Raw genomic sequence first — 230,686 nt, 5'->3', positions numbered from 1 at the left:
ATTATTGTGACGAAGGATGTCGCGGTATGAAGGTTTAAGCGCTGAGCATGCAATTACCGCGGCATCATTCTCGGTGTAAACCTTATTAAGAGTTTCTAACCAGCCTTGGCGGTCATCATCATTAAGAGGAATACCTTCAGCCATCTTGTCCACATTCGCTTGTGGGTGGTAATCATCACCATCATGGAAAGGTAGGTTTAGAGCGTTAGCAATCTCGCTACCAATCAAGCTTTTACCGCAGCCTGAAACGCCCATTACTAAGATTTTTTTCGCTTTCATTGGACAATACTATCCTTAGCCTCCAACTCTCACTGGAGGCTGTCTCTATAATCTGGAAATATTTTCTAAGGGGTCATCGAGGTTTAAGGTGGTGGACTATTTCCACCACATTGCTAGGTCTGGGAATACAATTACAAGACCAAGAACGAAAACCTGTAGTGCGATAAATGGCAGTAGTGAACTGAAAATCTCGCCTAGGCTGATGTCTTTTGGCGCTACCGATTTCAGGTAGAACGCTGCCGGACCAAACGGCGGTGATAGGAACGACACCTGCATGTTCAGACAGAACACCACACCGAACCATACTGGGTCGTAACCAAGACTTGTAATGATTGGTACGAAGATTGGCATAGTCAGTAGTGCTACACCTACCCAGTCAAGGAACATACCTAGAACCAGTAAGATAACCATCATGATAAGCAGGGTTGCAATCGGGCTGCCGCCACTTAGACCAAGAATAACTTCTTCAACAAAGTCGATACCGCCCATCAGGTTGTAGATGCCTACCAATGCACTTGCACCGATACCGATCCACATGATCATGCCACAAGTACGCATCGTCGCGATGGCACTCTCTTTCAACATGTTGAAGTTAAGCTCACCACGGATAGCCGCTGAAATCATGATACCTACAACACCCAGGGCTGACGCTTCTGTTACCGAAGCAATACCTGTGTAGATGCTACCTAGAACTGTCGCGACCGAAAGCAATGGGAAGAACAGTGCCTTAAAGTAGCTTGGCTGATTCGCCATATCTTCTTCGATCTCAGCATCACTTGGGATTGGAGCCAAAGAAGGGTTTAGCTTACAACGAATAAGTACATAACCGATGTAACAACCTGCCAGAATAAAGGCCGGTAGGAACGACGCTTTAAATAGGTCACCGATTGAAACACTCGCCGTCATACCGTAGATGATAAGAACGATAGATGGTGGAAGCATGGTACCTAACGCGCCACCCGCACACGTTGTACCGATAGCAAGTTTACGGTCATAACCCAAGCGCAGCATTTGTGGCAGTGCAAGAATACCGAGAAGGACCGTTTCGCCGCCGATAACACCTGACATTGATGCCAAAAGTACCGCAACCAATAACGTCTGAACGGCAACACCACCGCGAACTCGACGGCCAACAGATTTCATTGCATCAAACAAGTCGCGTGCAATGCCTGAACGGTCAAGCAACGCTGCCATCAAGACGAACATTGGAACCGCTAAGAAAACATAACCTGATGCAAAACTGTAGGTACGGCTAGCAATCAGAGGTAGTGCGTCTGGACCAAACCAAAACAGCGTGAAAAAGATAGCAACAAAACCTGTTACGAACGCCAGTTGCATACCTGTTAGTAGCAAGCCGATCATCATAACCAGCATGAGGATACTGCCCCATGCAATGCCAATAGAGGATAAATCAAACATCGTCTTTCTTCCCTAGCCCTACAATCTCTTGGATTAGGTGCAATACAAACTGGACAACAAGAACACACAGACAAACAAAGATGATGCCTTTAAGAAGTGCTGGGTACGGCGCATTGAGTACCGAACCTGAAGTTTCAAGACGTAGGTCACCCCATGGTGTAAACCAAGACTCTTGAACCATTGAATAAGAGGCGTAAGCCAACATGCCCGAAAACGCTAAGCCCACAACATGGTGAACTAGATTCAAGTACTTGCGAGTTTGAGCAGAGACTGAATCGTAAATAAGTACGACTCGAACGTGTTTATTAGCAGCAAAAGCGTAGATACCACCAACAATGAACAGTGAACCACCGACAAAAGAGGCGGTTTCATGAACCCACGTTGTTGGTGCATCGAAGGCGTAACGCATCACGACTTCGTAGAATGAGATAAGTACGGTCAGAATGAAGAACCAACTTAATAGATTACTGATTTTAATAATGGTTCTATCAAGAATGTTTCTTGGTTGCTCATCAGGCTCTGGTGGCGTGTGGGGCTTATTATCAGTCATAAAGGGGAATCCTGAAAAAAGAAGGAGGGCTTTCGCCCTCCTGAGAGAAGCTAATCAAATGCGTTTAGCTTAAAGAAGACCGTTAGTCTCTAGGAACGTTGTTACAGAGTCGTATACTTTTTGTGCATTAGGAGAACGCTCTGCAAATACTTTCCATTGGCCTTTAGCGATTTCACGGAATTTCTTACGCTCTTCGTCAGACCAGTTGTGAATAGTAATTTTTGGGTTTGCTTGCGCTTCTTTCACTGCCGCTTGGTCAGCCATTTTCAGCTGAGTCGTCATGTCGTATGAGAAATCACGAACTGACGTTTGCAGTATTGTTTGAAGATCTGCAGGCATTTTGTCCCACTTCTTCTGTGATACAGAGATATCAATCAGAGGCAGTGAGTGGAAACCAGGTTGAACTGGGTGCGTTGCGATGTCGTTCATGCCTGCTTTTTGGTTAGTCGAGAATACAGTGTAATCCGCAGCATCGATAACGCCTTTGCTCAGACCAGTAAATACTTCTGAACCTGGAAGGTTAACTGGCGTTGCACCTGCTGCTGCGAATACTTGCTGAACAAGACCTTCAGGAGCACGCAGTTTTAGACCTTTAAGGTCATCAACACCGTCAATTGGCTTTTTAGAGATGAATGATTCAACACCCGTCGTTGAAGCACCGACAAACTTCACACCGTATGGCGCGTAAAGCTCTGTCATTAGCTCGTTACCACCACCATAGTTCATGTATTGCAGTAGTTGAGTTGTGTCTGACCAAGCACCAACCATGTTACCGATAAGACCAAACGCTGGATCTTTACCTGAGAAGTAGCCTGTTGCTGTCACTTGACCGTCAAGGATACCCATCTTAATCGCGCCTAGCGTTTCAGTGTGTTTTACCACGGCACCTACAGGCAATAGGTCGATTTCGATTCGGCCGTTAGACATTGTCTCTACACGTTCAGCCCAGTTTTGCTGAACTTTAAAGTTCAAGTCACCAGATGGATCTGAAGATTGGATTTTCAGCGTAAAGTCAGCAGCAAGTGCTGAAACTGAGAATAGACCAGTGATCGAAGCAGCAAGTAGAGTTTTGGTCATTGCTTTCATAGTAGAGGTATCCTTTTTTCGTTTCAGTTATCCAATCGAGTCAAAGTCGACTCTTTGGTTTACGTCCGGGTATAGTTTTTATGTTACCGGTAACGTTTGAGCGCATGTTACCGGTAACAAGACGTCATTTACTATGACTATTGTCACATTTGTAATTTACTAACCCCAAAGAATTAACAATTAGAAATGAAAGTGTGACGGCCGACACGCAAACGTTCAAATAGACTCATATTGCTTTAGGGTTTGTAGACCTAATGTTGGCGGAAGACCCAAATAGGGCCAATCAGTAGAAACTGCACATCTTCGAAGAAAGAGGGCTTTTTACCTTCGATCTTGTGGCCAATGAATTGAAACAGCCATAACACCGAAAAGAGAACTAAAGAGACTAATAAGACCGATAACTGCATAAGTTCAATCGACCAAATCAAAGCGATACACGCCAGAAGAAAACCCAGCATCATTAAGAAAACTGAAAGGGAGAGTTTGAAGTAAAACACCATGACAGGAACGGCAGCAACCCATACCCAATTGAGGGTAAGACCAAATAGATCAATGGGTGGCACCGACCAAATCAAACCGACGACCGACAGAAAGATCCCCGGCACCGCTACTTTATGAATCTTTTGATTGATGGTGTTTTGGTGACTTTCACCGTACTCACTTAACCATTCGGACAGACTCTTCATAAACGCTCTCAATTAGAAATAGATTACTATTTCTATAGCACGAGATCTGAGCGTCTGCTGACATTGAGGTTTAATTTGATAATGATCTGCTGTTTTGACGGCGCTTCTCTTCATACATGCGAATGTCAGCTAACTTCAACATGTCATCAATATCGTCGAATTCGGATTTGTAATGTGCGTAACCGACACTGACACTGAGATTAATTAGATGCTGATCATAAATAACGGGGGTGTGACAGATTGCCTTTTGCAGTTCAATGTTAATCACATCGATATCTTCAACGCGATCAATACGCGAAAGCAAGACTAGAAATTCGTCTCCACCGATACGAGCAACCACATCGGATGCACGCAAAGCCCCTTTTAATCGCTGCGCTGTCGCCACTAACACTTTATCGCCAGCAGCGTGACCATAGGTATCGTTAATTGACTTAAAGTTGTCTAAGTCGATATTGAGGATGGCAAACTTATCTTTGTTTAGATTCTTTGCTGCCGCGTCAAAATGCTCGTTTAAGGTGTACATAAAATAGCGACGGTTAGGCAACTTTGTCAGTTCATCGTGCAATGAACGCGCGCTCGCCTGAGCATAAAGACGATAGGTAGTGACAAAGGCAATCAATAAGATAACAATCATAGGGTAGCCAAGCAGACGTACTGCATGCACCCGATACCACTCACTGTTTGCCAACAGGTCTTCTCGTGTCGAGGCCGAAATTACCCAACTGCCGTAAGGAAAATGCACCGATTCAATCGCGAAAGCATTATCGAAGGTTTGTTGCGCCCCATAGAAAACCTCACCGTCAGCACCTGAACTATCCAACCCGCGCATAGCGATGTTGTACCTGTGTTCGAATGTTTCAATGCCCGCATCAACAAAGAGAGAATCAAGGGAGATGACCACGCTGCATACCCCCCAATATTGAGTATTGTAGGGAGGATCGGAAAATATCGGCACGCGAGCAATCAATCCTTGACCGCCTTGGACTAGATTAACGGGGCCAGCGATGAAGATTTCTTGTACTTCTTGCGCTTTTTTCACCGTACGCCACTGACTCGGAATCGTTCGGTAATCTAACCCTAATGCCTTTTCATTCCCCTCCTCAGGGTAGATATATCGAATCACATCATCTGGAGCAAGGCCGATAACTTGTATATGGCGACTACGGCGTAAGATGCTTGAGGCAATCAAATCCCAGCCTGAAAACTCAAACTCGGGGTTTGCTGCAACCAAAGCAGAAAGGCCATTAGAAACATAGATATCAGAAACAATAGCGGCTTCGAGTTCAGAGCGAACAATCGAAAGCTCCTCTTTAGCACGAGCAAGCAAGCTATCACGCAAAAAAGATTTCTGACTACGATCCAATGACTCAATTAGGCCAATAGAAAACAAAAAAGTAACCAAAAACAGAGCATTAACATAGTAATGCTTGCCTCGATAGTCGGCCATCCATCCCCCGCGGCGCTCAATGCAATCAAAACACTGGATATTGCTTTCCCGTGTGTGACATTCCAATGACTGTGTTTTTTATATTTTTATTAGTTATATAAAACGTACAATAATTTGAGGGAGTTTTCACCGATAATAGATAAATTTATTGATAAGCAACCGCAATATTGTTACTTTATTTATGGTACAGCATACAAAAATAAGCCGGGACCATGCCGATTTCGCCATTCAATTTACTTATACTTTCACGCTCAAGCCTGAACGTACTACTGACCCAATTGGGCATAATTGTTGGTGTTCTACTCAGCTTTCAGATTTCTGATTGGTTCCAGCTTCACACTGAACGAGTTCATATTCTCTCCTTTACCGCGGCTTTAATTTCCGCTTTGCTTATCCGCGAACGCGCAAAGGCTCTCCCCGCGATCATTGTTGCCTTGCTGTTCCATTATCTATTTGTTTCTCAACGCGACCCCTCTGTCGCCGTCGCATTCTCTCTTCTTCTGCCGACGGTTGTGTATCTGTTTACTCGTATTTATTTAGGCTTGATTGAGTCCTTTGAACGCGACAACTTTACGCTTCAAGCGATTGTCTATCTCTCGGTAATGGTCGTGGTTTATCCCATTGCTATCACCATTGCTATCGTTATGGTGACTCAAGCGTTCAGCTACCCATTTATGGATGATCTGCACTATTACGGCTATGCGATCCTCAGCAGCGCATTGACACAAGTGCTGCTTACTCCGCTACTGCTTACCGTACTGGCTTACTTCAATCCCTCTCAGCGCACCACCTTGCTTAACGTGGACAAAGAGATGCGAGAGCGTGGTGAGCACAAAGGCTTCTACCGACCTTGGTTCATCATCAGCTCGGTGATTTTGCTTACCGCATTTGTCGCCGACGATCTGCTTACCCTCAATGCGTTGTGCATTATTCTCGTTCCGGTGATTGGCGTCGGTTTGGGCAGCTTTGGTTTCCTTCAGCCGAGTTTATTGACACTCTGTCTGAGCTTAATCAGTACTTATAGCTCGGTAAACGCGCTTGATTCTGGGCAAATCACCATTGAGACGTTCTACAGTTTGATCGCCATCCTGTTCACGATCACCAGTGTTATCTTCTTGATGGTCGCACAAGCGGTTAAAAACCACCGGACTTTGAAAGCCGTCATATTGAGCGAACGACGCGACCCATACACCAAGCTCTATTCAATGGCGCAGCTGCAAGACGATGTCAGTACCATTGAGAAGCCAGCGTTGATTTTGATTGATCTCTCTGTCACCACTCAGAGACTCAAAACCCTCGGCCTAGCAGGGAAAGGTGAACTCGTTCAACAACTCGCTCGTCACTTGGCACTGCACAATCCTTTGTGCCATAACGCCTATATCGCCCCTTTCACGACCAGTTTGATTTACTTAACTGAGCAATCGGAATACAACAACCGCAAGTTACACCAACTCAACGAGATGGTTCAGCAGTTCAGCTTTAATTGGCAAGAACGTTCGATTAAGGTCCTCAACCCAAAAATCCTTCATGGTGTGATTCCACCCGGTCATGAAATAAACCGCACCGTCTCGGCACTCTGTTCACAAGCGGCAAACAGCCAACCTTTTATGTCTGTGATTAAAGTTGACCTGTCAGAAGTCGAGTCTCAAGACATCTCCAAACTGAGTCAAATCCAGTCGGCGTTTGATAACGATGCTTTTGAGCTCTATTGCCAACCTTATAAAGCTCTGCAACAGGACGTAGACGCCCTATCATTTGAAGTGCTACTGCGCCTTCCTAACCAGCAAGGCAACGTCTTAGCACCAGCAGAGTTCTTCCCGCTCATTCATGAATTTGGCTTAGAGGTTGAGCTCGATAAATGGGTGATACGCAATACATTCAAAATTTTGCAATTGCATGTAACTGACTGGGCTAAGATCGATCATTGCTGTATCAACCTGACAGCACAAGCCCTCACCTATAAGGGCTTAACGGACGAAATCGTTGCAAAAGCGCGAGAATTTGGTATTCCGCTTCATAAGATCTGTTTTGAGATCACCGAGAGCCAACCCCTCGAAGATGAACTGCAAGCCTCTCTCAATATCGCCTCGTTACAATCTCACGGATGTAAGATTGCACTGGATGACTTTGGAACAGGCTATGCCTCTTTCGACTACTTACGCCGAATTCCTGTTGATGTGTTGAAGATCGATGGTTCTTTTGTTGCTCAGATTGATACCGATGCCACCGACAAAGCCATTGTCAGCAACATTAGCCACATCGCACAAAGTATGGGATTACAAACCGTCGCAGAATTTGTTGAGTCCGAAGTGCATGCTGACATCCTGAAAGAGCTCAATATTCACTACGCACAAGGGTTTGGTATCGCGAAACCAAGACCACTCATTGACGAGCTTTTATCGCTTTAAGCGCCATCATTTTGATTCTTTACCGATATCTGACTGATTGCTCACATAGATGTTGAGAATATCTGATAACTTTAAATAGTAGACAATTCCTACTGTTGAAAAGGTTATCTTATGCGTGGAAAGATTCTGAGTATCTGTTTAGGGCTAGCGTTAAGCCAAGCTGCTATCGCATCACCACAGCAAGAAAGTTTCATTGCATCTGCCGACCTCATCCGCGACACCTACGAGAGCCAACTCTATACGTTGCCAGCCTTTAAAGAAGGCCATTATGGTTTACGTATGTTTAGACAAACGCTAGATACCAAATACTCAGCAGCAGTTTGGAGTGATATGGCGAGAGTGGCGAGTCGACTTAACAAATTCGCAGAAGAAGTCCATACCCCTGAGCAAATCTTACTCTACTCTGAAAAACGTATCGCTGGCTATGTGGGTGAGAACGACGAACGGAGTGCCCGCCGATACATGGTGACAAAACACATGCCTGAGTACCTCTATTTGGGCGTCGATTTACTAGGCTCCATGGCAAGAGCCAATGAGTATGGATTGAAGCATGTAGAGGACGATAAGTTACGTCAGGTTATTCGCCGCTATGACTTCAATAAATACGCAACTGACCCAGAGATGATCAAAGCCTGGGCCGCTCAATTGGCGAACCAAGTATTTTGGCTACGCCAACTCAACGAGCAAGATGTCGTTGAGCCATTTATTAAAACCTTTCAGCAAACGTATCCTGATCATCTCGATAAAAAGCTCTCCAAGCAGCAATATGGCAACAAACTCTATGGCCTAACGCACATTATCTTTGCCGAATCCGAATACTATCAACACAAGGTCGATGAAAAGCAGTATCAGTGGATCTACGACTACTTCCGTGAAAATATCGACACGATTCTCCTAAGAGCCAAAGAGGATGTGATTGCCGAAGTGGGCATTAGCTTCCTACTTGCAGGTCTGGACAATGACCCTGTGGTTGAAAAGACGCGCTTAGCCATTCAGAAATCAATCAACCAAGAAAAAGGGATGATTCCATCTATAACTGGTGACTTTGATATCGTCTATGGCGAGCACCGCAACGTTCTCGCCATCATGTTGCTGGACTGGCAACGCGTTAATGAAGCGCCAACCGCACAAGAGCACCCGAAAGTGTTCTCTAACCTGCCATATGGCTTGATAGCGCAGTAAGCGTTACTCGTTAAATTGCCGATGGCCTTAGGCGCGCAACACAAATCGGGAATAAGACCACCAGCATGTTAGCGGCAACAATCAGAGTCAGCCCTAACAGTTGTGTCAACGTGTAGCTTTCGTTGAAGAACATCGCCTGCCAGAGTGCCGTAAACAGTAAGTTAGTGAAAATGAGCGGTGCCAATTGCGATCCTGATTCGACCAAGCGGTAGGCTTTCGCTCGAAAAACCTGCGTATTGATGATCAAAGCAGACACCGCCAAAAGCACAACACAAATCAGCCCGATCGGCGCTGTCTGTTGATTGATGACCAACGGTGCAGTGCTTGAAGTAAATAGAAGGTAGGGCACTAGCAATATCGCCGCATAAAGAAACGTCCACAGATTGATCTGCAAGGCATTGAGCTTCGATTTACTAATGCGATACAAACTAAGTTGAGAGCCAGCATTGAACAACCCCGACGCTAATCCAACCAGCAGTTCAATCCGAAATGACACGCCTGAAACATCGCCCGCCAGAAGCAACACACCGCCAAATGTGGCAATCACGCCGACCACGGATATCCATTGAAGTTTGGTTGAAAATATAAGCCTTTCTAACACAGGCAAGAATAGTGGGCCGGTGCCAAATAGCACCACACTCTCAACGAGTGAAAGATGATTTAACGAATAGATAAAGCATACCTGACAGCTCGCAATACACAGCGCTCGAATCCATATTGCACGATTTAACTCGCCAACGGGTCGAGTTAATACAACTCTGAACAGCAATAAGATCATAGCCGCAGGTATTAAAAACCTTAAGAAGCTGAGTAGAGCAGGTTCAAGGTACTGACCTAAATATTTGGAAAACAGTCCAGTCAGTGACAAACTGAACGTAGACGCTAACATGAAGAGTGTTGGGTACAACTGGTTTGGCATACATCCCCCTATTTGCCCTAAGTCTACTCCTTGATAGCGTGAACAAATAACGAGATTAATTGACACGATTGGTTAGAAAAACTTACAGATGAAGAAAGCACACCCAGCGCCGTTAAAATCACTCTACGCTTTTGTCGCCGTTGCAGAAACAGGCAGTATGACGGAAGCAGCAGCGCAGTTATACGTCAGTCACTCTGCAGTCAGTCAAGCCATCAAATCTTTGGAAACGCAGTTAGGTCAAAATCTGTTTAACCGTGCAGGTCGTCACGTCACTCTAAACGCGACAGGCAGAGCCTACTACAAACGTATCGCTCCCCCCTTAGAACAAATTTCTCGAGCAACTCAACAATTGATTGATGACAAGCAATCGCACCGACTGACACTCAATATGGTCAACTCTCTTGCGATGCATTGGTGGATTCCACGTGTTCACAAACTCAATCAGTATGCGCCAAACCTTGATGTTCGAATTTCAAACTTGATCGGTCAATTTGTGATGGAGAATGAAGGTGTCGATGTTGCCATCATTCACGGGCACACCAATGAATGGCAAGATTACTACTGTGAAAAGCTCGCGGATGATGAGTTGATCATGGTAGCTAGCCCTGAGCTTGCGAAAGGTCACCACTCACCTGAAGAACTGCTGAACCACTATCCAGCCATATTGGTCACCAACGATCGCCGTAAATACGATTGGAAGATCTGGTGTGAGGCTCACCATTTACCCATTCCAGACGCCGTAAACAATCTCAATTTTGTCGCCTCCATTCAGGCCGTTCAAGCAGCGACACGTCACTTAGGGGTATTTGTTACTCATCGGGTATTTGTTAAAGAAGAAGTTAAACTTGGCTATCTCGTTGAAGTGGGGCAACCGGTTTTAAACCCTCATCAAAGTTTCTACTTCGCCTGCCAACAGGCCAAATTAAAAAATGAAAATGTGCTTTTACTTCGTAACTGGATACGCAGAGAGTTTGAAACCGAGTCATAAGCACCCATTGTACAAATAGTTGTAGACCAATTACTTATAAGGCTGCGCTATTAATCATTATATCGATATAAGATTCTATAAAATTAGAAGTGTCAATAATATAGCACTCTTCCCCCTAATGCTTATCGAGCAAGGATTCAGATATGTGTCAAAATTCAGTACATATAGACCAATAATCAGGATTATAAGCATGTAGGCGCACATTTGTGCTTAAGTTTCCTCTCTTTTAAGAAATTTGCCATCGCTTCAAGCAACTATTTTTCATCTAAACTTTAGTTGCAGGACTATATCGATGAGCAAAAGGGAATATGCCACAACTAGCCGGTAGAAAAATTGAAGAAATGGCGGATATTCGCGCCACACGAAAGTGCAATATCGTCTTGCTCAGCTCAGTCATATCTCTCCTATTACTTTTAAGCTATAGCTTGATACGCTTTACTAGCGGTGACTATTTTCTTGCGTCCGTCAATCTGTTCGCTTCTACCGTTCTTATACTTAATATTTTATATCTGTTGCGTCATCGCAGGCTTAATCACTGCGACCTCGTATTGAGTGGCGTACTTTTACTTCAAGGCGTGATCTTACTGCTCTATGGCAGCTACATCGAAGATCGCCTGCTTTGGCTTTTCCCCATTGTCGCGGTACTCATTTTTGCTAATAACTTTAAAGTTGGTGCACTGCTTAGCTTTGGCTTCTGTACTCTCACGTTAATGGCTGTTCTCATCCCTCAAGCCGTTCACTTCGAAGTCGACAGCTCACAAGGTCGCTTCGTTTTAAGTCTCTATGCACTGTGTTTGTTGTGTAATATCTCGGCTTACTACTACGCCAAGGTGATGAACTACGTTCAGTCTTTATATAAAGAAGGGATTGAAGATCTTGCTTACTTGGATCAACTGACGGGGCTTGCTAACCGCTGGAGCTTTGAGAACTGGGCTACTGGTAAGCTGATTGAGAGAACCGAAAGTAAAACGATTACCGCAATGGTATTTTTAGATATCGATAATTTTAAGTTAATTAACGATAACTATGGTCATGATGTCGGAGATCGAGTCCTTCAGCACTTCGCGAAACGTTTAAAAAACAACATTAGGAACAAAGATCGTAAAACAGATAAATACGATTATTCAATCGCTAGGTTTGCTGGCGATGAGTTTGTGGTGCTTCTTTATGATGTTCGGTCTGTCAAAGATTTAGAAGGGATTCTACAAAGAATGAGCGAGTTATTTTCAGACAGCTATCAGTCGTCTGAGAAAGTAAATTGCTTGACGGTCAGTGTTGGCGTTGCCTTGTATCCTCAAGATGCGAAAACACTGTCAGAGCTGACACGCTGTGCGGACAAAGCCATGTACTCGGCCAAACACGCTGGAAAGAATCGATATCATTTTTACAATCGAGACATGGCTTCGACACTAGAGCCCTCACCCGGTGAGCCCATTGCCAATGTCACCTCTCTCAGGAAACCCTAACGGGTCATGTACATTAGCCAGAGCATAAACGCCATGAACACCAACATCCAAATAGCGTAACGAGCCGTGTTGGGTTTATCGCGTTTCGTGCGAATGACAGGTTTAAAAGCCGCATCTTTAAGCGCAGCGCGTTTTGCTATTCTAGGGTCGACAGGCGTAACCCCTCTTTCTATCCGCTCTTCACGTCTTTCTTGCGCTCGCTGGGCGACCTGACCAAAACGATGGAGTTGATCTGAGGTTAGTTCCTGATTCGGATCGTAACGATTTCCTGCATCTTTATGCTTCGGTACTACTGCCATGAAGTACTCCTCTTTCCTTTAGGATTAACCTAAGTATAGCCAACACATAAATTTATCATCTTGGTAATAACTACGTTACTTTTCGACTTTTCCGATCAATCTCGATATCAACCTATGTGACAGCCTCGTAATAGAAGAACACAGCAAGGTGCATACCAACCTAACTAAATAGCCAATAGAACATTGATTTTTATAATAATTATATTATCTCCAGATCTTAGTTAGTAAATGTTTTCACAATGGTTCTCAAAATGACGATGAAAAAAAAGCCAGTCGCTTTACGACTGGCTCAATAATTTAGCGCTAAAATACGATAATTAGCTCAAGTATTCACATAAGTAGGCGGTTGAAACTGCGACTTGAAGATCAAATGATGAGTCACCAGCAACGTCAAATGCGTCACCTGCTTGGTACGTAACCCACTCACTTTCGCCAGCTTTCTTAACCGTCAATACGCCTTTTACGACCGTCATGCGTTCTGGTGCTGCTGTGCCAAATGTGTACTCCCCAGGAGCCATCACGCCAACACTTGATTCACCGTCTTGTTGTGAAAAGCCTAATGACTGCACCTGTCCTTCGAAATAGCTATTCGCTTTAATCATCCATTCCTCCATGGCGTTATGATTTAATCCACCAACTGTTTTATCTGAACTCGCGTAGAACAGCAATAGACTTCTTTCACTCACTCCTTTTTGATTAGGTGCAATACTCTTCGATATTAGGCTGATTTAGATAGGTATTTCTATAAAATACAAATCTATTGAAGTTATTGTCTGCTGCACTTCCCACTTTCAAAAACTCCCTCTTCCAAGGTTAATTTAATCAAATCAGACTATGCTTAGGTGAAACGGGTCGAGTCCTACAAACATATTTGGGCTGAAGTTCAACATTTGCCAGTTCGCTGTTTGCGTTATCAGGGCTTCTTAGACAAGCTGACTTATTGCTCAATATGAGGGGATGCGCCCTAGCTGTTATGACAAAAACTCTCGCGATTAAGCTGGCAGCAGCGATCATGTTTATCTTGCTTCTGGCTGGATTCTCCACATTACTTTACGTTAGCTATCAGGACTATATTCACCCTAAGCACGTTTACGGCCGATGGATTGAAGTGGGCGCCCCACCATATCAGACTGAAGTACTCGCATTGAACGCACAAGGCGTGTTCAGAAACAATCGACTAATCGCGACCAATTTTGAGTTTGATGGAAAACACATCACAGTCGAAACTGGCCGAGGGATCTCTATTTACCAAGTTGCGGGGACGTTCAGCTCACCTCAACTTCGAAGACTGCAACCCAATAGCCCAACCCAACGTTTTATCAAAGAAGGGTATGAAGATACGGTCGATATGTCAGGCGGCGGCGCTGCCAAACACCGCCGTTCTGCGCTCTCTGATCATTTTGGCAATAAATAACGCTTTTATCCGGTGAGCACCACGCCTTCCGGATGCTTTACAAGCGATGGTTCTGGTCTTGCGAGCATATACGCCAGTGTCAATGGCCCGATTCGTCCGATGGTCATCACCACAACCATAATGTATTTGCCCGGTTCAGAGAGGTCTGCAGTAAGACCTGCCGTTAACCCAACCGTTGCGAACGCCGAAATCGTCTCAAACAGCACCTTATCGAAACTTGCCTTCTCAGTCAGCATCAGCAAAAACATCGCCACCGTTAATATCGCACCGCTGACCACAATGATCGCCAGCGACTTAGTCACCACAGACCAACTGACCGTTCTTTTAAACATCACAACATGCTTTTTCTGACGGAGAAATGTCCAAGTCGCAACGAAAGCTACCGCAAATGTCGAGACCTTGATCCCTCCGCCTGTTGATGTTGAGCCAGCTCCGATAAGCATTAATATGATCATCACTAGCAGTGCAGGTTGCGTATATTGCGTTAAGTCGACGCTATTGAAGCCCGCCGTTCTCGCACTAGCCGATTGGAAAAATGCCGCAAGCCACTGACCCGAATTAGTCAGAGGGGCCATCGTAGCTTGGTTATTGTGCTCCAGTAACCAAAACAGTATTGTTCCGACCAAAAGCAAAGCAGGCGTTGCGATCAGCATAATCTTGGTATGCAATTGAAAGGCTCGAAAGCCTCGTGTCCAATTCGCCGACACATCACCAATGACGGTAAACCCAAGCCCACCAAAGATAAACAGCCCCGCTAGCGTGAAAATCACTAACGGGTCATCGACAAAGCTCATCATACTATCTGAAAACAGAGCAAAACCTGCGTTGTTGAAAGCGGAGATGGCATGAAATAGGGCGTAAAAAAGACCATCTCCCCACCCCATTTCCGGCACCCAGCGAAACGCTAATAGAGTGAAGCCAATCAGCTCAGCCACGCATGCAAATATAATGATGCGCTTCACCAATAGCCGTAGATTGATTCTGCGATCTTGGCCTAACGCATCTTTTGCTAACGCTTGCTGTTTTAGGCTCAGCCTGACACCGAACATATAAAGCAAAACCGCAGAGAGCGTCATTTGCCCTAAACCACCAACCTGCATGAGAAACATCAACAGCACCTTACCAGCGGTCGTGAAGTGTTCTCCCGTATCAACCACGCCTAACCCCGTCACACTAATGGCCGACGTTGCGGTGAACAGTGCATCGGTGATCGATAGACCTGTGACAGAAAATACTGGCAACGTCAGTAAAACCGCGGATGGAAGTAGCACGCCAAGAAAGCTAAACAGAATAACCCTTGGCTCAGTGCCTTTGCTTTTTTTCTGGTTAGGTTCTAACTCATAGAAGGCAGCTCTGCGGCGGAACGGGTTCATAGGGTACTCAGCTTTCTAGATAGAGTGTCTCGAGGGCCAACAATAATGATCAAATCACCAATCTCTAAACTCTTATCTAAGTCTGGTGCCTTGGTTATTTGAGGGCCTCGCTTAAACCCAAGCACCTGCACATCTTGCTCTTTACATAGCGCCAAATCGCCCAACGTTTTACCCAACAATCGCGAGCCCACGACGATTTCGGTCATTGCCATTCCCGAGCCGAGTTCTTGAAACTCCAACACACGTTTATCGAGCATTTTTCTCGCGACGCGAATCCCCATATCACGCTCGGGCATAATCACGTGGTCAGCGCCTATCTTATGTAAGATGCGAGAGTGGAACTTATCATTTGCTTTAACCCACACGTTCTTCACGCCCGCCTCTTTGGCGACAAGTGTTGTCAATATGCTGGCGTTCACGTCAGAGCCAATCGAGACCATAACCATGTCATAATCGTTCAGGCGTAACTCGGTAACCGTGTCTTCAAGCGTACAATTCGCGACCAGAGCTTGACTGACAAAGCTTGCAGCTTCTCGAACTTTGTCTTCATCGATGTCGACAGCAAGCACTTCTGCACCTGCTTGTTGAAGCTCTTTACATACCGAGAGACCAAACCTGCCTAATCCAATAACAGCAAATTGTTTATCACCTGATCTCATGAATGCTCCTAGTATAATAGTGACGAGAAATGGGAGTGTGCGCCTCAAGTATCTTGTTATCAAACTGATTGAGGAATATTGACACTTTTCTAACCGTGTAAGAAAAACCAACAATACAAAGTGACTAGTTAGGGTATAGGTAAAGACTTATACTTACGCTACTAAACTTGGAAATAGAATCGAAAAATGAACGAGTTACTCACACATTTACCGCCATCTATCGAGGCGATGCTGCAAACGTGGGACACCAATGTTTTGCTGATAACCGTTGCCAGCCTTGTCGCTTGGGTGATTTGGCGAATTGTCTACGGCCGTTTAGAAGTGCTGGTTAGCAAAACTCAGTTCCACTGGGACGATCTCACCTTAGCGGCGTTGAAAACCCCAGTCAGTACACTCATTTGGTGCTGGCCTGCCACCATCTCGCTCGGTTTCATTCTCCAAGATTACATGGGATCTAAGCTCAACTGGTTAAGCACGTTAAAGCTTATTTTAGTCATCGCCATCTTCGTATGGATAACCATGCGTCTCATCAACAACATTGAAGAGTACGTACTCGCGCAAAAGAAACGGGATGAAACCACAGTACAAGCAGTCGCTAAAGTGTCGCGTCTGTTCTTCATTGTCATTGGTGCACTGACCGTCATGCAGGCGTTCGGTCTAAGCCTGTCAGGTCTTCTCACCTTTGGTGGTGTCGGTGGCTTGATAGTCGGTTTGGCAGCTAAGGACTTACTGTCTAACTTCTTTGGTGGAATGATGATCTATTTTGATCGCCCATTTAAAGTTGGGGATTGGATTCGCTCCCCTGACCGCCAGATTGAAGGCACAGTAGAAAGAATTGGCTGGCGCATGACCATTATCCGTACCTTCGATAAGAGACCAATTTACGTGCCTAACTCGGTGTTCAGTAACATAGTGGTTGAAAACCCTTCTCGAATGCTAAACCGAAGAATCAATGAGAACATTGGCGTTCGTTATCAAGATGGAGCGAAGGTCGAGCAAATTGTTGCGGATATCAAAGCCATGCTCGAAAACCATCAAGATATCGATTCGCAGCAAACCTTAATCGTCAACTTTAATGGCTTTGCTCCTTCGTCTCTCACGCTTTTAGTGTACACATTCACCAAAACCGTAAACTGGATTCGTTACCACGAAGTGAAGCAGGATGTACTACTACAAATTTATGCGATCATTCGTCAGCATGGCGCAGACATCGCCTTTCCAACTCAGACGATTCAACTTGAGCCCCAAAAAGCGGGTGAGACTGACTCACCAGTGCTATTGAACTCTTAATAGTCACAATTGCAGTAGTCGTTGATACGGCTACTGCAATGCCACTTCTCTCTCGATGGTATCTTCCGTTCTTTGCGCCACAAAGTAGAGCCAAATCATCGCAATACAGACAACAAAGCAGAGCCCAAACAGCCAAGTCGATCCTAACCACTCAATCATTGCGCCGCCTACCAGTGGCCCGATAGCAAAACCAAGGGTATAGATTCCCGTCGCGCCAAAGTAAGAACCGCGCAAATGAGCTGGAGCGAGTCGGTCAATCTGCACGTTAATGGTTGGGAAGGTAATCACTTCTCCCACACTGACAATAAAGCACGCAATCACCCAACCTAACGTGGAATCATTTGGCGATACCATGAAGGCTAACTGACCAAACATGATTGCCACCATACCGATTCGTGTGCGAGTAAACAAAGGGAGCTTTTCCAACAGCTTGAGGAGCGGAAACTGCAGAGACACGATTGTAACGGTATTGACGAACATCAACATCGCAATCAGAGTTGCCGCATCGACAATACCGCTTCGAACAATCACTTGAGGAACTGACGACTCTAACTGAGCGTAGACAAACATCAGCATTAAGTTTGCCATCAACAGCAGAACAAATATCTTATCTTGGCTGATGACTTTCATTGTCTGGCGAAAGTTTGGCAAGACTGAACCATTCGCCTCTTTATCTGTTCGATCTTTCTTACGCTCAATACCAAAAATGATCCATAACGCATACGCTAGGTGAGTAAAACCTGTAACGAGAAACAACCCTTGGGGGTTGGCAAGAGCAAGTGTCACACCGAGTAATGGCCCGATAGCACCGCCGATATTAAGTACAAAATAGCGGATATTAAGCGCAAGCTCTCTGTCTTTATGATCAGCGAGTGAATCCCCTAACACCGCTTTGGCAGGGCCATCAATCAGAGGGTGCATCAAGCCCGTCATTAAGACCAACACATAGAACTGCCACATTTGATCGGCCAGACCAATCCCACAATAAGCGAAAAAAGCGATAACACAGCCGAGCACCATGAGCCATTTTCTACCAAATTTATCAGAGAGGTAACCCGAATAGAGCCCGACACCAGAACCCAGCAACGAAGCGGCAGCCAACATACTCCCGACCTCAATTGCACTGGCATTATAGTCTTGGTAAAGAAAAACCACTAAGAAAGGCCAAGCCATGAAAAAGCTGGTTCGCGCAATCAGAACCCCAATAAGGACAGTCCAGACGGGAAGATTAAAACGTTTGATTCGCTCCCATTGAAATAGACTTTGTTCCTTGTTCATGACGTTCTCCTTAACTTGTTGCATATGTGTTATAGCGCCAGTATACAAACAAATGGGATAAACGAAAGTGGTTCATAGTGCGAATAGAAAAAAGCCTGCACGAGGCAGGCAAAATAGAAAAGGCTTTGAAATTTAAGTAAAAATAGTGGCTTAGTTTTGAAGGCTTAAATCCACATTGGCAATGTTGAACGCTTGTTCTCGCCACCAGTATGTGGTTTTAATCTCACCATTAAGATTCAAGGTTTCCCCGACCATTGGTGTCACAAGGTTAGCGCCCGTCACGTTCGCTTCCGCAATCAAATCTGTCATCGGCTCGTCCCATTTGTGAGCAAACAACTCAAACGTCGACCAGTGGACTGGGAACAAGTTTTTCGCATCAAGGTCTAGGAAAGCTTGCATGGTATGTCTGGCTTGCATGTGACCCCAGTTCTCAACAGGATACCCTTTCCCTTCTTTCACATTGGCTGCAACTTCAATGAAGGCCATATCAAACGGCCCATACTTCTCACCAATCTGCTTGAAGTGGGTGTCATACGCCGTATCACCACTGTAAAACAGTGAACCATTTTTGCCTTTGATCACCCAAGATGCCCACAAAGTACTGTTTGAGTCAAAGCCTGTACGGCCAGAGTTGTGGTTAGCTGGTGTCGCAATCAGTTGCACGCCGTTAAACCCCGCGGACTCCCACCAATCAAACTCTTTGATCTGATTAGGTGAAACGCCCCACGACTCTAAATGGCGACCAACAGCCAGTGGCACAAAGAACATTACATCTTTGTCTGCATAGTAACGAACGGTCGACTCTTCTAGGTGATCGTAGTGATCATGAGAAATGACAATAACATCCGGCGTAGGCAAAGCATCTCGGTTGGTTGGAGCATCAACATTACGACCAAACAATTTCTTAGCAATCCAAGGGGATGCGTATTCAAAGACTGGATCAACCAATATTCGAGTTTGGTCAATATCGATAAATAGACTCGAGTGACCCAACCATGTCACACGCACCTCGTCACTGCGCTCAGCTAAACGTTCAAGATCCACAGGCTGATGGGGTAATGTTTGGCTTGGTTTCAATGCACCGCGCTCAAAAAAGAATTGCCACATCACTGATGACATACTTTCTTGCGTTGGTACGCTTGGCATGCGAGTAATCGCTTTTCCTGCATGAAACTGATTCGATTGCTCGATACGTTCTGCACGAAGCTCTGAGCTCTGTTGACGCGATTCACTCAAATCATTGTTGCAAAATTGGTTGTAACCTAAGAAACCTAAAGCGGAAATAACTGAAGTCTTAATCACATTACTCATTTTCATGACCTATACGCTATCCAAGAAAGTAAACGATGGTGTATACTTTAGTTACTGCGAATAAAAAAGTAAACACCATCGTTTACTTTATTTAGGCTGGAATCGAGTGATGATTAAAAGAAGCGATATAAAACAAGAAGATATCATTAAATCTGCCATCGAAGTTTTTTCTCAAAAAGGCTTTGAGCAAGCAAGTATGGAGGGTATCTCTAAACATGCTGGCGTTTCGAAGCGCACACTTTACAAATACTATCCAAACAAAGATGCTCTGTTTGAAGTTATTGTAGATAAGTTAATGTGTCGCTTTGATGACCAGTACGAGGTCGAATTTGAACCTTCTGTGTCAATCGAAAAACAGCTTACTGAGCTAACGCTTAAGCAAATGTGCTACATCAACAACGAAGAGTTTCAGATTACCGCGCGCCTTGTCATGGCAGAATGCATTCGATGCGAAGAGACGTCTAAAGTCTTGGTGTCGAAATTCGAATCGATAGAAGACTCTTACGGTTTACAAAAATGGGCTAAGCAAGGAACTGAGGCAGGAGTGCTTGAGATTTCCGATATCCCACTGGCCATCGAGCAATTCATTGGCAGCATCAAAGCTATTCTCTTTTGGCCTCAGCTTATCGCCCACCTGCCACCACCGACGTGCGAGCAGGTACAAGCAACGGTAGAACAAGCGGTATTCAGTTTTGTCTCTACCTACGCAGTCAAAAAATAACTGGATAAAAATAAAAACGCCCTTAAAGACTCTCTCTTTAAGGGCGTTTTACTATTGTGTCTCGTTACACATTGTCATGCACTATGACGTGCTGATCTAAAAGCGCCGAAACAATATCTGAGGACGCATTGCCCATGAGTGTCAGTTGAGGAGCTAAGTCTTCTACCAAGATGGTTTGCTCGCTACTTCCCTCTCCACCGGGGTGGAGTGTTAACTCAATATTATCTCCATCCACCACTTTCGCATTAAGCTGCTCAAGTAGTGTCGGCATATCGATATTTGCTTCTTTGAGCTCAGGTAAGACATCTCGTAGGTCGATCTTATCGCCTTCCATCAAGCTAAAGTCGGTAATGGTATCAACAGCGCCATTATCAATATGGTGCCAGATAAACACATCTTCTCCGGTGCCGCCGGTTAAGATATCCGAACCAAGTCCACCCTCAAGGACGTCATTGCCCTCATCGCCTAGTAACGTGTCATTTCCAGCACCGCCGACTAACGTATCATTGCCGCTGCCGCCAACCAGAAGATCATCGCCTGAGCCACCAGTAAGTACCGAGTCGTAGCCTTCTCCAATCAATTGATGAGAATCGGTAGAAAGGGACTGATCAATATCGGTGTTATCGACGACAACCTCAACGCTGAGTTCAATTGGGGCCGACTTCGCCACATCCCCATTACTCTCTTCTGATACGGCCACCACACTTAAAGTATGTTCACCAACAACCGCGTTTCTTACTTCTAGATCGGCAACGGCATCTGCTGGTACCGTCCACACCTGTGTGGCTGGATCATAGGTAATGCCACTCATAGAGCTTGTCAGGCTCGCTCCGGTTGGTAGCCCTGTAATCTCAAGCGCAAGGGTTTCTGTTGAGTCCGTCAACGCTGCCATAATGCCGACCAAAGCAATCCCATTAAAGCTTGCTGCTTGGCTAGCAATGATATTGCGTACATAACTCATTGCTGGATCAATAGAGAGTGTTGGCGCATTGGCGACAGGCGTAACCAAAATCGCGTAACTTTTCGAGTCTGCATCTAAGGCAAGGCCCGACGGGTTACCACTGTCTCTTGCAGAAACATCAAGGTTGATTCTGTCAGCTAGTGATAGGCTCGCGTCAAGGTAAACACCACTCGGCGGTGTTGGGGAAGTAATCAGTGCGTTGAGCTCGGCTAACGTACCCGTCACTGACACACTACCCGTACCGTCACCTGAAATCATCACACCTGAACCCGCAGGTTTCGCGACAGTAAGTTGACCGTAATCTACGCTGAGCGTCACGGTCATCAAGTCTCCAGAATGGATACCAACGTAATCGACGTCAGCAACCTCAATACCACTAATCAGTTGGCCACTTGACTCCGAAACTACCGTAGTCACATCCGTTAGATCAATCACAGGTTTGTCGTTCACACCCGTAACATTAAGCGAAATCTGGCCACTATCACGCAAGAAGTCATTGGAACCATTTGTTGTTCCGTTGTCTTCAATCACATACGAGATCGTCACTTGACCGTTGAAGTCTTGCGCTGCCTCAAACGTCCATGACACACCATCTGGGTTTAAGGTCAACGTGCCTTGCTCCGCCGGGACAGATATGGAATCAACTGAAATCGTGTCACCATCAATATCACTGCTTGCCGCAATAATTTGCGCCATAGTGATCTGAATAGTGCCCTCTTCCGCCACACTTCCTAGGTCTAGGTTTCCAGCCACAGGAGCATCATTCACTTCACTCACATTGATGGTGAACGTCGTTTGATTCGTCGATGCAGTAGTAGGGTCAAGCGGGTCGATAGCTCCGTTGTTACCACCATCATCAACCGTTGCGGTGACAGTCACTGGACCATTCGAATTGAGATCGTTGCTGCTTGCAGCAGGGTGGAAAATCACATTTCCACTGGCGATCGTGCTATTTACATCCGCCAGCTTACCGACAATAACAAGCGCTCCGTTCGCGTTTATCGTGAAAGTAACATTGGTATCACTCTTAAACTCGAATGTGCCGCTATCAGCTTGCAGTGTTAACGTGTACTGAGCATCAGGATCATCATACGTTACATCCACATCCGCAATGGATAGGGATGTAATCGCGAGTCCACCAGCGATGTCCTCTGATGTAGCAAGATTTTCTACTTTAGTGAACACAGGCTGGTCATTGATAGGATCAATCGTCAGTGCGACGTCAAATTCACTCTTAGGACCAAGCGACTCGGTTCCACTCGCGTCTTTATCAACCGCTTGGACAGAAATATGGATTGGACCATTAATCCCTTTCTCAGTACCGCCGCTATTGTGCTGACCTGAATTAAAGATGATTTTATCGAGACTTGTCGCAGATACATCAAGCGTCCACGTGTTAGTGCTTGCGTCGTAATCGGCCAGCGTCACACCATCTGGATAGTATATTTGGGCATCGTCCGGCACATTGGTGACTTCAACTCGAATCGTCTCTGCCGCGTTTTCTGTAAAGATGCCGCTACCTTTCGCAGATAATTCGTTATCAGTCACGAACGCATTGATGTTGATATCGATTGGCTCACCTTCTAAACCCGATACGGATTTGTCAGCATCAATATCAACAGCGTCGCCTTTTGGCGTAACCGTCAGCTTAAAGTTAGGTAAGTTCGCCGCCTCTGTTGGGATACCGAGCAACGATTCTTGAGTGTACACTTTGATACCAAACTCCGCGGTTCCGCTGAAGTTGTGAGGAGGTTGAACAGAGATAACACTCAGATCTAAGGTGTCTAAAGAACCAGAAGGCAGTTTTACACTCCATTCACCGCCACCATTGTTCTTAACAGTATACTCACTGTTAGGGTCTGTTTTGAGCAAGAATCCTTCAGGCACATTGGTTAATTTAATCGAGACAAATGACTCTGAACCGTCAGTATCCGTTAAAGCAATGGACACCGGCCCTGAACTTCCCAATGAAATGAGTTGATCTTCTTCACCCGAGAACTCAATTGTCTGATCATTCAGACCCGTTCCCGTCACTACAACATTGTCGACAACCGGTTCAACATCAAAGGTGACACTCGAGGTAAAGCTGTCAGTGTGCGAAGACGTCGTGTCTGGGTTTGCTTCATTAAACGTCGCGGTATCGGTCACTTTGCCCAAGATATTGACACGAATCGTATTATCATCGTTGCCCGTAGGGTAATTATCCGCCGGTTTGAACAGAATATTGTTCAAGGCACCATCTTCAATCTGCTGCTGAGTAAACGTCACCGAATCGCCAAGATTCTTTCCATTTAGGTCATAAAAATCACCCGTTTGGCCATCGGCAAGTGTGAGAGTGATCTCTGAAAGTACTTCCCTGCCGCCCTCATCACCTGTGACCTTATCTAACAAGTCATAGCCTAGACTCAGCTTGATATAGCTATCTTCGAAGCCTTTAATTTCTGCCCCTGTTTGAGGGAGAGAGTTCATTTGATCATCAAGTGAGTCGACAATGTCTAGTGAGATGGATGACGCATCCAACCCCACATCGGCGATGGGATCAACATGGATAGTCACTGGCTTAGTCACTGACTCTTCATGCCCAGATTTACTATCAGTGGTCACGACAGTGATCGGTAACTTGAAATCACCGGAATAGTCTTTTGGTAAGGTAAGAACGAGTCCTTCTAACCCAGTAATATTGCCAGAACTATCGAGTGTGCCAGAGAAAACAAACTTCCCGTTGGTGAAGTCGACTTGAGAGCCTGATACCGATATTGCAAAGGTTTCACCATTCACTTTGAACGAGTCATCAATAACAATCGTAACTGAATCTTCAACGTCATCATGAGACTTAACCGTTAGGATACCATTCGACATGAGTTCATTGCCCAGTTTGAACTCCGAGTCTTCCGTGGCCGTCAAAATGCTTCCGTCTACAATATCAACCACACCCGCAACGGTGGTTTGCCCATTAACAACCTCTGGGAAAGAGAGAGTAACCGTCGTTTCTCGCTCTGCGACAACACCATTTTTATTGCCGTTATCGCCTTTATCGACCACTTGTGCATAGATGGTAAGATCGATGTCATTGTATACATCACTCTTGTCGTCCGAGTTATTATCAGGCGTCAGATCGAGTCCATTTGGCGCTTTGACACTAAAGAGGTTTTCATTGGTAATTACCCAGCGACCACCGCCTTCATAGACCGCACCAGTAATAAACAGCTGGTCCATTAGATTAAGTTGCGAATCATCAAACTGCACAACAAGCTGCGTCACTGACTCTTGCGATTCATACTGACTGTCGGTCGCATCGGTCTCTTGATACCTGATCACATGCTCGTTAAGTGTTCCAGAGGAGGCTTCATTAATAGTGAAATGGATAACACCATCTGCGTCTGCAACGACTTTGGTTAAAACATCGTTGTTCTCATTCTGTACCACTAACTTATTGTCGTCATCCTTATCTTCGACAATCGGAGTGACTTTGACGGTAATCTCCCCTTTGATTGTGGCTGTCACGCGCCCACCTTCACCAACAATGTTATCGCTGGTGTATTCATGGTCTCGCTCTTCAATCTCAACCGTAGTCGATAGATCAAAGTCGGTACTTGAGTCTTTTGGTGGCGTTATTTGAATAAAGTTGTTTTTAAGTGCGAGCTGCGTAAATTCTGCGGGCGTCTGATCGTCAAGAGGACGAATTGTAATCGTGCCGCTATCAGTATCAAAACTCCAATCCACAGCGCCATTCACTTTTACGGACGCTTCATCAGGCACACCCGTGATAACGATGGAAGTGAAGTGCTCGTCCGAATCACTGTACGCTTTCCCTGTCGGGTGCCAGTCGATGTTAATCGGAGAATCTTCTTGTCCTCTGGTGATGTTACTGTATTGGGCATCGGTATCAATGACTGGCGCGACCTTGACTCGAACTTCTTGGTCAAAGCTTAGGGTATGGCCATCGTTTTCGGTCACGATGATCGTTGCCTTGATATGAATGTTCTCGGTTGAAGACGAGACAGGCTTAACCACAATACCCGACGTGTTGTTCAGCCCGGTAATATTGGCTTCGTAGATAGGCTTCGCTAGGTCAGGGTTACCATCAGCGCCAATTTCATAGCCAGCAAAGTTAAGATCGATAACGTTGTTGTCACCATCTTCAATCACAACACCGTCAGGGATGTTAGATAGAAGTACCGTGATAGACTCTGAACCATCCAGACTTGTCTCACCTGAGACAACGGTGAAGTCAAGATCGGCCACTTCGTTCTCTTGAATCGTTATTTGAACACCTGAGACATCACCATCTCTAAAGCCTGTCCATTCAGAGCCAATGGTATTACCTCTTGGAACATCCGCTACACCTGTCACTTCAACATTAACTGTCTTAGTTCCAAGCGTTTCTTCATCAACATGAGTCACACCGCTAGAGAGCAATGCACTGTCTTTAACCACTCCTGTGACATCAAACTTAAAGTTGTTGTTGCTGTCTTTTGCAGGGATTACCTCAACCTCATCAAGAAGATCGTACGGAACCTTCTGGTAAACCACACCCTTGATTGTGATGGTCTCAATCTGACTGTCACCGTCACCGACCCATTTGAGCGTCGCACCCTCGGTCATGTTTGAAATGCGAACATGCAAAGACTCTGAACCGTCGGTGTCCACCGATGGATTCATTGTAATGACTTCACTCAGCGTGAATGGTTCATAGTTTTCGCCATCACCGATGTAGTCTGGGTTATCAACGTTGTCCTCGTTGATCTTGATTCGACTGACGCTAAAGTTGCCAGCGTCGGCATCAGGCGTAACATCAATAATCAGTTCTTGAGGCTGAGAACGAGCAATTTTCTTATCGGTTATGCCATCGTTGTATTCATTGCGACTCTCTTCCGTAATCGCTACCGCTTGGAATCTAATTTGTCCTGAGTAGTGCTCATCTGGATTAACTTCAATTCGATTGATATCACGAGCCGAAATCACATAAACGCCATCGACTGGGTCAATGACATTGCCGTTTCGATCCAACAAAGTGAAATGGTCAGCCCCTTCCGTCGGTGTGAGCTCATAGGTGATGGTTTCTGGGCGGCTCGCGTCTTGAGTGTCAGCTCGAAGCTGAATTTGAACATTATCGCCGTCTTCACTCACACTGTAGTGATAGGTACTGTTGTCATCATTCCAAGTTGCTATATCGGCGACACTTTCGATCTCTACTTTGAAGTTCGAACTGATCGTATGGTCTGCACTGCCATTGTTACCAACGACAAGGTCATAGTTGATACGAACTCCACCGCCACCTGTTGAGTCGTTACGGTCTGGCACAAAATAGAGGTTCTCAATCGTCGCAATGGTATTTTTTCCAACCAGCGACGAGCTTTGCGCGAGATGTGAGTCGAATACAATGTCACCGTTTGCATCGGCGTCTAGCTTATGAAAAACGCCATTTTCTTCGTAGTAGAACGTGCCTTTATGGTCGCTGTCTTTAATAATGAGTGAATGAATTTCCTCATTGTTATCATCGTCGTACAGATTCACTTTAAGGGCAATTTTGGTTGGTGAATCGGCCAATTGCCCTTGATTATCTTGAATATTTTCACGCTCTGGGGCATCACCATCAGCGTAGTTTATCGCTGCATCTCGACCTGCATCCTCAAAGCTTTGGACCTTGAGTGACATTGCCGTCGCTTCTTTATCTGTAATAGTGATGCTGAGAGGAGCAACAGAGACGTCCGAATCACCATCAGTAGCGGTTACATTGACTTTGAAACTAATGGTATCGCCATCATGCTCAAGGTAGTTGCTCGCTTTAAACTCGACTTCTCCGTTTGAGTTAATTCGCAGTACACCTAACAGACGAGTATCCGTGGTATCACCATCTGTGGTCTGCTCATAGACTCGCACATTTTGGCGCCCTTCATTAAGATCAACAGAATTAAGATAGGTGCCTTTCGGGCCTTGGAATACAATGCTCGCCCCACTACTATCTGTCGTACCTTGAATGCTAGTAAGGGCGGCGTCATCCGCCCCTTTATCTGAAGCAGACTCAAACATATTGACAGCAGAACCACCAAAACCTTGGCCTTCAACACGCGTAATGCTCTGTTCAGTCACTTTTGGTACATCATCTATAACTGAAATAGGCAGAGTGATCTTCGTCGTTACATCACCATCGAAGTCGGTTGCGACGACTTCAAAGTTCAGCAACTGTGTGTTTTGCTCGTTACCGCTGACATGGTCTAACGGTTTCAATAATTCAAATCGGTAGCTGTCACTGTTGGCGTCAAATGTCATCGTGAATACTGCGTCACCTGACAGGGTTTGCGCCGTGTAGGTATAAACGCTGCCGCTTACCGACAGTGCCGCCCACTGTAACCCTTCACCTCCAGACTGCAGCCCAGACAGTATCGCGTCAGCGTTGACCAATTCGTATTCAACCACCCCATCTGCGCCATCATCAATATCGAACGTTCCGCTAACATGAGTAGCATCGGAACGGTCAGAACCAATCGTTGCGAGGTCATCCTCATCCACCGTTGTTTGCCCAGTGAAGCCGCTTAATGTCGGTCTATCATCCAGCACCTCAATTGGCAGTCTAAGAGGCTCAGAAACATCACCGTCGTTGTCGATAGCAACAACATCAAATGGGATAGTCCAAGAGTCTCCGCCTTCTGGATGGTCAATGGGCTTTTGTTGGGTATAGGTGTATGTACCGTCATGGTTAAGAACTAGGGTAAACACCGCTTCATTACCCACTTTGCCCTGATACGTCGTTGCACCGTCAACGCCTGTCACTTTTGTGATCGAGACAAGCACATCGCCTGACTTTAAGCCATTTTCTGTGGTTGAAAGGTTTATAAGTTCATAGCGAGCAACGTGATCCGCCCCTTCCGTTGTTGTAAAGGCACCGCTGATTGAAGCCGCGTTCGAACCCAATACATCTTCTGATACTTGAACCGTGCTGCCACTCGCCAATGACTCAATAACCGGGACATCATCGGTAATGGTGACCTTAAGTGGAGACATCAACGAGTTATCACCATCGGTATCAACGGCATAAACAGGAAGATTAAAGCTCAGCGTATTGTTCCCAGCAGCATCCGCATGATCCAGTGCTTCTAACAGGGTGAAGGTATATTTACCCTTTTCTGAAGCGTCAAAGCTTACGGTAAAGACTTGGGTTTCATTTTTATCTGTATCGGTAGTAAAACCAATATAGTTACCCGAACCGACTGGATCTTCACGCAGCTCAACCTCTAAGCCGTCTGACTTAAGCGTACTATTGGGGTTAAACTCATCGGTGCCGATACGGAATCTAGCGATGTCGTCACCGCCAACGGTCACGTCAATCGTATCGCTATACGACACTGGAGTATTGGTTGGCGCAGAACCATCGCCAAGATTAATCTCAGATAGATTCACACTCGGGACATCATCAATGACTGGATTTTCGCCATCTTTAATCGTTAGCGTGACCGTTGCTGTTGGCGCATCTTTATCAAAATCACCCGACGTCACGACGATAGATTTAACAATGTCGCCGTTTTTATGATTGAGGTCGCGCGCAGGCTCAAAGCGCATATTACCTTCAACCGTGATGTACAAATCACCCTCAGCGAAACTGAATTTCTGCTCACCCGTTACGTCTGGTTTGAGAGTTTCAACGTCGTAATCACCAAACACAAATTGGGTAATTTTGGCACCGTCAGCGCTCTGTTTTGGCATCACATCAACCGTATCTGTTGACGTCGTTGTACCATCATTCGGCTCTGAAATGCTTAAGGTATGATTTTTCATTCCTTGAACATCATCTTCGATCGTCACCGAAAGTGGCTTCATTACTGAATTATCGCCGTCCGTATCTACTGCATAGACAGGAAGATTAAAACTCAGCGTATTGTTTTCAGCAGCATCAGCATGGTCCAGTGCTTCTAACAAGGTGAAGGTGTATTTACCTTTGTCTGTACCATCGAAGCTCACGGTAAAGACTTGCGTTTCATTTCTATCGGTATCAGTGGTAAAGCCGATATAGTTACCCGATCCGACTGGGTCTTCACGTAACTCAACCTCTAAGCCACCCGATTTCAAGGTGCCGTTTGGATTAAACTCATCGGTGCCAATACGGAATCTAGCGATGTCATCACCGCCAACGGTTACGGCAATCGTGTCGGTGTATGAAACAGGAGAGCTCGACGGTGCAGATCCGTCGCTCAATTCAGTTTCAGACAGAGTGACACTCGGAACATCACCAATAACAGGGTTATCGCCATCTTTGATGGTTAGCGTGACCTTCGCTGTCGGCGCATCTTTATCAAAATCACCCGACGTTACGACGATAGATTTAACAATATCACCGCCTTTATGATTGAGGTCGCGCGCAGGCTCAAAGCGCATATTACCTTCAACCGTGATGTACAAATCACCCTCATCAAAACTGAATTTCTGCTCACCCGTCACGTCTGGTTTGAGGGTTTCAGCGTCGTAATCACCAAACACAAATTGGGTAATTTTGGCACCGTCTGCGCTCTGTTTTGGCATCACATCAACCGTATCGGTTGACGTTGTTGTACCATCATTCGGTTCTGAAATGCTTAAGGTATGATTTTTCATTCCTTGAACATCATCTTCAATCGTCACGGAAAGTGGCTTCATTACTGAATTATCACCGTCCGTATCAACCGCATAGACGGGTAGATTGAAGCTCAGCGTATTGTTCCCTGCAGCATCCGCATGATCCAGCGCTTCTAACAAGGTGAAGGTGTATTTACCTTTGTCTGTACCATCAAAGCTCACAGTAAAGACTTGTGTTTCATTTCTATCGGTATCGGTGGTAAAGCCGATATAGTTACCCGATCCAGTTGGGTCTTCACGTAGCTCAACCTCTAAGCCGCCGGATTTAAGCGTGCCATTGGGGTTGAACTCATCAGTACCGATACGGAATTTTGCGATGTCATCACCACCAACGGTTACGTCAATTGTGTCGGTGTATGAAACAGGAGAGCTCGACGGTGCAGATCCGTCACTCAGTTCAGTTTCAGACAGAGTGACACTCGGAACATCACCAATAACGGGGTTATCACCGTCTTTGATGGTTAGCGTGACCTTCGCTGTCGGCGCATCTTTATCAAAATCACCCGACGTCACGACAATAGACTTCACAATGTCGCCGTTTTTATGATTGAGGTCGCGCGCAGGTTCAAAGCGCATATTACCTTCAACCGTGATGTACAAATCACCCTCGGCAAAACTGAATTTCTGCTCACCCGTCACGTCTGGTTTGAGGGTTTCAGCGTCGTAATCACCAAACACAAACTGGGTAATTTTCGCCCCATCTGCGCTCTGTTTTGGCATCACATCAACCGTATCCGTTGAGGTCGTTGCACCATCATTCGGCTCAGAAATGCTCAAAGTATGATTTTTCATTCCTTGAACATCGTCCTCAATCGTCACGGAAAGTGGCTTCATTACTGAATTATCGCCATCCGTATCTACTGCATAGACAGGAAGATTAAAACTCAGCGTATTGTTTTCAGCAGCATCAGCATGGTCCAGTGCTTCTAATAAGGTGAAGGTGTATTTACCTTTGTTGGTAACATCAAAGCTTACGGTAAAGACTTGCGTTTCATTTTTATCTGTATCGGTGGTAAAGCCGATATAGTTACCCGATCCAACGGGGTCTTCACGTAGTTCAACCTCTAAACCGCCCGATTTAAGCGTGCCATTAGGGTTAAACTCATCAGTGCCGATACGGAATCTAGCGATGTCATCACTGCCAACGGTAGCGTCAATGGTATCGGTAAAAGAAACAGGAGAACTTGTAGGGGCCGAGCCGTCAGCAAGGTCCGACTCAGACAACTTCACACTCGGAATATCATCAATAACGGGAATCTGGTCACCATCAGTGATCGTCAGTGTTACGGTTGTCGTTGCTGCATCTTTATCAAAGTCACCGGACGTCACGACAATGTTTCTAACGATATCACCATCCGTGTGATCGAGGTTACGAGCAGGCTCAAAACGCATTTCGCCTGTTATCGTGATGTACAAATCACCTTCCGCAAAGCTAAATTTCTGCTCACCCGCCACGTCAGGATCAAGCGTCTCAGCGTCATAATCACCAAAAACAAACTGGGTAATCTTTGCACCATCTGCACTGCTGGCTTCAAATAAGTTTTCTGCACTAACAGTATTAACCGAACCGTTGTCTGGCTCTGAAACATTCAAGTTCTGATCAACGTGCATTACCTGCACATCATCTTCCACCGTGATAGAAAGCGTGGATGTCGCTGAGGTATCGCCATCGGTATCGACCGCGTAAACCGGTAAAGTGAAGCTATAGTCGTTGTTGCCGTCAGAATCGGCATGGTCAATCGCTTCCAACAGGGTAAAGGTGTATTGGCCTTTTACTGCATCATCAAAGCGGAGCGTGAATACTTGTGTTTCGTTGTTGTCTGAGTCCGTGGTAAAGCCAATGTAATTGCCTGAACCAGTTGGTTCTTCACGCAGTTCAACGATTAAGCCGCCAGAGCTAAGTTCACCGTTGGTATTAAACTGACCGGTTTCCACACGAAAAGCAGCTACGTAATCGCCGCCTTCACTAAAAGTAATATTTCCTGTCGCTGCAACCGCTTCACCAGTTGACTGCGAGCCATCAGCTAACAAGGACTCAGAGACATCGACACCACCTGCCGAATCAATCACAGGATCAAGGCCGTCAGCAATAGTGACTTGAGCTTCAATAGGTAAGCGAGTCGGATTTCCACCAGCATCAGCGCCTTCAATTTCAATGGAAATCGTAATTTGGTCATTGGCAAAAGAGACTTGCCCGCCTCCTACCGAGGAAGAGTGATCGATAGGCTCAAAAATCGTAGTTGTTAATTCTAAACTAACGTCCTTACCTGAACTGCTTGCCTCAATATCAATGCTAAGAACCGTTCGGCCATCTAACTGACCAACAATGGTATTGGTATCTGCGTTGTAGGAAAACGAGACGGCTTGTCCTGCAGAGGTGATATCAGAATTCAGTTCAGCGAGAAGCGAGGAAAGTGAGGAAGAAGTGGGAACGAATGAATCAGGGTCGAGAGGAAGACCACCAGAAAAAATAGTAACGCTGCTGCTCGAAGAACTAGGATATCCCGAGGAAGAAGAGGACAGGCTTCCTTCGGATAATGAGACCGTTAAACTTTCGCCGCCACTGGCAAATATAAAAGGAGAAAGGTCATCATCTCGGTCATCTTCTGGTTCTTCAGAAAAGAATCCGGTGGTTTCGAAATTGGTGCTGGCAAGCAATTCAGCGCCACTTCGATCTATTGTTATAAAGCCACCATTGGCTGAGCCTAAACCTCCGGCTCCCGCTGCTGATGCCTCCAATAATTCCGTTGGGTCAGCGCCCGCAAGGATGGCCTCTTGAATTGCAGCCAATTCATCTTCATCTAGGCCTATTGGTGCATCTTCACCACTTTCTGGTAGGTAATCGAAGTTTACCTCCCCATCAATAGAGGCGGTATCCCAAGCTCCTGAATCATCTTGGCAACTGACACAGTTATCTTGGATTTGAAAGACAGAGTCGAGGCTCTCGACCAATAACTGGGCTTGGTTAGAGGCAATAATAATCTCGTTGAGCTCGATACTATCGCCCACCATGAGCTGTCTCGCTTTTCCATCAACGGCAACAGCAAGAACTTCCCCTGATACTTCTTTTACTAAAGCAGCTTGGCGTACAATTTCTACGTCCATAAAGTCTCCTCCCCCTCTTTAGCTGCGACTAAAAAGGCTCGAAACATTTAGTTGTAATTTTAAGTGTTTTCTCACACAAAATAACAAAAAAAATCTTTAGTAACAGCCTGTTATTTTTATCTAAAGGCCACCTAGCTAAAGCTAAGTATAGGTTATTGCAGGAAAAATGAGATTTTGACGAGATTTAGAGTAAACTTTGAGTGCAAAAAAGATCATTTAGTCTCAACTTAGAGACAATAAAATCACTGAAAAACTAGGTAAATAAGAGTACGAAGTAAAGAACTGGCTTGGAAAGGGAATTTGTTGAAAAAAAAACGGGCATACATGCCCGATAATATGTCAACTAACATAAAGCCTGAATTGCGCAATCCATTACGCTGAGAACCATTACGAAATAAAGAATACCATACTATATGACATTTACAACACGGCATTTATAATAATTATGTAAATAGTAGCTCTTCAGACCAGTTACTGTTGTACCCCAAAAAAGTACCCGCAACAAAAAAGCTCCCGAAGGAGCTTTTAAAAGTTAAAACTCAATGAGTCTTAATTATTTATTGTTACGACGAGCTTCAACAGCCTCTGCTAATTGGCGAAGTACTTTGTCTGTGTCATCCCAACCAATACATGCATCAGTAATCGACTGACCATAAGTTGGTGCCTGACCATCAACAAGATCTTGGCGTCCTTCAACTAGGTGAGATTCAATCATAACACCGAAAATCGCATCTTCACCACCAGCTAGTTGCCCTGCAACATCTTCAGCAACAACCATTTGACGTTGGTACTGCTTCGAACTGTTTGCGTGACTGAAGTCAATCATCACTTTTTTCGGCAAGCCTGATGCTTCTAGCTCTTGCTTGATGGTACCAACATGATCTGCACTGTAGTTTGGCTCTTTACCACCACGTAGAATGATATGACAGTCTGGGTTACCCGCTGTTTCGATGATTGCAGAGTGGCCGTATTTGGTCACTGACAAGAAGTGGTGAGAGGCGCTTGCGCTACGAATCGCATCAGAAGCAATCTTAATGTTGCCATCTGTACCATTTTTAAAACCAACTGGGCATGAAATACCTGAAGCCAGTTCGCGGTGAACCTGAGACTCAGTAGTACGTGCGCCAATCGCACCCCAACTGATTAGGTCAGCAACGTACTGTGGCGTGATCATGTCTAGGAATTCACTCGCCGTCGGCATACCCATATCAGTCAGATCAAGCAGTAGCTTACGACCCATGCGTAGACCATCATTGATCTTGAATGTGTCATTTAAGTAAGGGTCGTTGATGAGACCTTTCCAACCAACCGTTGTACGTGGTTTTTCAAAGTAAACACGCATTACGATTTCTAGGCGGTCACCAAGCTCATCACGAAGAACCTTCAAGCGCTTTCCGTATTCGATTGCAGCTTCTGGATCATGAATTGAACAAGGGCCAATGATCACTAGAAGACGGTCATCTTCACCTTTTAGAATGTTTGAAATCGCTTCACGTGAACGGAATGTGGTCGAAGAAGCAGATTCAGTTGCTGGAAACTTCTCTAAAACAGCGACTGGGGGTAATAGTTCTTTGGACTTATTAATTCGTACATCATCAGTTTGAAACATTGCTTACTTCTTCCTATTTCTCTATATCTGAACGCGGCACCCAAATTGAGGTGATGCAAAAACGTTCGTACTTCATTGTTCCTGTTCTGTGTAACTTATCTAGCAAAAACGACACTTGCAACCACTATTTTCAATAAAAGGCAATATTTTGTATATTTTTACATTTTACGCATCCTGTAAATTTTAAACTACATACGGTTAATTTAGAAAAAAAGGCAAAAGAAATCCGCTTCAGCATATCGCACAAGATGCATTATCACTCTGATATTGCTAAGGTAAGATAATAATTAAAAAGGAAAGCAAATTTAGGCATGAACGCCATAGAATTTAACAACGTCAATAAGTGGTATGGTAACTTTCAAGCACTAAAGAACATCAAACTTAATGTTCTCAAGGGCGAAATCTTAGTAATTTGTGGCCCTTCAGGCTCGGGCAAATCAACCTTGATACGAACCGTTAATGGTTTAGAAGCCATCAGTGAAGGCGATGTCACTGTTTTGGAAAAAACCAATAGCCAACTCGCTGCAGGGCAAGTCGGTATGGTCTTTCAACACTTCAACTTATTTCCCCACCTAACGGTACTCGAAAATCTCACACTCTCACCTATTCGCACGTTGCGCCTATCTAAAGGCGAGGCAACAAAGCGAGCGCTACACTTTCTCAAACGAGTTAACATCGAAGAGCAAGCCAATAAATACCCCGTTCAGCTTTCAGGCGGTCAACAGCAACGAGTCGCAATCGCTCGTTCATTGTGCATGCAGCCTGAAATACTCCTCTTTGATGAACCAACATCAGCGCTTGACCCTGAAACTATTCAAGAAGTGTTAGATGTGATGGTTGATTTGGCCAAAGATGGCATCACGATGATGTGCGTGACGCATGAAATGGGCTTTGCCAGAAAAGTCGCAGACCGAGTTATCTTTATGGATCAAGGTGAAATTTTGGAAATGGCTCCGCCTGAACAGCTCTTTTCAAATCCCAAGCACCCGAGAACGCAACAATTTTTGCAACAGATATTGAGCCATTGATGAATATGATTAGAGTTTTTCGGCCAGTTTTGTCTGCACTTGCTCAAATAGCCATTCTCTTCTTGAGTTTAGCTTGGCTACTTGATTCTGGTGCTCAAAGCATGGGTTATCGATGGCAGTGGGAGCGCGTTCCTGACTACATTGCTTTCTTTGAGGATGGAGAGTGGTGGCCTGCTGAATTGCTTGAAGGGTTAATGGTGACCATTCAAATCTCTGCGATCAGTTTAGGGTTTACTTTACTTATTGGTTTAACCACAGCCATGCTCAAGCTGTCCAATTCTTGGGTAGGTCGAGGCATCGCTAACGTCTACATTGAAATCGTTCGTAACACTCCTCTATTGGTACAAATCTACCTACTCTATTTTGTGTTCGGTCCTGTTATTGGCCTCGACCGTTTTTCGACGGCCGTTCTCGCACTCGCTCTGTTTCAGGGCGCTTACACGGCTGAAATTTTCCGAGGTGGATTGAACAGTATCCCAAAAGGGCAATTTGAAGCGGCAAAGTCCCTCGGTCTTAACCCGTTTTATACGTTTTACGATGTTATCTTGCCTCAGTTGCTGCAACGGACCTTACCGCCGCTGACCAATGAAGTCATATCTCTGATTAAAAACTCTTCTATTGTCAGTGTGATGGCGATCTTCGACTTAACAACAGAAGGGCGTAACATAGTCTCTGAGACGGCGATGCCATTTGAAATATGGTTTACAGTCGCTGGAATATATTTAGCCCTGACACTCACGTTGTCAGCGCTTTCTGCTTGGATGGAACACAAACTTGGCGCTAGTTGGCGCGCTCAATAAAGGAAATAACCAATGAAAAACATCGGAAGAAGTTGGCTTAAAGCAAAAGGATTTAAGGCCGCCATTACCGCATTGCTGGGGTTAGCGATTAGCTTACCAAGCCTGGCATCTGACACGCCGAACCTAGATAAGATCAATGATCGCGGTACGTTACGTGTTGGTATGTCTACTTTTGTACCGTGGGCAATGCGTGATAAACAGGGTGAGCTGATTGGCTTTGAAATTGATGTTGCGAAACGACTCGCTCAAGATTCAGGTTGGAAAGTAGAGTTCGTTCCTACCGCTTGGGATGGGATCATTCCAGCGCTACTTGCTCAAAAGTTTGATGTCATCATTGGCGGTATGAGTATTACCCCTGAACGTTCAAAAAGCGTTCTGTTCACTTCTCCTTACTCACATTCAGGGGTTCAAGTCGCAGCAAGTAAAGAGCTTGCCGAAGGCTTTTCTGAGTTCAGCGACTTCAACTCACGCAAAGTAAAAATTGCCGCACGTCGCGGCGCATTCACTGTTCAGGTAGCACGTGAAACTTTCCCGAAAGCAAAAATCCTTCAGTTCGATGACGACGCTCAAGCGTTCCAAGAAGTGCTAAACGGTAATGCTCATGCTGTTATTGCATCTAGCCCTAAGCCAGAACATGAAGCGGTTAAAAACAGCGATAAGTTGTTTATTCCATTTACCGATCGTCTATCAAAAGGCAATGAAGCGTTTGCCGTTCGTTTAGGCGAGGAAGATAAAGCGGCGTTCTTCAATCAGTGGATTGATGCTCGTACTCAAGATGGATGGTTAAAAGAGCGCTATGAGTACTGGTTCTCTACTTTAGACTGGCAAGATCAAATCGCCTCAGGCCAATAATAAATGTGCCCTACTTACTCTAAGTAGGGCTCACTTTCTAGGAACAGATTACAAGTGACCAAAAGCAAAGCCCTACCCGCAGAACCCTCTGCCAAATTTAAGTTCTCCGTCAACAAGCTGGATCTTTCTTTACTCGTATTGATTGTACTCGCAAGCTATTGGATCTATGAACGTTCAATCGTGGGCGTGAACTACACCTGGCGCTGGGCCGATGCTTGGTCACTCATTTTTACACCAAGGGCTGATGGTTCACTGCCTTATTTCTTTCAAGGCCTTATTGCTACTGTCAGAATCAGTGTTTGGGGTATGTTTCTCGCTTTGACACTTGGCACATTGATAGGCATCGCACGACAATCAAAGGTGACACTGTTTAGATTACCCGCTAATGCTTTTATTCAGCTCATTCGTAACATTCCACCATTGGTGTTCGTATTCATTTTCTACTTTTTCGTTTCTAATCAGCTTATCCCTTTACTTGGGTTAGACTCGCTTTTACGCGATCACCACGGCGACATTAACGCAGTGCAGGCCGTTATGTTTGGGCCAGCCAACCTATGGGAAAATTTACTCTCCGGTGTTCTGTGTGTCGGGATTCTTTCAGCGGCTTACGTTGCAGAAGTGGTTCGTTCAGGGCTGAACAATATCCCTAAAGGTCAGTGGGAAGCAGCGGATTCATTGGGCTTATCCACTTGGGTGAAGTATCGTTACGTCATCGCCCCGCAAGTGCTGGCTGCAATCACTCCCGCTCTGGCAGGACAAGCGATTTCACTGGTCAAAGACACCTCTATTGTTTCGCTTATTTCAATTCAGGAGATGACGTTTGTTGGAACAGAGATGGCGAATTCATCAGGACTGATTTTCGAGATATGGCTGATTGTAGGCGCTGCCTATCTGGCGTTGTGCCTTACGTTATCTTTGTTATTCAGAAAGCTGGAGCAACGAAGCACTAAACATCTGACTCGTTAGTTATAGAAAGAAATAGGTAACAGTGATAAATCAACGCCCCGGTTAGCACACAGGAAATATTGATACCTAGATCGACAAAAGAAAACTGTCGAAGAGGGTTGAATGCTTGTAACACCTCATCGGCTACAACCATTAAAAGAAGAACCCAAACCCAAAGAGATAGGCGAAGTTTAGATTGGGAGTAGTAATACTTAGGTGCTGACCAAGCAGCAAGAAAACCAAGAGACAGGGCGATAACCGTGTGTAAAACCCAAGCTCCACCAAGAGAAGTTTCCAAACTACGAATAACATCACCGTAGATATCGAACGACTTGGCCATCGATGCTAATCCACTCAGCAAGCCAACAAGAATAAAGACACCTAACCGGCGACTTACCAACTCTAACGTCACTTATACGCTCTCAGTTTGATAATAAAATGAGCGTATCAATATAAATGAATAATGCAGAGAGCTCAAAGTAAACCATTTTTATATTTACCTTAACGCTAAAAACTTATCGATTGCGACGCTACCCCACATCGCATAATAATACTCTAACGCTTTTTCCTGTCCTACGTGAGTTGCCATGTACTCCACGATAAGCTGAATTCTTTTCGTGTATTCAGGCGGAATAGTCGGGCTAGCCAACATCATAGAGATATTTTTGCAAAACTTATTAAGTAAACCAGTACGTTGGCTTTCATAGATATAGGAGCGGACAAAATTTTCTTTACTCGAATAGTCTAACATCCGATAAAAATCTAAAAGATCTTCATTGTCCAAAGCAATAATGAAGTGATGCTTTGTAGGATAATAGCCCTGCAACGTACTAATGGGTATACCTATATACTTACTGATCGCTTCATAAGTGCAGCTTTCAATTCCATTTTCCAAAATAAATCTATAAACCAATGAGTTATATAGTTCTAATTTATCTTCTTTATTACTCTTCACGTTTAACTCGTACTAGCTATCCATATTCAGCCTACGGACTTGGTAACCCATCTGAAGATAAGACTCACAAATAACGTCAACCGAGGTTTTAGACGTACACTTACTTAACTTCACTGAAAACCATGCTTTCCCATTTGGGCTCCACTCAAACATTACGGCTCTTTGCTGATCCACAAATCTATCCTTACCTAACCAAATTTAAACCGTTGGTTAATACGTTAACGCACCGTAAATGTACGCATTAATTAGCGACGACTATTACACCCTGTTGGTTAAAGGCTTTAAGTTGTAACTTCGTAAGTGTACGTATTAACTATCCAAATAAATCACACGTTTATAGAATCGCGTGTGCTTTAGAAGACAATACACCATGCGATTTAATTGAACAAGTTATTTCGTCAAGTGATGGAATATTTACCTATTTTTAGTAAAAATATACTGCCAAACAAGGTCAAAAATATTTCGTCGACTTCTTGATCAGTAAAGTGCCCTTTCAACTGCTTCTCGAATCGTATAAAGATTTTCGTGACTTTATCTCCTTGATAATCTGGAGAAATAAGTGACGCAACTGATGTAGTCACCAGAGTATTAAAAACTGGTTCTGACAGCAGCTCGCTAAAGGATTGAATGAACTTAGCTGAAGATGAGTAATCAAATCTTGTTGAAAAAAGTTCCAGAAAGTGACCTTCAAAAGCAGATAAAAACTCAGTTTGTGTGGGATAGTATCCTTGAAGAGTGCTTCGAGAAACTCCAACCTCATTGCTTAGGCGATCATAAGTACAAACATGAACACCTTCCTCTATGATAATCTTTCGTATCGCAGAATCATAAAGTGACTTACGACGCTCTCGCTCCTCTCTGGATATTCTTGGCATACTATGTTCTTCGACTGTTGAGCTAACTTTCATCTATGTTTTACTGGACCTTACTTATCAAAAAGTAAGTATCCATAACATTCTCGAATAATTTTTTGCTTCCGTTGTGTGTAATATGCTGCTCTAAGCAACTATTAGCACATTTTGAAGTGAAAACTACTAATATAATGTCAGCACATAGTATTCTAACTACGACCAAGTTTAAACAAGATGGTGTATTATAAGCAGTGTAAAATTGTAAAAATTATTATACAGCGTAGTGATCGATTAAAAGAACAACAAACAACAGCATTAGATGATAGATAGAAAACACAAACGTCTTAATCGCCGTCTTGTCTTCAGCTCGATATTTAAGCTTCCATGCATAATGGACAAATACAGAGCATAGTACTGTCACAACACAAAGATAAAACAGACCGGCCATACCAACTAGAACCGGCAATAAACAGATTGGATAAAGTAAGATGGTGTAAAGAAGAATCGAGGTCTTGGTGTACTCAATACCATGAGTCACGGGGAGCATCGGAATGTCTGCTTTGGCGTATTCCTCTTTTCTGTGAATAGCCAACGCCCAAAAATGGGGTGGCGTCCAGATAAAGATAATCATCACCAACAACCAAGCATGAGCATGAAGTTCACCCGTCACTGCTGTCCAGCCGAGCAATGGTGGCATCGCACCAGCAATACCCGCAATCACAATGTTTTGAGGCGTCGCTCGCTTCAAATACATGGTATACACCACCGCATAGCCGAGTAAGCTAGCAAAGGTCAACCAAGCCGTTAGCCCATTCACGCCAAAATAAAGCACCACAAAGCCGACTACGCCAATTCCGACTGCAAAGCTAAATACGTGGGATGACTTCATCTCACCCGACGGTAATGGTCGTTGATAAGTTCTCGCCATAATGGCATCTATGCGTTGGTCAATTAAGTGGTTAAACGCGGCCGCTGAACCCGCCATTAGACCAATACCAATTAAGCCAAGAATGCTCTGTTGAATAGGCAAAGCGCCAGGTACTGCCAAACACATTCCGACTAATGCAGTTAACAACATCAAAGCGACGACTTTAGGCTTAGTTAGCGTAAGATAGCTGCGCCACAAAGATCGTTCAGGTAGGGAGGCCGTACTGATTGATTTACTCATAAACACTCTCCTTGCTCTTCTTGGCCGTAACATGAGGCGGCGTTTCAGTCCTTACTTGAGTCGCACTCAAATACCACACTAAATAATTCGCTCTCAATACTGTAAGCAACAACAAAGCAGCGCCTAGATTATGAGCAACCGCGATAGCAAGAGGCAGACTAAACAGTACATTCCCAACACCTAGCCCAATTTGCAGTAATAGCATTAGAATCAGTGTTTTAGCGGCTGCGTGAAAACGACGATGTTTGCTAAATAATAGGAACGCGAAACAAGCAATGACGACCGCCACAACGGCTGCACCCACTCGATGAGAAACGTGGATTGTCATTCGAGCTCCGTAGTCGAGAGTACCAAACTCATAAGTTTCACGTTCTGGCTGAATGATCTCAAATGCACGCTCGAAATCGAGATGAGAAACCCAGTCACCTTGGCATATAGGTAACGTCGTACACATCAGCGCTGCGTAGTTAGATGATGTCCAGCCGCCGAGAGCGATTTGCAATACCACCACGATAAAAGCGACCGCCGCTATAACCTTCAACCCAACAAGATTAGGTAAGGTAATTTTTTCATTGGCTTGTTGCTGCACCTTCCACAAACTGAGCGCTAATAAACTAAAGAGCGTGAAACCACCCAGCAAATGGCCCATGACGATAATAGGCATCAACATCATGGTGACCGTCCACATCCCAAGCAGGGCTTGAAAAACAATCGTTGCAGACAAACCCACCGCTAATAAAACAGGAAGTTGCTTGGTTCGAATCCCAACAAACGTAATCGCGAACACAACCAAACCGAGAGTGCCGGCAAAGTAACGATGAATCATCTCAAGCCATGCTTTATCTGCTTCAACCGTCAAAGAAGGATAAAGAGACTTCGCTAAAGCAATCTCTTGCGTGTCATTTGGCACGGTGAGTTGGCCATAGCATCCCGGCCAATCAGGGCACCCCAAACCTGCATCAGCCAAGCGAGTATAAGCGCCAAGCAAAATCACAATAAAAGTTAGACCTAAACTGAATTTTATTAGCATTCTTAATGACATAGGCGCTCCTTGCGCTTAACCAACCCGAGATAGTTTCAGCAACTTTCTTAGGTCAGCAAGTAAACCTTTACTTTGCGGTACCAGCTCTTCTTGAGTCCCTACTTTTGGGTAACGCATCACTAACTGCCCCAATGGGTCAACAATGACGAACTCCGCTTGTGCAACGACTCCTTCGAAGTTTTCTCCTGTGTTGATTAGCGTGTACTCACTATTCACTTCAGGTAGGGCGTCACTGTTAGGGGTAACAATCAAAACTGGTTGAACTCTCTGTTGATATTTACCTAACGCGACATGGCTTTGCCCAAGTAGAAACAGTTGCTGCTCGCAAAATTCATCGCAATGAGTGGGAACAACGTAACCAAGTTGCCATTGCTGATTTTGATATGGATTTTCAACGCCTAATGACGCTAGGTGAGTCGTAGGTTCAATCAGCATTCCCTTGTTGGTGACACCCGATTGGTACCAATGCTGGCTTAGCACTGTCTTAGCAATGATCGCAGGCAAAGCAAACATCACAACTAAACTGACGAAAATGATTCTTCCTCTGTATACAGGGTTATTCATTCTGCGCTCCTTGCTTAAAGATTCGTACTAGCAGTATTAAACTCAACACGGCTAGCGCCCCAGCCATAGAAAACCATTGAACGGCATAACCTAAGTGCTTCTCTGATTTCATTGAAACCGGAGACCAAGGCTGAGGATAAGGCCATGATTTACTCTGCGGTTGTAAAACGTAATTCTCTAGCGGTACTTCCCAATGAGCCTCTAATTGAGAGAAATTCAGATTTTGAATCCGACTCGGCACACCCGGTTCTAAATACAACGATTGGCTCAATGGGTTGGTCGATTTACGATACAAACGCCCTTCTATCGACATAGGTTCTGTTAACCAAACCACTTTAGGTAATTCAGAACGCAGTGCTGGCGCTTCAACAAATCCTCGTTCCACAAGCAGCCATCTACCCCCATCGCTTTTCACTAACTGCAAGGCCAGATATCCCACATTCCCGTTAAAGTTTTGATTATCCAGTAAGAGATACTTATCAATAACAGGCGTAGCGCTCACCACAACTTTTGTTCCGGTTGGATTATCCAGCGCATCACTTGCTAATGCTTCCAAACGAATCGGAATTTGCTCGCTTTTCAACAGCACGTGTTGCTCTATCTCGCTCTTCTCTTCTGCTCTGGATAATTGCCAAAAACCCAATTTGACCAAAAACGAAAAGGCAACCACAGTTACAAGACTCACAACAATAAATCGTCCCTTTTTCATCTGAGCAACAAAGGAACCAGTTATGGTATTCATATTCAAATTGTTACTAGTGCTGTTGTTACTTTTCATTCTGTTTAACCTTGGTCGAGCAATGCTTGAAATGGTTAAAGGCTCTGATTCAGATGATGAAGACCAAGAAAGTAACGAAGACGATAAGCCAATGAGCTTCTATCTTGGTCGTCGAGTTTTCCTCTCTGCACTCGCAATTGTCCTTTTAGTTGCCGCTCTTCTTACTGGTTTAATAGAGCCCAATGTTAGGCCATACTAACTACGGCTTATCATATCGTTAAATCACGTAAACAAACACAAACAAACATAGCCACACCACATCAACAAAGTGCCAGTACCAGCTGCCCGCTTGGAATGCGAAATGATTTTTGGGTGTAAAGTGATCTTTCGCTACCCGCCCTAAAAGCACGACGAGGAATATCGTCCCCAGTAAAACGTGCATGCCATGGAATCCAGTGAGCAAGAAGAAGGTATTACCATAGATGCCCGACTGTAGAGTTAAGCCAAGGTCTCGATAGGCATGAACATACTCAACGCCTTGGTAGTAGAGGAAAAAGCCCGCCAATACGATGGTAAGCTCTAACCAAACGATCAGAGCCATTCTTTTGTTCTGTTCAAGACTGATGTGCGCCATATGTAGCGTGATTGAAGACGTAAGAAGCAAGATCGTGTTAATAAGAGGAATGCCCTGCCATGCCATTGCCGTTGTTGTTCCACCACCCGGCGTGAGTGTCAGTGGCCACATTGCCTCGAAAGCTGGCCAAAGAACTTCATGAGTCATTGCATTGTTGCTTGCCCCAGCCAGCCAAGGAACCGAGATCATTCTTGCGTAGAAGAGTGCACCAAAGAAGGCACCAAAGAACATAATTTCAGAGAAGATAAACCAACTCATTCCCTGTCTAAAAGAGCGAGACAATTGCGCGGAGTATTTGCCGCTCATCGATTCTGTAATCACGTTGCTAAACCAGCCAGCAAACATGTAGAGCAAGAAGAGAAAGCCTGACAGCAATATCAACTTGCCGAAAACGCTACCATCGCCGCCCTCTGCCATGTTCTGCACTGTTAGACCAGCACCAACGGCAATCAAAAACAGGGACACTGCACCAACGATCGGCCAACTACTCTGTGCGGGTACGTAATAGGACTGATGTTTAGAACTCATTGTGTTGCTCCTTGCACCTGCTCACTGCCTAAATCCATGGAGTTATTCGCTAACTCTGCAGTGGTTGAGGTTTCAGTAATGTCATACAGGGTGTACGACAAGGTCAGGGTATGGATAGACTCTGGGATATCAGGCTCGATATAGAAAATGAGCGGCATTTGAGTTTCTGCTTGAGCTTCAAGCGGCTGTTTGTTAAAGCAAAAGCATTCAATCTTATTGAAGTAAGTCGCACCTAAACCAGGAGAGACCGAAGGCACCGCCTGCCCGATGATCTCACTTCGAGCGAGGTTTTTTGCGATGTAGGCCGTCTGTATGACTTGTCCAGGATGCACATCCATCGTCGTCTGCTCTGGCTCAAAAGACCAAGGAACGCCTTGATTATTGTGAGCCATAAACTCAATACGAATCAGTCGCGAAGTATCTGGCACCATGCCTTGCGGTTGAATCACCGATTCACTGTTCGTTTTGCCGTTAATCCCCAGCGCATCACACATCACGTCATAAAGTGGGACAAGCGCAAAACCAAACCCAAACATTGCCACAACAGCAGCGCATAGCTTGAGTGTCAACGATGTGTTTGATTTCGCTTTCCCATCCATGGCGTACTCCTAGTCCACTTTAGGTGGCGTTGAGAAAGTATGGTGAGGTGCAGGACTTGGCACTGTCCACTCTAAACCGTCAGCACGATCCCATGGTTTAGCTGGGGCTTTTTCTCCCCCGCGAATGCATTTGATCACCAGCCACAGGAAGATCAGTTGAGAAAGGCCAAAGGCAAATCCACCAATCGAAACAATCTGGTTCACATCCGCAAATTGGATAGCGTAATCAGGAATACGTCTCGGCATGCCCGCTAAACCCAAGAAATGCATTGGGAAGAACAGCACATTCACTGAGATAACCGAACACCAGAAATGCCACAGACTAAGTCGATGGTCATACATGTTCCCAGTCCATTTCGGAAGCCAATAATAGGCGGCGGCCATAATCGAGAACACGGCTCCAGACACCAACACATAGTGGAAATGCGCTACGACAAAGTAGGTATCGTGATACTGGAAATCTGCTGGCACAATCGCCAACATCAAGCCAGAGAACCCCCCAATCGTAAACAGGATAATAAAGGCTATTGAGAACAGCATCGGCGTCTCAAAGGTCATAGCTCCTCGCCACATTGTCGCCACCCAGTTAAACACCTTCACCCCAGTAGGCACCGCAATGAGCATGGTGCAGTACATAAAGAAGAGTTCAGCAAACACTGGCATACCGGTAGTAAACATGTGGTGTGCCCAAACTAGGAACGATAACAGTGCGATACTGCACGTCGCGTAGACCATCGAGTGATAACCAAAGAGCTTCTTGCCGCTAAATGCTGGAATAATCGCCGAAACAATACCGAAAGAAGGCAAAATCATAATGTACACTTCGGGGTGACCAAAGAACCAAAAGATGTGTTGGAACATCACAGGGTCCCCGCCACCAGCCGCGTCAAAGAATGACGTACCAAAGTATTTATCCGTTAACACCATGGTGACCGCCCCAGCAAGGACGGGCATGACCGCAATGAGTAGGAACGCAGTGATAAGCCATGTCCAAACAAACATAGGCATCTTGAACCAAGTCATGCCTGGTGCTCGCATATTCACAATCGTTACGATCACGTTAATCGCGCCCATGATCGAACTGATCCCCATAATATGAACAGAGAAGACAAACAGTGCCGTACTATCTGGGCCATAAGTGGTCGACAGTGGCGCATAGAAAGTCCAGCCAAAGTCAGGGCCTCCACCTTCGGTGAACAAGGAGGCGAGTAAAATCGCAAAGGCAAATGGGAGGATCCAAAAACTGAGATTGTTCATTCGTGGCAACGCCATGTCTGGCGCACCGATCATCATTGGAATCATCCAGTTAGCAAGACCAGTAAACGCCGGCATGACAGCACCAAAGACCATAATCAGGCCATGTACTGTCGTCATCTGGTTGAAAAACTGTGGTTCAACAAGCTGCAATCCCGGCTGGAACAATTCGGCGCGAATGATCATCGCCATTGCACCACCCGTTAAAAACATGATGAAACTGAACCATAAATAGAGCGTGCCGATGTCTTTGTGGTTGGTGGAGTACAGCCAGCGAGTGATGCCTTTTGCAGGTCCGTGGTGGTCATGGTCATCAAGCTCGACCGCAATACCACTGTTTGCTCGGCCTAGATCAGCGTCTGAAGCAGGCGCAGATTTGGTTTTATCTTCGATTACAGAATCAGGTTTGGACGTTTTCATTGTCCCTCCTTAGACGCCTTAAACTGGTTCACATCCGACGCTTGAACCAAATCCCCTACGCTGTTGCCTAACCCATTTCTTTGATAGGTAACAACGGCAGCGATCTCTTTATCAGTCAACTGGTTTGCGAAAGCTTGCATCGCCGTCCCAGAGCGACCATTAACAACAATATCAATGTGATTACTTACTTCGCCCGTTGCTACTGCGCTTCCAGTGATTGCGGGGAACGCACCTGGAATACCTGCACCGCTTGCTTGGTGGCAGACTGCACAGCGATCTTGGTAGACTTTCTCACCGATTTGCATCAGCTCTTCTTTCGATAACGATGCGGTCAATGAAGCAGCGGCTTCTTGCTTCGCTTGGGCAATCTCTGCTTTTTTCGCGACCAGCCAGTTGTCGTACTCTTCCTCTTCCATTGCGTGAACAACGACTGGCATAAAGCCATGCGCACGACCACACAGCTCCGCACATTGACCACGATAAACACCAGGCTCATCTATGCGTGTCCAAGCTTCGTTGATAAAGCCAGGAATAGTATCTTTCTTAACGGCGAAATCCGGCACCCACCAAGAGTGGATAACATCATCGGAAGTCATTAAAAAACGAACCTTGCGGTTGATAGGTAAGACGAGTGGTTCGTCTACTTCAAGTAGATAGTGAGCGCCCTTTTCCTCAACCCCATCAATGGCTTTTTGACTCGTTGCGAGTAGGCTGAAAAACTCAACGTCTTCACCAAAATAACTGTAGTGCCACTTCCATTGAGAGCCGGTGATTTTGATCGTGAGATCTGACTGGGAAGTATCTTCCATCGCAACGAGCGTTTTCGTCGCGGGAATGGCCATTAAGACCAAGATGATGATGGGAATAACCGTCCAAATCACTTCCACTTTGGTGCTCTCGTGAAAGTTTGCGGCGACAGCACCTTTTGATTTTCGATGGTGATACATGGAGTAGAACATGGCGCCAAAGACAATCAATGCGATCGCGCAGCAGATGTAGAAGATCAGCATATGCAAGTCATAAACCTTGCCACTGATTTCGGTAACACCTTGGGTCATGTTGTAGTTGTTCTCTTCAGCTTGCACCGTGCCAAAAAGTAACAAAGTACTCAATTGCCCCAATAATAGTGGTGAACGTTTCAAAAGACGTCTCCTCTGCCAGAGCCCTTGATAGGTCGAGTACTCACTTATACGCAAGAAAGTACCAACTAGCCTTTAGACCCTTGTATTTCCGTATAAACAGCAAATTTGATTAAATTTGTTATATTTATGTTAATAAAAGCTAGTTGCCGTTTTCTGATTGTGCAAGAAAGTCCTATGAGAAATGGCGACGAGCTGAAACATGTGGAGTTTAGCGATTGCGCTCTCGCAAATGATAATCAATATCAATTAAAATCAAGCCAGTTTTTGTAATTAACATAGACTTAAGTGAGAGAGAAAACTTAAGGCATGGAAAAGGTAATGCTCATGATGGAAAAAGTGACACTTTGGTTAGAAAAAGATCCCGACCCACATACAAGAGAAGAACTTCAACAGCTGATCGATGAGAAAGTATTCGCTGAACTGGAAGACCGTTTCAGCCAACGCCTCGAGTTTGGCACGGCTGGGCTACGTGGCAAAGTGGGCTGCGGACCAAATCGAATGAACCGATTGGTGATTCAAGAGACTGCGACAGGGTTAGGCCATTACCTAATTGACCAAGTAGACAATGCCCAAAACCGTGGAGTTGTGATTGGGTACGATGGCCGAACAGACTCCAAACAGTTCGCCCATGACACAGCCTCAGTACTAACCTCACTTGGCATCAAGGTGTTCCTGCCCCATGCCGTAGCTGCGACGCCGATTGTCGCCTTTGGTGTGAAACACTTCAATGCAGCGGCGGCTGTTGTTGTCACCGCCAGCCATAATCCACCCGAGTACAATGGTTTTAAGGTTTATTGGGAAAACGGCGCGCAGATTATTCCTCCGCACGATTCAGGTATTGCAGCGGAGATTGATATCGCAGCAACGAAGCCTATCCCTCTCATGGCACTTGATGATGCAGAAAAGCACAATCTCCTCGTATGGCTGAAAGAGGATTACTATCAGACTTACCGTGAAACCATGAATAACAACCCATTGCTCTCGAATCATACCCAACCAGAGCAAGTCGCTATCGCCTATACCGCAATGCATGGTGTGGGGGCTGACATGGCAGAAACGCTCTTGAATGACGCTGGATTTACCCACGTACACAGCGTGCCAGAGCAGCGTGAACCCGATGGCAGCTTCCCAACAGTCAACTTCCCTAACCCTGAAGAAGCCGGCGCGATGGACATGGTGGTAGCACTTGCTAAGCAGCACAACGCCGATCTCGCCTGCGCTAATGACCCTGACGCTGACCGATTTGCCGTTGCGGTACGAAAACCTGATGGTGACTACCAAATGCTAACTGGCGACCAAGTGGGCTGTTTGTTCGGCCACTACTTGCTAGCTAAAGAGCAAACTAAGCCATCACTTGTCGGCAACACGATTGTCTCTTCAACCTTGCTTGAGAAAATTGCACTCTCACATGGCGCAGAATATTTCCAGACTCTGACTGGATTTAAATGGTTGACCAACGTCGCTATGCAAAAACAGACAGACACGAAACCCTTCTTGTTTGCTTACGAAGAAGCGCTTGGGTATACCGTTGGCAGCAAAGTCTGGGACAAAGATGGGCTATCCGCGTTGGTTGCATTTGCACAGTTAACTGCTGAGCTAAAAAGCCGAGGAGAAACTATCTGGGATCAATTGGAGTCTCTTTACCGTCAGCATGGCCTTTTCCTTAACGCTCAGCGTAGTATCGCCCTTGACCCGAACTCCCCTCCAATTGGGGATAAGTTGAGAGCCAATCCGCCCACTATGATTGCTGGTAGCAAAGTGGAGGTAACAGAAGATTTGAAATCACTAACTAAACAATTCGCTGATGGGTCTACTGAGACTATCAACCTACCTGCAAGTGATGTGCTTATCTACCACCTGTCGTGCGGCGCTAGAGTAATTGTTCGCCCTTCAGGTACAGAACCAAAACTGAAGTGTTATTACGAAGTGATTGAAGCCTTCGATGATCAAAGTTCCTTCGAAGAAGTTCAAGCGAAAGCGTCTGAATCTATGGGTATGCTAATTTCAGAGCACCAACATAGCCTCATTTAATCCCCTCCTATCAGTGCCCCTTTCAATAGGGGCACTCAGAAAAATCTCACAGATTAAATTTATTACTCCGGCAAAACTCGCTTTATATTGGCAATTATTTGACCAAAAAGTGAGATCTGACGATAAAACAACAATTACCCAACGCAAAATTCATATTTCTGAACTTTACTTTCCAATATTGCTGATAACTATCAGCGTATTTTCTATTTAATTTTAGTGGGATTAGTTTATGAATAAATACATCGCAGAGTGTTTTGGTACGTTCTGGCTTGTACTTGGTGGTTGTGGCAGCGCGGTATTAGCGGCTGCGTTTCCTGATGTAGGTATTGGCTTATTGGGGGTTTCACTCGCATTTGGTCTGACTGTTTTGACCATGGCGTTTGCTATCGGCCATATATCAGGCTGCCACCTCAATCCAGCTGTCAGTATTGGACTTTGGGCAGGTGGCCGCTTTGAAGCTAAAGAACTTCTGCCTTACATCATTGCACAAGTTCTCGGTGGTATTATCGCTGGCGGTGTTTTGTATGTTATCGCGAGTGGTCAAATGGGGTTTGACGCTGCGGCATCAGGCTTTGCATCAAACGGTTATGGCGCTCATTCTCCGGGCCAATACTCTATGACCTCTGCGCTAGTCACAGAAGTTGTCATGACCATGGTATTTCTAGTGGTGATCTTGGGAGCAACAGACAGCCGTGCTCCACAAGGGTTTGCACCTATCGCAATCGGCCTTTGCCTGACTTTGATTCACTTGATTAGTATCCCTGTCACCAATACATCAGTAAACCCAGCCAGAAGTACAGGTGTCGCTCTTTATGTAGGAGACTGGGCTGTGTCTCAATTATGGCTGTTCTGGGTCGCTCCAATTGTCGGCGCTATTCTCGGTGCCGTTGTTTACAAAGCGATATCGGGCTCAACTGAAAAAGAGTAAATACTATTGAAATAAAAATCCCCACTCTGAGGTGGGGATTTTAAGCCAGCAAGAATGACCAGATATTAATTTAGGTTGGTATTATATCTAGTCGACAAGATGAAGCTCATGCAATTTAGCATTACCGTTATTAGCAAGATTGATTCGCGCTAGTTGCTTATAAATCACATAGTATCGATTTATATTCGCCACATAGTGCACAGGCTCTCGGCTAATATGTCTACGAGCAACGATCTCAACATTCTTAAACCATTTGTTGGGATCATACCCATATTCTTTAGCTAACTTTCGAATCTTACGAATTTTGGCAGGTCCTGCGTTGTATGCCGCGAGACTAAAATAGATTTGGTCATCGAGAGAAATATTCTCATCATCAAAATAACGTTTATGAATAAAGCTTAAATACTTCACGCCTGCGTGAATGTTATTTTCAACTTGGTGTATGTTTTTGATATTAACGTTTCTATCTTTTGCTGTGCTGGGTAGCACTTGCATCACACCAACGGCACCACGATGAGAGACTTTACGTTGATCAAGGCCTGACTCTTGGTAACTTTGAGCCGAAACCATAAGCGGATCAAAACCAAATATGTCTGAGTAGTGCTCAAATAGGTGAGAAAGGTTTGCCAGTTTTTCTAGCTTGTTATCGTCTAATGCGCGACTAAGCCAACGTGTATTCTCGATGTAACGACGATAAATCACATTCCCGAGTAAGGTGCCTGATTTCGCTTTGGCAATGTAACGATTAATTTCCGTCTTCAGCTGAGGACTATCATGACGAAGTGCCCAAGCAATCTCACTCCCTTTACGAATAGGTAGATCTCGATGCAGCGTGATGTTGTCCATCACATTCTCCCACATCTTCGCTTTATGGCTATCCAACACTGTCGCGTTAATAAAGCCTTTATTGACCATCTCGATCAATTCGTAATCTTGGAGAGTCTCTTCAATGAAGTTGATGTGGATTGGTGGCATATCTAAGCTATCAAGGTGTTGATTCACCTTCTGTAAACTTTCAAAGTAGCTCGAGCTTCCACGCACCCAAATTTCTTGGCCGCTGAGATCCGCTAACGAGGTCATCGGTGCTTGTGACTTGCTGGTAATGATCCACTCTTGACCATCTTTAATCACAGGATCACTGAAATCGACATGCTTTTTGCGGCGATCGGTAATCGTTAAATTCGCCACGGCCACATCACCGTACCCCACTTTAAGTGACTCAAGGAGATCGTCACGAGAAATGGGAATCACTTGCACATTCACAAACGGATGCTGCTTCTTTATGCTCTTCTCAAAGTGATAGAGCATCTCAGCGACAATCCCTTTAGGCTTACCACCTTCAATGTAGTAAAAGCCTAAATCGGCAGAGACAAGAACGCGAATCACGCCCCTTTTTTTAAGATCTTGGAAATCTCCTAAATACGGTTTTGACGACAACGGCGATAACTCTAATGCCGCTACTCCTGTGGTAAACAACCCACACACGACGATCAGTAATAAACGAATCACACCCACACTCCATGTTGATGATTTGTTATATCCATTAATGAAGACGATATACTTTTAGACCAAAATCATCAAGTAACAGTACACAAAACCCTATTACATAAATTCTCTCACTCACTCTCTAATTTAGTTTTTCATCAATAAAAAATGAAAACGCCAAGCAAATTGCTTGGCGTTTCGATTGATTATCAAAGCACTTATTCGAAAATAAGGCCTGTTCTAGTGTTAATCACTGTTTTGAATTATTCGTTTATAGCTGCTCTTTGACAACCTTTTCTAACTGCTCATAAGGTACATACCCCGGAATCACTTGCTCATTCATAATCAATGCAGGCGTTCCTCGAAGCCCGAGGCCAGTAAACATCGCGTAGTTGTTCTCTAGCTGAGTCTTAACTTCATCGCTCATATTAAGGTACGTCGTCGTCCCCGTTTTTTGCGCAATTTTCATTAGCGATCCCGCATTGTGAGCCCCAGGCTTCGCAACTAATAGGTCGTGGACCTGTTGGTACTTTTCACGGTCTTGCTGCCATACATTCAGGGCATACGCTGCAGAGCTCAATGAATCACTGCCTTCCTTTAGCGGAACATATAAATTCACAACCTTAATCTGTGGGTAATCTTTGGTGAGCTTAGCGAGTTCTACATCAAGCTTCTTACAAAATGGGCAGCTATAGTCCGTGACATTGATGATGGTCATCTCTCCATTTTCAGCGCCCATAAACGAGTGGTTTGGGTCATTAATGTACTTATCGCTGCTTTCTAGCAACTGCGTAAACTGCTGCTGTTGTTTAATATACATGCCTAAGCTTTCGTGCAATCCATCCACAACCTGTGGGTTGCTCTCTAGCATTTGAACGATTTCAGCGATTTTCTCTTGTTGTGAAGCAGCCAGTACAGGCATTGAAATGAGCACACTCATCGCCAGTGCGATAGTCATTTTTTTAAACATTGATAATTCTTCCTAGTGATTTAACCAAAGACGTGCCAGTAATCCCGGAGGTGTTGTAATACCGGTGGTCACGGACTCAATTTTTCCGTCTTTGACAATAAATATGGTTGGCGTAACAGAGATGCCCCACTCTCGAAACAGTTGTGAGTTCTCATCGTTTACATTGGTAAATTGGTAGTCGTGTGACTGCTTGAATGCCTCTACTCTCTCGATAGGGCCTGATGCACCAGACACCGCAACGACTGGATAGTATTGGCTGACCCAATCCACCGTCGGGCTAACGAATTTACAAGCAGGACACCAGGTTGCCCAAAAGTAGACAACAACCGGGGACTGGTGGCTCATCTCAATGACATCAATCACTTCGCCGTTTGTATCGTACCCGAGTAAATCAGGAGCACTTTCTATCGGCACACTTTGGCTGCGATAGATATCAACGGCAGTGGTGATCACAATCGCGAGCACAAGATAAAGAGAGAGCTCTTTAACCCATTTACCAAAAGATTTTTTCATTTACATCTGCCCTCCACTCGCCACTTCCAGCGCCTTAATGACGGTGTCTGACGTCAAAATCACTGGTAGTGGAATCCCTTCAGGTGCGTTCGGGCCATAAACAATGTTGAATGGGACGCCAAAACGACCATTCGCTCGCAAATAGTCTGTTACTTGGCCATCTGGGTGAGTCCAGTCACCTTGAATCGGCACAACATTCGAGTGCTGTAGTGCACTGTAGACAGGGTCTTGTAAGACAACGCCTATCTTATTGGCCTTACACGTCACACACCAATCTGCGGTCACATTTACAAACACCGTTTTGCCTTGAGCAACCGAGTTTTCAATCGCTTCATTTGACAACCTTACCCATGACGGTTCCGCGGGTAATGGCGTTGACCAATGATCGGCGGTCATACTGCCAACAAGCAATCCACCCGCTAACAATCCAAGTGAGAGAACGCCTGAAATGACCAATGCCTTGTCGCCGTAAATACGTTTGATTCGGGCAAGTAGCCAAATCATGATGACAAGCACAATCGAAATGACCCAAAAGATCGGAATATGGTTCGCTAGCAATGAGATAAGCCACAGACTGGTGAGCAGCATCATCACACCAAAGGCCAGCTTAACCTTATTCATCCACGAGCCAGGCTTAGGGAGGTAAGAAGCCAGCCCTGGGAACAATGCGACAACAAGCCAAGGCAGTGCCATACCCACTGCCAATGCCGTAAAGATAACCAACATCTCTCCGCTACTTGCAGCCAGTGCAAATGCAACCGCAGTACCTAAAAATGGCGCAGAGCATGGGGTAGCTAACAATGTGGCAAACATACCCTGTAAATAATGTCCGCCGTATGAATTGTCCCCTTTAGACGCCAGCCAAGTATTGGCATTGGAAGATAGACGAATCTCAAACAGTCCCAACATATTTGCACCAAACAGCGCCGTCACCGTCACCATGATGGCGATGAACCACGGACTTTGGAATTGGATTCCCCACCCTATGGCGCTACCCGATAATTTCAGCACCAGTAAGAAAGCAGCAAGTAACCAGAATGAGGTCAAGATACCCGCTGAAGAGGCAAGAAACTGCAAACGAATTTTACGTCGAGCCAAACCCTGAGTGGAAATCACACTGCTCAGTTTCATGCCAAGCACTGGCAACACGCAAGGCATCACATTTAAGAGCAAACCACCAAGCAGAGCAAAACCGACCATCTCAAGTAGCGTCAGCTTTGGTGCCAATGGCGAAATCACACCATTTGAAACCTCAGCCAATTGCTCTGCGATAAAGTCCGTATCTTGAATCGTAATGTTGACACTTTGGTCCGTCAGGTCGACATCGCCTAGCCAAGTTGATACGTCGAAAGTTGCTACAAGCTTACCCTCTGTCGTCTCCACCGCAGTGAGAAGATAGCTGTAATCACTGATCGCCGCATTGGTACTATCAACAATCACATTTGGATTATCCCACCCGAGAGGTTTGGTGAGTGTCACTTGAAGCTGACTGGTCGATGAGTCCCAAGTGGCAGATTGTGAGGTAATCAGTGGCGATGGCTTAGGCACAATGCTAATAGCTTGCGCGTGAATGTACATCGCTTGTTCATCAACGGTCAGTTCATTAGGCACAAAGCTTAGTGAGATAGGGTAATCCGTTAAGACACAAATGGTAGTGCACGACGAGAGCGTTAACTTAGCATCAATCAAAACGGGTTTATTGACATCTTCGACGTGCAACGTCATTGGGATCACTGTGTCGCCTTTATAACCTAGCGTGTGAATACCCAGTAAGCTGAACTGTTCTGGATGTGGCCAATGCCAATCAACCTCAGTTAGATTGGTCGATTTATCCCAGTTGATGCTTGGAGCCACGCCACCTTCCCCTGGGCTACGCCAATACGTTTTCCACTCGCCAGAGAGTTCAACTTCAAGGAAACCTTCAACCGTTTTTTCCTTTGGATTGAATTGACCCGTCAGTACAAAACGCGTTTTAACCGGAGGATGATCGGGATTAGTCAGCCAGCCTGTTTTTACCTGTGCAGAAGATAAGGCTGAAAACATCAACGCACTGAGAAGCAGAACAAAGCGACCAGCAATGCGAAGAATAGAAATACATTGTTTATTCATGTGTGTATCCATTGAGTTCCCCATACCATCATGGGGAATAAATAACAGGTGCGCAAAAGCGCTAACAAAAAAGTTAGTCGGTCGCGGCGTTACTCTCTAAAGACACAAAACGTTAAATGCAGCCGGTTGTTTGGAGGGATAGGTTCTGTAAACGCTGGCGCAGCATGATTGCTCACAATCCGCCAAGCGACCAAAACAAGTGCAATGATGAACACGGCAATAATGACGTGTTCTAAGCTGGCTTTGGCGCTACTGAGAAGCTTTTCCGTGAGGTCACACTGCTCACCGAGGTCATTTGACTGCGATGATTGCATGGTGTGGTCAGTTAAGAACGACGTTTTAAATTCGCACACAGACTGCCAACCTGCATTCTGCGAAAGACATATAGCAAAAACCCACCCAATGAGGATGAGAGTGATTTTTGCTGAATGAGATATCGCTAAAGGTTGTTGCAAATTGGTTGTTTACCGAAGTTGGTGACCGAAATTAAAACCCGTCAGATTATGACAAGCCGTTAGAAAGTTTTGTTAGGGTATTGCAAGATACTAGGGCCTGTTGACCTACCTATACAATTCTCTTTTGTAAGAAGATTTTATCAATACCCTGAGTTGGGAAATCCGTATACCTGCCCACCTCGATGAACCCCAATTTCTTGTAAAAGTCAGGAGCTTGAAAGCTATACGTATCAAGGTAAACATCCGTTACGCCCATTTGGACTGCTTCTTTCTCTAATCGTTCCATCAGAATAGAGCCTACTCCTGAATGACGTTTTTTATCATCCACCCAGAAGAACTCGACAAACAAAGAGGTGGTAAAAATCTCTCCTGTTAGACCTCCAACAAAGTCCCCATGTTCATCTGCCGCATAGCAAGCCAAAGAGCTGACGTCTTCATCTGGAAAGTGTTTTAAATTGAATGCTTTAAGCCCATTGTAGATAACGTCTTTAATATTCTTAGGTGGATTAAGAACAAACTGCACATTCATAAATGTCATCCTTGTACCGCGATCAGCAGAGATAAAAAAAGCCAGCTAACGGCTGGCTTTAATTGTTTGGTTAGCTTGCAAATGAGCTTAACATCCAAATAGCGAGTATCACAAATACCCCGCCCATCACTTTATGCTGATAAGTTCGAAACTTTGCGTTCTCTAGCAGAGGCTTACCAAGCGTTCCTACAAGAGCAACAAGCAGCAAGTTAAACAGTAGACCAAGAACATTGAGCAGCAACCCAAGCGCCAGCATCTGCTCACCTGAGCTGGCCGTAATGTTGCCAGACACGAATTGCGGAAGGAACATAACGAAAAAGACCAATGCTTTCGGATTAAGTAGGTTACTGACTAACGCTCTTTGGTAAAAAGTCGTGGCAACTTTATTATTCCCGTCCAATTCAGGCGCATCCGCAGCACTTGCTCTTAGGCAATCCCAGCCCATTTTTAGCAGATATGCGCCACCCAATAGATGCAGAGCTTTAAGTGCCAAAGGGCTCATTGCAATCAATGCAGACACACCAAGCGCCGCTAATAAAGTTAGGATAATCCCCGATGTCGCATTACCTAAGCTTGCGAAAATGCCTACTCGTCGGCCATAGCTCATACTCGAGCTCGCAATAAGTAACATATCAGGGCCAGGCAACAATAGAAGGGCTACCACTGCGGTTAGATACACCGGTAGCACAGAGATGTCGATCATAATAATAATTTTACAGAAACAGGAGGAGGCGGGATTTTAGTTCAACTTTACAACAATATCCATTATAAATAATCACAATAGATACGATTAACGGAGTATAAATCGAACCATAACATTTAAAATCGTCATCTATTGCGGATGAACAAGGGTTCTGGTCTCTATTTCATTTATTATCAACAAGTTAACAATAGGCACATGATTGAATAGTGCTAAAAAATCATCCAAACAGAGCGATAATCAAAAACAAGAAAACAGCCATACCGACGACAAGCTTCAGTAACAGGCCAAGATTCGTCGTGCCACCTTTAGGGGCTTTGTTGCAACAACCCATAATAAAAAAACCTCCAATAGTAAGCTCTATTGAAGGTTAATCCTTGCCCTTAGGGTAAAGTAAAGGGTTTTACTGTGCGACCCATTCGATTTCGATCAACGTTTGCTCCGCTTGAATCAATCGAGCAAGAAACACATCCGATTCATGCACCTCACCAACACCTTGTGGCGTGCCCGTCATAATGATGTCACCATCACATAACGTTGTGTAAGATTTAAGCTCGTTAAGAATCGCATTTGGTGAGTACATCATCTGCTTAACCGAACCTTTTTGTACTCGAACGCAGTTGATGAAGAGTTCAATCTCAAGCTGTTCAATGTCGATCCCATCAAGCGGAATAAAACGGCTAAATACCGCTGAGCCATCAAACGCTTTCGCGCGCTCCCATGGCAGCCCTTTTGACTTGAGTTTAGATTGCAAATCACGCTTAGTGAGGTCTAACCCAAGCCCAACCGCTGATAGCTCGCCTTCTTGTACGATAAAACAGATCTCTCCTTCATAGTGCAGACGTTCTTGATGATAAGCATTGAGTTGAGATGATATCGACGTGGACGGTTTGGAGAATACCACCATCTGTTCAGGAATAGCGTTGTTTAGCTCATGGATGTGTTCAAGGTAATTACGACCGACACATAATATTTTGCTTGGATGCACCAAGCTCTCCTCAAGCCTCACTGAATTCATCTCATCTTCCCTGAACTGATTATTAAGAGCGCATATTCTAATTCAATTCGCTGTAAAGTGGAGAGGCAGTATCCAAAACTCTGAGCTTTTCCCCATATTATTGATAAGGAGATAACTTATTTGAGCCTAGATAGACAGAAAAACGCCTATTCAAAGTGAATAGGCGTCAACACTATCATTGTGTTAAGGCAGTAGATTCTTTTTAGAAGAAGTATCTAGCACCGAAAGTCCACTTATCGTCATCTTCCGTTGCAGGATCATCATCACCCAGATCAATTTGGTAACCAGCGAAACCAACTAGCTTAGGTGTAAAGTTGTATTCAGCTTGAATCGCACTTTGGCTAAATTGTGTTTGACTGCTTGAAGCCGATGTCGCCTTACCATCCACCGCTTCGTAGTTCACACTCACGTTTAGTCCATTACCTAAGCCATAAGCAAGAAGCGCTTCATATTGGTCAGATTCGTACAGACCATCATAGAACTGATCGTTCATCGCGTAGACTAACGCCGCATAAATACCATCGCCGTAGCTACCGTATTTCAGGGAAACTGCGTTCGACTCAGCATCAACATTGTTAACTTCACCACCGTTATAAACGTAACCTAACGAAGCGCCCATGAATGAGAAGGATACTGCGATCTGACCACGAGCATCATAAACCGTTAAACCTTCGTTATGCTTGCCTTGCCAACCTAAACCAAAGTCCAGTGACATATCATCAGCAAACATAAAGCCCTTGCGATAAGTCACCATCTTATCACCACGACCTGTCGCTAGGTTGCCATGGTTTTCGTAAAGAAAGTCATTGGCGAACGCAATTGGCATATCTGCTACACCTGCGATGTCGTAATACGGTGCCCATTGCGTACCCAGTACTAAACGACCACCCTGTTCATGGGTCACACCCAAGTAACCTAAACGAGTGGTGAATGACGTATCTCCGCCATCTAGGTAGTCAAGTTGCCATTCACCTTTGGCATCGACCGTGACGCCGTTACCCACATCTTGAGTGCCGCCAATATTAATTCGAGGAGAAACTTGGTGTACTTCGACTTCATCACTAGAGCCGTATTCGCCGAGACCGACATCGACATAACCACCAAGAGAAATTGTTGAACCATCGCTGTTGTAGATTTCTGCTGCGAAGGCGTTTGTACCACATGCTGCTGCCGTAACTGCGACGGCTAATAATTTAATATTCATTTTCTAATGTCCGTATTTGGTTTAACCCTGTCCGATTTAATCTGAATAGACTAAAACTGCGCGAACAACTAAAACGTAGTACGAAAAAAGAAAAAATTAAGTGCAACTAGTCACTTATAGGGAAAGTTTTTCACTAGTATTACAAATATGTGAATTATCAGAAAATCGTAACTATATAAAATATCTATTGTTTTTAAGTTTTCTTTGAAAGAAAATTTAAGGCCGATCAAGATCACACTTTGAAAAATTAAATTGAACTTACTCGAATAAATACGAAAAAACCCTCGCCTAAGCGAGGGTTCTAGGACAGTAGTTTTGAAAAGTTTGTTTAGAACCAAACTTCCATTTGTACACCGTAAGTGATCTCGTAATCGTTGTCGGTTGCTGAACCATTTGTACCAACACCTTGGCCAGTTGCACCGATTTCATCATCCCAAGTCGCATACGTAGCAAATGCTCGGAATGTTGGTTTAGCCCAGAAATTACCAGAATCTAGCGTTACAGTTGGCGCAATCGTCGCTTTGTACATTGAGCTTCCATCTAGGTAAGCCGAGCCACCGTGCCAGATTTTGTAGTCTTTCGAACCTTCGAAGTCAGAGCTACCGTACTCATATGAGAACTGAGACTGAATAGAGAAGTTCTGTGTCACTTTGTATACTGGCATTACACCAACAGTGTAGTACTCAATATCTTGAGTGCCGCCAGTGTATCCATTAACTGAATCATCCGTTAGGTATTCGCCATCTTTGTTACGGTCATAGACGAACTCTGCCATCATGTCCCAGTCATCAGAGATATCCCAAACACCGAATGCCGCTACACGAGCACCAAACGCATCTTCGTTGTTGATAAACAGAGTGTTAGATTGGTGAGATGCGCCTAAGCCACCACCAGCCATCACTGCGACTTTAGACCAACCGTCTGCGAAACCGAAGAAGTCACCACGGCCGTAAGTTACCGCGAAGTTATAGCCAAATTCAGGCTTATCAGTATCTACCGCAACACCGTCAATAGTTCCTGTGTTGTCTGCACGGTTACCTGCATAAGCTAAGTTCATTTCAAAATCAAACGAACCCCCAAGCCCTTTAACGCCTTTGTACGCCACATTCAAGTTGTGCTGTAGCTCATCGATGCCATCTGCATCTTGAGGAGTCCAGCTACCACGGTCTGCTGTAATGTAAGCAATATCTAGAGATTGTTCACCTACCGCAATGTTCTGGACACCGATACCAGTACCATCGTAAATGCGGTATAAAAAGTCTGATTGATAGATATCTGCGCGGCCGTAGTAACGCTTACCAGCCCACATTGTTGCGCCTTGAGGTAGGAAATCTAGGTTACCCATCTCTGCATAAACTTGACGGAACGACAGATCGTTGTCATCACCACCATTGCCTTCACTGAACGCAGAGTCAGCGTAGTATTGGTGTGTAGCAAGTGTTGTATAGAACTTAGCCCAAGTACCAGACTCAGTCGTCCACTTCTTACTTAGGTTAGCTTCTAGGTAGTTGTGAGGTTCATTACCTAAACGGTAGTTATGTAGATAAGGCGCCGCTGGGTGGAAGAACGCACCTTGGTCGTGGAAGCCACCTTTGTCTAAGCGAGAGCCATCACCGTTATAAACAACACCTTGACGAGCATAGCCATGGAATTCAAAACCGCTATCCGCTTCTGAAGCCGTTGCTTGCGCTTCTTCCGCAACCGCTGTCGTTTCAGCCAGTTGCGCCTCCAGTTGTGCGACACGCTCTTCTAAACTTGCTTCCGCAGCAATAGCCGATCCAGCCATTAATGCGGTTGCCACTGCAGCAGCAATTACACTTACTTTTTTCATTATTAACTCCATTTAGGGATTATTATTCTTTTGCTCTCTTCGCTCTCTCTGTAAAGGCAGCAACAGATAAAATAAGAGAGGTAAGATGGGGGTCGCACCCCCGTTCTGTTTCAACACTGACAAGATTACAGAGGGAGTAGAAAGCTCGAATCCTCCAGATGAGAAATATTTAGGGGGGATGAGAAAGGAGTAGAAATTATACAGAACGGTATTTTAACTGCCTGTATCACAATAATAGGGGTGAGTTTTCCGAGGAGGAGAAAAATAACCCGAACAAAATGCTATGGAGCTCACTTTTTTCAATAATTGGCCTCAATGATTGAAATAAAATTACAAAGTCACTTTTTCAATCTGCCGCTTGACCTGCAGTATGCAAATCTATTAACTAGAGATATAAGCAATAAATACTGATAGAAAGCCATAATGATGCAGCGATCCCGTCCTTACCCTTTAGGTGCTACGCCTAGCGAACAAGGGTGTAACTTTTCTATATTTGCCCCAGATGCCAAAGACATTCAGCTCGCGCTATTTGATTGCAATGGAGAATTCACCACATTCAATCTAGAAGGTGAATACGCAGGCGTTCGTTATACCTTTTTGCCAGGAATCAAAGCCGGACAAAAGTACGCTTATATTGTTGAGAACGGCGACGAGCCTCATCTTGTCTCTGACCCTTATGCAAAGGCGTTGGAAAAACCGCTTCACTACAACTTACCTTTCTCTTCTACAGAAAGCTTTAAGCTTGCCAAATGTGTAGTCGTTGATGACAACTTTGACTGGCAAGGCGTCGAAAGCCCAAACAGACCTCGTGAAGAGATGGTTCTGTTTGAAACCCATGTGAAAGGGCTGACAAAACTCAATAGTGAAGTGGATGGGAATCAACGCGGCTGCTATCTAGGCTTGGTTAGCCAACCTATGCTGGATTTCTACAAACAGCAAAACATCAACACACTGCAGTTATTGCCTGTCGCGGCATGTATGCATGAGCCGCACCTATTAAAGATGGATAAGGTCAATTACTGGGGATACAACCCATACTTATTCATGGTGCCAGACCCACGCTACGCCACACAAGACGCCGTGACAGAGTTAAAAACAGCGATCAGAGAGTTGCATCGCAATGGTATCGAGGTGATCTTCGACGTTGTCTACAACCACACCGCTGAAGGTGGCGCTGACGGCCCAGTATTTAACCTAAAAGCCCTAGATAAACGCTACTACATCCAACATGGTGAACATTACGCAAACTACACTGGCTGTGGTAACACCGTTGATCTTGCCTACCAACCGTCACTAAACCTCGTCATGGACACGCTTCGCTACTGGGTTAGTGAATACAAAATCGATGGGTTCCGCTTTGATCTTGCAGCAACGCTTGGTCGCCATGGTGAGCACTTCAGCCAAGATGCGGCATTCTTTAAGGCAGTCGCACAAGACCCTGTGCTTCGTGAAGTAAAACTCATCGCCGAACCTTGGGACATTGGCCCTAACGGTTATCAAGTCGGTAATTTTCCATTCGGTTGGAATGAATGTAATGATCGCCTAAGAGACATCACACGCAGTTTCTGGCGCGGTGATCAGGGCTTCTTGAAAGAGTTTGCAACCCGACTAATGGGTTCACGTGATCTTTACAGTGCAGCGAACTGGCCTTACAAGCTGACCGTCAACTACATCACGTATCACGATGGTTTCTGCATGCAAGACCTCGTCTCATACAAACACAAACACAATGAAGAAAACGGTGAGCAAAACCGAGATGGTCATGGTGACAACCGTTCTGACAACTACGGTGTCGAAGGGGAAACCGAAAGCCCAACCATTATCGAAAAGCGTGAGAAACAGAAGCGAAACTTCATGGCAAGCTTACTGTTTGCCTTTGGTATCCCACACATTTTAACCGCTGACGTTTTATCGCATTCTCAGCAAGGTAACAACAACGCCTACTGCCAAGATAACGAACTGAGCTGGCTCAACTGGCAATCGTCTGAACGAAAAGAACAGTTCAAATCTTGGTTAGCTGAGATGGTAAAAGCACGCCAAGAATTTATGGTGCCATTCATCCGAGCATTCAGCGGAGAAAAACGCAACACCAACCGCATATTCTGGCGGCGTCTAGATGGCGCTTTCATGGAGCATGACGATTGGAATCGATTGAGTTCTGTTGCTCTGCACCTAGGCATAGGAAAAGAGGGAAATGAGCTGTTCTATTGTATCAACCAGACCAATGCTCCTGCTCGGTTTACCCTACCAGAGACAGATATAAAAGAGTGGAATATGATCTGTAATACGGACTCTCATGAGCTTCACCAGACAATCGATCATAAACAAGTGCTGGTTGCCCCTGCTTCAATTGCCATCTTTTTTGCTAAAGCCTAACCTCACAAAAATGAGCGATATGGTGACATGCCGCTCAAATTAATAACAAAAATTAAGCCAAACACTAGATTATTATGCATTGATGTGCTTGTAAAATCCGTTTACTATACGGCGCATAATTACTATAGCTTTAAAATAATCAGTTGGCATAAATGGCTTTACCAAAACTCCTCATCCGCACCTTGAGGCCGTATATCATACTATTGGTGATAGGGATGATATATGCGGCGTATCAGCAACTCATAAAATCAGAACAAAGTGCTTATCAACAGTCTTTTTCAAACCTGAAAACCGCATCCAACCTCGTTTTTTCCCAAGTAGAAGCGGCTGCCAGTAAGCTTTACTTACTCAACGACAGCGCCTCCGTCACTGAGTTCGACGACAACGCCAAACGCACCCTTGAGAACTTTCCCTCTTATAGCGATATTATCTACGTCAATCATGAAACAAATCAGTACCGTTCTATCTTACTGTATCCAACAGAAGCAGAGCAGCGAGATGATATCGCTTGGCGTCCACTAGAACATATTGGTAGCAATATTGAGGTATCGTCGGTATACAAAAAGCGCGCAAATCAATGGGTATTTGCCGTGAAATTTATTCAAGAGAACCTTAACGAGATTTGGCTAGAGTTTGACCTCAAATACACCACGCAAAGCCTACGTGGCCTTCGCACATTAGAGCATGGTTACGTATTTGTGGTCGATAACACTACAGGAAGGTTGGTATTTCACCCAGATCCAGACCGAATAGGTTCTCCTTCCGTTAGCTACCATGCCGGAATCAGTGAACTTATCAGTGGTGGCCTGCGCTTCGGAAAACACGAATATTACTATCAGAGCCAATTCAAAATGTCCGTGTATGACGGTGAAAACCCATACAATTGGGTCTTTATTTCAGGCACGGATCGCTCCGACATTCTCTCAACATCCTACCAATTTTCTCTGACTGCCATCGTTATTGCTTCGCTGCTTTTCCTCGCTGTTGTTATCAACTACTTAACCTATCAGCTCAATAGCAGTTTGGCGGAGCTGAACAACAAAGCAGAATTGGCCGACTTTAAACACGGACTGAGAGCAATCTTAGATCGTTTCTGTCACCACAACGGCGTTCAGCTCTGTTTCTATGATTCAGATTACGGCCACTTCAGCACCGTTGATTATCATGGAAATAGCAACATCGTTTTGAGAGATAAAGAGCTCGCAAAACGCTTTTCACCTAGCTCGCTTAGCTATACGGGCAAACGCTATACAGACCCACTGGCGCAAAAGCTACAAATCAACTCTCGTCACTATACGATCCCACTTTTCGACAAAAATAGGCTGATCGCTGTGATCTACATGAAGGCGACCTTCCCGACCTATCGCAGTATTCTACGTATGATCCGTGACTACTCAGAAGTTGCACTCTCAAACCTGCTTTTGCATAAAAAGCTGCGTAGCAAAGATGTCATGACCCACCTAGATAACAAGCTCGTTTTAAGAGACAAAATCGACGCTCATATTGACGAAGAGAATGTCTACTTAGCGATTCTGGATATCGACCACTTCAAACGTATCAATGACAAATATGGACATTTATGTGGCGACCAAGTGATTTCTCATACTGCCGAACTGATGAAAAAATACTTCCCCAAACCCAACTCATTGAGCCTTGCTCGCTTTGGTGGCGAGGAGTTCTGCATTTTGTTTAGAGCCAACGACGAAAACGATGCGTATGAACAGTGTGAAATGTTCCGCCACATGGTCGAACAATCCAAGATGGTCTACGATGATGTACCACTGCAATATTCTGTAAGCATTGGCATTACTTCTAACCGAGACAGCCAACACATCTCTATAGGCCGAGCAGACAAAGCGCTCTACCAAGCAAAAGGCTTAGGGCGAAACCAAGTCGTATTAAATACATTCCAGTCCTAATCCGAACCTAAATTACAATTAAGGGAAGTAATTACTTACTTCCCTTTTTTGCTCCCCATCTATTCATTCCTGCCTGAAGCTTGATTCTTCAACGCTTTAACTCAACAATATGGGCACCTATAAGGAGAATGATATGCCCGAAAAAATCTCTACTACGGCACTGGCAAAACTGCGTGAAACCGACGCCAAACAGTTATTCCAAGAACTAAAAACCGCGGGTTATATCAACCGCTCAGAAGAAGCTTGGGTGCTAACCGAAACAGGGCGCAGATTTGGTGGCGAATACATCAATCACCCTAAGTTCGGGCAATTCATTGTTTGGCCTGAGAATCTTCTTATTGACTCTGATGCAACAAGTGGCGAAACACTGAGTGCGACTCAAATCGGGCAGCGATTCTCGTTAAATGCTAAAAAGATCAATCAACTGCTGAAAGAGTTAGGTTGGATCAGCAAAGGTGAGTCAGGCTGGAGCGTCACGGAGTCGGGGCTAACCGTTGGAGGATATCAGCGAGAGGACAAAGAGAGTGAGCAGAAGTTTGTGGTTTGGCATGATTCAATTGTTCGGAACAAACGCTTACGTCAATCCATTGTAGAGTTCTCAGGTCAAGATGCCGAAGCTCATGCGACAGATAAATCCTTGTCTAGTTTTCGTCAAAAGTTCGAAGCCAAACACCGCACCTTAGATGGCCATTATGTCCGCTCAAAAGCCGAGCTCATCATCGACAACTGGCTCTACATGAATGGCGTTGTGCACGCATATGACCGCCAGCTTCCCATTGAATCGGATGTGCTCAGCGACTTTTATCTGCCGAGCGGGAAAGTCTACCTACAGTATTGGGGCAACGATTCAGGTGCCATGTCTGAGCAAGACCAGAAAACAATACGAGACGTATACGAAGCCCACAATTTTAGCCTCATTGAAGTCTTCCCAGATGAGATTGAAAAGCTCGACGATGTACTGCCATCAAAACTCAAACAGTTTGGCATTAAAGCGTACTAGCGGTCACGCTTAACTGATTGAAGTAAAAGCATCTATAGCGAAATTGGATTAGTCACTGCGTGTGATTAACGCTATGATTCGTAGAGATCGATAAAGCATGGAGGCTTGTATGGCAAAAGATCTGTTCTCAAACCTTGACCTTAATTTACTGCGAACATTCATTATTCTTCATCAAGAACGGAATATGCGTAAAGCCGCTGAGCGTTTGTTTGTCTCACAGCCTGCGGTGAGTAAAGCACTGCAAAGGCTAAGAGCGCATTTTGGTGACGAACTGTTTGTTAAAACACATACCGGATTAAGAGCCACGGAATACTCGAACAAGCTTGCCGACAATGTTTCTCCGTTAATTGATGAACTTTCCACAGCAATAAATGCGTCTAACGAATTTGACCCAAACGAGCTCACTGGCACATTAAAAGTCGCACTCGCTCCGTTTATACTCAGCTCATTCGCCAGTGAAATCTTCGGTGCAATTCGCTCGCAAGCCCCTAACGTGCAAGTACACCTGCTCAATTGGTCTAAAAGCACCATGCAAGAACTCATCAATGACGAGGTACAGCTTGGGGTCAACTATGAAATCGGTCATGCGCCAAAAGAGTTGATCAGCAAAAAAGTCGCGCAAGATAGCTTCAGTGCCTACATCAGAAAAGATCACCCGTTTAAAGGGGATGCCATCGCTCTCGATTCGAGCATGGATTTTGAGCTTGCAACCATCATCGCCGCTGATTGGAACTCCAATCAATCCTTTGCGGAAAAGCTTCTGAATATGAGAGGAGTCGAACACAAAATTGCCTTTCGCTCCGAGCTTCCTTCAGCGGTTATCGATGTCGTGTTGAACACCGATATGATGTTCCCCGGCTCAAGCCTGACAAACATTGAAAAGCTCGACAAGTTACGTCGCCTTCCTATCTTGTTAGATAACGTCGCGCTGACACCCAATGTTTACGCCTATTATCATCACAAGAATCGTCAAAACGAAACGATGCTATGGCTAAGACGCATTGTAGAAGACACTATTACGGGTTAGCGGTCAGCCACTCAATCAGTTGACCAACCCGTTCATTTTCTCCATGGTGTGGGTTGAGCAAGTGATACCCATTCCCCGAGTGCACTATCGCTTCAAAAGGCTGAGTCAGGCGTTTCAATTCAATATCTTGCTTGGCCAACGTAATATCACCTATTGCCATACCAAAGCCTTGCTGAGCGGCATTCATCGCCTGATCCAATGTCGCAAACGTCTGATTACCTTTACCCTTGAGATGTAAATGCCCCTGCGACGCTAGCCACATCGACCAGTCTGACTGCTCAGGGTTGGCGTGCAGCCACGTAAATTGCTTTAAGACTTCGGTTTCATCCATCTCTGTATCAAGCTTCGTCCAAAGCTCAGGCGAACACACTGGCGCTAATATCTCATTGAACAACAAAGTCTGTTCGACGGTTTTGCTGCGTATCGGTTTTCCGTAACTCACGATCAGATCAAAATTATCAAAATTGGGAACGGCTTGGTGTTTGGTAGTCGACGTCAGTTCAACGTTGATTTCTGGGTAGGCTTGTTGAAAGTTGGCTAGGCGCGATAACAACCAGCTTGTAATGCAGCTTGGCGCATTCAGCTTAATCCGGTTCGCACTATCAGCGACTTCTCGAATCGAAAGTTGAAGACGAGTAATAATGTCTTCTGCCAGAGGAATGAATTTTGCCCCTTCAGGTGTTAACGCCAACCCTCTAGCCTGACGATAAAACAGTGCAATCCCCATCATGCTTTCTAACGATTGAATCTGACGACTGATCGCGCCTTGCGTCATATTCAGCGACTCAGCGGCATGGGTGAAATTCAAATGCTGAGCCGTTGCTAAAAAGGCCTGCAAGTTCTTTGTCGAAGGGAGTCTGTTACTCATTTATTCATCATCCATGATTTTTTTGCATGGCTATTATGCCTTTATTTCGATTTTTCACAAAGACACAAATGACTAAATTATCTCTTATAGAGAAAATATAGTTAGCTTGAAACAATTAAAATGATTAGCTATGCAATAATGGATAATTAAAATGACGTCTATAGCAGAAAAGCTTGCACCAGAAAGCATAAAAAAATTAATACCTTACCAATCTGCTCGTCGTATCGGGGGCTCAGGTAGATTGTGGCTAAATGCGAACGAACTGGAGCACCCACTTCACTTCTCTGAGCATCAAGCTGACTTACATCGATACCCAGACTTTTTACCCCATGATATCGCGGCTGCTTACCAAAATTACTGTGGAACGGCGCAGCCAACCATTGCGGTTCGCGGAGCAGACGAAGCCATCGATTTGCTGATTCGAACTTTCTGTCAGCCAGGGAAAGATCAAATTGCTCAATGTTCCCCAACCTATGCAATGTATGAGTTCTGCGCGGAATCACTGTCCATTAATACTATCGACTGCCCTTTGCTTGCTCCGGACTTTTCTCTGGATGTCGAGAGTATTATTGATGCGGCAGACAAAGCGAACCTCGTATTCTTATGCTCGCCAAACAATCCGACCGGACAATTACTACCTAAAGATAAGATCCAAGCGATATTAGAGCAGACGCAAGACAAAGCACTGATTGTTGTAGACGAGGCGTACATTGAGTTCGAACTGGGTCAAAGTGTTGTCGACCTCATCGACCAATACCCGAACCTCATTGTCATTCGCACCTTGTCAAAAGCCTTCGGGTTAGCGGCAGTGCGCTGTGGGTTTATTATTGCTTCAGAACCAGTGATGGAGTTTGTTCTCAAACTTGTTCCTCCATACCCTATGCCTGACAGCTCAGCAGAAATTGTACTGAACGCGTTAAGCCAAGAGGGGCTAAGCAAAGTTGCTGCGTCGACCCAACACTTAATCCAAACTCGAGAGCAGTTCGTTCAACGCATTGAGTCGCTAGACTGGATTGAAACCATTTACCCATCTTCGACTAACTTTGTTCTGATCAAAACCAAGCCAGAAGTAAACCTGTTTAATTACTTGGCTCAACACGGTGTCGTCACCCGAAATCAGAGCCACGAGCCAAGCCTAAAAGACTGCGTGAGAATCACTATCGGGTCAGAAAAAAGCATGAACGAGGTTGCCGAAATCATTTGCAACTTCTCGTACCCGCTGAGAACATCAACTCAAAATAATAAGGATATTGAACATGAACAAAATGCTTAGTGCTATCGCTTGCGCTGCTGCTCTGCTTGCAACTCCAGTATTGGCAAAGGAAGTTCGCCTTGCTTCGGATTTTACTTACCCGCCATTTAACTATAAAGATGCATCGGGTCAGCCCGTTGGCTTTGATATTGAGATTGCAGACGCGCTTTGTGCAGAGGCGAAGCTTGAGTGTAAATGGGTTTCTCAAGGGTGGGATTCGTTGATTCCTAGCCTACTCGCTCGCAAGTCTGATGTGATTATGGCGTCTATGCGTATTACCGAAGAGCGTAAAAAACGTGTTCTTTTCACAGATAAGTATTATCAAACACCGGCTCGTTTTGTCGCAAGTTCAGACGCTTCTGTCGAGCTCACAAAAAGCGGCCTAGACGGCAAAGTCATTGGTGTGCAAAGCGGTACTATCCACGACCGTTATGTGACAGATAAGTTTGGTGATGTAGCAGAGATCAAACGATACACAGGACAAGATGAAGTGTATATCGACCTGAAAAATGGCCGTTTAGATTTAACATTTGGTAATTCAGATCAGTTGGCGCTGGCGTTTTTAGATAAAGAGATCGGTGACGGCTTTGAGTTTGTGGGTAAGGCCGTTACAGATAAAGCCTACATAGGTGAAGGTACTGCGCTCGCACTAAGAAAAAATGACGAAGCCCTCGCTCAGCAATTTAACCAAGCGATTGAGACCATCCGTGAGAATGGTACTTACGATAAAATCGCGGCGAAGTACTTCTCGTTTGATATCTACGGCGAAGAGCTAAAGTAAAGCTTGAAAATAAAAAGACCCGCTCAATGTAGCGGGTCTTTTTTTTGGGGTCTATTTGATGTTTGAGTAGCGAGCCATGGCGGCTTGCTCTTTTGGCACCACGGTTTTTCCGATCGGTGCGAGTGAGATATAGGCAAGCTTCAAGTGCTGCAACGCAAATGGAATACCGATGATGGTAATAAAGCACGCCACCGCTGACATAATATGACCAATCGCTAGCCAAATGCCCGCAAGCAAGAACCAAACAACATTACCAATGGTACCGAGTGGGCTGGTACCAATATCCATCTCTTTTGTTAACTCATCTCGGCTAATCACTTCTTGGCCAAACGGGAAGAAAGAGAAATTACCGATAACGAAACACGCGCGTCCCCAAGGGATGCCAATAATACTGATGAAACAGATCAAACCAACCAGCCACCAAGCCAGTCCCATGATCACGCCACCACATAAAAACCAAATGATGTTACCAAGAATTCTAAGCACGTTGTTTCTCCTTTAGAAAATCTAACTGTAGATTGCCTCGTAATGCTCTACTGTCGGGAATGGGTCATAAAAATGGTGTAAAAGTGCCTTCCATTCCTGATATTCAGCAGACTGTCTAAAGCCTTGTTCGTGGTCTTCCAATGTTTCCCAATTCACCAACAAAATGTAGCGGCTTGGGTTCTCAATACAGCGTTGCAGCTGATGGGACACGTAGCCCTTCATACTTGAAATAATAGCCTGTGCCTTAGCAAAGCTCTGCTCAAACTCCGCTTCCAAATCAGGTTTCACATCTAAGATTGCGACTTCCAGTATCATGATTTTTCCTTAACGTAAGATGAATAAACCCAGTTTTATTGCAGTCCTTGCCAAACGGCCGTGGCGCCACTGACCGAACAAAGTAGCAGCGCCCCGATACGAATTTTCTCTTTCGGCAGTGATTGTGTGGTTAATCTGGCAAGTTTATAGCCGACCCAGGCAGCAGGGATAAGGGGAACAGTGATCCAAAGATGGTGGAGAGTTAAAAAGCCTGCTGGCATTTGAATGATCAAAGAGATGATCGAGCTGAATACAAAGAATGCTGACAGATTACCGCGCAGCTGGTTTGCCTCTTGATGTTGCAGTAATAACGCCATTGGTGGGCCACCAATCGCCGAACTTGTGCCGAAGAAGCCTGAGAAGAACCCTGCAACGCACATGCGTGATGGCGTAGGCTCAATACGAAATGGCATCAAACTGATCAACACAGCGAGCAGAACCAATGCGCCGAGCCAAAGTGCCAATAAGTCAGTCGATACCATGACAAGCAGCACACCACCAGCAACAGAGCCCGGCACACGGCCAATTAACGCCATTTTAAGCCCACCAATTTCGACGCTATCACGGTGTTTCATTGCATTTAATATTGAAATGAAAAGTGCCACCAAACAAATAGGAGCTGGCACGTAGTCAGGTGAGACTAAAAATAGCAGCGGCGCAGCGACAATCGCCAGACCGAAGCCGATCGCAGTCTGTACAAATGAACCGAGAAATATCAGGAAAGCAGCAATCAATGCCTCGGTAGTAACCCATTCAGCAAGCATATAAGTAAGAAATATAGGAACAAAGTCTGACCATGATAATCGAATTGCTCAATAAAGTGGCACACAATTATTGCTTGCTGAGCAGTTTAATTTACAAGTCTCATAATGAATCTATTTGAACTAAATACTGCTCTGCTTGCGCCAAAGTGCTGTCTTGCAACTCAATGTCCATCTTATCCCATGAACGGTAAATCATTCCTATACGAGGGTTTTGAGAAAGCCTCTCTCTATGTTTAACCATAAAACGCCAGTAGAGGCTGTTGAGTGGACAAGCCTTTTCTCCTACCTTCTCTTTCACGTTGTAATGGCAGCCTTTACAGTAATCGCTCATCTTATTGATGTATGACCCGCTTGCCGCATACGGTTTAGTCCCAACGATCCCACCATCAGCAAAAAGCGCCATGCCACGCGTGTTAGGCATTTCTACCCACTCTATCGCATCGACATAAATCCCCAAGTACCACTCATCAACCAATTTTGGGTCTACCTCACCGATCAGGCAAAAGTTACCCGTGACCATTAAACGCTGAATATGATGCGCATAACCAAACTCTAGGGATTGCTCGATGGCTTGGCTCAGACAGCGCATTTTCGTTTCGCCACTCCAAAAATAGTCGGGAAGTTTACGCTGCGCCGATAAGTGATTTTTGCTGGCGTAGTCTGGCATGTTTGCCCAGTAGACTGCGCGAATATACTCTCTCCACCCTAATACTTGCCTGATAAACCCTTCCACTTGGGAAATATCGATATGCTCGTTAGCCGCATAGGCAGACAACGCTGCATCTATCACTTCTAGCGGCCTCAACATTTTACTGTTGAGGGAGAATGAGAGTCGACTGTGATAAAGGCTCCACCGGCTTGGATGTTCTGCGGTCATGGCATCTTGGAAGCGACCAAACAATGGTAGGCAAACGTGGCAAAAGTGAGCGAGTAACGAGAGGCTTTGATTTCGGTTAGTCGGCCATAAAAGGTGGCTCTCAGCTTTGCCAATGGTATTGATACTATGTCGCTCTAAACGGTCCAAATGTGAACGAATGTCGGTGCTAAAAAGTAACGGCGTAGGTAACGCTTCAATGTCTTGCGGTTTGAGCTTATTACGGTTATTCGCATCGTAATTCCATTTACCACCCAAAGGTTTACCGTCATCCATCAAAATATTAAAACGCTTACGCATACGACGATAGAAGTGCTCCATCATGATGTGCTTGTTTGGGGCAAACTGCTGTGAAATTTCGTCAAACGGCAGTAGAAAATGCTCACTTTCAACTCGAACCACCTCACAACCCGTTAGCTCAATCTCGCCAAGTACATTAGCTAAGCGAAATTCGTCAGGCCTTTGATATTCAAATCGTACAGCTTGGCTTTGCGCAACTTGGTGAGCAACGAGATCGGACACGCCTTCAAAACGTTCGGTATCGTCGAGAGTGAGATAGATAACTTGATGGCCATCTTGCCTTAGCTCATTGGCGAAGTTTTCCATCGCCGCAAAGAACGCGCACACTTTTTGAATATGGTGCTTTGCGTAGCTGGCTTCTTGATGCATTTCTGCAATCAAATAGAGGACGGAATCATCAGTTTCAGCAAACCAGCTGTGGTTATGGTCAAGTTGATCACCCAAAATAAGACGCACAGTATCAAATTGCATTTTCGCTCCCTATTTACCGAATCGGTTGGTGAAAATCGGCCAATCAACCATGTCGACAGTATCGAGTGACTCACAGCAAGCCTCGCCATTCCATTGTTCAATAAATTCACCATGCGGGTCATAGATTTCCGTCTGCTTGGTTAAATTAAACTGTCTAGAACCGTTTGCATCCGCGCCGACGCCCGCAAGGTACTGCCAATTGCCCCAGTTTGAGCCCACATCATAATCAAGCAATTGTGTTTCGAAGTAAGCAGCGCCATACCGCCAATCGATACCAAGCTCATGAATCAAACAGCTGGCGACAAGCTGACGGCCTCGATTTGAAATATACCCTGTCTCTCGTAGCTGATTCATACAAGCATTGACGATCGGAAAGGCAGTTCTGCCCTCTTTCCACTGCTTAAATCGTTGAGGATAAAAAGTCGTTAGAGGCTTACTGTCATGAAGTCCGCTAAACACGAACAAACGGCATTTGTGTCTACGTCCGTACCAGTAAAAATACTCTCGCCATAGCAATTCAAAGTAGATCCAATACGTAGAATCATTTTGTCCGTTTTGCGCTTCATACTGTTTTAAGCTTGTGTAAATTCGCAGCGGACTTACACAACCAAGCGCGAGCCAAGGTGAAAACTTGGTCGAGTAAGTCAGTCCATCCAAACCATTGCGGGTAAGTTTGTAGCTTGAGGGTAAATCTGATGAAAAGTATCGTTCACAATGCGCTAGTCCCTCAGACTCCCCTCCGAGAAAATAGTCTTCAACGGAATCGTCAAAGACGTCTATTGCGGTTTTATTGTCTGAAGTTGCAAGTTGGGCTGAAGGCAAAAACAAAGGCGTGATTGCGGATTCTATTTTCTTTCTAAATTGCGTAAAAGTCTTAGGTAAATCATCTAGATCGAAGGGTAAGTCTTCTTCTTGGAACAAAGAGCTATTGCTAAGTTGCACCACTTTCAGATCCTTGAACTGAGACTTGATCGCTTCAACGATCGCCTGTTCCTCATGGCCTGCACTGTGGCTACAAAACAGATGGGTAGGCTCATTCTGTTCTATGACCGTCGAAATGGATGCTTTTAAAGAGCCCTCAAATGGCAACAGAGTGATCCCTTCTTCGCCCAATCGCGTCGCCAAATCCTCAACAGATTGCCTTATAAAACGTTGCTTAGCCGCCCCCAAGTGAGTCTCTTGCGAGAAGTGACCAAGGAAACGGGTCATTTCAGGATAGATATAGCAGCAGACCAATTCGTCAACGTGTTCAAGAGCCGACTCTAGTAATGCGTTGTCATGAATTCGCAGATCATTGGTAAACCAGTACAGCCCTTTCGTTTTAGTCAAAGTCTTTTCCTCATAACAAAAAAGCGGCCATTTCATTATGGCCGCTTTCTTGTACGAAGATTATTGATGATTAGATTACGCCGTCGCTAAACGCGTTACAGGCTTATCATTGATCGGTAGGTGGATCAGTGCAGCGGCAAACGCCAATACAACGGTAGACCACCAAATTGGATCATATGAACCATAGTAATCGTAGATACGACCGCCCGCCCATGCACCTAAGAAGCTACCGACTTGGTGAGTAAAGAACACCAATCCATACAAGGTAGATAGGTACTTCGCACCAAAGATCTGTCGAACTAATCCAGACGTTAATGGCACAGTACCAAGCCAACAGAAACCAATCGCACCGCCAAAGATCGCAGCTGTGTAATCCGTAACGGGCAAAGTCACGAAGGCTGCAATAACCACGGTTCTGACCAAGTACAGCGCCGACATCACATGACGCTTACTATATTTGTCACCCATAACACCCCAGAAGTAGGAGCCAAAAATATTGAAAATACCGACATAGGCCAGCGCCATCGCCGCTGTCTGAGCAGAGAGGTTTTTATCTGCTAAGTAGCTTGGCAAGTGGGTCGCAATAAACATTACATGGAAGCCACACACAAAGAAGCCAGCATGAATTAACCAATACCCTTTGTGAGCAAATGCCTCTTTTAACGCCTGCTTAAGCGTTTGATTGTCTTCTTGAGTCTGAGCTTTTTTCTCACTCGATTTTGGTGCGCGCATAAACAGCGCAAAAGCAATCATGGTTGAGCAAAGCACCGCGAATACATTTAATGCACCCTGCCAACCAAAATCAGACAACAAAGCTTGCGCACCTGGGATCATCGCAAACATACCGAAAGAGCCAGCTGCGGTCGTTAAGCCAAATGCTTTCGCTGCGTGTTCTGCAGGCACTACTTTGGCCACTGCACCAAGCACAATCACGTAACTGGTTGCGCTTAAACCTAGCCCGACAAGCATACCTAGTGACAAATAAAGCATGGTTGGTTCGACAGCAATAGAAGTTAAGTACAAGCCCAGTGCATAAGCAATCGCACCTGAAATTATGATCTTTTTCGCACCAAAGCGGTCCGCTGCCATACCAACAAACGGTTGGAACGCACCAAACAATAGGTTTTGCAGTGCGATAGCAAAACTAAAGAACTCTCGCCCCGTCGCAAAATGGTCAGAGATTGGCATCATAAAGATACCGAAAGACTGTCTGATCCCGAGACTGGTAATAAGAATGGCAATTCCTAGCCAAACCATAAGTGGAAATCGAAAAATGCTCATCGAATAACCTTAATGATGATGGTGGTGAGAATGGTCGTGTTCGCCGCTGGTTGTTTGGTGGCAACCGCTATCAATAGCCTGTTGCGCCAATAACTCCAACAAAGCGGGAGAGTGATGAACAACAACTAAAGAGAGCGCAAGTAACAGCGTCATTCTCGCTAGCTGAGCGAAAAGTGATTGAGAAAACATGATTCATAATCTCAGCAGGGTTTAAAATGAGCGCGAAGTGTAGAGATCCTCGCGCAATGACTCAAATGATATTTAATCAATTAGGCTATGCGTTTTGTGCATACATTATCCAATGGCTGCAATTGAAAACCTTCATCAATCCAACCTGTTACACCGCCAATCATTTTTTTCACCGGTCTTCCCAGTTTGGCCAAGCGAATAGCAGCCTTTTCTGTTCCATTACAATGCGGGCCTGCACAGTAAACAACGAACAGAGTGTCTCGCGGAAATTCTGCCAATCGCTTCTCGTTTAGGCGTGGGTGGGGAATGTTAATTGCACCAGCAATATGTCCTTGAGCAAAAAGCTCCTCTCCTCGAACATCAATCAAAACAAAATCTTGCAGGCCATTACTCAACGCATGGTGAACATCCCAACAATCCGTTTCAAATTTCAATAGACGCTCAAAATGCGCTAACGCTTCCTCACTCTCTGCGGCTGGTACTCTCGATACGGCACTACTCATGACTTTCTCCTTGTCGGCGTTTTTGTGAATTGAGCTTCATAGTGCCTATAAGCCACCAACACCAACATTGGCTTAAAAGACAATTATCGATAATAATAAGCCAATTAAAGTCCACCACGTTTTGGAGTAGAGATGATCAAGGTTGCTATTTTGGCCCATTCAAATGCCACCCTATTTGAAATGTCTTGCGCCATAGAACTGTTCGCTCTACCCAGACCAGAGTTTGACCCTTGGTATCAGACCGATGTCATTAATATGGAAGAGTGCGATATTCAGGCCACAGGTCAAATCACCATTCGTACCCAATATCAGCCTTCCCTCTCCGAATACGACACCTTGATCATCCCTGGTTGGCCTACCGGTGATGGTCCGATTCCAGAGATCATCAAACAACAAGTGCTGCAGTTTTCTCAGGACGGCAAGCGAATATTGACCCTTTGTTCGGGTGCATTTTTACTCGGAAAGCTAGGACTTTTGGATGGAAAGAAAGCAACGACGCACTGGATGTATGAAGAAGCATTCAAAGCTCAGTTCCCGAATGCACTCTATCAAGAAGATACCTTATACACCTTTGATGGTCAGATTGGTTGTTCAGCAGGCAGTGCGTCGGCACTTGATTTAGGGCTTGCAGTGATTCGGCAAGATTTTGGATACGAGATCGCCAATCAAGTGGCCAAGCGCCTTGTGGTCTCTTCTCATCGAAGTGGTGGGCAAGCGCAGTTTGTCGATACGCCAATCTTAGAAGTACCCAATCAGTTTTCAGCCGCTATGGATTGGGCCAACAGCAATATTACCTCAGCAATTACTGTCGACTTGTTTGCCAGCAAAGCGAATATGTCGCGCAGAACCTTTGATCGAAAGTTTCGTTCTAGTCTTAACATGTCACCAAAAGAGTGGCTGATTCAACAACGGATCGAACGGGCAAAATCGTTGCTTGAGACTGAAACCATCTCCGTTGAGCAATTGGCGAATCTTGCGGGGTTTGATAATGCAGTCACATTACGACACCACTTTCGACGTTTAGTCGGTGTATCGCCGAATCATTACCGCCAGCAGTTTAAAGTGGATTAGGTTTAATACAAAAAAAGCCACTCCGAAGAGTGGCAATAATAGGGTTTCAGTTTAGTTGATTCGCGATTGAACCTGGCTACGAACCTTATCAAAGCGAGGCTGTTTAGCAATAGACTTGATGGTCTCTTTCGCTTGTTCGTTAGCAGTAACACCTACTAACTCGCGTGCGTTACCCGTTGTGTCCGTTTCGACAATAACCATTCCACCTTGGTTACCAGTCACCACAGTTAAATTTGTGCGCCCATTTTCAGAGTCGCTATCATGTTTAACGTTGCCTACTGACACACCATCACGATAGATTTCGTAAGAACCATTTGTACGCTCATCCACTTCCCAATCAGGGGTATCATGAATTGGGTTTGAAGGCACAGGGTTCGCCGGTTCACCACCAGCTGGAACTAAACCATGCTTTGGTGTCCAGTTGTATACGTCACCATTGGCACGAACAATTTGTCCCGACTTATTCTTTTCATTGAAGCCTTTGTAGTTAATGGTTGCGCCATTATCTAAAGAAATCGTAATCTGGTTGTTCTTATGACCATGGTACTCAGCCGTGCCCACTTTGTTACCATTAACATATACATCGCCATGTCTGTCTACACGACCTAGCTGATTGCCGTCTGCATCTCTGAACACAATGATGCCACTGTCTTGCATATCAACGAACACTTTCACATTGCCTGTCCCTTCACCCTCGAAGATTGGGTTTTCAGGGTCAATTGGTAGCGGTAGCGAAGGAACACCTTCTACTGGACGGTCTGGCGTGCCTGCGATAACAATGCCACCTTGCTGAGTCCAAATCACATCAAAAGAAGAACCGTCCTGTCTTGTCACCGTCATCTCGGCGCCGTTCTTAATACGATTCGTCACAAGAACTTCCGCACCATTGAGTTCTATCTTGTAAATTTTACCATCTGGGCGTGTATGTACTTGGCCGACTGGCTCGTAGCTATTCACATCGAAGATCACTCCACCGTGTACTGCAAAGGCTAACTGGCCATCTTTAGTGATGTACGTCGTATCTTGAACCTCTACCATTCCCCATTTTACATTTGGGTTGTCAATGTCGACTGGAAGCGGTAGTGAAGGTAAGCCTTCAGTTTCAATCGGATTAACTGGAGCTTCATGAGGTAAATGGTCTGGGCTACCGTGTATTGGAAGCTCAGGAGCTACACTGTTGTCAGAACTAGAAGAAGTGCTAAGTAACCCAGCAACCAGAGCCGCCGACGCAGCGCCAACTGCCGCCCATGTGCCATCAGACTGTTTCTCATAAACCACATCATCAATCACGGCTACGTCGCTGCTTTGAGCATTAAGTTGTGCTAGTACCGATGCATCAATTTGTGTCATCTGGGTTTCAATTAACTGATCGGTGTATGAGTTAGCAAGTTCACGGTCAACCTGCACTGGAGCCGCAAAAGCCGTAAGTGAGAAAGTAGCAGTAACAGTTAAAGCGATAAGGGTCTTTTTCATAATTTACTCTATGTTTCAAAGTTAACAATTGCGTCCGTGCTTGGATGAGTAAATATTAATCACGCTGGTCGAGTAAAAATAATGAACGTTAGGTATTAGTGTGATAACCAAATGGAATGACCAACCATCAGGCACAAAAAAGTCCCAATTAAGGGACTTAAAACGTGTTTTTATCGACTGTAGTGACTAAAAATTAAAAGTAAGACCAAACTCAACGTAATTCTCAAAATCTTCACTCATTGTGTAAGTGATTGATGGACGTAAATATTTGGTATTCAGATACAAAACAGCTTCATGATAGATGATGTTGGTTCGCTCACTTAATGGCAGTCGTTCACCCAACACAGAGAGCTCGTTTTTAGCTAACCCTACCTCTTGGTTGAATTTATACATTAAATCAACGTATTGATGAGCACTCCACATCGCACCAACACTGTAGTCAATGGTTTCTGAAGGTTTGTAAACCATATCTAGAGGATTGCCATTACAGGCGTCAAACCACTGACAAACGGGGTCATCAACGTCCAATCTATAGTTGTAATTAATATCCCCAATCGCTAACCATTTGTCCGTTATCGCTTTTACTGCAAATATTCCCGTCGAATATTTGTTATCTGAAACCGACAGTGTGTTCTCTGTATAATAATCTTCCCCTGACCAAAACGAATAACCCACACCCGCTTCCCAGCTTGATTCAGTATCAATATCACCAAAAACTCTTAGGTTATCGTTAATATCGTAATTTGCATCAAGCGTATAGACGGTTTCCCCATCCACACTAGATAAACTAACACCAAATATATCCGTATATTTTTCAATAGTTTCAGTAATGTCCGCGAGCGCAGGGAAACAAAATAGAGAGGCGATTAGAACGGATTTTTTCATGGGGCACTTAATTCGTTTCAGCTTTCCATTTCAAAGGGTTGAGCCGTTCTACCATGTAGGCTAATGAAAGAACCCACATGCTAACAGCTACCTGATTGAGCAAGATAATGAATCCCTCGTATAAGCGTGATAACCAAATGGAATGAGTAAATGGCTCTTCTTCCTCGATTGACCCACATCAATGGTACGGCGTTTATATCCGTTAGTACGATGTGAAAATGACAACCGCTTGTTAGGATGCTGTCACACTTCTTTGCCTGAGTATCTTCAATGCACCAAAACACGAATAAAGTGCTGCTCGACATCGCGCTAAACCTGAGTTCAAACCTCACCAGCGAAAAGCAGTACCAACATTTGATTGATGGTATCGATCAGGTTTTCCCTTGTGATGCCAGTGCGCTGTTCATTCTTGATGAAAATGGCTTTCTTACTCCCGTCGCCGTGAAAGGGCTGAGCAGTAGCGTACTTGGACGACGCTTCTTCCCTAAAGCTCATCCTCGCCTTGAAGTCATAATGCAGAGCAAAGAACCGGTTCGATTTGATGCAAACTGTGAACTGCCTGATCCTTTTAGTGGCATTTTGCTGAGTGAGGAAGCAGAGCTCGATGTGCATGATTGCCTCGGGTGCAGCCTATACGTCGAGGGACAATTGGTGGGGGTGTTAACCTTAGATTCGCTAACCGTTGGCGCGTTTGACGCCATTGACCCAATTACCATTGAAACTTTCGCCGCACTTGCCGCCGCTACCTTGCGTAATATTGGTCAAATCAAAGCCCTAAAAGCACAGAACAAGAAGCAAAAACACGTCACTGAGACGTTAATCCAGCAAGCACGCTCTAAAGAAGGTGAGATGGTTGGCGTCAGCCCTCAAATCCACCAGCTGCGTAACAACATCGCCACGGTGGCTCAATCTGATTACGCCGTGCTCATTACAGGTGAAACCGGTGTGGGTAAAGAACTGGTCGCTCATAGCGTTCATGCCCAATCTCACCGCAGTGATAAACCCATGATTTACGTTAACTGCGCCGCTTTACCAGAAGGGTTAGCGGAGAGTGAGCTGTTTGGCCATGTCAAAGGGGCCTTTACCGGCGCTAATAGCTCTCGAGCAGGTAAATTTGAACTCGCCGATGGCGGAACGATTTTCCTAGACGAACTGGGCGAACTTCCGCTGTTACTGCAAGCCAAGCTGCTAAGGGTGATTCAGCAAGGTGAGCTGCAACGCGTCGGTAGTGATAAACACCTACTGGTCAACGTGCGCATCATTGCTGCCACCAACCGCAACCTTGAACACGAGGTTGAACAAGGGCAGTTTCGAGCAGACCTTTACCATCGCTTGAACGTCTTTCCTATCGCCGTTCCCCCACTTCGAAAACGCGAGGGGGATATTCCCGTACTTGCGGGCTATCTACTTGAAAAAGTGCGTAATCAGTTCAATATTCCAAACTTGCACTTACATCCTAAAGCCCTAAACCGACTAGAGACACAAAGCTGGCCCGGTAATGTACGTGAGCTTGAACATACGCTAACTAGATCTGCGCTGAGAGCTATCCAAGAGCAGAAACACATCATCAATTTGCATCACTTCGAACTGAACAATCACAGTATCAGTGTAAAAAGTACATCAAAATACTTTCCGCAACACAGTGTTGGCATGCGAGCGCTTGTCGAAGAATATCAAAAGGCGCTCATTAACCATGCTCTTGATAAATCGGATAGAACTTGGGCAAAAGCCGCTGATTTTCTACAGATGGATCGGGGCAATCTATACCGCATGGGTAAAAAGTTCGATATCAACCTCTAACTGGGCGCGGCCCATTGTTGTAAAAAAGACATCAGTGCCGTTGTCCTTTTCACAACAAGAGCCAAAACAAGGATCCATTTATTTAAATAAAATCAAATACTTAAACTTTGGCACAATCCCTGCTTTTACAGTGACATATTAAAACGAAGCGCAACAAACCGCTGATAATTAAATAATCGTTACTGGAGACACGCTATGTTCTGTATTCAATGTGAACAGACTATTCAAACCCCAACCGTTAAAGGTTGCTCATTCGCACAAGGTATGTGTGGGAAAACCTCTGAAGTTTCTGATCTTCAAGATGTTTTGGTTTACACGCTGCAAGGTGTCTCTTACTGGGCTCAGCAAGCGAAAAAATTCGACATCATCGACGCTGAGATTAACCAATGGGCACCGCGAGCTTTCTTCTCTACGCTGACCAACGTTAACTTCGACCCAGCACGTATTCTTGAACTCTCTGCGCTAGCTGCCCAATTCAAAGCTCGCTTAAAAGAGCAAACGTTAGCCGCAGCAAAACTGGGAGACGTTGCGCTTGAAGAGGCGCCAGCAGTTGCTGACTTTGAGCTTCCTGCTAGCGCTGAAGAAATCCTTGCTTACGCACCTCAAGTTGCGGTTAACCGTGGTTACGAAACGATCAGTGAAGATGTCATCGGCCTGCGCCTACTTTGTCTATATGGCCTAAAAGGTGCGGCTGCTTACATGGAACACGCACGCGTTCTTGAGCAAACTTCAGATGACATCTTTGCCGAATACCACCAAATCATGGCGTGGTTGGGTACCGATCCTGAAGATCTTAATGCATTGTTAGAGTGTTCAATGCAGATCGGCCTAATGAACTATAAAGTGATGGAAATGCTCGATCACGGTGAAACCAAAACGTTTGGTCACCCTGAGCCGACAGCGGTTAACGTGAAGACAGTCAAAGGCAAAGCGATCTTAGTATCAGGCCACGATCTTCATGATCTTGAGAAGATTCTTCAGCAAACCGAAGGCAAAGGCATCAACGTCTACACCAATGGCGAGATGCTACCTGCACACGGTTACCCAGAGCTGAACAAATACCCTCACTTAGTAGGTAACTACGGAAGCGCTTGGCAAAACCAACAAAAAGAGTTTGCGAACTTCCCTGGTGCCATCGTGATGACGTCAAACTGTCTGCTTAACCCTAACGTAGGTCAATATGCCGATCGCCTATTCACTCGCAGCATTGTGGGCTGGCCTGGAGTGGCGCACATTGAAGGTGACGATTTCAGTGAAGTGATCGAATGTGCACTTGCACAAGACGGCTTCCAGCACGATGAAATTGAGCAAATGATCACAGTAGGCTTTGGCCGCAACGCTCTAATGCAAGCTGCACCAGCCGTGGTTGAAGAAGTAAAAGCGGGCAACATCAAACACTTCTTCCTAGTCGGTGGTTGTGACGGTGATAAATCTGAACGTAGTTACTACACCGACTTCACCGCACAAGCACCAGAAGACAGCGTTATTCTAACTCTTGCGTGTGGTAAGTTCCGTTTCAACAAGAATCAATTTGGCGACATCAACGGCATTCCACGTCTTCTTGATGTTGGCCAATGTAATGATGCGTACTCAGCAATTCAGCTTGCGCTTGCTCTGTCTAAAGAATTTGATTGTGACATTAATGAGCTACCACTGACTCTTGTCCTATCTTGGTTCGAGCAAAAAGCGATCGTGATTCTACTGACTCTGTTTGCTCTAGGCGTGAAAGGCATTTACACCGGCCCAACTGCGCCTGCGTTCTTAACGGACAACCTAATCAAGGTCATTCAAGATAAGTTCGATATGCGCAGCATTGGCAACGTAGAAGAAGACCTAAAAACTATCCTAGCGGCTTAATCCCTTCACTGATCACGCCCGATGCTTAGAGTATTTTACTCTTTGTATTGGGCGCTTTTGTACGAGAGAAACGATGTTTATTGAATGGCAAAATAATCAATCTGCAAAAATGCGTTGCGTCGATAAATGGGACGAAACGGACGATACGGTTAGCATCAAACTTGAGGCGGCCGATGGCAGTCACCTTCACTTTAGTGGTTTTAAGCCAGGACAGTTTGTATCACTCGGCTTCGAGTTGAATGGGAAAATGGAATACCGCGCTTATTCCCTCTCTTCAATGCCCGGCGATGATCATCTAAAACTTACGATTAAACGCGTTGACGGTGGTCTTGTGTCGAATCACGTCATCGACCAATTTAATATTGGCGACGCTGTCGATGTATTAGCGCCTACAGGACCATTTAATAGTGTCGATTGCCCACCAAAGAAAAAGGTCGCTTTGCTTAGTGCAGGCTGTGGTATCACCCCTGTGATGTCGATGGCTTCAACTTGGCTTCGGGATAAAGAGAGTATCGACATTACCTTTATCCATATGGCAAAAAGCGCAGACAAAACGATCTACTTTGATCAGTTAGAGTCGATGGATGCTGCTAATGACAACTTCGATTTCAAACTATTGCTTAAAGATAATAGTGGTACACGTCATCCCCAGGGACGACTCGACAAAGAATGGCTGAATACACTTTGCCCAGATATTGCTGAACGCACTGTCTACCTATGTGGCCCGACTCAGTTTATGCAAGATATGGAAAGCAGTGCCTTAGCGCTGGGTGTCGCTCCTGAGCAATTCCATCAAGAGAGCTTCACCCCGATCGAAGCTCATTCGGAAAGCGAATCCGATGGTGTGGTTCAATTTGAAGTACCCGCGTTTGGCGTCGCAACCGAAGTCACTCAAGGCTCTACCCTTGCAGACGTATTGGAAGAGAACGGCGTGCCAATCATCATCGCTTGCCGCAGCGGTATGTGTGGTTCGTGCAAGTGTAAGGTGACTAAAGGTGAGGTCTCGCGCACCAGCACTGAAACCTTGAGCGAAGAAGATATTGCCAATGGTTATACGCTAGCCTGCTCAAGCCAAGTTCAAAGTGATGTCGAGATTGAACTGGCTTAAAAAGACCTATTCCAATCTGGATAAACAAAAAAACCGATAGGCCTAAGCGTATCGGTTTTTTATTTATCATTTTAAATTTTTAGAAGATTGCGTGAGCCACTAGAACAATGATTGGCAGTGTTACTAACGTTCTCAGTAGGAAGATAGCAACAAGTTCTAGGAAGTTAATTGGCACCTTGCTGCTTAGAATCACTGAACCTGTCTCTGACATGAAGATAAGCTGAGTAACCGAAAGCGCTGCTACCACAAACTTCGTTAGGTCAGTATTGATGGTTGATGCTGCAATGATTGATGGAACGTACATGTCTGTAAAGCCAACTAACATTGTCTCTGCTGCCGCAGCTGCTTCTGGCACATTTAGCATTTCTAGAAGAGGGACAAACGGCGCACCCAATAGTGAGAAGATTGGTGTCGCTTCTGCAACGATAAGACCAAGAGTACCAATCGCCATAACCACCGGTAGTACACCAAACACCATATCTAACGCATTGCTGATACCTTCTTTCGCGACCGAACCTAGGTTTTTCACTTTGTCTGCACGTTTAAGTGCAAGTTCAAGACCGTAACCCACTGTGGTTTTGCCTGCAGGAACTAACTCATCATCACGGTTAGGCGCAGTACCATCGATGTATAGATCTTTCTTGTAAGACAGAGGTGGAAGGAACTGAATCACCATTGCTGCCACAACACCTGACAGACAGATTGCGAAGTAGAATGGAACAAAGTAGTTCGCCAGACCAACTTGAGTCAGTACTACAAGAGAGAACGAGATACCAACAGGTGAGAACATTGTTGCGACAACTGCCGCTTCACGCGCCGTGTATTTCTTATCTTCGTACTGTTTACTTGTCAGGATAACACCTACCGTGCCATCACCTAACCATGAAGACATACAGTCAATCGCAGCTCTACCTGGTAGACGGAAAACTGGACGCATCAGCTTGCTGAGCATCGTGCCAAGCAACTCTAGAAGACCAAAGTTCAACAGTAGTGGCAGTAATAGACCCGCTAAGAAGAACGTCACAAGCAGAGACGGTAGAAGGTCATTCAGAACCAGTCCACCCGTGTTGCCATTCCAAATGATCTCAGGACCAATCTGGTGGAGCGCTAACAAAGTAAATGCCGCACCCAGTGAACGAATCACTAACCATGTTGGCGATAGTACAAAAAGTCTAGTAAGCAGAGGAGATTGAGTCACAAAAGTTGGCTTGATTAGACTTGCTGCAATCGATGCAATCGCAGAGAAACAAATCACACCTGTTACGGTAGGTAAAATGGCATCACCCAATACGGCTTTAACCCCTTTCGCCATCAGCGCTAGCGGGAAAGTAAAGTTACCATCGTACGTTAATGGTGCAAGGAAAAAGAACAAACCCAACAGTGATGGAATCGCAAACATTAATAAGTTTCTGTTTGTCTTATGATTCTCTTGGGCAAGAAGTGTATCGCTCATCTGACGGCTCCCTAGATGACTACAAAATCACATTTAGTGAATAACTTTTCAATGAGAGCGATTATATCGATAAAAAATCCCAAAACAAGCGATAAATGAAATTTTATTCACCATTAGTGGATTAAAAGTCAAAATAACCCGCCATGTAAACGAACAGATCTAGTATGTTATATTTTTGATACCAATAAATTTCAGAATGGTATGCAGTTAGGTATACTCAATGTTTCAAACTCCATGTAAATCGGTATCAAATAAATAAATCACTTTTAAAGGGATTCATTCGAGCTATATGACCATCACTGCAACCCTGCGTCCATTGACTCTCCTCTTCATCAGCTCGTTCTTGCTCATGAGCAGCCATGGGCTGAGCGGCATCCTGCTCCCAGTCAAACTGGCGGCAGAACAAGTCGGTGTTCAATCGATCGGTTTTATTTTGTCTATGTACTCGGTCGGCTTCTTGCTGGGCGCTATCATCGGGAAACGAGTTCTGAGGCAAATCGGCTTAGTGCGTACCTTTGCTATGTGTGGCAGTTTAGGCGCAAGTGCAATTTTGATCATGGGTTTAAGTGAGGAGGTTTGGGTATGGTCCATCATGCGTGCACTGATGGGATTTTGTATTGCGTGTGCCACCGCGACTCTAGACACATGGTTTAACAGCGTTTCTAGTGAATCTAACCGAGGTAAGATCCTAGCGTTTAACCAGGTCGTCATTCTTAGTGCGATTACCTTAGGCCAGTTTGGCTTGGCTTTGGCGCCGCCTAGCGAGACTACACTGTTTATCCTATGTGGTGTCTTGTTCAGTATTTCTGTATCGCCTGTGGTGTTTGTTTCTCAGTTTGAACCTCAAATAGAAGAAACCGAATCTATGCCTTTACGGTCCATTTACACCCTATCTCCGCTTGGATTTGTGACCTGCTTCGTGTGTGGCATCCTATACTCGACTATCGCTAACATGTTACCCGTTTACGCTGGTGAGCAAGGGATCACAGGGTTTGAACTCTCTGTCTTTATGGGAGCAGCAACCGCTGGCGGTATCTTGCTTCAATTGCCTATGGGTTATCTTTCCGACAAGTTCGAGCGACGTAAGGTGATTCTATTTGGCTGTTTTGTCCTCGCCGTGACTAGCTTTGCTCTACCAGTTTCACTTGAGCTCGGTTGGCAATTCGCTCCGCTGATGTTAGTCGCAGTGACGATGGGATTAATCGCCTGTCTTTACCCACTGAGTATTTCAGAAACCTTTGACCGAGCAATCAAATCCCAACTCGTGCCCGTGCTTTCTGGCTTACTCTGCATCTATGCCATTGGCTCAATCATCGGTCCCTATACCGCCTCAATTTTGATGCAAAGAATTGATGATAGTGCGCTGTTTGGCTTTATCATTTTCGTCGATATTGCCCTTATCATGTTCACTATCTATCGTATGTCAGTGCGCCAAGCGCTGCCTGTCGAGGAACAAGAGAGCTTTGTCATGCACACCCCGGCTTCGATTCATGAAGAGCTCGACCCTCGAACTGAATATCAAGAGCATTCTCTGTTTGTCGATGAAGCACTCGAACAAGTTGAAACTTTGGCGAAAGAGCACCCAAGCAAAGCCATTGCGTTTATTCGTGAACTTTCAAACCGTAACCCGGAGTGGACCGCTGCACTGGCCGAAAAAGCCGCTCAAATTGAGTCCATCGACACGGTGACTCTGTTTAGGGCACTCACTCTAACCAACCCTGAACTGTCGGTCGAAATCGCAAAACGCTTGGCGGAAACTGAACAAATTGAGAGTGTTATTGAGTGGTTGTTAGAGAAAGAGCCAGAAAACACCATGAAGATCCTCGTGACCATCAGTGACTCTCTCGAAGAGGAAACGAGCTCAATCGTTGAAACGCTCGCAGAGCAAGCGCCTGAAATGTTGGCAGAATTTAGCCAAGAGATGGTCAGTACAATTGTCGAAACGAATCAAAATCTACGATCCGCAGACCGTGAAGAGAGCGACATTAATGAATCGGTCGAAGAGTTTATCAGTAGTGTCGCTGAATCTGCTCCAGAGCAAGTCAAAGAGATCAGTCAGATTGTGGAGCAGTCAATTGCGGTGCATGAAGAACTACTGGATGCCCAGCTTTCGGACTCAGATGGGTCGAAAGCTTAGCATCCAGTTACCAGAGATCACTTGATCAGTCTTACCACCAGTGAACCAGGTGCGCGAACGGATTCAACGTTGTGGCTAATTACTGTGCCTTGCGACGGTGAGTGGTAAACCTGAATCTCATCGCCAAAGCTGTTGTATTGAGTTGCAACCTTTTGCCCCTGCTCAACACGTTCCATCAACTCGACATGACAAATAACAAATCCACCTTGCTGCGCGCGAATACTGGTAATGCTATCGCCTTCGACACATGGTTGTTCTGTCTGGAGCACTTCGCCCTGAACAAGCTCATACGAGCGTAAGACATTGAGCACACCTGTTGTCGCGCGCTCAACCATTTCAAGATCCGTGTATCGCCCTACGCCCACTTCTATTGTGATGGAAGGAATGTCAGCTCGATTATACACGGTCTCTAAAATGCCCGGATCACCTGGGTCATTTAAAATAACATCGGGGTTAATCAACCTCGCCATGCGAATCGCATCCTCAATTCGATAGTCAGCAAACGCATAAAGTGGGTAGGCACTACCACTGGTTTGAGAGTGCAAATCGATCGCTAAGTCAGCATTAGGTTTAAGTAGATTTTCCCACAAACTGTGTGCATAACGACTCGCATCATCCCCATTTGGGTCACCTGGAAACAGGCGATTTAAGTTCGCAGAAGAGCTGTCTGGTGCGGCCGAATGAAAATCACGACTATGGCGAGCAATGCCCGATAGGTTCACTGCTGGCACAATCGTAATACAGCCAGCGATCGTTTTTCCTTCTAGCTCTCGCGCAATTTTCTGCGCCGTGAGAATCCCGTTTTGCTCGTCACCATGAACACCCGCCGTAATCATGATGCGTTTGCCCGGCTTGTCGCCTTTAAACACTCGAACTGGCAGCGTTTGAGGATGACCAATGGCATCCGTTGCCACTGCAAACCAAAATTTATGCTCTCCAGCCTCAAGTGCATTCACATCTAACGCTTGAAGCGTCGGGTACATCGGGACAATGCATTCATTTAGTGGTTTGGTCATTTCACACTCCATTCAAACCTAATTTGCTACGACGGGCGAGTTAGACTCTATCCACCAGCTTCTTTAATAAGCGAACCAACTCTTTCTGTTCACTTAGCTCTAACGCACTCAAGTACTCATTGTTTATCCTGGCAGGGATTGGAATCAGCTTACTCTCAAGCGCCCTTCCCTCGTCCGTTAGGTAAATACGAAAAGAACGACGACTTTCTGGATCCGCTTGACGTTCTACTAAACCAAGTTTCTCTAGTTTGTCTAAGGTGCGCGTCGTCGTCGAGTTTTCCACTTTGGATTTCTTGGCGATTTCTCTTTGAGTCACGCCCTCTTCTTCCCATAAACACATTAGCGTCGGCCAAAGTGCTATTGTTAGACCATGCTTTTTGAGCTCACTATCAAACAGCTTTGAGGCATCGTTGGCTAATACGTTAATCAACCAACCAAAACTCGTCTGTCTATCAAAATCTTGACTCATTGTAATAGTCATCCATTAAACTATGCTGAAAATGCAATAATTGCCATGGTAACTGATGCGCTCACAACAAGCACCAACAAAGCACGCAGTTGCGATACAAATAGCACACCATTAACGCCTGTTAGGCGAGTTTGAACACCTGTGAACATCGCTTTGGTGAGCGGCTTTCCACGTAATTTGTAGAACAGTACCGCTCCAACATGCAAAGCAATCATCGCCGGAAGCACGTTAACTAACCCTAAATGTATCGATTCCAACGCGCCAAAGACGTCTTCTGTTAACCAGTACTGAGCCAGTGGTAAACCATCCAACAAACCTGCCAAAGCTAACCCCGAAATACATTGCAGCAGTAATGCACTCATCATCACCATTACCATCCAGCCGCCTGCAGGGTTATGACCTGCCGCCGCTTGCTGGCGCCCGAATAGATAAAATATCACCGCCTTGGGAGAACGTACAAATTGACCAAAACGGCTGGTTTCACTACCAACCAATCCCCATATTACTCTCCAAGTAAGCAACGTAAACAAAGCTAAACCCAACTGAACATGTGGGCCATTTCCACTAAATCCGCTAGCCATTAACCCAACAAACAGTCCTGCTTGAGCCCAGTGATAAAGGCGTGTTGCTAAATCCCATACTTTCATTTTCTTCTCTCTCTAATTCGTTCATTTCAACCTTTTCCAAATAATTTACACAGCAATAGTTGCAATTGCAACTATTGCTGTGTAAATTAAATCTAAAGCGAGGAAATGATCCTCAATCGATCAAACTCATTCATCGGAGAAGAAACGTGAAAAAGACACTAACCACTCTACTTGCAGTGTTGCCTTTGTGTGCATTTGCTCAGCAAAGCACTATTGAGCAACGTCAAAACGCTTTTAACGAAATCGACTCCGTTACGAAACAGAGTGAAAAGCTACTAAGCCAGTCAGACATAAACTGGCTATTGCTTGGCGAAAGCAGCAAGACACTGAAAGAACATAGCCACGCTCTACTGTCACTCTTCCCTGAAGGGAGCCAGCAAGGGAGCAAAGCCAAAGCATCGGTATGGAACTCACCTGAAAAATTTCAACAACTCTTGGCTCAAATGGATCAGGGTTATCAAACTCTTTACCAAGCGAGCTTAGAGCAAGACCTATCAAAAGCTGAGCGTGGATTAGAGCAAGCACAAAACACCTGCCGTGGTTGCCATCGCAGCTATCGTTCACGCTGGTAACACACAACAACTTTGATAAAGACAGACATCAACGAATTAGGAAACCACTATGAAAACACTTACTATCACAACACTTATCGCGTCACTATTTACTGCTACTCTCGCAACAGCTGCCGACTATGGTGTGGAGCTGGCTTGGAACACCGACAACGCACAACAAGTCTTAGATACAATGCCAGAACAAAAAGCGGCCTTTGGTGAGTTGATTGCCCAAGGAGAAATCAAAGATATGTTCGTTTACCGTTCTCAACTTAATGGACGTTCAGTACAGATGCTTCGCTTTGTGATAGAGGCAGACAACGAACAACAGGTAAACGACAAGTTGAAAGATCTGCCACTCTATAAACAAGAGCTAGTAAAAATTGCAGATATCCAGCCAATGGGCTCCAAGTGGCTAGACAATACACCGGTTTACAACAACTATGGGGTGACGATTACTTGGAAAAAAGGGATCGAAGCATTAGAAATGGATCGTGTTTTGGGCATTGATTTACAACGTGTCATCAGCTTAAACCAGGCAGGGTTAGTCACCTCTTCTTACTTAGATACTCAAGAACTGGACAACGGAGTTGTGCGCCCTATCTATTCGGTTTCTTTCCTTGCGAAAGATGCTCAACACGCTCAAGAACTGAGCCAGCAATTCGAAGCTGTCAGTTTGGGTTATGCCACGACACAGGTCATGCACCTTGGGCATAAAATTAAGATCCAATAAACAAAAAAAGCGGGCTAACCATAGCCCGCTTCTATCGATATTTTAAAAAACTTAGGTCTCTTTCGTCGATGTGACGATCACACTAAACAAAATCAACGCCCCGCCAACTACTTGCAAGATTGATAATGACTCTTGTAGCCAAATCATCGCAAAGATGGCTCCGAACAGTGGTTCACTACCCATTAGCAATGATACTCGCGTCGGTGATGTTCTTCTGACAGCATAGTTTTGAACATAAAAAGCAAACAGAGTACAAAACAGCACTAGGTAGCCAATGGTGATCCAGAATTCTGTACTGGTTGGGAGAACAAACTCCGAAGCGGGCAAATAACTCACCGCACAAACAATCGCGACTAACGCAACAACCAAAGACTGCAATGAGGTCAATGTTGTTGTCGTGATCTGTTTACCTTCCGTAAATCGTTTCGTCAGAGTGACCATTAAAGCGCGTAACACCGCGGCTGCGAGAATAAAGTAATCACCCGAATTCAGAGAAAACTCAAAACCTTGATCACTGGTGAGCAAAAGTACGCCGATGACACTGCATAATGTCAAAGCCCAGAGCGTATTGCTGACACGTTTTTTGTTGATGATCAGTTCAGCAAACGCCGTAAGAATGACCGACAAACTAATTAGGAATGCCGCATTCGATGCAGAGGTCTGTGCGACCCCAAACACTTCGCAGAAAAAAATCGCCGAGAGAATAAAGCCGGTCGGTATGGCAATCTTCCAGTCTTTATTGAGCCCTTGGCGAAAGTCTCGAATCACTACAGGTAGCATACATAGAAAAGTGATCGAGAAACGAATCGATATAAATACCAGCACACTTGTGTAAACCAATGCGCTCTTTGTTAAGCCGTAACTTGTGCCCCAAAATATTGCCACCAGCAGCAATAATGATTCGGTCAGCGGAAACTTAAAACTTCCTTTTTTTAATAATCCCGTAGCCGTTGACATGTTATTCCTCCATTTTGGTAAACGCGATAACCAGTACATCTCTATACGCGTATCTGTCTAATTCATCAGGTGCGATCGCCGACACCTCGTGCATGGTTTGTTCATCATTCGCCAGAACAACGTCGAACGTTTTATCCAATGTGATTCGTTCTAAAACGTTTTGCTCGCTGTCGGTAATCGTGGTTTCACCGCCTTGTGCATTACTCTTATTGATCATCAAAGAGGCGATGAACGTCACGCCATCTCGATGCAAACCTTCAGGGGTTGGCTGACCTTCTTCAACGCCGTCAGCAATAATTCGATAAGGGTGTAAACGAATGTTCCAGTTGGTCTTTTGGCCTTCTACTCCGTCGTAAATGTCACTCATCAGTAGCAATAGTTTTTCCAGAACCGGAGAAGTAACAAATCGATCGGTTAGCGGTTCAAAGTGACGCTCAATATCCCCATTAAGGTGATTAATATATGCAGGTTGAACGTAAGGCTCGTGGGGCAACATAGTGATCTGGTGACCGGATTTCAGTTTGTTAAACTGACCATATCGGCGATAGCGATACGCTCCGCCATCAGCCATATATCGGTCACGTTCTAGGTGATTCCAACAGTTTTTAAATCGGATGACTTCGTCAACATTGGTCGACAATAAGTTGGTCATCTGCTTACCACTGATAAACACATAGTGATTATCTGCAAGCAAACGGGCTATCACCGAGCTATGTCGCTGTAAGGGGCTTTTGACTGTGTCCATACTGCTACTCCCTAATTAACGGTTTGGTGTCGAGCTTTACTATCAGATACGGTGAGGGTTCGTTGGCTACGCTGCTGAGCAACCTGAACCTCCCATGCATCTCTATCACGCAGATAACGAGGGTGCTCAGCGACAATACTGGTTGCCAACACTTGTCCGCGTGATAGTGAAAAAAGAACACTGCCAGAGATAGACTCGGCAGTGTGAGCGATGAACGCATAGCACGAGCTTTGCAGTAAGCTTCCCCATCGGCCTTCGACAGCTTCTTGGGTCCACATTTCGTTATGCATCGCTTTTGCTCTGAGAACATCAGTAGGAAGAGTGGCTGTTTCCAGCAACTTATATGCTTTCATGAGGATGTTTGCGGCGGGTGCTTCACGCACCTCTAACACTTTTTCATCTTCATCTAGGTGGTCGAATCCTACATATCGACCGATTTCATACGCGCCAACGTGGTTGTTAATGAAAGCAATCAGTTCTTTAAGAGACATCGGCAGATCGTTGATCGTGACTGGATACCCCTTACGAAATCCTATTTTGATTTGGTTTTTATCAAGCTGCTTACTGGTATCCCATTTCGACCAAGTAAACAGAGACTCAGACAAGACAAATGATTCAGGGTCATCCAGAACACCCGATTCAAATTCACGGCACCAAAGGTTGGCATCACCACTCACATTTCGTGATTTAAAGCCGACTAAACCTGAATGGAACAGCGCTGCTGATTTTTCATCACGCGTTAAAGCTGTGTATTCATACGGAGAGCCGTAATAGCCCTTGTAGCCACTGGCTTCAATAGCACCATTGAGTCGGCGTAAGCTATTTTGAGATTGGTTTGCAGTGTGGATGATCGCCTCACAGCCGAGTTGCTGAGCAAGTTCAACGGCTTTTTTTACAATGATCGGGCGAGACAACGAAGAACTAACAGGGTAGTCCCCCATGTAGAGTGCTTGAGATTGAATTGCGGACACCAAACTGTGTTCAACGAACTCTTGCTGAGCATCGACAATTTTCAGATCGACACTGTAGTGGTCAGCGATCAGTTGTAAGTTCGACTGATCAATCCCTTCACCTAGATCTATCGCCACAGCGGTCACTTTTACTTGCGACTCTTTCAGTAGCTCTAATAAGTAGGTGCTATCTAAACCACCACTAAATAGTGTCAAAACGTGTTTTACAGACTTCGAGATAGTCTGAACATCTTCAATACTTCTTAGCTTCTTCACGTCATTTCTTCCCTGTTCTTGCCATTTATTGACTTAATTAGTATCCATAAGTAACTTAAACGAAACAATATAGTAAAAATGCAAAGGATTTTTGCACGATGGACACAAATAGACTCATTCCCCTGCTTTCGGAGATGGCGATCTTCGTCCATGTGGTCGAATCAGGGAGTTTTTCTCAGACGGCGAAAAAACTCGGCGTTGCGCCATCCTCGGTAAGTCGCTCAATTACCCGTTTGGAAAATGCATTAGAAGAGAAGCTATTGGAGCGCACCACTCGGCAAATGCGCCTAAGTACCACTGGGCAAGAAGTGTATAGCTTATGCAGTGATATGATGAATTCCGCCAAAATGGCCGTATCGGCAGCGCAAGTTGATAAAAGTATCGTGTCAGGATCACTGAGAGTCGCCGCGCCTAAAGCACTCTCTCGACAAGTATTGATGCCAATGATTTTGGACTTCATTGATGCCTACCCTGATGTTGCCCTGCAACTCAAAGTTGCCGACCACTATATCGACCCTATTGGAGATGAAGTCGATGTCATCATTCATATCACCGACAAACCCACAGAAGGCTTGATTGCAAAAAGATTGGCAGATTGCCGTTTGATCATGTGTGCAAGTCCAGACTACTTAGGCGAGCATGGCACACCAATCCACCCAGAAGACATCACCAAGCACAACTGTATTTGCCTTGGCGAAAATCCTAGAGACCGCGTATGGGACTTCACCAACAACCTGAAAAAGATCTCCATCAACGTTAGCGGTTCATTCACCGTGAACCACAGTGAGATCCGAAGAGAAGCGGTATTAAGAGGGGTAGGCATTTCAGTATTCCCAGAGTTTGCCATTCGCTCTTACATTGATTCTGGCGAAGTCGTTGAGCTACTCAAAGATTGGCATGTCGGGGGCAACTACCAAGGGCGAGTCGTTGCTCAATACGCACAATCAAAGTTTATTCCTAGTCAGATCAAAACGTTTGTTGAGTATCTCGCTCAACGTTTTAATGGTCTATAAAAACAAAAAAGCAGGTCGTATTTCACGGCCTGCTTTTTTAATGCCAGCTCACCTCAGCCGTTAGTATTCAGCTGTCCCGCGAATTGGATAGTTATTGTTTGGATCACGAATCCAAGACAGGCCACGTGTTAATGCTCCAAGTTCAGGTCGGACAAATGGATTGTTGGAGATATCCACCACGTGCAAATCCCCTTTCTCATTCACAACGAACAAGCCTGGCTCTGCAAAGTTATGATCCGTTTCTTGCTCTGAACGAGGCAAAGAGATGTATAGACCCAAGGTTTGCATCTGTTTCTCTGTCAGGCCGTAAGCAATTGGGAAACTAATGTCGAGCTTTTCAATGTGCTCTTCCAACTGCTGCTTCGAGTCACCTGATACCGCTAGGATATCAACACCCGCATCGACAAAAGCCTGTTTGTAGCTTTCAATCTCATTCAGGTATTTAGTACAAAGCGGGCAGTGTTTTCCACGATAAACAAACACAGCTTGCCAAGTTGCCTCTCCTTGAGGTTGACCTAAGGTAACACTCGTTCCGTCTAACTTGGTCGCAGTAAGGTGAGGGAACTGATCACCCGCTTTTAGTTTAACTGAAGTGCTCATTGTGACTCCTAATTTGTATGTTCGTCATTTAGCTACCAAGATTAAGTTAGGCACTAAGTGTCAATTATTCAAGTAGTTACCTTTTGGTGACCTGTAAAATATGAAAAACTTGAGCCTCAATAAATACAATACAAAGCTCTCTATAATCAATTTATACTGAGTACAATTTGATTAACATTCCCTTTAATTAAGGCCTCATCACATGGACTTGGCAAAAAAACACCCCCTTTGGCGTAAACCAAAACATCACCTAGACGCGGATGCCAGCAGTGATCACGTACATTGGATTGAACTCTTCTACGACCTCGCGCATGTTGTCGCGATTTTTGTTCTCGGTAATTTTCTTAGTCAACACCTCGATTTTTCCGGGTTCCTAGTTTTTGCCGCACTTTTTACAGTCATATGGTTTGCATGGTTTGATCTCAGCTTGTTTAACTCAATGTATGTAAGTACGGATGTACAGCATCGCTATATAATGGCCGCTCAAATCATCACCATCATGATCATGTCCTCTGCTATTGTACATATTGATGGTGCTGGGTGGGGCTACTTTGCTATTGGTTACGCCATAAACCGAGCAATCATGTCTTGGCTTTATTTTCGTGCTAAAACGCTCGATGAAGTCGAATCTCGACTACCAAGCCGCATATCACTCAACTTTGCCCTCGCCGCCATCATATTTATTGCCAGTGCTTTACTACCAAAACCATACAGTTACATCGCCTTTGCTACAGGTATGGCTGTGCAAGCGTTGCTCTATATCGCACCAAAGGTAGGCGTTTTATACAATGAACGTTTCTTGCCTCGATTTGGACACATGGCAGAGCGCTTTGCGTTACTTCTGCTCATTGTCGCGGGGGAAGGGTTCTTCAAACTTGTCATCACATTAGCAGAGAAAGGGATCGATAACGTTGTCGGCGATATTTTCGTCAACTATGCATTCGGAGGGTTGTCCATCTTCCTTCTATGTTGGATCTACTTCGACTTTGCTGGAAACGGAAAGCCACGCGATACTCAGCCCAAGACATTGATCAAGTGGACAATTTCTCATCTTGTCTTAATGCTTTCATGTGTTGCCATTGGGGTTGCTCTTTCAGCGGAAGTAAAAGTTAGCTTTATGGAGCAATACCCGATGAAATATGCGACGCTTGGCTGTCTGGGACTTGCGACATATCTATATTGCCTTCTCAAAATCCAAGAAGTTATTGAGCTAAGAACGGCGCACCGCTTTGCGACCGCTAAAGTACGCTACATCGGTATTGGTTTAGCGTTCTTTACCCTTCTCATTGTGGGATTCGTTCCTTCGTTTATTGGCAACTTCTTCTGGGGATTAGCTCTGTTCTCTCAAATTTTGATTCCTGTTAGAACCGCATTCAAAACACTAACTGAAGAGATGAAGCAAGAAAGTGCTGAGTGATAACCCTTAAGAAAAAACTCACTAAGCTATACAAAAAAGCCCACGGACTGTTCGTGGGCTTTCTACACTGTTAAAGGTCAATTAACTCCACTTAAGAACTCGAACTTCATTGCCCTCTTCAGGCGTTCTTGGAATGTTGAGTGACAAGACTAAGCTCACCAATGCCATAGCAGCACCAATGTAGAACACCGCTGACGGGGAAACCAACCAAATAAAGCCAAACGTCACTGGAATAAAGACCGCTGCGATGTGGTTAATGGTGAACGACACACCGGCGGTAGAGGCCATATCCGCAGGATCTGCAATCTTTTGGAAATAGGTCTTTATTGCCAAAGCAAGAGCAAAGAACAGATGGTCAATTACATAAAGAGCCGCCGCCCATTCAGCCGTTTCAACTAATGCATAACCAACAAAGACACCAACCAAGCCGACATACTCAAACATCAGTGCTTTGCGCTCACCTACCTTACCGATGAACTTGCCGATGCGCTTAGCAAACAAGAAGTTAAATAGGTAGTTAATCAAAAACAGCATAGTGATATCAGCTGCAGAGTAGCCAAAGCGCTCAACCATTAAGAAGCCAGCAAACACAGTGAAGATTTGTCGGCGAGCACCACTCATAAATGTGAGTGCGTAGTAGAGCCAGTAACGCTTTCTCAGCACAAGCTTCTTGTTTTGCTGCACTTTGGTTTCAAATTCAGGAAAGGCAAACGCCATCCAGACCACCAACACAAAGCCTATTCCACCAAACGTCAGGTAAACCCATTGGAAGTCCATAACCAAGATCTCTAGGCAGAACCACAAAGCGCCATAGGTGAAGAGAGAAGCCAACGCACCAATTGAGATGAACTTACCCAGCATTTCCGGCGCTTCGTCTTTACTCAACCATTGCAGAGAAAGCGACTGTTTGAGCGTTTCAAAGTAATGAAAGCCAGTCGACATGAGCAGTGTGGTAAACAGCAAACCAAAAAGGGAAGGAAAGAAGCCGGTGATTGCTGTGCCGAGTGTCAACGCGCCTAGCGCCAAGATCATAAAGCGTTGCTCACGAATAAACAGCAGTACAAAAACAGCTGTAAACGCGAGAAAACCAGGAATTTCGCGCACGCTCTGAAGTAAGCCGATGTCAGAGCCATCAAAGTTCGCACGTTCGATAACAAAGTTATTAAGCAGCGCCATCCAGCTTGAGAAAGCGATCGGGACAACGATTGAGATAAGCAATAGGAAATTTTGTGGCGTTTTCCAGCTTGCAGAGTGGTTCATGTTAAATTCCTTATGTGAATATCCTGTTACGATAAAACGCCGTTCTCCTAGACACAAACTTATTTACAATTTATACCCACTACTCATAAATAGCGTAAAACACTCAACATGTCAGCATTAACAACTAGCTCAATAAAAATATTAAAAACAATACTTTAAATATTAATCACTTCTCGTTATGGTGTTTTTATGTTCAACCAGTCGAGAGGCAATAATAATGGAAATAATAGTACGTCCGACACAAGTGAGTGATGCGGCAGCATTAAGTGAAATCTTTTCGCAACCTAAAGCGCAAAGAGAAACACTCCAGCTACCTAAACCATCAGTAGCAATGTGGACACAACGACTGGAAAACATGCCTCAAGGAGTTTATAGCTTTGTCGCAGAAGTGGACGGCAAAGTGGTCGGTAACATTGGTTTTGAACATTCACAAAGACCTAGAACCGCGCACTGCGCCAGCTTCGGCATTGGTGTTCACGATGCGTTTCACGGCTTAGGTGTTGGCAGTAGGCTGATCGAGACGGTGTTAGACCTTGCGGACAACTGGCTGCAAGTAAAACGAGTGCAGATTGAGGTCAACACCGACAATGAAGGGGCAATAGCTTGCTACAAAAAGTTTGGTTTTGAAATTGAAGGTGAATCCAAATTTGGCTCTTTCCGTGATGGTGAGTATATCAACACCTACTATATGGCTCGAATCAAGGTTTAAATAGACGAAGGCTTACCGCTATGGGTAAGCCTTTAATAATTCCAACGCCCGTAAAGTGAGCTTCTCTGTGTAAGGATTTATCTTCCAGTGATTTGGGCTCCACCCTTTCACAAAACGCTGAAAATCAGCCCAAGCAATCGCAAACATTGGTCGCCAAGCTTGTTCAACATCATCAACATTAAGCTGTGGCTGATGCTCTTTCAGCGCCAGTCTCAAGTGTTTAAAGTAACTATCTAACACCCAAGCCTCTTGCTCTTCACAATATTCTGGTTCGATAGCACTGCTCATAAACAGCGCGACATCTTTCATTGCGCAGCCTCGGCCTATGTATTGAAAATCGACGGCCGCCGCTTGAGTCCCATCGGGCGTAAAACAGAAATTCGCCAACTTACCATCGCCGTGTACCAAAGTTTGATAAGGCGTTTGAGTTAAAACTCGATCAATCTTCTCTGCATGGGACTTTAGTCTTTTGTCATCTAACGACTCAAGCTCATCGGGACGCGTTGCCAAATGCCAATAGGTTCCAGACTCCCAAAGCCCTGTTCCATTATCGCCAATATGTTGAGCATGAAAGTAAGCCAACCAACGCAAAGCCGAATCAAGGTGCTGCGGTTCTGCCTGCTTAACCACTTCAGAAAACCCTGCTTGTTTGAGGTCCTCCATTACGACCAGCAGTTCTTGATCGTGTTTTGCTACTTTCAATGCTCTTGGCACCTTAGCTAAACATTGATTGGCGCTCTGTTGGTACCAGTTCAATTCAACTTGATAAGAGCGCAGTTTTCTTTGATGAGAAAGTTCACTGTTCCAGCCTTTGGGGTGGTGTTCGGGCTTAGGCAGCAAGATATGTTTAACGATGACGCTGCTATTGTCGGTATAAAGACGAACCAATTCGCCATATCCGCCCCACAAGGTTTGCAGAACTTCTACAGACTCTAGCTGCTGATAACCTAATGACTCAACAAGAGCCTGATAATCATACTGATTCATCTTATGCTTTCAGGTGAGCCCATTGTGTGTTTCGCTCAAGATAGTGGACAACATAGCTACAAATAGGCTCCACTTTGCAGTTAAGCTGGTCTACTTCAGCAAGTACAGCTTCCATCATCACTTTGCCATACCCCTTGCCTTGTAGCGCTTCTGGCACCTTAGTAGAGGTAATTGCGTACACCTCGCCTTTTAGCTCAAACTTAGCGATTGCGTAGTAATCACCTTCTAAATGAACCCGAAACTGTGAGTTTGCTTCATCGATTATCAGCTCATGAGACATGATGACTCCTAAAAATGCTACTTAGATCATACTAATCAAGCACATTGGTGTTTGAATAAACACCAAAGCGCACATAAAATTTATAATATTCGCATTCTCTTAATTGAGATGCGAAATATCAATACCAACCTGCCGATAAAACAATAACATGGTGGGGTCAACGGAGGCTAGATGAATACCCAAGCGGTGGCACCAAAGGCACAGCAAAGTCGCGCTGCAAGCGATCGAAACGTGTCAACATTAAACAGTACTGACGCCTTGTCCATGATTGAGCATGGCAGTGAGTTAACCATGGGTATCTCAACCCCAGTCGGCACCACATTTCGTTGCAAGACTTCGTTTATCGGCACTCACTCCGACAACCTTGTATTGGTCGAACTCCCTAAGGTTTCCGAAGACGATCTCAACTTCTTTTTTCAAAGTGGATTCTGGGTAACAGTTCGTGCGATTTCGCCGCGCGGTGAAGGGGCAATTGTCCACTTTAGAAGCCAGATCCAACACGCTACGAAATCCCCAGTTCCTCTGCTCACGCTGTCTATCCCACAAACCATGCAAGTGACTCAGCTGAGAAAAGAGCCTCGCTTTGAAGTAAACCTGACAGCACGCGCATTGAGTAACTCACACAAGCTAGACTGTGAAATCAGAGACTTGTCAAAAGGAGGGTGTCGCTTCGTCACTCCGCCTCTTAGTCGCCCATTCCAAGTCGGGGATGAAGTTTCATTGAATGTGCAGATCACCACAGCAAAAGGCATTCACTTTGAACCTTTGTTTGGTCGAGTGTGTAACCTGCAGCGTTCACTGCACTACGCTCGTTATGGCATGGAATTTACTGACCATGGTAAAAACAACGCGAAGCTTCTGTTGGGTCACCTCAAATTCAATGGTACCAAGCTGACGTTAAGATAACGCGCTCATTGACATAACAAACCCATACAAAAACGCCCCGTCACTGAACGGGGCGTTTTGCTATAAAGGGCTCGTTAACCAATAAAAGAAATGTACCCTTGTAGGATAATAAGGTTAACGATATCAATAAAGAATGCACCAACGATTGGAACCACCATAAAGGCTTGAGGCGACGGCCCAAATCGATTCACTAGTGATCCCATATTCATTACCGCCGTCGGTGTCGCACCTAAGCCAAAGCCACAATGACCACCAGCAATGACCGCTGCGTCATAATTTGACCCCATCACCTTGAACGTAACGAAGTAAGCAAAAATACCCAACACAACAGACTGAACACCTAAAATCACTAGGAATGGGATCGCTAGGTCGAAGATATTCCACAGTTTTAGGCTCATCAGTGCCATAGCTAAGAACAAGGACAGTGAGACGGTACCAAGAATATCGACCGTTTCCGCATCTACTTTGTGTACTTTGGTCACTTCAAGAATGTTGGTGATAAAGACACCAACAAACAGCGCGTAGACAAAGTCAGGAATCATCAACCAACTCACTTCGAAACTGCTGACCCATTGCTCTAAGTATTTTGCACCCGTCACACAGATAAGAAGAATGAAGAGAATTTCGATCACCTTCTTCGCGGTCACTTTATCTTCTTCGTATTCGTTATACGTCACTAGTTCTGGGAAGCGTTCATGGGTTTGCGTGCCCGTACCGTACTCAGATTCAAATCCATTCTTATTGATCAGCTTCTGCGCGACTGGGCTTCCGATAATACCGCCAATAATTAAGCCGAAGGTAGCTGATGCCATGGCAATTTCTAGTGTATTGGACAGACCATAAGTTTCGGTAAAGGTCTGCGACCAAGCCGCCCCTGTGCCGTGACCGCCAGACAGCGTGATTGAGCCAGCGATCAATCCCATCAGGGGATCAAGCCCCAACGCTGTTGCCAACGTGACACCAACACCGTTCTGAATAATGATGTAGAACGACGCAACCGCCAAAAAGATAAAGACTTTAGCCCCACCTTTCATTAGCTGCGTATAGTTGGCCGCTAGACCAACCGTCGCGAAAAACATCAGCATGAAGACTTTTTGCAACGGAAGCGAGAACTCTAAATCGATGCCATTGAAGTGCATCAGTGTGATAATGACCGCGACAATCAAGCCACCCACAATGGGTTCTGGAATATTGAATTTCTTGAGAATTGGAAGCTTAGAGTTAACGAAGTGCCCTAAGAACAAAACACTGATCGCAATTAAGAAAGATTCTAGCGGTCCAACTGAAATTATCTGATTCATATAACCTCTTTTTAGTTATTCACTCATCTTCCTTAACGAGCTCAGAGCCAAAGTAGCCCTGGTGAGCGTTGCTCACATCCATCATTTATCTATTGAAATGGTCCTTATACAAACAGCCTCAAGTTGCTCGTTTCAACAGTCGACCCTATAAAAATGACATAGGGTTTCGAAAAGAAAGCGCACATTATTAATAATCTTAGCCCTGCTTGTCGAGCATAGCTGTGAAAATTCAACAAATAGTCGTTCTAAACATGCGTAAGATTAAAGGTTGCAAGGAAAGCGCTGAGGAAGGATTGACAACCTAACAAACAAAAAAATAGCCAACCGCAAGAGTGCGATTGGCTTATATATAGTGTGAACAAATTTTATTCACTAACAACGTCAGTTGGCTAGGTGACCCTCGGCTTAAGAAGGGTCAGTTAATATAATGCATGTAGTGTGCCAACTTTTAAACGGCCATTTTTTTGCTGTTTACCGCATTTTTTCCTCGATAGGCACTCCTAAAATGCAATATGAAAATCGCATTTTGCAAATATTCGCAAAAACATATTAAACTACATTCTTATAAACACATTTATCAAAAATGAATTTTCATACTTTTTTTACGTCAGAGTCGATATACTCAAGCCACGTTAATTTATCCATCAAAAAGAATGAACTACCTTACTACTTTTCTAAAAGGCATGGCGATGGGCGCTGCCGACGTGGTACCTGGCGTATCAGGTGGTACCATTGCATTTATTACTGGAATCTACGATACCCTGCTAGAGAGCATACGACGTATTAATCCTTCAGTGCTAGGCATCTGGAAACGCGAAGGTTTTAAAGCGGCATTCCAGCATATCAATGGCTTCTTCCTAATTTCACTATTTGGTGGTGTCCTGACCAGTATTGCTACTCTGGCAAAACTTATCTCATGGCTTTTGGTAACTCACCCTATCCCACTATGGTCTTTCTTCTTCGGATTGATCTTGGTCTCCGTCTTTCACATGCTCAAACAGATTGAACAAAGAAGTGTCAGTCGATGGGTGTTCTTGTTACTCGGGGTGGCATTCGCTTACAGCATCACGGTGCTCAACCCGCTCCAGCTTGAACCGACCAGCATCAATGTCTTACTTGCAGGTGGCATTGCGATTTGTGCGATGATCTTACCGGGCATTTCAGGCAGCTTTATTCTGCTATTGATCGGTATGTACACACCAGTGTTGGGCGCAGTAAAGTCATTCGACATCGGCATACTGGCGCTGTTTCTCTCTGGCTGTGTGTTTGGCTTGCTGAGCTTTTCACACGTTCTATCCTGGTTACTAAAGCGTTTCCGTGACCTTACTTTAGTCTTCTTAACGGGTTTGATGATTGGTACGTTACCAAAGATTTGGCCTTGGAAAGAGACGATCAGCTGGCGTACCAACTCTAAAGGTGAGCAAGTACCGTTGGTACAACACAATCTAATGCCATCAGACTTCGAAGCGCTTAACTCACAGCCTGCTCAACTTGGCATCGCTATCGTACTGATGCTTTGTGCGATTGGTTTAGTCCTTGGCTTGGAAAAGTTTGCAGCAAACCAAGACGTTTAAACCTAGAATCACTCCCAATAAAAAACCGCCCTATGAGAAGGGCGGTTTTTTTATTTGTTCATGGTCAGCAAGACCAGTCATACGCTTTACACGAGATTAAGCGTATTGCATCAAGTGCTTTTTCACTTCATCTGTTGCAAAAGACTGCTCAACACTCGCGATATAGATGTGTTTGTAGTCTTCAGCACTCAGCTCAAACTGCTCCATCACCTTTTGAACTTCATCCGTCATTGTCGTATTCGACACAGTGCGGTTATCTGTGTTGATGGTCACAGCTAGGCCATCATTGTAGAAATCTTTCAGTGGGTGCTGCTTAAGCTCAGGGATCGCTTTAGTTTGCACGTTACTGCTTGGACAAGCTTCAAGGCCAACCACATCTTCTTTCACGCGTTGGTAAGCTTCTGCGTGATCCTTGATTGCTACACCGTGACCAATACGCTCGGCACCAAGAAGCTCAATAGCGTCATACACGTTTTGACCACAACCTTGCTCACCAGCGTGGATAGTAATGCGGTAGCCTTTGTCACGCGCGTATTGCGTGTACTCTGCATACTCTGAAGCGAAGTTGTCTAGTTCAGCACCCGCTAAGTCAAATGCGACAACCCCGTTACCTAAGAATGGTGCGCCTGCATCAATAATGTCGTTTACAGAGTCAATCGGAAGCAGCTTTACCAATGACAGAATGTAGTTACCTTTAATATCGTACTGTGCTTCAGCACGTTTCATGCCTTTTACCACACTGCCGATAATTTCAGCATAAGTCAGACCTTGCTGTGTATGAAGCTGAGGTCCAAAACGAACTTCAAGGTACTTTACATTCTCTTTTGCAGCGTCTTCGAATAACTCGAACGAAATACGCTCAATCGCTTCAGCCGTCTGCATCACTTTAATTGGTAGAGCGAAACGGTCTAGGTACTCTTGCAGGTTAGGACAAGTTTCCGGGGCAATCATCATTGTCTTGATGTCTTCAGCATTTTGGCTAGGAAGATCAATGTTGTTCTCAGCAGCTAAATCAAGAACCGTTTGCGGGCGAAGGCTACCATCTAGGTGGCAATGAAGATCAATTTTTGGGAGATCAAAATAGTTCATCTGTTTTTGTCCTAACTTTCCAGCTTATTGAATAAACGTAGCCTGACGCATCTCAGTGGTGGTCATTACGCTTAATCATTTGTTTTGATAACGATAAAACTCATGGTATATGATTAGCGATGATATGTAACACGACAATTGTCCGGTCGCACGCCAAAATAGCCAAATCAATGCAAAGCTAAGCAAACTCACTATGGATAAGAATAAAATTTTACATGACGGATTGAATAAGCTCCGCCAACTAGTGAAACGTGAGCAGTACAAATCCCTGCGAGTCAATAAAGGCGACTGCATCATTCGTCAGCATAGTGAAGTCAATGAGGTCTACTGGACCGAAGCCGCGCGCTTTTCAGTGCAACACACAGCAGAAAATGGCAAGACCCTCAGTCTTGGCGATTATTACCTAGAAGACAACTTCTTTGGAGAAATGGAGTTTTTCTCGGATAAACCTAGCCCTTTTAGTGTCATCGCGACAGATGAAGCAGAGCTAATTGTGATACCGAAAGAGAAGTTCGCGGAGTTTTTGCTGGAAGATGCGCAGGTGGCATTCTGGATGAGCCACCGCATGTCAAACATCTACCTAAACACCATGCACATTGCCATGGAACGTTCCCTCTATCCATTAAAGTTCAACATCATCAAGGATTTGATCGCTCGCTTTACCTCTGAAACTCGCGCTAGAGGACACAGTTATATGTATCAAGAAGCGCAAAGATTTGGCTGCACCGAGAGAGCTTACACACGCATCATCCATGAACTGATTAAGGAAGGACTGGTCAAAAAAGGGGCTGACCATTCTGAGATAGTTCCCGTTGATATTAATAAGCTCAACGACTACCTAGAGCAATATTATCAGTAACGATAAACGCAAAATGGGCACCTACAATGTGCCCATTTTATTGTCTGCCAATTGGAGTGCTATAGATTGTTAGTACGTGTTGGCAAAAACACTTCTCCCAACATACAACGCACACTGCCACCACCGATGTTTTCAATTGTTTTTACGTTAAATGGAAGTAATTTACCGTGGCTAGATAGCTGTGCTCGCTGCGCATTAGAAAACGCATCATAGGCAGACTGAGACATCGCAATCACCTTCTCACCGTTAACCGTCTCAAGTTGTAAAATGTTGCCACAAAACTTGTTCATTTGATCGAGTGAAATAGAAATGACCTGCTTATCCTTCGCCAAAGATTTGATCACGAAACGACGCTCGAACTCGGGGATTACCTCATCGCAGATAACGCAGAAACTCTCACCAATCGCCATCATGACATTGGTGTGATAAATCGGTTTGCCTGACGGCAATGCAGTCTGAAAAGAGACAACGCGATCGTAACCAATTCTCTCAGCGTAATCTTCAAGCACTTCGCGATCACAGCGCTGAGACAAAGCCGCATAGATCGTCTTGTTTACATGGTCTTTAACCATAACGCCGGTACTTTCTAAGTGGGCATCCTGTTGTAAATAGTCAGTTAGCGTATCTTGACGAGAAATGTGGCGACCCGCTTGTTGTAAGGCTTGAGAAAGCGCATCCGTTTTTACTTCGTGCTGGCGGTTTTTACAGGCCATTGGGAAGGTGAACAGTTCACCGTTGGCAGTTGTACTAAACCAGTTATTTGGGAAAACGGCATCGGGCGTTTCAACTTTCCCTTTCGGGTAATCAAACTCCACCACTTGCACACCGGCTTTACGCAGCGACGCAACCATAGTGTTGAACTCTTGCATAGCTGCAACACGAACCTGACTGGTTGATTCGGTGACTTGGTGCTGGAACTCATTGTCTTGCGCCGTTTCAGCGTTAAATGCGAACTCTTTCGGTGGCACCATCACCACACAGTTAGCGTTTTGTACTGTTGATTGTTTTTTTTGTAGTAGGGATTGCTGTTTCAACATTAGGACAAACTCAAATTAGTGCATCTGATAAAGCTAATTGTAGACATAATGTTAAAACACAATTTACTGAACTTACCCTACCATTTCACCTTCTGGCAGTGATAATTACTGAGATAGCAAACAAGCGCAGTGAACTTTATTGTCACCGAGACTTTTTACCGTCTTACTCTGGATAATATGCAAAACAAGGAGTAATAAACTGATTACATTTCAATCATGAACAGAGTAACATTGATTTGCCCTTCCTATTTATGGACTTACGCCGAATCCTCACGGCGTACCTGTTGTCTTTATTTGTGCTTAGGAACAAATGTATGTTTAAGAAGTTTGAAGGCTTTACTAAGCCTTTCCCTGAACAAGAGCCAAACCAGCCTCCTTCGGGTATTTTTGCTTTTTGTCGCCACTATACAAAGGGGTTTGAAATCCCTCTGATCATTATGTCAATCATGTCGACTATCGTTGCTATCGTCGAAGTTTCACTTTTTGGTGCAATGGGGAATCTCGTCGATTGGCTATCAACCAGCAACCCTGAAACTTTTTGGCAAGAAAATCAAAGTGAGCTGATGTTTTACGGCGGCCTTCTACTCATAGTCATGCCCATTCTAGTCGTTGTTTACTCACTGTTGATTCACCAAACGCTTCTGGGTAACTACCCAATGTCGATTCGTTGGTTAGCTCACCGTTACTTGCTCAAGCAAAGTCTTAACTTCTACCAAGATGACTTTGCCGGCCGAGTAGCAACGAAAGTCATGCAAACCTCTCTCGCGGTGCGTGAAACCGTCATGAAAACCATGGACGTGTTTGTCTATGTGTCGGTGTACTTTACTTCAATTGTGGTTCTACTTGCCCAAGCCGATTGGCGACTAATGATCCCAATGGTGATTTGGCTGTGCTGCTACATCGGTATTCAAATCTACTTTGTTCCTAAACTAAAGAATGTTGCTTCGGAGCAAGCCGACGCTCGTTCAACCATGACAGGCCGTATTGTTGATAGCTACACCAACATTGCGACGGTAAAGCTGTTCTCGCACAGCAAGCGCGAAACAGAGTACGCAGAACAAGGCATGAATGGCTTCCTTGATACCGTCTATCGCCAAATGCGTTTGGTGACTGGCTTCGATGTGGCCGTTGAAATTACCAACTACTTACTGGTGTTCTCTATTAGTGCATTATCTATTTTCTTATGGATGGATAACTCTATCAGCGTGGGTGCCATTGCTATCGCGATTGCCTTGGCGCTGCGTATCAACGGTATGTCGATGTGGATCATGTGGGAAGTCGGCGCTCTGTTTGAAAACATGGGTACGGTTGTCGACGGTATGAAGACACTGGCTAAACCTATTGATATTGAAGATAAACCAAATGCGAAGCCACTTGTGGTTGAACAAGGTGGTATCGAATTCGACAACGTCAGCTTCCACTACGGTGATAAAGAGAAAGGGGTGATCAGCAACCTTAACCTCAACATCAAACCAGGTGAGAAAGTTGGCTTAGTTGGACGCTCTGGAGCGGGTAAATCAACGCTCGTTAACTTGCTGCTTCGATTCCATGATGTAGAAGAGGGTAAGATTAAGATTGATGGTCAAGTCATTTCCGACGTTACCCAAGATTCGCTACGCAGTAAAATCGGTATGGTGACGCAAGATACTTCACTTCTTCACCGTTCGATTAGAGATAACATCTTATATGGTAATCCTGATGCGAGCGAAGAGGATCTACTCCGCGCAACCAAACAAGCACACGCTCATGAGTTTATCGAAACGCTCAACGACCCGTTTGGCAATGTCGGTTACGATGCTCAAGTTGGTGAACGCGGCGTTAAGTTGTCAGGCGGTCAGCGCCAACGCATTGCGATCTCTCGTGTTCTACTCAAAGATGCGCCTCTACTGATTTTGGATGAAGCGACATCTGCGCTGGATTCTGAAGTTGAAGCAGCGATTCAAGAGAGCCTAAACGAGTTAATGCAAGGTAAAACGGTTATCGCCATCGCACACCGTTTATCGACCATCGCGGCGATGGATCGACTTATCGTGCTCGATAAAGGTGAAGTGGTAGAGCAAGGTACTCACCAAGAACTGGTTCAAAGTGGCGGTATCTACGCACAACTTTGGGCTCACCAAACGGGCGGTTTTATTGGAGATAAAGCAGGCCAACAAAAGCCTGCCTCAACTTAAAATCTTGATAACCAAGGAATGAGTGCATTCCTTGGTTAAAAAATAAACAATTTTGCTGAAATATAGCTTTACATAGTCCGGTAATCAGGTAATACTTACTTCGCTCTGCAAGACAGGGTTATTTGTGAAACTGCAAGTAAAAGTAAAGCCTTAGATTCTGCGTTACCGTTGTTATCCCAGTGTTTCCCTTAGCTTCATTGTTTACAATAAATAGTTCGATTTTTCAGCGCACTACAATTTAATTTTTATATATAAGGGACACATCATGTCTAACAAAACTACTGGTATCGTAAAATGGTTTAACGAAGAGAAAGGCTTCGGTTTCATCACTCCAGAAAACGGCGGTGCTGACGTATTCGTTCACTTCCGTGCTATCGCTTCTGAAGGTTTCAAAACTCTGAAAGAAGGCCAACAGGTTTCTTTCGAAGTTGAACAAGGCCAAAAAGGCCCACAAGCTGCTAACGTAGTACCAGCTTAATTTTAGATTGACCTAAGCGTCAATTACTAAGATTCTAAAGACCAGCCCTAGTGGCTGGTTTTTTTGTATCTATGGTTTAGGAATGAATCCTATTTCCTCTCACGTGCTAAAGCACACTTTTTCTGAAAGGCAGATACTGCTTACCGTTGTTAACGGGACTAACTCTACACTTTTACTCGATAACAATATCGACGAAATAACCAAATCTATAGCTAGCACCTAGCCTTACTTTGTTCATTTTTAATCGATGGAGTTGGGTATGACCAAGGTGCTGTTTTTCTTTTTGCCACTTTTTATTTTGCTTGGCTGTTCAACCCCTACACCTGTAACGTACAACTACTCGCAATCCGCATCCAACTGTAGCAGCAACAACAAAAGCGAATGTACGCCTAAAAACATCGTTATTTTCTTCGATGGTACCGCGAATGATGAGACATCAAGAACCAACGTCAAAGAGATGGAAAGCTTACTCCACTTGTACGGAAAAGGTAACTATGCCAGCTTTTATGTAGAGGGTGTGGGCGTTGGTGGAAAAATCATCGGTGGAACAACAGGTTGGGGAGCCGCTTATCGAATTAGGCAAGCCTATACCTATTTGCTCAATAATCACAACCCTGGTGATAAGATCTATATCTTTGGCTTTAGCCGAGGCGCTTATCAAGCACGAATACTGACTTCGATGATTCGATTTGCTGGTATACCTGACGTAGAGACGCTCAACGTATCTAGCTCGAAAGCCGCTGATGAGATTTACTCGAGTTACAAAGGTAAATTTGAGCCAGAGTCGAAACGTAAAGATGAGGTCTATAAAACACTTAATCAACTAGGAGCAGAGCTCCCTGACTACGATAATCCTATCAAAATCACTGCACTTGGCCTTTGGGATACAGTAGAAGCTTATGGCTGGCTTGATGGTGAAGATAATGTCGATGAACCCAACAACCGCTATGGCGACCAGTTATGTAATGTTGAAAATGCATTTCATGCAGTATCACTTGACGACAACCGCGCGACTGTCTTTACACCACTACTGCTCACCCGAAAGCACTTAATTCAGGAATGTAGTGAGCAGCAAAAAGTAGATTTAAATCTAAAAGAAGTATGGTTTAGCGGCGCGCATTCAGATGTCGGAGGTGGTTACAATCAAAGCCGAATGAATGCCAGCTCACTGAAATGGATGCTCTCAGAGTTAACAGATGAGACTAACTTTACGGAACAACCTTTGTTCCCTAGTTTTGTCGCTGACATCAACACCAGTGTTTTAGATACAAGTCATAACCCTAGAAGCACTTGGTATTTCCGTCTAGCCTACAAATATCAACCACGCACTCCAGTAAAATACTTTAATCAAGAAAACAGTACGCAGCCAGATCTGATCTATATTCACCGAAGTGTATTAGAGCGTATCACTCAATGTAACAACAAAAGTGCCTCTTGCGCATTTAAAGCTGCACATGAGCTAGATCTCAATAAAGAGTTTGGACAATGTTTCACATATGATGAAACACGAGGTCAGTTTGACGTAGCGGCAGATATTGAAAGCTGCAAGATTAGAATCATTGAGTGGTAGACAGTGATAAGAGCGGAGTAAAATGCTGCTAGATTAAACGAGTAAATCACAGCAGCATAACTCTCTAAAGGGTTAACGCTATTGTTAAATGGCGTTCTACCACATCAAATCATCGGGTACGACAAAGTCTGCATATGGGTCATCTTCAGCTGGGATATCTTCCGCTGGAGCATTTTGCTCAATGATCACGCTCTCATCACGCATCGCAATTTTCTTCGCGACACTGCTTGGAATAACCACGTATGTTTCATCCGTGCGAGCAATCGATAGAATACCTTTCGCTAGCTGGTCACGAATCAACTGCTCAACATAAAGCGACTTAACTAGCGTGCCATCGGTAAAGTTGTATTTGATGTCACCATCTTTCTGATCGATCTTATTCATCTCGATCAATTGCTTGATTTGCGCTTTGATCTCTTTTGATAGACGTTGCTCTTTTTGCTCTTCGCTTAGCGCCTTATCACGCTCTTGCTGTTGGCGTTTACTCTCTTCTACAGCTGCTTTAACTTCGCGTGCTTGAACACGAGATTTCTTTGAGCCTTTCTTCGCTTTCTTGAGTTTTTTCTCGTTCACTAAGCCTGCTTTTAGCATTTGCTCTTGAAGTGTCAGTTTTGCCATGGTTCTTCCAAAGGTAATCAATTTCCCTCTATTTTAACGACTCAACCTAGGCAATGAAAGGCTCTAAATCAACTTAAACTCGCATCTGAAATGCATAGAAACGCAGTTAAATCTCGCCCCATGAAATCTAATCGTGACGACAAATTCATTTTGTTAGACTCAAGCGCCTTTTTGTCCGTTAATGCGCTCGACGCGGAAGCTTAGAGAGCCCAATTCAGACCCGTGTCAGGTATGACTTAGCTCCACTGAGTCATGTATTTCTCTCCCTGTCTTTGTGAGATTTGAAGTGGAAAACAATTCCAAACTTGATCGTGTTCGTGCTGATTACAATGTTCATTACTGGAGCCAAGGCTTCTACGGTATCGATAACCAAGGTGAAGTGTATGTGTCACCTCGTAGCGATAACGCACACCAAGTACCATTGAGCAATATCGTCTCTAAGCTAGAACAAAAACAACTGAATTTACCTGTATTGGTTCGTTTTCCGCAAATCCTGCACCAACGTGTGCATGGGATCTGCCAAGCATTCAACCAAGCGATTGAAGAGTACCAATACCAAAACAACTACCTGTTGGTTTACCCAATCAAAGTGAACCAACAAAAAGAAGTGGTTGATGAGATTTTGGAAAGCCAAGCGCAGCTAGAAACCAAACAATTGGGTCTAGAAGCGGGTAGCAAACCAGAATTACTTGCGGTACTGGCGCTGGCGCAGAAAGCAAGCTCTGTGATTGTTTGTAACGGCTACAAAGACAGAGAGTACGTTCGCCTCGCACTGATTGGTGAAAAGCTTGGTCACAAAGTCTTCATCGTACTAGAGAAGCTTTCAGAGCTAGACCTTGTGCTTAAAGAAGCGAAAAGCTTAGGCGTGAAGCCACGCTTGGGTATTCGTATCCGTTTGGCATCTCAAGGTGCAGGGAAATGGCAATCAAGCGGCGGTGAAAAGTCAAAATTTGGCTTAGCAGCATCTCAAGTACTGACGGTTATTGAGCGCCTAAAACAAGAAGACCAGTTGGATGCAATGCAGCTTGTGCACTTCCACCTTGGCTCTCAAATGGCCAACATCCGCGACATTCGCAACGGTGTGAATGAATCAGCTCGTTTCTACTGCGAACTTCGTGGTATGGGCGCTGATATCAAATATTTCGACATCGGCGGTGGCCTTGCGGTGGATTACGACGGTACTCGTAGCCAATCATCAAGCTCGATGAACTATGGCTTGATTGAGTACGCTCGCAACATCGTCAGCACTGTAGGTGATGTATGTCAGCAGTACGAACAGCCAGTGCCAGTGATCATCTCTGAGTCTGGTCGCTCATTAACAGCGCATCACGCAGTATTGATCACCAATGTGATTGGCACAGAAGCGTACCACCCTGAACAGGTTGTGGCACCTAGCTTCGAGGATCCGACTCTGCTGCAAAACATGTGGCGTAGCTGGGAGAACGTGCAAAACGGCAGCGATGCACGAGCACTGATTGAGATTTACAACGATACACAAAGCGATTTAGCAGAAGTGCATTCACAGTTCGCGACAGGCGTATTAAACCTGCAGCAGCGTGCATGGGCAGAGCAACTTTCTCTGCGCATTTACTTCGAGCTGAGCCGCCAAATGAGCAACAAGAACCGTTTCCACCGCCCTATTTTGGATGAGTTGAACGAGCGACTAGCAGACAAGTTCTTTGTGAACTTTTCCCTATTCCAATCGTTGCCAGATGCTTGGGGTATTGATCAGGTGTTCCCGGTTCTACCTCTGTCTGGTTTGGAAAACGTTGAAGATCGCCGTGCGGTTATGCTTGATATTACGTGTGACTCAGACGGTGCCATTGAGCAGTACGTTGAAGGTCAAGGCATTGAAACCACCTTGCCAGTACCAGCATGGAATAAAGACAAACCTTACCTAATGGGCTTTTTCCTTGTTGGCGCTTACCAAGAGATTTTAGGTGACATGCACAACCTGTTTGGGGATACCCACAGCGCAGTTGTCACTGTTGGTGAAGATGGTGAAGCCGTCATCGAGCGTATTGATGAAGGCGATAGCGTTGAAGATATGATGCGTTACGTGCACATCGACGTTGATAAGATTCGCAGCAACTACCGAGAATTAGTCGCTGAGCGAGTCAACGCAGACGAGCAACAAACCGTATTAGAAGAATTAGAAGGTGGCCTAACGGGTTACACCTACTTAGAGGATTTCTAAATGAATGATTTGTTTACTAAGACTGATTATTCGCTTTACTCAAACTCAATGAGTTTTATGCGCAGACCTTACCTACGCAACCCTGTCTCAGCCGATGCTGACCTAGTGGTACTGGGTGTACCACTAGACATGGCGACATCAGGTAGACCAGGGGCTCGTATGGGGCCTGACGCAATCCGCCGTGCATCCGTGAACTTAGCGTGGGAAGGAAACAAGTTCCCATGGGACTTCAATGTATTTGACCGCGCAAGAGTGATTGATGCGGGTGACTTGGTGTTTGACTGTGGCGATGCTGAAGATTTCACATACCGCCTAGAAGCCGCCACCAGCGAGATCCTTAAAAGCGGTAAAACCATGCTGGCTTTGGGTGGTGACCACTTCATCACTCTGCCAATTCTGCGTGCGTATGCAAAACACCATGGTGAGATGGCATTGATTCATTTCGATGCTCATACTGACACCTATGACAACGGCAGCAGCTACGACCATGGCACCATGTTCTATCATGCGCCGAATGAAGGGCTAATTTCGCCGAAGCACTCTGTGCAAATCGGGATTCGTACTGAGTATGAACAGCAGGGTCATGGCTTTAATGTCATCAACGCGATGGAAGCCAATGACCTAAGTGCTGACGACATTGTGATCCGTATTCGAGACATCATCGGTGACAAACCAGTGTATGTCACTTTCGATATCGACTGCTTAGATCCAGCGTTTGCACCTGGTACAGGTACGCCTGTATGTGGTGGTTTGAATTCAGATAAAGTACTGAAGATTCTGCGTGGACTAGCAGGCGTAAACATTGTTGGTATGGACGTTGTGGAAGTGTCACCCCCGTACGACCACAGCGACCTTACCGCATTAGCAGGAGCAACGGTTGCACTTGAACTGATGTACGCTTGGGCATCAAACCGAGACGCAATTTAATCGCTCGACTTGCTTATCTAAACGAAAGCTGATGATTACGTTCATCAGCTTTTTTTATCTTATGACAAGCTTGCTGTTAGTTGCTCGGCAAAAGCCTGCGCGGCCGACGACAAAGACTCCAACGGTTGCTTGGTAATTAAATAGAACTGGCTCTTCAGATGCCATTTATCGGGTTGAAGGGCGATAAGAGACTGACTGTAAGAGGCTCTATCAATCAAATGAGAGGGAAGAAAACTAAGGTGAGTCCCCGCCATTGTTAAAAGCACCCCAGATTCAACATGCCAACCATCGAAAGGCTTTACCGAGTCGTACTGTTCTAGATTTAATAGCTTGAACATTTCATCTTTCGCATAGCCCCCCATATTGATTCGACAGCCATCCAGCGAAAAGTCGTTATCCATAATTTTGTCCGCTAGATCCTTTCGCGCGTACAAGTAACTGTCTTCACTAAAGAGTGGGTATTTATGTGGAAAGGCTGGTTTTTGATGTTCACCCAGTACGGCAATCATCATATCGATTTGGTTTTTCCCTAGCTTCTCATTCAGCTGTGAAAAATCTCCAACATCGACACTCACTTCGACGCTGTTACTTAGTTGGTAGAAAGCTTCGATCGCGCTTGGTAACGGGTTGTTAGCTAATGTGACCGTGTTGTCTAAACAGCCCACTCGAACGTGCCCTGACAGTTCACTCTGAACTCCACGTAATTTATAAGCAAAGTCAGTGAGTGTTGATTTCAGTTGGTTTGCATATTTATATACTTGCTCGCCTTCATGAGTCAGCTTAAAGCCTTTTCTTCCACGTTGGCATAATGTTAAATCTAAGCTTTTTTCCAATGCGATAAGCTGATTACTGATGACAGGCTGGCTAAGACCTGTGCTTGCGACAGCTTGGTTGATCCCGCCCTGCTCTACGATCTCACAAAATAATTCCAATCTTCGGATATCACGCTTATCTAACTTGTTGTTTGGGTTCATCTTCTGATTCACATTTGTTTTTTACTATGTTTGCATTTAATTATATTCATTTAACAAAATTAAATACACCAGTATGCTTTATTCATCATTGAGGAATAACAATGCATGGATGACACAATGGCGACAGACACTTACATCAACAAAACCGACCAAGCGGAGCGTCATAAGAAGATCGACGACTTTGAACTTGAACCCGTACCAGAAAAAGCTAAGCGCTCTTGGTGGGTCATCAGTCTTATATGGCTTGCGATCGGTATCGACATTTCAGGGCTGTTCCTCGGCTCCATTTTAAGTAGCGGTATTGGCTTTGAAGATGCACTTCTCGCCACCTTCATCGGTTCAGCTCTACTCGCCATCATCGCCATGCTTTGCGCCAATATTGGCTTTCAAGCTGGAGTATCAACCCCTCTTGTCAGCAGCGCAGTATTTGGCCGTAATGGCGGTAAGATATTGGGCTTGATCAACGGTGTCTCTCTTGTGGGTTGGTTTGCTTTTCAAGCCGACTTTTTCGCCTACATCATGGTCGATGCACTAGCAAAATACGATATTGAGATTTCTCATCTCACTGCACTTGTCGGTGGCAGTCTCTTGATGATGATGACCGCTATTTACGGTGTTCGCGCCCTAGGTAAATTGAGCTCTTATTCAGTGCCATTGATGGTCACCTTAATAACCATTGGCCTCTTCATGGCTGCCGATTACCAAGGTGGTGCTGCCCCGGGTATTGAAGATCCTCTGACCCTTGGCCAAGCGATCTCATTCGTGATGTCCATTTGGATTCTCGCAGCGGTCGCCGCACCCGATATTGCGCGTTACGCAAAGAGTCGAAAAGACGCCATCTTAGGAGCTGGGATTGGCTTCCTAGTGGGCAACAGCGCCATCATCCTTATCGCTCTTATCCTAACCAAGATGACGGGCACCGATGATCTGGTAGAAGTCTTCTTCTCATTGGGCTTAGGCATGGCCGCCATCATCGTTCTTGTCTTCGCGCAGTGGACAACCAACAGTAGCAACTTAACCTCTGGCGGCTTATGCATGTCGATGGTACTACCTAACATTCCTCGCCCAATCTTAGTGATACTGATGACTCTTGTCGGAATCGGGATCGCACAACTTGGCATGGTCAACCGATTTACCGATTTTCTGATGCTACTCAGTGTCACCATTGCACCAGCTGCTGGCGTGTACATTGTTCAGTACTACATTATTGACGCAAGCAAAATGAGCTTTGCCAACATCCAACAAGTACCCGCTTGGATGATTAAAGGTCTGGCATCTTGGGCATTCGGCACTCTGTTTAGCGCCTGCACAGCCCCTGAATTCTTTGAATTATTCTCGCTAACCAGCATTTCAGCCCTTGATGGCATACTCGCCGCTGGTCTTTTCTACTTGGCGTTGGTCAAACTCACCGCTTCACGTGACAAGGAATAACCGTTGTGATTATTACTGAACAAATGATTGATGATATTGCCCTTGGTGCAACGGTACTTGGTACCGGGGGTGGGGGTGACCCTTACAGTGGCGCTTTGATGGCTAAAGTAGCTATCGCTCAAGCAAAGCAGCCGGTACGTATCATCCCGTTAGAGGATGTTCAGGATGAGTGGATGACGGTGCCGTCTTCAATGATTGGAGCGCCCACCGTTGCGGTCGAAAAACTCAATTCGAAAGACCAGATGCTGGTTGCCTTTGAAGCGATGGAAAAAGCGTTAGAGACCGACATACAAGCAACGTTTCCTATTGAGGTTGGCGGATTTAACTCATTGATCCCTATTTTGGTGGCCGCACAGAAAAACATCCCCATTGTCGACTGTGATGCAATGGGACGTGCCTTTCCTGAGGCACAGATGGTGACCTTTTTCTTAGATGATCTGCCTTCCGCGCCCAATACCCTAGCCGATGAGCGCGGCAATGTAGTCACGCTGTATCCTATCGATGGCATTTGGTCTGAGAAATTTGCTCGCCCAATCACAGAACAAATGGGCGGTTCTGCGGCGATGTGTGACTACCCGATGAACGGTAAGAGCCTCAAACGTAGTGCCCTTCCAGCCACGCTTACTCAAGCAATGAAAATCGGCGCAGCGATTCGCAATGCTAACGAGCGTAATCAAAGCGGGACGCAAGCCGTTCTCGATATTGTCGGTGGACATACGATCATCAGTGGCAAAATTGTCGATATCCAACGCGAAACCGACGGTGGTTTTGCAACTGGCGGTGTCGTCATCGAAAAACTGGCTCAGTTTGAAGACACAGGCGTCGATAGCGTATTTGTCCAATTTCAAAACGAGCTTTTGTTAGCCCACAAAGGGCGCAGTCTTGACGACATGAGCCAAGAAAACTTGCTGGCCTCTACACCCGATCTGATCTCTATTCTTGATCACGAAACAGGTAAACCTATTACGACAGAACAGCTTAGATACGGTCAACGCATCGATCTCATCGCCTACCCTTGTGACCCTAAGTGGCGCAGCCAAAAGGGTATCGAAGTCGCAGGCCCGCGCTACTTTGGCTATTCGGTCGATTACCAACCGATTGAGCAACTTAAATCTGCATTGAAAGGAAGTAAGCATGACGGATAAAACGCTGGATTACTGCCGCTTAGGTATCGACGTGGGTGGGACCAATACAGACGGAGTATTGCTCGATAAACAGCTCAATGTGATTGCAAAGATCAAAACGGCCACGACACACGATATTTCAACCGGCATCAACAATGCGATTACTAGCTTACTCTCTCAAGCCAATATTTCAGGCGAGCAAGTTAAGCACGCGATGTTGGGAACAACGCAATGTACTAATGCCATTGTAGAGCGAAAAGGCTTAGATCGCGTTGGTATGATTCGACTGTCATTGCCAAGCGGCGATAGCGTTCCCCCTTTATGTGGCTGGAGTCAGGCATGGCAATCATTGCTTGGTGAGCATTTCTACCAAGCGCACGGCGGCTACGAATATGACGGTCAATTGATTGCCGACATTCAAGAAGCGGAAATTCGTCAAATCTGTCAGAAAATGAAGGGAAAAGTCGATTCAATTGCCCTTTGTGGCGTGTTTTCTCCTGTCAATGGTGAGCAGGAACTCAAAGCCGCCGAGTGGGTTCAGCAAGAGCTGCCAGAAGTGAATATCTCTCTATCACACAAGGTTGGCAGCTTAGGACTATTAGAGCGCGAGAACGCGACCATTCTAAATGCCGCACTCCAAGGAACGGCAAAACGATTCGTCGATGGGTTTTGCCAAGCACTGCTCAATCACGATATCCACACCACGCCTTATTTCGGTCAGAACGATGGCACATTAATGTCGCAAGAGTTTGCGCTCATGTACCCAATTTTGACCGTCGCTTGTGGCCCTACCAACTCAATACGTGGCGCTAGTCATCTCACCCAGTTGAAAGATGCCATCGTGGTCGATGTTGGTGGCACCACTTCTGACATTGGTGTGCTCACACATGGTTACCCACGAGAATCGAGTCTGGCCGTGGAAATCGGTGAAGTACGCACTAACTTTCGCATGCCGGATATTCTTGCTCTTGCGATTGGCGGCGGAACAAAGGTACGTTTTGAAGACTCACAAATTAAGCTCGGGCCAGAAAGCGTTGGTCATACATTGACTCAAACGGCTCGCAGCTTTGGTGGTGATGAGCTCACTCTGACGGACATCGCGCTTAAAACAGGTCAAATGCAGTGGCAGGCTGATCACGCAGTTCAACCAGAAATAGGGGTTAACGAAGAGCAAGCCGCCGTGGTTTATCAAAAAATGGTGAGTGATGTTGAAGAAGGCATCGATAAAATGAAAACTTCAGCGGCCAGTGTACCGGTGATCATGGTTGGCGGCGGCAGTGCCTTGTTCCCAGATTCATTTGAGGGTGTCAGTGACGTCATTCGCCCTCAGCATTTCGAAGTTGCCAATGCGATAGGTGTGGCACTTGGTGAAATCTCAGGGCAATTCGACAAGATTGTTCCTATTGAACCAAGCCGCCGTGAGGCCATCTTAAAACAACTTGAGCAAGCATCCATTGAGTTAGCGATTGAAGCGGGCGCATGCCCAGAGAATGTATCAGTAATTGAACGCAGTGAGATCCCGCTTAGCTACCTACAAGGCAATATGGTCCATGTAAAAATCAAAGCCGCTGGCCATATTCAGATGTAAGCCATTTCCTTTTCTTGTCCTGTAAATCCTATATTTTTCTAGGTAGAGAGCACTCGCATAGGGTGCTCTCTTTTTTCTCTTAGCCCTTGCCAAAGCAAAGGTATTTGGTGTTGAGATACTCATCGATCCCTTGCTTGCCGCCTTCTCGACCAATACCTGACTGCTTGATTCCGCCAAACGGAGCCATCTCAGTCGAGATAATCCCTTCATTAACCCCGACCATACCGTACTCCAATGCTTCAGCAATATTCCAAACACGATGGATGTTTTGGCTGTAAAAATACGCAGCTAAGCCATAGATAGTGTCATTGGCCATTTCAATGAGTTGTTCATCACTCTCAAACTCAATCACAGGAGCAACAGGGCCAAAGATTTCTTGTGACACAATATCCATCTCGTGACGCACATTCTTGAGCACGACTGGCTGCATAAAGAGTCCGTCTAGTGATTCCAGCTCAGATACTGGTTCAGCGCCCTGCTCTATCGCTCGCTCGATCAAGGCTTGAATATTCTGTTTCGCAGCCTGACTAATGACAGGACCGATATTCACCCCATCTTCGAGACCATTTCCAACCTTAAGCTGTTGGACAGCCGTATCAAACTTGGTGACAAACTCTTCATACACATCACGATGGACATAGAATCGGTTGGCACACACACAAGTTTGTCCCGCATTTCGAAACTTTGAGGCCATCGCCCCTTCAACAGCAGAATCGATATCTGCATCATCAAACACAATAAACGGGGCATTACCGCCCAGCTCCATTGAGGTTCTCTTTACGTCGTGTGCGCTTTGTTCCATCAATAAGCGTCCCACTTGAGTCGACCCCGTAAATGAGAGCTTTCGAACCAACGGATGCGACGTAAAGATAGCTCCAACATTCGGAGCTTGTTCTCCGAGTACAACCTTGAATACCTGTTTCGGGATGCCCGCTTGATAGGCTAATTCTGCTAACGCAAACGCACACAAGGGAGTCAGCTCAGCAGGTTTCACAACAAAGCTGCACCCAGCCGCCAAAGCAGGCGCCGCCTTACGTGTGATCATCGCAATAGGAAAATTCCAAGGCGTAATCGCACAAGCAACGCCAACTGGCTGCTTAATGGTCATAATACGTTTATCACCACCAGGTGACGGTATCGTCTCACCGTAGGTTCGTTTGGCTTCTTCAGCGAACCACTCGATGAAGCTTGCCCCATACATCACTTCTCCGCGAGCTTCAGCTAAAGGTTTACCCTGCTCTAGAGTCATCAGCGTGGCTAAGTCTGGCTGATTGTCGAGTACCAACTGATACCACCGCTGTAGTAATGTGGCGCGCTCTTTTGCTGTCTTCGTTGCCCACACTTTTTGGGCACTATGGGCACCTTCAATGGCTTGATGAATCTCTCGCTCAGACATTACAGGGGCATACCCGAGAGACTCTCCTGTCGCAGGGTTAAATACCTCAATGCCTTGCTCTCTGTTTGGAGCCATAAATGAGAGTAGCGTTTTGTTATTGATTGCCTGCATGGTGATTCCTTACGATCCGAAACAGTGATATGACCATGGGTAAAAAAATAGCCTACCGCAATGGTAGGCTATTTAGCACTTCCAAAGTACGTTTATTTACGCCCAGAAAGTAAGCGCGATAAGGGTCAATGCACCGATACAAGCAACGTTTAGGATGATACCCACTCGCATCATTTCGCTCTGTTTAATGTGCCCTGAGCCAAACACGATGGCATTTGGTGGCGTCGCGACGGGTAACATAAAGGCACAAGAAGCCGCCACAGCAATCAATACCGATAGAATGACAGGTGACATGCCAAATGCCTCAGCAACCGTTGCAAATACTGGGATAAGCAGCGCCGCACTTGCCGTATTACTCGCGAACTCCGTTAAGAACACCACGAAAATCGCCACTACAGCAATAATGAAGAAGATACCTAAGTGAGCAATCATCTCACTCAGTCCATTAGCCAGAAAGACACTGGTACCTGTTGCTTTAAGTACATTACTCAAACAGATACCACCACCAAACAGTAGCAATACGCCCCAGTCAGCGGTCTTCTCTATATCTTTCCAGTGAACCACACGAGCAAAGTTAACCGCCACAATAGCCCCTAGAGCGACGATGGTATCGAATTTAGAATACCCGCCCAGCATGGCATTAATCGGCTTACTAAAAATCCACAAACAAACGGTCGCGCCGAATATTGCCAAGGTGACCACTTTCCCTTTATCCCACTCGACTGGAGTATGATTTAACTCGAACTCACCACTTAGGTTTGGTTTAAGTACAGCGAAAAGCACCGCAATCGAAATAGGTAGAAGAATTAACGCCGTTGGCAGACCAAAACTCATCCATTCAGTAAACGTTAGCCCAACTTCTGCGGCAGCAATGGCATTTGGCGGACTACCTACAATCGTAGCAATACCACCAATACTTGCGCTGTACGCAATGCCCAATAGAACGAATACATAGGTTTTATGCCCACTTTCGGAGTTCACTTTGCTTAGTACACCTAGCACTAAAGGCAGCATCATGGCTGCCGTCGCGGTATTACTGATCCACATAGACAAGGCCGCTGTGACACCGAACAACATGAAGACGGCTACACTCATTTTGCCTTTCGCGACGATCAACACTTTGTCAGCAATGACTTTATCCAACCCTTGTCGGTGCATAGCCGCGGCCAATGCAAAGCCACCAAGGAACAGAAAGATGATCGAATTCGCAAAGTTATTAAGCGCGGTTTGAGTATTGAACACACCAAAAAGCACCGCCATGATGGGTACGAGTATCGCCGTCACAGTGACGTGCAGTGCTTCCGTTAACCATAAGATGGCAACGAAGGTCAGCATACAAATGCCAAGGACAACTTGAGGATCGAACGGCAGAGTAAAGTAAAGAGTGGCAAACAGAGCAATATCAGCAAGGATGATCAGACTGTTTCGGTTAAAAAACCATTCTCGGGTGTTACTGGGTAAAGGGACACTATCATTTCTATTCATTATTATATTTCCTTATGAGGGCCTTGTGGCATAGCAAATAATCCCACATTGCTTCATATTGAAATATTTTTCTTTGCGAATTTGTTAACCACATCAAACACAAGGTTATAAATGTTAAGTTAATGAATGGAAAGATCTTATTGCCACCATATTAACATCAACAATATCAATAGTAGCCAGAAAGGGTTAGGTCTTTAATAATTGTACAAAAACAAATAAGAGCGACGAAAGCCGCTCTTTAGAATAAAGGAGAAAAATACGTTACTTTGTCGTCAACTCATCAAAGCTTGCGAAGACCTCATCGCACTTCATTACTCGCCCATGCCCTTGACCTTGTGTAGCCACTAGAGTGACATTCTCCATCTCTTCAGCTGCTTGCTTCGAGACTGAGAACTTCGTGAATTTGTCGCCTTCATCATGGACAATGATGGTATGCGCATTACGTTTCTTCAGCTTGTTGTATGGGTCAACAGACTGAATCGGGTAGCGATATTGCTCTTCGATCTCAGAAACCACCGCATTGAAAAGACGCATTGAATAACCAGAACGCGCGACACTACCAAATAGGTTGTCCAAGTAATCCAATACTGGTGCAATCAACAGGAACGGTTTATCCACCAGCTTTTGATGATGACACTCAATCGACGATGCTGTCCCCATGCTGTGAGCGACCAAGCCCGCAACCTCATCAACACTATCCAAAATGGCTTCAAGGCCTTGAACAAACGCTGGAATATGCCCATACACGCCTTCACTTTGGCCGTGAGCAGGGTGGTCATAAGCGAGTGCCGTGTAACCTTTGCTCGCGATATGCTCCATAAGTGGGTAGAACTGGCTTGAGCTACCAGACCAGCCGTGAGCCAATACCCATACTGGGCCGCTGCCCAATTGATAGGTCTTCAGCATGCCCTCTTTGGACATCACTTCACCCTTCACTAAACCTGTTGGCTCAGCATTTTTAGGCGCCGTTCTCGCTGGCGTCAGCAGCAACTTTCGCGCGGTGTTTTCAGCGTGCTTTGGCGCAATCGTGTGATGCAAACGAGTCGTGATATTCACCAAGCTCTTTTTGACGCTGAATTTTTGCGAGGTGTTAAAGTAGATCTTCTCACTCATGGTTCTGTCCTTTTAACGCCCGATCCATTGTTAAACCACAAAGCGAACGACCGTGCTATTTTTATATAAAGAATAAGCTAAGCAGTCTGCTTAGCTTCATTATGTCTATTTCCAGCGAGCAATTTGGCTTTGAACGCCCTGCCAAAAATGGTTGTAACTCGCCTGCTCCCCATGAATTGAATAAAACAGGTGAGCACTCAAATACAAACCATACAATTCAAACGTCGCTTGTTTAGGGTCTAGATCGCGACGAAACTCGCCATTTTCGACCCCTTTCGCTACTTGAATTCGTAAATACTCAATCCAAGTGGCAAGTGTCTTCTTTAATGCCTTTTGTGTCGGTGCTTCATCGACGCTGGTCTCTTTCCAAGCATCTAAAAACATGCAACTGCCTTGAAAAGAGTGATTCCAACCAAGCCAATTATCCAAAAGCTTGGTTAACTTCTCTTCAATCGAGATCGATGAACACTCGCGAGCAGGTGCGATCACACGTGCAGTAAAGACCTGATTGGCATAATCAAGCACCGCAATTTGCAGGTTATCTTTCGAGTTAAAATGGGCAAAAAGACCACTTTTTGACATCCCACACTGCTTGGCGAGCTCGCCAATCGTGAGGCTCTCAAGTCCATTTTCACTCGCTAGCTCAAATGCCTTAGCCAAGATGTTTTCTCGGGTGACTTTGCCTTTACTCATACTGCTCTCTCAACACTACTGACATTATTTTTAGCACACTCGTTCTTTTTTTCAAACTATTTAATAGATTTATCACCTAAGGTGGAGGGTAGTGGCTCGCCTACTCCGACATAATTAGTTTGATTTACTTCGCAAATATTAATCCAAATAGCCCTGTTATCACCTTCATATTGATTTTACGCTACTTCGATTATGGTCATCCTGATATACGATATCCCTCTTCCTTTTTCTTTGAATATCGCTATGGAAAATCAAAAAATTCAGAGTATCGAACTAGGCCGTGTTGTGGCGATCCTTGCTATTGCCGCTATGCACTGCCAGATGTTTTTAAGCTATTGGCAGTTCAACGAGGTTCCTTGGGTGGGTTACATCTTCAACCAAGCGACTCGATTCGCTGTTCCCTTATTTTTCCTAATTTCCGGCTACTTAATTCAACCTAAGTTGGTTCAAAACCCATTAGAAACCTTTAAACGCTACAGCACTCCACTCCTTAAAGTGTTCGTTGTTTGGAGCCTTATCTGCTTAGCCATGCCATTTAACCTTGGGAAAGTTGCCGAAGCGGGCTATTTAGCCGAGAGACAGGGCTACTGGGGTTTCCTCGCGCAGACGCCACTCAATACCCTATTGGAAGGCGGACTGGTTCACTTGTGGTTTATTCCTGCCCTGATCAGTGCAGCGGCTATCACGGCTCTTCTTGCGCATCGAAACAAAATCGAGTTGTTAATTCCGCTCGGTATGGCGCTATACGTTTATGGCGTATTGGCAGGAAGCTACCAGGGGCTAACCGACTTTTGGGCACCCTTTTTTACCCGTAATGGCCCCTTCTTTAGTACCTTGCTGTTCGCAATTGGTTTTGCGATAAGACAACAAGCTACCACCGCGACCAGCAAACAAGCCCTGCAACTGGCGACACTAGGCATAGTGATGCACTTTACCGAAGCTTGGGTTCTCAGCCAGTTCGACCAACCCTTTAATGCCAATGACTATCTATTTGGCACTGTCTTATGGGGCACTGGTGCCTTTTTATGGCTACTCAGCAAACCGACGTTAGGTACTGGCCGTTGGTTAACCGCACAATCAAAGTACGTTCTGCCACTTTATGTTGCGCATCTACCTATGATCATCGTGATGATGAACGTTGCTGGAATTCTTGAACTCGGTGGTTTTGCGAAAGATATGACGGTGTTATTTGGCGCGACCGTCGTGACTTACTTGGTGGTAAGAGGGTTAGAAAAAACGCCGCTCTATCGCTGGCTGTTCCGCTAGTTAGTGGAGATTTAAAACTAAAAAGCGATGGTTTTTACCATCGCTTTTTTACTTTAAGCAGTAAGATTTAACTTGGCCGTCTCGCCAAGTCCCTAGCCAGTATGAGCGCTAAACCAAACACTTGTAAAAACAGGCCGATGTTTTTGTACCACGCAATCTGTTCATTAAGCACAGTAACGCGCTCGGAAGTAGAGAGATTATCCAGATAGAATTCATCAATCTGATCACGATAGCGCTGCTGGGCTTGATTCACCAACATCATTAGCTGAGGCAAATTCTCTATCGTGATCTCAGGAACTGTCGCCGTCACCCAATGACTTAATTGACCTTGAAGCGCGTTTTGTATGGAGGAGTTAGGCTTAGAGTCTACATTTTGAGATAAATGAATCAGGAGCATTTCTCGCTTACGTTCGAGCATCTCAACACTGTTCCAAGCAAGCTGAATGGAATAGACATTCTCATCCTTTTGCTCGGTCAGCGTCGCTATCTCACCACTTAATCTATCGAGTACGACACTCGACATCAGCAAGGCCAACACGTTCAAAATCAAACCTGTTAGTACGAGCGACCATGCTGGCGGTGCGTATATTTTCATTTACCACAGCCTGTCAAAAGGCAAATAAGCGATGTTGAGAACAATCAGGATAGCCATGACCAAAAAGGTAAGTTTCATCCCAGACACTCGTCCTTTCAGTTTGTCCGCTAAAATCCCTTTGGCATGCAAGATACGCCCGAACACAAATAATCCACCACATACGTGTACCATCCATAAGCTTGCCCCATTGTATTCAAGTAGGGCCATCATGATCAGCGTGATGGGAATATAATCCACTGCATTACTGTGAGCACTGCGCGCAATTTGAAGAGCATCGACACCACCGTCGGCGTACTTTACTTGAGCCTTGCGACGCTGCTTGATCACCTCAATCGACAACCAAATCATCAAAGCCGCAAGTATCGACGCGTAAAGTGCAGTTACCATTCTATTCTCCCTATCTATCAGTAACTAAGACCTAAACAGTTTAGGTAATCTTTCAAAGGCCAAACAGTAAATACAAAAAAGCCTCACTAAATAGCGAGGCTCCATCACATTTACTGGGTGTTAGCAGCAGTTTGTACCACAGCCATTGTTCGGCTTGCAGTCTTCGCCTTTACCTAAAAAGGTGTCATCTGATAGGTAGAAGCCGGTAAATGCTGCTTCAAAGTCTTCAGACACTGTTTTCTCCACTAGTCCAGTTTCCATAATCTGTTGCTGCCAAGCCTGTACTTTAGGAAAGCCCTCTAACATGTCAAAGCAAGTATGCGCTTTGATGATGTCAGCGCGGTGCAGTAGAGGTAGCCATGCCATGTCTACATTGCTCAACTGGTCACCTTTGAAGAAAGGCCCTGTAAGCTGTTTTTCTACCTTACCAAATGCTTTCGCAATATTCGCTACTCGGTCGGTGAGTGTTGCTTTGTCATTGCTGCGCATTGTGCTGCACTGAGCCAAATAATGCTTTGAACCTAAGTAGCTCCACGCACGGTCAAGCGCTCGTTGCTCGTTAGTCACACCTTCTTCTAATGCTCCAAACTCATCTTCGATGTATTCAATGATCGCATCCGACTCAAACAGTGCAGTACCATTTTCAGTCACTAGTAGAGGTACTTGTCCGTTCGGAGAGATATCTAGGAACCACTGAGGTTTGTTCTTAAGGCTGATGTACTCAATCTCATAAGGGATCTTCTTCGCTTCTAGCGCTGCGGTAACACGTTGGACAAATGGACAAATTTTGAAGCTTACGATCTTAATCATTTCTTAACTCTCTTAATTTAGGGGATGGATGCGAGCTTTGCATCACTTACACCTTTAAGACGATGAGCATGATGAAAAGACGAAAAAAAAGAAAAAAAGTATCAGAAAAGCACTTACTCAATTGAGCTCATATTGATTATCCCCCTTAAAAAAATGCATCTCTATTCATTTGACAGTGAGATTATATGCGACTAACTTTAAACAGAACATCATTCTGTATGAAAGGAGAAAACATGAAGATGTCTAAAGTTGCGGTGGCTTGCTGCTTAACTTGCGCGCCAGTTCTAGCGCAAGCCTCTCTGGGATCAGAGAACATCAGCAACGACAAATCACTCACCACCACGTTTAATTTTGATTACTTTCGTTATTTTGACCATGGGCGAGATTACGATGGAACCTTTAATCAAAAAGCCTACTCCCTAAGTGCATCCAAGCAAAAAATGGGCGATCAATTTGGCCAAACATTTGTCTACTCTGATAGTGGTCAACTGACTTTGTCGCTGTCTGACCATCGCCCGGAAATCGAAAACGTATTGTTTGAGGTCTCATTCAAAGCCGCACCATCAACGTCGAGATCCTCAATAAGGAACAAAGTTAGGCTTGATGTCCTTCACGGGGAGACTGCAATCCAAAGCTATGCGGATTTGTTTGGAGCGAGCGAGCAGCATATCCAATTGACGGTAACCGGTAAAACGCTGATGGAAGGGTTAGTTTTTGCCAACCAGTTCGTGACCTTAGATAACATCAAAGTTACGCCGACGTCTAAACTTGCTACATTCGACTTTTACTCAGCGAGCCGTTACTCACACGGTCAGTCGTTCCGCTCTCAGCTGCAAAATGGCGACTTTACATTAACGCCTACAAGCCAAAAAGCAGGTAACCGAAAGGGGCAAACATTTGTCTACCCTCGAACGGTCGGTCAACTAGACCTAAAGCTCAACAGCCAAGCAGCCACTTACGACGGTCAAGTATTTAAAGTCACAGCGTTGGCAGGGGCATCGACAGGCCAAGCGAAAAATAAAGACAAGGTGAAGTTATCGGTCTTTAGCAATGAAGAGTCCATTGCTCAGTTTCAATCATTCTTTGGTAACCCCAAAAAGAATATCGAGTTTACCGTGACGAGTGAGCAACTCAGACAAGGGATTAGTTTAAAGAACGCCTTTGTAACGTTAGACGATATTACGGTGGAAAGTATCGGCGTTCAAAAAGAAGAGGCGAATACACCGAAGTTTAATTTTGACTTTGCACCACCGAGCACTGCGCAAAATGGCGATACTGTCGAGCTAATGATTGAGCACGAGGGTTTCGACCTCATCCCCCACAATCAATATTATGCGGTTACAACTCAGGCGTGGTTCGGTAAAGAAGATTCGTCATTCACCGTGGTCGCAAATGGAGATACTGAAGTGAACCCAGATGCGGATTACGACGTGACTTTCCACCTCGGATCTGCAACGAAAAAGCATGAGAATGGCAAGAAAGTCAAATCTCTGGTTTCGAATGCTTTAGGGGATGAACTGTTTAAGAAAACCAATTGGTACACTGGCTATTCGGGCGTCTATAACAGAGCTCAGCACTTTACAATTCGAGTGAGTGGGCAAGATCTACAAGATGGCCTAACGTTTGAAAACAGCTTAATTGAAGTTTCAAACTTAGTTATTGAGCCAGTGAAACAATATAAAAACAACGCACTGCTCATCGGTATCGGTGATAAAAATCAAGATGGCGATTATTTAGATCATGCGGAGATGGCTTCCACGGTAAATGATGCAACTGCTATGGAAAAGATGCTTTCGAACTCTGGCTACAATACGAATTTGATGCACAACATTTCCACCTCTGAATTTTCACACTACGTACAAAAAGCAGCCGAACAAACGGCATCAGACGGCAAGTTAATTGTCTACATTGCCTCTCATGGTCGAGACAGTCGAGGCGGAGGTATTTGGTTCAACGATCACTCTATTGATTTCGATGACCTAAAAACACAACTCGATAAGTATCCAGGAGAAAAGGTAGTTATCTTAGAAAGTTGTGGCTCGGGTAAAGGGTTAAAACAGTTCGAAAATGATCCAACTTACACAGTAGTGACATCATCAAATTCTCTTGAGTTTTCATGGGCAGGTCTTGCAAGAGAGCTCGACGCCTCTCCCTACGCTAGCGATTATAAGGTCGAGCGAGAAGGGGATGGCGTGGACATGGGCTACTTCACCTACTACATAACACAAGGTGCTGGACTGTTTAATGGTGGCAATGCCGTCGCGGATACCAATCAAGACGGTACATTAACACTTCAGGAAGCTTTTGATTACGCCAACCAAAAAGTGCTCGATATGAATATGTACAGCATGTACAAACAACATCCTCAAAGCACTGGCACACTTAATGGTGCATTCATAGATCTGACCAAGTAACCCACAACAAAAAAAGCCCCCGAAGACACATCCAATGGGGGGCTTTCTATTATTTCCAAATAGCAGAATAAACAGTATAGAAAGAAGTGTAGAAGCTCAATTCTAACAGCGACCACAACTGTTTGATTTAGCTTCGCATTCCATCACATTTCCGTGCTTGTCGAGTTGCAAGGTACAGCAATCTTCAAACAATTTACGAAGCTCTAAACGCCCCTTCTGTACACGAGATTTTAACGTGGAATAGCTGACGCCAACTTTTTCAGCCAGTCGCTTCTGACTTTCTCCTTGTAAATCGACCGCATCAATCAACGATGATTGATCACTCGGCAAAGCATCGACAAATGGCTTAATGCACTCGGCCATCTCTTGCTCCAAGGTCGCCTCTTCTTGCTCAAACCATAAATCCTCCGCTTGCAGTTCACTGTCACGTTGCTGTCTAGCGCGCTTACGGTAAAAATCAATGATGGTTCGATTTGCCAGCTGGAATAGCCAAGACTTTACACTGTCTGCGTCTTTGACGGAGGATAGGTTTTGGTGCGTTTTTAATAGTATCTCTTGCTGAAGATCATCCACGTCATCAGGGTTACTGACTTTTGAATGGAGAAAAGACTTAAGCGCTTTCTGGTACTGTCCCCACACCTCTTCTAAAGTGAGATTCGGATCAGCAAGTTTCATCGGCGCAGCACTCGTCTTGTAGAAAACTGATCACACCTTCTAGGCATTGGTATTCTGCCACGCAAAACAGGGTTCGGCCTTCTCTGCGTTGACTGATAAGCCCTGCTGAAGCCAAGCTCGATATATGGTGCGATAAGGTTGAACCAGGAATACCCAATTGTTCTTGAACTGAGCCCACCGCGATACCTTGATACCCAGCCTTCACGACCGCTTTATAGATTGATAAGCGAGTAGGATGCCCCAGCTCTTTGAGTGCTTTTGCAACGACTTCTAGTTCCATCAAAAACTCCAAATTAACCGACTAGCCACAAAGTGTGGGCTTTATATTTCCAAAATAATGGAAATATTGATAATTTGCAATCATTGCTCTAGGGCGATGTATCAGATCAGCTAATTTCTTCCTTTAGAGACTTGGAGAATAAATCGAATCAACAGCAGTTTTGACTCTTTGTCGAGCAAACGTACTGCAGACATCAAATCATCAGACTCGACCTTTCTCACTGACAGTTCATCCATTGCCACATCTAAATGAGTCATGCCCAATGTACGCAAAATGGAACGATATTGAGAAAGTTTAAGGTCTGACTCACCTCGCTCAATGCGTTGATAAGTTTTAGTGCTCATCCCAGCTAGCTTGGCGACTTTTTCCTGCGATAAACCCGCTTGCTTTCGACGCTCCATGATAACCATGATGATCGGATCCATTCTTCCCCCCAATAAACTGGACTGAATTGTCCTATTTACAGCAATTTGTGGACCATATTTTCCTGCCTCGGTTTACCCCTAATGGGTTGTTCCATAAAATCCCTTTGAAAAAAGGCACTTACCGTACAAACCGCTTAACACGAGAGATACAATGACGTACCCGCTAAAAGCAAATTGCAAAATCCATACTCGCAATTTGCAAAAAATCATTCAGGTTAATTGCGATAACCGCCAAGTGCTGACCAAACCCCTTTCAACAGCAGCGACTCACTCACTTATTGAAGTGCAGCAGCGTTTAATGACTTACAAAGAGCTAAAGCTTCACGAAGATATGCTCGCGCCTTGTGAAATGAATCAGCTTCTCGACAGCATGTTTGAACCAGAACGTGAGATCGCGCTTTGCGGCATTGACTGTTTAGAGTTCCACATTCGGCTGGTTGATAATTGGTTGAAGCAGAACATCAATTTAAGCACCGCCCTCAAAACGTAAAATACCTTTCTAAGCCTTTTCACCTTCCCTACTCGCTTCTATCTATCCTAAGTCATTGATAAAAAACAGATCACAAAAATAATTCGATTTCTATCGAAATATTCATTGATCTTTTCTCTGTCGTTTTTATAATTCCAGAAAAGTCGAAATGAATTTGAACATTCAGATTCATTCTCTATCGAATTTGGAGTCATAGTATGAACACTGGTTTTACAAGCACTGAATTGCTGTCCATGGCGAGCGAAGCATTAGATATGTTCGCCTTCCTTGCGACTGAACTGATCATTCTCTTTTTAGCGATTAGCTACATCGTTGGCGTACTCCAGGAGTTTTTAACCCCGGAGAAAATTCAGTCAATTCTTAGCTCACGCAATGGTAAAGGTTACGTAGTCGCTGCGCTACTTGGCGCAATTACCCCGTTTTGCTCATGCTCAACTATTCCTTTCCTAAAAGGTTTATTAAGAGCTCGCGCCGGGTTTGGCCCAATGATGGTCTTCCTATTTGGTAGCCCACTACTTAACCCTGTGATTATCGGCCTATTCGTTGTCACATTTGGTTGGAAAGTCGCACTCTTTTACTTCGTAATTGCGATGGCAGTCTCGGTCATTGCGGGCTACGTGCTAGAAAAACTCGGCTTTGAGCGCTACGTGAAACCTGAAGCTTATCAAGCAGCTGAAGCATCAAGCTGCGGGACAAGTTGTGGTGATGGCAAGCCTGCCGTGAAACAAGAGAGTTCATGTGACACATCAAGCTGTGGCGAACCTGCTGCTCCAGTAATGGCAAAAGAGTCATCATGCTGCGGCACTAAAAAAGAAGAGCCAAAAGTTGAAGTCTCTTGCTGTGGTAGTGATGGCAGCGCAACAGCGACCATCGTTGAAAATAAAGAACCGAGCCGCTGGGTAAAAATCTGGCACTCGACTTGGAAAGACTTTAAACAGGTATTCCCATACTTAATGCTAGGTATTGCGATTGGTTCATTCATCTACGGGTTTATCCCAACAGACTTGATTGCCCATTACGCAGGTGAAGGTAAGTGGTACGCGATTCCAGTCGCAGCGATCATCGGTATCCCTCTGTACATTCGTGCTGAAGCGGTTATCCCATTGAGTGCAGCGTTGGTACAGAAAGGAATGGCACTAGGCTCAGTAATGGCATTGATCATTGGTAGTGCTGGCGCAAGTTTGACTGAAGTGATTTTGCTTAAATCCATCTTCAAGAACCAAATGATTGCTGCCTTCCTAACCGTCATCATCAGCATGGCCATTGGCGCTGGCTTCCTTTACAGCTTTATCTTTGGCTAAAAACACAAAGACCCGGTTCGCCGGGTCTTTTTGTTTCACTCTTTACGTTAAGGCGAGTTTATCTTTCGCCTAGCACTTCAAACTCGTCATACGTTAGACGTGCTTTGCCATCTTCCTGAATCGTCCACACCTCTTTGTGTACAACACCGAACGCTTTGTTCATTGTCCATTTAGACGTCAGGATGTAGTTGTCATCATCAACCTTTTCCCACTCTGTATCAGTGTATGCTACATCACTGAAACCTTGATCCATGATGTTTTGCCAAAACGCCTGAATCTGCTCACGACCTTCAAATGTCCCGAAAGGCTTCGCATGCATTGTTGTTCCCTCGGCGTACTGCTCGGCACAACCTTTCGCATCTTGATTATTGAAGGCTGTTTTCCATGCTTCGATACCTGCCTGACATGCTTTTAATACTGATTGAGTCATTTGTCTGTCTCCTCTGAGTTGATGTATCCAGTTTAGTGATACTATTAACTTAGAAAAACAAACAAATAAGAATTTACTGTTCGAAAATAGAGAACAATACTATGAACAAACATCGCCAGATGACACTGTTTATGCACATTGTCGAATGTGGTTCTATCTCGAAAGCAGCTGAAAAGTTAGAACTCTCAAAGTCAGTACTCAGTCACGCACTCAAACAGTTAGAGAGTGAATTGAGCACCACCTTGTTAAAACGCACCACCAGAAAGCAGAGCTTAACACCTCAGGGAGAGGCATTTTATCGACGCTGCCAAGCGATGAATGAGATTGTTGACCAAGCATGGGAAGAGATGCGAGAAAGCCAACACGAGCCATCTGGCAGCCTCACCATCACTGCTCCTCATGCGTTGATGGAGAGTGTCATTGCGCCCGCGTTAGGGGAGAGCTTTCAACAATATCCGAAGGTGTCACTGAGTCTTATCGCGGATGATCATCAATTGGATTTGATGCAGCACGACATTGATCTCGCGATCCGAGTTGGAGAATCGAACGACAGCAACTATCGACAACAAAAGGTTGGTGCATTTCGAGACGTATTGTGCTGCGCTAAAGGCAATACTCCAGACCTAAATAGCTGCGCCTACATTGCGAATCACTGGCAATCAAAACAAATCGTGCATCATTTAACGCACCCATCCAGCCAGCAGAACTTGGAGTACCGATTTACCACTAAGCATAGAGTCAACACCATCAGTCAGGTAGCAACGATGATCTCGCTAAATATGGGCGTTGGCATCGTACCTGAGTTCTTACTGCCTAATTACTCAAACCTTGAACCCTGTATACCTGACTGGCAGCTTAACGCCACGAATGTCTACGCGCTTCACCCTTATTCAAACAAGCCACCGCTGACTGTTACGATGGCGCGTGAAGCTATCTGCGCAAAACTCAAGGAGTGTGGATTAGGCTAAGCACCATCACTTTTAGGCTTTAGTTTTAAAGATGACCTTAAACTCTAAAACGTCTTCAGGGCAGACATCGATACAACGCCCACAGCTCATGCAGTTTTGATCCATTACACGTCGGTCGCCTTCTTTAAGCGGCTGACGCAGCACAACAGGCTCGGGGCAGACGTTATAACAATCCATACATTTTGTGCAGGATTCTCGTTTCGTCGCCGTAATCCTGATCGGGCTCTTGCGTCCGATAACACCGTAAGTAGCACCTAATGGACAAAGGTGGCCACACCAACCGTGGTCCACGAGTAATAAATCCACCACAAAGACCAGTAAAATTAATATCCAGCCCGCGCCCATGCCAAACAAAATCCCTCTGTGTAAGGCGGCTACAGGGTCGATCCAACTCCAAAGCACGGTGCCTGATGCGGCGCTCCCAACGAGCAAAGCGAGCAAAAGCCAATAACGTAATTGCGGATTCCAGCGAAAGCTGGCTTTGATCTCTAGCTTACGTTTAAGCCAGGCAGCAACATCGGTCACTACGTTCATTGGACATACCCAGCCACAGAAAGCTCTTGGGCTCAGCAGCGCATAAAACCCGATCACGATGGCAGCGCCCAAAATTGCACTAAGCTCTGGGACATGGCCAGTAAAGACAATTTGCAGCAGGATAAGAGGGTCGGTAAGAGGTACTGTTTCAAGCAACAAACTTGATGATAAATTGCCTTTTAAGATCCCAACAGTCGGCCCTAACAGGAATAATCCAATCACGCTAAATTGACACAACCGGCGCAAGACAAGAAAGCGATGGGCGTGCCACCAGCCAAGTTTTTGAGCCGCCTCTTTACCTGCATCTTTGGCTAAATTTTTTGCCATTATTTGCTCCCTCCTAGCGACTCAAGCGCACCTGAAGGTATCATTTGATCAGGTTCATTATTGCCAAGCGGTTTACTGACCTCTTCCCAACCCAGTTGGTAGTGTGCACCCATCTTTCCTTTCGCAAGTTCGGTTGGGATGATCTTAATCGCTGCCACTTCTGTGACACACGCCTGCTCACATTTACCACAGCCAGTGCATTTATCTGAATGAACAGTCGGGATAAGTTTGGCGTGATAGCCAGTTCGTTCATTGCGCACATGTTCTAGCGTGATCGCTTCATCGATAAGCGGGCATACTCGATAACAAACATCGCAGCGTAACCCTTGCCAGTTCAGGCAAGATTCATGGTCGATGAGTACCGCCGTCCCCATACGAGCATCATCGATATTGGTCAAAGACGGGTCCAACGCGCCACTTGGACACGCGACGACACAAGGGATGTCTTCACACATCTCGCAGGGGATTTTCCGAGCATCGAAGTAAGGCGTTCCTGACTCCACCGAGGAGAGCAAGGTCGCCAGTTTTAACGTGTCATAAGGGCATGCTTGGACGCACAACCCACAGCGTGTGCAGGCTTTTTCAAACTCCCCTTTGGGTAATGCTCCTGGTGGCCTAACAGGCACACCTGCGCCATCACGCGCTTGGGTTTGCACTGACTGTAGCCCAAGTACCGTTGCGGCAGCGCCGACTCCCGCTGCGGTTCTTACGGTATCACGCAGAAAACGTCGGCGGCTTTCTGACGTCTTTGATTTAGAATTGCTCATGACATTGCCTTACTGTGCCCACTCCTAACAGATACGAACTACGTTCGAGAGTGTTCACCTATCACTATCTATTAGGGTCTGTTGACCTAGTTTAATTGTAGTCTTGTAGAAGTAAGTTTATGTGAGTTGCAGAGCGATTCGTTTACCTAAAAAGAAGTAGTCGCCACCTTGGTTGAGATAGATCAATTATCCGAGGTGGCAACGGTCACAAAGGTGACAAATACAGAGAAAAGGAATAAGAACAGAGCAGCGAAAATACTGCTCTACATGATGAGATTAAGAAAGAGTTTGCAGTGGTTTGAATTCAAACATGTCTTCAAATGTACAGAACTCGACAGCACGATGTTTCAACGTACCAAACGATTTTGAGATTCGTTCAGCAATACGATCTGTCGTCGCGAGCAGCTCTTGCTTTTCATGCTCTTCCAGCTCGATGACTCGATAGCTCAAGGTAATATGGAAATGGTAATCATCAAAGTCAGGCATATTAATCCCTGTTGCGTCACGAAGCTGCGAGCGACAGTCTGCAAGTGCCTGTTTGGTCTGTTCGTTCGCCGGTTTAATACGAATAGCCGAACCACCTACTTGGCAATTGTGTACATAGTCATACACCATTTCGAAGCCTTGATGAGCACCAATATGACGAACCGCTTCAGAAAAGTACTCTGTTGTGGCGCTCAGTGGCGCATCAAGCGGCACTTTTGATGTCCATTTTTCCGCAAGACGAATCTGGTCACATACACCTTCAAATACCGTCATGTGCATTGACTCGATAGGAAGATAAGAGAACTTAGCGCCGCACTCCATCGCTTTTAGCTGGTCTTGTGCCCAAGTTAATTCATTGATCAGTTCTAAAGATGGATCGACATGACAAATAAAGGTGTTGCCAGGAAAACGGCGTACAGAGCCGTCCTCGTGGAACTTAACGCCCACGCTCGGTGCAAATTTCATATAGTGATGTTCCAGTAAAGTGTTATTAAATACCTAGTGTGCGAAATACCGGGTACATACATGCCCCATAGGTATTCAGCGACATTCCAACTTTTGTTGGGGATATACGAGCGATTGGGTAGTCACGTTCGAACTGAGCCCACTCGTGTGTAAGATTCATTTCATCGATCAGGGTTTGGATAAGAGGTTTAGGGCACTCACCTGCAATAATCACACAATCTGGATCTAGCCAGCCAATCGTCAGCATCATTAAAGGGCGCAGTTGCTCAACGGCATTGTCTAACCATTGGCGTACGACTGGATTTGAGCTGTCTGGAATGTGTTCAGGATCATGCACATCGTAGCCCGCTTCATTGAGATGATTGAGCAGCCCACGAATCGTTGGCTTCTTCTCTTCACCAATAATGCTGAAATAGGTACCAATTTCACCCGCATTTTGACGGCTACCACGATAGAGTTTGCCGTTGACGATAGCACCGCCACCAACACCGTGACCAAGCTCGATCAGCACCATGTTCTTTACACCCGGCCATTCACCTGAGTAGTACTCACCAACCACGGCTGATTTACAGTCATTGTCTATCCAAACTGGCCAATCAAAATGTTGCCCAAATTTGTCAGCAAGTGGTTCATCTCGCCAGTGCGCCAATGCCTTTACAGTGTAAATGCTTTTGCGATCACCCTTTGTTGGCCCTGGTAATGACACACCAATCCCAAGGATACGCGCATGGTGGAGCTTTTGCTTATCGATGAGCGAGTCAATCTCCTGACGAATCTGACTGATTACGACATCAATTGAAGCGTCTTCTTGATAAGAAATGCTGACCTTATCGACTAGCGTCCCGCAGAAGTTAGCGAGGCCAATATCAATACGTTGAATATGAAAAGCGATACCGAATGAAAACGCCGCATAAGGGTTTAACTCTAAAGGAATAATGGGCTGACCACGGCCGATACGAACACGCGCGCCTTCCTTAATGAGATTCATGGCCAGTAACTCTTTAGAAATACTGGTCACGCTACCGCTACGAAGCCCGGTAAGTTCAACAATTTTAGCGCGCGACACAGAGCCTTCTTGACGACACGTCGCTAGAATTTTCTTTTGCCCGGTTGTGAGCTCTAATTGAACAGGTTTAATCGGGTGTAACATGGGTAGTCGTTTCCTTAAATGGCTTTCATGCCAGCTTCTTCAATCAAGTCTTTCAGCATATCGATGTCGTCATGACTCAACATGTCAATCAGCCCACTACGAATCCAATCAATGACTTCACTGTGAACATCGTAGCCATAATACTGGTTAAACCACTGAGTCGTCACGATATTCTCACCTTTATTCGGCAAGTAAAGTCGAACCGATAACCCCGCTGCTTTATACCCTTCTAACACCTCTTTTGATGTGTAAGGGTATTCGACACAGACACTGTCGGCATTCGATGCGAGTACTGCCCCCACCTGATCATCGTATTTAGCTAAGGTCACTACCTGTATTTTAAGTTCAGGCAACAGCGCCTTTGCTCGGTTGATCAAACTATGGTCAAAGCCAAGCAACAAAACTTGATCGATGCTTTTCGGTTTTTGTTTAAGCAGTTCAACCAAAGACAGAGCAAACTCTTGATGCAACCTGCGCTGCTTGGCCTCAATCACAAGGCCAACTTGATTGAGCAAAGCCCAATCCAAAACATCGGACAGTAGTGAAATCGACGTACCTTGAAACTTGTCATCGAACCACTGTCCAAAGTCGAGCGCTTTCAGTTGAGCTAGCGTCATTTGTTCTACATAGCCCGAGCCGTTCGAAGTGCGGTCTACACTAGGATCGTGAATAACAACAATGTGACCATCACTGGTCATCGCAACATCGATTTCAATACAACTCGTGCCTTTTTCCAACGCACTTTGAAACGCTAGCATGGTGTTTTCTGGGTAAAAAAGGCAGTCACCTCGATGCGGATTAACCAACACATTACCTTGATGGGCTACGACAAACTCAAAGGCCAAAGGCTCACTCCAATTAAACTACCTAACAAAGTTTAATAGAGATTAATCTCCGTGGTGCATATTTGTCAACTAACAAAATACAGAATTGTGACACTATAAAATACCTATATAAAACAATAAGATAAAAAATTAACCGTGATCTGAGCGTAACTTTCAGGCAATTTTAATCGCCAAGTAATAATTTTGAAATAAACTAAAAATAGTCTTAACGGAAACATTAAACTTTTTTAAAAAGGTTAATATGAACATTTTAGAATTACGCTCAATCACCAAGAACTACGGTGATTTTTACGCCTCGAAAGACATCTCTTTTTCAGTTAAAAAAGGGGAGTTTGTCACTTTACTAGGGCCGAGCGGCTGCGGAAAAACAACCTTATTGAAAATGATTGGTGGATTTCAAATTCCATCAAGCGGCGACATTTTGATCAATGATCGCGTCGCAACTAATACGCCTCCTGAAAAACGCGAAACAGCAATGTGTTTTCAGTCTTACGCTCTATTTCCACACTTGAGCGTTTCACACAACATCTGTTTTGGTATGGAGCAGCAAAAGATCGATAAGCGTGAGCAACACAAACGTTTAGCCGAAATCCTCGATCAAGTTGGCCTTATGGAACACAAAGACAAACTTCCTGGTCAACTTTCTGGTGGTCAACAGCAGCGTGTAGCTCTTGCTCGTGCGATGGTTACGCGCCCTGACATCATTCTTTTTGACGAACCACTTTCTAATCTTGATGCAAAAATGCGTGAAGGTGTGCGTTTCGAAATCAAAGAATTGCAGCGCCAGCACAATCTGACCTCTATTTATGTCACGCACGACCAAGCTGAAGCACTGGCGATGAGCGATCGCATCGTGGTACTTAACAAAGGACAAATTGAACAAATCGGAACACCTGAAGATATCTACTATCGTCCAAATAGCCGATTTGTTGCCGATTTTATTGGTGCTGCGAACATTCATAGCGCATACGTCGAAAATAGTGGCGACGAAAACAGTTATGCCATCACCTGTAATCTCGCAGACCTAACGGTTCAATCAGATACAGCCCCGCTAGGACAACATGTCTACATTTGCTGGCGTCCGGAAGATGCTGAGTTGTGTGAAGCTGGTGCTCCGAACAGCTTTCAAGTCACCGTCGACTCAACGGCCTTCCAAGGCAATAACCTGGATGTGTTTGGTTGGATAGGCAATCTGCAAGATCAGAAGATTCGCCTACAGCTCAGTGGTCGTGTCACGGCCCAACGTGGTGATGTACTCAATGTTTGTATCCCTCCTCATGCCATTCGCTTTTTAGAAGAGGTAGAAGCATGAAATTAAAGCCTTATCTGTTACTTATACCCGGTGTAGGAACGATAGCGCTTCTAATGGGGAGCGCACTCTATGTCGTGATTGCGCAAAGCTTTGGCGCATTCAGCCTAACAGGTGAAACAAACCCAACGCTTGAGTATTGGCAGACTACCCTCAACGACCCTGTATTATGGCGCTCAGTTGGCTACTCTCTTCGAACCTCGATTTTGGGCACACTAGGCGCTGTCGCATTTGCCTATCCAATTGCCCTTTGGTTACAAAAAGAGGTACCAGGCAAGCCTGCTATCATCGGCGTACTTCGTGCACCTATGTTTGTTCCAGGGCTTGTCGCCGCATTCTTGTTAATGAACGTGATTGCTTACCACGGTATCTTCAATGAGCTGCTACTTCTAATGGGCGTGATTGATAAGCCGTTGAGACTTGCTAATGACAAGTTCGGTTGGAGCATCGTGGTTTTGCAAATTTGGAAGAACCTACCGTTTGCTCTGATTCTGATTACTGGTGCCATTGCGAGTATTCGTACCGACCTGCTTGATGCCGCGCTTGATCTAGGCGCAACACGTTGGTCTCGCTTTAGAAACATCATATTTCCGCTGACCATTCCAGCGCTTCAAGCAGCATCTATTTTGGTGTTTATCGGGGCTTTAGGTGACTTCTCATTCGCGGCTGTCGCAGGCTCTCGCAGTAGTTACTCACTTGCGATGCTTATGAACATCACCGCTACCCAATACTACGAGTGGGAAAACTCAGCCGTTATCGCCATGGTGATTATGATTCTTGCTGCGATTTCAGCCGTGGTACTGACACTACTGACTCAACCATTTTCAACTCGCAAAAAGCCGGTTATTTCTCTGGAGGCATCTAAATGAACCGCTTAAAACAGATGTCTAACGCCCAGTTAGTAATGACCATCTCGATCGGTTTTTTCATTCTGGTAAACCTTGTCTGGCTGGGAATTCCATTCGCTATGGCCATTCTTTGGTCACTGGTAGACCCGGCTCATCCGTGGAGTTACCCAGACCTATTCCCACAAGTGCTGTCGTTCGGCCGCTGGGCGGAAGTTTGGAACAATACATCGTTACCAGAAGCGCTGCGCAACAGTTATAGCGTAGCGCCAGCCGTGGCAATTCTTACCATTACACTGGCTCTGCCAACCGCGTATGCATTTGGCCGATTCGAGTTCAAAGGTAAGAAAATTGCAGAGATGGTGTCACTGCTGCCTATGGTGATGCCATCAATGATTCTGGCGGTTTTCTTTAGCTCAATGCTACTAGAGCTTGGCCTAAATGACCCATACATCAACATTGTTATCGCACATACCGTACTTGCACTACCTTATGCGATTCGCATTTTGTCTGCCGGCTTTAAAGCCATCCCACAAGACTTGATCGATGCCTGTGCGGATATGGGCGCTGGTAAAATTGGCACCTTCAAACACGCTTTTTTACCGATGCTTAAGCCGAGCTTATTAGCATCGACCATTTTCTGTCTGGTGATCAGTGTTGAAGAGTTCAACATGGCTTTCGTACTGGGCGCACCTGACTTTATTACTGTACCTACAATACTCTACTCGTTCTTGGGTTATTCATTTATTCGCCCTGACGCTGCGGTAGTATCATTAATCTTAGTGATTCCTAACGTACTACTCATGCTGCTCATTGAACGTCTACTAAAAGGAAATTACCTGTCAGAGTCGACTGGTAAAGCATAATTCAGAGGATACTATGAAAAAAACACTCTTATCTGCACTTATCGCGGCAAGCTCTTTCTCAGCAATGGCATACGATGTAAATACAATGAGCTGGGAACAAATTGAAGCTCAAGCGAAAGAAGAAGGCTCAGTGACATTCTCTGTTTGGTATCTACAACCAGCATGGCGTAAGTTTGTAAAACCGTTCGAAGAGCAAACAGGCATTAAAGTACGTATCCCTGAAGGCACACACGATGGCAACCGCAATAAACTGCAAGCGGAGAGTCGTCGTGATCAAGGCTCAATGGACATCGTGGCACTAGGTCCTACCGCGTTAAAGACCTTTAAAATCGATAGCACGTTATTACCACTTAACGTACTACCAGAGTTCGAAAAACTGAACAAATCAGCGGAAGGTGTCGATAGCCAAGGCTATGGCGTGACATTCTGGGGCAACCAAACGGGTATCGCTTACGATTCAGGTCGTATTGATGCCGCTGACCTTCCGCAATCCTTTGCTGATATCGAAAAGTACATCAAAACTAACCCAATGAACTTTGGTGTGAACGATCCAAACGGCGGTGGTGCTGGTCAACGCTTTATCGAAGCAACAATTCGTCACGTAAACGGCGACTTTGAAATGACCGAAAAAACAGACCCTAAAGTGATTAAGTCATGGGCTGACACTTGGGATTGGTATCAAGGCAACAAAGAAGACATCCTGATCACGGCATCGAACGCTGACAGCCTAACGCGCATTAACGATGGTGAGATCATTATGGCTCCAGCGTGGGAAGATCACCTAGCGGGTCTGCAAAAGCGCGGAGCATTAACAGACCGCATCAAGTTCTACATTCCTGAATTTGGTATGTCTGGCGGCGGTAACTTTGTAACGGTAGCCAAAAACAGCCAACACAAAGCAGCATCACTGGTTTTCATTAACTGGTTAACATCAGCAGAGACACAATCTGCGATTAATGCCGAATTTGGTTCAGCGCCACAACACCCTGATGCAGATAGCTCTAACTCTCTACTGCCTCAAGAGATGCGTGCAAATGCGACAGTACCATTTAACTCAGAATACAGTGCGATGCTGAAGAAGCAGTTCACCCGCAACGTATTGATGCGTTAATCGGTCTTTCAATCCGATAAATATAGAAAGGGCTCTAGTGATAGAGCCCTTTTTTAAAATCGTAATCTTGCTAAAGTAAATTCAGCGCTTTGTTAGCGAGCATTTCATCTTCCTCTTCAGACAAACCACTGACACCAATTGCGCCAATAACAACATCATTCGAAATAATGGGTAAACCACCCATAAACCCCGTGATTTTAGGGTCAGTCCAATAACTGAGCTGCTTGCCTGTCTCTCTTGCCCACTGACCAAGATCACCACTTGGCTGGCGATCTCTCGCTGAGGTGTATGCTTTGTTTTGCGCCAATAGCCCCGCTTGAACGCTCACACCATCCATCCGATAGAAAGCGACGAGTTCTCCATGAGAGTCAGTCACAGCCACCGCTATGTTCTGCTTATTTTGGCCAGCTAACTCAATGGCGCGCTCGACCAACCGAGAGGCTTGTAACATTTCCATCCTAGCTCCTTACGGTATCTCTTGGCCGAGTGATTTATCCAGTAAGGTGTACCATTCAGCGCGGCTCAATTTCACCTTATCGACTTCCAAGCATGCACGAATACGCGCAGGATTCGCTGTCCCTATCACTGGCTGAATGCCTTGAGGTAAGCGAGTTAAAAACGCCAATACGACGGCTTCACGTGAGACTTGGTAGTGCGCCGCAAGTGACGTGACATAATCAATGGTATTGCGTACTCGCGCGTCGCCGGTACTGTCATCACGCCCAGTAAATATCCCTTGAGCTAAACATCCCCAAGCTTGAAGCTGAACGCCGTGCATATCACAGTACTCCAACGTTCCTTGCGAGCACTGCTGCGCATCAAATGGCAAAGCGACTGCTTGTTTGATGAAGTCTAAATGATTCAAGCTCATTTGGGTTTGGTTAACAATAATCTTGCTATCGATACGAGATTGAAAGTGCTCCATCTGCGCATGGTTCATGTTGGACACACCGAGATGCTCTACTTTTCCTGCCGCTTTTAATCGGTTAATCGCTTCACTTAATTCGTCAAATTCAACCAAGGGATCTGGGCGGTGCAAGAGCAACACATCGAGTTTGTCGATATTCAGTCTGGAAAGAATGCCGTCCACAGATTGAGTCACCCAGTCCGCTGAAAAGTCATAGCGCTTAGCGCCCAACTGATCTTCAAAACGGATCCCACATTTAGACTGAATATACATTTGCTCTTTCAACGATGGGGACTGCTTTAGAACTTCTCCAAAGACCTGTTCCGCTTTTCCAAACGTATAGATATCAGCATGGTCAAAGAAATTTATCCCACCTTCTAAAGCAACCTCAATCGCTTCTCTGGCTTGTTTCTCATCTTGTTGTGTAATCGGATTGTTATTCCAACCACCGCCAAGGCCCATACAGCCAAAGGCCAATTGACTGACATTAGGTAGGTGCTGAGACAGGGGTAAGGTCTTGCTATTCATGGCTCACCTTTCAAAATTAAGTAATGTATCTGTGCTCATTGTATTGTTTTCAATAAACATGATAATAACTGGATTATGAAATGATTATTCTGGTATGAGAACAATGTCCAATCCCAAAAGAGTTGAAAGGCTCATGCTGTTCCACGAAGTTGCTTTTCATCTCAGCTTTTCAAAAGCAGCCGAGCAACTCGGGGTTTCAAAAAGCTATCTATCATCAAAGATCAAAAGCCTAGAGTTAGAGCTGCAGACGCCTTTGATCATCAGAACAACGCGCAGTGTCAGACTGACCCCAGAAGGCGCACAAATTTACGCTCAAACGCAACGCATAAAGAATCAGGTAACGGAACTCGATAGGCTACTCAACCTACAAGCGAGTGATGTGACAGGAGTGCTTCGCCTTACCGCACCCAAAATGTTCGCTGAATCGGTGCTTTACAAACTGTGTGCTGAGTTTAAACGCGACTACCCTGACGTTAGGTTTGAGATAAATTCCAGCTATGAAGTGATGAGTATTACGGATACGGAAGTGGATTTTGCCTTTCGAGCGACACGTAATCCCCCCGAAAATGTCATTGCTTCGCACCTATTTGATTACGAACATTGCCTTGTCGCGTCACCGGAGTATCTCTCACACTACGAGCCACTAACAAAAGTGGAGCAATTATCACAGCATGAGTGTTTGGCAACCTTACATCAGAAAGAGTGGCCGCTTGCCAGTAAAACAATAGAAGCCCAAGGTTGGCTCCACAGCAATCAGAATGAGCTGTTGAAAAGTGCTGCCGTCAATCACATGGGGATCATTCGAATTGCCAGCTATTTTGTCGAAGATGAGTTAACGCGCGGGCAGCTTGTGCAAGTTCTGCATGATGAAACACGTCAAGAGTCAGGAGCCATCTACCTGTTGTACCCTCAACTGGTTTTTCCATCCGCTAAAGCACAAGCATTCGTACAATTCGTTAAACGCTATTTTCATGGCGAGTAAATTAGGGGTTGTGACCTAGTCTCCTCGCAGGCGCAGCGCTAGGTTAGAGGGTAAATGAAGTCGATCAATCAACATCCCGGTCAACTTTTCGAAGTTAGGGATAACCAAATAGACCGCCATGACAAACGCGATTGAGCCCACCAAATCGATTGGTCGATGCATGCCCAGCCACAAACGGCTGTATGCCACACTCAATGCCCAAACACCTAACATTGCGGTTAAGCCAAAACGTTTATTCTGCAGGAACAAGCCGCCGAAAAACGCTACGCAAATCGCCGCAAAAATCGTGTGACCAGATGGAAATGAGTAGTCTTTCTCTCCCTGCCAGTGACGAGTTCGCCAAGTAGACACTCGTTGAGATATCTCATCAATGACCTCAGCTTTTTGCGCACTGTTTAGGTTATAAAAGTGGTCTGGCTGTGGGATCAGTAATTGGTGTGAAAGCAGTTCTGTGTATGGTCTTGGGCTCTCTGTGACATGCTTTAGACCCGTTTTTGCGGCAAACCCAATCACTAAAATAACGCCCAACTGCATCAGTTTCGTCACAAACTGACGATTGAAGCCAATCACTTTTATGGTTATTAAAGTCAACAGCGCGAGCGTAAACAGAAAGCCTGACGAACCCGCAGAGTTGGTGATCATCGTAAAAAGAAAACCAGAGACATCACTCACTTCACTAAGCAGATCAATATGGCTAACAAAAAGGGACATCGGAGCAACCACCAGCAAGAAGCCTAGTAATAGAGCTAATCCGTGGCGCTTCTCCTGCACTAATCTTTTCACATTATCGACCTACATTGAATCAAACTTAGGGTGCATCTTAGCCGACGAAACGTGGCAAATTTATCAACTTAATGTCAATTCGGTGAAAGTTAGCACCCCCTAGCAGTTTGGGTCACAAAATCGTTTCCACCAACCAAAAAGCGTAAAGCCAACACGCTTTCGTCACCAAAATGAATCAATCCCATCAATACATTGCACATATAAATACAGTTGCATATTCACTAACTCTCCCCTAATCTATCAATGATCAGTTAGATGTCTGAATCAGTCGCTGTAGCCCAAACATCTTTCGCCGTATTAAGAAGGCTACGAGGAGGATAACCCTTATGATTAACAACAAAGAATTTAAGACCATGCTCAACTGCGTTTCAGAGTTAAGCCCACGTCAAAGAAGGCTGTTGTCTTTGAAGCTTCGTTCATCACTTGTCGATCATAGCGCGGAGAAAGCCCATGAACTGATAAGCCAAGAAGAACTCGATATGTTGGTCGGTGACAGAAAATGTGAAGAAGTGGAAGGCTAGCTAGGATCTCAAGTTCTGAAGCCTTCAAAACACATCCCATCATACAATCTGATCTGATAGATTGCACTCGCTCGTTTATGCCTTTTCCAACTCATCCCCCTATTCTGCTTTTATCTTCATGAAACTAAAACAACGCACTGCTGATCTTCACAGCAAGTTTAAACGTACTTGGATGCTCGGAAAGGGAGAAATACCATGGCCACCGTCTATGTCAGCATCGGCAGCAACATTAACCGAGAACACTACATCACAGAGTCTCTCAAAGCATTGCATCAGCGCTTTGCACCGCTAACTCTTTCTAAGTTCTACGATTGCGATCCCGTTGGTTTTGAAGGGGACAACTTTCTCAATCTGGTCGCGGGCTTCGAATGTGACCTCCCTATCGCTGGATTGTCCAAGGTTCTGCATCAAATCGAGTTAGAAAACGATCGCCAACGTGAAACCAAGGAGTATGCTTCACGCACCTTGGATATCGATATTCTTCTTTATGGTAATCAAGTGGGCGTCATCGACGGAGTAGAGCTGCCTCGCGGAGAAATCACCGAATACGCTTTTGTACTTCGACCGCTCGTCGATATTGCCGCGAAAGAGCATCACCCAACGCTTGGCATCTCTTTTGAACAGCTTTGGAACAACTTTGACCAATTGAGTCAAAAGACCGAACCCATCCCTTTTGATCTCAATTTCCTTTAGCTCGAAAAAAGCTTCAAAAAGAACGTCAATTCCCGACTCGCTTGATTTGTATTGATCTTTTCTTCTAACCAGCACGTACCTGACATCACCTTCTATGGAGCGGAAACCGTTATGAATCACAACGCCATAATTACCATTACAAATCTCCGATTGAGAACCTTCATTGGCTTCAACGAAGAAGAGAAAACTAAGCAGCAAGACATCGTTATCAATGCAGAAATCCACTATCCCGCAAACAATCTATGTTTGTCCGATGACGTGGAAAACGCACTCAACTACAAGAACATCTGCAAGAAGATTATTCATCACGTCGAGTCTGGACGGTTTCTGCTTCTAGAAAAGTTGACTAGCGATGTGCTTGGGATATGTATCGATCATCCTTGGGTGCAATACGCTCAAGTAAGAATCGATAAGCCTCACGCGCTGCGCTTTGCTGACTCCGTTTCGCTCACTCTGAGCTATGAAGCAGACCAAGCCATTAAATCATAAGGACTGAGCCAATGTTGACCACAGAAGCAGAAAGAGTAAGAGAGGCTCTGCTCTCAAGAGGCCTTGAAACCCCCATGACATCGAGCGAAATGAATAGTGACCAGAAGTACAATCGTATTAAAGGGCTCTTGACGGAAGTAGTGAGTACGCTTGGACTCGATCTAACCGATGATAGCCTGGCTGAAACGCCCCATCGTATTGCAAAGATGTATGTACATGAGATTTTTTCAGGGCTCGACTACAACAATTTTCCTAAAATCAGTGTAATCGAAAACAAGATGTCCGTTGATGAGATGGTCAAGGTGTCGGACATAGATTTGACTTCGACGTGCGAACATCACTTCATCACTATTGATGGTCTTGCGCAAGTCGCCTACATCCCTGAATCCAAGATACTCGGTCTATCTAAAATAAACCGTATCGTGCGATTCTTTGCCCAACGTCCACAGGTTCAAGAGCGTCTGACTCAGCAAATCTTAGTTGCGATACAGACTCTCGTCGAAACAGAGAACGTCGCGGTGACAATCAAGGCTACTCATTATTGCGTTAAATCCAGAGGCGTTATGGATGCGAACTCTGAAACCTCAACAACGGCACTCGGTGGTATTTTCAAAACTAACCCTCAAACTAGAGCTGAGTTTTTACGATGAGTGGAACCATACTAATAACCGGCGTTGGAAAGCGACTTGGCTTCGCGCTCGCACAGCAGCTTTTATCAGATGGATACCGAGTAGTTGGCACCTACCGCAGCGACTACCCTCAACTGCAACAATTGCGCGGCAACGGAGCCGACTTACAGCAGGTCAATTTTTATCAACAAAGCAGCTTAGAAGGCTTTCTTGATTACGTCGGACAAGAGTATAAGACACTTAGAGCCATCATTCACAATGCGTCAGACTGGAAGCCAGAGAACAAAAGCGATCCGAGCGAGAACGCCTCTCTAATCATGAACCAGATGATGACGATTCACGCTAGCGTGCCTTATTTGATCAACCTAACGCTCAAGGAGCAACTGATGTCTGGCGATGACACGTCAGACATCATTCACATCAGTGATTACGTGGCAGAAAAAGGCAGTAAAAAGCACATCGCTTATGCTGCCAGCAAAGCCGCGCTCAACAACTTGACGCTGTCGTTTTCAGCCATGCTTGCGCCTAAGGTGAAAGTGAATACGGTCTCACCTGCGATGCTAAAATTCAATGAACAGGACAACGAGACATACAAGGCCAAGGCTCTGCAAAAAGCGTTGATTCCGAGAGAGGCGGGCTTTGAAGAAGTGATAGAGGGCATCAAGTTCGTTTTGGCCAGTCATTACATGACAGGAAGAACCTTACACCTTGATGGTGGTAGACATTTGAAGTGAAGCACGCTTTGTCGTCTAGAATAACAGAACGCAAAGGCCGATGTTTGAAGCTCTTATTATATCACTTGAAGATATAATAAGAGCTGTTACTAAGTGTTTAGTACAATGTCATGCTCAAAATATGTTTGATGACACAAGCATTGATTATAATTTCAAAATTAATCCCGCGAACGCTCTTCTCTTTCAAGCTCTTCTTCGGCTAAGTCATAGCGATCTCTTTTAGAAAGTAACGAGCTTTGTAGTGGATTGGTAAACTCTCTTTTCAGTCTACGGTTTCTGATCTCTCCATCACGCAGCATGCCTCCGTACAAGACAACAGCCGCAATAAACAAACAGATACCCGTCATGATTTGCCAGAACAGTTCTTCGTGCATAATTCGTAGATATGCACCTGTTCCAATGACGGTAGATGCAGTAATCATTAGACCGTATCGACTATATTTGAGCCAGGCAGCAAAAGAGCGTAAACCGCCTGTAACAATCCAAACGATAAAGATAAGAGGAGCAAATGCAACCATAAAAGCAAGGCACAGTGCGACAAAGCCAAACACCCCTGAAAAAGGAGTCGCAATAGCCGCGTATGGACTAACGAAATGAAAATTAACACCTATAGCAGCCATCATTAAAAACAATGGGATAGAGAATAAGTGGTCAGAGAAAGTATTGTATTCCTCACTATTTGAAAGATAATGATACACTGCATAGAGTGAAACAACTCCACAAGTGATACTAATACCGTTTACAAATCCGACATACTCAAAGCAGTAAATGGCTCCTCCTGCAATCGCCGCCCCACCACTAAGAAAGAATGACAGCACGCTCAGTACAGCGTCAAAAGTAAACACATCGTTCAACATATAAAAATTTCCCTAACTAGTTAATCATTAAGAACAGAATCAAGCATTCTTTGGAACTTCAAATACTTCACGATGCCTTTTGCCATAAACTAATTGACAAAAAATCCCCATTGGCACGGAAAAAAGAATGAACCCTCCAAGTCCTAAAAATAATGCAGCAGCCCAAATCATGAAGAAGACAGCACCGAGGCTGCTGGTATGGGCACCATTTTTTAATAGGAACGCATAACTCCAAGGTCCAATGAAAAACCAAAATATCGGTCTCGTTAAGAAGTACTTTATCTCCCCGATCGAATCACTGGATTCACGGAGTTTGGTAATTAAAAAAACCACTAAGACAAGGAAAATCGCAACAATAAGCGATGAAATAATCGTTTTTTCATTTTTGGAAATGAAAAAGGCGAAGTCAGAATACGCGCTGTAAACTTCACGAAAATCAAACGTAAAATCTGTTCCAAAAAAGTTATTGAAGTCTCTTGCTAAATCATCAAAGTCGAAATTTCTAAAAAAATCTTTAATTACATCGAGCATTTTATAAGCCTGCGTTAATTTATAAAAACATTGCACTTAGTGTTTATAAGCACATCGATTAAAAGTTAATTTATTTGACCTAGGTCGGGGTTATCTTCGTTCAAAATCATAGATCCAATTGCCAATCATCGGCTTTAAAGCAAACACAAAGAACGCAAGTCCTATAACCAAGCAAATAACACCAACTATGTTTGACAATGTCTCTAGACCTAGTGCTTTTAAAAGCAACGCTGGTGCAAACCAAATCGCGATAATTGCACCAAAAAAATAGAGAGAACCTTTGTAAATCCAAGCAACTGGATAAAGTATTCTTATAAAGACATACGCGAAGCCATCACCAATCGCTCGGATAACGCGGTATAAACTAGTGAAGACCCAAACAACGCTACGATAAAAGGTCCTAGCGATAAGATAAAAGGGTCTCAACAACCAATAAACAGGCCAATATAGAAAGCGGAAGATTGATGTTGATAGTTTTATGTGTAAATAATGAAGTAATGTTACTTCCGAAGTGTGATCTGAATCCATTATCAGCAAGACCTTGATTTATAAGTATATTATTCTAAGATGTTCACTCAGTAATGATCACTGAAACTTATCGCAATAAACTAACAGATTTCAACAACAAATGCATCAATAGACACATGCATCCATTGGCACTTTGTGAGGTTAGATCTTGAGTGCGAGCGTCACTGACTTTAAGTGCTTAAATCACTTACTATCAATCAATTTCAAAGGTCGAATATGAATAAAAAAATAACCGTCGGGCAGTTCACATTCATTTATTCTGAAAAAATTTCGGATATTAACTTTAATATCAGTAACAGTCAGAAGAGTTACCGTTTTGGTGATATGAAAGATCGTGATAATTTGCAGATGCTAGCGGAAGGCCTCAAACAAGCAAACTGGTTAGAGATAAGTAAATTTTCCGTTAGTTACAATCCATCTGATACTGATATGCCACACACATTAATTCTAACGAAATTGGCTAATAAGCTCGATTCGGTTTATTTCATTTCGAATGACTCCTGGGATGTCAACGACTCTTCTCAATTAATGAATTACGATGAATTAGTTAACCACTGTCAAAGTAGATATGATCTAGATCCTATAAAACTGCAATTCAACTAGTCAAAATTTCCACTAGCATATATTTACTGTGAGTTCAGGCAGCCGTCTTTTGACAGAAATAAAATGATAGAATAAAGAGTGTAATAGCTTGGAATGCTGAGATACTTTCTAAGAAAGGTTAGCGCCCCTATAAGCAAAGCACTAACCGATTTGAAACTAGCTGGGTCTTTGCCTTACCAATCACCGCATTGCGCGGTTGATACGGTGCTAGTGCTACATTAATAAACCAGCAATCCTGCCTAGTTCGCTGAATGCAATCAAAGGGCGACAGCAATAACGGTTAGTCGATTCGAGTTATAAAAGTTTTCTCGTCATCAACAAACGCGACATACCCACCGTGATAAATAAACACGCGGCCACGCCCTTCAACCAGACAGGCAAGCTGTGGGTTCAAATCTTCTTCAATATCCTGACTTTGATATGTGCCAGTATCGGTGACGACGCCACTGAGAGGCGGCAAATAACCATAAGTGCGCTTGGCTTGATCAATTAGGCTCAATTCACTCTTTATAGAGAAGCAAGACGGGATGTCACCCGCGTCTTCAATAAACATCGGTTTCAGTTCTTCAAACGCGGTAATGACCAGCCAGTCGATGCCGTTAACATGATGGATAAACATGGATTTTCTCGATAATTCTGATGCGGTGATTGTAGCACTATCTTTGGGAACGTATCAGAGCTTTAATCGTTGAAGGGGTGAAGCATTGGCCTATCCAGACATGCTCTACACTAACTTAAAACACATTTGCACCAAGTCGAGTTATCAATTCTCTTATTGCTTTTTAGAGAAAATTTAGAGATTCTATAATGCTGCGTAAATTTTACCGCACCAGCAGTTGCGATTCGTCAACCAGATATATAGGTAAAAATAATGAAGTTTCCAAAGTCCCTTCCTGCTTCTCATCAAGCCGTACTTGAGCACATTGTGGCTGTACTCTCTAACGACCCGCGCATTTGTGGTATTGGCTGTAGCGGTTCTTATGCTTCAGACTCTATGGATCAATATAGCGACCTAGATTTTGTTATTGCTATTGAGCCTGAGTATCACTCAGAGGTTATGGAGCAACGCTTCGATATTTTAAATCAGTTTGAGGGCTTACTTGCCGCTTTTACTGGAGAACATGTCGGTGAGCCAAGGCTGATTGTCTCTCTATTTGAGAGGGATGAACCTGTACATGTAGATTTCAAGTTTGTTTCTTTGCCTGATGCCGCTGTGCGAGTTGATGATACGCAAGTTCTTTGGCAACGTGGTTCTTGCTTAAGCGATGTATTTGTTACGAAACAACCATACTACCCACAACCTAATGCTCAATGGATCGAAGACCGATTCTGGATTTGGGTTCACTATGCTGCCACCAAGATCGCTCGCGGCGAATACTTCGAAACCCTAGAGTTTATCTCTTTCCTGCGAGTGACAGCACTGTCTCCACTAGCACTGCAGCAAGCAGGCTTAACGCCGTCGGGGGTGCGTACAATTGAGAAGCGTCTGCCAGAGTTTGCTAGTAAGTTAGTAAAGACCGTCGCTCAGCCAGAGAAAACATCGTTGATTTCAGCACTGGAGCAATGCATCACTATCTATTTAGAGTTACGAGCGAAAGAGAGCGTGACAATTAACGATCAAGCAAAACAAGCCAGTATTGCTTACCTAGAAGCATTGAAATAGAGAATTAACTGGCATAGGTTAGCGCCCCTATGAGCGCTAACCTATTTAGGATTAGCTTACATTCAAGCCTTGCTGCCAGAAGGCCACTTCCATTCGAGTAGCGGTCTTAAACACTTGGATAAGGTTTTGCCCGCGTTGGCTGTTGATATCGATCTCTTCTAACAGCTGGTTGAAGTGCTCTGCGCCAGAAGCGACACCTGACTGGAATTCCTCTCCGCCATACAGCTCAATCCAGCTTCGATATGGGTTGCCTTCGAGTACTGTCTTATCGTTTTCCAACAAGGCTTTACCTATGACGGCATAGCCGATTGAACAAGGCGCGAGTGCGGCGTACAGCTCTACCAAGTCGCCCGTCATACCTGCATCAAGTACATAGCGAGTGTAAGCCACCGTACCGAAATCTTCAGGTTCATTCTCTAGGTCAGATTCGGTCAATCCCCACTGACCACAATAAGTCACGTGATGGGCGATTTCAGAATCAAGTAAGGCATGAACACTTGGCAGTGCACGGCGCATATCTTCTAGGTTACGAGCCTTGTAGATAGCTAACGCGTACGCTCTCGCATACTGTTTCAAGAACAAAAAGTCCTGTTTCAAATAGTGTAAGAAACATGGCTGTGGCAAGGTGCCCAGAGCAAGCTGCTCAACAAACTCATGCTGAGTATACTCCTGCCAATCGGACTCACATGCCGCGATCAAATCTTGATACTTCATTAGTTAAACTCCGGCACGTAATCAGCCGCTTTCGGCAAAGTTTCAATCAACTTCTGTGAGTACATAAACTCGGCATAATCGTCGTAACGTTTTAGGTCAACCGCTGACGGGCGCAATGCAAAACGAGTCAGAGTGTCATTCCAAGCACGCTTATTAAGCTCATTGTTCAGAGTGTCAGGCGAGTACGCGACAAACTCTTTCCAGGATGCATCTGGGTGATTCACGATGTAGGTCGTCGCTTGCTCTAACGCTTTGTTGAACGCTTTAATAGCCTCGGCATCATGCGTTTTTGCGTTGGCAACAAAGACCAGTTCATCATAAGCAGGAACACCATGCTCTTCTGGGTAGAAGGCTTTGGCTTTGTAACCTTCAAGTGCAAGTTGGTTGGTTTCAAAGTTACGTAAGCCGCCCCAGATTGCATCGACCTTGCCTGATGCTAAAGAAGACGACAGCGCCCAACCTACATTGATGATGTTCACTTCTGAGAACTTCACACCCTCTTGCCCGAGCATGGTACCAATCGTTGCTTCTTCGTTCCCCGCAATCGCAATACCAATGTTTTTGCTTTTTAGGTCACCTAAGTTGTCATTCTTGCCGTTGTCTAGCACCATTAATGTATTCAGCGGTGTTGCGATTAACGTTGCCGAACGAATCAATGGCAAGCCAGCCGCCACATCAATCGTAAGGCTCGGCTGATAAGAGATGGCGAGGTCAACTTTCCCCGCCGCCACTAGCTTTGGCGGTGTGCTTGGATCAGCTGGCTCTTGAATGTTCACTTCAATGCCTTGCTGTTCAAAGTAACCGCGCTCTTTAGCAATTACGATTGGGCCGTGGTTCGGGTTAACAAACCAGTCAAGCATAAGCGTAAGCTCTTTATCCGCTGCAAATACATTGGTTGACAATAGAGACGTAAGTAGTGCCACTGCACTGAGTGTTTTCGTTGTTTTCACGGAGTATCCTTTCTTTATTGGTTTTCCCAAGGAATAAATTTTTTGAGTAACTTATCTGTGATGAAATAGAGCGAGACAGAGAGCAGCGCCAAAATAAAGAGTGCTGCAAACATCTCATCAATGATCATTCGTGCGTTGGCTTGAAGCATTAAGTAGCCAAGTCCTGCGCTTGAACCAACCCACTCGCCCACCACTGCGCCAATCGGTGCAATCACCACAGCAACACGTATGCCTGACGCTAGTGTTGGCAATGCCGCGGGTAGTTGAATGTGTCTGAGTAGCTGCCACTTGGTCGCGCCCATGGTTTTAGCGAGATCTAAGTATCCAGTCGGCGTGTTTCGCAATCCGTCATAACAACAGGTTGTGACAGGAAAGAAGATGATGATCGCAGCCATCACCACCTTTGATGCAATGCCATACCCAAGCCACAGCATCAACACAGGCGCTATTGCAAAGACAGGAATCGCTTGGCTCGCAATTAGAATTGGCAACAACCAACGTTTAAGGGGTTTAAACAGCAGCATCTGTAAGGCAAAGAAGAGCCCCATAGATAGGCCAAGTAGCAAACCAAGCACGATCTCTTGCCCTGTGACCCAAGTGTGTTTCATCAACACATCAAAACGGCTCACTAGGCGGCTAAGTACTTCCATCGGTGACGGTAAGATAAAGCTTGGCATGTCAAATATCATCACAACGGCTTGCCAAAAACCGAGAATCATCAGCAGTGAAAGCACTCCTCTGATCAATGAATGATTTGCGACTGTTTTCTTACTCGGCTTTGGTCTGGTTAAGCTCAGTTCGGTCAGATTATTCATAGTCCTGTTCCAAGCTGTGCAAGATGGTTTGTTGCAGCGTGGCGCACTCACCGTCTATTTCTCGTGGTGGCAAAGAATCAGGGACAGCCAAAAACTGAGCTTTCGCAGGCGAGCCTTGCAGTAGATAGAGCGCATTGGCAAGGCGAATCGCCTCCTGCGGATCATGTGTAATCAGGATAACGGTCTTGTCTTTAAGCAACGATGCCGACAGCGTTTGTAGCTTATACCGAGTCACCGCATCGAGCGCCGAGAAAGGCTCATCCATTAACACCACGGGCTTGTCTTGCATCAGCGTACGAGCCAAGGCGACTCGTTGTCTCATCCCTCCTGATAATTGCGAAGGCATCGCTAATGCGTAGTCTGCTAAACCAACCTGTCCAAGCAGTGTCGAGGCCTTTGCGCGCTCATGTTCATCGGCCATTTTGTTTGCCGAGAACTTACGGCTTAACAAAACGTTATCAATCACATTGAGCCAAGGTAATAGCAAATCTTGCTGAGCCATATAGGCAATTTGATCATCCAAACCTTTTGCGCCAGTGAATGAAAGCGAACCACTCATTTGCACTTTTGTGTCGAGTAATCCTGCGAGGTAACGAAGTAAGGTGGTCTTCCCACTACCGCTTCGCCCTAGCAAACACGTCCACTTCCCCGCTGGAATCGACATGGTTAAGCCAGAAAGTGTCGGGGCATGACTATCGAGATATTGTAGATGCGCTGATTTCAGTTCAATACCAATCGCATTAGCGCACATTAGTATGCCCACAGAAGAAGTGATGAACCGGCCCGTGACCTTGGCCTACTTGCAATAGATCGGCATGAGCAATCGCTTGAGAGATATATTGCTTACCCAAATAGACCGCTTTGTGCAGGCGGTGTCCTTGTGCAAGGTAGGAGGCAATCGCTGAAGAGAGCGTGCAACCAGTGCCATGAGTGTTCTTCGTCGCGACGCGCTTAGTTCGAAGCAATTCACTTCCATCGGGCATGATCAACAGATCGTTGCTGTTTTCATCGCTTTCTAAATGACCGCCTTTTAACAATACCGCCTTTGCACCGAGCGCACGAAGCGACTCAATCATTACCCCCATTTGTTCTTCATCTTGCGGAATGTCACCACCAATGAGTGCAGCGCCCTCTGGCAGGTTTGGCGTGATGAGATCGGCGAGAGGAAGTAGCTCTTGCTTTAAGGTTGAGATGGCATTTTGTTCAAGCAGTAAATCGCCGCTTGTTGCAACCATCACAGGATCAACGACAAGATGCTTGGGTTGGTATTGGCGGATTTTGTCAGCCACCACTTTGATGATTTGAGAGTCTGCCAACATGCCGACTTTGACGGCAACCACATTAAGATCGGTGAATACCGCATCAAGCTGGCTTGAGATATGTTCTAAAGGGATAGGATGGATGGCACTTACGCCTAACGTATTTTGCGAAGTAATTGCCGTAATGACCGAGCAAGCATAGCTGCCTGTTGCAGACATCGCTTTGATATCGGCTTGAATGCCTGCACCGCCGCCGCTGTCAGAGCCTGCGATGGTTAATACGATTGGTGTGTTGTCTTGTGAATGTGGCATTGTTGCTCCTACTACAAGACGTACAGGAACTCTCGGCCACGATTTAGAAAGGATCAGCTAGAGGTGATCAATTTATCGGATGCGAGTGCACAAAACCAATCGAGGTTGAGTGCGTATAGTTCCCTACGTCAGTGCTAACTGAATCAGGTTCAACGGGTCTCGCATTGCGATCTCAGCCCTTTCCCAAATGGGTAGGCTCCCCGACTATTTCTCACAAATGATAACAATAAAGTTAAATTTATTGCATCACTTATTTTTTACAAACGTGACTATTGAAGCTTTACAACGACTTTACCCGTTGTACGCTGAGTGCGAATCTCGATAAGTTTCTCACCAATCTGCTCAAGAGAAATTACTTCGATTTCAGGCACATGAATGAGTTCTAGCTCTAACAACTTAGACACGGCTTTACCTGCAGAAATAATCGATTCACGCCCCACATCACCGTTAACATGCCCCGAGCCCAAACTCAGTTGATGGAAAGAAAGCCCTTTCAAGAAAGCATCAGGGTAGCGTTCTGGCTCAACGGTTTTGACTAGCTCGACCATTTCACCTTCAAAACCCAGTACAGAGGCACAAAGTACGTCGTTGTCTCCTCCGACACAATCGATGGCCACTTCGACACCCTGACCTTTCATTACCGCGTTGATCTCTTCCGTGATGTTAGCCTGACGATAATCGATGGCATGAGTTGCGCCTAAACTTTTCACATACTCATGCTTAGCCGCTGATGCGGTCGTAATGATCGTCTCGACACCAAAGTGTTTCGCTAGTTGAATGGCGAAGCTACCAACACCTCCAGCACCACCAGCAATGAAAATGCTTTTCTTACCTTCAATGCCGAGCTTGTCGACCAACGCTCGATAAGCCGTCCACGCCGCACATGGTGTTGAAGCGGCAATTTCCGGTGCGGTGTTTGGGTGGGGAATTAAAGTTCGCGAGTCTTGAATAGCATACTCAGCAAAGCCACCATGCATTCGACGCATATTCCCATGATAAAGAACTCGGTCTCCAATTTGCCAGTTTGCAACCTGACCACCAATCGCAACGATCTCCCCTGACACATCGAGACCACCGACGAAGCTGTCATCCATATCCGGTACCATCGAGTGCCAAAGGTTCACTTTTGCATCAACAGGGTTTAATGCCACGGCATGCACTTTAATAAGCACATCATATTCAGACTGCAATTGAGGAGTTGGTAACTCGGCAAGCGTGAAAGAATCTGACTTCAACTGATACGTGATTGCTTTCATCTATTTATCCTTATCTAGCGGGTCTTAGTGGGATGAGTTCTTTTCTACTATGGGAATCTTAGCCACTAAATACATCAAATAAAAATTATTGATAATTCTTAATTCGATAAAATATTGTTATTATTTAAGGGTGCGACGCTATTGTTTTCTCGCTTACAAAACATAGTGGGTTATCTGACCATCGCATAGCTTTAACAAGATTATTTTGCGAAAAGGGCCCTACGATGTTGAACCCAACTTGGTTAAAAACCTTCACGACTCTGATTGATACTGGCCACTTTACCAAGACAGCCGACAAGCTGTTTATGACTCAACCGGGTGTTAGTCAGCATATTAAAAAACTCGAACAAGCCTGTGGGCACGCTTTAATCGAGCGACATAAAAAGAGTTTTGAGATAACCGAAGCGGGAAAAACGGTGTATGACTACGCGAAAGAGTCAGAAAGCCACCAAGCCAAAATGCTGCTTTCCCTGAACCAAGACGACCCTTGTTCTGGTAGCGTTTCGTTGTCATGTTCTGGCTCGCTAGCGTTGCTTCTGTATCCACATTTACTCGATTTACAATGTAAATGTCCGAAATTGATTACCCACCTAGAAGCTGCGCCTCATCATAAAATTTTGGCGGAGATTATCTCTGGCGATGTGGATTTAGGTATTGTCACCCATGAGCCTTCCGACCCTAGAGTCGATTCAGAGCAGTTTGGGCAAGAGCCTTTATGTTTGATGTTGCCTAAATCGAAGGTAACCAAAGCACTCACCGAAGAGCAACTCAAAGAGATCGGCCTGATTCGCCACCCCGATGCCGAGCACTACTTAACACTCTACTTCTCTCGCTGTGGAGAGAAAGCGCTCGAATCCATCAACATTAACCAGTTACCCATCAAGGGCTATATCAATCAGCTTAGCCAGATACTGTTACCCGTTGCAAAAGGCCATGGGTTTACGATTCTACCTAAAAGTGCATTAGAGACTTTCCCGCTCAAAGACGAGATCGCTATCTATCAACCTAAAACAGAAGTCATTGAAACCTTGTTCCTGCTGACTAAGCGCCACCGCTCTATGCCCGCTCGATTTGAAACCGTTAAGGCACTGATAAAAGAGAAAATGACCGATGCAATCTAGAACCGCTGACCTAGGCGCTAAAACTAAAAAACCGCCAGTACAATTGGCGGTTTTTGCTTTCGTTAAAGTAACGTATTAAGCCTACACTTTGAACTGTGCAACCTGCAATTTCATCTCTTCCGCTTGCTCGGCAATACGTTCAACCTCATGTAAACACATCGTCGCTGACTCTACATTACGCACCGTTACTTCATTGATCTGCTCGATGCTGTAGCTCACCTCATTGGTTGCCACATTCTGCTCTTCGACCGCAGCCGCAATCTGAATAGACGTGTCTGAGATTAAGCGAATATCTTGAATGATGTTTTCCAATATCCCTTGAGCTGATTCAGACTTAGCAACCGACAAACTACCTTGTTCACTGCACGTAGCAATATTATCGACAACTTTCATGGTTTGTGACTGAATCGAGTTAACGATCGAGGAGATCTCTTCGGTTGAGCTTTGTGTACGTGTCGCCAATGAGCGAACTTCATCAGCAACGACTGCAAAGCCACGACCTTGCTCCCCTGCACGAGCCGCTTCAATCGCCGCATTGAGCGCCAGTAGGTTAGTCTGTTCAGCGATCCCTTGAATCATCTCAACCACACTGCCAATCTGACTTGCTAGTTCGTTCAATGCTCCAATTTCATCTTGGCTTTGAGACAAGGTTTGAGATAACGCTGAGATTTCTTCTGCTGCTTCTCGCACAGCCAACTGACCTGAGACGGCATTTTCGTGAGATTGCTGAGCCTTAGCCGCAGCCCCTTCCGTGTTCGAGGCGATTTCAGCTATCGTCGAGCTCATCTGATTTACTGCGGTCGCCATCATTCCTGTCTGCTGAGATTGCGCATCGAAATCCACCATCACCGACTCTAACTGTTGCTTCATTTCTTGCGCGCTGCCAGCGAGGTTCGATGATTTAACCTGAGACTCGGTCACAAGCGCATAGATCTTTTCTAGGAGTATGTTGAAACTCTTATTCATTTTAGACAGTTCATCGTTGCCCGAAGCATCCGATCGCAGTGCAATGTTGTTGGTTTGCGCTATGGTCTCCATCAACTCCGCTTGTTTTGCAATTCGCCTTACAATCGCGAGTGCAATCGCCAACGAGCTCATGATCAAAAACACCACTAACGCAATCGAGACCATCAACTTCTGCGTCGTCAAATACTCGATGTGAGCATTCACTTTTTGGTCAAGTTCCGTCGCAAGGTGAGAAAAATCTTCCTCGACCTTGAACGATGCTAGACGCGCCTCGCCTTTTAAACCTTCATTGTACTTTATGCCCACGCGGTTCATTTGCGTAATAACCGCTTGCGCGCGAGTCACTAAGCCCTGCATCTCGTCAGGGAAGTTGGTGAGGTCAACGCTCTCCCCTTGCACCATGCTTCTATCAAGCAACAGGATACCTTCAAGCAGTTCGGTATTGTGATTGCGAAACGCGTTAGTAAACAGGGACTCACGGGCTTGCTGATAGCTCCCCATCAAGCCCTGCTGCTCAGATAGGCCGAGCACTTCATACGCTGAAACTAACGATTTAAAGGTATCAAAGTAGTTCTTTAAATCGGAACGAATCTGGTCTTTGCCGGTTAAGTCGATGTTGAAATAAGCCAGCTCTTTCGACATATGTTGGCTGTCTTCAATGAACTTTTCCGCGTCTTTGGTGAACTCATCGAGATATTTGGCATCCAGACGCGTGATGAAGTCTTTCTCACTCTTGCGCATTCGGAGTAAGTCACTTTCTAGGTGCCCTAAGTCGATACGTGCCTGAGATAAATGATCTGCATCTGCAGCGATTTTAAATGAGTAGGAAAGGGTGGAAGTAATGCCTAATACTCCAATCAGACATAGCCCAAACAATTTATGTTTGACCTGCATAAAACTATCCATGTGTACTGCTATTGATAATGACCTCAAGATACAAAATGACATACCCTAGTTCAACACATCATTTCTTTAAGTTACATCCATTTACATAATTAGAATGAGATTCACACAATTCATTGATATCAATAATTATTATCAATTTTGTAGAGCAGTTTATACGTGGAAGAGAAAACAAAAAAGGAGCCAAGAGGCTCCTTTTTTTAGCAATGTAATAGCATTAAGCTTCCAGAACATCCTCACCGGACATCTCTGAAATCAGTAGTAGATCGGACTCATCCAGTTTCATACCCAAAACTGGTAATCCGTGCTGAGCAATCCAGCAGCCTAGAAATACGAATGCGCCTAACGCGAACAAACCTAGTGGTAACATAGCCAAACCTCCTCCTTGGTTATCAAACAATGTATCGATAACTTGAAGATGTGACTTTATAAGAGGGGAAAAGCAAAAGGCCTTTGAAAATACTTAATTCTTTTACGTCTTTGATGGCACTCTTAGCGGATAAAATGCTAAGCCCTGTGTCTCACTGCGTTCAGTTTGTTCGTATTCACTCTGGGAGTTTACTCAGTCTCTACACCTTTAAGTTATGTGGGATACATTATTAATATAGTTATACCGTACAAATGAAGCAACTATATTTAGTAGTGAATTGTCTGAAGATCACAGTTTTTATGCTTTTGAGCGCATAATTATCCCAAAACTGGCTGTGATGCTAAAAAATGGGGCACGAGGCCCCATCACTTCAACGTTGATAACACAATCTATTGCGTGAGTTACGCGCCGATCACACCACCATCTTCGCGAGTAATCGCCATGATGGTTGAGCGAGGCTTACTGTTACCGCCCGCAGGGAAGTGCGACGGAGCGCCTTTCTCACCCGGGTGCTGAACACCAACAAACATCGTTTTATTATCTTCAGAGAAGGTTAATCCGGTAATCTCACACGCGACAGGGCCTGTAAGGAAGCGACGAACTTCACCCGTCATAGGGTCGCCACACAACATTTGGTTGTTGCCTTGGCCTGCAAAATCGCCCTTATTGGAATAGTTACCATCGGTCTGTATCCATAAACGACCTGCACTATCAAAACCGATACCATCAGGGCTGTTAAACATGTTTTCAGCGGTAATATTATCGCTACCTGCGTACAAGTTACCTTTATGAACCGTCGGGTTACCTGCAATTAGGTATAGATCCCACTCAAAACCGTCACTGGTGTGATTGCCGTTCTTCGGTACCCAACGAACAATCTGACCATAGTGGTTCTCTTGACGTGGGTTAGGACCGCCTACGGGTTGTCCCTCTTTTACACCACGGTTTTTATTGTTCGTCAGTGTGCAGAATACATGCTGGTTATTTGGATGCACTGCAACCCACTCAGGGCGATCCATAGTCGTAGCTCCGACTTGGGTTGCTGCGCGACGAGCAAAAATCATCACCTCGGCTTGGTCGTTAAAACCATTCTCTTTTGTTAAGCCATTTTTACCGTGAGTAAGCTCTAGCCACTGACCTTTGCCTTTTAGCTCTTCGTCATCGAACTCGAACTTGGCGACGTAGAGTGTGCCTTCCTCTAGCAGGTTACGGTTTGCTTTGTCATTACCCGCTTGATATTTGTTCTTAGAGACAAACTTGTATAGATGCTCTCCGCGCTCATCATCACCCAAGTAAACAACGACATGACCATCATCATTGATCAACAACGCGGCATTCTCATGTTTGAAGCGACCTAGAGCGGTACGTTTAAGTGGTGTTGATGTCGGGTCATTCGGGTCAATTTCGACAACCCAACCAAAACGATGAGGTTCGTTTGGATGTTTCGCAACGTCAAATCGCTCGTCAGTGTCGTGCCATTGATATTTGCTCTTCGCTGCTTTAACACCATAACGTTCGTGGTCAGCCGACACCTGTGCCGCGCCACTTGTACCAAAGTAGCCGTTAAAGTTCTCTTCACAAGTAAGGTACGTCCCCCAAGGTGTCTGACCATTCGCACAGTTGTTAAACGTGCCAAGTGGCTTCATCCCTTGTGGATCAAGCTTAGTCTTCATTAAATCGTGACCCGCTGCTGGGCCTGTCAGCATCATCTCAGTATTCGCTGTAATTCGACGATTCAACGTCCCGTTACGGTCAAGCTTCCACTCACCACCTGAGCGCACGATTTCAAAAACGGTAACACCATGAGCGGCCTGAGCTTTTAGTACATCGTCAGCGGTCATTGCTTTACCACCATGATCAAACAGAAGATCGTAGTTGGTATATTCATTGTTTACGGCGATCACTGCACGATCATGGCTGATCGGGAAAAGGCTCATCCCATCCGTGTTATCACCAAACTGGCGCAGCTGAGCTTTAGAGTCTTGCTTTCCGCTCGGATCAAACTCTGGCGCATCGGCAAAAATTGGGTCACCCCATGACAGCAGAGGCGTGGCTCTGTAACCTTTCGGCACAATAAACGCATCAGCGGTAGAAGCAGGTACGGCCTCAAAATTGAGTAATGGGCTTTCACTATTTGCGGCAAACGCCTTGGTGATTGGGTTTAGTGAAAGAAATGCGCTAGCACTGACGGCTGCACTTCCCATGAGAAATCGACGGCGAGATAAACGCGCATCGATCATTTGGCTGAATTCTGAATCTTGATTATCTCGATCCCACATTGCTGACTCCTTGCTGAGTGTTTTTATAAAAATACGCAGGAATCGTAGAATGCAAAAATGACAAATTGGTTAAGCTATTGTTTAAACGAGATTAAATTTAAGCTACCAAGAAATTCTATTTTCATGTCAGGCTTATTAAACTGCGCCATAGTTCACTTTTAACAAATAAGGTATGGCATACATACAAAAAAATGTGATCTTACCCCTAGATCTTTGCAGATTTGGTGGCTACATTGTTTCTTGTTCATGAAGAACGATATTCGTATATGCTCATAGAAGAGCGAGATATTTTTCAAAGTGAGGGAATATCATGAAGAAAATGAGAAAAGCACAATTGCATCGCGTACGCATTCAATACTGGAAAGATTCGAACAAAGACGCAAGCAAAAACTCTTAATGTGCTAACCCACCGTACTAAGCTGGCCTAACCGCCAGCTTTTGTGTTTTTACGGATCAACAATTGTCGACTGCTCGTTTTGGTCATCTCTGTAAATACGCATTGCGGTTATTAAGTTCAATACAATCAAACAGCTTTCCAGTAGCGCCCCGCCAATCGAACCTACCGCAATATTGTGACTCAGCCATAAGCTCGCCCCAACGACCAAACCAAGCCTTAGCTGAATGCCTTGAAAATTGAACACAGAATACGTTCCTATCGCAGTGCCCAAAATAGCCAGCAGTTGCCAATGAGATTGCCACGACATCAAGCCTACGCCTGCAAGACAGCCAATCACTACCCAACTTAACCACTTTCTTGGGTAGAGTATCGACAAGCCAGTCCGAATAAATGACAGCACAACCGCACCTGCCGCCGCCATACTTCCTAGTAAGATAAAGTGAACCGCATGAACGCCATAAAAGGCCAGCATCATCAAACGTAGCTTTCGGTCATCTTTTTGGCAAAAACAAACCAAACCTAGAACAAAACTTACGCCGCCTACCCACTGCGCAATATCCATAGCACCTCTTCAGATCGCTACAACCTCTAACCTAAAACGAAAAAAGCCCCAACACTTGTTGGGGCAACTGGCTGGAGAGAGCCTATTTCAAATACGTAGATTGGTTTGCTTTGTCCACTTCTTCTAGGAACAGGTTAAGCAGTTCAGTCCCTTTTTCACCGTGTGTCTCTTTCACGTATGCAATGACACCAGGTTGAGTCGCTTGACGCATTGAGTCACGTTGTTCAGACGTCAGTGAGTTCACCTTCATGCGTTTTTTCAGACCGTCTAGACCACGGTCGCTTGATGCTTCAATCAGACGAGATAGACCACGGTTCGCGCTCAGAGCAATCTCAACCGCATCAGAAACGATCTTCTTCTCTTCTTCTGTCAAGCCATCATAAAAATCTTTGTTGACCATGAATGTGTATGGGGCAAACAGGTGATTCGTCAGAGTTAGGTATTTCTGAACTTCGTTGAATTTCGCGAATGATACCGTCGGTACTGGGTTCATTTGGCCATCGATTACACCCGTTTGTAGCGATGAGTACACCTCACCCCATGACAGTGGGTACGCTTCAGCACCTAGAGATTGAATGATTTTCTGGTGCGTTGGCAGCGTCATTGTACGAATGCGTAGACCTTTAAAGTCCTCTAGCTCTTCAATCGCACGCTTAGAGTTAGTGACAGAGAAGAAACCGCCTGTATCTGGGAAGCCAAGAATCTTCACATCTTTCAGCTCTGACTCAATATCCGTTGCCAGTGCTTTACCAAATTGACCATCAAGAACTTCATAAGTTGATGCGTTGTTGTCGAACGCAAACGGAACATCTAGTACGCCAATTCGTGGGTAGTAACCGGCTAGTGGACCAACAGGAGACAGAGTTCCCTGCAACTGGCCGTCACGCACCATTTGGATATGCTCTTTCGCAGTACCTAGTTGGTTACTCGGGAAAACTTGTACTTTGATCTCACCGTTTGTTGCAGTTTCAACGATGTTTTTGAATACACCCGTAAACGCATGCGCCGGGTTTTCCATAATGTCAGCTTTATTGTCATGACCGATACGAAGCACTTTTTCTGCCATTGCAAAAGGTGCCGTAAATAGTGAGGTAGCCAGTGCAGTAGCGATCAATGATTTTGTTAGCTTTTTCATAATAACTCCATTATGTATGAATTTTAGTTATTACCTGGCTAGGCTTTTGCTCAAGCCAGGGTTTGTAGGGGTAAAAGTGTCAATGTGAGGTTAGTAGCCCAGCAAGCGAGGGATGAACAACACAATGTCAGGGAAGAATGCGATAGCGAATAGAAGTAACAGCTGTCCGATTAGGAACGGCATTAACTCTTTCGATATGCCTTCAATTTTCGCTCCGGTCACTGAGGAGAGTACGAATAGACATGCGCCTATCGGTGGTGTCATCAGTGAGATGTTCAGAGCAAGAATAAACACGATGCCGGCATGCAGTGGGTCCATACCAATCTCAACCGTCAGTGGAACTAAGATTGGCGCTAGGATGATAAGCATGACGTTGATGTCCATGATCATGCCGACAGTCAGTAGCAGCGCGATAATCAATGCCAAGATAACGTGTGGGTTGTCTGACAATGAGATGAACATGTCCGCAACCATTTGTGGAATCTGGTTGAAGCTCAACCACCAGCCAAGAATCGACGCAGAACCAATGATTAGGTAGATAACTGCCGAGATTTGCGCCGTACGAATGATCATCTGGAACAGTGCATTCAGCGTTAAATTACGGTAGATGAAAGTGCCGATAACAAGTGCATAAGCTACTGCAATTGAAGCCGCTTCTGTTGGCGTCACGATACCGAAGACAATGCCGCCAAGAATAATAAGTGGCATAAGCAGAGCCAGTGCTGAGTTCTTAAAGTGATCAAGCACCTCTGCTAGCGTCGCTTTTTGGCTCATCTTAGGTAGGTTCTTACGCTTACCCATCGCACCGATAATCGCCATACACACAAGGCAGACTAAAATACCCGGTAAGATACCTGTTGCGAACAAGCCACCAATTGATACACCCATTAACGAGCCATAGACAACCATCAAACCAGACGGTGGAATTGTTGGACCGATAATCGAGCCCGCCGCGGTTACCGCACAAGCATAATCTTTTGAGTAACCCTGTTTCACCATCGCAGGAACCAGCGTTCGACCGAAGGCTGCCGCATCTGCAGTTGCAGAACCCGTGATGCCAGAGAAGAACACAGAAGCGACCATGTTTGAGTGCGCAAGACCGCCACGGAAGTGACCAACCAAGGCTTCAGACAAGTAAACCAAGCGATTGGTAATGCCCGTGTGGTTCATGATCTCACCCGCTAGGATGAAAAATGGCATCGCCAAGAACGGGAAAATGTTTAGGCCGTTAAAAATCTTACTTGGCGCCAGCGACGCAAAGTGCGCACCGCCCATATCGTACATACCGGTGATACCTGCAACACCTAACGCAATCGCGATTGGCGCACCCACCAGCATTAACAGTAGAAATACAACACCAACAATCATAACTGCTCTCCTTGCACTTCTAGACGATCACCCGCTAAATGCAGCTTTAATGCGTAAATATCTTCTAACCAAACTAGAAAAGCTTGAAACCCTGATAATGTGAATGTCACTGGAATTGCTGCGTAGGCATAAGCCATCGGCATCGAAAAGACCGTCGATAATTGATTGGCACCCTTCTCGGCGAAGGTGTAACCAAGATAAGCAATGTAACTAAAGAATGCGCAGGTCAACGCGCCAACACAAAGCTTAATGATCTGTTGAACTGTTATCGGGAAGCGCTTTGTCACAAACTCTAATCCCATATGTTCACGTCCGGCTGTACAGCAAGGGACTGCCATCAAAATTGCCCAAATCATGATGTAGCGAGCAAGCTCCTCTACCCACACCAATTGCAACTTGAGTACATAGCGATCCAATACGCCTAGCCATACGTCCAAAATCAATAGCGCAGTGAGGATACCTACTGCAAATTGATTGGCTTTGTTCAGCCTATTCTTGGTTGTGGTGATAATGTTATTCGGTAATGTCATAAACCCATTGCCCTTCCTTTTTACTGCTTTCCTTGGAGGCTCATTTCGTATCAAAAAGCATCTGCTCATGTACGGTTAAATAAACAATACCCATAACATCTCTCATGTTAAGAGGTCGCGATCACAAAAGAATAAATGTGTGATAGTTTCCAACATACCAAAGAGGCAATGTTACTAAGTTACTGTTTTTTATGTGTAAAATAAGTTTGTTATAAAAGGGGAGGAAAAATCGATGTTAATAACTAACATTAAACTTAATTCAGTAGATCAATAAGTTAGTTACATAAGTGTTAATAGATGAGAAAAAGTAACACGCAGATACCGCTATAAAATTTGTTATAGAAAGGTGAATTGGGTCACAGTCAATACCATGCAACTGTCTAGGAAATAAAACAAAAATGCGTACCTTAACGTGATGAATATTTGGTGGCTCATCACACTATATCGGTAGCTTTTGGCCAAACTAAGCCACAAGTAACGGAGCTCAGCCCAAGAATAGAGCATCAGACCCCAACTTCTTCCATGTTAGAAAGTAACATTTGAGAGTTATTCTCATTATACCAATCGCGATAAATAGATGATCTGATAATTGCGCAGGGAAAATGACCAGATAGTTATTCTGGTTGGTATTAAGCCGCTCTATCGCGAGACGGGAACATCTGCGTAAGCTCATGAAGAATACTTTGTGTCTGCTTAGAATAGAGATGTTTGTCTTTGTAACCCACAAGCTGAACTTGGCGTACTTTGCCTGAGATGAGCAACTGGCGAATCATGCGATTAACCACTTGAACATCCAACGCTGAGCCTCGTTCTAATCGAGAGACTGGATACAAGCTCGGGAGATCAATCGTGACCACCACTTCATCACAATGCGCTAAATAGGTCGCCAACTGTTGTTTCACTTGAAAGCGTTGACTAAAGCCGCACTCACTCAACGTCATCCAATCACAGCCCAAATCTTCAGCGTATTCGAGCGTTCGCTCCTCTTGCGCAAGAGCGTCTATCCCTAAACAGAACAAACGACACTCATTGTAACGAGATAACGCAAAATGAAAGGCGCTGCCCTGAGCAAGTTCGAGTGAAGGTTTAAGTTCAAATTGACGACCGATATGGATAATACCGAGCTCTCGTCTTTGAGAATGCAAAAGAGGGAAGCTATGGAGAATCGTTTCACAGTTGTTGGTTAAAATGACTGGCAGTGCTTCTGAGCCTAAAAAACGGCTTAAGTGTAGTTGGTACTGACCTGTTGGCTGATTAGAAAGGTCATAGTGCCCGCCATTCAACCAACATTGCGCGTCTTTTTCTGAGATCCAATCAAACATCTCTTCAAGACTTTGGTTCGCCATTTCAAAGTCAACTTGGCTCATCGGTTTGAGCTTTTCACTGACACTTAAAAGAACAAGACGATGAGATAACACACCAGTAATACTTTGCACTTTATTGCGTCGAAATAGCCCAAACATACCAATCACCTTTCTGGGGGCAAAGCCCTCGCTGCTTGAAGAACATGCAGAACGATTTTCTGCTGATTCATTTGAACTCGATGTGCAGGCGCCATGACAGAAATCGCGCCTATCAGCTTCGATCCTTTCATGACTGGTGCACTGATACCGGAGACACCAGGATCGATCTCAGACGTACTGATGGCATAGCCTTGATTGCGGATCTGCTCCAACTCTTGATGCCATTGTTCAATTCGAGACTCTTCACCGAAATAGCGCAGAATTTTCTCGCAGCGTGATACCGGCAAATACGCCAACATCACTTTTGATGAAGCACCACGCAATAAAGGCTGACTTTGACCTTGAACGTAACTGCATCGCAAAGCTTGCATACTCTCTTTACGGCTGACGCACAGCGCTCGATACCCAACAGGCACCATATACGCGGCCATTTCACCCGTCTGCTTTTGTAGGCGATTGAGTACCAAATCTACTGCGTCTAAGTCATGTTGACTGGTTTCGTAACTGCGCATCAAAAGCAGGGCTGCCGGACCAATGATCAAGGTTTTGTCATTTGGACTTTCCTCAATCAAGTTCCACTCACGGAGCAATTTAAGATGACGATAGAGACTGCTTATCGGTGTGCCTAATTGCTCACTCAGTTGCTTTGCTGTAACAGGTTCTTCATTGACGGCCACTTGCATCAATAGTTGAAGAACCTTTTCGTTCACTTGACCACTATTTTGCTTCATCGAGTTCACGCTATTGTTGTATCGCTATATAAAGGTAACGAGCAAATTGTATTCTTATTAGATAGGAATTTATAAATAATTTTAGCGGGTAATTCTCAGTCAGTAAGAATCACTAAATTATTCAACATCGGGCTGATCGAAGTTCGCCTCACCTTTCAATCAAACTGTTAACCAAGCGATTGAATGAACCCAATAAGGCTGTAAGAATGAACTCATCATCAAAATCAGGTTTAGCGCATTTATGACTCACGACCAATTCAATCAGTTCTGCGATTCTCTAACGGCCACAACCTATGTGATGCAATGGGGTAACTCTCATGTATGGAAGGTAGGAGGAAAAGTCTTTGCTATCGGTACGACACAAGAGGGAGGTAAGGTCGCTTATACCTTTAAAGCCTCTGACCGTAATTATGACTTTCTAAAAGAGCACGATGGATACAGACCAGCGCCCTACTTCGCAACTCGTGGAATGAAATGGATTCAGCAGATCGGCACCGACGGGGATCTGATTGAGGAGTTAGAGTACTACCTAACAGAATCCTACAAGCTTGTGGCAAAAGGGCTAACCAAGAAAAAGCGCGCGGAGCTTGGTTTAGAAGAGTAGTTTACTCTGTTACCTGCAAACATCTTCAAGAAAAGAGTGAATTGAACTTGGCTAAAGGTGTGTCGCTGATGACACCGACACACCTTCTAAATTATGGAGTTAAGAACAAACGTTATAGGTTTGCACCGTTGCTTGAGATGACACCTTGATACCAGTGGAAGCTCTTTTTCCGCTTACGCTCCAGTGTGCCAGTGCCGTCATCATGACGATCGACGTAGATAAAGCCGTAACGCTTGCTCATTTCTGCCGTTGAGTTTGCGACCAAGTCAATCGGCCCCCAACTGGTAAAGCCCATCAGCTCTACACCATCTAACACCGCTTCGCGAGCTTGCACTAAGTGGTCTCTTAAGTAGGCAATGCGGTAGTCATCAATGATCTCGCCGTTTTCGTTCACTTCATCTCGTGCACCTAGACCATTTTCAACAATAAACAGTGGCTTTTGGTAACGATCATGCAAGAAGTTAAGCAAAATACGCAGACCTTTCGGGTCAATCAACCAACCCCATTGGCTCTTCTCTAGGTACGGGTTTGGCACGCTATCGACAATGTTACCGACTTCTTTCTGCTTAGGATCCGCACTTGCACAGCCGCTTGCGTAGTAGCTGAACGAGATAAAATCGACACTCGCACTCGCCAGCTCTTCAAGATCGCTCGGCTCCATCGCTATCTCAATACCGTTCTCACGGAAGTATCGCAGCATATAACCTGGGTATCGGCCACGAGTTTGCACGTCACCAAAGAACAACCATTTGTTGTTCTCATGCATTGCAGCAATGACGTCATCAGGGTTACAGGTGTAGGCGTAGTTAAGCGCTCCTAGCAGCATGTTACCAATCTTGGCGTCAGGGATGATCTCATGACACAACTTGACCGCCTTAGCGTTAGCCACCAATTGATGGTGAATTGCTTGGTAGATCGCTTGCTCGTCTGCTTCTTCTGGCAAACCGACACCAGTAAATGGGGCGTGCAGAGACATATTTATCTCATTGAAGGTCAGCCAAAGTTTGACCTTATTCTTATAGCGTTCAAAAACGGTGCGAGCATAACGCTCAAAGAAAGTGATCAGTTCACGACTTCCCCAACCGCCATAGTTTTCAACCAGTGCGTAAGGCATTTCATAGTGAGAAAGCGTCACGAAAGGCTGCATATTGTGCTTAGCCAATTCATCGAAGATCTTATCGTAGTACGCAAGCCCCTCTTCGTTTGGCTCTGACTCATCACCATTTGGAAAAATACGAGTCCATGCAATAGACAAGCGCAGACAGTTGAAGCCCATTTCATTGAACAGCGCGATATCTTCTGGGTAACGATGATAGAAATCGATCGCAAGATCTTTGATGCCGTCTGTGCGGTCTTCACGCGGTTGATGCGGGCTTAAAATACCACTTGGCAACATATCTGAAGTAGATAGTCCCTTTCCGTCTAAATTAAAAGATCCTTCAACTTGGTTCGCGGCAATCGCGCCCCCCCAAAGAAAATCGTTTGGAAAAGTCGTCATCGTAAATTCCTAGATAGCATTAACGTCTGAGCGCCATTGTAGTGCCGAATGGGGAAACAAATGAGGCTCGATTGTCAGGCAGATTGTTCCTTATTTAGCGACTCCTAATTTCATTGCTAGAACACAAAGCTCACCATCACGGTGTATAGGTTTGCTTCTGGATCGATGGGCGCGGTTATAAAGGCTCCGCGAGAACGGGCCGTTTCAAACCTTTGCCACTCTGCATTCACCGATACGCTGTCTAAAAGGTCATAGCGAGCACCAACTAGGTAGCTATCGCCAACCTTATGTTCACTTTGGTCCAGTTGCATCCCATACACAAGGTAGGGGGTCAGCTTGCCAAAGTGGTGTTGACCGCCGATATACCATGAAGACGAGATGTCATTGATCTGCCCTTCTACCGTCAACATCGATTGGCCAAACTCATACTCGGCTCCCAAAGACCACAGCTCGATATTTTGGTTGTCACTGTTGGTGACCAGTTTAGGAATCGTTAAGTTGCCTCGCTCAACATCATAAAGTGTTGTGGTTTGGTCAAAGTCACTGTTCAAATAACTGAGGTTCCATCGATAGCCATCACCAAAGAGAGAAAGATTCATCCCCCACATTTGGTCCGTTTCAAACTCTAGATATGTCTTGGGGTTAAACTCCACATCATTGTTGTCTTTGAAACCGTAGAATGGCGTCGCTTGCAGGGTGAGGTCATCGTTAATATCGCCAAACCAACTGACACTTAAGCCGTTGTAGGCCGTTATCCCTAACACACTGTTGTAAACTTCTGATGGTGGGCGCGCATAGGCGTATGCTTGACCGACATAGTAATACTCTGAAGCTAAGAACAACGGCAGTCGCAATCGCCCCGCTCTAAATTCCAAAGAGTCCCACTCGTAACCAACATAGGCCCACTCAAGTTGTGGGTCACTCCATGAGTCTTGCGGCCTTTTGACTACCTGCACAGACGCTTTGAACACATCATAATAATAATCCAGTTGAAGGCCGAACGTCGTATCACAGTCGTAGCAACTCTCATCTTCAATATTTCTGTGAATCAGCAATGGGGTGTCATTGTCAGATTGGGTCCAAGAGGTTGATCCAAAGCCACTCACTGAAAAGTGATTACCTAGCTCGATTGCACCATTCACAGGCAAAGAAAGTACGCCGAGCACAGCTAAAGGTATTCGTTTATCCATAAGTTATTTCTCCGTACTTACGACGTACAAAATGGTGGCATTGTCAGGAAGTTGTTCGAGAGGCGCGTAGCCAATTCGGTTGGACTTTTCTGACATCCAATCGAGCAATGAGTCGATGTCAGCAGTCGTGATCTCTTTGGGCGGTCTTGCCTTCCCAGAAAAAGAGAGACTCGCCCAATGAGCGTTCATCTGTGCGTTATTTTTACCCAGTAGAGCGTCATAGAATTCCAAGCGTTCTGGGCTATTCTCTGGCCAGTCAGACAGCTCGAAACGCTTGCCTGAAAGTCGTTTGGTTTTGCCTCGATAGAGCTTTCTCGCTTTAGATTTTGAAAGCTCAGAGAACCCTGAATCCATGGAAAAAATAGCCATGTCTTGGCCCGCTACGACTGGAGTAAACAGGCTAAGCCCAATCAGCAATAGCCAAACTGATAGTTGATGTCGAATCACTGTTTAGGTGTCCTCCCCTTTGCTACTTGGGCGCTAAATCACGCTCGCAATTTCGTGCAACAGCTTCTCTTTCTTCACCGGTTTCGCAACATAGGCGTCCATACCCGAGTCATAACAACGTTGAATATCGTCATCCACCACACTCGCGGTCAGCGCGATGATTGGTATTTTTATTCGACCTTGCTCTGTTTCAATTTGTCGTATCTCTCGTGTGGCTGCAAAACCATCCTTCACTGGCATCATGCAATCCATCAAGATCAAATCGTAACCATCGGTGCTTTGAAATTTATCGACGGCAATCTGTCCATTGTCCGCAATATCAAATTGATAGCCCGCTTTAGTCAAAAACAGGGACGCGACTTTTTGGTTTACCCGATTGTCTTCAACCAACAAGATTCGCTCCGCTTTGCTCGGGAGTGTTTCGGTCGATTCAACCAATGGCTGGGTTAAGTGTGAAGGAGTGTCATGAGCCTGTGTGCTGTTCACCGGTGTTGGGACATGCACCATAGAGTGGAGCTTTTCACGTAGAACAGTCGCTTTAAAAGGCTTGGCGACATAGTCATCCATTCCCACATCAAAACAGCGCTGAATATCGTCATCCACGACACTCGCAGTAAGCGCTATGATTGGGATTCGGCGTCGGCCGGTAGACTGTTCTAACGCCCTGATCGCTTGAGTGGCGTGAAATCCATCCATGACTGGCATCATGCAATCCATCAAGATAAGCCCGTACGTTTGACTATCGGTATACATATCCAATGCTTCTTGCCCGTTACTCGCAATATCGAACTCGAACCCTGCCTTTCCGACATGCAAACCCGCGATCTTTTGGTTGATCTTGTTATCCTCGACGATCAAAATTTTTGCACTGCGCAATGAATGCAGTGAGTCAGAGAAGCTCGCATTATCGTCCTGCTTCTGATCGCACGACTGAACCGCTTTGAGTAACCTTTGGCCGAGTAACGGTTGGGTAACCAGCGCCGAGATGCTATCTCCGAAATCAGCAGAACCGCTATTAAAACCACGCACAACACACACGCTAAAGCCGTTATTTTGAAGATCGGCAAATCGAGTTTTATTGAGAGGCTCAACCGCTGAGTCGCTCTCAATCATCACCAGAATAGGCTTGTTGTCCTGCTTGACCAAACTTTCTAATTCACCAAAACACGTCAAAGAGTCCTGTACTGATACTCCGTAAAACTTAAGCTCCTCGCTAACCACTTTAGACACATCATCGTCATCACAGATGAGTACAATTGGGGACGCGATCTGCTCCTCTTTCTTAATTGGATAATGACGAATATCAATAGGAAGCTCGAGGGTAAAGTAGAAACAACTCCCCTCTCCTTTAACCGATTTGAGCTCGATTTTACTGCCCATCAATCCCACTAACTGAGTGCTTATCGCTAGACCAAGGCCTGTTCCGCCGAATTGACGCGTAGTGGAGTCATCTTCTTGTGAAAACGGCTCAAAGATCTTCTTCTGCTGCTGTTCATCAATACCAATCCCAGAGTCTTGAACCGCGAAGGTAAGGGCGACTGTCTCACTACTTTGATAGTGACTGCTTAGGGAAAGAGCGACTTCGCCCTCGCTGGTAAATTTGACGGCGTTGGACATAAAGTTCATCAACACTTGTCGTAGGCGATGGTCATCCACCAGCACCCTAAATGGTGTGTCTGAACCAATCGAAACCTTGAGATCGATGCCTTTCTCTTTTGCTTTTGGCGCAACAATGGAGGCGATGTCGTACATGGACTCTCGGACACACGTTGAGTGAGGGCTAACTAACAACATGCCCGATTCAATCTTCGAGAAATCAAGAATGTCATTAATTAAGCTAAGTAACAGGTGGGATGAGGTTTCAATCGTATCGACGTAATCTTTCTGATTGGCACTTAATTCGGTGTCTGATAACACTTCCGCAATGCCGATCACGCCATTAAGCGGCGTTCTGATCTCATGCGACATATTGGCTAAGAAGCTGCTTTTCGCTTTGCTGGCTAAGATAGCGTCATCCTTTGCTCGCTCGGCATCCTCTTTCGCGGTCGTCAATCGCTCTTGGGCTTGCTGTCGCTCTATCGTTAACCGTTCAACTTCGACCGCGAATTGACTCAGTTCATCGTTACCTTTGACCGTTTGGCTCAAACTTGGGAGCGAACTGGAGTCGCTGTGGCCTAAAAAATCCAGAACGTGCTTTAAGTTGTTTGTCAGACGTTGAGCAAGTTTAATCGCCAAGACCATGACTAAAATGGTCAGAATGGAAACAATCGATAAAAATAAGATACGTTGCTGCTCAGCACGAACAATCGCCGCGTCTACCTCAGCGATAAGTTGATGCTCTATTGCTTCCCCAACATTTTGCAACAGCATCAGCCGAGAAGAGAGTGCATATATGCCGCGGTCTAGCTGAAGGACTGTCATGGAGTTGAGTGCAGACTGATAGCTAAAACTTTGACGAAAACTTTGGCTCTGGCTAAATACATCATTGCTGAATACATCGAGCATCAAACTCACTTGAGTTTCATCTGCATTCAATGCAACAAAACGTTCTAAATAGAGCTGCTGATTCTGTGCCAAAGCAAGCACTTGCTCTTGTATATCACTATCAAAATCTTGGTATTGCAGCCAAACATCGATCATCCCTTTAGAGAGTCGCGTCTCTTCTGATGACCAGAACAGCAACCACTCAAGCTGCAATAGTGCTGATAGGTGCTGCATTACTTCCGGCTTCAGATTCCCTAAACTTACCCGCTCCAGCTTAGTTAACAACTGTTTGTAAAGGTCAGCTTGCCAATCTTGCTCATCAAGAATGTCATACACATCCGTCGTTTCTGCGGTATTGGTTGATGACGAAGCGATTTCCTCAATCAAGTCACGCACCTCTTGGTCTGCGCCAAACACCTGCGAAGAAAGCTCGGTCAGTCTATCGATCTCAGAGCTGTTTATCTGCTTATTTGAACTGCGATAAAATTGACCACTTGTTTCCAGTAGAGCTAAAAATGACTTGGATTTTTCGAGGCTTTGCATTTGAGCGGATAACAAATGCACTTGCCAACTGACTAAACCTAATAGCAGCAACAAAGGCAGTGCCACCAATACAAATAACTTGTGTCTAACTGAAATACTCCGAGCCAATTTATCCCTAGCCATAGGTTACATCCATACTTATTCTTGTATGCTAATAGTAGCACAATGATAATCAACCAGTTGCTCAACATTCCTTAGGTCGATACGGATCATCAAATCATCATAAAACTGACTGAAAATCATGCTTCTATAAGGATTCGGGAGGTGGGTAACACTCTTTTATCCTCAAAAATATTATGGTTATAAAGAGTACAGACCAGGGAGGAAAACATCATGAGATATACGCACATTCTTGTCGCACTTGAGCGCACTGACGAAAGTAAAATGCTCATTGACCGAGCATCCTACTTAGCTGAAATGACCAATGCCTATGTGTCATTTGTTCACATCGACGGCTCTCATGGCGAAATTTACCCAGAACTGGTGGATATCCAGACCAACACAGATCAGCACCCTTTGGGTGAACAAACCATCACAGAGATCCGTGAATTTGAGGCGTACAGCCCACAACCAATTAAGCACATCTTGATTGGTACCGGTGACTTATCTGACAAACTCGAACAGACCATTAAAGAGAATCATATCGACCTACTTATTTGTGGTCATCATCATGATTTTTGGAGCAAAATCGTCTCGTACTCCAAACATCTGGTAGACAAATCGCCCGTCGATATTCTTGTCGTCCCAATGTAACGCAACCTAACAAGATCGGTTTTTGGCATGACACATAGCACTAACGTGACATGCCAGAACCTTATTTTAAAAGCTCGATTCAGTAGGTAACCGATGATTATGGACAAAAGGTTCCATAGTGATTGGACATATGCGCTATTTTTCTCGCCCGCAAATTCCACTAAATTACACCCATCGACACAGGCTAACGCAAGTTACCGATAATTGGGGCATGTTCTCTGACGTTTGAAATCAACCTATTGCTGTTGACGCACTGAACATCAAACCCTGCTGAATTCAATTTTTAGATAGTTAGGAATCGACATGACTCATCCAATCATCAAAGACTTAAACACTCGCTACACAGCTAAAAAATACGATGCTGAAAAACGCATTTCAGCTGAAGATATGGAAGTCATCAAAGAAGCGCTTCGTCTATCAGCGTCTTCTATTAACTCTCAGCCTTGGAAATTCATCGTACTAGAGAGCAACGAAGCAAAGCAGAAATTCCACGACACGTTTGCGAACATGCACCAGTTCAACCAACCGCATGCGAAAGAAGCGTCTCACACGATTCTATTTGCCTACGATCCAAAGTTCACTAAAGAGAAATTTGCGAAACGTGTAGATGCAGAAGTGACATCTGGCCACCTACCAGCTGACATGTACGACATGTTTATGGGTGCTTACGCATTTGCAGAGATGAATACTGACGAGTCAGGCTTCAACGGTAACTGGACAAAGGCGCAAACGTACATCGCTCTAGGTAACTTACTGCACACATTAGCGCGTCTAGGTATCGACTCTACACCAATGGAAGGCGTTGATGCAGCGCTAATCGGTGAAGCATTCTCTGAGCAACTAGAAGGTCACGTATGTGAGTTGGCTCTGTCTATCGGCTACCACAAAGATGGCGAAGACTACAACCACGGTCTACCAAAAGCGCGTCTAGCGATGGACCACGTAATCACAACTCTATAAGACAGTTAGACAACCAATAGGTGGAAACGAAATGAGTAAACTAACAGTTATTGCCAATATCATTGCGAACGAAGAGAAAGTTGACTTAGTAAAAGCAGAGCTGATTAAGTTGATCGATAAAACTCGTGCTGAAGAGGGTTGCATCAACTATGACTTGCACCAAGACAATAGCAATCCTGCCCATTTCGTTTTCCATGAAAACTGGGAGTCAGAAGCAGCATTGGACGCACACTTAGCAAGTGCTCACATTGCTGACTATATTGCCGCTGTTGAAGGCGCTGTTGAGACATTCACCATCAACCGAATGACTCACATCGCGTAGACACTGCAACACCACTGCCTTTCAAAGCCCTGCCCGCCCAGCAGGGCTTTTTCTTTTTATGAACTCGGTTAGAATACCTGTTCAGAACAGAAGGCGGTATGATTCGCCCGATCAAAGGAAGAGTATGAAAGTTCGAGACAGTGGGATGCCACAAGAGCAGTATTGGGCCAGTTTTTTCAATGTCGAGTTGGCGCTTGATACTTTGCTCCCTGTACAAGATCGCAATGGCGACTGGATAGAAGTCGGCTGTGGCTACGGCACGTTCAGTTTGCCTTTCGCCCAGCATATTCAGGGCAAGCTCTCCAGCTTTGATATTGAGCCTGAAATGGTAGAGCGAGTGAGTACGTTAGCTAAACAGCAAGCGCTTACCAACCTCGTGACGATTGATAGAGATGTCATTCAATTCGGAACAGGCAAAGATGACCAAAGCCATTCAGGAGTGATGATTTACAACCTGCTTCACCTTGAAAACCCCGTTGCACTTCTAAAGGAAGCCTATCGAAACCTTAAAGTTGGCGGATGCCTTTCAGTGATTCACTGGCGCAGTGATATAGATACGCCTCGCGGCCCCTCTCTTGATATTCGTCCAACACCAGAACAAACCATACAATGGATGGAGCAAGCGGGTTTCCAGAATATTACGATCGTCGATATTGAGCAAAGCTGCCCATATCACTATGGCGTGTTAGCTTGGCGATAGCTTGCTATACTCCTGTCAATTTCAACTGATTGAGCAACAACAATGATCACTCTATCTACCACTTACGGCGATATCGAAATTGAACTGAACATGGAAAAAGCCCCTGTCAGTTCAAAGAACTTCCTTCGCTACTGCCAAGAAGGTTTCTACGAAGACACGATCTTTCACCGTGTCATCGATGGCTTTATGATCCAAGGTGGTGGCCACACTGAAGATATGACAGAGAAAGAGACGCACGCGCCGATCGCGAACGAAGCAAACCGTGGACTGAAGAACGTCACTGGGTCTATTGCCTTTGCTCGTACAGACGCGCCTCATTCAGCGACAGCACAGTTCTTTATTAACTTAGATGACAATGATTTCTTGAATCACTCCGCCAAAACCAACAACGGCTGGGGTTATGCGGTCTTTGGAAAAGTCACGGCAGGCATGGAAGTGGTAAACAATATTGGTAAAGCCATGACTGGCTCAAAGAGAGGTCATGACGATGTGCCACTTGATACGATTAAAATCAATAAAGTAACTATCACTGAATAATAAAAATCCCCGAGATAAAGCTCGGGGATTTTTATTTTCATGGTCGATTCACGCAGTCAGCTACAAGCCGTACGCTAAACTAATTAATTTTAAATATGGAGAGAATATTACTTAAAAAGTGGTATACTCCGCAGCTATGAGCCCATATGGATATTTTGCTCAGTAATACATAGGTTAATGCACTTAGTTATGAAACGGATTCAGCTTTTATCAGCTTTCTCAGCGCTGCTTTTCTCAAGCCACACATTGGCGGAAGAAACAACCGATGTTTCTACTGATAAAGAGAGCAGCTTTAAAACCATAGCTATCCCGTTCTACGACCCAAGCGTCGGTGCAGGCGCCTCTTTAGTCCCTTTATACAGCTTCTATTCCAGTGATGAAGAGACAAGCCCTTCAACACTATCCGCAACTCTGACCTACACCGAAAGTCAAAGCTATAGCGTCCGTGGCAACACCGATATCCTGCTCGACAGATTCCGAATTGTGACGGATTTTGGCTACAACTACTCCAATATCGATGTCCAACTCCTTGAGCAGTTGAAAACCGTCGCGACGACTCAGAAAGAGATCAATTTCTTTGGTGATGTTTACTACTCATTGACCGACGACCTCTATATTGGTTTAGGGATTAACTTCACAGCAAATAGCTATATTGGAGAAACCAATAGGGATCGCCTCCTTTTGGGGGTTTCAGGATTTACTGAAGACTACCAAACAGATATCGGGCTAAAGCTGTCCGTTCTGTTTGATAAAAGAGAACACTACTATTACCCCTATAGCGGTTATATGTTTGAAGCCACATATGAAGATCACGCTAAGTGGTTAGGTAACGATGGCGACAAGACCTATTCATTAATGACGACGGATTATCGCCACTACCGCAGTTTAGTCGATGAGAATAACCATATCCTTGCGACTCGTTGGCTCAATCGCTATCTCTTCGATGCTGACAATGCACCAGCAAGCGCACTAAGCACTTATGGTCGTCAAGGACGCGACGTTCAGCGTGGCTTTATCGTCGGAGATTATGTACCGGCTGCAAACCTGACCAGTTTAGAGATGGAGTATCGCTATACGCCGCTCAACACGGGCAATGAACGGCTGGATCGCCTAACGTATGTGGCGTTAGGGGGGATCGGAAAATCTTTTGGTCGCCAAGCATTAGGCCCAGAAAAAAGCTTCAGTGAGAGCGACACTCTATCAATGGTAGGGGTTGGCTTGCGCTATCGTGTCATGCGTAAAGAGCGCATCAATGTCCGCATGGACGTCACCTACAATAATGACGGTGATTGGCTTGCCTATTTCAGTCTTGGTGAGAACATCTAACTCACAGGTTGTTATCTCTTGGAGATAAACACAAGCCCTATACCGCCTAATACCAACATCGATGCCAAGACCGAGATCATCCGAATCTCTTCGCCTAGTCCAATCGCGCCCGCAATAAAAGCAATCACAGGAACGGACAGCTGAGCAACCGACGCTTGCAGCACCGAAATCTTCTTTATCACCTGATACCAAATAATATACCCAAGCCCCGAAGCTGCAACGCCTGACAACAGTGCCCAAGTAGCACCTGAACCGCTAAGTTTCGGAGCTTGAATCAGCCAAGGCGCGACTAATACAGCTAGAAAACTGGCAATAACAAAGCCATGCGTAATCGATGCTGACGCTGATTCCTGGCTGCGCTTTCCGAGCAAAGTGAACAAGGCCCAACAAACGCCCGACACTGCCATCAACAATGCCACGTTCCACTCTGGCGTTTGTGCCGATGGCATCATCAGAACCACAAAACCGCTAATAGATAGTCCAATCCCGACCCATTCTAAAGACTTTAAGCGCTGCCCAGACAGCAAGTGAGCACCAATCAAGGTTAGCTGTACAATACCAAATAAAATTAATGCGCCCGTGCCTGTCGTCAGTGATGTGTAGGCATAAGAAAACGCCACTGCGTAACCAAACAAACTACCACCAGCAAGCCAGCTGTTTCTATCACGCAAAAATTTGAGATTAAGCTCGCCTCTAAACTGCATAAGAGCCATCAAGGTTAAAGCACCAGAGATAAGACGAATGACCGTGAATGAACCGGGGTCTATCGATTGTTCCGATAGTGCAAAACGGCAGAAGAGTGAATTAGCGGCAAATGCTAATAGTGCCAGCGGTAGGGTAAATGAAGTGGGCATGATAATCCTTTATCGACAACAACAGCAGTATATCGCAGCGCCGCCGATGTAAAAGAGCAATAACGTCTTGCTTATGCCGGATAAAAATAAAGCCGCTAACATAGCGGCTTAGGTCGATTGATAATCAAGCTATGAGTGATGATGCTCTAAGTAATCTAAGGCTTCTTGTTTACCCATATATTTACCTAACGTTCTTGCTGGCACCGTTGTGAGATCCACCACAATCAAACCATCAAGCGCATAGTTAAAAGCAGGGTCAACGTTAAAGCAGACCAACTTACCGTTCATACCAAGATACTGCCTTAGCAATACGGGTAATCCCATGCCTTGTTCTAAACGACTTAACACTTTTGATAACAGTGGCAATTTTGATAGTGAGCTGAGCATATCTGGTCGCCAGAACTCTTTGCCACTCTTCTCTAACGGCGTGGTAGGCGAAACTAACTTGGCCTTTTCATCATCGTAGTAGTGGACCGACATAACAGAGGCAATCAGCTGTCTTGCAACTGGGCTATAGTCGTTACTGATACTCACAGGGCCAAATAGATGGGTGTATTTCGGGTTCTTCTGCACAAAACCCGCAATCCCTTTCCAAAGCAACAGTAGCGAGTGCATATTGCGTTGATACGGCTTTGAAACAACCGAACGACCTAGCTCTATCGACTGACCTAAACTATCTACGAAGGCCTCATCGTATTTGAACAAGCTGGTTGAGTAGAGCGCTTCAATGCCACCTTTCGCCACTAGCTCATCGACTAAACCTAATCGATATGCACCAACCAAATCTTGGTTCTCTCGGTTCCAAACAAACAGCTGATGATAATGCGGGTCGAACTGATCAATATCGCACTCAAGCCCGCTGCCTTCGCCGACTTCACGAAAGCTCTCTTCTCGAACTCGGCCAATCTCTCGCAGCATATTTGGCATAGCGGTTGTCGGAGCACAGTAAACCTCAAAGTCTCCTTGCGCCAACAACTTGTATTGCTCTAGTTGTGCCAATTCCGCTTCTAAAAGGTCTACCGCCACGGGTGCGATAATCGGCGCAGCTCCCTCACTGATTGGCAGCACATTCTCGGCACTTTCCATGCTCCCCATCAAGTAGGTATTGAGCCTAAAGTACTGAGTCAAATCCTCATCGTCGTCAAAATCCTTCACTTCACCAAAGGGAATAGGATTACCCACAGAGACTGAAATAGTCTGACCCGATTTATTCAGTAGTTCTCGCCCCAACAATGCCGTTCGGAGCAAAGGGTGAATCCTACCGGCTTGATAAAACAGTTTGCTGTTCATGCCATTGATGAAGATCGGAACCGTTGTCGCTTCAGCATGCTTAACAAACTTAGCGACCGATTTACTCCACGTTTTATCGGTAACTTTATTCTCTTGCGCCTGCCAAGCAGAGACTTCACCAGCAGGGAAGATGATCAACACGCCTCCTGATTTTAAATGCTCATTGGCCGCTTTAATCGCTCGTCGATTAGTACGTTTGGCACTCTCACCACCAAACACATCAACGCCAATGAATAAGTCATCAAGTTCAGGGATACGTTTTAAAAGCTCATTAGCGAGCACTTTCACGTCTTTACGCACCTGAGAGATTAAGGAGGCGAGAACAATACCTTCAATGCCACCAAACGGATGATTGGCAACGACTAGGACTGAACCCTCTTGAGGAATATTCTCAATACTGCCGTGATCCACCTGATAGTGTGTCCCAATACGCGAGAGCGCTTCATGCATAAACTCAAAACTGTCTTCTGGCAGCTCATCTTGCTTGTACAACGCATCCATCGTAGAGAGCCCAGTTGCCCACTCCACAACAGATTCACCAATACCAAAAGGGGTTTTGCGGGGTAGTCTAAATGGACTCTCTATCATGTTAAGCCCCTTTTGCTAGCAGTGAATGGGTGAACGAACCTTCAGTTTTTACGTCACGTAAGAAGAGGAATACACCACAGCTCCAAACAATGCACGCCATACCAAATAGCAAACCGCCGTCGTTACCAACCACTTCACCCATTGCATTAAACTCAGGCATCACAATACCTAGAGGAGTAAACAGGTGGAAGAAGATCGCGCCCGTCATGATGCCTGCGCTCATTGCCGCACCAACGCCATGAAGACGAGTGAACAATAGAATAGAGGCGATAAGCTCAGCAAAGCCAATTAAGTAACCGCCATAGACACCAAACCACTCAATCCCAGACCACTCCCCTAGGGTGCCAAAGATATGATCCGTTTCGTACGAACCGGAAAACTTGAAAAATAGAGACTGGATAAACACAAACGCAATAAATGCAGATGGGATATGTTTTGTAGCAGCAAACTTCATATTGAACGTCCTTTGTAGTTTTATTTAATTAGATTTGGCCAGTTTTTGTCGGCTTGGGTGATATGGCCAGAGCGGTCACTATCCCACCAGCTCTTCACATCTGCGTCGTAATTCAGATACAGCTTCCCATCAACAATTGCCCACTGCTGCGGATCCGCAGAGGCAAAGTCATTCTTTTCAGAAACGGCCCAAGCACAGTAACCACCGTATTGCGGTGCATAGGCGTCAGGCGTTGCAACAAACTTTTCTAAGTTCTCTTGTGATGAGAAGTACCAATCAGCGCCTTGATATTCGGTTTGCCACTGACTGTCACCTTTGACCGGTTTACCAACAGTAAAGTAAGCCACCGTGTCATAACCACTCAGCGCTTTGTTACTAAAAATACCCGTATAAACAGGGTCTGCAGCAAAAGTAGAAAAACTGGCTAAGGAAAGAATGAGAGCGAATAACTTTTTCATTTGAAAACTCCTTGTTCAACGACATCTGAATGAAAACAATTTTGGGTTACCTGAAAATCAATATTGCGATGATCATCAATCGACTGATAACTCATCTCTTGTTTAGTAGAAGACACGGTAACCGAGGTAAAACTTACCGTTCTGGCATCATTTCTAGCCATTAACGGGGAAAAATTAGGAAAATCAGCATCGTAGGTCTTGTGAAAAATGCGCCCGACTTCTTCGTCAGGTGTCGTCATGACTAACTCGTTAAACAGCGCCTTGCGATAGTTTGAGGCCTGCTCGAAATCGACCGCTGCGGATACGATAGGGGCAAAGGCATGAGAGCGAGATAAACGTTCTCCATCCCAAGTCCAAAGCACAGTCTCGTTGGCGGTGCGTCTGGTATCAAACGACACGACTGTAAACGGGGCAAAATTAGAAAGCGGCATATCCATCAACTTCAAGTCCACATTTTGACTTGAGTTTGCACTGGCAAGGCGTTTGATGATCATGCCGCGACTGGTGAGTTCACCTGCAGGCGTCACGCCCTGATAATAGTTGAGCAAGCAGACCGTCACCCCATATTCATTGGTCACAATCCAACTGCCGCCACCAACCGGGTCAATCGGCATCACGCAGTGAACACCATCAATGGTCAAGCTTTGAGGTTCAATAGCAGGTAACCGAGAGCGTTGCTCATCGCGATTAAAATAGACTTCGTAGTGGCTATTTCCGTGGTAAATCCAAGACAGTGTGCACATATTATTGAGCCCTCTGATACGTTGCCGTAGTTGGGGCAACCCCAAACGTATCATCCGCATCCACACCACGCAGCGAGGCGACCACCTTAGCCATGGCAAAGTGATGAGTCGCATGCAACGCCGCAAAAGTCAGCTCACGAACTAAAGTCGATGAGACCTCTTCAACTTGCGTTTGCGACAGCATGACTTCCGTTTCCACTAAGATAGGCTCAGCCAAGGTATAATTAGGTAAATGGAAGAGCCATTCACTGAGTGATTTGATCTCTTGTTTGGCCACGTTAATGTCTCTCTCTACCTGATGGCCTCGGCGACGAACGTTGTAATCAATTTTGCTTGGATCGCGCTTTATCGCGTGGAACAGATCGAGCCAATGACGAAAGTGCTCACCAATTGAACTGCTAATATGAGGTCGCGCTAGGTAGGTATAGTCCTCTTCACTCAAAGTCTCTAAAAAGTCATAGCCTTGATTCAGCGTTTCAATGCAGCCAATCACAGCTTGAGATGGTTTTTCTTCCGAAACAGGCAGTTCCTGCGCCGTGCTGTTCTTCATCTTCATATTCCCTGGCAAATTCTCAATCGGTCATAGGGTAAAGTTGAGTGAGTAATTTCTCCTCACGCCAAGCCTTGAGTAAGGCACCTAATGTTGGGGTTGGGTGCCCCTGCTTTTTGTGTTTTGCACCAATTTGATAGAGTAGTCGGTACTGCTTTAACAAGGTGCTGAATATCTCGACCAGCGGCGTATCGCTATCCCATATATGCGCAGCTTCACTACTGGCACCATTAATTTCCAAAATATCGAAGTGCTCTCCCGCCATTAGAGAGTGAATATCTTGGAACTTGATATCTAAACGACCGTAGTTAAAACCTTCAAAATCACCCAAGATTTCATCTAACTTCTGTTCAAGTTTAGGTGTGATAAATCGGTTTCCATCTCGGAAGATCGCACCGCGAGAATGACTCCCTGCAAATGCCAACTGAAATTCGTCCTTATTCGGAATGACAGTGTTCAAATGCTCAGTGTGACGAGGAAGATATAAGTGCTGAAGCTTTCCTGCCCTCGGGCATTTCTCGATCAGCTCTTTTAAAGTCGATACGCCATCACCCATCACTCTCGGGGAGTATTTCAAGGTGATAGAGATGATTTTCCCTCGGCTTTCGCCTGGCTGTTTTACGTAAAACACGCCCGCTTCAGCGCTGTGCTGAGATTTCTCTTGAAGAAGGAATCGACCAGTATGGGGAAAAGTTTCAATGTAGCTTTGCAGCTGTTGATCAGAGTGAATCAGCTTAACGCCAACCCCACGACAACCGAGATCAGGCTTAGCCACCAGCGGATAACTTAACGCTGCTTGCTGTAACTGAGCTTTCGTTTCGCTCAGCAAGGACTCTACACTGCTTGAGTTTTTGGTAATGGTAATGAACGGCAATATCCAATCATTGGTTTGCTGCCCCGCCGAGGTAAAAATATCGTGCTTAGATTCCCCAACCATGCCACTCAATTTAATTGCAGGGTTAGCAACAAGAGGCAACGCCCAATCTCTATGAACTAAACTCAGTGCTGCGCTTTGTAAAACAACGGGGGTATAGAAAAACCATGTCGGTAGAAATTCAAATGGAGATATCACTCGCCGCGGCTCTTGGAGCACTGGCATGCCAGCGTTTACCTTTCCTTGAGGTATCATTTCAACGTTCGCGAGCTGCGTCATAGCTGTCCCTTACTAATAGTTTTCTGATCAATCGATTTAATAACCACATTACACATACGCCCAAAGGAATAAGTAACCACCCACTTTGGCTCTGTTGAAGCCACTCAGCGTTGCCTAAATGAAAAAACGAGCCGAATATCAAAGCGGTCCATATTGCCGTTGCGCTGATAACAGCCAGTAAAAACTTAGCAACGGGCACATTAAGAAAGCCACTTAGAGAAAAGCCAATGGTTCGTAAACCCGGTACAAAACGCACAATAAATAGCGTCATAAACGCCTGTTGATGTAACTTACGTTGTATTCGGCGTGTTCGTTGATATCGAAACAACCGATAACGGAGAAAACGAACCTTTTGAGCAGCTTTACCCATAACGTAAAGACCTAAATCTCCGGTACTGATACCAACAAAAATGGCTGCGAGCGCCGCGACGGTTGGCATCAAATCTTCAACCGCGAGCGCTGCCGCTGTAACAATGGCTAAGTCTTCAAGCAAGTACGACAGCAAGACCACACCAAGAAAAAGTAACGGTAATGATGCACTACTCTCAAACAGCCATGTTTTAATAGCTTCAGCAAATTCCATCATCACCCAACTCCGATATGGTACGCAATACCGTTTATATGTTAGTTTTAAGTCAACTGCAAGTTTTGTATCTTGTTAATTTTGCTAGGCTATGTAACTTGCGATATTTATAAAGATAGGTGAATCAATGGAAAAATTTCACTTTAAAAAAGTTTTTGTTTCTACCTGCGGCCTTTTCGCCCTGTTTTTGTTTGCTGCCTTTCAGTTTGACGTGTATTTGGTCTTTCCCTTTTTTGCTCTGTTTGCTTACAGCAGCTTAATTGGGGGCCTATTGTGGGCGCTCACACTAGCAAGCAAACGGGGGGAATTCGTCGTGACGGCGATCGGGCTAATATTTCTGGGGACGTTTGCATCAGTGGATATCTTACTCGCCACTGATGAAGCAATCGAACACCTGATCAATCTGCCTTATGTCCACTTATCAAAAGAGACACTGCATAGCCTCAATCAAGTTCTGCTCGTCTTGATCAACATATTTACAGGTAGCCTTGCTGCTAATGTGCTGTTTCATGGTCTTTGTAAACCTTTAGTAAAGTAAGTTGCACGAATTGAGTAACGGCTTAAAATTGGCGGCCTCGCCCCTTAAGCTGTCACATTATGACTCATCACATTGTTACTTCTATTCTCATCGCAACTAACCAAATGAGTGCAAAAGCATGAGCAAACCCATCCAGTTTAGAACCATTTTGCTCGCTTGCTTAATCATCAGTATTGGTCAGCTCAGTATGGGGTTAGTCTTCCCTTCGCTGCCTTGGATTGCGAAAGACTTCTCTATTTCGCTAGACCAAGCTCAATTATTAGTCAGTGTGTACTTACTCGGCTTTGGGCCTTCACAGTTTCTTTATGGGCCCATGTCTGATGCCTTGGGCCGAAAGAAGGTTTTACTCTCCGGCTTACTCATTGCCCTATCTGGTTTAGGTGTGATCCTCTTTTACAGTGACTCTTTTACCGGCATGGTTGTTGGGCGGTTTTTGCAAGGATTGGGGACGGGGTGTTGCGCGGTTTTGGCTCGTGCATCGACTCGAGATCGATACAACGGAGCACAGCTGCCTGTCGCATTGTCGTATATCGCGATGGCCGCTTCGATCACACCGCTGGTTGCGCCTGTCATTGGTGGGTTTATAAACTACCATTTTGGTTGGACGATGGTGTTTGTCTCTCTGCTCGGTTATGTCTCACTTGCTTGGGGGATCATCGCGCTTAGATTTGATGAAACCTTGTTGCAAACTAGCCCAATACCTTCCCTAAAACAGATGGCGAAACAATATAAGTCACTGTTCTCCTCTCGCTACTTCATGAGTTTTGCCAGTATTGGTTGGCTCAACTTTAGCCTGATGATCACGACCGTCTCGGTGATGCCATTCATTATGCAAAACCAGATTGGCATGACATCGGATGAATACGCAATGTGGGCGATCATTCCGGCTTTAGGCATGATTTTAGGTACAACGATTTGCAATCGCGTACGACCGATAATCGGCAGCAAAAAGATGCTGTTGTGTACGCCAGCGTTACATTTAAGTGCAGCAATTTGGCTGTTCTTCTGCCCTCTTGAACCTTTGTACCTCATGATTGGTCAATTGCTGATGATTCTTGGAAACGGAATTGCGCTCCCTTGTGCTCAAGCGATGGTCATGCAACCTTATAAAAAACAGGCAGGGGCGGCCGCTGCAATGTCAGGCGGTGGGCAGATGATCGTATCATCGATAGTCAGTATGGTGCTGGTGCAACTCGGGCTAAGCCAAGCATGGCACTTATCCATTGTCATTGTCCTGTTTGCGGCCATTACCCTAGGGAACATAGTGCGTGGCTTTGATACCGAACAACCAGAGAGTTAAGAGAACAAGAGCTTCAAGCATTTGCTAAGTTCAACCAATGTGAACACTTTGCATTGCTGAAGCTCTCTCGCAGCCCTAACTGACCGTCAGTACAACTTTACCGACGTGGCTTTTTTCTAAGAAGAACGTTTGTGCTGCTTCAATCTCTTCAAGTGGGAAGCTCTTAGCGACTAACGGTTTGATGTTGCCTTGCTCAATATGATTCACCAAATTCTGAAACACTTGAGGCTCAATCACAGTACAACCGAAGAAGCTCAAGTCCTTTAAATAGAGCGTGCGAACATCAAGCTCTACCATCGCGCCGCCAATGGCACCAGAGACAGCATAACGACCTTTCGGACGCAGCACTTGTAAAAACTGAGGCCACGACTCACCCGCAACCAAATCAATCACCACATCGACACTGTTTTCACCCAGCACTTGTGGCAAGCTATCGCTGCGATTCACCACTTCATTCGCGCCCAAATCAAGCACCTGTTCACGCTTGCTCGGGCTTGTAATCGCAATCACATGAGCACCACGCGCTTTAGCCAACTGAATAGCAGCAGAGCCAACGCCACCGGAAGCTCCTGAAATCAAAACGCGATCCCCTTGCTTAACTTGAGAGCGCGTTAGCATGTTTTCCGCGGTTGAGTATGAACATGGGAACGACGCAAGTTCGACATCTGTCATTGAAGAGTTAACCTGGTAAGCGTGCAATGCATCGATCACCACGTATTGCGCGAAGCCTCCATCACACTCAGAACCAAAGTACCAAGGTGACGTAAGAGGTTGACCCGCAAACTGCGTTAAACAAGGCTCGATAAGCACACGTTGACCAATACGGCTAGGATCTACGTCTTCAGCCACAGCCACAATTTCACCGCACACATCTGCCCCCTGGATACGTGGCAGTTGCAACGCGTTGCCACCCCAACCTGCATCTTCAGCGTCGTTGTCGCCTTTTGAATACCAGCCAATACGTGTATTGATGTCGGTATTATTCACACCAGCAGCACGGACACGAATCAGAACCTGGCCCGCTTTAGGTTGTGGCACTTCAACCTGAGTTGAGTAATCCAACATTTCAAAGCCACCATGGCCGATAAGTTGAACAGCATTCATTGTTTGGGGAATTTGGTGGTCCATATTAGGCCTCAATAATGTTACGTATCATCTGTTTAGCGATATCAATAGCCTGCGCACCGAGCACTGGCCAAGTGGTCGAAATACCTTCATGAATAAGATAAAGCTGGTCACCTTTTTCACCGCTCTCGGCTAACTCAGCCAATAAATCTCTTACGGCCAGTTTATGCTCAGTCACCACCTTAGAGATGGTTTCGTTATCCGGGAAAGAAGCAACGGCCAATGTCGACATACAGCCGTGCGGCGCATGATTAGTCATCCACTCTTCGAGTTTCTGAGCAGTATGCAAAACCGCATCAAGCCCACTGACGGGGCCACCTTTGGTTAACAGCGCCATATAACGTTGATGACGATGCTCCAGTGCTGCCACGATCATCTCTTCTTTTGAAGGGTAATATTTGTACAAGGTTCTTAAGCTAACGCCGCAAAAGGTTTGCAGCTTCGATACGCTAGGTTCAGCGAAACCATACTGACTGAATGCTTGTTCTAGTTTAGCGGCGATTTCGGCTTTTACGGACATAGTTGCTCTCTCATTGCCAATAGATCGGTTGACCTAATAGATTCACCAACCCAAAGGTATAACGTTCATTCTACCTACATAGAGTAGAACGATCATTATACCTATGTCAAATCCTATAATGAGTCGAGAGAATGTTTGATCAATCTTCCAAAATCGTTAATTATCGAGCTAATACAGATGTAGTACAGAATCCTGATGATGAACAAAATCACCATACTTGATGGCGGAATGGGCCGAGAACTAAAACGAATGGGCGCGCCGTTTTCTCAACCTCTTTGGAGTGCACAAGCGCTGATAGAGTCCCCCGAACTTGTCGCAAAAGCTCACCGAAATTTTATCCATGCTGGCGCTGAAATCATTATTGCCAACAGTTATGCATGCGTCCCTTTTCACTTAGGTGATGATCTTTACCAAACGGATGGTGCCAACCTCGCAAGGCAAGCCGCAGAGATAGCCCATAAAGAAGTGCAGCAAGCGACAAATAAAGTCGTTGTGGCAGGTGCTATTCCTCCTGCGTTCGGCAGCTATCGACCTGACCTTTTTAAGCCCAAAGAAGGGCAAGAAATATTCCAAACTCTGCACGACGCCCAAGCGCCTTTCGTTGATCTCTGGATAGCTGAAACCATCTCAAGCATTGAAGAGTTAACCGCTATTCAAGCGGTACTCGATCCGAGTGAGAAGCCTTGTTACTACGCATTCTCTCTTCAAGACGAAGTCGATAGCACTGCGAAAATTCGTTCAGGAGAAAGTGTTAAAGAGGCCGTCCAACAGCTGTGCGCAACCAAGGCGTCAGGAATCTATTTCAACTGTTCAATTCCTGAAGTCATGGCGCAAGCACTGCGCGACACTCGAGAGGTTCTCGAACAGAATAAGATAGAGCTGGACATTGGTGTCTATGCCAATAACTTTGCACCGATCGGCAACGAACATGAAGCGAATGACACCATTCAAGGCATGCGAGAGCTCACTCCTCAAGACTATTTGAACTACTGTCAACAATGGCACCAACTCGGAGCAAACATTCTGGGTGGTTGCTGCGGTATCGGGCCTGAACATATTCAAGCGCTGAGTGATTGGAAACGCTCGATGGCTAGGGGCTGTTGACCTAGATAAGGACAGCGAAAGCTAAACCGTGTAAACTAGCGCCCCCGCCCATCCTGTTCGATGGGCGGTTTGTTTTTAACCTCAGGTTACTCGCTTCTCTTACAGCTAAGGTATCTACTTATGTCATCAGCTAACTCCGTTATCGTACTCGACTTTGAGACAACGGGTTTATCCCCAAACATGGGGGATCGCGCGATTGAAATCGGTGCAGTCAAACTGGTTGATGGCGAAGTCGTCGATACCTTTCAGCAATTGATGAACCCTGGGTTTCGTGTGAGCTCTTTCATCGAGGGTTACACTGGCATCACCAACAATATGCTTGCGACCGCGCCTAGCTGCGCCGAAGTAATGACTGACTTCTATCACTTTATTGGCAACGACAATCTGGTCGCCCACAACGCCTCTTTTGATAAGCGCTTTTTGGATGCCGAATTTGAGCACTTAAACTTAGAGTGCAAAGGTGAATTTGCCTGTTCGCTACTGGTCTCTCGCCGATTGAATCAGCAAGCCACCAGCCACAAATTGGGTGATTTGGTTCGATACATGCAAATCGACAACGACGGCGTCTTTCACCGAGCGTTGGCCGACTCTCAAATGACCGCCAAACTTTGGTTACTCATGCTTGATGGACTCAAACAGCAAGGTATCCAAACACCTTCGTTTGATTTGATGCAGAAAATCGGTAAAACAAGCAAATCGGCGATTGAAAAGCTGTTAGAGAAACAACGCCAGATAGCATAATGAGTCAGACGACTATTCAAGAAAAAATCGCCAGCTTTACTTCTATTGAAGAGGCGTTGGACTACTTTGAAATAGGCTTTGACAGCAAGTTTATTGATGAGTATCGAATCCCACTGGTGAAGCGCTTCAACGGCTATCTACTATTAGAAAAGCCCGACGACTGGTTCTCCGGTCGCCGGGCTCTTAAAAATGCCTATTGTAAAATTCAGCGTGGCCGTCTTGATAAGCATACCCGCTCAGCATGTCGAGGCTGCACTAGCTGCCAACACCGATAACAAACCGTCTAGCTATTGGTCTTAGATGACTAGGCGTCCTGCTCAAGATCCTCTTCTTCAAACATCGAAGAGCACTTGATTTCAAACTGGTTGAACGAAAAAATGCTCGCGCCATGCACACGTTTCGTCGTAACTTTCTCTTCCCCAAATTGAACCGTCACATGGGTATAAACCTTGTTCTTCACCTCGATGTTGTAAACTTCTAAGCCTGACTCTAACTCTTGCTCATTCGTATCACGGGCAAATTTAACTTTCTCAAGATGCGCATTGGCTTTTTGCTTATCACTCTCTAGCTGCTCTTCTTGTTCTGGTGTTCGTTCCGCTTTAGGTGTTTTCTTTAACTCAAGTTCACGGCGAATAATATCCATCGTTTGCTCTTGAGCCAGCTTATACTGATCTTTGAGTTTAGCTTGACGATCTTTGAACATCTGGAATCGCGCAAAAGCTTGAACAGACGTGGCGGTATCTCCCTCAACACCTAAGTTGACACACGTTACCTTGCCACCAACTTTAGCGTGCCCACCACTCAACGTGCCTTGCTTTTCACCCGCATCTGATACGACTAAATCATGGCCACATCGAACTTCGCTGTTCATACAGTGAACACTCAAGTTGATGTCATTACCGGCTTGAAGCTCACAGAATTGCGCATAATTGGCTTTGATCGAACCGCCAGATTTAACGATGCAACTCTTTGGCTGATCTTCAGAAACATTGTGGCCGATGATCCCTTTCGCGACTTCAATATCCCCTTGTGCTTGCACATCCGCAGACTCAATAAAACCGCCAACCGTCAGTGAACCGGTTGCTCTCACGACCATATCCGATTCAATATCGCCAAGCACAACTACGTTGCCTTTAAATTTCACATGCCCAGTCGCCACACCGATCGTCGGCAAACATAGGGCATCTTCAACCTCGACACCACGCTCTTTAATAATCGGCATACCCGATACAGCAGCGAGAAGTAGATTTGGATTGTCTGGTGAAACTTTGGTCCCTTTACCCGCTGAGATCATGGCGTCATTACCGGGTTTCGGTGGAATGACTTTACCTTGAACCGTCATACCCGCCGTTCCTTTAGTGGCAGGGATACGCTTCATCAGTGGATCATTTTCAGACACGTTAATGGTCTCACCCAAATTGAGCATATCGACCTTCCCCTCTTGTTCGGTCTCTTTAGGGGCAAGCACTTGTTTGGTTGGGTCTTTAACAAGGGGAGTAAATTTCGCATCGGCGCCTTGGACGGGATTCTTACCTTTCGCAACAGGCTGAGTATAGGTTTCACCAGGTTTGAGTTGATGGCTAACGACGAGTACTTTTTTTAGAGCAAGTTTGTTGATACCTTTCGTCACATGCGCTTGCGCTAAAGCCTGAACAATTTGTGGACCTTTAAGTGGGTTACCTTTGTAGGCACCAGTCACCAACATGCTCGCAAGCATATCGTGATCAGATAAGATGACCTCTACGGTTGCATCCCTTACCTCAGCGATCGCTATCCCTACGTAAGCTTCACTCTTCATCTCTTTGGCGAGGTTAATAAAGCGCGCAACCTCATCCTCCAATACGAAATAGCTATCCGCTTCAAGGTTAACCAATGCTTCATCTAAACCACGAGTATCAAAATTGTTATCTACCACTATATCTGTAGTTAACTTCGCAAGAACTTGATTCTGGTCTTCAGAAAAAGCAACAAACTTATCCCACATGTCATTTAACCTTACCTACATCCTGATTTAATTTTATGTAATTTCCTTTGTTTCATGTATCACAAATGTGACAAATTAAGGCGTACATCACTTGCCACCGTTTTTACACTGTAAATAACGTTAGCTAGAGCTAGGAAAATGGTGCGTCGCGCCTAACGAGTACACGGCGGTCACCGTCAAACCATGGTTTGAATATTCTAATGAGTCACAAAGCTCTGAAGCTAAGACTATCCCACGCCCATGCGTCGATAGTGGGTCTGAAGTATCAAAACGCTTTTTATAGTCAAACCCCACTCCATTGTGTTCAAGCACCATCACGACTCTCTCAGCCGCAGGGTCAAAATCAATATTCAACACAACATAGGCGTCGTCATTGAGCTCTTTTAGCTTCTCCTCCCTTAGCTGATAAAACAGAAAGAACCCGTCAGACTCCTCTTTAATGCTAGAGTCCAAACGCAAAAGCCCGTGCTCAATCGCATTCGCGAACAGCTCAGACAAAACGGAGCAAATCAGATCGAGGTGCACACCTCCATGTAGAATTCCCATTAGGAACTTGCGGACTTCAGCCATCACAGTCACGCGTCGAATCACCTCTCCAGTGAGCTTTAACCTTGACTGAATTGGGATTTGATTCTGGTGTTGTTGGCTTGGTGGGGGGACTTGAGTATTCACATTCGAAATAGGGAACGTCATTGCAAGAATCGACAAGTCGTCGCCTACCGACTTATGGGCAAAGCTTCTTACCGAATCATACAAAGTTGGGATAATTGCCAGTTCCGCTTGTAGCGCGTTTTCTAAACGTTCTTGGCCGAACTGCTCTCCGTTCTCATTCGTCGCTTCAATCACCCCATCGGTATAACAGATAATTTGCTGGTCAGGTTCCAGTTTATAGTGGGTAATATTCGCCTCAAACTCATGTGTTTCGAGTACACCGAGCGGCATGTGAGTCGAGGTTAAGCGGCGAATAATAGTGCCGTCTCTATCAATCAAATAGCCATCAGGTAAGCCGCCTCCCCACCATGAAACTTCAAAGCCATTAGCGCGTACTTCAAAAATACTGGCTGCTAGCATCATGCCCATCGGTAGGAAACGCACTAAGACTTCATTGATTTCTCGTGCAATCTCGCCCAGTGACAGCCCTTTCGCGGCCATAGAGAAAAACGCACGTGTAGCGGGAATAGCAGAAATCGCGGCAGGCAGACCGTGCCCCGTCGCATCTGCAATCATCACATAAACACCACCATGAGGGCGGTTAGCGACGACGATCAAATCGCCATTGAACACAGTCGAAGGGGTCGATAGATAATTGATGCCGTAGATGTTTTGTACCTGTGAGCTCATCTCGTGCATCAAATTAGAAAAAATAGACTCCGCAATCGCATAGTCGTAGCGTACTTGCTCATGGAACTGACTTAACTCATCACGTTGCTCCATTACCTCATTATGCATTCTCACAATTCGGTAGTGCGCCTGTACTTTGGCAATCAATACGCTTCGTTCAACAGGCTTGAGGATAAAGTCATCGCCGTAAGTTAAACAACGTTCAAAAGAGGCATGATCATCAAGCACAGTAAGAAAGATGATCGGGATATGAACAGATGGAAATGCTTGGCGGATCTCTTGTGCTGTTGTTATGCCATCTTTTATCGGCATCATCACATCAAGCAAAATAATGTCAGGCAAGCTTTCCATTTCAGCCATTGCCTCAACCACACCTTCACCATTTTCAAACGTGGTTATTGTCTCCACCAAATGGCTGAGCATAAAGCGGCACAGTTCTCGGTTGGTCTCATGGTCATCAACAATCATTACATTCATTGGCGACTCCACCACTATTCAATAGCGAATTTTTTATCAAAGCGAGAGATTGTGAGAATCTTGCGGACTTGAGGCAACGTGTTGGTGATTCGTATCATGCCATCGTCTTGTCCTAGGTAGTTGTGCATATTGAGTAGCATCCCCAATCCTGCACTATCAATGTAATCCACCTTTCTCAAATCAATGGTAAATTTGAACTCTTGCCGATCGTTATAGCAACGGCGAAATTGTTGGACGAGATTGAAACCAAACGCGCCCTCGATTGAAATCGTAATGTGCTTAGCGCCGCTGTCCATGTGTGCTTCTACTGTCATCATGTTCCCCTTAATCGATTTTCATTGATGAGTAAGACTCTACGTTTCGTAACTAGAACAGTTCCACTTCCCCTTCATCAATACTCTCTTGAGAGGCCGCGGGCGCGTCTCGATTCTCAATCTGGTTGTGTAGTGCTATGACAGCCTCAGCAAATTCATCGCCGCTTACCTGCCCCTTTGACCACTGCAAACATAACTCGCTGCACTGCTGTAAATAGTTGACGCTCTGCAAGGCATACTCACCCTGCTGAACAATAATGTCGGCAAACTGGAGTGCGCGTATCCCGTTATCGACTTGCGAATGAATTTGGTCGCCACTTGAATGAATTTTCTGAACTTCGACTTCGACCATTTGGTTCACATGTTGAACACCGCGGAGCATCGCATCCACTTTCTCTTTCGACTCAATCGCCTCGGTCATATCAATCGATGCCATTTCTCCAACGGTCTTATTGGCCTCTTTCACGGTGCGCTGAGCGATACTGATCTCTTTTTCAATCTCGTTGTTCAACTCTTCAGCTTTCACCGACAAGTTACGCACCTCTTGAGCAACGACCGCAAAGCCGCGCCCCGCATCTCCCGCACGTGCTGCCTCAATCGCCGCATTAAGAGCAAGCAAGTTGGTTTGCTCAGATAGGCCTCTAACTTGTTCAAGTAACTTGAATACTGCATCTAACTTCTCGGACATATCGTGGATACTGTGCACCGCCGAGATACTCTTCTCCGATACATTGACTAAGGTATCGACAAACTCTCGGATAATGGCTTCGGTTTTCGGCAAGACGTGGCTGATGTCGTTGCTGCTCTCTTTACTACCTAACAGGTTTTCGACCAGCTCAGTCGTCACTCGGTTTTGATCTTCCGCGAGCTTTTGCAGTTCAAAGTAACTCGCGTTGAGCGTTTCAACCGACTCATCAACAACGCTGCGTTGGTGATCTAGAGGTTCACGAAGTTGACCAGTCAGCGCATCGAGCGTGGTTGGCAATATGGTAGGAGCCGATTTATGGCTCGCCGATTGAGAAGACTCTTCAGCAACAATTTTCGCCTTCGGGCGTGGAATGACAAACCATGGAATGGCTGCCGCGAAAACCATCAATGCGACATGAAGAGCGGACGAAGACATACTCATCGCAAGTGATAAGAGTAAGATTTGTAAGCCGATTGCGATGAAGTACCGTTTTTGTGTTGGTTTCGATATTGAGTTCATCGTTCTTTCCCTGACGTTGTTATGTTCGTTATGAATCGGGCGATAAGTAGTGGCAGATCTGCCCTGCCACTTGATTAAGGCTGACGACAGACTGCGCTGCACCGAGCTCAGTCGCGACTCTTGGCATTCCCCACACCACAGAAGATGCCTGATCTTGAGCGATGGTTTTGGCGCCCTGCTGTTTCATGCGCAACATCCCTTTCGCTCCATCTTGCCCCATGCCCGTTAAAATGACGCCAATGGATTTATCGCCCACAGTTTCCGATACCGCATCAAACATCACATCGACCGACGGTTTATGACGATTTACCGCAGGGCGGTCGTCTAACTGACAATAAAGGTGCGTGCCTCGACGAATGACGACCAAGTGTTTATCACCCGGCGCGAGATAGGCACAACCGCTGACCAGCGGCGCTTTACTAACGGTCAACTCTTTAACCTGAATATCACTATTGGCATTCAAACGCTCAGCAAACGACGTTGAGAATAAGGCACTGATATGCTGAGTAATAATGATCGGCGGTACATTTTTCGGCAGCATTGAAAGTACCGTTTTGATCGCCTCAGTACCGCCAGTAGACGCACCGATCGCGATCAGTTCAATATCACCACTCTGCTTAGGTAAGCTGACTTTTGTGGATTGAACGCCTTGCTTAGAAGAGGAGACATTCGCTCCCGCAGCCATTTTGACTTTATCGATGATCAGCTTTTTATCGCTAGCAATCTCTCCAGTGCTGTCCACTGAAGGTTTGGGGAAGTAGTCCACCGCACCATATTCTAAGGCGGCGAGCGTTGCCTCTGCACCATGTTGAGTGAGTGTCGATATCATCACCACCGGCATCGGTCTCAGGCGCATCAAGTTTTTTAGAAACTGCACCCCATTCATTTTTGGCATCTCAATATCAAGGGTCAGCACATCCGGATTATGCTGCTTGATCAGATCTCTTGCTTGAAAGGGATCTTCCGCCGTTGCGATCACCTCAAGATCCGGATCCGAACCGATCAACTCCGATAGCAGTGCCCGATACACTGGCGAATCATCGACGATCAATACTTTTGTTTTTTTCATTAGAATAACTCCACGTCATCATCGTGCGGACGATGACTCTCTTTATCCAACTGACGAGCGTATTTTTCTTCTTGGAGTTGCACGTGATGCACTTCGGTAAACGGAATTCGCTTAAGCCATGCTTTTCCGCTGATAGGATCGAACATCACTTTGCGTGGTTCTAAACCTCCTAAATCTTGAGCAACGACCTCTAACCCCTCTTGCGTGACGTAATTTAAAATAAACGACACGTTCTTATCGCCAATCATCGAGTTACGGCCCATCATTTGCGCCCCACCAAACAACTTCACCTGCAATGATTCACGCTTGGCTCCCCTTGCAATCAAAGCGTTGATGAGCATTTCCATCGCATAGCTGCCATAGCGGGAAGCGGTGGATGTCAGCTCATCGGGCTGCCAACCTTTAAGTTGATTCTGACTATCAAAAGGCAAGAGGAAGTGGTTCATCCCACCTATATGCTGTTGTGTGTCCCAAATGCACGCAGCAACACAAGACCCCAAGCCTGTCGCAATCAACTCATCGTTTTTTTCAGAGCAGTACACCCCACCAGGCAAGACTTTAACAATGTGTTTATCCCGAGTTGGGTGATAAAAACGATTGAAATGGTGATTTTCATACTTAGGTTGCGCGCTCCTTGCTTGAATCATTTTTAAGCCTATTTCTTAATGTAGATGGTATGCCCAAGGTGATGAAACAGATCGACACTCGGTGGCATACTCTCCGAATGACCAATGAACAAGACACCGCCAGGCTTCAAGTATTGGTGGAAACGTCGAATCAAACTCTCTTGTGTTTGCTTGTCAAAATAGATCATCACGTTGCGACATGAGATAACATCAAACGGCTTTTCAAAGTTCCAATCATCTAACAGGTTTAACTGGTGAAACCCGATATGTTGCTGTAGTCCCGCTTTGCATTTGAACTTACCTTGCTGCTGACCATACCCTTTGACAAAGCACGGCTTTAAATATTTAGCAGGAATGCTCGGCAGCGCTTCTTCGCCATAAATGCCTTGCTTAGCATGTGCCAAAACTTTTGTGTCTAGGTCTGTAGCGGTAATCGTAACTTGGCTAAATTGCTCAAACGCCCCCGCCCAATAGAGTGACGAGATAAAACTGTATGGCTCTTCGCCAGTCGAGCAGCCTGCTGACCAAATTCTAAGATCGGACAGACCTTGCTGTTTCCACTCCGACATCAGCACTTTTTCCATAAACTCAAAGTGGTGATACTCACGGAAAAACTGCGTTTTATTGGTCGTTAAACAGTTAATAAAGTTACTCTGCTCCTGCGCATCACTTTCTATCACCTGCCGATACTGCTTGAAACTTTGCAAACCCAAGCGTCGAAGTTGACGGCTGATTCGGCCATACACCATGGTGCGCTTTCTATCAGAGAAAAAGATTCCGACGTGTTTATGCATAAACCACTGGATAAATTTGAAATCTTTATCCGTCAGTTCAAACTCCTGAAGCTCAGGCATCGAGTGATCCGCTTTCGCTAGAACTCTTCCCATTCCTCACCATCCTCTTCAACCTTGAAGCTCGAGTTCGCGACTTTAGGTGCTCGTATATCTCTAACGTTACTTTGCATCGCAGAGGCCATAGACTTAGATTCAAACGTCGTGATGTTGTTGTCTGACGCAAAGAAGTTCATAAGATGCAGTAGCTGCTTACCCTCATCTTTTAGCGATTGGCTGGCCGCTGAGGTCTCTTCAACTAAAGACGCATTTTGCTGTGTCATTTCATCCATGGTTGAAATTGCACGGTTGATCTCATCAATGCCCGTCGATTGCTCTTGGCTTGAAGAGGCAATTTGCGAGATAAGCTCAGTCACCTTGGCAACCGCGTCGACGATTTCATTCAACGTCTCGCCTGACTCATCCACTAAGCGTGAGCCCTCATCAACCTTTTCAACACTGTCTTTGATAAGCCCTTTAATCTCTTTCGCAGCGGCGGCACTGCGCTGTGCTAGGTTACGCACCTCGCCCGCAACCACAGCAAAACCACGACCTTGTTCGCCAGCTCTCGCCGCTTCCACTGCGGCATTCAATGCAAGTAAGTTAGTTTGGAAAGCAATTTCATCAATCACACCGATGATGTCTGCAATCTTCTTACTGGCGGTATTAATTTCGGCCATCGCAGAGACTGCTTGCCCAACAACGGCACCACCTTTGCTCGCTTTCTTGGTCGCGTCATCAGAGAGCTCATTTGCCCCCTTAGCATTTTCAGCATTCTGTCTCACAGTCGCTGTCATCTGCTCCATACTCGCAGCCGTCTCTTCAAGGTTAGAAGCTTGAGCTTCAACACGCTGACTTAAATCGTTATTCCCTTCGGCAATTTCGGTCGAGGCTGTCGCGACTCGCGCAGACGAGTGAGTGATTTTATCGACCATATTGCGCAGATTGACGATCGAGGTATTCACTGCATTCGATAAACGCGCAAAGTCTCCGGTACTGTCTTCTGACATCGTCGTGTTCAAGTTACCTTCTGCGACTTGGCTCATCACGTTAATACATTGGTCAATTGGAGCCACCATAGTGTCGAGGAGATTATTGATTCCATCGCCAAGCTCTTTCATAAAGCCATTATAGACACTGGTATCAATACGCTCACTGAGTTGCCCTGCGATCGCTTTTTGAATCAGATCTTCAACTTGTCGCTGACCATCTTGCTGCTCAGTGATGTCGATCCACTGCAAAGCGGGACCAATGTAATTACCTGCGCCGTCGCGCATTGCAATACAGGTCAGATTAAATTCAAGGCCGCCTACCGCAATGTTGGAGGAGAAAGGCAAGCTGTCTGGGTTTGAGATAATATTGCGCTGGTGGCCTGGATTCTTATGGAACACATCAATGTTCTTACCAACTAAGTTACTTGCATCAAACCCCGGTAAGGCTTTTTGCAGGTCGCTCTCTCGACTTCGTAGCAAGGTGCTCAGTGATGGGTTGAGATAAGTAATAATGCCGTCTTTGTTGGCCATCATCAGATTGGTTGTCATACCTGAAACCGCTGACGCTAAGCGGCCAATCTCTTCTTCCTTCGCTCGCTCTTCAGTCACATCTCGCCACTCGAGGGTATTACCAATGTATTCGCCTTTCGCATCATGAATTGCCGCCACGTTTAGCTCGATCTTGAGGTCTTGAATCGTGATATCGGTGCTGTAAGGTAAATTACTTGGGTCAGCCAGCATCTGTCTTTGGTGAGCTGGATTGCGGTGGAATTCATCAATGCATCGTCCAATCAGCCACTCTTCACTAGCGGTAAACCCTGACCACACGCTGCGCATCGTTGCTTCATGTTTACTGAATAGATTGATGGTCTCTTGGTTGGCGTAAGTGATTTCAAAATCTCGGTCTATCATCACCATGGCGGTTTGCGCCTGATCAACTGCGGCTTGCAAGCGAGTAACATCATCCGTCTGCTTTCTTAGCTCTGTTACATCAGACCACTCCAACGTATTGCCAGCATAGTTACCATTGGCATCGATAATCGCACCCACGTTCAATTCAATCAGGACATCTTTAACCGTAATTGTTGTGGTGTATGGCAAGTTGGCTGGGTTAGACAGTAACTGTCTTTGATGGCTAGGGTTAGCGTGGAATAGGTCAATACAGTAGCCAAGTAAGAATTCCTGCGTGGCTTGAAAATTGGGCCATACCGATTGAAACAAGACTTCATGCGTTTTCAGAAGATCCAATGACTTTTGGTTGAGGTAAGTGATTTTGAAATCTCTGTCTATCATCATCAATGCGGTTTGCGCAGCATTGAGTGCCGATAGGAGCTGCTCTTTCGAAATGCCCTCTTCCGTTTCAGGCTGGTGTTCTTCGGTCAGCGTGTCTTGTGTTGGTGCTACAAACTGAGCAGCTGCTTCAGTTCTTCTATTCCAAAATGCCATGAGTTACCTCTCACTGGTTGCTTCTTCTGACGTTGCTCATCGATATGATGCTCTTTCATATCGAACTTAGGCCCAACTCTCTTCCTCTTGGTTGGGTAGTGCTAGCTGCGCCGTATCAAACAACGCGTCTAAATTGAGTAGTATTAGGTGCCCATTCGTCACCGAGGCAATCCCTCTCACGTAATGATGATCAACATCGTTTGCCACATAAGGAGAAGGCTTAATCTGTTCTTCGCTTAGTGGGTACACTTCAGAGACGCCATCAACGATGATGCCGAGCGGGTGTTTCTGCGCATCGTTCAATACGATGACAACGGTTGTTGAACCAATCACTGCCGCAGACAAACCAAAGCGCATTCTTAAATCGACAATCGGAACGTACTCGCCACGAATCTCCAATACGCCTTTCATAAAGCTTGGTGAGTTAGGCACTTCTCTTACTGGGTTCCAACCTCGAACCTCACGCACATCCAGAATTGGGACGCCATACTCTTCCCCTTCAACGACAAAGCTTAAAAACTCTTGTGTTGCGATCATTTGTGTCGCGATCATGCTTCCGCCCTCAAAATTCGTTCGATGTTTAGCAGCTCATCGGTATCAAGCAGTGACATCACTTGTTCACCAACATTGATAAGGCCCTGAAGATAAGGCGTTGCATTCGTTTCACCGACCGATGGGTAAAGCTCGTTTTGTCCTCGACTGACGACATCACTGACAGCATCCACAACTAAGCCCATCAACTTCTCTTCATCTTCGAACTGAGTGCGCAATACAATCACAACGGTCGTCGGCAGATACTCACACTGACCAACAGAGAAGCGAGCACGCAAATCGATAACCGGGACAATCATTCCTCTAAGGTTAATCACACCAAGAACGTAACTTGGCGCTCTTGGTATCGGTGTTGGCCGTTCCCAAACACGAATCTCTTCAACATCTTTAATCTCAACACCGTAGAGCTCTTGCGCCAATTTAAAACTGAGAAAGTCAGCACTCTCACTTACGCCATCATTCATCTCATCCAGTAAGGCTGAACTCTGCGCTTCTATGTCATGTTTCGCTTGTTCAGGCAGGGTCGATTGCTGCGCAGTCTCTAATGTCACGACTTCCATACTCTCTCCTAAGCCGCCAATCCACTGTTTGAACTGTCAGAGTCTCGGTTCAAAAACTGGGTAATCAGACCTTGTATGTCCAAAATGAGCGAGACAGAACCATCACCCAAAATCGTGGCTCCTGAGATTCCTGCGACTTTGCTGTAGTTTGATTCCAGACTCTTAATCACCACCTGTTGCTGATCGAGCAATTCATCGATCAGCAAACCCACTCGGTTGCCAGCCGCTTCAACAAAGCAGAGAATGCGCTTTTCGAGCCCGCCGCTATGACCCATTTTGAGCTCTTCTTGCAGACGCAAAATCGGAATATTCTCTTCACGTAAGCGATAGAGTTCGACGCCGCCTGATGCGAGCTTGATACAATTTGGGTCGATTTGGATAGATTCAACGATAGTAAGAAGCGGGATAATGTAGACCTCCCCACCAACTTTAACCAACTGCCCATCGAGAATCGCTAAGGTAAGGGGCAAACTAATGGTGAATCGGCTTCCTTGTCCAAGCTCCGATTCAACTTCAATATGGCCACCGAGCTCTTCGATATTTCGACGCACCACATCCATTCCTACCCCGCGACCAGAAATGTCTGACACCTCTTCTGCGGTTGAAAAGCCGGGAGCGAAAATCAAATTCATGATCTGTTTATCGGAAAACTCTTCGCGTCTCGCCTCTTGTGCGATCACCCCTTTCTCGCGTGCTTTGTCCCACAATTTGTCACAGTTAAGGCCTGCGCCATCGTCACGAATTTCGATGATGATGGCGCCGCCCTGATGGTACGCGTTCAGTTCAATCACCCCCATCTCACGCTTACCGTTTTCTAATCGCTGCTGAGGCTGTTCAATACCGTGGTCGATGCCATTTCGAACCAAGTGAACGAGTGGATCGACGATGCGCTCAAGTACGGTTTTATCCAGCTCAGTATGTTCCCCTTTGATTTGCAGATCGACCTGTTTTTCGAGGCGACTCGATAAGTCTCTCACCAAGCGTGGAAAACGGCTAAACGCGAAACTCATCGGCAACATTCGGATATTCAATACGTTCTCTTGCAGGTCTTTGCTGTTTTGCAAAAGCTGGTCGAGCCCCGTTTTGAGCTTTTCTAGTTTATCCATCGAAAAATCATTACCAATTTCGGTCAGCATCGATTGAGTGATCACCAACTCACCAACCAAATTAATCAAGCTATCCACTTTGTCGATATCAACACGTATCGAGCTAACGCTTGAGTCAGATTTGGCAGGTTTGTTGGACTTGGTTTCAGTCGGACTATTTCGTCTAGGCGCTTCGGATGTTGTTTCGAATGTTGGCTCTGATGTTGCGGTACTGTCTAAGGTTTCTTTTTGAGTAGGAACAGAAGTTTCAGAAAGAGTGGATGGTTGAGGTTCAATCGACTCGATGGTGAGATCACATTCATCTTCTACCCACTCGAATATCTCTTTAATCAGTTCAAGATCAATCAAACCGCTGATTGTGGCTGACCAAGCGAGAAAACAGAGCTCAGATTCAATCTCCTCAATATCAGGTAATTTGGAAACATCGACTTCAATCAGGCACGAATCATCCAACTCGTTTAATTCGCGTAAGATGCGCAGAGGGTCATTGCCACTAAAAAACATCTCTTGATGAGGAGCAAACGTGATTTTCCAGATTGCTTCGGTGTTGTTATCCGCGGCAGGTTGTTCGCTGCATTGGACGTCCTCAGCATTAGAGTTGGAAGGCTGTGAGTTATCGAGTAGCAGAGCAAGTTTATCGCTGACCTCTTTTTTTAGAGTGAGGTTAACGTCCGAGCCCTGCTCATGCCCCTCTAACATACTATGGATGCAGTCGCTGCTTTTCAGTAGAAGATCGACGGTTTCCGGCGTTAAGCTTCGTTCCTGATTTCGAACAAGATCTAAGTACGCTTCAACATTATGCGTAAATTCGCTGATATCGAGCAGATTGAATGTCCCTGCTCCGCCCTTGATAGAGTGTGCTGCTCGAAAAATTGTGTTGATCGACTCATCATCCATTTGAGCCAAATCTAAGTTGAGCAGCACATCTTCTAGTACTTCTAGGTTTTCTCGACACTCCTCGTAAAACATTTTACGAAGCTGTTCCATGTCTAAAGCCATATTGTTGCCTCACCAATTGACGTTGCAGTGTGAGAGGAAGCCGTTTAGATAACGCGTTTTAGAGTTTTTAGTAGCGTATCTGGATTAAACGGTTTCACTAGCCATCCTGTTGCACCAGCCGATTTTCCTTGTTGTTTTTTATCGGTACTGGTTTCTGTCGTGAGCATCAGAATGGGAATAAATTTGTATTGCGGCTTTTCGCGCAGCGCTTTTACCAATTCAAAACCGCCCATATTGGGCATGTTGACATCGGATATCACAACATCGAATTTTGATGAGGTTACTTTACTCAAAGCATCTCTACCATCATTGGCAGTTTCCACATCGTAGCCCGCATCTTTCAATGTGTGGCTCACCATTTGGCGAATCGATACAGAATCATCTACAGCCAAAATTTTAGTCATAGGGTCGCTCTCCAACTCAATGGTTCATATCAAACGGTTCATTTAGTCCTAACGTCGCAATGCCTTCCGTCAGTAAAGGCGAAGGTTTTAGGAGTCGAATTTCTATCTGATTAGATTTCGCGGAGAGGAACAGCGAAGTTAAGGCTTGGATCCCAGCAGCATCAACGCGACCCACCTTTGAGGCGTCAACGTCTAGTTGCTCTGCATGAGAAAGCCATGATCTGTATTGAGTCGTACTGTCGAGCACCGTTGAGATGTCGAGAGACTCTGGTAGCAAACATTCCATGTTTTAACCTTGTTTTTATAGTTCCTAGCCGATATTAAGCAAGTTGCTTAAAACTGAGTGTAGGAAAGAATGACTAATTCTCAAGGTGCTAATATACAGATTTTGTATGGTTATATTGTTGGGTGGGATTGCGTTCAAGCCGTTTTGTTTTAGTTTTTATGCAGTTAAAAGCAAACTTGTCTAACCTTATGAGCTAGATAAATTGAGCTATAAAATGTAGGGATATGAGAATAAATTTGGAAGGTAACTTGAATTTACAGTGTAAAGAGAACCGATTCTTTACACTGTAAATTTCAGCAGTTGCAGTTGCTCTCTAAATGCCTGTTCAACCTGTTTTCTTCCTGTAAAGCCAAACTCGTCGACACACTCTTGCCAACTATGTCGTTGGACAACTCTTCGAATGTACAAGTCACTCATCATGTTCAACATAGCCGGAGACTGTTTCCACCAATCATCGAGAAACGGAACAACGCTATCATAGCTGGCGCCGCCCAAACTGTAGTTCTTGATCAGGTTGCTCGCGCTAGGTAAAACAACGGAAGCATCCTTTCTTGATAACAAACTACGGACAAGTTCAGTCTCAAGATCAGAAAAAATATTGCTCAGTCCATAATGCAGGCTACTTACGAAAGACAAGTTAGCGTTTTTCGTCCAGCTAGTTTGTCCTTTAATCATGATAAGAGAGTGTGTGCCACTCGACTGATCTCGCTGACTGCCCAGTTTCACAGATTCAAATCCACATTGACGCCAGAACTCATGAAGTTCTTTCGTCGCACCAAAGCTGGTGGAATAGAATGCGAAGCCGGTTTGTTCAATCAAATCACGGATCATGCTTTGCCCAATACCTTGCCTCTGTAAGTCAGGATGAACAGCAATACGCATAACGCGTAAACTCAAGTCGGTTGCAGCTAAACGAATACCAAGTTGATTAGCTAACATCACAGGGACAAGATGTCCTTTGGGTCTGCGTTTTCCCAGTTCGATGTCTTCGAGAAGTGACTCATTTAGCCCACCCTCTTCGACAGTTAGAATGCAGCCAAGACAGACTCCTTCGCTAAACTGGGCGTAGAGCTGAATAGATGGGTCGGCAAGAAGTAGTATCAAGTCATTGGGTGATGTTTGATAGTGGGCGTTAACCAGCAACGCAAAACAGTGTCGAAGTAAGTCAGGCTGTTCAACCAGCCGCTTTTTGTCGAGTCGTTCAATTGATCTCTGCTCACTGCTTTTAGGGGCATCCATGAGTTCGGTATTGAGTAGAAAACTGTCAAACAACCAATTTTCCAACGGGTCGTTCGCGGCCCAGCGAATAGGCTGCTCAATATGGAAAAACGAGCTGTTAGGTCTAGTTGCTTTTAGCCAAGTTTGAAACTTAAGTGTGAATCCACGACCGCATCCTTCATAGCCATGAATCGTCGTAGAAAATACTAAGCGATGAAAACGTTCCACCATTTGTTGTAGCATCGGGATAGGAATCGCAGAGGCTTCGTCAACCAATACACAATCAGCTCTGTGGTGACAACGTAGTAATTCATCTGGCGCGACAAATTGAATGCTTGAGCCGCCCCACTCTAATCGACCTTTTTCCTGGTTCGCATCTTTCAAATGCACAGCAGCATGTTCAAACAGTGGATTCACCGTCGCAAGACTAGGTGCTGTAACAAGGATATGAATGTTGCGACTTTTGATGAGCTCAGCCGCAGCAATACCCAAAGCACTACTTTTTCCTCGGCCTCGGTCTGCTGTCATCACAAACGGTCTCTTACGATGGCCTTCAACGACTTTACGGATCATGTCGACGGCTTGTGCTTGCTGCTCAAAAGCATGGTTCGGCGTTTCAAAAGTGTCTGGTAATGTCGGCAGTGCTTTTCCTTGCTCAACCACAATTAGATTGCTCAAAGACTGTTGCAACCAAACTTGCTCGAAAGCGTCAGTTTGTTGGTTGGTGTCCGCTACCACAACCAATAGACCGCCCCCACGAATACACCCTGTCGCCGCGCTAAAACTGTTTGCATCAAAGCCGCTGCGTAAGTCGCAGATCAAAAGCTGACACTCTTGGCCTAAAAGCCGCTGACCTTGCTTCACGTTAAAGTGAACATCCACTCCATCTAATGGCTCACCACCGAGCTGAAAAATGCCTTGCTGCCCTACTTTCTCTACCAACGCATTGAGTGACGATTGTTGCCAATCCGTTTGACCAGTCAACACAACGCCAAAACGATGATTACGTTTAGATGCGGTTTGAAAAAGCAGAGAGAAAAAGTCGAGCGTCGAGGCCATTATCTTGAATTCACTTAAAGCAGAGTCATTGGCCGATATTATGGCACAAAAAAAGCCGCTAATAAGCGGCTTAATTTCTTTAAAAAGAATTTGGATTAATTCAGTTTTTGAGCGACCAAATCCAAGATCTCTTGCATCAAGGCATCATCAACCTTCTTCAGGTTTAATGTTAAGTTTGAGCCTTTACGCGAGTAGTTTGCTCGACCTTTTACAAGTTCTGTCTTAGCTGATACTGCTTTCTTGGTTGGCGCTAACTCTTCAACCCAAGCTTCTATCGTCTCAGTCACTTCCTTGGTGATGCGAGCAACACCGTGAGACTGGCTGCGCTGCCAAACAAATCCTTCACCAGAGCTGCACTTTTCGAGTAGCTTGGCACGCTTTTCTTCATCCAGACCATTGAACTGTTTATGCAGTTTAACAATCGTTGGGCGACCAAGCTCAGCCACATTCGGGTATGCTTGAAGAAGTTCTAGAGGCAGATCAGCGGCCTTAAGAGCACCACTAACAAGCGCTTCACTACACTGGAACATCTTCGCCAGTGCTTTCTGATCTTCTGCTTCACCGCTCTCAAGCTTAGCCAGCATCTCTTTACCCTTTTCGAATAGAGAGAGTGGTTTGTGAGCGTTAGCAACGTCTGATAAGAACTTAGCGTGTTTGGTGCTAATGTTTTCACCAACGTAAATCAGGAACTCTTTTTCCGCCAAGATACACGACATACGACGGCGACTACCATCCAGTACTTCGATCTTGCCGTCTTCACACTTTCGACCCACCGCTGGGTATTGTTGACCACGCTCTTTTAGCGTCACCAACACGTCCGACAGCGCATGCTCGTTTAAGAATGATTGCTCACGAGCATTTTCCGCAAACACCACGGTTTGCTGACTTACTTCATTTGCAGGAATACGAACAAGCTCGAACTTTACTTTCTCTTCACCAGCAACCGCCAGTTCAATCACTTGTGCTTGCTCTTTTGCAGCTTGCTGCGCTTCTTGCGGTGTCGTGACATGGCGCTTATTCGCCTTGCCAAACAATCTTGCGTTTAAATCTGAAGTCTTAATTGCCATTCTCTAATTACCCCTGATTTAATGATGACCAGTGACTGTGCAGCACACGTTCTAGCTCTAATGCGCTCTTTTGAACTGCGTCTTGTGCTGTTGCAAGGGTCTTCTTACCCCCTTCAAAATCACCAGTAGTTAAGTCAAATACTGTACTGTAGGTATCAGCACAAGTTTCAAATGCACGACTACGAGGAATGGTCGCCATCATAACTTGGTCGCCAAGCAGATAGTTCATCTCAGTTAGTACTGCAACTTGCTTCTTGTTGTCGTCTTCAAACATTGTTGGCATAAGTCGAACAAACTCGAGCCCTTGCCAATCTTCTGGGAACATTTCGTATACCGTTGGAAGATGCTGGAAGAAGTTAACCGTTGACGCCCAGTCGAGACGTTTTGCAGCACATGGAATCAGCAGTGCATTAGAGGCATACATCGCATTCCAAACCAATGGGTCGACGTGAGGGCCTGTATCAATCATGATGACATCAAAGTCGTCAGCAATCTTATCGATCAGCTTCTCTTTTAATAGCTTAACGATATCCAACGATTGGTTTTGCGATAGGTGCTGCCAAGCTTCTGCATTGAACATCGCGTCTTCAGGAAAAGCAGAAACCGTCTTTAAGTTTGGATATTGAGTTGGCAAAAGTACGTTTTTATGGAGGAACTCTTTATCTACATTCACGTCTTCAGGCACGTTATCAAGCATCACATCAACGGCAGAATAGATATTCTCATGGTCAGTAATGCTGATTTGTGGATTCAAGAACAGACGTAAAGAACCCTGTGGATCCAAGTCAATCAGACAGATGCGGTAGCGCTTGTCTAAATTCAACGCCAAACAAGCTGCAAGATGAACCGCCGTCATTGACTTACCTGTACCACCCTTCTGGTTCTGTACATTGACGATCCAAGGTTTGTTGTCACCGTTCTTTTTGCGTTCATGAAACTTAGGAATGCCAGCAGCATCCATTAGCATGTGCGCCTCTTCTAAAGAGATAGAATAGTGATTCGCATTGTTCTTCGTAAATTGGTGACCAGACTCTTCAAGCTTGCTAATTGCATCATCAAGTTTGCGACGAGTTAGACCTGAGCGAGTTTCCATCAATGCTTTTGACATTGGAGGAAAGTGCTCATCACTGCGCTCTTCCAGTACAATTTCGATGCGATCAGCTTGGACCTGTGCGGTCTTCTCAGCTAGCTGATTGAGGCCCTCAATCGTATTTTCTCGTTTCATTTGCCAAATTCCGTTATTAATGAATTGCAATCAATTGTACAGCATTTTGAATTACAGACAATAAAAAGGTGAACATCCAATTATGGATAAGAATCACATTAAATTGAGAAATTACAGGAAATTGATTGTTCTGTTGATTTAATAACCTAAAAACAAGCCTCACTTGGTGGCAGTTTAGCTATATAAAACAAATTACTTTTTAAATGTCACAGCGTCACTTATTTACAATGTAAACATATGACCTCTATTTTGCGAATATGATCTCTATCGGAACGATTAAGATTGCTCAGTTAATTACGGCTGGTGTCATTTTGATTTTTTACTCACATATTGAAAGTTCGCTCGCTCACCAGAACTTCCGCCATTTGGGTTAAAACTATACGCTCGATTGGGCTCTGACCGGAACAATGATCAAGGAGCTCTTCGTGATCATGCTTTCGGACCGATTTCGCCCCTAGGGAACAATGATCAAGGTAATATCCCGATTCCTTATCAAATCCAAAGTGGTCTGCTCAAATGATCAAAGATCGGATCAATGATCAAGTAGATACCCACTCCGGAAGCATGTAAATCTAAGACCAAATTACGGACGAATGTATATGGACTGGGAGATTAGGCGCTATTTGGCTGAAACACATGAAAAATTAAACGACATCATCAACTGGATTGCGATTACAGCAAATCTCCTGATCATGCTTCCAAGTCAACGTCATCGAACTAAATCACATAAGGGTATAGGCAATAGTGTATGATGGAAGCGCTTAAGCGTCAGGAATCAAAACTTTGACTCTGAATTTCTACATTCCTTGATCATATTTCCGAGAAAATGGATACTCCACCTTCAACAAATCGAAGCAAATACATCGAATCAAGCGGTTCGGTTGTGGATAAAGTGTGTAAAGATGATGATCATGCTTTCAAGGGTCTGTTGATCATCGATTCGAACTATACATGATCATCGTTCTTTGAATTTTTGATCATGCTTTCAATAAGTTAATGATCATGCTTACGGGGATTCCATGATCATGCTTTCCAGAGCCTAAAAAAATACTCATTTATAAACAGCAACTTATAAGCAAACTCTCGCCCTGATCAATAGATCATATAATCAATTAAGATCAGATTAATCAGAAAGATCAGTTATTTAAAAGCAATAATTTTTTCTTTATTTATGATCTTTTTTTCTTTATTCTCACGGAACTATAGTGATATTACGGCTAGTGTGACACGGATCATAATAATGAGCTCTGAAGAAAAACTACTGATCAAGGCGCCAAGAAGCCATAAAGATGGACACTTATTTGAGGTGTCAGAGATGGCGGTCAATTGGATCGAGCAATACCAACATTTCAAAGGTGTAACGAAAAGCATCGTTGAGCTTTTGAATTTAATTTCTCTCAGAGGCTTTAGTAGCAAAGATGGTTTAGTGTCGACAACTGAGCTCATCGATGCAACAGATGGCCAAGTCACGCGGGCAGCCATTCAGCAACGTCTTCGAGCAGCAGTGAATATCGGTCTTTTCCAACAAGTCCCAGTTCGTTTCGAAGAAGGGTTGGCGGGTAAAACCATGCTTCACCGTTTTGTGAATCCTAACCAACTGATTTCTGTGCTTGGTGCAACAAGCTTAGTGACTGAAACCGTTAAGCAAAACGAGAAACAAAAACGTTCTAAAGCGCTGGCTCAAACTCAGGTAAATAAACGCCTGCTGAATGAATACGGCCTGAACACCCCACCAGCGATGAAAGATGAAGCGGATCAATTCATTGTGTCCCCAACCAACTGGGCCGGGATAATTGATCAAGCGTTAGCGCCGCCAAGAACTCGTAAAAATTATCAGAAAAGCATGGTTTCGATCTCTGGCACTCGCGCTGTGATCGAAACACGATCATCGAAAAACATCATGACGGTGGATGATCTGATGACCCTTTTTGCGTTGTTCACTCTGACCGTCCAATATCATGAGCACCACCAGCATCAATACCAACTTGATGGTACTCACGTGCCAAACAAAACGCCGTTGTACATTACCGATATTTTGTCACTGCGTGGCAAGAAAGACAGTGGCCCGGCACGTGACTCAATTCGCGACAGTATCGATCGTATTGAGTTTACCGATTTTCAGTTACACGAACTCACAGGTCGATGGCTAAGCGAGAACATGCCAGAAGGCTTCAAGAGCGACCGTTTTAGATTTTTGGCCCGTACCATTACTGCGTCGGAAGAAGCGCCTACAGAGGGCGCTGACGGTGAAATTCGCATTAAACCGAACTTGTACATCCTCGTCTGGGAGCCATCGTTTTACGAAGAGCTTCTCACACGTGATTATTTCTTCTTGTTCCCACCAGAGATCTTGAAGCAACACACTTTGGTATTCCAACTGTACAGCTACTTCCGTAGTCGTATGTCGCGTCGCCATAGTGATGTGATGTTACTGAGTGACTTGAACCAGAAACTGGCACGTAACATCGAATGGCGACGTTTCTCGATGGATCTTATTCGAGAACTCAAGAAACTCTCTGACGAGGAAGGAACTGAGGATCTTTTTGCGGTGAACCTATGGGGTTACCACTTAACGATCTCGACGATGGTTGAAAACGGAAAGATCAAAGATTATCAATTTGATATCAAGTGTGATGCGGAAGAGGTGCTGAGATACTCGCGTGCTCGCACGACCAACGCTGGTAAGCGAAACATGGCGCCTACGTTGCCAAACCCGCTTCGAAACGAAATGGTGTCGAAGAAGCAGCTTGAAGAGATGTCTCAGATTATCGATGGTGAGTTCGAGCCAATCCAACGTAAAGAGCGCTCGCCACGGGGTAATCTTGGCCGTCGAGTGAAGCAGCGAAAACACCTTGTAGAGATCAATGCAGATGAAATCACCATTACTCTCTCCAAATATACCTCCTCAGAGGCTCTAGAACGCTCTATAACGGCGTTAGCAGCTATGACCGGACATTCCCATAGTTCTATCCAAGAAGAGTGTCTAGAACTCATAGACAAGCTTGATTTCTTAAGAGTAGGGGATGATGTCGTTCCTTATGAGACATTGAGCAAGATGATTGAGCTTTACAACACGCAAAGCGAAAACAAGCATTTAAGTATTGAGCGCCTTATTGCAGGACTGGCTGTAAGACGTAAAGTCTGCAAGCAAGTGTATGAAGGCCACCTAGATGAGAGTGTGTTCCGTGCGCTCGATGAAGTCGCAGTTTAAGATATTTTGATTTGAAGAAGCCGGCAATATGCTGGCTTTTTTTGTGTTTGTTTACTCAACTAAACACCCTGTTACATTCTAAGTTTGGAACAACAAAGCTACTACATTCCCCTGACAATCCACTGACATTGCTAGTAAGGGAGTTGGATAATATTTATCCCGAATAGACAACCTTTTGTCCTTTCTGATGAATGAGGGATTAGATTATCCCTAATAGATTGGCTCATATTGTTACATTCATTCTGAATATTTTGCGAGTTCTCTGAACTCGCTTTTTTTTGCCTAAAATTCAGAGGTTTAATCTATTCTTACGGAACAATGATCAAGGTTGTATGCCTTGATCATCGATCCAGTTTTAGATCGGAAAAACTAATGAAACGATGGATTGCCTTGATCATAGTTCCGATGATCCATCTGTTTAGGCTCATTCCAGGCGTGCATCGCCATAAATTGGACGTGCGACTCAATCAAGTGATGGGACTTTTCTTGCCAAGTCGAGTGAGGCTGTTGGTTACAGAATTCTAAGCTCAACACGGCAAGGTGCTGCATCCGCTTCATACACCAATCGCGTAGGTCCAATTCATTGCTTGGCACAGACACCACCATCTGAAGTTTGCTGTAGGCGAGCTGCAAGAATTGAAACGCTCTGTTCGGGTTTTGATAGCGGGCATTTTGGAAGATACGCAGACAACCATCGAGCCAACAAGCAATGGCCTTGCTCTGCAAGTCAGTAATATTCGGTCCCCAAACGCCTTCTGGAACATTTAGGATCAATGATTCGAGTTGTTTCTCTTGATCATGCTTTCGGGTTTGATACCAATCGCTTATTTGATCAACCCACGTATCTAATGCGCTCATGCTGCTTTAATCCAATGTTTTACAAAGTGATTTTCACCAACTCGATCAAATCCGTCATGTACCTCAGCACTTGCTGCACGGATTTCATCGGCATCTAATGAATAGTTTGGTTCACTTTCAACCAGTTTTCCAAATGGCAGATCAGGATCGGGTACGGCTGAGATCAGAAGCTTGGTGTAGGGATGTTGCGGATCGGTTAAGATCGACTGCGTATCGCCCCATTCGACAATTTGTCCTTTATACATCACAGCCGTTTCTTCGGCGATGTAATGGGCCGTCGCTAAATCGTGTGTGATGTAGAGAAAACCTATCCCAAGCTCTTTTTTCATTCTTTGCATTAGATTCAATACGCCGAGTCGAATGGATACATCCAGCATTGAGGTCGGCTCATCGGCGAGTATTACTTCAGCGCCTACCGCGAGCGCTCTAGCGAGGTTCACACGTTGTCTTTGGCCACCGCTTAGCTGATGAGGAAACTTTTCAAGTGTGTCTGGTGCCAGTTCAACCAACTCAATCAGTTCTTTGAGCTTGGCAGGCAGTTGTTTCTTGTCCGTGATTTGCTTATGAATCAGAAGAGGGCGAGTCAAATGGTGCTGAATGGTTTGGGTGGGATTCAGAGAACCAAACGGGTCTTGGAATACCATCTGTACCTTGCTGCGGTAGTCGAGAAGATCCTTTTTGCTGGTGATCTCGTTGATGTTGCGACCATTAAATAAGATCTCACCAGATGAGGCCGGATAGACCTTAGTGATCAAACGAGCGCAGGTACTCTTTCCGCAGCCAGATTCGCCCACCAGCGCAAGCGTTTTTCCTTTGTGCAAGTTCAGGCTAATTCCTTGTAAAGCCTTAAAGCGCTCTTCAGAAGCAAAGCCACCACCAATGGTGAATTCTTTCTCAACGTTGTTTAGTTGGATAATTGGCTCACTCATGCTGGCTCTCCTTGCTTCTGATGTTTGCCTTCGTGGATATTCGGGAATGATGCCCAAAGCTTTTGGGTGTATGGGTGTTGTGGGTTATTGCGGATCTGTTTTGATTGGTTGACCTCGACAATTTCACCATGACGCATAATGGCAATGCGATCGCATAATTGGCTCATCAACGCCAAATCGTGGGTGATAAACAAGACAGAGAAACCAAACTCTTCACGCAGTTGGTAAATTTGCTGCAGTATTTCACGTTGCACAACGACATCGAGTGCAGTGGTTGGCTCATCCATGATGATTAACTTAGGGTTGAGTGAAAGCGCAATCGCAATCACTAGACGCTGACGCATACCGCCGCTGAACTGGTGTGGGTACTCAGTCAGGCGCTCTCGAGGGATATTGACTAGGTCAAGAAGCTTCTCTGCGCGGTCTTTTGCCTGTTCGTCACTCATGCCTCTGTGGTGGCGTAATACATCTGCGAACTGTTCTTTAATCGGTAATACAGGGTTGAGGGAGTTCATGGCACTCTGAAAGACCATGGCAATTTCACTCCAACGAATCGCGCCAATTTCAGAGTCTGATAACCTCAGTAGATCTCGACCTTCAAAATGAATCTGTCCACCTGAGATAAATGCAGGTGGTTTATGTAGGCGATTGATCGCAAAAGCGATGGTGCTTTTGCCACAGCCCGACTCTCCAGCTAGGCCAAAAATTTCACCTTTGCCAATATCAAAGCTGACCGACTTTACTGCGCGAAAATCGCCTTTATCGGTGATGTAATCGACGCATAAATTTCGGATTTGAATTATAGGGTCAGCATGAAGGGCATGCTGATTTGAAAGTTCACTCATAACGGATACTCAAAATACAAAAGATAATGATTATCATTAACTCTTATTTTTAGAGTGAAAAGAAGTTAGGCTTAAAAGAGTGAAGTAACTCGTAAAACCATGGTTACAGAAAGAAACAGATGTTCATTGTTGGGAAGAACGAGGTGAAAAAATGAGAGGGAGATCATCCTCATTTCTTTTAGGGGAATCCTCTAAATGTACTGTCATCCCTATAGGGGCGCAAAACTTATTTATATGAAAAACAATAAGAGTGTCTGAACTATTAGCGCAATCACATTCTGGGACTAAAATTCTTAACAAGGGACGAAGAGTTTTGCTACAGATTAAGCGTCCCTAGCATGGTTTGTTCGGAGGTTATTTATGTCCATTAATTCTATTGACCATGATGAAATGAGTAAGATTGCTGGCAAGTGGGATCTCACGGAAGAAGTCGATTCACAAACGCCAACTAAGGGAGCTAAATCTGCAGAAGCTCGTCGCCGTATCGAAGCATTAAGAGAAATTCGTGAAAGCGGTTTGAGCATAGAGGAAGCTAAAGAACTAGGCATATTGCACTAGTCCCGACTTACTAAACTGAATACTGAAGGGTGGCCTGGGAAAGCCACCCTTTATTTTTAATCTTTTTTTGATCTATTCCGCGACGCAAGACTCGATTGTTACTCTACATTGCGCTCTTGTGTGGTATATTCTCCCTCCATATTTTTACAGATTTGAGCTTTAGTATGTCGATCAACCTATCTACGCTGCCTGCTAGTGAGAAGAACAAAATCGAACTTGATAAACAAGCGTCCTTTTTGGTTTGGAAACTCCGTGAGGCCAAAGCCGTTCCTGACGAGATAGATCAGGAAGCAGCGAAAATTGTTGATGAAGAAGAAAAGGCGTTGTTTTTAGAATCTGTAGACAAATATAAGCGAGTAATGGGCGTCGCCTGATGCGAGCCATTTCCTCTGTAAAGGTGAGAAATTGAAAAGCTCTCGCTTTTTGCTAAAATCCTTCGCGTTAAATTGAATTAGAGAGAACATCCCGATGGGAAGAAGTTTTGAAGTGCGCAAAGCCTCGATGGCGAAAACTGCAGGCGCAAAAATTAAAGTTTATTCCAAGTACGGTAAAGAAATTTACATGTGCGCGAAAAATGGCGGTTCAGACCCAGATATGAACCTTTCGCTTAAGCACCTGATTGCTAAAGCGAAAAAAGACCAAGTTCCTGCACACGTTATCGACAAAGCGATCGATAAAGCAAACGGTGGTGGCGGTGAAGACTACGCACCAGCACGTTACGAAGGCTTTGGCCCTGGTGGCACAAGCGTTATCGTTGACTGTCTGACTGACAACGGCAACCGTACTTTCCAAGACGTACGTCAGTGCTTCGTGAAATGTGGTGCGAAGATCGGTGTTGAAGGCGCTGTATCTCACATGTTCGATCACCAAGCAGTATTCCAGTTCAAAGGCGATGATGACGAAGCAATTCTAGAAACGCTAATGATGGAAGACGTAGACGTAACTGACGTTGAGCTAGAAGACGGTGTTATCACTGTATTCGCACCTCACACAGAGTTCTTCAAGACTAAGACTGCGCTTAACACTGCATACCCTGACCTAACTATGGATGTGGAAGAGATTACTTTCGTACCTCAAACGCACACTCCAGTTGCGGGCGAAGATGCTGAGAAGTTCCAGAAGTTCTTAGACATGCTAGATGATTGTGATGATGTTCAGCAGGTTTACCATAACGCTGAACTGTAATTACACAGTTATCAAAAAAAACCGAGCTCAATGGCTCGGTTTTTTTATGCCTGCGAAACAGACTCTGACCCAGCAAGCCAGTTAGATAGCTTACGAATTTGGGGTAATACCGTCAGGTTTAGCGTGATCGCAGCAGGCCAGGCGAGCAGAAAACTGTCTAGCCATACTGAGGGCCATACGCTGCTGAATCCTAGCTTATAGCCTGAAATTAGACCTGACATGATCACTGCCATAGTAAATGATGAAAGGAGAGCGGAAATCCAAAAGTGTCTGCGGCTCATAATATGTCCTCCTCGGCTGTTGTTTTGTTGTAAATAAGGATATAACTAACCAATAGTGAAAAAAATAAGCAGGATTAGAACTATGAGTTCCATATTTGGAAACATTGATGATCTCTATTTGTTTTGTAGTGTGGTTGAAGAAGGCTCTCTTCTCGCGGCATCTAAGAAGTTGCACTTACCTGTTTCCACCATGTCACGTCGTTTATCCGCTCTAGAACAACGCCTGAATACCCGCTTGCTGGAAAAGAAAGGCAGAGAGCTGGTCGCAACACAAAGTGGCTTAGAAGCGTTTGAGGCGCTTCGTAGTGGTATGGAATCGATTGAGAGTGGCTTTTCTCAAATGCTCTCTGACAACCAAGAAGTCTCGGGGAAAATTAAACTCGCCATCCCACATAACTTTTATCGCGCCTTCGTCGGAGAAGTCGTGGAACAGTTTTTGGCTGATTACCCCAAGGTGTCACTTGATCTCATTCTGAGTCAGCAACAAGTGATCCCACAAACTGATCGCGATCTACTGATCACCTTCGATTTAGAAGATATGGATGAGATGATCGCAAGACCCCTGTTTAAAGCGCGTCATGGTTTTTTTGCCAGCCCAGAGTACCTTGCCAAAGTCGGTGAAGTCGACACTCTAGAGAAGTTAACTCAGCTTGACTGGGTCAGTGTGGATCACACCAATAAGCTCTCAATCTATGAGCAAGAGGCCCTTGTTGATGTTATAAAGGTCAGCCCTAAGCTAGTCATTAACGATATTTTTGCTCTCTGCGGCGTGGTTGAAAAAGGGCTAGGGGTCGCCTCTTTGCCGTTTCGTCATGTGCATGAAGGGATGAATGTTGTTCGTGTTCTGCCTCAATACCAGCGTAGTGTGCGTGAAGCACATATCGTTTATAAGCAGCGTCAATATCAACCTAAAGCGTTGACCTTATTGGTTGAACGTCTATTGGCCAGTACTGAGAAAATGAAAGAACCCGAGCGCTTTACACTGTAAAGAGTACTAACTTTACCAACGGATAGGATAAAAATGAGTAAAACCGTTATCGTGACCGGTGCAAGCCGAGGAATAGGTGCAGAAACTGCAAAGCTATTGGCGTCACAAGGCTATCAAGTCTGTGTGAACTACTTAACGCAGCATCATAGAGCTCAGCAGGTCGTCGATGAAATTATTGACCGCGGCGGCGAGGCCTTTTGTTACCAAGCGGATGTTTCTGATGAGTCACAGGTAGAAGCGCTCTTTGAAGCGACGAGTAAACGTTATGGCACAGTGACGCACTTGGTTAACAATGCAGGAATTCTTTTTACCCAATCACAGTTGAGTGACATCGAGCTCGAACGTTTTCAAACCGTCATGAATGCCAATGTCATCAGTTGCTTTCTATGTTGCAAAGCCTTTATCCGTCAAGCGGGGACAAAAAGTGCGATAGTGAATGTTTCCTCAGCGGCATCTCGTCTCGGAGCGCCATTCGAATACATCGATTATGCGGCATCTAAAGGGGCGATGGATTCTATTACTAAAGGTTTGTCATTGGAGTTAGCGGGGCAGGGAATTCGAGTGAATGGCGTGCGACCAGGTTGTATTTATACCGAGATGCACGCTGATGGCGGAGAGCCTGAGCGTGTCGACCGTTTAGCCTCGACGCTGCCATTAAAACGTGGAGGCACGCCGCAAGAAGTTGCAGAGTCGATCGCGTGGCTTTTGTCTGAGCAAGCGTCTTACGTAACGGGCACTTTCATTGATATTGCCGGTGGCCGTTAATCCCAGCTCATGAAATGGGTGCCTAGTTTGTCCGCTAAAGCAGTGGAAGGTGCCCAGTTTTTACTAGGATAACTGTTTCTTGTTCAACGAATGGGAAATGCTCACTCATATGAGGGCTTCGAATCCAGGTACCTTTAGGGTATGAGCCATACTCGTCTTTGAACTCCCCAGATAAAACCAAGATCTCTTCACCGCCAAAATGCTTGTGAGGTTGGAACCTTTCACCCACTGGCCATTTGACCAGAGCAACGTGCTCATGCTCAAAATCGTGTAGCGGCATGACCTTAAGGTTGCCAATACCGTCAAGCCATGGTGTCTGTGTGGTATTGACCCTGACAGTGCTGAGATCTCGTTCATCAAATTGATTCAGCTTAACAAAGATCACGCAGCCTTCATTGCTAAAAGGGGCATGTTCGCTGCCGGGTGGATTGCGAAGATAAGTGCCGGCAGGGTAGTCGCCATTTTGATCAGAAAACACGCCTTCTAAGACAAAAATTTCTTCGCCCATTGGGTGTGGGTGAGTATTGAATGCAGAGCCCTGATCATATCGAACAATGCTTGTGGTGTGCCCAGATTCAGCGTCCTGACGCTCTAACGGTTTGCGCCATACACCATTTGCAGGGCTGGCCAACCACTCCATGGCTTCAGTCTCTATAGCAATGCGTTGGGTGAAGTCCATATTTATCATCTGACATCCTTGAAGGTGGTTGTGTTAAAAACTTAGCAGAGGTCTCAATAAAAAGCCCAGAGGACAATACGTGCTCTGGGCTGTCGATGTTCAATTACGCAGTCAATTTGGTGAGCTGACGTAAGGATTGATACGCGGCGGTTTGTTTCTCTCTTGGTTTACAGACCGAAAGGAGATCATCAATAAAGTGCGATAGTGCGCGTGCTTCTACTTGTCGAATTCCACGTTGCAGAGATTCATCTAGGTAGCCATACACTGACGCAGCGCCGAAATCGCCAAAGATCATCTCTCCAGCATCATTAACCAACACGTTGTGTGCGTAGAGGTCACCATGACAAACTTTGTTACTGTGCATGTGCTCAAAAACATCCATCATTTGATTAACAATGTGGGTGATTTGTTCAATCGATAACTCGAAGTCTGGATGGAACACATCGCGTGAGCAAGTTTCTAACGTTGGAGGTAAACCAAGGTTGTAGTAACTCTCTGGGATAAGCTCCATCACCAAAGCAAGGTAGTCTGGCTCACTCACTTGGGCGATAGACTTAACGAGGTTAGCGTGCTGACCTGTTTGTAGGCAAGCTTGCAGCTCATCTTGAGGGTAACCATCACTGGTGACTTCGCCTTTGAATACTTTAATCGCAACATGTGGCGGAAAATCAAATGAGTTATCGAGCCAATCGGCATGTGAGATAACGCCAGAAGCACCTTGGCCAAGAACATGATTGGTAGAATACGCTGTTGAAGCGACTTGAGGCACGCTGTCTGATAGCGTTAATCGCTCACAAAATGGGTTACCGGCAAATGCCATCCACGCGAGCTTTGGCAGTTCGAGTAGCACCTGCGGAAAGGTGTCGAGTTGGTTGGCCGATAGACGAACGAGTTCTAAGTTGGTCAACTTTGAGAAAGAGTACGGAAGTGTGCGAATCTTGTTGCCGGCCAGTGCGAGCTTTCTCATTGGAGTACAGTTACCTAATGACTCTGGTAGAACTTCAATTTGGTTATCTGTAAGGATTAGCCAGCGCAAATTTGGAGACAGAGATTGCTCTGATACTGTGACGATCTGGTTGCCTTTGAAACCCACCATATCGAGTTGTGGGCAGCAACCTAATACGTCAGGTAGGTGGTCAAAGCGGTTATTCGACGCGAACACAATCTTAAGTTTCGGTAGTTCTGCCAACCAATCTGGTAGATCAGTCAGTTGATTGCCTGAGAGATCTAAAATCTCAAGCGAATCTGCCAGCGATAAAATATCTTTCGGTAGCTCTGTAAGCTGCTCGCAAAGTTTTAGTCTGTGAATGCCTTTAAGCTCACCATTCTTAAGTTGTTCTACTGTGTGCAAACCGTCTGCCTATCTCTACTCATTCGATGAAAAAGAGAGCGCATTCTACTGAGATCATTAATGAAAGGCGAGGGGGGATTTGCGCCTCAATGTGAAGCGCAAAGCTCTATTGTTGCTTAAGCTGGCGGTAGGTGAGCGCGGTTAATAGCGCAAAGAATGCAGGATCGCTCCAACCGAACCCAACAAAAATACCCGTTATGCCTGCGTATGTTGTTATGGCAACGCCCAATAAGTTGGTGATGAGCAAGGCTTTAAGCAGCTGTATCATCGTTGGTTTGTGGTCAATGCTACGCAGAAGCAAACTGACGGCAGCGACCCCTCCTAGGAAGATGCTGGTGTGCTGGGATAAGAACAAAGCGTATTTATCGTTTATCTCAACGCCATACATCGGCCACATGAGCGTTGGTAGCACAAACAGCGCGATAGCAAAGGCGGTGTAGATTCCGCCATGCAGGGTTAAAAAGTTTCGGTTTTTCATACGCAATCCTTATCAAGCGACAGGGCCGTTATTAATCGCCGTCAGAGGCTGATTCACGTCAAAAATGACACCACGAACCTCTGATACGCCCATCTCTTTCAGTCTAGCAGCATGCATTTCTAGATAGTTTTTTGCCGTAGCCTCATCTTCAAATAGATAAACACCACCGCCTAATTTGTCTGCCTCACTCTCTGTCCAAATCTTCCAGATTAATCCTGGCTCTTGATTAATTGATTCAGCCAAACCGACTAAAGCGTTAGACATGGCTTCACCCATTGGGCCGTGATATTCAAAATCGACTTGTAGTAATTTCATTTTGTGTTCTCCATCTTGTGCTGTGAACGTCTAATGCCGTTCGATGGAGTGATTATTATCTGTATAGATTGAACAGAAAAGTTCATAATATTGCACATATATGTCTAAAAAACTGACAGGTATGTGATGAGGCTGAAAAGTACGTTAGAACAATGGTTGACTCTGCAAGAGGTCCACAAAGCGGGAAGTATTCAAGCTGCGGCGGTGTCGCTCAATAAGAGCCATACGACTTTGATTTACTCGATTAGAAAGCTTGAAGATCAGCTGGGTGTCAAGCTTGTGGAAGTCAAAGGCAAACGAGCCAGTGTGACTGAGCATGGGAAGTCTTTGCTGCGCCGTGCAGGCAGTATGTTAGAACAAGCAAGAGACCTCGAAGATCTCAGCCAGCAAATATCAGCGGGAGTAGAATCCGAAATCACTATCGCGATCGATCACCTGTGTGATCCGAGCTTGCTCTACAAGGCGATGGCGAGCTACCTGAAAATGAACAACAGTACCTCGATTCAAGTGGTGGAAACCTCTTTGAGCAAAACGACAGAAATGGTCACTAATGAACAAGCTGATATAGCAATCATTACCTTGCCAGTGACGAACTATCCTGCACAAGCCTTTTCTATGACCAGTATGCTACCTGTGGTTTCAAGCGATCATCCACTCGCGCACAAGCCGAATATCTGCATGGCTGACTTTGCCACTCAAACTCAGGTTGTCGTGCGTGACCTAGGGGCAAGTGATGCAGACAAGCGAGAACAAAATGTGGGTTGGTTAAAGGCGAATCAAAGGATTACCGTCGATAACTTTGATCATGCTTTTAGAGCGATTGAGCAAGGTGTAGGGTTCTGTCGTTTACCAGAGCACATCATCACACAAAGGAACCACGGGCAGTTAAAAGTATTGAAGATTGAGCAAAACGATAAGTATCAAGTTCCACTGCATATCACTTTGCCAAAGGGGGCGAAAACAGGACCCGCAGCCAAATGCTTTTATGACCAGCTGCTAGAAAACGTCATTGAGTAGTAAATAAAAACAAACGAAACAATAGAAGCCGCTGATGACAGAGCAAGATTCATTCGTACAAAAAGTGATGCTCAGCACGACACAATAATTTACCAGCTTTGGGCAATCACAAAAGGGCAGTGTTATGCGATATTTCACTTCAAACTTCTAGGAATTTGGTAAGAGCCATGAGAACTGAAAAAGAGAAAATGCTTGCGGGAGAGCCTTATGATGCTTGGGATAAGGAACTTTATAATGAGCGTATTGAATGTCGCAAGACTCTGCAAAAGTTAAACAATAGTCTTCCTGATACTGATGAGTGGCGTGAGGCGATCAATATTTTGATTCCAAGTTCAGACGGTGCGTATCTTGAACCTCCATTTCGCTGTGACTATGGCTCGAATATCAAAGCGGGTAAAAACTTCTACGCCAACTTTAACTGCGTTGTGTTGGATGTGGCAGAAGTCCACATAGGTGACAATGTGCTGTTTGCTCCCAATGTGCAGATCTATACAGCAGGCCACCCATTAGATGTAAAAGGGCGTGTGGAAGAAGGCGTAGAGTTCGGAACCCCAATTACGATTGGCAATAATGTTTGGTTGGGTGGGGGCGTGATTGTTTGCCCTGGAGTGACAATTGGCGAAAATAGTGTGATTGGTGCTGGCAGTGTTGTCACCAAAGACATTCCTGCGAATGTCGTGGCTGCGGGTAATCCATGCAGAGTGCTAAAGCCGATTGATCAATAGGAGAGTGACATGCAGCCTTGGTTAAATTGGGCAAAACAGATAAAGGCCATCGCGCAAGCGGGTGAGACCTACGGTAATGACAAGTATGACCTTGAGCGCTACAAGCAACTTGATGATATTGCGCACCAGATGTTCGCGCATTTAAGTGACGCACCAATCGAAGTCGTCGAGAAACTATTTGTTCCTGAGTCTGGTTATCCTACCCCCAAAATTGATTTGCGTGCAGGTGTCATCAAAGATGGCAAAATTTTATTGGTCAGAGAGCGCGAGGACGATTGTTGGACACTTCCCGGTGGTTGGGGAGATGTGTGTGAAACCGCCAAACAAGGCGTTGTTCGTGAAGTGTTGGAAGAGTCCGGCTTTATCGTCAACAATCCAAGGCTTGTGGCTGTGAAAGATCGCGCTGAACATGACTATCAACCTGAATACCCGTTCCATATCTATAAGATGTTTTTTCTCTGCGATTTTGTTTCTGGTGAGGCGACTCCTAATATTGAGGTTTCAGAGATTGATTTCTTTTCTCCGAAGCGATTACCGCCACTGTCACAAGGTCGAGTCCTGCCTGAAGATATAACGTTGATGTTTGAGTATTTTAATCACCCAGATAAAGCTGTTTACTGTGATTAAAGAAGCCGCTGGCTTTACAGTGTAAAGCGGAGGGAAGGCCACGCGCACGAGAAGATACTATTTGATGTCCTTACAAGACGATCTATTTACGTATTCAAAATATTGCTGAGTAAAGGTGTTCGATCAGTAAATAGTTGGCGTATAGAAGGGTGATTGTGCATAAAGTTTTGGATTATTTTTTTTGTCGGGAATGTTTGATATATAGAAGAAGCTGCTGAGAATCAGCATTTAGTCGTTCATAGAGCCTCGCAATTGCGAGGCTTTTTTGTCTCTGGAGAAAACATGAAACGTAATCGTCATCAAGATTTAAAGACA

Annotated in this window: 218 protein-coding genes and 1 riboswitch (1 of these 219 cut by a window edge); of the genes, 79 read left to right on the top strand and 139 right to left on the bottom strand. The window is 45.2% G+C overall.

The window, feature by feature from the left end; all coding sequences use genetic code 11:
- From F0231_RS01090 to F0231_RS01065, 6 genes are all read right to left on the bottom strand, one after another.
- Positions 1–279, bottom strand: the 5' portion of a protein-coding gene (locus F0231_RS01090) for a gluconokinase (protein ID WP_171757867.1). 222 nt of this gene lie to the left of the window's left edge; only the first 279 of its 501 coding nucleotides appear in the window; it begins with the start codon at positions 277–279; its stop codon lies off the left edge, out of view.
- Positions 280–375: 96 nt separating this feature from the next.
- Positions 376–1,698 carry a TRAP transporter large permease subunit gene (locus tag F0231_RS01085; RefSeq protein ID WP_171757866.1) on the bottom strand — a complete coding sequence of 441 codons (1,323 nt, stop codon included), beginning with the start codon at positions 1,696–1,698 and terminating at the stop codon, positions 376–378.
- On the bottom strand, positions 1,691–2,248 hold the full coding sequence (locus F0231_RS01080) for a TRAP transporter small permease subunit (RefSeq protein WP_171757865.1): 558 nt from the start codon (positions 2,246–2,248) through the stop codon (positions 1,691–1,693). The genes F0231_RS01085 and F0231_RS01080 overlap by 8 nt, the downstream gene beginning before the upstream one ends.
- Positions 2,249–2,317: 69 nt before the next feature.
- Positions 2,318–3,334 (bottom strand): TRAP transporter substrate-binding protein, encoded by a 1,017-nt coding sequence (locus F0231_RS01075; RefSeq protein ID WP_171757864.1) that lies wholly within the window; start codon positions 3,332–3,334, stop codon positions 2,318–2,320.
- Between the two features lie 251 nt (positions 3,335–3,585).
- A complete protein-coding gene (locus F0231_RS01070; protein ID WP_171757863.1) occupies positions 3,586–4,020 on the bottom strand; it encodes a DUF962 domain-containing protein in 435 nt (144 codons plus the stop codon).
- Between the two features lie 70 nt (positions 4,021–4,090).
- Positions 4,091–5,467, bottom strand: coding sequence for a diguanylate cyclase (locus F0231_RS01065; protein WP_171757862.1), 1,377 nt, complete (start codon positions 5,465–5,467; stop codon positions 4,091–4,093).
- 212 nt (positions 5,468–5,679) lie between these two features.
- Between F0231_RS01065 and F0231_RS01060 the strand changes: the two genes are divergently transcribed.
- Complete coding sequence (locus F0231_RS01060) at positions 5,680–7,875, top strand: EAL domain-containing protein (RefSeq protein WP_171757861.1); 2,196 nt, start codon at positions 5,680–5,682, stop codon at positions 7,873–7,875.
- A 111-nt stretch (positions 7,876–7,986) separates the two neighbouring features.
- Entirely contained in the window at positions 7,987–9,057 is a 1,071-nt protein-coding gene (locus F0231_RS01055) for a DUF3541 domain-containing protein (protein WP_171757860.1), read from the top strand.
- Positions 9,058–9,067: 10 nt separating this feature from the next.
- On the opposite strand, the gene F0231_RS01050 is transcribed toward F0231_RS01055, so the two are convergent.
- The gene (locus tag F0231_RS01050; RefSeq protein ID WP_171757859.1) at positions 9,068–9,976 is read right to left on the bottom strand and encodes a DMT family transporter; all 909 of its coding nucleotides are present in this window, start codon (positions 9,974–9,976) and stop codon (positions 9,068–9,070) included.
- A gap of 88 nt (positions 9,977–10,064) precedes the next feature.
- On the opposite strand from F0231_RS01050, the gene F0231_RS01045 reads away from it, so the two are divergent.
- Positions 10,065–10,964, top strand: coding sequence for a LysR substrate-binding domain-containing protein (locus F0231_RS01045; RefSeq protein ID WP_171757858.1), 900 nt, complete (start codon positions 10,065–10,067; stop codon positions 10,962–10,964).
- A 548-nt stretch (positions 10,965–11,512) separates the two neighbouring features.
- On the top strand, positions 11,513–12,430 hold the full coding sequence (locus tag F0231_RS01040; protein WP_367613451.1) for a diguanylate cyclase: 918 nt from the start codon (positions 11,513–11,515) through the stop codon (positions 12,428–12,430).
- Here the strand turns inward: F0231_RS01040 and F0231_RS01035 are convergent.
- Both F0231_RS01035 and F0231_RS01030 read right to left on the bottom strand, forming a co-directional pair.
- Complete coding sequence (locus F0231_RS01035; RefSeq protein WP_171757856.1) at positions 12,427–12,729, bottom strand: hypothetical protein; 303 nt, start codon at positions 12,727–12,729, stop codon at positions 12,427–12,429. The genes F0231_RS01040 and F0231_RS01035 overlap by 4 nt on opposite strands.
- A gap of 317 nt (positions 12,730–13,046) precedes the next feature.
- Positions 13,047–13,331, bottom strand: coding sequence for a pyrimidine/purine nucleoside phosphorylase (locus tag F0231_RS01030; RefSeq protein ID WP_171757855.1), 285 nt, complete (start codon positions 13,329–13,331; stop codon positions 13,047–13,049).
- A gap of 371 nt (positions 13,332–13,702) precedes the next feature.
- On the opposite strand from F0231_RS01030, the gene F0231_RS01025 reads away from it, so the two are divergent.
- Positions 13,703–14,143: a DUF2850 domain-containing protein gene (locus tag F0231_RS01025; protein WP_171757854.1), complete on the top strand. Its 441-nt coding sequence runs from the start codon at positions 13,703–13,705 to the stop codon at positions 14,141–14,143.
- 5 nt (positions 14,144–14,148) lie between these two features.
- Here the strand turns inward: F0231_RS01025 and F0231_RS01020 are convergent, their stop codons facing one another.
- Together F0231_RS01020 and F0231_RS01015 are read right to left on the bottom strand one after the other, a co-directional pair.
- The gene (locus F0231_RS01020; protein WP_171757853.1) at positions 14,149–15,516 is read right to left on the bottom strand and encodes a TrkH family potassium uptake protein; all 1,368 of its coding nucleotides are present in this window, start codon (positions 15,514–15,516) and stop codon (positions 14,149–14,151) included.
- Positions 15,513–16,175, bottom strand: a complete 663-nt coding sequence (locus F0231_RS01015) for a TrkA family potassium uptake protein (RefSeq protein ID WP_171757852.1) — start codon at positions 16,173–16,175, stop codon at positions 15,513–15,515. The genes F0231_RS01020 and F0231_RS01015 overlap by 4 nt, the downstream gene beginning before the upstream one ends.
- A 186-nt stretch (positions 16,176–16,361) precedes the next feature.
- Between F0231_RS01015 and F0231_RS01010 the strand changes: the two genes are divergently transcribed.
- Positions 16,362–17,465 carry a mechanosensitive ion channel family protein gene (locus F0231_RS01010; protein ID WP_171757851.1) on the top strand — a complete coding sequence of 368 codons (1,104 nt, stop codon included), beginning with the start codon at positions 16,362–16,364 and terminating at the stop codon, positions 17,463–17,465.
- Positions 17,466–17,495: 30 nt separating this feature from the next.
- On the opposite strand, the gene F0231_RS01005 is transcribed toward F0231_RS01010, so the two are convergent.
- Both F0231_RS01005 and F0231_RS01000 read right to left on the bottom strand, forming a co-directional pair.
- The gene (locus F0231_RS01005; RefSeq protein ID WP_171757850.1) at positions 17,496–18,743 is read right to left on the bottom strand and encodes an MFS transporter; all 1,248 of its coding nucleotides are present in this window, start codon (positions 18,741–18,743) and stop codon (positions 17,496–17,498) included.
- 150 nt (positions 18,744–18,893) lie between these two features.
- A complete protein-coding gene (locus tag F0231_RS01000) occupies positions 18,894–20,054 on the bottom strand; it encodes an MBL fold metallo-hydrolase (RefSeq protein ID WP_171757849.1) in 1,161 nt (386 codons plus the stop codon).
- A gap of 109 nt (positions 20,055–20,163) precedes the next feature.
- Between F0231_RS01000 and F0231_RS00995 the strand changes: the two genes are divergently transcribed.
- The gene (locus F0231_RS00995) at positions 20,164–20,775 is read left to right on the top strand and encodes a TetR/AcrR family transcriptional regulator (RefSeq protein WP_171757848.1); all 612 of its coding nucleotides are present in this window, start codon (positions 20,164–20,166) and stop codon (positions 20,773–20,775) included.
- A 64-nt stretch (positions 20,776–20,839) separates the two neighbouring features.
- Here the strand turns inward: F0231_RS00995 and F0231_RS00990 are convergent, their stop codons facing one another.
- Positions 20,840–33,451, bottom strand: coding sequence for a retention module-containing protein (locus tag F0231_RS00990; protein ID WP_171757847.1), 12,612 nt, complete (start codon positions 33,449–33,451; stop codon positions 20,840–20,842).
- 553 nt (positions 33,452–34,004) lie between these two features.
- Entirely contained in the window at positions 34,005–35,060 is a 1,056-nt protein-coding gene (gene aroG, locus F0231_RS00985; protein ID WP_171757846.1) for a 3-deoxy-7-phosphoheptulonate synthase AroG, read from the bottom strand.
- 311 nt (positions 35,061–35,371) lie between these two features.
- Between aroG and F0231_RS00980 the strand changes: the two genes are divergently transcribed.
- Genes F0231_RS00980 through F0231_RS00965 form a run of 4 tightly spaced genes read left to right on the top strand, consistent with a single transcriptional unit; the run spans position 35,372 to position 38,706 of the window.
- Positions 35,372–36,088: an amino acid ABC transporter ATP-binding protein gene (locus F0231_RS00980; protein ID WP_171757845.1), complete on the top strand. Its 717-nt coding sequence runs from the start codon at positions 35,372–35,374 to the stop codon at positions 36,086–36,088.
- A 5-nt stretch (positions 36,089–36,093) separates the two neighbouring features.
- The gene (locus F0231_RS00975; protein WP_171758077.1) at positions 36,094–36,888 is read left to right on the top strand and encodes an amino acid ABC transporter permease; all 795 of its coding nucleotides are present in this window, start codon (positions 36,094–36,096) and stop codon (positions 36,886–36,888) included.
- 12 nt (positions 36,889–36,900) lie between these two features.
- Positions 36,901–37,740, top strand: coding sequence for a transporter substrate-binding domain-containing protein (locus tag F0231_RS00970; protein WP_171757844.1), 840 nt, complete (start codon positions 36,901–36,903; stop codon positions 37,738–37,740).
- A 54-nt stretch (positions 37,741–37,794) separates the two neighbouring features.
- Complete coding sequence (locus F0231_RS00965; RefSeq protein ID WP_171757843.1) at positions 37,795–38,706, top strand: ABC transporter permease subunit; 912 nt, start codon at positions 37,795–37,797, stop codon at positions 38,704–38,706.
- On the opposite strand, the gene F0231_RS00960 is transcribed toward F0231_RS00965, so the two are convergent.
- From F0231_RS00960 to F0231_RS00925, 8 genes are all read right to left on the bottom strand, one after another.
- Positions 38,687–39,097, bottom strand: coding sequence for a VanZ family protein (locus tag F0231_RS00960; protein WP_367613450.1), 411 nt, complete (start codon positions 39,095–39,097; stop codon positions 38,687–38,689). The two genes, F0231_RS00965 and F0231_RS00960, sit on opposite strands and share 20 nt — an antisense overlap.
- An 84-nt stretch (positions 39,098–39,181) precedes the next feature.
- Positions 39,182–39,640, bottom strand: a complete 459-nt coding sequence (locus F0231_RS00955; protein WP_171757842.1) for a hypothetical protein — start codon at positions 39,638–39,640, stop codon at positions 39,182–39,184.
- A gap of 12 nt (positions 39,641–39,652) precedes the next feature.
- Positions 39,653–39,814, bottom strand: coding sequence for a hypothetical protein (locus F0231_RS00950; protein WP_171757841.1), 162 nt, complete (start codon positions 39,812–39,814; stop codon positions 39,653–39,655).
- 224 nt (positions 39,815–40,038) lie between these two features.
- On the bottom strand, positions 40,039–40,548 hold the full coding sequence (locus tag F0231_RS00945; protein ID WP_171757840.1) for a hypothetical protein: 510 nt from the start codon (positions 40,546–40,548) through the stop codon (positions 40,039–40,041).
- Positions 40,549–40,762: 214 nt separating this feature from the next.
- Positions 40,763–41,659 carry a heme o synthase gene (cyoE, locus tag F0231_RS00940; protein ID WP_171757839.1) on the bottom strand — a complete coding sequence of 299 codons (897 nt, stop codon included), beginning with the start codon at positions 41,657–41,659 and terminating at the stop codon, positions 40,763–40,765.
- Entirely contained in the window at positions 41,652–42,701 is a 1,050-nt protein-coding gene (locus tag F0231_RS00935; protein WP_171757838.1) for a heme A synthase, read from the bottom strand. Before F0231_RS00935 ends, cyoE begins: the two co-directional genes overlap by 8 nt.
- A 15-nt stretch (positions 42,702–42,716) precedes the next feature.
- Entirely contained in the window at positions 42,717–43,265 is a 549-nt protein-coding gene (locus F0231_RS00930; RefSeq protein ID WP_171757837.1) for a hypothetical protein, read from the bottom strand.
- Positions 43,258–44,007: an SURF1 family protein gene (locus F0231_RS00925; protein ID WP_171757836.1), complete on the bottom strand. Its 750-nt coding sequence runs from the start codon at positions 44,005–44,007 to the stop codon at positions 43,258–43,260. Before F0231_RS00925 ends, F0231_RS00930 begins: the two co-directional genes overlap by 8 nt.
- Here F0231_RS00925 and F0231_RS00920 point away from each other — a divergent pair.
- Entirely contained in the window at positions 43,997–44,242 is a 246-nt protein-coding gene (locus F0231_RS00920) for a DUF2909 family protein (protein WP_171757835.1), read from the top strand. The genes F0231_RS00925 and F0231_RS00920 overlap by 11 nt on opposite strands.
- 18 nt (positions 44,243–44,260) lie before the next feature.
- Here the strand turns inward: F0231_RS00920 and F0231_RS00915 are convergent, their stop codons facing one another.
- From F0231_RS00915 to coxB, 4 genes are read right to left on the bottom strand one after another with little or no spacing between them, the layout of a single operon-like run.
- The gene (locus F0231_RS00915) at positions 44,261–45,145 is read right to left on the bottom strand and encodes a cytochrome c oxidase subunit 3 (protein ID WP_171757834.1); all 885 of its coding nucleotides are present in this window, start codon (positions 45,143–45,145) and stop codon (positions 44,261–44,263) included.
- Positions 45,142–45,744 (bottom strand): cytochrome c oxidase assembly protein, encoded by a 603-nt coding sequence (locus tag F0231_RS00910; protein WP_171757833.1) that lies wholly within the window; start codon positions 45,742–45,744, stop codon positions 45,142–45,144. Before F0231_RS00910 ends, F0231_RS00915 begins: the two co-directional genes overlap by 4 nt.
- Positions 45,745–45,753: 9 nt before the next feature.
- Positions 45,754–47,418 (bottom strand): cytochrome c oxidase subunit I, encoded by a 1,665-nt coding sequence (gene ctaD, locus F0231_RS00905; protein WP_216611921.1) that lies wholly within the window; start codon positions 47,416–47,418, stop codon positions 45,754–45,756.
- On the bottom strand, positions 47,415–48,476 hold the full coding sequence (gene coxB / locus F0231_RS00900; RefSeq protein WP_171758074.1) for a cytochrome c oxidase subunit II: 1,062 nt from the start codon (positions 48,474–48,476) through the stop codon (positions 47,415–47,417). The genes ctaD and coxB overlap by 4 nt, the downstream gene beginning before the upstream one ends.
- Positions 48,477–48,884: 408 nt before the next feature.
- On the opposite strand from coxB, the gene F0231_RS00895 reads away from it, so the two are divergent.
- Together F0231_RS00895 and aqpZ are read left to right on the top strand one after the other, a co-directional pair.
- Positions 48,885–50,591: a phospho-sugar mutase gene (locus F0231_RS00895; protein WP_171758073.1), complete on the top strand. Its 1,707-nt coding sequence runs from the start codon at positions 48,885–48,887 to the stop codon at positions 50,589–50,591.
- A 229-nt stretch (positions 50,592–50,820) separates the two neighbouring features.
- Complete coding sequence (aqpZ, locus tag F0231_RS00890; protein ID WP_171757832.1) at positions 50,821–51,519, top strand: aquaporin Z; 699 nt, start codon at positions 50,821–50,823, stop codon at positions 51,517–51,519.
- Between the two features lie 87 nt (positions 51,520–51,606).
- Here the strand turns inward: aqpZ and F0231_RS00885 are convergent, their stop codons facing one another.
- The 10 genes from F0231_RS00885 to F0231_RS00840 form a co-directional block, all read right to left on the bottom strand.
- On the bottom strand, positions 51,607–53,034 hold the full coding sequence (locus tag F0231_RS00885; protein WP_171757831.1) for a transporter substrate-binding domain-containing protein: 1,428 nt from the start codon (positions 53,032–53,034) through the stop codon (positions 51,607–51,609).
- Positions 53,035–53,275: 241 nt separating this feature from the next.
- Positions 53,276–53,974, bottom strand: a complete 699-nt coding sequence (locus F0231_RS00880) for a DsbA family protein (protein WP_171757830.1) — start codon at positions 53,972–53,974, stop codon at positions 53,276–53,278.
- Between the two features lie 12 nt (positions 53,975–53,986).
- Positions 53,987–54,487: a protein disulfide oxidoreductase gene (locus F0231_RS00875; protein WP_171757829.1), complete on the bottom strand. Its 501-nt coding sequence runs from the start codon at positions 54,485–54,487 to the stop codon at positions 53,987–53,989.
- Positions 54,488–56,596: a protein-disulfide reductase DsbD gene (locus F0231_RS00870; RefSeq protein WP_171757828.1), complete on the bottom strand. Its 2,109-nt coding sequence runs from the start codon at positions 56,594–56,596 to the stop codon at positions 54,488–54,490.
- A gap of 89 nt (positions 56,597–56,685) precedes the next feature.
- Positions 56,686–56,949, bottom strand: a complete 264-nt coding sequence (locus F0231_RS20890; protein ID WP_367613449.1) for a hypothetical protein — start codon at positions 56,947–56,949, stop codon at positions 56,686–56,688.
- Positions 56,950–57,160: 211 nt separating this feature from the next.
- A complete protein-coding gene (locus F0231_RS00860) occupies positions 57,161–57,580 on the bottom strand; it encodes a GNAT family N-acetyltransferase (protein WP_171757826.1) in 420 nt (139 codons plus the stop codon).
- A 70-nt stretch (positions 57,581–57,650) separates the two neighbouring features.
- On the bottom strand, positions 57,651–58,283 hold the full coding sequence (locus F0231_RS00855) for a LysE family translocator (protein ID WP_171757825.1): 633 nt from the start codon (positions 58,281–58,283) through the stop codon (positions 57,651–57,653).
- 400 nt (positions 58,284–58,683) lie between these two features.
- On the bottom strand, positions 58,684–59,298 hold the full coding sequence (locus tag F0231_RS00850) for a fumarylacetoacetate hydrolase family protein (protein WP_171757824.1): 615 nt from the start codon (positions 59,296–59,298) through the stop codon (positions 58,684–58,686).
- Positions 59,299–59,500: 202 nt separating this feature from the next.
- Positions 59,501–60,502 carry a porin gene (locus tag F0231_RS00845; protein ID WP_171757823.1) on the bottom strand — a complete coding sequence of 334 codons (1,002 nt, stop codon included), beginning with the start codon at positions 60,500–60,502 and terminating at the stop codon, positions 59,501–59,503.
- A 328-nt stretch (positions 60,503–60,830) separates the two neighbouring features.
- On the bottom strand, positions 60,831–62,333 hold the full coding sequence (locus tag F0231_RS00840; RefSeq protein WP_171757822.1) for a carbohydrate porin: 1,503 nt from the start codon (positions 62,331–62,333) through the stop codon (positions 60,831–60,833).
- A gap of 426 nt (positions 62,334–62,759) precedes the next feature.
- Here F0231_RS00840 and glgX point away from each other — a divergent pair, with 426 nt between their 5' ends.
- The 4 genes from glgX (at position 62,760) to F0231_RS00820 (ending at position 68,655) form a co-directional block, all read left to right on the top strand.
- Positions 62,760–64,709, top strand: coding sequence for a glycogen debranching protein GlgX (glgX, locus tag F0231_RS00835; protein ID WP_171758072.1), 1,950 nt, complete (start codon positions 62,760–62,762; stop codon positions 64,707–64,709).
- Positions 64,710–64,924: 215 nt separating this feature from the next.
- Complete coding sequence (locus F0231_RS00830) at positions 64,925–66,628, top strand: diguanylate cyclase (RefSeq protein WP_253825688.1); 1,704 nt, start codon at positions 64,925–64,927, stop codon at positions 66,626–66,628.
- Positions 66,629–66,761: 133 nt separating this feature from the next.
- Positions 66,762–67,628 (top strand): glycerol kinase, encoded by an 867-nt coding sequence (locus tag F0231_RS00825; RefSeq protein ID WP_171757820.1) that lies wholly within the window; start codon positions 66,762–66,764, stop codon positions 67,626–67,628.
- Between the two features lie 109 nt (positions 67,629–67,737).
- Positions 67,738–68,655: a LysR family transcriptional regulator gene (locus tag F0231_RS00820; protein WP_171757819.1), complete on the top strand. Its 918-nt coding sequence runs from the start codon at positions 67,738–67,740 to the stop codon at positions 68,653–68,655.
- On the opposite strand, the gene F0231_RS00815 is transcribed toward F0231_RS00820, so the two are convergent.
- Complete coding sequence (locus F0231_RS00815; RefSeq protein WP_171757818.1) at positions 68,645–69,523, bottom strand: LysR substrate-binding domain-containing protein; 879 nt, start codon at positions 69,521–69,523, stop codon at positions 68,645–68,647. The two genes, F0231_RS00820 and F0231_RS00815, sit on opposite strands and share 11 nt — an antisense overlap.
- 151 nt (positions 69,524–69,674) lie before the next feature.
- Between F0231_RS00815 and hisC the strand changes: the two genes are divergently transcribed.
- Both hisC and F0231_RS00805 read left to right on the top strand, forming a co-directional pair.
- The gene (gene hisC / locus F0231_RS00810) at positions 69,675–70,796 is read left to right on the top strand and encodes a histidinol-phosphate transaminase (RefSeq protein ID WP_171757817.1); all 1,122 of its coding nucleotides are present in this window, start codon (positions 69,675–69,677) and stop codon (positions 70,794–70,796) included.
- Entirely contained in the window at positions 70,780–71,556 is a 777-nt protein-coding gene (locus F0231_RS00805) for an ABC transporter substrate-binding protein (RefSeq protein ID WP_171757816.1), read from the top strand. Before hisC ends, F0231_RS00805 begins: the two co-directional genes overlap by 17 nt.
- Before the next feature lie 51 nt (positions 71,557–71,607).
- On the opposite strand, the gene F0231_RS00800 is transcribed toward F0231_RS00805, so the two are convergent.
- The 8 genes from F0231_RS00800 to F0231_RS00765 form a co-directional block, all read right to left on the bottom strand.
- Entirely contained in the window at positions 71,608–72,042 is a 435-nt protein-coding gene (locus tag F0231_RS00800; RefSeq protein WP_171757815.1) for a YccF domain-containing protein, read from the bottom strand.
- 21 nt (positions 72,043–72,063) lie between these two features.
- Complete coding sequence (locus F0231_RS00795; RefSeq protein WP_171757814.1) at positions 72,064–72,357, bottom strand: antibiotic biosynthesis monooxygenase; 294 nt, start codon at positions 72,355–72,357, stop codon at positions 72,064–72,066.
- A gap of 35 nt (positions 72,358–72,392) precedes the next feature.
- Positions 72,393–73,121, bottom strand: a complete 729-nt coding sequence (locus tag F0231_RS00790; protein ID WP_171757813.1) for a sulfite exporter TauE/SafE family protein — start codon at positions 73,119–73,121, stop codon at positions 72,393–72,395.
- A 100-nt stretch (positions 73,122–73,221) separates the two neighbouring features.
- A complete protein-coding gene (locus tag F0231_RS00785; protein ID WP_171757812.1) occupies positions 73,222–74,766 on the bottom strand; it encodes a cryptochrome/photolyase family protein in 1,545 nt (514 codons plus the stop codon).
- 9 nt (positions 74,767–74,775) lie between these two features.
- A complete protein-coding gene (locus F0231_RS00780) occupies positions 74,776–76,095 on the bottom strand; it encodes a DASH family cryptochrome (protein ID WP_171757811.1) in 1,320 nt (439 codons plus the stop codon).
- A gap of 75 nt (positions 76,096–76,170) precedes the next feature.
- Complete coding sequence (locus tag F0231_RS00775; protein WP_171757810.1) at positions 76,171–77,376, bottom strand: MFS transporter; 1,206 nt, start codon at positions 77,374–77,376, stop codon at positions 76,171–76,173.
- 9 nt (positions 77,377–77,385) lie between these two features.
- The gene (locus F0231_RS00770) at positions 77,386–77,565 is read right to left on the bottom strand and encodes a hypothetical protein (RefSeq protein ID WP_171757809.1); all 180 of its coding nucleotides are present in this window, start codon (positions 77,563–77,565) and stop codon (positions 77,386–77,388) included.
- Positions 77,566–77,645: 80 nt separating this feature from the next.
- Positions 77,646–78,068 carry a rhodanese-like domain-containing protein gene (locus F0231_RS00765; protein WP_171757808.1) on the bottom strand — a complete coding sequence of 141 codons (423 nt, stop codon included), beginning with the start codon at positions 78,066–78,068 and terminating at the stop codon, positions 77,646–77,648.
- 132 nt (positions 78,069–78,200) lie between these two features.
- Here F0231_RS00765 and F0231_RS00760 point away from each other — a divergent pair, with 132 nt between their 5' ends.
- Positions 78,201–79,139 carry a helix-turn-helix domain-containing protein gene (locus F0231_RS00760; protein WP_171757807.1) on the top strand — a complete coding sequence of 313 codons (939 nt, stop codon included), beginning with the start codon at positions 78,201–78,203 and terminating at the stop codon, positions 79,137–79,139.
- Positions 79,140–79,190: 51 nt separating this feature from the next.
- Here the strand turns inward: F0231_RS00760 and F0231_RS00755 are convergent, their stop codons facing one another.
- Both F0231_RS00755 and F0231_RS00750 read right to left on the bottom strand, forming a co-directional pair.
- Complete coding sequence (locus F0231_RS00755) at positions 79,191–80,612, bottom strand: hypothetical protein (RefSeq protein ID WP_171757806.1); 1,422 nt, start codon at positions 80,610–80,612, stop codon at positions 79,191–79,193.
- 186 nt (positions 80,613–80,798) lie between these two features.
- Positions 80,799–81,497, bottom strand: a complete 699-nt coding sequence (locus F0231_RS00750) for a hypothetical protein (RefSeq protein WP_171757805.1) — start codon at positions 81,495–81,497, stop codon at positions 80,799–80,801.
- A 270-nt stretch (positions 81,498–81,767) separates the two neighbouring features.
- On the opposite strand from F0231_RS00750, the gene norR reads away from it, so the two are divergent.
- The 3 genes from norR (at position 81,768) to F0231_RS00735 (ending at position 86,262) form a co-directional block, all read left to right on the top strand.
- The gene (norR, locus tag F0231_RS00745; protein WP_171757804.1) at positions 81,768–83,297 is read left to right on the top strand and encodes a nitric oxide reductase transcriptional regulator NorR; all 1,530 of its coding nucleotides are present in this window, start codon (positions 81,768–81,770) and stop codon (positions 83,295–83,297) included.
- Positions 83,298–83,492: 195 nt separating this feature from the next.
- Complete coding sequence (gene hcp, locus F0231_RS00740) at positions 83,493–85,154, top strand: hydroxylamine reductase (RefSeq protein ID WP_171757803.1); 1,662 nt, start codon at positions 83,493–83,495, stop codon at positions 85,152–85,154.
- A gap of 73 nt (positions 85,155–85,227) precedes the next feature.
- Positions 85,228–86,262 carry a hybrid-cluster NAD(P)-dependent oxidoreductase gene (locus F0231_RS00735; protein WP_171757802.1) on the top strand — a complete coding sequence of 345 codons (1,035 nt, stop codon included), beginning with the start codon at positions 85,228–85,230 and terminating at the stop codon, positions 86,260–86,262.
- 79 nt (positions 86,263–86,341) lie between these two features.
- Here F0231_RS00735 and F0231_RS00730 read toward each other — a convergent pair whose 3' ends face one another.
- Positions 86,342–87,715 (bottom strand): YjiH family protein, encoded by a 1,374-nt coding sequence (locus tag F0231_RS00730; protein ID WP_171757801.1) that lies wholly within the window; start codon positions 87,713–87,715, stop codon positions 86,342–86,344.
- A gap of 289 nt (positions 87,716–88,004) precedes the next feature.
- Here F0231_RS00730 and F0231_RS00725 point away from each other — a divergent pair, with 289 nt between their 5' ends.
- Positions 88,005–89,852 carry an MFS transporter gene (locus tag F0231_RS00725; protein ID WP_171757800.1) on the top strand — a complete coding sequence of 616 codons (1,848 nt, stop codon included), beginning with the start codon at positions 88,005–88,007 and terminating at the stop codon, positions 89,850–89,852.
- Between the two features lie 17 nt (positions 89,853–89,869).
- On the opposite strand, the gene F0231_RS00720 is transcribed toward F0231_RS00725, so the two are convergent.
- Genes F0231_RS00720 through F0231_RS00710 form a run of 3 tightly spaced genes read right to left on the bottom strand, consistent with a single transcriptional unit; the run spans position 89,870 to position 91,984 of the window.
- Positions 89,870–90,868: a succinylglutamate desuccinylase/aspartoacylase family protein gene (locus tag F0231_RS00720; RefSeq protein WP_171757799.1), complete on the bottom strand. Its 999-nt coding sequence runs from the start codon at positions 90,866–90,868 to the stop codon at positions 89,870–89,872.
- A gap of 40 nt (positions 90,869–90,908) precedes the next feature.
- The gene (locus F0231_RS00715; RefSeq protein WP_171757798.1) at positions 90,909–91,337 is read right to left on the bottom strand and encodes a MarR family winged helix-turn-helix transcriptional regulator; all 429 of its coding nucleotides are present in this window, start codon (positions 91,335–91,337) and stop codon (positions 90,909–90,911) included.
- A 20-nt stretch (positions 91,338–91,357) separates the two neighbouring features.
- On the bottom strand, positions 91,358–91,984 hold the full coding sequence (locus tag F0231_RS00710) for a cytochrome b/b6 domain-containing protein (RefSeq protein WP_171757797.1): 627 nt from the start codon (positions 91,982–91,984) through the stop codon (positions 91,358–91,360).
- A 146-nt stretch (positions 91,985–92,130) separates the two neighbouring features.
- Here F0231_RS00710 and F0231_RS00705 point away from each other — a divergent pair, with 146 nt between their 5' ends.
- Complete coding sequence (locus F0231_RS00705; RefSeq protein WP_171757796.1) at positions 92,131–92,556, top strand: cytochrome c; 426 nt, start codon at positions 92,131–92,133, stop codon at positions 92,554–92,556.
- A gap of 49 nt (positions 92,557–92,605) precedes the next feature.
- Positions 92,606–93,268 carry a hypothetical protein gene (locus F0231_RS00700; RefSeq protein WP_171757795.1) on the top strand — a complete coding sequence of 221 codons (663 nt, stop codon included), beginning with the start codon at positions 92,606–92,608 and terminating at the stop codon, positions 93,266–93,268.
- 51 nt (positions 93,269–93,319) lie between these two features.
- On the opposite strand, the gene F0231_RS00695 is transcribed toward F0231_RS00700, so the two are convergent.
- The 3 genes from F0231_RS00695 to F0231_RS00685 are packed head-to-tail and all read right to left on the bottom strand — an operon-like array spanning position 93,320 to position 96,196.
- Positions 93,320–94,225: a DMT family transporter gene (locus tag F0231_RS00695; RefSeq protein WP_171757794.1), complete on the bottom strand. Its 906-nt coding sequence runs from the start codon at positions 94,223–94,225 to the stop codon at positions 93,320–93,322.
- A gap of 1 nt (position 94,226) precedes the next feature.
- Entirely contained in the window at positions 94,227–94,970 is a 744-nt protein-coding gene (locus F0231_RS00690; protein ID WP_171757793.1) for a 2OG-Fe dioxygenase family protein, read from the bottom strand.
- 11 nt (positions 94,971–94,981) lie between these two features.
- Positions 94,982–96,196, bottom strand: coding sequence for an argininosuccinate synthase-related protein (locus F0231_RS00685; RefSeq protein WP_171757792.1), 1,215 nt, complete (start codon positions 96,194–96,196; stop codon positions 94,982–94,984).
- Positions 96,197–96,294: 98 nt separating this feature from the next.
- On the opposite strand from F0231_RS00685, the gene F0231_RS00680 reads away from it, so the two are divergent.
- On the top strand, positions 96,295–97,209 hold the full coding sequence (locus tag F0231_RS00680) for a LysR family transcriptional regulator (protein ID WP_171757791.1): 915 nt from the start codon (positions 96,295–96,297) through the stop codon (positions 97,207–97,209).
- A gap of 60 nt (positions 97,210–97,269) precedes the next feature.
- Here the strand turns inward: F0231_RS00680 and F0231_RS00675 are convergent, their stop codons facing one another.
- The gene (locus tag F0231_RS00675; protein ID WP_171757790.1) at positions 97,270–97,809 is read right to left on the bottom strand and encodes a peroxiredoxin family protein; all 540 of its coding nucleotides are present in this window, start codon (positions 97,807–97,809) and stop codon (positions 97,270–97,272) included.
- Positions 97,810–98,011: 202 nt separating this feature from the next.
- On the opposite strand from F0231_RS00675, the gene F0231_RS00670 reads away from it, so the two are divergent.
- The gene (locus tag F0231_RS00670) at positions 98,012–99,226 is read left to right on the top strand and encodes a low temperature requirement protein A (protein ID WP_171757789.1); all 1,215 of its coding nucleotides are present in this window, start codon (positions 98,012–98,014) and stop codon (positions 99,224–99,226) included.
- 81 nt (positions 99,227–99,307) lie between these two features.
- Here the strand turns inward: F0231_RS00670 and F0231_RS00665 are convergent, their stop codons facing one another.
- Positions 99,308–100,486, bottom strand: coding sequence for an MFS transporter (locus F0231_RS00665; RefSeq protein WP_171757788.1), 1,179 nt, complete (start codon positions 100,484–100,486; stop codon positions 99,308–99,310).
- 217 nt (positions 100,487–100,703) lie between these two features.
- Here F0231_RS00665 and F0231_RS00660 point away from each other — a divergent pair, with 217 nt between their 5' ends.
- Entirely contained in the window at positions 100,704–101,195 is a 492-nt protein-coding gene (locus F0231_RS00660) for a GNAT family N-acetyltransferase (protein WP_171757787.1), read from the top strand.
- 18 nt (positions 101,196–101,213) lie between these two features.
- On the opposite strand, the gene F0231_RS00655 is transcribed toward F0231_RS00660, so the two are convergent.
- Together F0231_RS00655 and F0231_RS00650 are read right to left on the bottom strand one after the other, a co-directional pair.
- Positions 101,214–102,182 carry a phosphotransferase gene (locus tag F0231_RS00655; RefSeq protein WP_171757786.1) on the bottom strand — a complete coding sequence of 323 codons (969 nt, stop codon included), beginning with the start codon at positions 102,180–102,182 and terminating at the stop codon, positions 101,214–101,216.
- Between the two features lies 1 nt (position 102,183).
- A complete protein-coding gene (locus tag F0231_RS00650) occupies positions 102,184–102,462 on the bottom strand; it encodes a GNAT family N-acetyltransferase (protein WP_171757785.1) in 279 nt (92 codons plus the stop codon).
- 171 nt (positions 102,463–102,633) lie between these two features.
- Between F0231_RS00650 and F0231_RS00645 the strand changes: the two genes are divergently transcribed.
- The gene (locus tag F0231_RS00645) at positions 102,634–103,368 is read left to right on the top strand and encodes a flagellar brake protein (RefSeq protein WP_171757784.1); all 735 of its coding nucleotides are present in this window, start codon (positions 102,634–102,636) and stop codon (positions 103,366–103,368) included.
- A 74-nt stretch (positions 103,369–103,442) separates the two neighbouring features.
- Here F0231_RS00645 and gltS read toward each other — a convergent pair whose 3' ends face one another.
- The gene (gene gltS / locus F0231_RS00640; RefSeq protein WP_171757783.1) at positions 103,443–104,669 is read right to left on the bottom strand and encodes a sodium/glutamate symporter; all 1,227 of its coding nucleotides are present in this window, start codon (positions 104,667–104,669) and stop codon (positions 103,443–103,445) included.
- A gap of 653 nt (positions 104,670–105,322) precedes the next feature.
- On the opposite strand from gltS, the gene F0231_RS00635 reads away from it, so the two are divergent.
- Complete coding sequence (locus tag F0231_RS00635; protein ID WP_171757782.1) at positions 105,323–106,243, top strand: DUF368 domain-containing protein; 921 nt, start codon at positions 105,323–105,325, stop codon at positions 106,241–106,243.
- Positions 106,244–106,339: 96 nt separating this feature from the next.
- Here F0231_RS00635 and add read toward each other — a convergent pair whose 3' ends face one another.
- Positions 106,340–107,332: an adenosine deaminase gene (add, locus tag F0231_RS00630; RefSeq protein WP_171757781.1), complete on the bottom strand. Its 993-nt coding sequence runs from the start codon at positions 107,330–107,332 to the stop codon at positions 106,340–106,342.
- A 193-nt stretch (positions 107,333–107,525) separates the two neighbouring features.
- On the opposite strand from add, the gene F0231_RS00625 reads away from it, so the two are divergent.
- The gene (locus F0231_RS00625) at positions 107,526–108,191 is read left to right on the top strand and encodes a Crp/Fnr family transcriptional regulator (protein ID WP_171757780.1); all 666 of its coding nucleotides are present in this window, start codon (positions 107,526–107,528) and stop codon (positions 108,189–108,191) included.
- A gap of 59 nt (positions 108,192–108,250) precedes the next feature.
- Here F0231_RS00625 and F0231_RS00620 read toward each other — a convergent pair whose 3' ends face one another.
- On the bottom strand, positions 108,251–109,228 hold the full coding sequence (locus F0231_RS00620; protein WP_171757779.1) for an arginine deiminase-related protein: 978 nt from the start codon (positions 109,226–109,228) through the stop codon (positions 108,251–108,253).
- 314 nt (positions 109,229–109,542) lie between these two features.
- Between F0231_RS00620 and F0231_RS00615 the strand changes: the two genes are divergently transcribed.
- The 3 genes from F0231_RS00615 to F0231_RS00605 all read left to right on the top strand — a co-directional run bounded on the left by F0231_RS00615 (position 109,543) and on the right by F0231_RS00605 (position 113,450).
- Positions 109,543–111,402 (top strand): ABC transporter ATP-binding protein, encoded by a 1,860-nt coding sequence (locus tag F0231_RS00615; RefSeq protein WP_171757778.1) that lies wholly within the window; start codon positions 109,543–109,545, stop codon positions 111,400–111,402.
- A gap of 265 nt (positions 111,403–111,667) precedes the next feature.
- Positions 111,668–111,880, top strand: a complete 213-nt coding sequence (locus F0231_RS00610) for a cold-shock protein (RefSeq protein ID WP_004744614.1) — start codon at positions 111,668–111,670, stop codon at positions 111,878–111,880.
- Between the two features lie 259 nt (positions 111,881–112,139).
- Positions 112,140–113,450, top strand: coding sequence for a DUF2235 domain-containing protein (locus tag F0231_RS00605; RefSeq protein WP_171757777.1), 1,311 nt, complete (start codon positions 112,140–112,142; stop codon positions 113,448–113,450).
- A 96-nt stretch (positions 113,451–113,546) separates the two neighbouring features.
- On the opposite strand, the gene F0231_RS00600 is transcribed toward F0231_RS00605, so the two are convergent.
- Positions 113,547–114,068 (bottom strand): DUF2058 domain-containing protein, encoded by a 522-nt coding sequence (locus F0231_RS00600; protein WP_171757776.1) that lies wholly within the window; start codon positions 114,066–114,068, stop codon positions 113,547–113,549.
- 286 nt (positions 114,069–114,354) lie between these two features.
- Here F0231_RS00600 and speA point away from each other — a divergent pair, with 286 nt between their 5' ends.
- Positions 114,355–116,265 (top strand): arginine decarboxylase, encoded by a 1,911-nt coding sequence (speA, locus tag F0231_RS00595; protein WP_367613448.1) that lies wholly within the window; start codon positions 114,355–114,357, stop codon positions 116,263–116,265.
- Entirely contained in the window at positions 116,266–117,192 is a 927-nt protein-coding gene (gene speB / locus F0231_RS00590) for an agmatinase (RefSeq protein ID WP_171757774.1), read from the top strand.
- Between the two features lie 59 nt (positions 117,193–117,251).
- Here the strand turns inward: speB and F0231_RS00585 are convergent, their stop codons facing one another.
- Positions 117,252–118,178: a LysR substrate-binding domain-containing protein gene (locus F0231_RS00585; RefSeq protein WP_171757773.1), complete on the bottom strand. Its 927-nt coding sequence runs from the start codon at positions 118,176–118,178 to the stop codon at positions 117,252–117,254.
- Between the two features lie 93 nt (positions 118,179–118,271).
- Here F0231_RS00585 and F0231_RS00580 point away from each other — a divergent pair, with 93 nt between their 5' ends.
- Genes F0231_RS00580 through F0231_RS00570 form a run of 3 tightly spaced genes read left to right on the top strand, consistent with a single transcriptional unit; the run spans position 118,272 to position 122,309 of the window.
- The gene (locus tag F0231_RS00580; RefSeq protein WP_171757772.1) at positions 118,272–119,597 is read left to right on the top strand and encodes a cytosine permease; all 1,326 of its coding nucleotides are present in this window, start codon (positions 118,272–118,274) and stop codon (positions 119,595–119,597) included.
- 5 nt (positions 119,598–119,602) lie between these two features.
- The gene (locus F0231_RS00575; RefSeq protein WP_171757771.1) at positions 119,603–120,742 is read left to right on the top strand and encodes a DUF917 family protein; all 1,140 of its coding nucleotides are present in this window, start codon (positions 119,603–119,605) and stop codon (positions 120,740–120,742) included.
- A complete protein-coding gene (locus F0231_RS00570) occupies positions 120,732–122,309 on the top strand; it encodes a hydantoinase/oxoprolinase family protein (protein WP_171757770.1) in 1,578 nt (525 codons plus the stop codon). Before F0231_RS00575 ends, F0231_RS00570 begins: the two co-directional genes overlap by 11 nt.
- A 79-nt stretch (positions 122,310–122,388) precedes the next feature.
- Here the strand turns inward: F0231_RS00570 and F0231_RS00565 are convergent, their stop codons facing one another.
- The 4 genes from F0231_RS00565 to F0231_RS00550 form a co-directional block, all read right to left on the bottom strand.
- The gene (locus F0231_RS00565) at positions 122,389–123,816 is read right to left on the bottom strand and encodes an NAD-dependent succinate-semialdehyde dehydrogenase (RefSeq protein WP_171757769.1); all 1,428 of its coding nucleotides are present in this window, start codon (positions 123,814–123,816) and stop codon (positions 122,389–122,391) included.
- A gap of 96 nt (positions 123,817–123,912) precedes the next feature.
- On the bottom strand, positions 123,913–125,301 hold the full coding sequence (locus F0231_RS00560) for a DASS family sodium-coupled anion symporter (protein ID WP_171757768.1): 1,389 nt from the start codon (positions 125,299–125,301) through the stop codon (positions 123,913–123,915).
- Between the two features lie 261 nt (positions 125,302–125,562).
- On the bottom strand, positions 125,563–126,414 hold the full coding sequence (locus tag F0231_RS00555) for an alpha/beta fold hydrolase (protein WP_171757767.1): 852 nt from the start codon (positions 126,412–126,414) through the stop codon (positions 125,563–125,565).
- A 105-nt stretch (positions 126,415–126,519) separates the two neighbouring features.
- Positions 126,520–127,107: a TetR/AcrR family transcriptional regulator gene (locus F0231_RS00550; protein WP_171757766.1), complete on the bottom strand. Its 588-nt coding sequence runs from the start codon at positions 127,105–127,107 to the stop codon at positions 126,520–126,522.
- A 243-nt stretch (positions 127,108–127,350) separates the two neighbouring features.
- Between F0231_RS00550 and F0231_RS00545 the strand changes: the two genes are divergently transcribed.
- Positions 127,351–128,373, top strand: a complete 1,023-nt coding sequence (locus F0231_RS00545) for an acyltransferase (RefSeq protein WP_171757765.1) — start codon at positions 127,351–127,353, stop codon at positions 128,371–128,373.
- Positions 128,374–128,440: 67 nt separating this feature from the next.
- Here F0231_RS00545 and F0231_RS00540 read toward each other — a convergent pair whose 3' ends face one another.
- The 3 genes from F0231_RS00540 to F0231_RS00530 all read right to left on the bottom strand — a co-directional run bounded on the left by F0231_RS00540 (position 128,441) and on the right by F0231_RS00530 (position 130,165).
- On the bottom strand, positions 128,441–128,968 hold the full coding sequence (locus F0231_RS00540; RefSeq protein ID WP_171757764.1) for a DNA mismatch repair protein: 528 nt from the start codon (positions 128,966–128,968) through the stop codon (positions 128,441–128,443).
- A complete protein-coding gene (locus F0231_RS00535; protein ID WP_171757763.1) occupies positions 128,969–129,355 on the bottom strand; it encodes an MAPEG family protein in 387 nt (128 codons plus the stop codon). It lies immediately after the preceding gene.
- Between the two features lie 120 nt (positions 129,356–129,475).
- Entirely contained in the window at positions 129,476–130,165 is a 690-nt protein-coding gene (locus F0231_RS00530) for a glutathione S-transferase family protein (protein WP_171757762.1), read from the bottom strand.
- A 233-nt stretch (positions 130,166–130,398) separates the two neighbouring features.
- Between F0231_RS00530 and F0231_RS00525 the strand changes: the two genes are divergently transcribed.
- The gene (locus F0231_RS00525) at positions 130,399–132,579 is read left to right on the top strand and encodes a caspase family protein (protein WP_171757761.1); all 2,181 of its coding nucleotides are present in this window, start codon (positions 130,399–130,401) and stop codon (positions 132,577–132,579) included.
- Positions 132,580–132,681: 102 nt separating this feature from the next.
- Here F0231_RS00525 and sigZ read toward each other — a convergent pair whose 3' ends face one another.
- From sigZ to F0231_RS00510, 3 genes are all read right to left on the bottom strand, one after another.
- Positions 132,682–133,254: an RNA polymerase sigma factor SigZ gene (sigZ, locus tag F0231_RS00520; RefSeq protein WP_171757760.1), complete on the bottom strand. Its 573-nt coding sequence runs from the start codon at positions 133,252–133,254 to the stop codon at positions 132,682–132,684.
- Positions 133,241–133,534, bottom strand: coding sequence for a helix-turn-helix transcriptional regulator (locus tag F0231_RS00515; protein ID WP_171757759.1), 294 nt, complete (start codon positions 133,532–133,534; stop codon positions 133,241–133,243). Before F0231_RS00515 ends, sigZ begins: the two co-directional genes overlap by 14 nt.
- A 110-nt stretch (positions 133,535–133,644) precedes the next feature.
- The gene (locus F0231_RS00510) at positions 133,645–133,959 is read right to left on the bottom strand and encodes a helix-turn-helix domain-containing protein (protein WP_171757758.1); all 315 of its coding nucleotides are present in this window, start codon (positions 133,957–133,959) and stop codon (positions 133,645–133,647) included.
- Between the two features lie 151 nt (positions 133,960–134,110).
- Between F0231_RS00510 and F0231_RS00505 the strand changes: the two genes are divergently transcribed.
- Both F0231_RS00505 and F0231_RS00500 read left to right on the top strand, forming a co-directional pair.
- The gene (locus tag F0231_RS00505; RefSeq protein WP_171757757.1) at positions 134,111–134,449 is read left to right on the top strand and encodes a hypothetical protein; all 339 of its coding nucleotides are present in this window, start codon (positions 134,111–134,113) and stop codon (positions 134,447–134,449) included.
- 197 nt (positions 134,450–134,646) lie between these two features.
- The gene (locus F0231_RS00500) at positions 134,647–135,750 is read left to right on the top strand and encodes a permease (protein WP_171757756.1); all 1,104 of its coding nucleotides are present in this window, start codon (positions 134,647–134,649) and stop codon (positions 135,748–135,750) included.
- Positions 135,751–135,808: 58 nt separating this feature from the next.
- On the opposite strand, the gene F0231_RS00495 is transcribed toward F0231_RS00500, so the two are convergent.
- A complete protein-coding gene (locus tag F0231_RS00495; RefSeq protein WP_171757755.1) occupies positions 135,809–136,180 on the bottom strand; it encodes a nuclear transport factor 2 family protein in 372 nt (123 codons plus the stop codon).
- A 101-nt stretch (positions 136,181–136,281) separates the two neighbouring features.
- On the opposite strand from F0231_RS00495, the gene F0231_RS00490 reads away from it, so the two are divergent.
- Positions 136,282–137,148 (top strand): LysR family transcriptional regulator, encoded by an 867-nt coding sequence (locus F0231_RS00490; protein WP_171757754.1) that lies wholly within the window; start codon positions 136,282–136,284, stop codon positions 137,146–137,148.
- A 12-nt stretch (positions 137,149–137,160) separates the two neighbouring features.
- Here F0231_RS00490 and napH read toward each other — a convergent pair whose 3' ends face one another.
- The 5 genes from napH to F0231_RS00465 form a co-directional block, all read right to left on the bottom strand.
- A complete protein-coding gene (napH, locus tag F0231_RS00485; RefSeq protein WP_171757753.1) occupies positions 137,161–138,009 on the bottom strand; it encodes a quinol dehydrogenase ferredoxin subunit NapH in 849 nt (282 codons plus the stop codon).
- Positions 138,009–138,776, bottom strand: coding sequence for a ferredoxin-type protein NapG (gene napG / locus F0231_RS00480; RefSeq protein WP_171757752.1), 768 nt, complete (start codon positions 138,774–138,776; stop codon positions 138,009–138,011). The genes napH and napG overlap by 1 nt, the downstream gene beginning before the upstream one ends.
- A 276-nt stretch (positions 138,777–139,052) precedes the next feature.
- Positions 139,053–139,727, bottom strand: a complete 675-nt coding sequence (locus tag F0231_RS00475; RefSeq protein ID WP_171757751.1) for a DUF1868 domain-containing protein — start codon at positions 139,725–139,727, stop codon at positions 139,053–139,055.
- A gap of 25 nt (positions 139,728–139,752) precedes the next feature.
- A complete protein-coding gene (locus F0231_RS00470) occupies positions 139,753–140,877 on the bottom strand; it encodes an ROK family transcriptional regulator (protein ID WP_171757750.1) in 1,125 nt (374 codons plus the stop codon).
- A gap of 14 nt (positions 140,878–140,891) precedes the next feature.
- Complete coding sequence (locus F0231_RS00465; RefSeq protein WP_171757749.1) at positions 140,892–141,722, bottom strand: glycerophosphodiester phosphodiesterase family protein; 831 nt, start codon at positions 141,720–141,722, stop codon at positions 140,892–140,894.
- A gap of 241 nt (positions 141,723–141,963) precedes the next feature.
- Between F0231_RS00465 and F0231_RS00460 the strand changes: the two genes are divergently transcribed.
- The 4 genes from F0231_RS00460 to F0231_RS00445 are packed head-to-tail and all read left to right on the top strand — an operon-like array spanning position 141,964 to position 145,853.
- Positions 141,964–143,034: an ABC transporter ATP-binding protein gene (locus F0231_RS00460; protein ID WP_171757748.1), complete on the top strand. Its 1,071-nt coding sequence runs from the start codon at positions 141,964–141,966 to the stop codon at positions 143,032–143,034.
- The gene (locus tag F0231_RS00455; protein WP_171757747.1) at positions 143,031–143,900 is read left to right on the top strand and encodes an ABC transporter permease; all 870 of its coding nucleotides are present in this window, start codon (positions 143,031–143,033) and stop codon (positions 143,898–143,900) included. The genes F0231_RS00460 and F0231_RS00455 overlap by 4 nt, the downstream gene beginning before the upstream one ends.
- Positions 143,897–144,742: an ABC transporter permease gene (locus F0231_RS00450; protein ID WP_171757746.1), complete on the top strand. Its 846-nt coding sequence runs from the start codon at positions 143,897–143,899 to the stop codon at positions 144,740–144,742. Before F0231_RS00455 ends, F0231_RS00450 begins: the two co-directional genes overlap by 4 nt.
- A gap of 13 nt (positions 144,743–144,755) precedes the next feature.
- The gene (locus F0231_RS00445; protein WP_171757745.1) at positions 144,756–145,853 is read left to right on the top strand and encodes an extracellular solute-binding protein; all 1,098 of its coding nucleotides are present in this window, start codon (positions 144,756–144,758) and stop codon (positions 145,851–145,853) included.
- Between the two features lie 70 nt (positions 145,854–145,923).
- Here F0231_RS00445 and F0231_RS00440 read toward each other — a convergent pair whose 3' ends face one another.
- On the bottom strand, positions 145,924–146,310 hold the full coding sequence (locus F0231_RS00440; RefSeq protein WP_171757744.1) for a heme-binding protein: 387 nt from the start codon (positions 146,308–146,310) through the stop codon (positions 145,924–145,926).
- A gap of 9 nt (positions 146,311–146,319) precedes the next feature.
- Complete coding sequence (locus tag F0231_RS00435; protein WP_171757743.1) at positions 146,320–147,288, bottom strand: aldo/keto reductase family oxidoreductase; 969 nt, start codon at positions 147,286–147,288, stop codon at positions 146,320–146,322.
- Positions 147,289–147,391: 103 nt separating this feature from the next.
- On the opposite strand from F0231_RS00435, the gene F0231_RS00430 reads away from it, so the two are divergent.
- Positions 147,392–148,270, top strand: coding sequence for a LysR family transcriptional regulator (locus F0231_RS00430; protein WP_171757742.1), 879 nt, complete (start codon positions 147,392–147,394; stop codon positions 148,268–148,270).
- A gap of 15 nt (positions 148,271–148,285) precedes the next feature.
- On the opposite strand, the gene F0231_RS00425 is transcribed toward F0231_RS00430, so the two are convergent.
- Positions 148,286–149,053 carry a phosphatase PAP2 family protein gene (locus F0231_RS00425; RefSeq protein ID WP_171757741.1) on the bottom strand — a complete coding sequence of 256 codons (768 nt, stop codon included), beginning with the start codon at positions 149,051–149,053 and terminating at the stop codon, positions 148,286–148,288.
- A gap of 326 nt (positions 149,054–149,379) precedes the next feature.
- On the opposite strand from F0231_RS00425, the gene F0231_RS00420 reads away from it, so the two are divergent.
- The 5 genes from F0231_RS00420 (at position 149,380) to folM (ending at position 152,119) form a co-directional block, all read left to right on the top strand.
- Complete coding sequence (locus tag F0231_RS00420) at positions 149,380–149,574, top strand: hypothetical protein (protein ID WP_171757740.1); 195 nt, start codon at positions 149,380–149,382, stop codon at positions 149,572–149,574.
- A 195-nt stretch (positions 149,575–149,769) separates the two neighbouring features.
- Positions 149,770–150,267 (top strand): 2-amino-4-hydroxy-6-hydroxymethyldihydropteridine diphosphokinase, encoded by a 498-nt coding sequence (gene folK / locus F0231_RS00415; protein WP_171757739.1) that lies wholly within the window; start codon positions 149,770–149,772, stop codon positions 150,265–150,267.
- Positions 150,268–150,378: 111 nt separating this feature from the next.
- Positions 150,379–150,756: a dihydroneopterin triphosphate 2'-epimerase gene (gene folX, locus F0231_RS00410; protein ID WP_171757738.1), complete on the top strand. Its 378-nt coding sequence runs from the start codon at positions 150,379–150,381 to the stop codon at positions 150,754–150,756.
- Between the two features lie 11 nt (positions 150,757–150,767).
- On the top strand, positions 150,768–151,406 hold the full coding sequence (gene folE, locus F0231_RS00405) for a GTP cyclohydrolase I FolE (RefSeq protein WP_171757737.1): 639 nt from the start codon (positions 150,768–150,770) through the stop codon (positions 151,404–151,406).
- Positions 151,403–152,119: a dihydromonapterin reductase gene (gene folM / locus F0231_RS00400; RefSeq protein WP_171757736.1), complete on the top strand. Its 717-nt coding sequence runs from the start codon at positions 151,403–151,405 to the stop codon at positions 152,117–152,119. The genes folE and folM overlap by 4 nt, the downstream gene beginning before the upstream one ends.
- Positions 152,120–152,277: 158 nt before the next feature.
- Here folM and F0231_RS00395 read toward each other — a convergent pair whose 3' ends face one another.
- From F0231_RS00395 to F0231_RS00385, 3 genes are all read right to left on the bottom strand, one after another.
- Positions 152,278–152,976 (bottom strand): hypothetical protein, encoded by a 699-nt coding sequence (locus tag F0231_RS00395; RefSeq protein ID WP_171757735.1) that lies wholly within the window; start codon positions 152,974–152,976, stop codon positions 152,278–152,280.
- 39 nt (positions 152,977–153,015) lie between these two features.
- Positions 153,016–153,507: a hypothetical protein gene (locus F0231_RS00390; protein WP_171757734.1), complete on the bottom strand. Its 492-nt coding sequence runs from the start codon at positions 153,505–153,507 to the stop codon at positions 153,016–153,018.
- A gap of 1,411 nt (positions 153,508–154,918) precedes the next feature.
- The gene (locus tag F0231_RS00385; protein WP_171757733.1) at positions 154,919–155,257 is read right to left on the bottom strand and encodes a cytosolic protein; all 339 of its coding nucleotides are present in this window, start codon (positions 155,255–155,257) and stop codon (positions 154,919–154,921) included.
- A 252-nt stretch (positions 155,258–155,509) separates the two neighbouring features.
- On the opposite strand from F0231_RS00385, the gene F0231_RS00380 reads away from it, so the two are divergent.
- A complete protein-coding gene (locus F0231_RS00380) occupies positions 155,510–156,301 on the top strand; it encodes an oxalate:formate antiporter (protein WP_171757732.1) in 792 nt (263 codons plus the stop codon).
- Positions 156,302–156,352: 51 nt separating this feature from the next.
- Here the strand turns inward: F0231_RS00380 and tenA are convergent, their stop codons facing one another.
- From tenA to F0231_RS00350, 6 genes are all read right to left on the bottom strand, one after another.
- Positions 156,353–157,015 (bottom strand): thiaminase II, encoded by a 663-nt coding sequence (tenA, locus tag F0231_RS00375; protein ID WP_171757731.1) that lies wholly within the window; start codon positions 157,013–157,015, stop codon positions 156,353–156,355.
- On the bottom strand, positions 157,015–157,965 hold the full coding sequence (locus F0231_RS00370) for an ABC transporter substrate-binding protein (protein ID WP_171757730.1): 951 nt from the start codon (positions 157,963–157,965) through the stop codon (positions 157,015–157,017). The genes tenA and F0231_RS00370 overlap by 1 nt, the downstream gene beginning before the upstream one ends.
- Before the next feature lie 14 nt (positions 157,966–157,979).
- Positions 157,980–158,780: an ABC transporter permease gene (locus tag F0231_RS00365; protein ID WP_171757729.1), complete on the bottom strand. Its 801-nt coding sequence runs from the start codon at positions 158,778–158,780 to the stop codon at positions 157,980–157,982.
- On the bottom strand, positions 158,773–159,531 hold the full coding sequence (locus F0231_RS00360) for an ABC transporter ATP-binding protein (RefSeq protein ID WP_171757728.1): 759 nt from the start codon (positions 159,529–159,531) through the stop codon (positions 158,773–158,775). Before F0231_RS00360 ends, F0231_RS00365 begins: the two co-directional genes overlap by 8 nt.
- A complete protein-coding gene (thiD, locus tag F0231_RS00355) occupies positions 159,521–160,351 on the bottom strand; it encodes a bifunctional hydroxymethylpyrimidine kinase/phosphomethylpyrimidine kinase (protein WP_171757727.1) in 831 nt (276 codons plus the stop codon). Before thiD ends, F0231_RS00360 begins: the two co-directional genes overlap by 11 nt.
- A gap of 103 nt (positions 160,352–160,454) precedes the next feature.
- Positions 160,455–160,564: riboswitch (TPP riboswitch) on the bottom strand.
- A gap of 56 nt (positions 160,565–160,620) precedes the next feature.
- On the bottom strand, positions 160,621–161,607 hold the full coding sequence (locus F0231_RS00350; RefSeq protein WP_171757726.1) for a zinc-binding dehydrogenase: 987 nt from the start codon (positions 161,605–161,607) through the stop codon (positions 160,621–160,623).
- A gap of 224 nt (positions 161,608–161,831) precedes the next feature.
- On the opposite strand from F0231_RS00350, the gene F0231_RS00345 reads away from it, so the two are divergent.
- The gene (locus tag F0231_RS00345) at positions 161,832–162,728 is read left to right on the top strand and encodes a LysR family transcriptional regulator (RefSeq protein ID WP_171757725.1); all 897 of its coding nucleotides are present in this window, start codon (positions 161,832–161,834) and stop codon (positions 162,726–162,728) included.
- Between the two features lie 81 nt (positions 162,729–162,809).
- Here F0231_RS00345 and F0231_RS00340 read toward each other — a convergent pair whose 3' ends face one another.
- The 9 genes from F0231_RS00340 to F0231_RS00300 form a co-directional block, all read right to left on the bottom strand.
- Positions 162,810–164,588 carry a methyl-accepting chemotaxis protein gene (locus tag F0231_RS00340; RefSeq protein WP_171757724.1) on the bottom strand — a complete coding sequence of 593 codons (1,779 nt, stop codon included), beginning with the start codon at positions 164,586–164,588 and terminating at the stop codon, positions 162,810–162,812.
- Between the two features lie 226 nt (positions 164,589–164,814).
- Positions 164,815–164,973 (bottom strand): hypothetical protein, encoded by a 159-nt coding sequence (locus tag F0231_RS00335; RefSeq protein WP_171757660.1) that lies wholly within the window; start codon positions 164,971–164,973, stop codon positions 164,815–164,817.
- Between the two features lie 395 nt (positions 164,974–165,368).
- Complete coding sequence (locus F0231_RS00330; protein WP_171757723.1) at positions 165,369–167,246, bottom strand: PhoX family phosphatase; 1,878 nt, start codon at positions 167,244–167,246, stop codon at positions 165,369–165,371.
- Between the two features lie 446 nt (positions 167,247–167,692).
- Complete coding sequence (locus F0231_RS00325) at positions 167,693–168,205, bottom strand: YgjV family protein (RefSeq protein ID WP_171757722.1); 513 nt, start codon at positions 168,203–168,205, stop codon at positions 167,693–167,695.
- An 82-nt stretch (positions 168,206–168,287) separates the two neighbouring features.
- The gene (locus tag F0231_RS00320; protein WP_171757721.1) at positions 168,288–169,340 is read right to left on the bottom strand and encodes a DctP family TRAP transporter solute-binding subunit; all 1,053 of its coding nucleotides are present in this window, start codon (positions 169,338–169,340) and stop codon (positions 168,288–168,290) included.
- A 90-nt stretch (positions 169,341–169,430) separates the two neighbouring features.
- Positions 169,431–170,708: a TRAP transporter large permease gene (locus tag F0231_RS00315; protein ID WP_171757720.1), complete on the bottom strand. Its 1,278-nt coding sequence runs from the start codon at positions 170,706–170,708 to the stop codon at positions 169,431–169,433.
- The gene (locus F0231_RS00310) at positions 170,705–171,238 is read right to left on the bottom strand and encodes a TRAP transporter small permease (RefSeq protein WP_171757719.1); all 534 of its coding nucleotides are present in this window, start codon (positions 171,236–171,238) and stop codon (positions 170,705–170,707) included. The genes F0231_RS00315 and F0231_RS00310 overlap by 4 nt, the downstream gene beginning before the upstream one ends.
- Before the next feature lie 629 nt (positions 171,239–171,867).
- Entirely contained in the window at positions 171,868–172,701 is an 834-nt protein-coding gene (locus F0231_RS00305; RefSeq protein WP_171757718.1) for an arginase family protein, read from the bottom strand.
- A 5-nt stretch (positions 172,702–172,706) separates the two neighbouring features.
- Positions 172,707–173,441 (bottom strand): IclR family transcriptional regulator C-terminal domain-containing protein, encoded by a 735-nt coding sequence (locus tag F0231_RS00300; RefSeq protein WP_171757717.1) that lies wholly within the window; start codon positions 173,439–173,441, stop codon positions 172,707–172,709.
- A 232-nt stretch (positions 173,442–173,673) separates the two neighbouring features.
- On the opposite strand from F0231_RS00300, the gene F0231_RS00295 reads away from it, so the two are divergent.
- Positions 173,674–174,036, top strand: coding sequence for an MmcQ/YjbR family DNA-binding protein (locus tag F0231_RS00295; RefSeq protein WP_171757716.1), 363 nt, complete (start codon positions 173,674–173,676; stop codon positions 174,034–174,036).
- Between the two features lie 112 nt (positions 174,037–174,148).
- Here the strand turns inward: F0231_RS00295 and F0231_RS00290 are convergent, their stop codons facing one another.
- The 4 genes from F0231_RS00290 to F0231_RS00275 form a co-directional block, all read right to left on the bottom strand.
- Positions 174,149–175,534, bottom strand: coding sequence for a glycoside hydrolase family 1 protein (locus tag F0231_RS00290; RefSeq protein WP_171757715.1), 1,386 nt, complete (start codon positions 175,532–175,534; stop codon positions 174,149–174,151).
- A 116-nt stretch (positions 175,535–175,650) separates the two neighbouring features.
- Positions 175,651–176,724 carry a porin gene (locus F0231_RS00285; RefSeq protein ID WP_171757714.1) on the bottom strand — a complete coding sequence of 358 codons (1,074 nt, stop codon included), beginning with the start codon at positions 176,722–176,724 and terminating at the stop codon, positions 175,651–175,653.
- Between the two features lie 3 nt (positions 176,725–176,727).
- Complete coding sequence (locus F0231_RS00280) at positions 176,728–177,141, bottom strand: hypothetical protein (RefSeq protein WP_216611928.1); 414 nt, start codon at positions 177,139–177,141, stop codon at positions 176,728–176,730.
- Positions 177,142–177,204: 63 nt separating this feature from the next.
- Entirely contained in the window at positions 177,205–180,321 is a 3,117-nt protein-coding gene (locus F0231_RS00275; protein WP_171757712.1) for a response regulator, read from the bottom strand.
- 210 nt (positions 180,322–180,531) lie between these two features.
- On the opposite strand from F0231_RS00275, the gene F0231_RS00270 reads away from it, so the two are divergent.
- From F0231_RS00270 to F0231_RS00245, 6 genes are all read left to right on the top strand, one after another.
- Entirely contained in the window at positions 180,532–180,951 is a 420-nt protein-coding gene (locus tag F0231_RS00270) for a universal stress protein (protein ID WP_171757711.1), read from the top strand.
- A 303-nt stretch (positions 180,952–181,254) separates the two neighbouring features.
- Complete coding sequence (locus F0231_RS00265) at positions 181,255–181,911, top strand: NAD(P)H-dependent oxidoreductase (protein WP_171757710.1); 657 nt, start codon at positions 181,255–181,257, stop codon at positions 181,909–181,911.
- A 31-nt stretch (positions 181,912–181,942) separates the two neighbouring features.
- Positions 181,943–182,233, top strand: coding sequence for a putative quinol monooxygenase (locus F0231_RS00260; protein WP_171757709.1), 291 nt, complete (start codon positions 181,943–181,945; stop codon positions 182,231–182,233).
- Positions 182,234–182,357: 124 nt separating this feature from the next.
- The gene (locus tag F0231_RS00255) at positions 182,358–182,933 is read left to right on the top strand and encodes a methyltransferase domain-containing protein (RefSeq protein WP_171757708.1); all 576 of its coding nucleotides are present in this window, start codon (positions 182,358–182,360) and stop codon (positions 182,931–182,933) included.
- A gap of 42 nt (positions 182,934–182,975) precedes the next feature.
- Positions 182,976–183,470, top strand: a complete 495-nt coding sequence (locus tag F0231_RS00250; RefSeq protein WP_171757707.1) for a peptidylprolyl isomerase — start codon at positions 182,976–182,978, stop codon at positions 183,468–183,470.
- Positions 183,471–183,659: 189 nt separating this feature from the next.
- The gene (locus tag F0231_RS00245; protein WP_171757706.1) at positions 183,660–184,796 is read left to right on the top strand and encodes a BamA/TamA family outer membrane protein; all 1,137 of its coding nucleotides are present in this window, start codon (positions 183,660–183,662) and stop codon (positions 184,794–184,796) included.
- 11 nt (positions 184,797–184,807) lie between these two features.
- On the opposite strand, the gene F0231_RS00240 is transcribed toward F0231_RS00245, so the two are convergent.
- The 8 genes from F0231_RS00240 to F0231_RS00205 form a co-directional block, all read right to left on the bottom strand.
- Positions 184,808–185,650: a DMT family transporter gene (locus F0231_RS00240; RefSeq protein WP_171757705.1), complete on the bottom strand. Its 843-nt coding sequence runs from the start codon at positions 185,648–185,650 to the stop codon at positions 184,808–184,810.
- 129 nt (positions 185,651–185,779) lie between these two features.
- Complete coding sequence (locus F0231_RS00235) at positions 185,780–187,528, bottom strand: lysophospholipid acyltransferase family protein (protein ID WP_171757704.1); 1,749 nt, start codon at positions 187,526–187,528, stop codon at positions 185,780–185,782.
- A 1-nt stretch (position 187,529) separates the two neighbouring features.
- Entirely contained in the window at positions 187,530–187,982 is a 453-nt protein-coding gene (locus F0231_RS00230) for a hypothetical protein (protein WP_171757703.1), read from the bottom strand.
- A 20-nt stretch (positions 187,983–188,002) separates the two neighbouring features.
- Complete coding sequence (locus F0231_RS00225) at positions 188,003–188,440, bottom strand: YHS domain-containing (seleno)protein (RefSeq protein WP_171757702.1); 438 nt, start codon at positions 188,438–188,440, stop codon at positions 188,003–188,005.
- The gene (locus F0231_RS00220; protein ID WP_171757701.1) at positions 188,437–189,183 is read right to left on the bottom strand and encodes an NRDE family protein; all 747 of its coding nucleotides are present in this window, start codon (positions 189,181–189,183) and stop codon (positions 188,437–188,439) included. The genes F0231_RS00225 and F0231_RS00220 overlap by 4 nt, the downstream gene beginning before the upstream one ends.
- 1 nt (position 189,184) lies before the next feature.
- Positions 189,185–189,733 carry a DinB family protein gene (locus F0231_RS00215; protein ID WP_171757700.1) on the bottom strand — a complete coding sequence of 183 codons (549 nt, stop codon included), beginning with the start codon at positions 189,731–189,733 and terminating at the stop codon, positions 189,185–189,187.
- Between the two features lie 22 nt (positions 189,734–189,755).
- The gene (locus F0231_RS00210; RefSeq protein WP_171757699.1) at positions 189,756–190,886 is read right to left on the bottom strand and encodes a D-alanine--D-alanine ligase; all 1,131 of its coding nucleotides are present in this window, start codon (positions 190,884–190,886) and stop codon (positions 189,756–189,758) included.
- Positions 190,864–191,472, bottom strand: a complete 609-nt coding sequence (locus F0231_RS00205) for a DedA family protein (RefSeq protein ID WP_171757698.1) — start codon at positions 191,470–191,472, stop codon at positions 190,864–190,866. Before F0231_RS00205 ends, F0231_RS00210 begins: the two co-directional genes overlap by 23 nt.
- A 124-nt stretch (positions 191,473–191,596) precedes the next feature.
- On the opposite strand from F0231_RS00205, the gene F0231_RS00200 reads away from it, so the two are divergent.
- Both F0231_RS00200 and F0231_RS00195 read left to right on the top strand, forming a co-directional pair.
- Positions 191,597–192,007: a hypothetical protein gene (locus F0231_RS00200; RefSeq protein WP_171757697.1), complete on the top strand. Its 411-nt coding sequence runs from the start codon at positions 191,597–191,599 to the stop codon at positions 192,005–192,007.
- Between the two features lie 118 nt (positions 192,008–192,125).
- Positions 192,126–193,307 (top strand): multidrug effflux MFS transporter, encoded by a 1,182-nt coding sequence (locus F0231_RS00195; protein ID WP_171757696.1) that lies wholly within the window; start codon positions 192,126–192,128, stop codon positions 193,305–193,307.
- A 75-nt stretch (positions 193,308–193,382) separates the two neighbouring features.
- Here the strand turns inward: F0231_RS00195 and F0231_RS00190 are convergent, their stop codons facing one another.
- Positions 193,383–194,435, bottom strand: a complete 1,053-nt coding sequence (locus F0231_RS00190; protein WP_171757695.1) for an alcohol dehydrogenase family protein — start codon at positions 194,433–194,435, stop codon at positions 193,383–193,385.
- Position 194,436: 1 nt separating this feature from the next.
- Positions 194,437–194,952, bottom strand: coding sequence for a TetR/AcrR family transcriptional regulator (locus tag F0231_RS00185; protein WP_171757694.1), 516 nt, complete (start codon positions 194,950–194,952; stop codon positions 194,437–194,439).
- Between the two features lie 198 nt (positions 194,953–195,150).
- Between F0231_RS00185 and F0231_RS00180 the strand changes: the two genes are divergently transcribed.
- From F0231_RS00180 to F0231_RS00170, 3 genes are all read left to right on the top strand, one after another.
- Positions 195,151–196,056, top strand: coding sequence for a homocysteine S-methyltransferase family protein (locus tag F0231_RS00180; RefSeq protein WP_171758071.1), 906 nt, complete (start codon positions 195,151–195,153; stop codon positions 196,054–196,056).
- Positions 196,057–196,176: 120 nt separating this feature from the next.
- A complete protein-coding gene (locus F0231_RS00175; protein WP_171757693.1) occupies positions 196,177–196,797 on the top strand; it encodes a PolC-type DNA polymerase III in 621 nt (206 codons plus the stop codon).
- Entirely contained in the window at positions 196,797–197,072 is a 276-nt protein-coding gene (locus F0231_RS00170) for a nitrogenase-stabilizing/protective protein NifW (RefSeq protein WP_171757692.1), read from the top strand. The genes F0231_RS00175 and F0231_RS00170 overlap by 1 nt, the downstream gene beginning before the upstream one ends.
- A gap of 29 nt (positions 197,073–197,101) precedes the next feature.
- Here F0231_RS00170 and F0231_RS00165 read toward each other — a convergent pair whose 3' ends face one another.
- The 16 genes from F0231_RS00165 to F0231_RS00090 all read right to left on the bottom strand — a co-directional run bounded on the left by F0231_RS00165 (position 197,102) and on the right by F0231_RS00090 (position 215,559).
- Positions 197,102–198,781: a DUF342 domain-containing protein gene (locus tag F0231_RS00165; protein WP_171757691.1), complete on the bottom strand. Its 1,680-nt coding sequence runs from the start codon at positions 198,779–198,781 to the stop codon at positions 197,102–197,104.
- 120 nt (positions 198,782–198,901) lie between these two features.
- On the bottom strand, positions 198,902–200,599 hold the full coding sequence (locus tag F0231_RS00160) for a fused response regulator/phosphatase (protein ID WP_171757690.1): 1,698 nt from the start codon (positions 200,597–200,599) through the stop codon (positions 198,902–198,904).
- Between the two features lie 14 nt (positions 200,600–200,613).
- Positions 200,614–200,913, bottom strand: coding sequence for an STAS domain-containing protein (locus F0231_RS00155; RefSeq protein ID WP_171758070.1), 300 nt, complete (start codon positions 200,911–200,913; stop codon positions 200,614–200,616).
- Between the two features lie 52 nt (positions 200,914–200,965).
- The gene (locus tag F0231_RS00150) at positions 200,966–202,120 is read right to left on the bottom strand and encodes a methyl-accepting chemotaxis protein (RefSeq protein WP_171757689.1); all 1,155 of its coding nucleotides are present in this window, start codon (positions 202,118–202,120) and stop codon (positions 200,966–200,968) included.
- 28 nt (positions 202,121–202,148) lie between these two features.
- A complete protein-coding gene (locus F0231_RS00145; RefSeq protein ID WP_171757688.1) occupies positions 202,149–203,189 on the bottom strand; it encodes a chemotaxis response regulator protein-glutamate methylesterase in 1,041 nt (346 codons plus the stop codon).
- Complete coding sequence (locus F0231_RS00140; protein WP_171757687.1) at positions 203,189–203,836, bottom strand: chemotaxis protein CheD; 648 nt, start codon at positions 203,834–203,836, stop codon at positions 203,189–203,191. The genes F0231_RS00145 and F0231_RS00140 overlap by 1 nt, the downstream gene beginning before the upstream one ends.
- Before the next feature lie 8 nt (positions 203,837–203,844).
- Complete coding sequence (locus F0231_RS00135; protein ID WP_171757686.1) at positions 203,845–204,702, bottom strand: protein-glutamate O-methyltransferase CheR; 858 nt, start codon at positions 204,700–204,702, stop codon at positions 203,845–203,847.
- Positions 204,687–207,083, bottom strand: coding sequence for an aerotaxis transducer Aer2 (aer2, locus tag F0231_RS00130; protein ID WP_171757685.1), 2,397 nt, complete (start codon positions 207,081–207,083; stop codon positions 204,687–204,689). The genes F0231_RS00135 and aer2 overlap by 16 nt, the downstream gene beginning before the upstream one ends.
- A 66-nt stretch (positions 207,084–207,149) precedes the next feature.
- Entirely contained in the window at positions 207,150–207,620 is a 471-nt protein-coding gene (locus F0231_RS00125) for a chemotaxis protein CheW (RefSeq protein ID WP_171758069.1), read from the bottom strand.
- Between the two features lie 11 nt (positions 207,621–207,631).
- Positions 207,632–208,099 carry a chemotaxis protein CheW gene (locus F0231_RS00120; protein ID WP_253825701.1) on the bottom strand — a complete coding sequence of 156 codons (468 nt, stop codon included), beginning with the start codon at positions 208,097–208,099 and terminating at the stop codon, positions 207,632–207,634.
- Positions 208,100–208,203: 104 nt separating this feature from the next.
- Positions 208,204–210,300 carry a chemotaxis protein CheA gene (locus F0231_RS00115; RefSeq protein WP_171757683.1) on the bottom strand — a complete coding sequence of 699 codons (2,097 nt, stop codon included), beginning with the start codon at positions 210,298–210,300 and terminating at the stop codon, positions 208,204–208,206.
- A 44-nt stretch (positions 210,301–210,344) separates the two neighbouring features.
- Entirely contained in the window at positions 210,345–210,704 is a 360-nt protein-coding gene (locus tag F0231_RS00110; RefSeq protein ID WP_171757682.1) for a response regulator, read from the bottom strand.
- A 16-nt stretch (positions 210,705–210,720) separates the two neighbouring features.
- A complete protein-coding gene (locus F0231_RS00105; RefSeq protein ID WP_171757681.1) occupies positions 210,721–210,990 on the bottom strand; it encodes a lipid asymmetry maintenance protein MlaB in 270 nt (89 codons plus the stop codon).
- 279 nt (positions 210,991–211,269) lie between these two features.
- Positions 211,270–213,267, bottom strand: coding sequence for a tRNA(Met) cytidine acetyltransferase TmcA (locus tag F0231_RS00100; protein ID WP_171757680.1), 1,998 nt, complete (start codon positions 213,265–213,267; stop codon positions 211,270–211,272).
- A 95-nt stretch (positions 213,268–213,362) separates the two neighbouring features.
- Entirely contained in the window at positions 213,363–214,334 is a 972-nt protein-coding gene (locus tag F0231_RS00095) for a ParB/RepB/Spo0J family partition protein (RefSeq protein WP_171757679.1), read from the bottom strand.
- 7 nt (positions 214,335–214,341) lie between these two features.
- Entirely contained in the window at positions 214,342–215,559 is a 1,218-nt protein-coding gene (locus tag F0231_RS00090) for a ParA family protein (protein WP_171757678.1), read from the bottom strand.
- Between the two features lie 1,240 nt (positions 215,560–216,799).
- On the opposite strand from F0231_RS00090, the gene F0231_RS00085 reads away from it, so the two are divergent.
- The gene (locus F0231_RS00085) at positions 216,800–218,770 is read left to right on the top strand and encodes a replication initiator protein RctB domain-containing protein (RefSeq protein WP_171757677.1); all 1,971 of its coding nucleotides are present in this window, start codon (positions 216,800–216,802) and stop codon (positions 218,768–218,770) included.
- Positions 218,771–219,139: 369 nt separating this feature from the next.
- On the opposite strand, the gene F0231_RS00080 is transcribed toward F0231_RS00085, so the two are convergent.
- From F0231_RS00080 to F0231_RS00070, 3 genes are read right to left on the bottom strand one after another with little or no spacing between them, the layout of a single operon-like run.
- Complete coding sequence (locus F0231_RS00080; RefSeq protein WP_171757676.1) at positions 219,140–219,628, bottom strand: transcriptional regulator; 489 nt, start codon at positions 219,626–219,628, stop codon at positions 219,140–219,142.
- Positions 219,625–220,557 (bottom strand): ATP-binding cassette domain-containing protein, encoded by a 933-nt coding sequence (locus F0231_RS00075; protein ID WP_171757675.1) that lies wholly within the window; start codon positions 220,555–220,557, stop codon positions 219,625–219,627. The genes F0231_RS00080 and F0231_RS00075 overlap by 4 nt, the downstream gene beginning before the upstream one ends.
- Positions 220,554–221,402 carry an ABC transporter ATP-binding protein gene (locus F0231_RS00070; RefSeq protein ID WP_171757674.1) on the bottom strand — a complete coding sequence of 283 codons (849 nt, stop codon included), beginning with the start codon at positions 221,400–221,402 and terminating at the stop codon, positions 220,554–220,556. The genes F0231_RS00075 and F0231_RS00070 overlap by 4 nt, the downstream gene beginning before the upstream one ends.
- A gap of 360 nt (positions 221,403–221,762) precedes the next feature.
- Here F0231_RS00070 and F0231_RS00065 point away from each other — a divergent pair, with 360 nt between their 5' ends.
- The 3 genes from F0231_RS00065 to F0231_RS00055 all read left to right on the top strand — a co-directional run bounded on the left by F0231_RS00065 (position 221,763) and on the right by F0231_RS00055 (position 223,145).
- Positions 221,763–221,960 (top strand): PA3496 family putative envelope integrity protein, encoded by a 198-nt coding sequence (locus tag F0231_RS00065; protein WP_171757673.1) that lies wholly within the window; start codon positions 221,763–221,765, stop codon positions 221,958–221,960.
- 164 nt (positions 221,961–222,124) lie between these two features.
- Complete coding sequence (locus tag F0231_RS00060) at positions 222,125–222,334, top strand: DUF3283 family protein (protein ID WP_171757672.1); 210 nt, start codon at positions 222,125–222,127, stop codon at positions 222,332–222,334.
- Positions 222,335–222,428: 94 nt separating this feature from the next.
- Positions 222,429–223,145 carry a YebC/PmpR family DNA-binding transcriptional regulator gene (locus tag F0231_RS00055; RefSeq protein WP_171757671.1) on the top strand — a complete coding sequence of 239 codons (717 nt, stop codon included), beginning with the start codon at positions 222,429–222,431 and terminating at the stop codon, positions 223,143–223,145.
- 44 nt (positions 223,146–223,189) lie between these two features.
- Here F0231_RS00055 and F0231_RS00050 read toward each other — a convergent pair whose 3' ends face one another.
- The gene (locus F0231_RS00050) at positions 223,190–223,426 is read right to left on the bottom strand and encodes a DUF2798 domain-containing protein (protein WP_171757670.1); all 237 of its coding nucleotides are present in this window, start codon (positions 223,424–223,426) and stop codon (positions 223,190–223,192) included.
- An 82-nt stretch (positions 223,427–223,508) separates the two neighbouring features.
- Between F0231_RS00050 and F0231_RS00045 the strand changes: the two genes are divergently transcribed.
- A complete protein-coding gene (locus F0231_RS00045; protein WP_171757669.1) occupies positions 223,509–224,414 on the top strand; it encodes a LysR family transcriptional regulator in 906 nt (301 codons plus the stop codon).
- Between the two features lie 33 nt (positions 224,415–224,447).
- Complete coding sequence (locus tag F0231_RS00040) at positions 224,448–225,179, top strand: SDR family oxidoreductase (RefSeq protein ID WP_171757668.1); 732 nt, start codon at positions 224,448–224,450, stop codon at positions 225,177–225,179.
- A gap of 34 nt (positions 225,180–225,213) precedes the next feature.
- Here the strand turns inward: F0231_RS00040 and F0231_RS00035 are convergent, their stop codons facing one another.
- The 4 genes from F0231_RS00035 to F0231_RS00020 all read right to left on the bottom strand — a co-directional run bounded on the left by F0231_RS00035 (position 225,214) and on the right by F0231_RS00020 (position 228,002).
- A complete protein-coding gene (locus F0231_RS00035) occupies positions 225,214–225,867 on the bottom strand; it encodes a cupin domain-containing protein (protein WP_171757667.1) in 654 nt (217 codons plus the stop codon).
- Positions 225,868–225,961: 94 nt separating this feature from the next.
- A complete protein-coding gene (locus F0231_RS00030; protein ID WP_171757666.1) occupies positions 225,962–227,209 on the bottom strand; it encodes a leucine-rich repeat-containing protein kinase family protein in 1,248 nt (415 codons plus the stop codon).
- Between the two features lie 106 nt (positions 227,210–227,315).
- Entirely contained in the window at positions 227,316–227,687 is a 372-nt protein-coding gene (locus F0231_RS00025) for a hypothetical protein (protein WP_171757665.1), read from the bottom strand.
- Between the two features lie 12 nt (positions 227,688–227,699).
- Entirely contained in the window at positions 227,700–228,002 is a 303-nt protein-coding gene (locus tag F0231_RS00020) for a monooxygenase (protein WP_171757664.1), read from the bottom strand.
- 126 nt (positions 228,003–228,128) lie between these two features.
- Here F0231_RS00020 and F0231_RS00015 point away from each other — a divergent pair, with 126 nt between their 5' ends.
- The 3 genes from F0231_RS00015 to F0231_RS00005 all read left to right on the top strand — a co-directional run bounded on the left by F0231_RS00015 (position 228,129) and on the right by F0231_RS00005 (position 230,371).
- Positions 228,129–229,019, top strand: a complete 891-nt coding sequence (locus tag F0231_RS00015; RefSeq protein ID WP_171757663.1) for a LysR family transcriptional regulator — start codon at positions 228,129–228,131, stop codon at positions 229,017–229,019.
- 167 nt (positions 229,020–229,186) lie between these two features.
- Positions 229,187–229,744 (top strand): sugar O-acetyltransferase, encoded by a 558-nt coding sequence (locus tag F0231_RS00010; RefSeq protein WP_171757662.1) that lies wholly within the window; start codon positions 229,187–229,189, stop codon positions 229,742–229,744.
- Positions 229,745–229,753: 9 nt separating this feature from the next.
- Entirely contained in the window at positions 229,754–230,371 is a 618-nt protein-coding gene (locus tag F0231_RS00005; RefSeq protein WP_171757661.1) for an NUDIX hydrolase, read from the top strand.
- Positions 230,372–230,686: the final 315 nt, after the last annotated feature.

Origin of the sequence: Vibrio sp. RE86, from assembly GCF_013114545.1 — a bacterium.
Classification (GTDB): domain Bacteria; phylum Pseudomonadota; class Gammaproteobacteria; order Enterobacterales; family Vibrionaceae; genus Vibrio.
Note: the sequence above shows the minus strand (reverse complement) of the source record. Positions and strands in the feature narration are given on the sequence as shown.

Excerpts from the sequence above, each read along its gene's own strand:
- F0231_RS01085 (WP_171757866.1), bottom strand. The coding sequence starts at position 1,698 with ATGTTTGATTTATCCTCTATTGGCATTGCATGGGGCAGTATCCTCATG.
- F0231_RS01080 (WP_171757865.1), bottom strand. The coding sequence starts at position 2,248 with ATGACTGATAATAAGCCCCACACGCCACCAGAGCCTGATGAGCAACCA.
- F0231_RS01075 (WP_171757864.1), bottom strand. The coding sequence starts at position 3,334 with ATGAAAGCAATGACCAAAACTCTACTTGCTGCTTCGATCACTGGTCTA.
- F0231_RS01070 (WP_171757863.1), bottom strand. The coding sequence starts at position 4,020 with ATGAAGAGTCTGTCCGAATGGTTAAGTGAGTACGGTGAAAGTCACCAA.
- F0231_RS01065 (WP_171757862.1), bottom strand. The coding sequence starts at position 5,467 with ATGGCCGACTATCGAGGCAAGCATTACTATGTTAATGCTCTGTTTTTG.
- F0231_RS01060 (WP_171757861.1), top strand. The coding sequence starts at position 5,680 with ATGCCGATTTCGCCATTCAATTTACTTATACTTTCACGCTCAAGCCTG.
- F0231_RS01055 (WP_171757860.1), top strand. The coding sequence starts at position 7,987 with ATGCGTGGAAAGATTCTGAGTATCTGTTTAGGGCTAGCGTTAAGCCAA.
- F0231_RS01050 (WP_171757859.1), bottom strand. The coding sequence starts at position 9,976 with ATGCCAAACCAGTTGTACCCAACACTCTTCATGTTAGCGTCTACGTTC.
- F0231_RS01045 (WP_171757858.1), top strand. The coding sequence starts at position 10,065 with ATGAAGAAAGCACACCCAGCGCCGTTAAAATCACTCTACGCTTTTGTC.
- F0231_RS01035 (WP_171757856.1), bottom strand. The coding sequence starts at position 12,729 with ATGGCAGTAGTACCGAAGCATAAAGATGCAGGAAATCGTTACGATCCG.
- F0231_RS01030 (WP_171757855.1), bottom strand. The coding sequence starts at position 13,331 with ATGATTAAAGCGAATAGCTATTTCGAAGGACAGGTGCAGTCATTAGGC.
- F0231_RS01025 (WP_171757854.1), top strand. The coding sequence starts at position 13,703 with ATGACAAAAACTCTCGCGATTAAGCTGGCAGCAGCGATCATGTTTATC.
- F0231_RS01020 (WP_171757853.1), bottom strand. The coding sequence starts at position 15,516 with ATGAACCCGTTCCGCCGCAGAGCTGCCTTCTATGAGTTAGAACCTAAC.
- F0231_RS01015 (WP_171757852.1), bottom strand. The coding sequence starts at position 16,175 with ATGAGATCAGGTGATAAACAATTTGCTGTTATTGGATTAGGCAGGTTT.
- F0231_RS01010 (WP_171757851.1), top strand. The coding sequence starts at position 16,362 with ATGAACGAGTTACTCACACATTTACCGCCATCTATCGAGGCGATGCTG.
- F0231_RS01005 (WP_171757850.1), bottom strand. The coding sequence starts at position 18,743 with ATGAACAAGGAACAAAGTCTATTTCAATGGGAGCGAATCAAACGTTTT.
- F0231_RS01000 (WP_171757849.1), bottom strand. The coding sequence starts at position 20,054 with ATGAGTAATGTGATTAAGACTTCAGTTATTTCCGCTTTAGGTTTCTTA.
- F0231_RS00995 (WP_171757848.1), top strand. The coding sequence starts at position 20,164 with ATGATTAAAAGAAGCGATATAAAACAAGAAGATATCATTAAATCTGCC.
- F0231_RS00990 (WP_171757847.1), bottom strand. The coding sequence starts at position 33,451 with ATGGACGTAGAAATTGTACGCCAAGCTGCTTTAGTAAAAGAAGTATCA.
- aroG (WP_171757846.1), bottom strand. The coding sequence starts at position 35,060 with ATGTTTCAAACTGATGATGTACGAATTAATAAGTCCAAAGAACTATTA.
- F0231_RS00980 (WP_171757845.1), top strand. The coding sequence starts at position 35,372 with ATGAACGCCATAGAATTTAACAACGTCAATAAGTGGTATGGTAACTTT.
- F0231_RS00975 (WP_171758077.1), top strand. The coding sequence starts at position 36,094 with ATGATTAGAGTTTTTCGGCCAGTTTTGTCTGCACTTGCTCAAATAGCC.
- F0231_RS00970 (WP_171757844.1), top strand. The coding sequence starts at position 36,901 with ATGAAAAACATCGGAAGAAGTTGGCTTAAAGCAAAAGGATTTAAGGCC.
- F0231_RS00945 (WP_171757840.1), bottom strand. The coding sequence starts at position 40,548 with ATGAAAGTTAGCTCAACAGTCGAAGAACATAGTATGCCAAGAATATCC.
- cyoE (WP_171757839.1), bottom strand. The coding sequence starts at position 41,659 with ATGAGTAAATCAATCAGTACGGCCTCCCTACCTGAACGATCTTTGTGG.
- F0231_RS00935 (WP_171757838.1), bottom strand. The coding sequence starts at position 42,701 with ATGTCATTAAGAATGCTAATAAAATTCAGTTTAGGTCTAACTTTTATT.
- F0231_RS00930 (WP_171757837.1), bottom strand. The coding sequence starts at position 43,265 with ATGAATAACCCTGTATACAGAGGAAGAATCATTTTCGTCAGTTTAGTT.
- F0231_RS00920 (WP_171757835.1), top strand. The coding sequence starts at position 43,997 with ATGGTATTCATATTCAAATTGTTACTAGTGCTGTTGTTACTTTTCATT.
- F0231_RS00925 (WP_171757836.1), bottom strand. The coding sequence starts at position 44,007 with ATGAATACCATAACTGGTTCCTTTGTTGCTCAGATGAAAAAGGGACGA.
- F0231_RS00915 (WP_171757834.1), bottom strand. The coding sequence starts at position 45,145 with ATGAGTTCTAAACATCAGTCCTATTACGTACCCGCACAGAGTAGTTGG.
- F0231_RS00910 (WP_171757833.1), bottom strand. The coding sequence starts at position 45,744 with ATGGATGGGAAAGCGAAATCAAACACATCGTTGACACTCAAGCTATGC.
- ctaD (WP_216611921.1), bottom strand. The coding sequence starts at position 47,418 with ATGAAAACGTCCAAACCTGATTCTGTAATCGAAGATAAAACCAAATCT.
- coxB (WP_171758074.1), bottom strand. The coding sequence starts at position 48,476 with ATGACCCAAGGTGTTACCGAAATCAGTGGCAAGGTTTATGACTTGCAT.
- F0231_RS00895 (WP_171758073.1), top strand. The coding sequence starts at position 48,885 with ATGATGGAAAAAGTGACACTTTGGTTAGAAAAAGATCCCGACCCACAT.
- aqpZ (WP_171757832.1), top strand. The coding sequence starts at position 50,821 with ATGAATAAATACATCGCAGAGTGTTTTGGTACGTTCTGGCTTGTACTT.
- F0231_RS00880 (WP_171757830.1), bottom strand. The coding sequence starts at position 53,974 with ATGTTTAAAAAAATGACTATCGCACTGGCGATGAGTGTGCTCATTTCA.
- F0231_RS00875 (WP_171757829.1), bottom strand. The coding sequence starts at position 54,487 with ATGAAAAAATCTTTTGGTAAATGGGTTAAAGAGCTCTCTCTTTATCTT.
- F0231_RS00870 (WP_171757828.1), bottom strand. The coding sequence starts at position 56,596 with ATGAATAAACAATGTATTTCTATTCTTCGCATTGCTGGTCGCTTTGTT.
- F0231_RS00860 (WP_171757826.1), bottom strand. The coding sequence starts at position 57,580 with ATGAATGTGCAGTTTGTTCTTAATCCACCTAAGAATATTAAAGACGTT.
- F0231_RS00855 (WP_171757825.1), bottom strand. The coding sequence starts at position 58,283 with ATGATCGACATCTCTGTGCTACCGGTGTATCTAACCGCAGTGGTAGCC.
- F0231_RS00850 (WP_171757824.1), bottom strand. The coding sequence starts at position 59,298 with ATGAATTCAGTGAGGCTTGAGGAGAGCTTGGTGCATCCAAGCAAAATA.
- F0231_RS00845 (WP_171757823.1), bottom strand. The coding sequence starts at position 60,502 with ATGAATATTAAATTATTAGCCGTCGCAGTTACGGCAGCAGCATGTGGT.
- F0231_RS00840 (WP_171757822.1), bottom strand. The coding sequence starts at position 62,333 with ATGAAAAAAGTAAGTGTAATTGCTGCTGCAGTGGCAACCGCATTAATG.
- glgX (WP_171758072.1), top strand. The coding sequence starts at position 62,760 with ATGCAGCGATCCCGTCCTTACCCTTTAGGTGCTACGCCTAGCGAACAA.
- F0231_RS00830 (WP_253825688.1), top strand. The coding sequence starts at position 64,925 with ATGATATATGCGGCGTATCAGCAACTCATAAAATCAGAACAAAGTGCT.
- F0231_RS00825 (WP_171757820.1), top strand. The coding sequence starts at position 66,762 with ATGCCCGAAAAAATCTCTACTACGGCACTGGCAAAACTGCGTGAAACC.
- F0231_RS00820 (WP_171757819.1), top strand. The coding sequence starts at position 67,738 with ATGGCAAAAGATCTGTTCTCAAACCTTGACCTTAATTTACTGCGAACA.
- F0231_RS00815 (WP_171757818.1), bottom strand. The coding sequence starts at position 69,523 with ATGAGTAACAGACTCCCTTCGACAAAGAACTTGCAGGCCTTTTTAGCA.
- hisC (WP_171757817.1), top strand. The coding sequence starts at position 69,675 with ATGACGTCTATAGCAGAAAAGCTTGCACCAGAAAGCATAAAAAAATTA.
- F0231_RS00805 (WP_171757816.1), top strand. The coding sequence starts at position 70,780 with ATGAACAAAATGCTTAGTGCTATCGCTTGCGCTGCTGCTCTGCTTGCA.
- F0231_RS00795 (WP_171757814.1), bottom strand. The coding sequence starts at position 72,357 with ATGATACTGGAAGTCGCAATCTTAGATGTGAAACCTGATTTGGAAGCG.
- F0231_RS00790 (WP_171757813.1), bottom strand. The coding sequence starts at position 73,121 with ATGCTTGCTGAATGGGTTACTACCGAGGCATTGATTGCTGCTTTCCTG.
- F0231_RS00785 (WP_171757812.1), bottom strand. The coding sequence starts at position 74,766 with ATGCAATTTGATACTGTGCGTCTTATTTTGGGTGATCAACTTGACCAT.
- F0231_RS00775 (WP_171757810.1), bottom strand. The coding sequence starts at position 77,376 with ATGAGCATTTTTCGATTTCCACTTATGGTTTGGCTAGGAATTGCCATT.
- F0231_RS00770 (WP_171757809.1), bottom strand. The coding sequence starts at position 77,565 with ATGTTTTCTCAATCACTTTTCGCTCAGCTAGCGAGAATGACGCTGTTA.
- F0231_RS00765 (WP_171757808.1), bottom strand. The coding sequence starts at position 78,068 with ATGAGTAGTGCCGTATCGAGAGTACCAGCCGCAGAGAGTGAGGAAGCG.
- F0231_RS00760 (WP_171757807.1), top strand. The coding sequence starts at position 78,201 with ATGATCAAGGTTGCTATTTTGGCCCATTCAAATGCCACCCTATTTGAA.
- F0231_RS00755 (WP_171757806.1), bottom strand. The coding sequence starts at position 80,612 with ATGAAAAAGACCCTTATCGCTTTAACTGTTACTGCTACTTTCTCACTT.
- F0231_RS00750 (WP_171757805.1), bottom strand. The coding sequence starts at position 81,497 with ATGAAAAAATCCGTTCTAATCGCCTCTCTATTTTGTTTCCCTGCGCTC.
- norR (WP_171757804.1), top strand. The coding sequence starts at position 81,768 with ATGCACCAAAACACGAATAAAGTGCTGCTCGACATCGCGCTAAACCTG.
- hcp (WP_171757803.1), top strand. The coding sequence starts at position 83,493 with ATGTTCTGTATTCAATGTGAACAGACTATTCAAACCCCAACCGTTAAA.
- F0231_RS00735 (WP_171757802.1), top strand. The coding sequence starts at position 85,228 with ATGTTTATTGAATGGCAAAATAATCAATCTGCAAAAATGCGTTGCGTC.
- F0231_RS00730 (WP_171757801.1), bottom strand. The coding sequence starts at position 87,715 with ATGAGCGATACACTTCTTGCCCAAGAGAATCATAAGACAAACAGAAAC.
- F0231_RS00725 (WP_171757800.1), top strand. The coding sequence starts at position 88,005 with ATGACCATCACTGCAACCCTGCGTCCATTGACTCTCCTCTTCATCAGC.
- F0231_RS00720 (WP_171757799.1), bottom strand. The coding sequence starts at position 90,868 with ATGACCAAACCACTAAATGAATGCATTGTCCCGATGTACCCGACGCTT.
- F0231_RS00715 (WP_171757798.1), bottom strand. The coding sequence starts at position 91,337 with ATGAGTCAAGATTTTGATAGACAGACGAGTTTTGGTTGGTTGATTAAC.
- F0231_RS00710 (WP_171757797.1), bottom strand. The coding sequence starts at position 91,984 with ATGAAAGTATGGGATTTAGCAACACGCCTTTATCACTGGGCTCAAGCA.
- F0231_RS00700 (WP_171757795.1), top strand. The coding sequence starts at position 92,606 with ATGAAAACACTTACTATCACAACACTTATCGCGTCACTATTTACTGCT.
- F0231_RS00695 (WP_171757794.1), bottom strand. The coding sequence starts at position 94,225 with ATGTCAACGGCTACGGGATTATTAAAAAAAGGAAGTTTTAAGTTTCCG.
- F0231_RS00690 (WP_171757793.1), bottom strand. The coding sequence starts at position 94,970 with ATGGACACAGTCAAAAGCCCCTTACAGCGACATAGCTCGGTGATAGCC.
- F0231_RS00680 (WP_171757791.1), top strand. The coding sequence starts at position 96,295 with ATGGACACAAATAGACTCATTCCCCTGCTTTCGGAGATGGCGATCTTC.
- F0231_RS00675 (WP_171757790.1), bottom strand. The coding sequence starts at position 97,809 with ATGAGCACTTCAGTTAAACTAAAAGCGGGTGATCAGTTCCCTCACCTT.
- F0231_RS00670 (WP_171757789.1), top strand. The coding sequence starts at position 98,012 with ATGGACTTGGCAAAAAAACACCCCCTTTGGCGTAAACCAAAACATCAC.
- F0231_RS00665 (WP_171757788.1), bottom strand. The coding sequence starts at position 100,486 with ATGAACCACTCTGCAAGCTGGAAAACGCCACAAAATTTCCTATTGCTT.
- F0231_RS00660 (WP_171757787.1), top strand. The coding sequence starts at position 100,704 with ATGGAAATAATAGTACGTCCGACACAAGTGAGTGATGCGGCAGCATTA.
- F0231_RS00655 (WP_171757786.1), bottom strand. The coding sequence starts at position 102,182 with ATGAATCAGTATGATTATCAGGCTCTTGTTGAGTCATTAGGTTATCAG.
- F0231_RS00650 (WP_171757785.1), bottom strand. The coding sequence starts at position 102,462 with ATGTCTCATGAGCTGATAATCGATGAAGCAAACTCACAGTTTCGGGTT.
- F0231_RS00645 (WP_171757784.1), top strand. The coding sequence starts at position 102,634 with ATGAATACCCAAGCGGTGGCACCAAAGGCACAGCAAAGTCGCGCTGCA.
- gltS (WP_171757783.1), bottom strand. The coding sequence starts at position 104,669 with ATGAATCAGATAATTTCAGTTGGACCGCTAGAATCTTTCTTAATTGCG.
- F0231_RS00635 (WP_171757782.1), top strand. The coding sequence starts at position 105,323 with ATGAACTACCTTACTACTTTTCTAAAAGGCATGGCGATGGGCGCTGCC.
- add (WP_171757781.1), bottom strand. The coding sequence starts at position 107,332 with ATGAACTATTTTGATCTCCCAAAAATTGATCTTCATTGCCACCTAGAT.
- F0231_RS00625 (WP_171757780.1), top strand. The coding sequence starts at position 107,526 with ATGGATAAGAATAAAATTTTACATGACGGATTGAATAAGCTCCGCCAA.
- F0231_RS00620 (WP_171757779.1), bottom strand. The coding sequence starts at position 109,228 with ATGTTGAAACAGCAATCCCTACTACAAAAAAAACAATCAACAGTACAA.
- F0231_RS00615 (WP_171757778.1), top strand. The coding sequence starts at position 109,543 with ATGTTTAAGAAGTTTGAAGGCTTTACTAAGCCTTTCCCTGAACAAGAG.
- F0231_RS00610 (WP_004744614.1), top strand. The coding sequence starts at position 111,668 with ATGTCTAACAAAACTACTGGTATCGTAAAATGGTTTAACGAAGAGAAA.
- F0231_RS00605 (WP_171757777.1), top strand. The coding sequence starts at position 112,140 with ATGACCAAGGTGCTGTTTTTCTTTTTGCCACTTTTTATTTTGCTTGGC.
- F0231_RS00600 (WP_171757776.1), bottom strand. The coding sequence starts at position 114,068 with ATGGCAAAACTGACACTTCAAGAGCAAATGCTAAAAGCAGGCTTAGTG.
- speB (WP_171757774.1), top strand. The coding sequence starts at position 116,266 with ATGAATGATTTGTTTACTAAGACTGATTATTCGCTTTACTCAAACTCA.
- F0231_RS00580 (WP_171757772.1), top strand. The coding sequence starts at position 118,272 with ATGGATGACACAATGGCGACAGACACTTACATCAACAAAACCGACCAA.
- F0231_RS00570 (WP_171757770.1), top strand. The coding sequence starts at position 120,732 with ATGACGGATAAAACGCTGGATTACTGCCGCTTAGGTATCGACGTGGGT.
- F0231_RS00565 (WP_171757769.1), bottom strand. The coding sequence starts at position 123,816 with ATGCAGGCAATCAATAACAAAACGCTACTCTCATTTATGGCTCCAAAC.
- F0231_RS00560 (WP_171757768.1), bottom strand. The coding sequence starts at position 125,301 with ATGAATAGAAATGATAGTGTCCCTTTACCCAGTAACACCCGAGAATGG.
- F0231_RS00555 (WP_171757767.1), bottom strand. The coding sequence starts at position 126,414 with ATGAGTGAGAAGATCTACTTTAACACCTCGCAAAAATTCAGCGTCAAA.
- F0231_RS00550 (WP_171757766.1), bottom strand. The coding sequence starts at position 127,107 with ATGAGTAAAGGCAAAGTCACCCGAGAAAACATCTTGGCTAAGGCATTT.
- F0231_RS00545 (WP_171757765.1), top strand. The coding sequence starts at position 127,351 with ATGGAAAATCAAAAAATTCAGAGTATCGAACTAGGCCGTGTTGTGGCG.
- F0231_RS00540 (WP_171757764.1), bottom strand. The coding sequence starts at position 128,968 with ATGAAAATATACGCACCGCCAGCATGGTCGCTCGTACTAACAGGTTTG.
- F0231_RS00535 (WP_171757763.1), bottom strand. The coding sequence starts at position 129,355 with ATGGTAACTGCACTTTACGCGTCGATACTTGCGGCTTTGATGATTTGG.
- F0231_RS00530 (WP_171757762.1), bottom strand. The coding sequence starts at position 130,165 with ATGATTAAGATCGTAAGCTTCAAAATTTGTCCATTTGTCCAACGTGTT.
- F0231_RS00525 (WP_171757761.1), top strand. The coding sequence starts at position 130,399 with ATGAAGATGTCTAAAGTTGCGGTGGCTTGCTGCTTAACTTGCGCGCCA.
- sigZ (WP_171757760.1), bottom strand. The coding sequence starts at position 133,254 with ATGAAACTTGCTGATCCGAATCTCACTTTAGAAGAGGTGTGGGGACAG.
- F0231_RS00515 (WP_171757759.1), bottom strand. The coding sequence starts at position 133,534 with ATGGAACTAGAAGTCGTTGCAAAAGCACTCAAAGAGCTGGGGCATCCT.
- F0231_RS00510 (WP_171757758.1), bottom strand. The coding sequence starts at position 133,959 with ATGGATCCGATCATCATGGTTATCATGGAGCGTCGAAAGCAAGCGGGT.
- F0231_RS00505 (WP_171757757.1), top strand. The coding sequence starts at position 134,111 with ATGACGTACCCGCTAAAAGCAAATTGCAAAATCCATACTCGCAATTTG.
- F0231_RS00500 (WP_171757756.1), top strand. The coding sequence starts at position 134,647 with ATGAACACTGGTTTTACAAGCACTGAATTGCTGTCCATGGCGAGCGAA.
- F0231_RS00495 (WP_171757755.1), bottom strand. The coding sequence starts at position 136,180 with ATGACTCAATCAGTATTAAAAGCATGTCAGGCAGGTATCGAAGCATGG.
- F0231_RS00490 (WP_171757754.1), top strand. The coding sequence starts at position 136,282 with ATGAACAAACATCGCCAGATGACACTGTTTATGCACATTGTCGAATGT.
- napH (WP_171757753.1), bottom strand. The coding sequence starts at position 138,009 with ATGGCAAAAAATTTAGCCAAAGATGCAGGTAAAGAGGCGGCTCAAAAA.
- napG (WP_171757752.1), bottom strand. The coding sequence starts at position 138,776 with ATGAGCAATTCTAAATCAAAGACGTCAGAAAGCCGCCGACGTTTTCTG.
- F0231_RS00475 (WP_171757751.1), bottom strand. The coding sequence starts at position 139,727 with ATGAAATTTGCACCGAGCGTGGGCGTTAAGTTCCACGAGGACGGCTCT.
- F0231_RS00470 (WP_171757750.1), bottom strand. The coding sequence starts at position 140,877 with ATGTTACACCCGATTAAACCTGTTCAATTAGAGCTCACAACCGGGCAA.
- F0231_RS00460 (WP_171757748.1), top strand. The coding sequence starts at position 141,964 with ATGAACATTTTAGAATTACGCTCAATCACCAAGAACTACGGTGATTTT.
- F0231_RS00455 (WP_171757747.1), top strand. The coding sequence starts at position 143,031 with ATGAAATTAAAGCCTTATCTGTTACTTATACCCGGTGTAGGAACGATA.
- F0231_RS00450 (WP_171757746.1), top strand. The coding sequence starts at position 143,897 with ATGAACCGCTTAAAACAGATGTCTAACGCCCAGTTAGTAATGACCATC.
- F0231_RS00445 (WP_171757745.1), top strand. The coding sequence starts at position 144,756 with ATGAAAAAAACACTCTTATCTGCACTTATCGCGGCAAGCTCTTTCTCA.
- F0231_RS00440 (WP_171757744.1), bottom strand. The coding sequence starts at position 146,310 with ATGGAAATGTTACAAGCCTCTCGGTTGGTCGAGCGCGCCATTGAGTTA.
- F0231_RS00435 (WP_171757743.1), bottom strand. The coding sequence starts at position 147,288 with ATGAATAGCAAGACCTTACCCCTGTCTCAGCACCTACCTAATGTCAGT.
- F0231_RS00430 (WP_171757742.1), top strand. The coding sequence starts at position 147,392 with ATGTCCAATCCCAAAAGAGTTGAAAGGCTCATGCTGTTCCACGAAGTT.
- F0231_RS00420 (WP_171757740.1), top strand. The coding sequence starts at position 149,380 with ATGATTAACAACAAAGAATTTAAGACCATGCTCAACTGCGTTTCAGAG.
- folK (WP_171757739.1), top strand. The coding sequence starts at position 149,770 with ATGGCCACCGTCTATGTCAGCATCGGCAGCAACATTAACCGAGAACAC.
- folX (WP_171757738.1), top strand. The coding sequence starts at position 150,379 with ATGAATCACAACGCCATAATTACCATTACAAATCTCCGATTGAGAACC.
- folE (WP_171757737.1), top strand. The coding sequence starts at position 150,768 with ATGTTGACCACAGAAGCAGAAAGAGTAAGAGAGGCTCTGCTCTCAAGA.
- folM (WP_171757736.1), top strand. The coding sequence starts at position 151,403 with ATGAGTGGAACCATACTAATAACCGGCGTTGGAAAGCGACTTGGCTTC.
- F0231_RS00395 (WP_171757735.1), bottom strand. The coding sequence starts at position 152,976 with ATGTTGAACGATGTGTTTACTTTTGACGCTGTACTGAGCGTGCTGTCA.
- F0231_RS00390 (WP_171757734.1), bottom strand. The coding sequence starts at position 153,507 with ATGCTCGATGTAATTAAAGATTTTTTTAGAAATTTCGACTTTGATGAT.
- F0231_RS00385 (WP_171757733.1), bottom strand. The coding sequence starts at position 155,257 with ATGTTTATCCATCATGTTAACGGCATCGACTGGCTGGTCATTACCGCG.
- F0231_RS00380 (WP_171757732.1), top strand. The coding sequence starts at position 155,510 with ATGAAGTTTCCAAAGTCCCTTCCTGCTTCTCATCAAGCCGTACTTGAG.
- tenA (WP_171757731.1), bottom strand. The coding sequence starts at position 157,015 with ATGAAGTATCAAGATTTGATCGCGGCATGTGAGTCCGATTGGCAGGAG.
- F0231_RS00365 (WP_171757729.1), bottom strand. The coding sequence starts at position 158,780 with ATGAATAATCTGACCGAACTGAGCTTAACCAGACCAAAGCCGAGTAAG.
- F0231_RS00360 (WP_171757728.1), bottom strand. The coding sequence starts at position 159,531 with ATGTGCGCTAATGCGATTGGTATTGAACTGAAATCAGCGCATCTACAA.
- thiD (WP_171757727.1), bottom strand. The coding sequence starts at position 160,351 with ATGCCACATTCACAAGACAACACACCAATCGTATTAACCATCGCAGGC.
- F0231_RS00350 (WP_171757726.1), bottom strand. The coding sequence starts at position 161,607 with ATGAAAGCAATCACGTATCAGTTGAAGTCAGATTCTTTCACGCTTGCC.
- F0231_RS00345 (WP_171757725.1), top strand. The coding sequence starts at position 161,832 with ATGTTGAACCCAACTTGGTTAAAAACCTTCACGACTCTGATTGATACT.
- F0231_RS00340 (WP_171757724.1), bottom strand. The coding sequence starts at position 164,588 with ATGCAGGTCAAACATAAATTGTTTGGGCTATGTCTGATTGGAGTATTA.
- F0231_RS00330 (WP_171757723.1), bottom strand. The coding sequence starts at position 167,246 with ATGTGGGATCGAGATAATCAAGATTCAGAATTCAGCCAAATGATCGAT.
- F0231_RS00325 (WP_171757722.1), bottom strand. The coding sequence starts at position 168,205 with ATGGATATTGCGCAGTGGGTAGGCGGCGTAAGTTTTGTTCTAGGTTTG.
- F0231_RS00320 (WP_171757721.1), bottom strand. The coding sequence starts at position 169,340 with ATGAAAAAGCTAACAAAATCATTGATCGCTACTGCACTGGCTACCTCA.
- F0231_RS00315 (WP_171757720.1), bottom strand. The coding sequence starts at position 170,708 with ATGATTGTTGGTGTTGTATTTCTACTGTTAATGCTGGTGGGTGCGCCA.
- F0231_RS00310 (WP_171757719.1), bottom strand. The coding sequence starts at position 171,238 with ATGACATTACCGAATAACATTATCACCACAACCAAGAATAGGCTGAAC.
- F0231_RS00305 (WP_171757718.1), bottom strand. The coding sequence starts at position 172,701 with ATGTTTGGGCTATTTCGACGCAATAAAGTGCAAAGTATTACTGGTGTG.
- F0231_RS00295 (WP_171757716.1), top strand. The coding sequence starts at position 173,674 with ATGACTCACGACCAATTCAATCAGTTCTGCGATTCTCTAACGGCCACA.
- F0231_RS00290 (WP_171757715.1), bottom strand. The coding sequence starts at position 175,534 with ATGACGACTTTTCCAAACGATTTTCTTTGGGGGGGCGCGATTGCCGCG.
- F0231_RS00285 (WP_171757714.1), bottom strand. The coding sequence starts at position 176,724 with ATGGATAAACGAATACCTTTAGCTGTGCTCGGCGTACTTTCTTTGCCT.
- F0231_RS00275 (WP_171757712.1), bottom strand. The coding sequence starts at position 180,321 with ATGGCTAGGGATAAATTGGCTCGGAGTATTTCAGTTAGACACAAGTTA.
- F0231_RS00270 (WP_171757711.1), top strand. The coding sequence starts at position 180,532 with ATGAGATATACGCACATTCTTGTCGCACTTGAGCGCACTGACGAAAGT.
- F0231_RS00265 (WP_171757710.1), top strand. The coding sequence starts at position 181,255 with ATGACTCATCCAATCATCAAAGACTTAAACACTCGCTACACAGCTAAA.
- F0231_RS00260 (WP_171757709.1), top strand. The coding sequence starts at position 181,943 with ATGAGTAAACTAACAGTTATTGCCAATATCATTGCGAACGAAGAGAAA.
- F0231_RS00255 (WP_171757708.1), top strand. The coding sequence starts at position 182,358 with ATGAAAGTTCGAGACAGTGGGATGCCACAAGAGCAGTATTGGGCCAGT.
- F0231_RS00250 (WP_171757707.1), top strand. The coding sequence starts at position 182,976 with ATGATCACTCTATCTACCACTTACGGCGATATCGAAATTGAACTGAAC.
- F0231_RS00245 (WP_171757706.1), top strand. The coding sequence starts at position 183,660 with ATGAAACGGATTCAGCTTTTATCAGCTTTCTCAGCGCTGCTTTTCTCA.
- F0231_RS00240 (WP_171757705.1), bottom strand. The coding sequence starts at position 185,650 with ATGCCCACTTCATTTACCCTACCGCTGGCACTATTAGCATTTGCCGCT.
- F0231_RS00235 (WP_171757704.1), bottom strand. The coding sequence starts at position 187,528 with ATGATAGAGAGTCCATTTAGACTACCCCGCAAAACCCCTTTTGGTATT.
- F0231_RS00230 (WP_171757703.1), bottom strand. The coding sequence starts at position 187,982 with ATGAAGTTTGCTGCTACAAAACATATCCCATCTGCATTTATTGCGTTT.
- F0231_RS00225 (WP_171757702.1), bottom strand. The coding sequence starts at position 188,440 with ATGAAAAAGTTATTCGCTCTCATTCTTTCCTTAGCCAGTTTTTCTACT.
- F0231_RS00220 (WP_171757701.1), bottom strand. The coding sequence starts at position 189,183 with ATGTGCACACTGTCTTGGATTTACCACGGAAATAGCCACTACGAAGTC.
- F0231_RS00215 (WP_171757700.1), bottom strand. The coding sequence starts at position 189,733 with ATGAAGAACAGCACGGCGCAGGAACTGCCTGTTTCGGAAGAAAAACCA.
- F0231_RS00210 (WP_171757699.1), bottom strand. The coding sequence starts at position 190,886 with ATGACGCAGCTCGCGAACGTTGAAATGATACCTCAAGGAAAGGTAAAC.
- F0231_RS00205 (WP_171757698.1), bottom strand. The coding sequence starts at position 191,472 with ATGATGGAATTTGCTGAAGCTATTAAAACATGGCTGTTTGAGAGTAGT.
- F0231_RS00200 (WP_171757697.1), top strand. The coding sequence starts at position 191,597 with ATGGAAAAATTTCACTTTAAAAAAGTTTTTGTTTCTACCTGCGGCCTT.
- F0231_RS00195 (WP_171757696.1), top strand. The coding sequence starts at position 192,126 with ATGAGCAAACCCATCCAGTTTAGAACCATTTTGCTCGCTTGCTTAATC.
- F0231_RS00190 (WP_171757695.1), bottom strand. The coding sequence starts at position 194,435 with ATGGACCACCAAATTCCCCAAACAATGAATGCTGTTCAACTTATCGGC.
- F0231_RS00185 (WP_171757694.1), bottom strand. The coding sequence starts at position 194,952 with ATGTCCGTAAAAGCCGAAATCGCCGCTAAACTAGAACAAGCATTCAGT.
- F0231_RS00180 (WP_171758071.1), top strand. The coding sequence starts at position 195,151 with ATGAACAAAATCACCATACTTGATGGCGGAATGGGCCGAGAACTAAAA.
- F0231_RS00175 (WP_171757693.1), top strand. The coding sequence starts at position 196,177 with ATGTCATCAGCTAACTCCGTTATCGTACTCGACTTTGAGACAACGGGT.
- F0231_RS00170 (WP_171757692.1), top strand. The coding sequence starts at position 196,797 with ATGAGTCAGACGACTATTCAAGAAAAAATCGCCAGCTTTACTTCTATT.
- F0231_RS00165 (WP_171757691.1), bottom strand. The coding sequence starts at position 198,781 with ATGTGGGATAAGTTTGTTGCTTTTTCTGAAGACCAGAATCAAGTTCTT.
- F0231_RS00160 (WP_171757690.1), bottom strand. The coding sequence starts at position 200,599 with ATGAATGTAATGATTGTTGATGACCATGAGACCAACCGAGAACTGTGC.
- F0231_RS00155 (WP_171758070.1), bottom strand. The coding sequence starts at position 200,913 with ATGACAGTAGAAGCACACATGGACAGCGGCGCTAAGCACATTACGATT.
- F0231_RS00150 (WP_171757689.1), bottom strand. The coding sequence starts at position 202,120 with ATGAACTCAATATCGAAACCAACACAAAAACGGTACTTCATCGCAATC.
- F0231_RS00145 (WP_171757688.1), bottom strand. The coding sequence starts at position 203,189 with ATGAAAAAAACAAAAGTATTGATCGTCGATGATTCGCCAGTGTATCGG.
- F0231_RS00140 (WP_171757687.1), bottom strand. The coding sequence starts at position 203,836 with ATGATTCAAGCAAGGAGCGCGCAACCTAAGTATGAAAATCACCATTTC.
- F0231_RS00135 (WP_171757686.1), bottom strand. The coding sequence starts at position 204,702 with ATGGGAAGAGTTCTAGCGAAAGCGGATCACTCGATGCCTGAGCTTCAG.
- aer2 (WP_171757685.1), bottom strand. The coding sequence starts at position 207,083 with ATGGCATTTTGGAATAGAAGAACTGAAGCAGCTGCTCAGTTTGTAGCA.
- F0231_RS00125 (WP_171758069.1), bottom strand. The coding sequence starts at position 207,620 with ATGATCGCAACACAAGAGTTTTTAAGCTTTGTCGTTGAAGGGGAAGAG.
- F0231_RS00120 (WP_253825701.1), bottom strand. The coding sequence starts at position 208,099 with ATGAATGATGGCGTAAGTGAGAGTGCTGACTTTCTCAGTTTTAAATTG.
- F0231_RS00115 (WP_171757683.1), bottom strand. The coding sequence starts at position 210,300 with ATGGCTTTAGACATGGAACAGCTTCGTAAAATGTTTTACGAGGAGTGT.
- F0231_RS00110 (WP_171757682.1), bottom strand. The coding sequence starts at position 210,704 with ATGACTAAAATTTTGGCTGTAGATGATTCTGTATCGATTCGCCAAATG.
- F0231_RS00105 (WP_171757681.1), bottom strand. The coding sequence starts at position 210,990 with ATGGAATGTTTGCTACCAGAGTCTCTCGACATCTCAACGGTGCTCGAC.
- F0231_RS00100 (WP_171757680.1), bottom strand. The coding sequence starts at position 213,267 with ATGGCCTCGACGCTCGACTTTTTCTCTCTGCTTTTTCAAACCGCATCT.
- F0231_RS00095 (WP_171757679.1), bottom strand. The coding sequence starts at position 214,334 with ATGGCAATTAAGACTTCAGATTTAAACGCAAGATTGTTTGGCAAGGCG.
- F0231_RS00090 (WP_171757678.1), bottom strand. The coding sequence starts at position 215,559 with ATGAAACGAGAAAATACGATTGAGGGCCTCAATCAGCTAGCTGAGAAG.
- F0231_RS00085 (WP_171757677.1), top strand. The coding sequence starts at position 216,800 with ATGAGCTCTGAAGAAAAACTACTGATCAAGGCGCCAAGAAGCCATAAA.
- F0231_RS00080 (WP_171757676.1), bottom strand. The coding sequence starts at position 219,628 with ATGAGCGCATTAGATACGTGGGTTGATCAAATAAGCGATTGGTATCAA.
- F0231_RS00075 (WP_171757675.1), bottom strand. The coding sequence starts at position 220,557 with ATGAGTGAGCCAATTATCCAACTAAACAACGTTGAGAAAGAATTCACC.
- F0231_RS00070 (WP_171757674.1), bottom strand. The coding sequence starts at position 221,402 with ATGAGTGAACTTTCAAATCAGCATGCCCTTCATGCTGACCCTATAATT.
- F0231_RS00065 (WP_171757673.1), top strand. The coding sequence starts at position 221,763 with ATGTCCATTAATTCTATTGACCATGATGAAATGAGTAAGATTGCTGGC.
- F0231_RS00060 (WP_171757672.1), top strand. The coding sequence starts at position 222,125 with ATGTCGATCAACCTATCTACGCTGCCTGCTAGTGAGAAGAACAAAATC.
- F0231_RS00055 (WP_171757671.1), top strand. The coding sequence starts at position 222,429 with ATGGGAAGAAGTTTTGAAGTGCGCAAAGCCTCGATGGCGAAAACTGCA.
- F0231_RS00050 (WP_171757670.1), bottom strand. The coding sequence starts at position 223,426 with ATGAGCCGCAGACACTTTTGGATTTCCGCTCTCCTTTCATCATTTACT.
- F0231_RS00045 (WP_171757669.1), top strand. The coding sequence starts at position 223,509 with ATGAGTTCCATATTTGGAAACATTGATGATCTCTATTTGTTTTGTAGT.
- F0231_RS00040 (WP_171757668.1), top strand. The coding sequence starts at position 224,448 with ATGAGTAAAACCGTTATCGTGACCGGTGCAAGCCGAGGAATAGGTGCA.
- F0231_RS00035 (WP_171757667.1), bottom strand. The coding sequence starts at position 225,867 with ATGATAAATATGGACTTCACCCAACGCATTGCTATAGAGACTGAAGCC.
- F0231_RS00025 (WP_171757665.1), bottom strand. The coding sequence starts at position 227,687 with ATGAAAAACCGAAACTTTTTAACCCTGCATGGCGGAATCTACACCGCC.
- F0231_RS00020 (WP_171757664.1), bottom strand. The coding sequence starts at position 228,002 with ATGAAATTACTACAAGTCGATTTTGAATATCACGGCCCAATGGGTGAA.
- F0231_RS00015 (WP_171757663.1), top strand. The coding sequence starts at position 228,129 with ATGAGGCTGAAAAGTACGTTAGAACAATGGTTGACTCTGCAAGAGGTC.
- F0231_RS00010 (WP_171757662.1), top strand. The coding sequence starts at position 229,187 with ATGAGAACTGAAAAAGAGAAAATGCTTGCGGGAGAGCCTTATGATGCT.
- F0231_RS00005 (WP_171757661.1), top strand. The coding sequence starts at position 229,754 with ATGCAGCCTTGGTTAAATTGGGCAAAACAGATAAAGGCCATCGCGCAA.